The sequence below is a fragment of the Brachybacterium muris genome (assembly GCF_016907455.1).
GTDB lineage: Bacteria > Actinomycetota > Actinomycetes > Actinomycetales > Dermabacteraceae > Brachybacterium > Brachybacterium muris.
The window spans coordinates 115,343-343,830 of record NZ_JAFBCB010000001.1; the positions used below are offsets into that span (position 1 = coordinate 115,343).

Genomic DNA, 228,488 nt, shown 5'->3' on the forward strand with positions numbered 1-228,488 from the left:
GACGCGGTGGAGACCGTCGAGGCGCTGCGCACCAGCCTCAAGGACACCGTGGACGGCGTGGACGTGTACGTCACCGGACCCGCCGGCTTCTCCGCCGACCTCACCGAGGCGTTCTCCGGCATCGACGGCCTGCTGCTGGTCGTGGCCTTCGCCGTGGTGCTGGTGATCCTGCTGATCGTGTACCGCGCGGTGATCCTGCCGCTGCTGGTGCTCACCAGCTCCCTGTTCGCCCTGTGCGTGGCGGTGCTGGTGAACTGGCTGCTGGCCGACGCCGGCCTGTTCCTGCTCAACGGTCAGGTGCAGGGCATCCTGTTCATCCTGGTGATCGGTGCCGCCACCGACTACGGCCTGCTGCTGACCGCCCGCTACCGCGAGGAGCTCGAGCGCAGCCGTGACCACGTCACCGCGCTGAAGTCCGCCTGGAAGGGGTCGATCGAGCCGATCATCGCCTCCGGCGGCACCGTGATCGCGGGCCTGCTGTGCCTGCTGCTGAGCGACCTGGAGTCCAACCGTGCCCTGGGCCCGGTGGCCTCAGTGGGCATCCTGTGCGCCATCCTCGCTGCCCTCACCCTGCTGCCCAGCCTGCTGGCCCTGTTCGGCCGTGTCGCCTACTGGCCTCGCGTGCCCCGCTACGCCGGTGAGGACGCCGAGGGCACCGAGGATGCTGAGGGTGTCACCGGTGTGGCCCGCGCCGACCAGACCCTGGACCAGGTCGTCAAGGGCCACGGCGTGTACGGCCGCATCGGCAAGTACACCGTGGGCCACCCCCGCCGCATCTGGGTGGGTGTGACTCTGCTGCTGATCCTGGGCGCGGCGTTCTTCCCCACCCTGAAGGCCGAGGGCGTTGCCCAGAGCGACCTGATCCTCACCGCCTCCGACGCCCGCGACGGACAGAACGTGCTGGCCGAGCACTTCCCCGGCGGCTCCGGCACCCCCGCATACATCCTGGCCCCCGAAGCCGACGCGGCCGAGGCCGCCCAGACCGCCGCGGACCTGGACGGCGTGGAGTCCGTGTCGCTGACCGCCAACGACGACCCTGCCGGTCAGCTGGCCTTCCAGGACGGCGAGTTCGTCGGCTCCATCCCGGATCCGAACGCTCCGGTGGCCGAGCCGACCGTGTCCGAGGGCAAGGTGCTGCTGCAGGCCACCCTCACCGATCCCTACGACTCCGCTGCCGCCCAGGACACCGTGCGCGAACTGCGCGCGGCCTACGGCGACGACGTGCTGGTGGGTGGCGACACCGCCACCGACGTCGACACCAACGACGCCTCCATCCACGACCGCAACCTGATCATCCCGATCGTGCTGATCGTGATCACGCTGATCCTGATCGCACTGATGCGCGCGATCGTGGCGGCGCTGATGCTGGTGGTCACCACGGTGCTGAGCTTCGCGGCCGCGATGGGTGTGGCGGCGCTGGTGTTCAACCACGTGCTGGACCTGCCCGGGGCCGATCCGGCCGTGCCGCTGTACGGCTTCGTGTTCCTGGTGGCACTGGGCATCGACTACAACATCTTCCTCATGACCCGCGTGAGGGAGGAGAGCGAACGCCACGGCACCCGTGAGGGCATCATCCGCGGCGTGGCCCTCACCGGTGGCGTGATCACCTCGGCCGGCATCGTGCTGGCCGCCACCTTCGCGGCGCTGGTGGTGATCCCGATCCTGTTCCTGCTGCAGCTGGCGTTCATCGTGGCGTTCGGCGTGCTGGTGGACACCTTCCTGGTGCGCACCCTGCAGGTGCCGGGCATCGGCACCGAGCTGGGCCGTCACCTGTGGTGGCCCCGCAAGCTCGCTGCCGACGGCCACGGCGGCACCGCCGCGGCCTCCAAGGTGGTCGAGAGCCACGGGCCGGAGACTGACGAGGCGGAGGCCGAGACCGACGGTGCCGTGGATGACCGGGACGAGACCGAGACCGACGGTGCCGTGGAGCGCGGGGCCGAGACCGAGACCGGCGGTGCCGTGGAGCGCCGGGACGAGGGCGTGGCCGAGGCCGCCGGTGCCGTGGAGCGCCGGGCCGAGACCGACGCCGCCCCCGCTGCAGCGTCGGACCAGACGGAGGAGGAGCCTCCCCACGGCTCTCCCGAGGCCATCGAGAAGGCAGCCGAGGAGCTCGGCACCGGCCACGGTCGTCGCCGCAAGGACGGCTGACCCACCTGCCCACCGGCTGAGCGGCGAGCGTGGCCATCCCTCCGCGCCTGCGAACTCGGTGTCCGCTCCACACATGAGGACGCGGCGCTATGGACGATCCGTAGCGCCGCGTCCTCATGCATCGGCGAGTATCGGGTCCGCCCCCCGCACTCGAACCCCGCGATCCCCCGCGCCCTCCACTGGAAACCCGAACCCCGAACCCCGAACCCCGAACCCCGAACCCCGAACCTACGGTGCCGAAGCTCAGATCTTTGTCGCTTTCGAGGTCGAATTCCGACAAACATCTGTGCCTGGGCGGGGTCCCGCTGGCGGTCGGGGTCGCCCTGGCGGTCGGGGTCGCCCTGGTGGGCGGGGCGCGCAGGGCGGGGCCGGCCGGCACCCTCCCCTCAGCATCGGTGGATGGGACGGCGTCACCGGCAACTCCTACGCCGTCCTCCGGGCCCACAGCGTCGCGACGGAGCCGTGCGCCCTTCGGGGCCGACCCGAACTCGTGATCACCCAAGGTGGCGACCCCATCGACCTGCGGCACGAACCGCTCGCAGGGGAGGAACACCTCCAGGACCCTGCGCTCGGTGCCGTCCTCGAGCCGGGTGCGACGGCACACGCTGCGCTCTTCTGGCCGGGGTATCGCGCAGCTGCTGATCAGGAGACGCCGCAGTCGGCCGAGGTGATCCTGGCCGAAGGCGCCGAACCGGTCCCGGTGCTCCTCGAGACGACCCCGGGGCACGGCATCGATCCTGCGCCCTTCGACCTCAAGGACGGGGTGAACGGCGGGGCTGAGATCCAGGTGGGAGTGTGGGTGTCGGAAGGATGATCGCGGAACAGGATCGGTTCCTCACTCCGTGACTGGTGCCAGCCCTCGTGATGCCATCTCTCACGTGCATCACGGGGTGTTGCACCGAACTGTTTCGGAGATACACTCGCGTATGCCCACGACGCGACCCCGCCACATCATCACGGAGACGGACTCGATCGCGGCCGCGCTCGACGCTGGACAGCGTCGATGGCCCGACCTCAGTCGAGGGAAGGTTGCCGCGAAGCTCGTCGAGGAGGCCGCGCGGTCACTCGAGGAAGAGGGAGCAGAGAGGGCGCGGCGTCGGCGTGAGGCGTTGCGAAACCCTCCGCCTCAAGCTGGCGAATGGTACCCATCCGGGTACCTCCAAGAGTTGCGTGGGGATTGGCCGGAATGATGCCGCACAGGGAGAGTCGAGTGGTGGTACTCGACGCGAGTGCGCTGATCGCCGTGCAGAACCCGTCAGATCGTTTCCACGACTCAGCACTCACGGTTCTCGATGAACTCTCGGACTGCGAGTGGCTGATCCATCCGCTCACGCACATCGAGCTCCTGGTGGGCCCTGCTCGCGCCGGCGGGGCAGAAGCCCTGCGGGAGGCGCACTCCTGGTTCGAGAGATTCGGACTTCAGGTTTCTGGGGACGTCGAAGCGATCGACCTTCGGGCACCGGAGGCACGGGAGCACCTTGCTGTGCTGAGGGCTGTCACGCTGTTGAAGCTCCCTGATGTGGCAGTGCTTCACCTGGCCTTGGCGCGAAATGCCACGCTCGTGACGGGTGATCGCCGCCTCGCCGGCGCCGCACGGGACCACCGTCTGGACGTCGAGGAGCTGTAGAACGGCATCCGGCGGTCAGCGCAGGTCGCGCGGCCGAGTTCAGCGGCGCTCAACCGCGTGGTGCCGAGCTTTCCGCGGACGATCCTGTGCGCGATCCCGCCGCCCCTGCACCAGGTCCACCAGCGCCCAGATCAGCAGCACGCCCACCACGCCCAGCAGCACCCATTCCTCGGCGATGCCGGCGATCAGCGCGGTGACCAGCAGCAGCACCAGGTGCGCGATCTCGAGCACCCGGCGGGAGATGCCCAGCAGCTTCCCGGCCCAGCGGGTGCGCAGCAGGCGCATCACCAGCAGGGCGACGATCAGGCCGAGGACCAGGTATCTCACGCGGCAGCTCCAGGGTGGGGGACCTGTCCACCCTACGGGCCCGAGTGGCCCCGGGCCGTTCCAGGACAGGGGACAGTGGCGATCGTCCCTGTCGGTCCCCGTCGGCCTCGAATGTCGGCCGGGCTTCCTACACTGGTCCGGTGACATCGACTGAGGCCTTCGAAGCTGGACCCGACCGCGGGCTGGAGCGCACCCCGCCCCAGGATCTCGCCGCCGAGCGCGGCGTGCTGGGCGGCATGATGCTGTCCAAGGACGCCATCGCCGACGTGGTGGAGAAGGTGCGCGGCATCGACTTCTACCGCCCCGCGCACGAGCTGATCTTCGAGGCCATCGTGGATCTGTACGGCCGCGGCGAACCGGCCGACCTGGTCACCGTCTCCGATGAGCTCACCAAGCGCGGCGAGCTGCAGCGGGTGGGCGGCGGCGCCTACCTGGCCGACCTCATCGACATGGTCACCACCGCCGCCAACGCCGGCTTCTATGCCGACATCGTGGTGGAGCGGGCCACCCTGCGCCGCCTGGTGGAGGCCGGCACCCGCATCGTCCAGCTCGGCTACGCCGCTGACGGTGGCGAGATCGAGGAGGTCATCAACGAGGCCCAGGCCCAGGTGTACGCGGTCACCGAGCGTGGCCAGTCCGAGGACTTCGTGGCCCTGGGCGAGGTCATCCCCGGCACCCTGGACACCATCGAGGCCACCCAGAACCGTGGCGGCCAGGTCACCGGCATCCCCACCGGGTTCAAGGAGTTCGACGAGCTCACCCAGGGCCTGCACTCCGGGCAGATGATCATCTTCGCCGGCCGCCCCGCGATGGGTAAGACCACTCTCGGCATGGACGTGCTGCGCTCCGCCTCGATCCACAACGGCCAGGCCAGCGTGATCTTCTCGCTGGAGATGGACAAGACCGAGATCACCATGCGTCTGCTCTCGGCCGAGTCGCAGGTGCCGATGAACCGCATGCGCGACGGCTCCATGGACGACCGCGACTGGCAGGCGATGGCCCGGGCGATGAACCGCATCACCGATGCCCCGCTGTTCATGGACGACAGCGCCAACATGTCGCTGATGGAGATCCGCGCGAAGTGCCGCCGGCTCAAGCAGAAGCACGATCTGAAGCTCGTGGTCATCGACTACCTGCAGCTGATGAGCTCCGGCAAGCGCGTGGAGTCCCGCCAGCAGGAGGTCTCGGAGTTCTCCCGTGCACTGAAGCTGCTGGCCAAGGAGCTGGAGGTGCCGGTGATCGCCATCTCGCAGCTGAACCGTGGCAACGAGCAGCGCCAGGACAAGACCCCGATGATGAGCGACCTGCGCGAGTCCGGCTCCATCGAGCAGGACGCCGATCTCATCGTGCTGATCCACCGCGAGGACTACTACGAGAAGGAGTCCCAGCGCGCCGGTGAGGCCGACCTGATCGTGGCCAAGCACCGCAACGGCGCCACCGCCACCATCCCCGTCGCGTTCCAGGGCCAGTACTCGCGGTTCAAGGACATGGCCAACATGGGCGGCTTCGGCGGCTGATCGGATCGAACTGATCGAAAGTCCTGCAGCGGTGCCCCACACTGATCGCTGCAAGTCGCCGCGGTGGCCCGTCGGGAGGCCGCCGCGGTGCGTGTCCCGTCGCGCCGCGGCCGGGCCCCGATAATCGAAGCATGCTGCCTCCTGACGACATGCACCCCCTGTGGTTCCAGATCGGCGTCGACGGCTGGGGAGCCCTGGGCGTCTTCATCTCCACCACCGTGCTGTACTTCGTGTACACGCTGGTGATGCAGCTGCTGGGGCCGCGGCTGATGTCGGCCCCCTCGGTGCTGAGCTTCACCCTGGTGGCGCTGTTCGGGGCGATCGCGGCTCGCGCCATGCTGGGCAACTCGCCCACCCTGGTGGGGGCCTTGATCGCGATCGGCACCCTGATGGTGCTCGAGTCGCTGATGGGCCGGATCCATGAGGGGGCCTCGAAGGTGCTGCACCTGAAGGGACCGCAGCCGACGGTGGTGATGGTGAACGGTCAGGTGATCGCTGCGCACCTGAAGCGCCGCCACCTCCAGCCCGAGCACTTGATGGCCATGTTGCGCCGAGCCGGGATCCACCGCGTGGAGGACGCTGAGCTGGTGATCCTGGAGAACCGCGGCAGCCTCACCATCGTGCGGGCCGGCGAGAAGATCGACGCCGCGCTGCTGGCCGATGTGGACGGCCGCCGCCTGGTGCCCGAGGCGCTGATCGGAGACTGACGCCTGCCGGGATCGAGGACGGATTCCCTGACCGGCCGAGTGTGCCCTCACCCCTCCCGCAGGTGCGCCTCCAGTTTCTCCCGGTGCCCGTCGTGCAGATCCTCGGGCAGGGTGTCGATGGTGGCCAGGCGGTGGTCCGACACCTCGACGGATTCGTGCTCGTTGCGAGAGGGCAGGTCCCGCACGGTGCCCTCGAGCAGGATCTCCACCCGCATCCGGTGGCCGGCGCTCATGTCCAGCACCCGGATGTCCTCCACCACGCCGCCGCCGATCTCCTCGTGCAGCTCACGGGTGACGCATTCGGCCAGGGACTCGTTCGGCTCGAGGTACCCGGAGGGCATGCCCCACTGCTGTCCCTTCGGCCAGAACGTGTTCCGCACCAGCAGGAACTCATCGTCCTCGGTTCTCAGCAGCGCGCACACCGCCACCAGGAAGGTGGGCTGGGTCAGGTGCAGCAGCCGCCACTGCACCCAGGGCATGGAGCGCCAGATGCGGGGAAGCAGGCCGCGGGCCCGTGGGATGAGCATCAGGCAGCCCACACGGTGGTGAGGTTGCAGAACTCGCGGATCCCCGCCGCGGACAGCTCACGGCCGTAGCCGGAGCGCTTGATCCCCCCGAAGGGCAGTGCCGGGTTCGAGACCGTCATCCCGTTGACGAACACCCCGCCGGCCTGGACCTCCTGCACGAAGTACTCCTGCTCCTGGGCATCGGTGGTCCACACGGAGGAGGACAAGCCGAAGCTGGTCGCGTTCGCCACCCGCACCGCCTCCTGGGCATCGGCCACCTTGTACAGCGCCGCGACCGGACCGAAGGTCTCCTCGCGCGTCATACGGGCCCGTTCGGGCAGATCGGCGATCACCGTCGGCGGGTAGTAGAACCCCTCGCCGGGCAGGTCCGCGACTGCATCCGGGCCTCCCACCAGCACCGAGGCTCCCGTGGCGACGGCGTCGTCCACCAGCTCCGCGAGATCGTCCACCCCGCCCTGGCTGGCCAGCGGCCCCACGTCCACCTGCGCATCCAGCGGGTCGCCCACCCGCAGCTGTCGCACCTTCTCCGTGAAGCGCTCGGCGAACTGCTCGTACACGTCGGCGTGGATGATGAACCGCTTGGCTGCGATGCAGGACTGGCCGTTGTTCATCATCCGTGCATCCACGGCGGTGTCCACGGCGGCGTCCAGATCCGCGCTGGGCATCACGATGAACGGGTCCGAACCGCCCAGCTCCAGCACCGTCGTCTTGATCTCCTCACCGGCGGTCGCGGCGACGGCCTGACCGGCGGGCTCGGACCCGGTGAGCGTCACGGCCTTCACCCGCGCATCGCGGATCACCGCATCGACCTGCGTCGACCCGATCAGCAGGGTGCGGAACACGCCGGCCGGGAACCCTCCGCGTTCTGAATATTCGCCTCGCTGGGGTCCGCTGATCGAGGGTTCGGGTGCCACGTCGCTGCCGTAGCGGTGGCGTCGTTCGGGACCACCAGTGGTGTCGTTGGGGCCGCTCTGTCTACGCTCCTTCCGCCGTGTGTATAGGGCACGCGGCGGAAGGAGCAATCTGGAATGGTACGGAAGATCAGGGCGAAGCTGGTGCTCCAGCTGCGCGCAGAAGGTCTGTCGGGGCGAGCGATTTCGTCCTCGCAGGGCATGTCCCGCAAGTCCGTGAGGGCGGTGTTCGAGGCCGCTGACGCTGCAGGGATCGGGTGGGGCGATATCGCGGACGTCGCCGATGAGCAGGTGTATGCCCGGTTGTTCCCGGGCCGGGGCGAGCACGAGAGCGTGTTCGCACAGCCGGACTGGGAACAGGTCCATCGAGAGATGGCCAGGGTCGGCGTGACGCTGAAGCTGTTGCACGGCGAGTACTTCGACGCGACCACGGCGGCTGGGGATCCGGCGATGGGGTATGACCGGTTTTGCCGCACCTACCAGCACCACGTCATGGTCACCGGTGCCGCTTCGAGAGTCGGTCACAAGGCCGGCCAGAGCGTGGAGGTCGACTGGTCCGGCCCCACGATGGAGCTGGCCGATCCGGTCACCGGCGAGGTCTCGAAGGTGTTCTTGTTCGTTGCCTGCCTGCCTTTTTCTCGTTACGCGTTCTGCTTCCCGGCGCTGGATATGCGCCAGGAGTCCTGGCTGCGAGCGCACGTAGCGATGTTCGAGGCGCTGGGCGGGACGGTCCCGAGGATCGTTCCGGACAACCTCAAGACCGGTGTGGTGAAGCACCCCCGCGAGGGCGAGATCGTCCTGAACGATGCGTATCGCGAGATGGCAGCGCATTACTCGGCGGCGGTGCTCCCGGGGAGGGTGCGGAAACCGAAAGACAAGGCGAGCGTGGAGAACACCGTCGCGCACGTCGCGACCTGGGTCATCGCCGGGCTGCGGGATCAGCGATTCACGTCCCTGCCCGAACTTGCAGCCGCCATCGGGCAGCGGATGGAGGCCTATAACGCGGAGCCGTTCCAGAAGCGGCCCGGATCCCGCGCCAGCGTGTTCGACGCGGAGGAGCGGCCGCTGCTGACGCCGCTGCCGGCGGTGCCCTACGAGATCTCGACATGGCACTACGGACGACGAGTGGGCAGGAACGGGCACGTCACGTTCGCGCGGAACTTCTACTCCGCGCCGTTCGCGCACATCGGCGCGAAGGTCGATCTGCGCATCACGGCCCGGACGCTGGAGATCTATCAGGGCAGCCAGCGACTGACCAGTCACCTGCTGCTCCCGGAGACCGCGAGCAATGAGTACCGCACCAACGACGCGGACCTACCTGCGGGCGAGCGTTTCCAGGCCTGGGACGCGCAGAGGGTGCGGGCGTGGGCAGATCGGGTCGGGCCGGCCACGGTGATCGTGATCCAGCGGATCTTCGAGTCCGTGCCGATCGTGGAACAGGGCCTGGATCCCGCGTTGGCGGTGCTACGGCTCTCTCGCCGCTTCTCCGTAGATCGGGTCGAGGCGGCCTGCGCACTCGCGCTGACGGGACGGGTCCGTTCACCGCGCTATGCGCATCTGCACCCGATCTTGGCCACCGGGCAGGACAAGGTCGCCGCCCTGCGTCCACCCCGCGAGGAACCCGCGGAAGACGGCGGATACGTCCGTGGCGCCGACTACTACGCCGGAGGTGTCCGGTGAGCGTGATCGATAACGACACGAAGCGGAAGCTGCGCGAGATGGGCGCGACCGCGCTGCTGGACGCGATCGATGCCCAGGATGAGGCTCACGTGCTGGGGATGTCGTTCCAGGAACGGCTCCAGCTGATCGTGGACGAGGCGCATTCCATCTTCAATCATGGAAAGGTCGAGGGTCTGATCCGCCGGGCGGGGCTGCGTTATCCCGGAGCGGACCTGCGGCGGCTGGATCTGGTCGAGGAACGGGGACTGAACCGGAACGTGATCGCGCAACTGGCAACCTGCTCCTTCATCCAGCGGCAACAGAACGTGGTCTTCCAGGGCTTCACCGGCTCAGGGAAGTCCTACCTCGGCTGCGCGCTGGCGAAGCAGGCCTGCCAGCACCGGCTCCGAGCCCACTACATCCGAATGCCCGACCTCGAAGAGGCCTGGGCCCTGGCAAAGGACAAGCCGCAGGGCCAGACGAAGTTCCTGCGGAAGTACTCCACGTTCTCGCTGCTGGTGATCGACGAGTGGCTGCTGGACCATCCTGACGAGGGAATGCGTTCGATGCTGCTGGAACTGCTCGAGCGCCGCTATGACACCGGCTCGACCGTGTTCTGCACCCAGTACCCGAAGAAGGACTGGCACGCCCGGCTCGGTGGAGCAGTCCACGCCGATGCGATCATGGACCGCATCGTGCACAACACAATCTGGATCGACACCGGCGACAGGAACATGCGAGAACACACCGCACTGCCCCAGTGACCCGATGCCGGCGGGAGCCAGTGGTCCCCACCGCGGCGGCTACTGGCCCCCGTCGGCACGATCGGCGGTCCCCAAGAGCAAGATTCGGTGGCTCCCACGACTACGAATACTCAGTTCGAACAGCTCGTCGAGGTACAGGGCCGTCTGCGGCACGTTAGAGGCGTGCTTGAGCACCCCGGTGTTGCCCGTCATCAGCGCCGGTGCCGCGAAGCGGATCACCTGCCACACAGGGAAGTTCCACGGCATCACCGCCAGCACCAGCCCCAGCGGCCGGTACCGCGCATAGGCCCGTGAGGCGCCGACGGCCGACGGGTCCTCCAGCACCTCGTCCGCCAAAAACCCCTCGGCGTGCTCGGCGTAGAACCGCAGTGCGTTCGCGGACTTGGTGATCTCGGCGCGGGACTGCTCGATGGGCTTGCCCATCTCCACCGTGACGATGCGGGCCAGCTCGTCCACGTCGCCCTCCAGCACATCCGCGGTGGCGCGGGCCCACTGGGCGCGCTGGGCGAAGCTGGTGGCGCGCAGCTTCTCGTGGGCGGCGTGTGCCTGGGCGATGCGGCGCTCCACCTCGGCCTCGTCGTGGGCGGTGAACGTCTTCTCGGTGGCCCCGGTGGCGGGGTTGACGGTGGCAATGGCCATGATGTGCTCCTTCGACGACGTGGATGGGTGAGTGCTCGGGGTCAGGCCTGTGGTGGCCCGGAGGTGGACCGGGTCGCGCGGTCGTGCAGGTCGATCAGGCGCTGCGCGTTCTCCTCGGAGACGAAGGAGGACCCGTTGATCGTCATGCCCCAGGTGGCCCCGCCGCGGAAGGTGAGCGTCCCGCGGTGTGGGGCCCAGTGCGGGGGGATCGGCTTCATGCCTCGACGGTACTAGCCGGGCGGCCGGGCCGCCCGGGCCGACCGGGCGTTCCGGGGACGTGCAGTCCTTAGCCGTACGCTGAGCCGATGAGATCCCTTCTGCGCCGCGTACCTGCCACCACCTCCCAGAACCTGACCCGGATCGGGCTGGGAGCGTTCATGACCTTCGCGGGGGTCTCCCACCTGACCTTCGCCCGGGACGAGTTCCGCGCCCAGGTCCCCTCCTGGCAGCCCTTCCCCGAGGACATCGTGGTGCTGGGATCCGGTGTCGTCGAGGTCGCCCTGGGAGCGTCCTTGACCGCACTGCCGCGCTATCGGCGGCTCACGGGGGTCGCGCTGGCCGCGTTCTACGTCGCGGTGTTCCCCGGCAACGTCTCGCAGTACCTGGAGGGGGTGGACGCCTTCGGATTGGACACCGACGCCAAGCGGCTGGCCCGCCTGTTCGGCCAACCGCTGCTCATCGCGGCCGCATTGTGGGGTGCCGGGATCCCGCAGCGGCGCTCGCGCGACTGAGAGGCAACGCAGCCCCGTGCTGCTTCCCCGGTCTTTCGGAAGACTGGATGCGCATGTCAGGCCGGTGCGCTAGGTTCTCCCCACCGCCACGGGGCACCCGCACCGTGGCTGCCCCGCGGGGCACGACCCGACGAAGGGAATGCACATGAACCTCGGCGACAAGATCAAGAACAAGGCCCAGGAGGCCTCGGGCAAGACCAAGGCAGGCGTCGGTGACGCCACCGACAACCACTCCCTCGAGGCCGAGGGCCGTGGCGACCAGGCCGAGGCGAACACCCGCCAGGCCGGCGAGAACGTCAAGGACGCCGCCAAGAACCTGAAGGACGGCTTCTCGAAGTGACCCGGCCGCAGCCGGCCCGCTGCTGAACCACAGATCCGCGGGCAGACACAAGCGCAGCACCTCGACGGCGCGCATCGCTCTCACGAGCGGTGCGCGCCGTTGTCATGGGCGCAGTCCCACCCACTGCCGCCCGGCCCTGCTCCGGCGGCATCAAAGTGCCGCCGCCCCAGCTCGCTGCTAGCACCTTCGTGCTGTTCCCCCGGTCACCCATTGGAGTTGTCGGCGCTGCTTGCCACTGACTGGATGATGCCGGTTGCCCACGGCATCACCTATGAGGAACGCCGTGACGAGAGCCCACTGCTGGCGTCCCGGTCGGGGCTGAGCATCGGGGAGGATGCGCTGGAGCAGGTCGCAGTGAAGATAGCCAACGCGGTGCGGCCAGAGGCGAACTGATCAGCCGCTCTCGATCCAGCGCCTGACGGCTTCACCGCCATCGGCGTAGAGCACCTCGTTGCCCTTCCGGCGCGCGTTCTGCATGACCTGCGTCGCCTCCCGGAGTGAGTCCAGGTTGTAGTAGTTGCGGACGTAGCTAAGGTCGTCAGTGCGACGACGATGCAACCCGTGCAGTACCGGGAAGGCATGCAGAACGTCGTTGCGGACATCTAACGCCTCCTCGGCAAGGGTGATGAAGTTATCGATCCCCTCCACGGCGGGAGGTGACTTCCGCAACCTCCCCAGCAACCTGCCCAGAGGGTCCTTGTACAGGTCCTCGGCCTGGAATCCTGAGTGAACCCGCAAGAGATCGAAGGCAATGCCGGACAGCCCGGCAGCCGCGTAGGTAGCCCTGCCGAGTTCAAGCAGCCAGTCAGTGTGCTGAGGGTGCCGTGAGTCTCCGGGGTACTCCGCGTCGATGCTCATGCGTCCATTCTCGCCGAGGTGTCCACCGGTCTCTGCTGGGCCTCTCCGGACCATCAGCGACTGCCGACCCACGCCTCCTCCAGTAGCAAGCTCGCGACGGCGTATAGACGACGGTCGAGCAGCGGACTTGTGGAGGGGGTCAGTGGATGCTCCACAATGCCTCGGTCAACCAACCATCTACGAAGCCCATCGTGTTCTCAGGCGTCCATCCGAGAACCGAGGGGAACTTGCCCATGGTCGTCCGCAGATCGCTGGCGAAGCGCGAGTCCGGGTCGACATGCCGTAGCAAGTAGGCCAAGACTGCCGCCAGGAAGTAGACCTTGTTGGTGTCGGCAGACACTAGGTGATGCAGTTCCTGTTCCACCATGCGCCTGTTGATCTTGTCCGGGGGGTAAACGGTGCTTCTGTTCCAGATGCGCGCGTTGTGAGCGCAGTGGTTGCGGAGCACGTTCAGCGCCTTCAGCCAGCCGAACAACACCTGCGGATTCTTGACGCCGACCTCCTCCGCGATGCGTCGCGCATCCTTGGGTTGCATCATCCGGTAGAGGCCGATCAGGCAACCCATCGTCATGAACTCGGTTGCAGCCCACACAGGCACATCACCGTCGTACTTGGTAGCGAAGTGGACCATGTAATCCTCACGGCCTGCCTTGCGCTGCAAGGAGTCGTACTCGCTGCGCCAGGTGTCGTACTTCGTCCCCGCATGGTCGGGTCCGCGCGACGCTGCATTGCATCGCTGGGGGTCAAGGCCGCTACGGTCCAGATGGGCAAGGGGCCCGTGCTTCCCCAGGTGGTAGCCCACCTTGGTGCGGAGCGCGATCTCCAGTGACTGGATGGCGGGCAGCAACGTGCGCCGAAGCCGGTGGTCGAAGTCATGCAATGTCACGGCATCCGACAGACAAGCGCCCCCCACGAAGACGTCCGAACGGTGCACCGTGCCAGCATCGTCGGTGGTGAACGCCCGCATCGGGTAGGTGTAAGCCGATAGACGGTAGTAGCCGATCCGCTTCAGAACCCGTACCGCGTCGCCTTCACGGCCAACGTCCAACCCCCGAGAGGCCAGGAGGCGAACCTGCTGGTCGTAAGGCAGGTGGGGCTTGGAGTAGCGCATCACCCTATAGTGCCAAAGGAAAACCGGCCCATGCACGACAGGTGGCGCGAGGCCGGTTGCCGAGAGAGGAGCCGGTGTTTATGCCCCCATGGTAGCCGCTGGGACCGACCTCGCGTCAATGCCCCGCGGCAAGATCCGCGCAGGTCTCCTGATTTCTGTGCCTTCACCACAAACGGCCCGCCCGTGATCTGCGAGGCAGGGCGCAGCCTGTACGGTTCCGTGAATCTACCGCGTACGTCCCCTCGCCTGAGGGGCGGCGTAGCCCCCACAGCGCAACCGCGACTCCGCCAGCCAGATCGGCCACGTGGTGCTGTTCGACGGCTGGGCCGACGAGACCCGCACCACCTACCGGGTGCTCGAGCAGGCCTACAGCGCCGGCGGTACTGCGGCCCGCACCATCGCCTACCCCTACGCGGACCTGCCGGAGTACCACCCGTTCCGGTACGACAGGATCCTGGACTGACATCCGGCCGGGCTGTCCCGGACTGGGCTGCCCGGCCCGGGTTGCCCCGTCCTGGGCTGCCCCGGCCCGGTGCCCCTGCGGCCTGCAGTCGGGTCAGCAGGTGGGTCAGATCAGCAGGCAGCCGTCGGCGATGATGTGCACGTAGGGCATGGTGGCCAGCAGCAGGATCCCGATCTGCGCCGCCACCAGCAGCAGGGGCATAAGGAGCGGGCGCGGGCCAGAGCGGGGAGACCTATGCGGGGTCGGCCGGTGCTCCGGTGCCGGATCGGATGAGCCTGCGGGACCGGCCAAGGAGACGGGCCCAGCAGTCGGTGCAACCGGGGGCCCACCGCCGTGGTGGCCGCGGCGAGGGGCCTCTGACCGGCCATGGCCGCACGGGGCTCCCGGATGCCCACCAGGGACAACAGGGCGTCGAAGAGCGCCGCGTCACTCACCTCGCGGCGGGCAGGGTCGTCGGCATCCATCTCCACCAGGGCCGAGACCTCGTGCACCCCGTGCCGCACCAGCGGAACCCAGCCCACCAGGGCGCAGAACACCCGCAGCAGGCCGCCCACCCAGTGGTGATGCCGATCCAGGTGCGCCTGCTCGTGCGCGAGCACTGCGGTCAGCGTGCGCCCGTCCAGCAGTTCCAGCGCCCGTCGGGACAGCACGATCGCCCCGCCCCTCACAGGTGTGGAGTACACGACCACCTGGTCGCTGGGCACGACCCACACATGATGACCCAGGTCCGAGCGGAGACCCGCCGTACGCAGCACCTCCACGTGCCGATGAGCGCTGCGGGACGCGCTGACGATCGCCGCCCCCAGGGCCGCGATGAACCAGATCCCGATCAGGATCGGCACGAACAGGACGAAGAACGGGGGAACACATCCGTGGGGGTGGTCCAGGGGCCCAGCGGGTTGGCGCCCCGGACGCAGGCACGGCACACCATGCCTGCCTTGCCGGGCAGGCAGTGGCCGGAGAGGTTCCAGGCCAGGATCGGCCCGAGGGAGAGTGCTGCGAGGGTCCAGGTGACCAGCAGGGTGGTCCAGATCGTGATGCCCAGGGCGGGGCGACGCGCGAACCGCGGCGCGGCGGGCGTCAGCAGGCGTGCGCCCCGCGCTCCGATCGCGATGACCAGGGTGAGCAGCGCTCCGAACAGTGCGAGTGTGGCCATGTCACGGCGCGGGGTCAGGCGAGCCGTGGTGCGGGGACGAGGGCGACCCTGGCGCGCCCGCAGCGGGGGAGTCAGGGTGGCGGCCGCCGGTGCGCTCGACCAGCTCACGCAGCGCTTCCACGTCCGACTCGTCCATCCCGGTGACGAAGTGGAGGATGCTGGCGCGCCGGTCCCGGCTGTAGGACAGTGCCTCGTTCATCAGGGCCGCGGAGTACTCGTCACGACCGATGATCGCCCGGTACTGGACCGGCCGACCGCGGGAGGTGCGCTCGATCACGCCCTTCTTCTCCAGGTTCGTGAGCACCGTGGAGATGGTGGTGTAGGCCAGGCCCCGATCGCTCAGGCTCTCGTGCACATCCCGCACGCCGATGATGCCGTCGGACCCGGTGTCGCTGCTGCGGGACCAGACCACCTCGAGGGCGTCGCGCTCTAGCGGACCAAGGGTGGGCACGGAGCGACCGGGCGGACGGGACATGGCGCTCATCCTAGGAGTCCGAGAGGCCGTCCGCCCAGGTCAGGATGGTCGAGGTCACTCCCGCCACCAGGTGTCGTGGATCGTCACCGGGACGGTGCGCTTGTGGCGGGTGCGCAGGAAGATCGTCTCGAGCTTCTCGGCGGCGGCCTCGTCGATCTCGCGGCCCTCGAGGTAGTCGTCGATGTCGTCGTAGCGCAGCCCCAGTTCGGCCTCGTCGGTCTGGCCGGGGCGGCCGTCCAGCAGGTCGGCCGTGGGCACCTTGCCGGAGAGCGCATCGCTCGCCCCCAGCTCCGTGAGCACTTCCCGCACCTGGCGCTTGTTCAGGCCGGACAGGGGCAGCAGGTCCGCGCCGCCGTCGCCGAACTTGGTGAAGAAGCCGGTGACGTTCTCGGCCGCCTGGTCGGTGCCCAGCACCAGCAGCCCCAGGTCGCCGCCGATCGCGTACTGCACGGCCATGCGCATCCTGGCCTTGGTGTTGCCCTTGGTGAAGTCGCTGAGTTCCTCGCCCAGCCCTTCGCGGTAGGCCTCAGCCAGGCCCTCCACTCCGGCGGCCACGTTCACTGTGACAGGGCGGTCGGCGGCGATGAAGTCCATCGCCGCCTGGGCATCTGCCTCATCGTGCTGGACCCCGTAGGGCAGGCGCACCGCCACGAACAGGGCATCACCACCCTGCTCCCGCACACGCTCCACCGCCAGCTGCGCCAGGCGACCCGCGCAGGTGGAGTCCACGCCGCCGGAGATACCCAGCACGAAGCCCTTCGCGCGGGTCGCCACGAGGTAGTCCACCAGGAACTGCACCCGGGACTCCACCTCCGCGGCGGGGTCGATGGTGGGCTTCACGCCGGTCTCGTCGATGATGCGCTGCTGCAGTGGCCTCATGGCCGCGATTCTACGGCGGGGCCACGGGGCTCGGGGTACTGACTGGTGGCGCGCAGCCCCTGACCGCCCGGCTAGTATGGGGGGATGAGCCTGAGCACCGCCGCCCCGCCCACCGAGCGTCACGTTGCGATCGCCCTCGCCGGGGCCGACGGTTCCCTCCTCCACAGCCAGGACCCGGACCGCCCCTTCTACGCGGCCAGCACCATCAAGCTCCATGTGCTGATGGCAGTGCTGAACGCAGTCGATGCCGGGCACCTCGACCTGGACCGCACCGAGCCGGCCAGGCGCACCTTCACCGGGGTCGACGGTGCTCCGTTCACTCTGTTCGGCGACCACCTGGACCCCACGCACCCTGCCGACGGGCAGCCGATCACGGTGCGCGAGCTCGCGGTGCGGATGATCGACCGTTCCAGCAACGAGGGCACCGATCACCTCATCGAGCTCGTGGGGCTGCCGGCCGTGGCCACCGCCATCGACGGGCTGGGCCTGACCGCCACCCGCGCGGAGCGATTGATCGGCGACGCGGCCGCCATCGACCAGGGGTTAACTCTCGAGACCACCCCTGCGGACCTGGTGCGCACCGTGCGCGCCATGGTGGGCACCTCCTCGAACCTGCAGCCCGATCACCGCGTGCTCGCCCGCGAAGCGATGTCCGCCCAGCGCATCACCATCATCTCCAGCGCCCTGCGGCCCGAGGTGCCGGTGGGCTCCAAGTCCGGTTGGGTGGACGGCTACCGGCATGACGTGGCGTTCATCGGGGATCCCGACGGGCCCGAGGTCCGCTACCTGGCCGTGATGACCGCGGGCATGGTCAAGGCCGAGGCCGACGAGGTGATCCGAGCACGGGTTCGGGAACTGCTGCCGGACCTGGCCCGCTGACCACTGCTTCACCAGGGACGCTCACCGCTCGAGTATCCGGACCGCCCCGGCGTACTCGCCCTTGACGTCGTACCCGCTGAGCGACTCGACATCGATCGTGCGCGGGGCATTGGGGGCGTGGATGATCCGGTCCTCGCCCAGGTACAGGGCCACGTGCCGGATCTCCGGGCTGCCGGGCCCCTCGGAGAAGAACACCAGATCGCCACGGCGCAGGTCGTCCCGCTCGACCCGGGGCAGGCCCGAGTCGGTCATCTGCGGGCCGGCATCGCGGGGGATCGTGATCCCGTGGTGACGGAACACCGAGTGGGTGAACCCCGAGCAGTCGAAGCCCCACGCACTCATGCCCGACCACAGGTACCGCAGCCCCAGGAAGCGCTCGCCGGTGGCGATCACCTCCTCCACCGTCGGGGCGGGGGGCGCCTCGCCCGGCTCCCGGACCGCCACGTCGGCTGCAGGCAGGTACTGGGTCCCGCCTCCGGGGACCGCCACCTCCACCGCAGCCCCCGTGCGGCCCAGTACCGGCAGCACGGTCCCGAAGGAGACCTCGATCCCGGGGGATGTCCCCTCGGCGTCCTCCGAGAGGCGGGAGCGGGAGGCCGTGACCGTCGCCGTCGGGGACGATGCCGCAGCCTGCGCGAAGCCCGGGTCGACAACCAGCTGCGCGAGCGGCACCCACCCCGGGTAGCCGCGGGGATCACGCGGGGAGAGCTGATCGGTGACCACGATGCGTGCCCACTGCCCATCGACCTCATCGACGATCACACGAGCCCCCAGCAGCGCCTGGGTCTCCAGATGGCCGGTCAGCCAGCGCAGCGTCTCGGCCTCGTCCATGGCGGAGTTCCAGGCATCCAGGTCCACCGGTACGGACAGCGAGGGATCATCGATCCCTGCACGGTCAAGGCCGGGCCGCACCCACACGGTGGCCACGGCTACCTGGACGAATGCGGTATCCCCGGGGCGGGGGGCGGATCCCGGGGCGTGGCCCGCGCGGGTGCTGGGGTCAGGGGTGGGGGTCGAACGGTTCATCGGTCTCTCCTCAGGGACGGTGCGGGCCTACCGGGGCGGGTCCTGGTCGGGGCGCAGCAGCTCCATGCCCAGGCCGGGCCCGCCGGTCAGCGCCAGCCAGCCCTCCTGGACCTTGTAGCCGCCGGAAGGGTGGCGGGTGGTGAGCCAGTCGGGGGAGTCCAGGTCCACCATGGTGATCGCCGGGTGCGCCAGTGCCACGTGCGCGGCGCCCGCGATCGTGATGCTCGGCTCCATCATCGCCCCCACCATGCAGGTGAGGCCCGCGTCGCGGGCCACATCGGCGATGGCCATCGCCTCGGGAATCCCGCCGGTCTTGGCCAGCTTGATGTTGAGCATGTCGGCGGCGTCGAGCTCTGCGATCCGGCGGGCATCGGCGGCGGTCCACACGGACTCGTCCGCCATGATCGGGGTGCTGACGGCGCGGCGCACCTGCGCCATGCCCTCCAGGTCGGCGGCCGCGACGGGCTGCTCCACCAGGTCCACCGGGAGTCCGTCGGCCTCGAAGGCGCCGATGATCTCGATGGCCTGCTGCACGCTCCAGCCCTGGTTGGCGTCCAGTCGCAGGCGGGCCCCGGGGACCGCGTCGAGCACGGCATCCAGGCGTCGACGGTCCTCGTCCACGTCCCTGCCCAGCTTGATCTTCAGCACCCGGTAGCCCTCGGCGGCGGCCTCGCGGGCGTGCTGGGCCATCACGTCGGGCTCCTCGAGGGAGACGGTCATGTCCGACTCGATGCGGGTGTGCACCGCACCGCCCAGCAGTTCCACCAGGGGGCGGCCTGCCGCCTTGCCCCAGGCGTCGTGCAGGGCCACGTCCACCGCGGCACGCGCACTGCTGGCCCCGTCGACCGACCGCGCCAGCAGGGCGCTCAGCTCAGCGATGGTGCCGCGGGCCCCGGTGAGGGCGGCGGTGATCGGTCCCGTCACCGCAGCGGTGATCGAGGCCAGGTCCTCACCGGTGACGGGCTTGGTGTCGGCCGCGGTGCCCTGCCCGATCACGCCGGCGCGCAGCTCCACCTCGATGGCCAGGTACTCCACGGCCTCGGTGCGCCGAGCGGCGGTGACGAAGGGACGCAGCAGGGGAGCGGCATGGCGATGCGTGCGCACCGCCGCCACCTCCAGCTCCAGCGCCGTGGCGCCCACGAGGGAGGCGGGCTCGGGCGTGCCGCCGGTGGGGCCAGCCGTGCCGCCGGGGGTGCGGGGAGCGGGGCGGCCGGTCACAGCATGCTCATCAGCTGAGCGGCACCCAGGCCGATCCACGTGCCCGCGAAGGAGCCGATCAGCGCGAACAGGATGCCCACGGGCACCAGCTGTCGGTTGAAGGCACTGGCCACCACGGGCGCGGAGGCGATGCCGCCGATGTTCGCGGTGGAGGCCACGGCCAGGGAGAACAGCTCGGTGCGGGTGAGCTTCGCGTAGATCACCATGATCACAGCGTGCACCAGCAGCACCAGGAAGCCGATCAGCAGGTACAGCGGCGCCTGGGTGAGCGCCGAGAAGTCCGAGCCGGAGGCGATCTGACCGATCACGATGAACAGCATCAGGGTTCCCACCTCCATGGAGCCGGCCGTCTTCCCCAGCGGGGTGTGCGCGACCGCCAGGCCCAGCAGGGACACGATCAGGATGGTCCAGGCGGTGCCGTTGACCACGTCACCGAGCACCGGCAGCTGGTTGCCGATCCAGATCGCCACGGTGGAGACGAAGATCGAGCCGAAGGCCACGATCGCCAGGGAGGTCACGGTGATCTCCCTCTTCTCCTCGGCGAGGTCGGCGCCGGCGTGGGAGTCCAGGTAGGAGGTGTCGGCCTTCGTGAACCGGTTGAAGCGGTCCGAGACCGCCACCGAGGAGAACATCGCCATCAGCCACACCGAGTACACGATGGTGTCGGTGATCAGGGCGTAGCCGAAGATGTTCTCCGGTGCCTGCAGGATGTCCTGCACCGCGACCATGTTGGCGCTGCCGCCGGTCCAGGATCCCAGCAGCGCGCCGAGCGCCTTCCAGGACTCCTCGTGCAGTGCCCCCTGGAACAGGGCGTACACCGCCACCATGCCCACCGCGAGCGATGCGGCGGCCACGAACATCGTCAGCAGCAGCTTGGGGCCCAGCTTGATGATCTTGCGGATGTCGCAGCCGAACAGGAACAGGAAGATCATCGCCGGCAGGGCCACGTTCTTCACCGCTGCGATGGGGGCGCGGGTCTCCTCGGCCTGACCGAACACGCCCAGCGAGTTCAGGGTGGCGCAGATCAGGTACATCAGCACCATGCCGGGGACGAACTTGAAGAACTTCCAGCCGGTGGTGCGTTCCAGGACGATGAGCAGGCAGGACAGGCCCAGCAGCACACCGAGCATGAGTAGTCCGTCGGTGATCAACGGTCCTCCTTCGGGGCGGGCCGCCGGCCGGACTGACCGGGAAAAGAAGAATCGGAAGCGCACCGGACAGCCGCAGGGCGGCACGGGCACGGCAGCGACCACCCGCGAGGGGTGGCGCCGGTGCCCTGTCCAGGCGCTTCCGACGGGATCCGGTGCGGTCAGGAACCGGGCTGACGGCGAGCGACAGGGGTATTGGGTTGAGCGGGGGAGCCGTCGACCAGGTCGCGGTACTTCGCAGCGGCACTCCGCACGGCGGCGGCCATGGCGCGCTGCGAGGACCCGTGGTACCGATCGATGATGGCCTCCACCAGCGCGTCCTCCTCCTGCAGACTCCTGCCCTCCAGCAGCTCGCGCACGAACTCCACGGTGAGTGGGAGCGCCGCAGTGCAGTCGGCCCGGACGATGACGTGGGTCTCAGTGTCGACCACTAGGCCCACGAAGAACAGCCCGAACTGCGTTGTGATCGGATTGTTATTCGGCGACTTCGCCTCACCGGTCACGTAGATCGTCCTGCTCATGGGCACGAGAGTACGTGGATCGCGCGGGCAGCGTCGCGCGATGTCGTGCGATCCCGTGCGATCCGAGCCAGAGGCGCCGTGCGGCACGGGCGGGAGGTGATGTGCCCCGCGCCGGTGGACGCGGAGTGGAGACACCCGCGGGTGGGGTGTAGAAGTGTGCGGTGGCCGACCACCACGAGAGCGACTCCCCGCACCAGCCCCACGACGCTCCCGGTCCCACCGGCGCCGCCCCCGAGCCCGGCCCTGCCCCGCGCCGTGGCGGCGCTGCCCCGCGCCGTGGCGGCGCTGCCGCAGGCGCCCCCGTGGTCGGAGCACTCTTGGCTGTGCTCGCGGTGGCCACCGTGTCCGTGAACCTGCGCCCCGGCGCCACCTCTCTGGGACCGCTGCTGGAGGACGTGGTCGCCTTCCACGGGCAAGGAGGGCTCGCCACCGGACTGCTCACCGCCCTGCCCTGCCTGGCCTTCGGCGTGCTGGGCATGCTCGCTGTGCCGATCTCCAAGCGGGTGGGCCTGACGGGCACCGTGGTCGCCTCGTTCGTGCTGGTGGTGGCCGGGCTGCTGCTGCGCCCCCAGGCGAGCACCTTCTGGATGTTCACCGCGCTGTCGCTGCTGGCGCTGGTGGGGCCGGCCCTCGGCAACGTGATCGTCCCGGCCTGGATCAAGCAGTACGGCGGCCGTCGCACCGTGGGCCTGATGACCCTGTACTCGACACTGCTGGGCGTGGGCGGCGCCACCGGTTCCGCGTTCGCGGTGCCGCTGATGACCGACGGTGCCCTGGGCTGGCAGGACTCGCTGCGGTTTTGGGGCCTGATCGCCGTGGTCCCGGTGGTGGTGTGGGTGATCGTACTGGCCCGCACCGGCCACGACTTCCCGCCCCCCACCGCACAGGGAGAGCTGCACACCTCCGTGCTGCGCGCACCGACCGCACTCGCACTCACGGTGATGTTCGGCCTGCAGTCCATGAACGCCTACACCCAGTTCGGGCTGCTCCCGCAGATCCTCACCGGCGGCGGGATGAGCCCCACCAACGCGGGCCTGGTCACCGGATCCGTGGCCGCCTGGGGGATCCTGGGCGGGCTGGTGATGCCCACCATCATCGATCGCTCCCGGCATCTCCCGCTGATCGCACTGGCCTTCGGGGTGCTCACCGCCGCCGGGTACGTGGGGCTGATCCTCGCCCCGGCCGCCGGAGCCCTGCTGTGGGCGGCAGTGCTGGGCATCGGCGGTTTCGCCTTCCCCACCGCCATCGCCCTGATCCCGGCCCGCAGCCGGGACCCGCTGGTCACCGCGAAGCTCTCCGGGATGGTCCAGCCGATCGGCTACCTGATCGCAGCTGCCGGCTCCATCACCGCCGGGGTGGTGCTGGATGCCACCGGTTCGGCATCGACGATGCTCGCGATGATGGCCGTGACCGGCCTCGCCCTGGGCCTGGCCGGCTACCGCGCCGCCAAGCCCGTGTTCATCGACGACGAGATCGCCCGCTGATCGACCAGCCGTTGCCCGGCAGCGGCCTGCGATGCCGGGCGCTGATCAGCTCCGCTGGACAGCTGCCGCGATGTCCTCGAGGTCCTGCTCCATCGCCTTGCGGGTGGCCTTCATCCCCACCTTCGCCATCACGCCCATCAGCGCGCCCTTGAGCCCGCCCTTCTCCTGCGGGGCGGCGGAGAAGACCATGGTCAGCTCGATCGCATCCGGGGAACCGGAGATCGGGGACAGCAGGAACTCGGTGCGGTAGGCAGCACCCCCGGCATCCGCCACGATGACCGTGCGGCGAGGTTCCTCGGCCACCGCCACCTCCATCTCCTCGGTGCCCTCGAAGCCGAACATCTTCCTGGTCTCCAGCCAGCGCGTGCCCACCGCGTAGGGGCCGGGGGTGAGCACCTCGACCGAGAGCACGTCGCTGAGGGTGCGGGGAGCCGCCTCGATGTCCGTGAGGACCGCCCACACCTGCTCGGCGGAGGCGGGGATCTGACGGCTGAGACGCAGCTGCTGAGTGGCCATGGGCAGATCGTAATGCTGCCCAGGCACGACGGCGACGGTCATGGGAAGATTCAGGGCATGAGCATCGTGCGCGCGCTGAGCCATCTGGTGACCCAGGGACCGTCCAAGCCCGCCCGTTCCCTCGTGGATCGCCGCCTGGTGGAGCGCCGACGGCACCACCACGTGCCCACCACCTGGATCGACGTGGAGAAGGCCGCCGATGCCACGATCGTGCACCTGCACGGCGGCGGGTATCTGCGCGGCGCGGACCAGAACACCTGGGAGTGGCTGGAGGACCTGCGCCGCCGCTCAGGCACCGCCGCGGCGATGGTCCACTACCGGGTGGCGCCCCGGTACCCGTTCCCGTACGCCTTCGACGACGCCCTCCAGGCGGTGCTGTCCCTGACCCGCAACTCCGTGGTGCGCCCCGGGCGCTGGGTGCTCTCCGGCGACGGCGCGGGCGGCGGGCTGGCGCTCGCCGTGGCGCAGTCGCTGCGCGAGTACGGCGGTGGCGAGCCGGCCCTGCTGATGCTCACCACCCCCTGGCTGGACCTCAGCGAGGAACGGCTGCGGTCCCCCGAGCTGCGCGAGGCCGCCGACCTCTACGCCGACGGCGCTGATCGCGACGACCCGCGTCTGAACCCGCTGCGCGGTGACATGACCGGCCTGCCGCCGGTGCACCTGACCACGGGCGGCGACGACCTCCTGCTGGCCGATTCCACCCGCCTGACCGAGAAGCTCCGGGAGGCAGGGGTGGAGCTGGACGTGCATGCCTCCCTCGAGGGAGGGCACAGCTTCCCGCTGCAGCAGCGCAGCCCCGCCGCTCAGGCCGCCCGACGCTCCCAGATCACCGCGGTGCGTCGAGCGCTGGACCTGGACCGGGAGCTTCCCGGGGCCTGAGCGCCTGGATCGTCCGGGACATCGCCGCGCGCAGGATCGGCCTGGGCATCGCGGCGATGAGCCGGATGTGCCCCTCGCCCACCGTCCCGCAGGAGCGGCCGTCGGTGGGCACCACTCGCGCCTCCCGTTGGATGAACTCCACCGCTGGGCATGGCAGGTCCAGGGCGGTGAGGTCCACCCAGTTCACGTAGGTGCCTTCGGGGCGGCTCACCACGGCGGCAGGCAGCCCTTCGCCGATCATGTCGGCCACCATCGAGGTGCAGTCGGCCAGGTAGGCGGTCACCTCGTCGATCCACCCGGAGTCGTCGCGGTAGGCGGCGATAGTGCCTGCCATCCCCATCGACGGGGTGCGATCCGACAGCGGGGTGGGCATCCGCGACCAGGCCTCGCGGTCCACGTCGCTGGTCAGGACGGCCTGCGCGCACTTGAGGCCCGCGATGTTCCAGCCCTTGGTGGCGGAGACCGCGGTGACGGTGTGCGCGGCTGTCGTCTCGCTCAGTGAGGCGTAGGGGATGTGGCGGTGCCCCTCGAACACGATCGGTGCCCAGATCTCGTCGGCGAACACGCGCACCCCGGCTCCCTCGACCATGCGGGCGAAGGCCTCCAGCTCCTCGCGGGTGAACACGCGCCCGGTGGGGTTGTGCGGGTTGCACAGGATGACCAGCTGCGCGCCGCTGCGCTCGATGGCCGCGGCGATCCCCGGGAGGTCCAGCGCCCAGCGGCCGCGGTCGTCGCGGATCATCGGCACCTCGATGGCGTCACGGCCCTGGCGCCGGATCGAGGTGAAGAAGTTCATGTAGGCGGGGGTCGGTACCACTACGGGAGTGCCGGGATCGGTGGTCGAGGCGATCACCTGGTCCAGCACCATGATCACCTCGGGGGCGACGCGGATGTCCGCCGGATCCACCTGCCACCCATGGGTGGTACGGAGGCGTTCGGCGGTGGCCTCACCGGTCTGCTCCACCAGGTGCGGGGGTGCGTAGCCGAAGCTGCCCCGGTCCAGTTCCTTGCGCAGGGCGGCAGTGACCACGGGGGAGGTCCCGAAGTCCATCTCGGCCACGAATGCGCCGATCGCCTGGTCCGGCAGGCACCATTTCAGGCTCTTGGTCGCACGGAGCTGCTCGACGGTGATCGCATCGAACGCTGCTGCCAGGTTCACGGTCAGTCCTTTCCTCGTGCCGGTACCTGCACCCGGGACAGGGTGCAGGAGGTCGGGGACCCTGATCCCGCCATCATGTCAGCCCCTGGCCGGACCCCACCGACTGAGACATCGGACAACCGGCGCTACGATGTGCGCGTGACGAGCGAGGAACCAGGACCGGTGCAGCACGCTCCGTGGCAGGGCCGCAGCGTCGCCGTCGCGCAGCTGCGCGAACTGCTGACGCCCTGCGCCCCCAGCGGCATGCTGCGCCTGGTGGTCCAGCGCCTCTCCCTGGTCGAGCACGGACGGCCCGCAGGGGAGCACGAGGTGATCTCCTCCGTGGCCGACGTGGACGGGAACCTTGTCGCAGTGCCCTTGCGCGAGAGCGTGCGGGCCGACCGGGACCGCGCCGATGCCGTCGATGCCGCCATCGCGAAGCTGCGGCAGGACCTCGCCGCGGACGGTCTCATCGACGTGGCCGGCCTCGAGGTGATCATCGACGCCGACGGCACCGAGCAGGTGCGGATCGCCCGCGACCTGACGGTGGCGCCGCGCGACCTGCGCGATGGGGATCCCTTCGACGCCGTGCACGACGGCGACCACCACATCGCCCGCCACGCCCCGGTGCTGGAGGATCTGCGCGATCGCCTGGCCGAGCAGTCCACCGGCCCCCTGCGCCGCGCCTGGGAGTCCATCCAGGACGTGCTTCGCAGGCTGCGCTGACCCTCGGCGGCCCCGGATCTGCTGATCAGGCCCCGGCCAGGGCTGCCGGGCACATGCCGGCCGCCGTCGCCCCGGGCAGAGTGACATCGAGGGCGCCTGCGAGGGTGACGCCGAGATCCGCCCAGGCCCCCTCCACGGGGCCGGAAGGCAGGCCGTCGCCCTGCCCCAGGGCCGTGCTCCAGGCATCGGGATCGGACACGGCACGGGGGCCTGCGTAGTAGGGGTCATCGCCCTCCACCAGTGGACGATACGTGGGGGACAGGCCGAACAGCGTGCCCGGGGCCCCGTCCAGCACAGCGATCACGTCCGTCCGGTCCGTGGCGCCGATGCCGTCGTCCACCTGCCGCAGGCGCAAGCGGCAATGCGCCGCCACCTCCGCGAGAGCCTCCATCGCCGCATCGCGAACGGTGTCGGGCTCGCCGCGCCGCACGTGCAGGGCGCCGCGGGGCCCATCCGGCCACACCAGCGCACGGAAGTCCGCCAGCCGTGGCCCGTCCGTGCTCACCAGGCCGCGGCGGGCCAGCATCGTATTGGGGTGCACCAGCAGCTCCACGGGCACCAGGGGGCGGCCCGGCAGCAGCACCACATGATCAGCGTCCGTCGGCCCGAAGGCGGTGACCACCCGCCCCAGCGCGCTGACGGTGGCGGCGAGTGAACGGTCAGCAGCTGACGAGGAGCGACCCTCGTGGCGCCGTGCGCGCCCCAGTCCCGTCAGTCGTACCGCCGCCAGGTCGATCCTGCCGGCCGTGTACGCCTCCTCGGCGATCTGAGCGACCAGTTCGTCCGGCTCGACCTGGGACAGCTGCACGCCGGCCTCGCGGCGCGCGCGCAGGTGCTCGGTGACCATGCGCGCGGAACTGGTCTGCTCGACCATGCTCCAGCGGTCGCGGTAGCGGCGCAGGTCCTCCACCAGTGGCAGGCACAGATCAACTCCTGCACGGGCTGTGGCCGGGCCCCCGCGGGCCGTGGCCGGCCACTGCAGTGCGCAGGTCACGCCCCCGCGGGCACCCACCTGGTCCAGCAGGGTCGGGGTGCGCAGGTCGCCGGCGTACCAGACGCCCGCCCCGGTGGGCTCCGAGGGGTGCAGGGCCAGCTCGGTCGCCACCCCCGTGTGTCCCACGGAGGCACCGCTCATGACGCTCACCAGCGCGGGAGCGGGCTCCGAGGGGCCTCCGGGGCGGACCCGCAGCGGATTCGCCCCGGCCAGCAGCGCATCGAGGCATGTGCCGGGCGTGCGGAGCGGGCCCCCGGCGATCGAAGCCACATCGAGATCGTCCAGCCCGTCCGCGGCGATCACGAGGGCACGACCCTGGACCATGGTGCCCCTCCTTGCCTCCGACGCCAGCAGCATCACGAACGTAGAGGCCCCGTATTGCCCGCATGGGTGCCGGTGGTGGCCGCGGGGACACCGTCAGGTGAACAGCCGACGACCACGCGCCCGTCAGGGGCAGAGGACGACCGTCTCCTCATCACCGAGCATCGCCTCGGAGGAGGTGCTGTCCATCGCCTTGCGGGGGACCCGGGGGGAGCCGATCACCTGCTCCATGGTGGCCTCCTGCACTGCCACGTACGCCTCCTCGGGGCCGATCGCGGGGACGATCAGGCCCCCCGCCTCACCGGTGGCGCACAGGTCCATCCCGTGGACCGTCACCTGGAACATGCCGCGGGTGCTCTCGCCCCTGCCGTCCAGGTCCATCCTCATTGCGAACCGGAGGGCCACCACACCCACGTCCCGCGAACCGGTGTCGATCACGGTGCGAGCGATGGTGCCGCCGAACAGCAGCTGTGGCAGCGCGCCCGTCTGCCCGCGGTACCAGTTGGCACAGATGCGGGGGGCGCCCACATCGGCGAAGGCATCGGCCAGGACGTAGGCGTAGAAATGGCGGCTCCCGCTCTTGAAGCCCTCGGCCAGGTCGTCCTTCCAGAAGTTCGGGGTGGACGTCGAGATCGCGTACTGCGCATCGGCGTCCGAGAGCCCCGTGAGCTCGCCCGGGGAGAGGTATGCGCCGGTCAGGAAGTCCACCAGCTGCTGGCGGGCACCTGGCACGGAGGAGTCATCGAGGCCGCTGTCGGTCCAGGCCGAGTACTCCGCGAGGTCGCCCTCGAGGGGGAGGGACAGCAGGTCGTCGGCCGAACGGGTGTCCCACTGGGCCTGGTCGACGGAGGCCAGGGGATCGCGTGTCAGGTCGGGGTCGGTCGCCACCGGCTGGGGGCCCCGGGAGCACGCCGCCAGGGCAAGGGACCCGGTGCCCAGCAGTGCCGCGGCGAGGCGCCGACGCGTCAGCAGGGTGCGTCCGCTCATCTCAGCTCGGGCTCGGAGGTGTCGGCCCGGCCCGCATCCGCATCCAGGCGGCGGGAGATGGTGCGGGCACGGTCGCGCTCGCGACCCACCGCGCGGTCCACCAGCTCGGTGGTGTCGTGCTCGGGCTCATCCGGCTGGATCACCATCCACACCACGAACGCGATCGTGAGCACCGCGGTGCCGGCCAGCAGGATCCCGAACACCGACCAGAAGGAGCCGGGCAGATCGGGGTTCCAGAACGGGGAGTCCTCGAAGGGGGCAGCCGCCAGCAGCGTCGCAGCGATCACGGCCTCTCCCCTCAGATGCTCGCCGGCACGCCCGCAGACGGTGCGGGGCGCTCGGACACGGCCAGCATAACGGCCGGTGTCCATCACGGATATGCTGGCCGCGCTATGGCAGACGTGATCGTCGGGCGCTTCGCGCTGATAGACCTGATCGCCAAGGGGGGATCCGGGTCCGTTTGGCGAGCCTGGGATCAGAAGACCCAGGAGCTGTGCGCCGCGAAGGTGCTGCGCCAGCGCGACTCCGCCGACCTCATGCGGTTCGTGCGCGAGAAGGGCGTGAGCTTCGATCACCCCCACCTGCTCACCCCCTACGGCTGGGGCGCCGAGGACGAGCACGTGGTGATCGCGATGCCGCTGGTCTCCGGGGGCACCCTCGAATCGGTGGTCAAGAAGAAGGGCAAGCTGGCCGAGCCCGCCGTGGTGGTGGTGCTGGAGCAGCTGCTGGACGGCCTGGCCCACATCCACGAGGAGGGCTGGATCCACCGCGACGTGAAACCGGCCAACATCATGTTCGAGCCCCGCGGGAAGGCCTGGCCCCACTCCCGCCTGGCGGACTTCGGCATCGCCGTCCACGAGACCGACGTGCGCTTCACCCACGTGGGCATGGTCAACGGCACCCCCGGGTACATGGCCCCCGAACTGTTCGCGATGGCCGAACCCACCCCCTCCCACGACCTCTACGCCGCCGGTGTGGTGGCGCTGGTGGCCCTGAACGGTCCCATCAAGCTGCACGACGGTGCCTTCCGTCCCGACGAGCTGAACCAGCACCTGCGGGGCGTGACCCCGAAGCTGTCGGCCGTGATCCGCAAGCTGGTGGCAGCTCAGCCGGAGGAGCGCTACCAGGACGCCCAGAGCGTGCGCCGATACCTGCCGCGAGTGCCGCGAGGGTACCCCCTCACCCTGGCCGACGGCACCCCGCTGGAGTTCTCCGACACCCTGGACCCGCTCCCGCCGAACGCACCGGGTGCTCGTCGCCCCGAGCGGCCCGCTCCGGGCGTCGCCGTCTCGTCGATGGAGGCGATCCGCTCCGGGCGCGTCCAGCAGGGGTTCTCCGCTGCCTCGGCCTCCCCGCAGACGGGCCCGCAGTGGGCCGGTGGCCCCGGCCAGCCCGGCAGTCCTCGTGGCGGAGGCCCGCAGCAGGGTGGCCAGCCCTACCGTCAGGGCGGGCCCCAGGGCGGGCCGTCGCGCGGTGGGTACCAGCAGGGTGGGCCGCAGCAGGGTCGGACCGGCATGCAGGGCCCGCAGCACGGCGGCTCCCGTGCCGCCACCGGCTCGCGCACCGGCAGCGGTACCGGTGGCCGCAGCACCACCACCTCGCAGGGCATCACCGGCACCATCACCAGCACCCTGACCGGGACCGGACCCAATGCAGGACGCAATCGCAGGACCCTGGTGGCCGCGGCCATCGGGGCCGTGGCGGCGCTGGTGCTGGGCGTGATCGTGGCCGTGGTGCTGGTGAACGTGTTCGACGGATCCAGTGCCTCGGGCCCCACCAGCACCATCGACTCCTCGTACGCCCTGGTGGAAGCCGGGCAGGAGTGCGTCGCGGAGGATCTGGGCGTGATCGGCATGACCGAGGACGGCCGCTACCTGTCCTGCTCCGTGAACGGCGAGGGTCACGCCTTCGGCTGACCCGCGGCCGCGGCGGAATCGGGGGGTGCGAGACCGCCGGGCCACCTGATGGCCGGTGGCGGGCAGGGAACGGCGTAGTAGTGGCCCCATATGAACAGCTACGACATACATGCCGGTGCTGATCACAGAGGGCCAGTACCTCGGTGACGGACCAGGAACGCGGCGCGGTCACCGGGTCAGGAACGGGGTACGGCCACCGGATCAGGAACGGGGCACGGCCACCGTGTCCAGGCCCTGGATCAGTGCTTCGCGGCGAGGATCCATCTGCAGATCGATCCGTAGAACGGACCGGGTCCCGCCGGACTGCACCCCGCCGGACTGTGCACCCGGGACCGTCCAGCGCAGGTGGGTGAGGCTGAGCGGCTGGGCATCCTCCGGCCGCAGGGAGCCCAGCGCCCCCTGCTCCAGACCCGCGGCCTCCAAGGCCTGCTCAAGACGACGGCGGCGCTCGGCCCGGGAGATGTCCAGGTCCATGTTGTCCGCGAACCAGGCATCGGCCAGGGAATCACCCGCCCCGCGCAGCCAGTCCAGGGCCGCGCCGGCGGCCTGCACGGTGCGCGGCGAGGGCTCGGGCACCCGCGGGGCGAACAGGGCAGGGGCATGCTTGGCGAGGATCTGCATGGCCTGCACGGACAGCACGCCGAGCGGCGCGTACTTGCTGTTGGCCAGGGCCACCACGCCCACGCCGGAGTCCCGGTGCCACTGCATGAACGCCCCGTAGCCGGGGTAGCCGCCGGAGTGGGACACCAGTTCACGCAGGTCCGGCAGCACATCCACGACCAGGCCGTAGCCATAGCCGCGGATCCGGTCGAAGCCCGTGGTGCTGCCATCGGACCCGATCGGACTGCCAGGCAGCAGGTGGTGGCGGTGCATCTGCTGCATCTCGCGACGTGAGGCCGTGCCCAGCAGGTCCTGCGGGCGATCGGCAGCATCGGGAGCGTCGGCCGCGGCGAGGAACCGCACCCACGCAGCGAGATCGTCGACCGTGGAGTACAGCCCTGCCATCGCCCCGTACACGCCGGGACGGTCGAAGGGCTCGGCCTCGAAGCGGGTGGCGTCGGAGCGCTCGTTGATCCGGTGGCCGGTGGCGATGCGAGCCGAGTCCAGGCCGGAGGTCTCGAAGGCGCTGTCCACCATCCCCAGGGGCTCCAGGAAGCGCTGCCGGATCTCGGTGGTGTAGTCGGAGCCGGTGACTTCGTCGATCACGCGGCCCAGCATCGCGAAGCCCGTGTTGGAGTACTCGTAGCCGGAGCCCGGGGTGGTGGAGCGGCCCAGGCCGCCGCGCAGCAGCGCCGCGAACTGCTCGCGGGTCATGGACTCCTGGCGGTCGCCCCAGGGATTGTCGGTGACCAGGCCGGAGCTCATCGTGAGCACGTCCCGCAGGGTGATCGGGCGGGCATCGGCGGGCAGGTCGACGGCGCCGACGGCCTCGGGGAGGTACTGCTCCACCGGGTCGTCCAGGCGCAGCTTCCCCTCATCGCGCAGCGCGAGGATCGTCGCGGCGGTGAAGGACTTCGTGAGCGAGGCGATGCGGGAGATGGAGCCGCGGTACATCGGGGTGGACCCCGGGGTGGGCTCGCCGCCCGCCAGCTCGCGGTGCCCCGCGGCGCCGTGGGCCAGGACCGCCTGATCATGACCGTGCCCGCCGACGATCGCCCAGGTCACCCCGGCGATGCGGTGGTCGGTGACGGTCTGCTCGTACAGCGCAGTGATCTCACGGACGGCGCTGTCCGGGATCGGGGCGGCGGTGCTCGAGGTGGGGGCGTTGCTCGGGGGGTTGCTCGAGGTGGGGGCAGGGCTGGAGGGCGTGTTCTGCATGCCTGTCACCGTAGCGGGTGTGGGGGCTCGTCGTCCTGGCTGCCCTGTTGGTAGAACGCGGCTATCAGTGCCGCTGCGTGCTCACCCAGCACTGCGGCGAGCAGGGAAGGGTCGGCCCGGGAGGGGTCGAAGCCAGGGGAGGGGCGAGCAGAGCCGTCCACGGAGCCGGAGTCCTCGCCCGCATCACCGTCCCGGCCATCGGTGCTGTCAGCCGTGCCGACACTTCCACCGGTACCGATGCTGTCGCCGGTGGCGTCGTCGGGGGAGGGGGTGTTGTCACCTGCACCCGGTGACGGTGCGGTGGGCGTGGCGTCCTGGGGCGCAGCGGGAGCGGACCTTGCGGAAGTCCCCGCGGCAGGCGCCACCAGGTCCTCGATGCGCAGCCCGCGCAGGGTGAGCAGGGTCAGAGGCTTCTCGTCCACCGCCTCCACCAGCACATACACGAGCGCCGCAACATGGCGGCAGGGCCCCGGCCAGTCCAGGCAGGAGCAGTCGTGGGACAGTTCCGAAGGTCCACGCGGCAACAGCGACACCTCATGGGCCGACAGCTCCTTCTCCACCAGCTGCGGGTACTCCCCGGCGGCCATCCTGGCCGGCAGCTCGGGGTGCGCACGGGCCACCGCGAGGAACGCCTCGCGGTCCGGTGCGGAGTACGGGGTGAGGTCCAGCTGCGGGCGGTACAGCTCCCCATCGGAGTCCTGCACGGCACCACGGGCCGCCCCGCGGGTCACGTCGATCCACGCCACCCGGCCGGCGCGGGCATCGGCCCTGCCGCCGGAGGCGCGACTGCCGCCCAGCAGCGACTCGATCGCCCGGCGCAGGGCGACCGCGTGCCAGCCCACCCCGATGGGGCCTCTGCGAGATCGCAGCTGGATGCTCATTCGGGACCACCGCCCTTGTCCTCCTCGGACAGCGACAGCAGCTCCAGCAGGGAGTCGTCGTCCAACTGCGCGAGCCAGTCCTCCCCGGGCGCGATGGTGAGATCGGCCAGGGACTGCTTGTCCAGCAGTACGGTGTCGATGCGCTCCTCGATGGTGCCGGCGCTGACCAGCTTGTGCACCTGCACGTCCTTGCGCTGGCCGATGCGGAAGGCGCGGTCGGTGGCCTGGTTCTCCACCGCTGGGTTCCACCAGCGGTCCAGGTGCACCACGTGATTGGCGGCGGTGAGTGTGAGGCCGGTGCCGCCTGCACGCAGGCTCAGCAGCATCAGCCCGGGCTGGTCGCGTTCGGCCTGGAACTGCGCCACCATCTGGTCGCGGTCCTTCTTCGCCACCCCGCCGTGGAGGAATGGCACCGGCAGGCCGAACTTCTGGGCCCAATACGGCACCAGCAGGTGCCCGAAGGTGGTGAACTGCGTGAACAGCAGCACCTTCTCGCCGTCGGCGAAGGCCGTCTCCAGCAGGTCGTCCACCAGCTCCAGCTTCCCGGAGCGGTGCCGGCCCTCCTTCAGCATCGCCGAGCCGTCGCCCAGGTAGTGCGCGGGATGGTTGCACACCTGCTTCAGGCGCGTGATGGTGGAGACCACCACCGACCGCCGCTGCTTCTGGGTGGCCTGATCGAGCTCGATCTTCAGCTCCTGCACCAGCGCCTCGTACAGGCCCGCCTGCTCCGGGGTGAGGGTGACGGTGCGGGTCAGCTCCCGCTTCTCCGGCAGATCCGCGATGATCGCCCGGTCCGTCTTCACCCGACGCAGCACGAACGGGGAGGTCACCAGCTTCAGCCGGGCCAGCGCAGCAGGGTCCGCGTCCTTGGAGATGGGCCCGGCCACGTGCTCGCTGAACTCCGCGGCCTTGCCCAGCAGGCCCGGCTCCACCACCTCCATCAGGGAGTGCAGGTCCTCCAGGCGGTTCTCCACCGGGGTGCCGGTCAGTGCCAGCCGGTGCGGCGGCCGCAGCTTCCTGGCGGCCCGGCTCACCTGCGTGTGCGGGTTCTTCAGATGCTGCGCCTCGTCGTACACCACGCGGTGCCAGTCCACCCGCTGCAGCACGGATAGGTCCCTCGCCAGCAGCGCGTAGGTGGTGATCACCAGGTCCATGTCGGCGGCGCCGGCGATGAAGGACTCGTCGCGGATCCGGTCCCCGCCGTGGTGCACGTGCACCGCCAGGTGTGGGGCGAAGGCGCGGGCCTCCCGCTGCCAGGCGCCCACCACCGACATCGGGCACACCAGCAGGGTGGGGCCGACGGGCCGGGCCTCCCGTTCCCGGCACAGCAGCGCGAGCACCTGCATGGTCTTGCCCAGCCCCATGTCGTCGGCGAGGATCCCGCCGAGGCCCAGCTGGTGCAGTTCCCACATCCAGTCCAGTCCCGCCCGCTGGTAGGGGCGCAGCGTGGCCTGCAGGGTGGACGGCTGCGGCAGCTGGCGGGGCCCGGGACCGCCGGGCAGCAGCCGGCCGATGCCGGCCTTGTCGACGTCGGCCAGGGCAGCAGCGCCCAGGTGCAGCTCGGCGGCCTGCGGGGACAGCACCAGCGAGAACAGCTCCGCCCAGGACAGGATGCCGCTGAGGGCCCCGGGCACCGTGTCCGGCACGGGGTACAGGGAGTTCAGCACCGGGGTGGGGACGTCCTCCGGGGCAGGCGGCGCGGACGCCGCCCCGGCAGCCTCGTCACCGGCCCGGCCGAGCTGGGCGGCGCGCTCGGCGGCCAGGCGGCGGAAGCGGCGGGCACGGTCGGTGAACTCGCCCAGGAACCGCTCGGCGGCGCGCAGAGTGGTGGCGTCCAGGCGCACCCACTGTCCCCGCAGCTGCACCAGCTCGGCCTGCGCGGCGAGGATCTCGGCCATCTCCTCGTCGGTCAGCTCCGTGTCCCCGACGGCCATCCGCCAGCGGAACTGCGTCATCTGGCCCAGGCCCACCGAGGACTCCCGTTCGGTGGCCGGTTCCTCGGTGACCTGGGGTCGCAGGCTGGCGGCCTGCTTGGTCCAGTCGCGCGGCAGCAGCACCGTGACGCCGGCCTGCTCCAGGCCAGGGGTGTCGTGGGCCAGGAAGGCGCCGGCCTCGGCGGTGGTGAGCAGCCAGTCCACCCCGGTGTCGTCCATCGCGGCCTGCCGCACCGTGGGGGCCAGGCGCATCACCTCCGCGGTGGCCTCGGCGGCACCGGCGGCACTGAGATCGCCGACGGCGCGCAGGTCGGCCACGGAGTGGATGGTGCCGTCCTCCTGGCGCAGGCAGGTCTGCAAGGGCCACGCGGTGCCCACCGGCGGTTCGTGCAGGCGCACCACCAGATCGCTGTCCGTGGAGGTCAGGTGCACACCCACTCGGCCCGAGGCGATGTACGCGGTGAAGGCCTCCACGATCGCGCGCTGCTCGGGCACATCCGCCCGCAGCCCCGCATCGGAGGCCAGGGCGTCGAGCACCCCGTAGCGGTCTTCTGCGCCCTGCTCGGCTCCGGTGCCGGGCCCGCGAGTGGAGGAACCGGCGAGGTGGGTGGCGAAGGACTGCCGGGCGTGCGCATCCACCAGCGCATGCAGCAGGGCAGGGCGGCCCTCCGTGGGGGCCAGCCAGCGCAGCAGCGCCTGGCCGTGCCGTTCCTCGGCGGTCACGCGCAGGTCACGGGTGCGCACCAGCTCGCGGGCCTCCACGTCCAGCACCGTCGCGGCCAGCACGTCGGGCATCGCGGCGATCGAGGCGGCCGGCCCGTCGGCCGCAAGCCGCACTGCGGTGCCGTCGGTGAGCAGCCTGGTCACCTGCTCGAGTGCCTCATCCCCGAAGCGGTCGTGCAGACACCCGGTGACGGCGTCCACCAGGCCGATGAGGGCCGGCCCGTCCAGAGGGAGGGCCGGCACGCGACGATCGGGCGCGCCACCCCTGCCGGGGATCCGCACCCGGTGCCGCAGACGCTCCGGTGCATCGTCGAGCACCGCGGCCAGTGCTGCCGGGGCATCGGCACGCAGCGGTGTCAGCTGCTCGAGGGCGCGGGAGCGCCCCGGGCTCGTCTGCTCCCGCACCCACAGGGCGGGGCCCAGGTCGTCGTCGACGACGAGGTGCAGGCGGTTCAGAGGCATCTGCTCAGAGTAGATCCCGGGGCCGACGAACGGGCGCGGCAGCCCGGCGCTGTGGACGGGACCGCGGACGCGGCGTGTGGTGCCCGCGCAGAGGCAGGAGCACTGCTCACATGCCATCGATGATCAGCGCGGTGGCGTCCAACCACGCCTCCTTCGTGGCGTTGGAGACCCGGTTCCAGTCCAGGTGGGAGCCGTCCACGAACTGCTGCTCGTAAGGCACCTCGGTGACCGCGCGGGTATGGGCCCCGAAGTGGTTCTTCAGCCGGGTGCGCAGCACCGGGTCGAAGGTGCCCTTGGAGGAATGCGACAGGATCGTCACGGCGTGGTCCACCTGCTCGTGAAGGCCCGTGGCGCGTAGCTCGTCGATCATCCACGCGGCGGCGTTGAAGGTGTCCTCACGCACGGTGGAGATGATCACCAGCTGATCAGCGCTCTGCACCGCCGCCATCCAGTTGGAGGCCCGCACGTTGTTGCCGGTGTCGATCACCTTGATGCGATAGAAGCGGGACAGGGTGTCGTTCAGGTCGTTGAACGCCTCGGCGTCGATCGAGGCTGCCGAGCCCGGGTCCTCGTCGGAGGCAAGGATGTCGAAGCGCATCGCGCCCTGCGGCCGCATGAACGGGTCCAGGTCCGCCGCGCTGGCCTGCGGGGACCTCATCCGGTCCAGGTCGTGCAGCAGGTCCACCGCGGTGCGGGTGTGATCGGTGGGGATGCCGCGCCAGCCCAGCGTGCCGCGGGTCTCGTTGTTGTCCCAGGCCAGGACGTTGCCGCCGCGGGTCACACCCAGGGTGGCGGCGATCATCAGCGAGGCGGTGGTCTTGTGCGCCCCGCCCTTGAGGTTCACGACCACGATGTTGCGGGGCCCGTCCAGCGGCCTGCGGATCCGCTCCAATCGGTCGATCTCGTACTGCTCCTTCTTGCCCGGGCGCGGGCCGATCACCCCGCCTGTGGCGCGGGTCAGGAAGCCTCGCCAGCCCTTCGAGGCCTTCGCCTTGGGCTTGCGGGCGGTGCTGGTCTGCAGGTCCTTAAGGGTGGGGCGACCGTCGTCGGTGCCGCGCTGGCGCACCAGCTCGTTCTTGGTGGGCGCGGTGCCCACCGAGGACGACGACGGTGCGGTGGTCGGCGAGAGCGAACCGGGCACCTCGGCCGGGTCCTCGTCGGCCGTGCGGGCGCGCCAGGTGTCGCCCGTGGCCGAGGGAGCCGACGACGCGGACGGCGCCGATGACGCCGATGACGCGGAGGGTGCCGGTGCAGCAGACGGTGCGGACACCGATGAGGGGGCGGAGACGGAGGACGGTGCAGAGATGCCCGAGACAGGGACGCCGTGGGCGCGACGGCGACCCGCCCGATGCGAGCGTGCCACCGGGAACTCACCGGTGAAGGTGTCTGCGGAGGCATCGCCCGCCCACGGGGAGACCGCGGAGTGCCCTGCGCGGCCGGAAGGGGTGGCCGCTGCACCGCCGGAGGGCTGCAGAGAGGCCGGGCGGTCGTCGGCCGGGAGCTCCGGGAGGTTCTCGTCGTCCTCACCGGGCTCACGCGGGGAGATCCGCCCCGAGGGCTCCACCCGCAGGTGGTGGCGCACATCGGGTTCGAGGATCACCACGTCCAGGGGGGAGTCCTCGATCTGGGCGGCGGTGATGAACACCTGCTTCACGTGCGCCCGCAGCTCGGACAGATCCGCTCCCTCGACCTCGACCACCTCGTTGTCGAGGTGCACGCTCGCATAGGTGTCGGAGGTGATGCGCGCCTGCGCGATCATCGATCGGTCCCTTCCACGTCAACGGCCGGAGTCGTCACCGGTGCCGCGCACCCGTGCAGGCACGCTCGAGGCGAGTGCACCCACCGGCGGACGCACCCGATGACCGCACCACTCTACGGTCGACCAGCGGCGTGTGCGCACCTACAGTGACAGGGTGCGCGCTTCCCTGGTGACCAGTGAGGCCCGGCCCGGGGCCGATGAGGACGCGGCCGGTGTGCTGGGCGATGTCGCCGTGCTGCTCGACGGCGCCGGGATACCGCAGAGGTTCCGTGCCGGCTGCCACCACTCGGTCGCCTGGTTCTCCCACACCCTCGCCGCCCACCTGCTGGCACGCGCCACCGACCCCGCCCTCAGCCTGCGCGAGTCGCTGGCTGCGGCGATCGCCGAGGTGAGAGCCCTTCACGAGCACGAGTGCGATCTGGAGGCCGGATCGCCCTCGGCCACCGTGGTGGCGGTGCGCCGGGTGGGGGAGCAGCTGGAGCACCTGGTGCTGTGCGACTCCTCGGTGCTGCTGCACGGCAGGGACGGCACCGTGAGGCGCCTGACCGATGACAGGGTGGACCATCTGGTCATCCCCGGTGATGCGGGGCGACCTGCTGGCGCGCCGCGATCCGCCGAAGCCGTCGAGGCCCTGCGCAACGCCCCGGGTGGGTTCTGGCTGGCCCGCCACGAGCCCGAGGCGGCCGAGGAAGCACTCATCGGGAGCGTGCCGCTGGCCGAGCTGGCGGCCGTGCACCTGGTCTCCGACGGGGTGACCCGGGCGGTGGACCTGCTGGGAACGCACACCGCCTCGACCCTGAGCCGGGCACTGCTGTCAGCGCCTGAGGAGGTGATCAGGCAGCTCCGCGCGGCCGAGCGGGACCTGCCGCAGGGGGCCAGGCCTCGCAAGATCCACGATGACGCCACGGCCCTCACCCTCCGATGGTGAGCGGGACGTCCCTCGCCGGGCCCTTCCACGCCGATCCCACTGCGACCTCCCCGCCCGCCGTGACCTCCCCGCCCGCCGTGACCTCCCGGCCCGCCGTGACCTCCCGGTCGGTACCCGGGGGAGGTATGGGTCACCCCCGCGGTACGACGCGCCGGGCTTGGCCGAGAATTGACCGGGACTTGCCCTCGCATCGCGATCCGGACCCCAGGGTCACCACTGCGTCTACCTGCGGAAACCATCCGGCCGCAGGCGTTTACAGCAGGCGGGACGAGGTCTAGACTCACAGGTGTCCAGGGTGCTCTCCCCGTGTGTGCGGCGGCGATCATCCCGGGTGTGGTGGGGTAGACAGACCGCGACGGGGGAACTCACGGCAATGCCTGATAGTGTCCCGGTCGTGCATGTGAAACCCACGGTTTCATACAGCTGACAACTTCATAGATGTGTCGCTCCTCGAGACCCCCCTCACGGGGAGCGGCCGGACGGGCACTACGCCAGGTTCCCCCCACCTTTGGCAGCCCGTCCAGCCTGTTCGCCCGCACCCACCCCTGACGGACGACAGGCATGACGAGCGGTCCGTGAGCCCCCGACACTGTCGGCGCAGAGCTCCGGGCCGCTCGTCCCATTCATCGCCCTCCCGCCACGCCTGAGACGATGACCGGATGAGTGTCTCCCTGACCCCCGATGCGGGACGGGTGCGTGCGGTGCGCCGCCTGGCCCGCGGCCCTGTCGTCATCCTGCTGCTGACCGCCGCGTTCTTCGCCTTCGCGGGGATCTACATCGGCTGGTTCGGAACCCGCTGGGGCCTGCTCCTGCTGGTCCCCGTGGTCGGTCTGGCGCTTGCCTGCGGCCTGCTGTGGTCGCGCACTCTACGGGGCGAGAAGGCACTGGAAGCAGGCTCCTCGTACCTGACTCTGGACACCACCGGTGCCACCGGGGCGGGTGCACCGCAGATCCCCTGGTCCGGCATCGACCGCATCGAACTGGTGCGCGCGGCCGAGACCCCGCTGGACGCCCTGCCCAAGGGATCAAGGGCCACCGTGATGAACGCCGGCGGCACCCGCGGGAGCTGGACCATCGCCCTGCGCGATGGCAACGAGCACACCGGACGGTTCGACTTCGTCCCCACCGAGGAGTACCACCGGTTCCTCACCACCGGGCGAGATCTGGCCAGGGCTGGCGACGCCGTGCTGCTGGACCGGCAGGACCAGCCCTGACCGGCGCAGTCCTCAGCCCAGGATCGCCACGTCGCTGCCCGGATCCAGGCGGTACCCGGTGCCGCGCACGGTGGAGACCAGCTTGCGGTAGCGGCCCAGCTTGCTGCGCAGCCGGCGCACGTGCACATCCACGGTGCGCTCACCGGTCTCGGCCGGGGCATTGGACCACACCGACTCCATCAGCTCCTCGCGGGAGACGGTGCGCCGCGCATTGCGGGCCAGGTGCGCCAGCAGTTCGAACTCCTTGTACGTGAGGTCCACGTCCTTGCCGTCGATGCGCACCCGCCGGCCGTACAGGTCCAGCACCAGGGCGCTGTCATGCGGCACCGAGGGGCTGGACGGGCTCACGGCAGTGGCGGCCAGCACCCGACGGCGTGCGTTCTCCGCATCCCGCCGGGCAGGCGAGGTGGGGGAGACGGTGCCGGTGCGACGCGGACGCAGCGGGCTGATCGCCGCCTGCTGACGGGTGGGCGGCAGGGTCCGCTCTGTGCGGGTCGCGCCGGAGGTCGCCACGAACGGGCGGGGGCTGTGCACAGTGACCGAGGTGAGCCCGCGGCGCGCGGAGCTGAGGCGCTGGGCCTGGGTGCGCAGGGTGTCGGCCACCAGTGCGGCCTCCACATCGCCGGTGCCGGAGGGCAGGGTGACCTGGACGGTGATGGTCACGCCCGCCTCCGGGGAGTTCCCGGAGGCCGCTCGGGTGTCGTGGGGGGCCGTCTGCCCGGTGCGGTCGGCGCGTGCCGGGGACGGCGCCGACAGGCGCAGGGAGGGGGCCGCGCCGCTGGTGCCGGTGCGGGAGGAGCTGTGGGGAGCGTGGCCGGTGAGGGGACGGGTGGTGGTGGGGCGATCCAGGGCGATGGTCATGATGCGAGTTCTCCGGGTGCGGCGCGGCTGCGCGGCGGAAGGTGGACCCGGGATCCCGGTGACCTACGCCTGTGGGCGGATCGGTGGGGGTGTGCTCCCGGTGGCACCTGGAGCCCGCGCCTTCCGGCCGGCTCCTGTCAGCCGACCCCGGAGGTGTCTGGAGCGCTCAGAGGCTCGGCTGACGATGCATCATCGGCATCATCATCATCATCGAGCGCATCATGGCGGAGGCCACCCGGATGGCGGCCTCGACGCGGAGCGCGAACGATGTCATGCGGCGATCATGCACCCGGACCGCTCGAAGGGCAAGACGCTGTTCACATTTCGAAACGGCGCAGGTGGATGCGCGGTGGGGGGGGGCGGTGGAGGCAGGGGCCGCGGTGCGGGAGTTGCGGGCGGTGGCCTACGGCCCCATCGAGTGCGACGTTATGAACAGTTCACGGGCCTCCAACTGTTCACAACGTCGCACTCGATATGGAGGCCTCGGTCGACCTCGGTTCCGAGGCCATGGCGGACGAGCGCTGTCGGCCCAGCACTCGCGGACCAAGCGGTCCCAGCTCAGCAGTCCCAGCCCCGCATTCCTGGCCCAGCGGTCCCAGCCCAGCAAGTAGTCCCGGACCAGCAGTCCCAGCCCAGCTTTCCTGGCCCTGCGATGTCAGCACCGACGGCGCAGCACCAGCAGGGAGTCCTCGAGGTGCGCGGGGGCGCCGTCGGGTGAGACCGCCTCGCGCTGGATCTGCCGGGCGGTGACCAGCTCCCACTGCGCCGGATCCAGGGCGAGCCTGGTGTGCTCCTCGTGCGCGCTCAGCATCTCCGCACGATGCTCGTGGAGCGCGGTCGCCCAGGGCGGAGGGGCGGCGTGGGAGAGCACCACCAGGCGTCCACCCACGGCGATGCCGTCTGCGGCGCGACGCAGGACCGCGATGCGGGCCTGTGCGTCCCGGGCGTGCAGGAACGATGCGGTGACCAGGTCGTAGGCGTCGGCTCGGGGGATCCATCGGTCGAGGTCGCCCTGCTCGAAATGGGCCCGGCCTGCGCCCTCGGCGCCCCTGTCCAGCCCGCACTCGCCGGCTGCCCGCCGGGCCCGCTCTATCGCTGTGGGGGAGAGGTCGATGCCCAGCGCGTCCCAGCCGCGCTCGGCCAGCCAGACCACGTCTACGCCCTCTCCGCAGCCCAGGTCGAGGGCGCGACCGGGCGGCAGCCCCTCGAGGGCGACGGCGAGGGAATCGTTCACCCTGCCGGACCACACGGCATCCGAGCCTGCATACCGCTGCTCCCACTGCTGGAGCGGGGTGAGTTCCTCGTCGTTCATCGAGTCACCATCGGCTGGGGCTGGGGCTGGGGCTGGGGCTGGGGCTGGCGCTGGGGCTGGGGCAGTAGGCGTGGGGGCGGTCAGTCGACCACGGATCAGTCGACCACGCCGAAGAGGCGGTCGCCCGCATCGCCCAGGCCCGGCACGATGTAGCCCTTCTCGTTGAGCTTCTCGTCGATCGCGGCGGTGACGATGGTGAGGTCGATCGACGGGTCCACCGCCTCCTCCATCGCCTTCAGGCCCTCAGGCGCGGCCAGCAGGGTCACGCAGGTGATGTCGCGGGCGCCGCGCTCATGGATGTACTCGCAGGCCGCGATCAGGGTGTGGCCGGTGGCGAGCATCGGGTCCAACACGAAGCACTGCCGACCGGAGAGGTCCTCCGGCAGGCGGTTCGCGTAGGTGGTGACCTCCATGGTCTCGTCGTTGCGGACCATGCCCAGGAAACCGACCTCGGCGGTGGGCAGCAGGCGGGTGAGGCCGTCCAGCATGCCCAGGCCCGCGCGCAGGATCGGCACCACCATGGGCTTGGGGCGGGCGAGCTTGGTGCCGGTCATCTCGGTGACCGGGGTCTGGATCTGCACCGGGGCGACGGCCACGTTGCGGGTGGCCTCGTAGGCCAGCAGTGTCACCAGTTCGTCGGCGAGCTGGCGGAACACCGAGGAGTGCGTGGACTGATCACGCAGCACGGAGAGCTTGTGGGCGACGAGCGGGTGGTCGATCTCGAGGACGCGCATGGCCTCGAATCTACCGGAGGTGAGCAGGCTCGGGGGGCGCGGAAGGCCCGGACGGCCGGCGGCTCGGTAGCAGGCAGTGACAAATATGAGGGGCAGGTGGTGACAGAGCGCTCTGCCGCGATGGCTGCCAAAGCGGAAGAGTCGTTGTCGTACGAAGAACCGATGAACCCCGATGGGGGACGAGAGGAACAGATGACCACCATCACCCCGACCACCCGCCCGACCACCACCTCCACCAGCCTGCGCGCCGCAGGGCTGCTGACCGCCATCGTCCTGGCCGCGATCGCCATGGCCGCTTCCGCCGTCGATGCGGTGCGCTCCGGCGCACTGGCGATGGGTGAAGGGGGCGTGGCCGAGGCCATCCCGGCCTCCTTCTACGGGCCCGCCGTGCTCCCCGATCTGATCGTCCAGAACGTCGGCTGGGTCGCGGTGCTCGGCGTGCTCACGATCGTCGCCGCCGGGATCGCCCTGGCCCGCTCCGCCCGGAGCTGAGCGCCGGAGGTATCGGCCACCACTGAACCCCGCTCCCCGGTGAACCTCACCCCGGGTGAGCCACCAGACACCACCGCCCGGTCTGCCGAGAGCAGGCCGGGCGTATGGTCATCGAATGATCATCTACAACACCATCATGGCCGTCGCCGCTGGTGCGGGCCTGCTCACCCTGGTCCTGTTCCTGCGAGAACTGCTGGGCATGCGCAAGCCCGCCGCCGACGGCGCCGTGCGACCCGTCGCCTACGACGGCTGGGCCCTCAGCTTCGGCGTGCTGGCCGCCGTGCTCGTCACCACCGGCCTGCACATGACGCTGGTGTGGCCCCTGGACGAGCTGCCCTTCGACAACATCATCTTCGGCGAGCCCGCCCTGGCCTTCGGCCTGCTGATGGCGGCGCTCTCCTTCTTCCTGTGGCGCCGCCGGGACGAGCTTCGCGCCTCCACCAATCCGGTGCGCGACTTCGCCGAGACCCTGCGCCCCCTCACCCCGTTCATCGTCGGTATGGGCCTGGCCTGCATCGCGATCCTGTTCGTGGGCAACATCTACACCCTGTTCGCCGCCCCCGAGTGGGAGCCGATCTCCGGCTACTTCGCCAAGTGGCCCTGGTTCGAGGCCGCCATCATCTCCGGCCTGTACGGCATCATCGGCATCGCCGCGGTGCTGTTCCCCTTCGCCATGAACAAGGTCGTCGAGGCCAACGCCCACCGCTACCCCCATGTGGTGACAGCGGGCTCCACGACCGGCAAGCGCGCCGCCGGCGCCGCCCCCACCGCCTCGGCGAGCGTCGCCGATCAGGATGCGGAAGCCGACCGCGAGGCGAACGCCGAGGCCGCCCGCGCCGTGGCTGCGACCGAGCAGGCCGTCATCCCGGGCCTGGCCAAGGTCGTGGTGGCTCTCCTGGTGGCGGCGGGCCTGTTCCTGCTGCTGTTCGGTGCGCTGAACTACTACACCCACGTGGGCATGATCGTGAACGAGCTCGAGATGGGCATGCGCCCCTGACCTGCCTGTACGCCCAGACTGCGGCGCGCCCCGGAACAACCCGGTGGCGCGCCGTTCGTCTGCCCGGCCGGCTGTGCGCAGGGGCTGCTCCGTCGGCCGGCCGGTCGCGTGGACCAGGAGGGTTGACCAGATGATGTGACCAGGCTGGTTGACCGAGCTGGTCTTGTTGCTTAGTCTCACTCCATGAGTGCTTCCTACGCGACCGCCGATCACGATTCCCCTCGGATCGTGAAGGTGCAGGACGCCAAGACGCGGCTGTCCGCACTGCTGCGTGAAGTGGAGAACGGTGCTGAGGTTACGATCGCTCGCGGGGACCGGCAGGTTGCCCGCCTCGTGCCTCTGCGTTCCGATGTCGCGGTCCGGCCTTTCGGGTTCGTCTCCTACGCTCTGCCCGACAGCTTCTTCGACGAACTGCCGGAGGATGAGCTCACGGCCTGGGAGGCATGAGTGGAACTCCTGGTCGATACCCACGTGCTGATCTGGGGGATGGCACAACCGGACCGCCTGTCCACCGCGGCTGCTGATGCGTTGTCAGATTCTGACGTGGCCGTCCTGGTCAGTGCAGCATCCGCATGGGAGCTGGCGACCAAGGTGCGCATCGGCAAGCTCCCCGGTGGCGAGAGCCTCGTCCTGGACTATGCCCGCAACCTCGAACGCTGGCTTGCCCGCGAACTGCCGGTAAGCAGTGCGGATGCCCTTCTGGCCGGGACCCTGTCCTGGACCCACCGCGATCCCTTCGATCGGATGCTGGCGGCGCAGGCGCTGCGGCGGGGATGTGCGCTTGTCAGCTCCGACCGGGTCTTCGATCAGGTCGGTGGGGTGCACCGGATCTGGTGAGGCGCAGGACAATGGCCTCGTGACCGACGACGAACTGATGGGCCTGGCGATCGACGAGGCGCGGGCCGCCGCTGCCCGTGAACCCGCCGACGTCCCCATCGGCGCCCTGGTGCTGGGGCCCGGCGGGGAGGTGCTGGCTGCGGTCGGCAACCGTCGGGAGGCCGACGAGGACCCCACTGCGCACGCCGAGATCCTCGCCCTGCGGGAGGCCGCACGGGTGACAGGCCGCTGGAACCTCACCGGATGCACCCTGGTGGTCACCCTCGAGCCGTGCACCATGTGCGCCGGCGCGATCGTCCTCGCCCGCATCCAGCGCGTGGTGATCGGGGCGATGGACCCGAAGGCCGGGGCGGCCGGCTCCCTCTACGACCTGCTGCGCGAACCCCGGCTGAACCACCGCGCCGAGGTCACCACCGGGATACGCGAGCAGGAGTGCGGGGACCTGTTGCGGGACTTCTTCCGCGCGCGGCGCAAGCGCTGACTGCGGGTGCGCGCACGCCGATGACGGTCAGGTGTAAAGCGCACCCGCCGGAATCGCCGCATGCCGTCGGCATCGCGAATGCCGGTGGCGAGGGGGCCGTCGTCGTTCATGGCGGGTCCTGGTGTATGGGCGCGACTGGTCGGGCCGGCGGAGCCAGCGTGAGCCCCTGGCGCTCGCTGGTCAAGGGGTGCACACTTCCTCCATGGACATCATCCTGCTGCCCGGGCTGTGGCTCGACGGCTCCGTCTGGGAGCCCGTGCTGGGACCGCTGCGCGAAGCCCTGCACCGGCCCTTCCCCCTCACCCTGCCCGGCCAGGGCGCCGCCACATCCGGCGCGGCCCCCGCGGCGGCAGCCGCCAGCCTCGACGACCAGCTCGAGGCTGCCCTCGCCCCGATCGACGCCGCCGACGACCGGGTGCTGGTAGTGGGGCACTCCGCTGCCTCCACCCTCGCCTGGATGGTGGCGGACCGCCGTGTGGACGACGTCGCCGCGGTGGTGATGATCGGCGGCATGCCCGCTCCCGAAGGAGAGGCCTACGCGGGCTTCGCCCCGGTCTCGGACGGCGTCAGCGTCTTCCCCGGCTGGGAGGCATTCGCGGGGCCGGACAGCGACGACCTCGACGCCGGGGCCCGCGCCTGGCTCGAGGCCCGCATGCACCCTGTGCCCGAGTCCGTCACCCGCGCCCCCGTGCACTACACCGACCCGCGTCGTCACGAGGTGCCGGTGGCGATGGTGTGCCCCGAGTACTCGCCCGAGGATGCCCGTCAGTGGCTGGCCGCCGGCGATCTGCCCGAGCTCGAGCCAGTGCGGGACCTGCGCTTCGTGGATCTCGACAGCGGGCACTGGCCGATGGCGAGCGCACCCCAGCAGCTGGCCGGGGTCATCGCCGGGGTCGCCGCTGACCTCGGATGATGGGCCTGCTCAGTCCCGCGTCTGGCCGAGGCCGACGCGCTCGCGGCAGGGCTGAGAGAGGCGGCGAGCCGCCCGCGCAGAAGCGGTCGATCCCGGACATCCGGCACGGATCGCAACGGCCGGTCGTTATCCTGCGGCAATGACCGACCGTGAACCCCGCGACCTCCCGGACCTCTCGACCTTCCCCGGTGCCGAGCCGATCCCGCCGTCCTCCGACTACGTGGATCAGCTCGAGGCGCAGACCCGCACGGCGATGCGCACCCGTCGTCACGCGGGCTCCGAGCACACCGGCGCCCCCGCCCAGCTGCACGACGCGCTCGAGGCCGAGGTCGAGGCCGTCCACGGCGAACTGGTCGAGCTGATGCTGGACCTGTACGAGCACCCCGAGGTCGCCTTCGAGGAGGTGCGGTCCAGCAGGGCCATCGTCGAGGTGCTGCGCAAGCACGGCATCGAGGCCGAGCTGGGCGCCCACGGCGTCGAGACCGCCATCCGCGCCGAGATCCGCGGGGCCGCCGCGTCCGATGCGGAAGGCGCCACCGGGGCCGAGGGTGACGCGGCTGCCGCGCCCGGCGCCCCCACCCTCGCGGTGCTCTCCGAGTACGACGCTCTGCCCGTGGTGGGGCACGGCTGCGGCCATAACGTGATCGCAGTGATGGGTCTCGGTGCCTTCCTGGCGCTGGCGGCGCTGGCGAAGAAGGACCCGTCGGCCGTGCCCGGCCGCATCGTCTACCTGGGCACCCCCGCTGAGGAGGGCCACTCCGGCAAGGAGGTCATGGCCACCGGAGGCGCCTGGAAGGGCATCGATGCAGCCGTGATGGCCCACCCCTATGGGCACGACGTATCCGACACCGCCTGGCTGGGCCGCCGCACCCTCACCATCGAGTACCACGGTCGCACCGCCCACGCCTCCGCCCAGCCGTTCATGGGCCGCAACGCCCTGGATGCCGCGAGCCTGATGTACCAGGGCATCGGCCTGCTGCGCCAGCAGATCCCGCCCACGGACCGGGTGCACGCCGTGATCCGTGAGGGCGGTGACCGCGCCAGCGTGATCCCTGACCTGGCCCGCCTGGACCTGTACGTGCGCTCGCTGGCGCCCGAGACCCTGCGGGACCTGTCCCGCCGCGTCGAGGACGTGGCGCGAGGCGCGGCCCTGATGACCGGCTGCGGCGTCACCGTCACCTGGGACAAGCAGCCGCCGTCGCTGCCGGTGCGCACGAACGGCACGCTCACCGGGCGCTGGGTCGAGGCACAGCGCCGACGCGGCCGCGACCCCCTGCCCCGCGGGGTGGTCTCCGAGACCCTCGCGGCCTCCACCGACTTCGGCAACGTCAGCTACCGCCTGCCCGGCATCCACCCGATGATCCGCATCGCCGACCCGGACACGGCCCTGCACACCCGCGAGTTCGCCAAGGCCGCCACCTCGGACCTGGCCCGCAGCGCTGCCGCCGACGGGGCCTACGGCCTAGCCGCCTCTCTGCTGGACATGCTCCACGACGCGGAGCTCACCCGGGCTGTGAAGGACGAGTTCGAGGAGGCCGGCGGCGCGATCGACGTGCCCAGCTTCTTCGACTGACCCGGATCATCACGATTTGAGATCGGCCTGGCCCTCACCGTTCCGGACCGACCGGTCCGGCCCGTACCGTCTCCATCTGACAGATCCCTTTTCACCCCCTGGAGAACATATGAGCACGGCGACCACCCAGCCGTCCGGCCCCAAGGGCCTCGGCGACCGGCTCCTCACCGGCGTGGAACGACTCGGAAACAAGCTCCCCGAGCCGTTCATGCTCTTCCTCGCGCTGTTCCTGATCACCGGCCTGATCTCCACCGGCATGGCGCTGGCCGACATCTCGGTCACCGTGCCCGGCACCGACGAGCCCACCGTCATCAAGGGCCTGTTCACCGGTGAGGGCATGACCTGGCTGACCTCAAGCCTGGGCGAGAACTACGTGGGCTTCCCGCCGCTGAAGACGGTGCTGCCGATCCTGCTGGCCATCGGCATCGCCGAGCACTCGGGCATGCTGGCCGCCGCCGTGCGCAAGCTGTTCGGCTCCTCCCCGGCGTGGCTGCTGCCCTACGTGGTGGGCGTCGTCGGCGTGGTCTCCTCGATCATGGCCGACTCCGCCTTCGTGGTGATCCCCCCGCTGGCCGCCCTGGTGTTCAAGGCCGCCGGACGCCACCCCGTGGCAGGCCTGCTGGGCGGCTTCGCGGCCGCCGGCGCCGGATACTCCACCAACCTGTTCCCCACCAGCCTGGACGCACTGTTCGCAGGCATCACCACCTCCGTGATGGGTGCCCTTCCCGGCTACGAGTTCGAAGCGGTCAACCCCGTGTCGAACTGGTGGTTCAACATCGCCTCGTCGATCGTGCTGGGCCTGGTGGCCGGCTTCATCATCGACCGCATCCTCGAGCCCCGCATCAACCGTGAGGGCATCTCCCGCGACGAGCTCGCCGACGGCCCGTGGTGGGCTCGTCCAGGAACAGCAGCTCCGGGTCGCCCGCGATGGCGCAGGCCAGGTCCAGTCGGCGCAGCTCACCGCCGGAGAGGGAGGAGATGCGGGTGCGGGCCTTGTCCGCGAGGTCCACGTCGGCCAGCACCGCGGTGACGGGGCGCGGGGCGGTGAGGGTGGAGGTCCACATGGTCAGCGCCTCGGCGGCGGTGAGGTCCGGGGGAAAGCCACCGGTCTGCAGCATCAAGCCCTGGCGGGGACGCACGTGGCGGCGCTCGCGGTACGGGTCGTGCCCGAACACTCGCGCGGAGCCGCCGGTGGGTCGGGCCAGGCCTTCCAGCACCTCCAGGGTGGAGGTCTTGCCGGCGCCGTTAGTGCCCAGCAGCGCGAACAGCTGTCCGCGCGTGATGGTCAGGTCGATGCCCGCGACGGCCAGGTGGCTGGTGCGGCCGGAGCCGTAGCGTCGCTCCAGGCCCTGGGCCACGATCAGCGGCTCGCCGGGGGCATGGGCGCGAGGGGCGTCGGGGGCAGGGGTGGCAGGAGCGTCGGTGGCAGGAGCGTCGGTGGTAGGGGCGGGTGCGGTAATAGCGGCGGGGGTGTCGATGGCAGCGGCGGGGGTGTCGATGGCAGCGGCGGGCACGGCTCTTGTTGCGGGGGTAGCGACAGTGGCGGGCAGGGTGCTCGCCGAGGCGGTCGAGGCGGTCGAGCGGTTGGTGGTGACGGTGCTGCTCATGTCAGTTCTCCCCCTTCAGCTGGGCGGCGTAGCCCTCGGTGGCGAAGCCGGCGGCCAGGCGGACCAGCAGGATCACGCCGGCGATCACGCCACCGATCACGCACACGGCCAGCGGCGGCTGGAAGACGATCGCGAAGGCGCCGATGATCAGTATGTTCATGGCGATCGCGAACATTTCGCGGCCCAGGGTCGCGGAGGGGCGGAACCCCATCACGTCGCCCAGCACACCTCGGTCGGCGGTGGGGCTGATCCGGGTCTCCTGGCTCTGGGTGGTGGGTCGGCTCTGAGCAGTGGGCCGGCTCTGAGCAGTGGGCCGGCTCTGGGTGGTGGGGTGGTCGTGGGTGGTGGGTCGGCTCTGGTTGGCGGTTCGGTCCGGGGCGGTGGTCGTGTTCATGCCTCCACTCTTCCCAGCGGCGGGCTCCACCAGTAGGGCGCTGTTTCACCTGGTCATGTGGATTCCTCACGGGCAGGCGATGAGAGATGTCATGGGTGGGCGCGGCAACCGAAGTCGGCCTCCCGCCGCCCCATGCGCACGCGGGGCCGTGCGCACGCTGGACAGAGTGACGCATGGGGATGAGGCGTGTGGGCAGGCCATACCGCCGAATACGCATGTGTCGCGGGTGAGAGCCGGGGAGGGGGCGAGGCACGAATCTTTGTCGGAATGGGGGTGTCATTCCGACAAAGATTCGAGCGTGGCCGGAGCGCGGAGCTGGGGGTCGACGGGATGGGGTGGGCCGAGACAGGGTCGGGGCGGGCCGCGACGGGGATCAGGGGCTGGGCATCGACGCACGGGGGGAGTGACAACCCCGGAACTCGAGGCATGTCCGCCGACTGGGACGATTGTCCGCAGTGTGGATACGTGCGTGTGGCGTGCTTTTGCCACCTCTACAGTGGGGCGATCATCCGACCATGGTCGGTGCGTCCGCCGTCCCGCCCGGATCGTGAGCGCCCCTACCGGTACCGCCTATTCGCCGAGGAGCTCCGATGGCAGCCGCTTCATCGCCCGACGAAGTCTCCCGCGGCACTGCTGCGACCTCCGGCGCCGAACGGCCCGTCGACAGCGCCATGGCCACCGTGGTCGCCGAGGACGTCTCCAAGGTGTTCTTCTCCGGCGCGGAGCCGGTGTGGGCGCTCGAGGATTTCTCGCTCACCCTGGAGCCGGGCTCCTTCACCTGCATCGTGGGCCCCTCCGGCTGCGGGAAGTCCACCTTCCTGCGCATCGTGGGTGGCCTCGAGGAGCGCACCGTGGGCACCCTGGAGGTCACCGGTGCCCAGCATGCGATCCCCTCGGCCTTCGTGTTCCAGGAGCACGGGGTGTTCCCCTGGATGACAGTGCGCGAGAACATCACCTTCGGCCTGCGGATGATGGGTGTCTCCCGTGCCGAGCGCGACCGCGTGGCCGAGGACTGGCTGCGTCGCGTGCGCCTGCACGACTTCGCTCGGTCCTACCCTCACCAGCTCTCCGGCGGCATGCGCCAGCGCGTCGCGATCGCCCGGGCCTTCGCCACCGGCAGCCCGCTGCTGCTGATGGACGAGCCCCTCGGTGCACTGGACGCGCAGACCCGCATGCTGATGCAGGAGGAGCTGGTCTCCCTGTGGGAGCAGGAGCGCAAGACCGTCCTCATGGTCACGCATGACATCGACGAGGCCCTGATCCTAGGCGACCGGGTGATCGTGATGACCCCCCGGCCCGGCAAGCTCAAGGAGGACATCGAGGTGCCGTTCCCGCGTCCCCGCTCGATCGGTGTGGAGTCCACGCCCGAGTTCACCCGCCTGCGCACCCACATCTGGGAGTCGCTGCGTGAGGACGCCCTGGCCGGTGGGTCCGCTACGAAGGAGGCAACGGCGTGAGCGCCTCGCAGGAACAGGTTGCGCCTCGAAGCCAGGAGGCCGGCCCCGACGACGCGACCACGGCCCGCCGCGATGAGCGCACCCTCGAGGCCGCACGGAGGCAGCGCCAGCGCGCCCGCGCCCTCGCCACCCGCGACCTGGTGCTGTCCATCGCCGCCCCGATCCTGCTGGTCGCGCTGTGGGAGGTCTGCGCCCGCGTCCAGATCATCGACCCGCGGTTCTTCCCGCCGCCATCCCAGATCGTCACCGCCGGCTTCGAGATGGCCCGCAGCGGCGAGCTGTGGATGCACACCGGCCCCACCCTGATGCGCCTGCTGGTGGGCGGGGGACTGGGCGCGATCTGCGGTATCGCCGTGGGCCTGCTGATGGGCTCCTCCCGTGCCCTGAACGCGGCGCTGGGCCCGTTGTTCTCCGCCCTGTACCCCCTGCCGAAGATCGCGATCTTCCCGATCCTGCTGATGATCTTCGGCCCCACCGAGCTACCCAAGATGATCGCCGTGTTCATCACGACGTTCTTCGTCATGCAGATCGCGGCCGTCTCCGGCGTGTGGGCGATCGACAAGAAGCTGCTGGAGGCCGGCACCGCCTACGGCGCGACCGGCTTCGACCGCTTCCGCTTCGTGGTGCTGCCCGGCGCGATGCCCTTCGTGTTCTCCGGCCTGCGCACAGCTACCGGCACCGCCGTGGTGGTGGTGACCGCCGTGGAGTTCACCGGTGCGTCCACCACGGGCCTGGGCTACCTGATCTGGAACTCCTGGCAGCTGTTCCTGCCGGAGAAGCTGTACGTGGGCCTGGTGGTGATCGGCATCATCGGCGCCGTGCTCACCTCGCTGATCATCCACTCCGAGAAGCTGCTGCTGCCCTGGCGCCGCAGCCGCTGAGAACCCGCACCCTCCCGCATCACCTCGCACGCCCCCGCCCCGCCCGCATCATCCCGACCCAGCCACCACCCCTCGTGACCGCCCCGATGAAGGAGCCCCCCATGCGTCGTCGCACCATCCTCTCCCTGCTGCCCGCCGGAGCCGCGGGCCTGACCCTCGCCGCCTGCGGCTCCGCCGTGACCGGCGGTGACGGCGGCGGCGACAACGGCGCAGGCGGCTCCGACAACGGCGGAGGTGGCAGCGCCGGCGGCACCGTGCGTGTGGGCCACCTGCCCTCGGCCCTGTTCACCCCGCTGTACGTGGCCGACGCCAAGGGCTACTTCGAGGAGGAGGGCATCACCCTGGAGCTGGTGCCGCTGAAGTCCGGCCAGGACGGCATCCCCATGCTCGCCAACGACCAGCTCGACGTGATGGTGGCCGGCTTCAGCGCCGGCATGTTCAACGCCCTCAACCAGGGCCTCGAGTTCAAGATCGTGGGCTCCATGGGCATCTCCCCGGGCGACCCCGAGAACTCACCCACCGCCCTCGAGGTGCGCCAGGCCCTGATCGACGACGGCTCCGTGAGCACTGTCGCCGACCTCAAGGGCCGCAAGATCGCGGTGGCCGGCGGCCCCGGCGCCACCGGCGGCTACCTGCTGGCAGCGATGCTCGAGGAGGGCGGCCTCACGCTCAACGACGTGGAGGTCGTGAACCTCTCCACCCCCGACCAGGAGCCGGCCCTGACCAACGGCTCCGTGGACGCCGCCACCCCCTCGGCCCCGTTCTCCACCGCCATCGAGGAGGCCGGGGTGGGCTCGCCGATCGCGGTGCCCGCCCAGGGCGTGACCGGCACCGGTGTCACCTATTCCGAGACCTTCATCGGATCGGACCTCGCCCAGCCCTTCTTCACCGCCCTCACCAAGGGCGCTCAGGAGCTCTCCGACGACGGCCAGCAGTCCGACGAGGTCTACCAGATCCTCGCCGACACCCTGGGGCAGGACATCGAGGTGCTCAAGGCCTCCCCGATGTACTCCTACCTGCCGGACCTCGCGCCGCAGCCCGACCAGCTGGAGAACATGCAGCAGGTGTGGATCGAGGCCGGGCAGATCACCTCCAGCGAGCCGCTGGACGTGTCCACCATCGTCGATGCGAGCTTCGCCGAGGGCAGCGGCGCCTGAGCGCATCCCCGCTGCTGTGTGAGCTGCGACATCACCGCGACGCTCGGCGGCCGCGAATATGACGCTGGATGAACGCCCGCTTCCGGCCGGGGAGCACCCGGTGATTCACTACCGTGGTGATCACTCTGGACGGCCTCACCAAGGTCTTCCCCGCGCCCAGCGGGGGAGACCCCGTCGTCGCGCTGGGCGGGATCGACCTGCACATCGGGAAGGGATCGATCCACGGCATCGTGGGTCGCTCAGGGGCCGGGAAGTCCACCCTGATCCGCTGCCTGACCGGACTGGAGAAGCCCACCTCGGGCCGCGTGGAGATCGACGGCACGGACATCGCCGCGCTGGAAGGGGCCGCCCTGCGCGCGGCTCGACGCGAAATCGGCATGGTGTTCCAGCAGGCCAACCTGCTGGACTCCCGCACCGCCGCCAAGAACATCGCGCACCCGCTGGAGATCATCGGGATGCCCGCCGCGCGCCGTGCCGAGCGCGTCGCCGAGCTGGTCTCCCTGGTGGGCCTGGAGGGCCGCGAGAACAACCACCCCGCCCAGCTCTCCGGCGGGCAGATCCAGCGGGTGGGCATCGCCCGCGGCCTCGCCGCCGAGCCCAAGGTGCTGCTGTGCGATGAGCCCACCAGCGCCCTGGACCCCTCGACCACCCGGCAGATCCTCCAGCTGATCCGCGACCTGCGCTCACGCCTGGGCATCACGGTCGTGATCATCACCCACGAGATGAGCGTGGTGCGGGAGGTGTGCGACGAGGTGACGCTGCTGGAGAACGGCACGGTGGCGCAGTCCGGGAGCCTGCTGGAGGTGGCCAGCGACCCCACCGGCCCGCTGGCCTCGGAGCTGATCCCCCTGCCTCCGGCCCCCACCGGTGTGGACGACGTGATGGTGGACTGCGACTACGGGGGCAACTCCCGGATGCGCACCACGCAGGACCTCATCGACCTTGCCGCCACCTACGGCACCCGCGCCACCATCGTGGCCGGCACCATCGAGACCATCGCCGGCGTGCAGGTGGGGCGCGTGCAACTGGCCCTGCACAACCACGACGGCACAGCGATCACCAGGCCCGGGCTGCAGCAGTTCCTGACCGATCTGCGCGAGGCCGGCGTGGTGGCGACGGAGGCACGCCGATGACCGAGATACTCACCAACCCGGTGTTCACCACTTGGGACCCGAACTTCAGCCTGTGGTCCAACACCCTGATCACCCTGTACATGACCGCCGGGACGATGCTGCTGAGCACCCTGGTGGGGGTACCGCTGGGGGTCGCCCTGTTCGAGACCTCCCGCTCGCCCCACGGCCTCACCCGCTGGTTCAACCGTGTGGTGGGCTTCGCCGTGAACGTGGGCCGCTCCTTCCCGTTCATCATCCTGATCATCGCCCTGATCCCCGTGACGCGCTTCGTGGTGGGCCGCGTGACCGGCCCCAATGCCGCCATGTTCGCCCTGACCATCTCGGCGATCCCGTTCCTTGCCCGGCTGATCGAGATCAACCTGCAGGAGGTCGCCGCCGGGAAGATCGAGGCGGTGCGGATGATGGGCGCCACCCGCTTCCAGGTGATCCGCCAGGTGCTGCTGCCCGAGGCGCTGCCCGGCATCATCGGGTCCCTCACCACCACCGCGATCGCCGTGATCGGCTACACCGCCATGGCTGGCGCCGTCGGTGGGAAGGGCCTGGGCGACCTCGCCATACGCATGGGCTACCAGAGCTACGACAACGTGGTGATGATCGCGACCGTGGTGGTTCTGGTGCTGATCGTGATCGCCCTGCAGAGCGCGGGCACGGCACTGGCGCGCGCCGTCGACCACCGTGCCGTGAGCCGGTGACGACATGACGGTGCCGACATGAAGCGGTGACCCGACAGGGCCCTGCCTCGCCCGCACGCCCCGCCCCCCGCACGCCCCGCCCGACCCGCACGCCCTGAGCGCTCCTGCTCCTCGCGCAGAGCGCACCCCGACCCCGACACACCCCACACAGGAGGACCCCATGACCCGCATCGACCGCCGCACCCTGCTCGCCTCCTCGGCCGGCCTGGCAGCGCTGACCCTCTCCGCCTGCGGGGCGCGAGGCACCAGCTCCGACGGACCCACGGAGGAGGGCGGCGTCACCGCCATCACCATCGGCGCCTCCCCGAAGCCCCACGCCGAGATCCTCCAGTACGTCCAGGACAACCTGGCCGCCGATGCCGGGCTCGAGCTGTCGATCACCCCGTACACGGACTACCAGATCCCCAACCAGGCCCTGAACGACGGCGAGATCGACGCCAACTTCTACCAGACCCCCAACTTCCTCGAGCAGCAGGTCGAGGAGAAGGGCTACGAGTTCCACGCCTTCGAGGGCGTGCACATCGAGCCGATGGGCCTGTACTCCGAGTCGCTGAGCTCGCTGGACGACATCGCCGACGGCGCCGAGGTGGCCGTGGCCAACGACCCCGCCAACACCGGCCGCGGCCTGGCCCTGTTCGAGTCCGCCGGGCTGATCACCCTGACCGAGGGCGTGGACATCGTCTCCGCCACCCCCGCCGACATCGCCGAGAACCCCAAGAACCTGCGCTTCACCACCCTGGAGGCGGCGCAGATCCCCCGCTCCCTGGGTGACTTCGCCGTCGGTGCCGTCAACGGCAACTACGCCCTGGAGGCCGGGCTCAACCCGAAGGAGGAGGCCCTGTTCCTCGAGCCGGGCGAGGACAGCCCCTACGCGAACCTCGTGGTGGTGCGCGAGGCCGACAAGGACAACGAGGCCCTGGTGAAGCTCGATGAGCTGCTGCACTCCGAGGAGGTCAAGCAGTTCATCCTGGACACCTACACCGACGGCTCCGTGATCCCCGCCTTCTGACCAGACCGGACCGGCCTTGACAGCCTGAGCGGCCCGGGCGGGGAGGGATCCCCGGCCCGGGCCGCTCGCGCTGTGCTCAGATCAGCGCTGTGCTCAGATCAGCTCGGTGGCCCCGATCTGGTCCAGCAGCCACGCGAGCTCGTCGGCCCGCTGCTCGAAGTTGCGGTACCGGCCCGAGCGCCCGCCGTGGCCGGCCACCATCTCGCAGCGGAAGATGATCGGCCGCTCGGCCTGGTCGGAGGTGACCGTCTCCCGCAGTCGCGCCACCCACTTGGCGGGCTCTACGAAGAACACCCGGGTGTCGTTCAACGAGGTGGTGGCGAAGATCGCCGGGTACTGCTCGGCGCGCACGTTCTCGTACGGGGTGTACTCCTTCATGTAGCGGTACACCTCCTCGCTGTCCACCGGGTTGCCCCACTCCTCCCACTCGCCCACGGTCAGCGGCAGCGAGGGGTCCAGGATCGTGGTGAGCGCATCGACGAAGGGAACCCCGGCCAGAACCGCCCGGAAGCGGTGCGGGGCCAGGTTCGCGATCGCACCCATCAGCAGGCCGCCGGCGCTGCGGCCCTCGGCCGCCAGTCGGTCCTCGGCCACCCAGCCCTCGGCCACCAGGTGATCGGCCACGGCCACGAAGTCGGAGAAGGTGTTCTTCTTCTCCAGCAGCTTGCCGTGCTCGTACCAGGCGCGGCCCATCTCGCCACCACCGCGGATGTGGGCGATCGCGATCACCACACCGCGGTCCAGCATCGACAGTCGGCTCGCCACGAACGACGGATCCACGCTGGTCTCGTAGCTGCCGTAGCCGTACAGATAGCCGGGGTTCGTGCCGTCCGCGCTCACCTCACGGCGCGCCACCAGGGAGACGGGGATCTGCGTGCCGTCAGCGGCGGTCGCCCACAGGCGCTTCTCCACGTACAGCTCAGGGTCGTAGTTCGGCACCGGGGTGCGGCGCAGGATTGTCGGCTCGGGCTCGTCGTCGGTGCCCACCTCGACCTGCGCAATGGTGACGGGGGTCAGCAGGCTGCCCAGCTCGTAGCGCAGCGCGGTCTGCTCCCAGTCCGGGTTGGCGCTCAGCTCCACCGTGTCCAGCTCGCCGCCGTGTGTGATGGTGCGCGCGGCACCCAGGTCCAGGTCGCCATCTGCACCGCGCGGGATCACCCGCACCCCGGCCAGGCCCTCGCTGCGCAGCTCGAGGGCCACGAAGGAGGCGAAGGCGTCGGCTGCGAGGATCCGCTCACCCTCGCCGGCCTCGATCACGTTCTCCCAGGCCGCGGGATCCTCCAGCGGGGCCTGCGCGAGGGCGAAGCCCTGGATGCCGTCGTTGTGCACCACCAGCAGGCGATCCCCGGCGTGCTCGACCGAGTAGTCCACGCCCTCGCGGCGACCGGCGGTGGGCTGCGGTGCCGAGGTGGGATCGTGCAGGTCCAGCAGCCACACCTCGGCGGTGGTGGAGGAGGCCGACTGGATCACCAGGGTGGAACCGTCCCGGGAGCGCCCGAAGCCGATCGTGAAGCGCTCGTCGGGCTCCTCGATCACCAGCTCGTCCTGCTCAGCGGGGGTGCCGATGCGGTGCCGCCAGATCTGGTGCTGCCGCCAGGCGTCGTCCACGCGGGCGTAGAACAGCCACTGCTGATCGGCCGAGAACGCCAGGCCGTAGCCCACGCCCGTCACGGACTCGTCCAGGATCGCGTTGTCGCCGAGGTCCTTGATACGCACCGTGAACCGCTCGTCGCCTGCGGTGTCCACCGCGTAGGCCAGCAGGTCCTGCTCCGGGGAGGGCACGAAGCCGCCCAGCTGGTAGAACTCCTCGCCCTCGCCCTCGGCCTGGGCATCGAGCACCACCTGCTCACCGGGTAGCTCGACTCCCGGCTCGATGGCGGGCACCCCGCCGGCGCCGCGGGGCAGGTCCGGCTGCTCGGCCACACGGGTGAAGGCCGGGTAGTCGTGGCCGGCGGTGGTGCGGGTGATGTACCACCAGTTGCCGCGGCGCACCGGCACCGACAGGTCCGTCTCCTGGAGGTGCCCCACGAACTCCTTCACCAGGGTCTCGCGCAGGCCGTCCAGGTGGGCGGTGCGGGCATCGGCGTAGGCGTTCTCGGCCTCGAGGTGGGCGACCACCTCGGGGTCGTTCTTGTCCCGCATCCACTCGTACGGGTCCACCACGGTGTCGCCGTGGAAGACGCGCTCGGTGGGACGCTGGGGCGGACGCGGTGCGGCAGGGGTCTGTGAGGTCATCCCGCGAGCCTAGCGACCGGCACTGTGCGCGCCCAATGCCCGACCGCGGGAGGCCCGATGTGGGATCTCGCCGGGTCCGGTGCGGGAGCGGCCTGGGCAGGGCTCGCCACGTGACCTGACTCGCGCCTGCTGCCATTTCGTTTGAACGTGTGCTGTACGGGCGGTTACGATCGGCGGCGGTAGCGTGTCCGAGCGGCCGAAGGTGCATCACTCGAAATGATGTGTACGGTAACCCCGTACCGCGGGTTCAAATCCCGCCGCTACCGCTCTTGTCCGTAGGACAACAAGAAGGCCCTCGGATTCATCATCCGGGGGCCTTCTGCTGTGCTGTTCCCTTCTGCTGCGCTGGTCAGCGGAAGCCGCCCACCACTCCCGGGCTGTCGTAGCCGGACATCCCCGGCGGCAGGGCCTGCGGGCCCGTCGGGCCCAGGCGCTCCTGGCCCGCCTCGGTGATCTCGAACCAGGCGATGGTGTCCGGGCCAGGAGAGCGACCACCGATCGCCGTCCACGCGGCCCCGATGTGCTCGATGGTCTCCGCGAGCCCCAGCTGCCAGGCGTGGAACGAGCCGTCGGTGACGAAACCGGCGCGCAGCTCCCCGCGGGCCAGCATGCGCGACAGCAGGATCGGGCCGCGGCGCTCGAACTCCTCGTCCTCCAGCGCGCCGGCGCTCGCCAGCAGCTCGACCACGTGGCCCGGGTGCAGCCAGCCGTCGCGGGCGCGGCGCAGCAGCCGCTGCTCGATGCCGCTGGGCTCGGAGGCCGAGAACTCGGCCAGGGTCTCCGGGGTCGCGAACACCGGTGGCCCAGGAGGGGTGGCGGAGAGGTTTCCCTTCTCGTCGGCCTGCAGCATCGCGCGACGCGGGCCGTCGATGCGCCAGGGCGCGACCGTGGCCAGGCGCCGTGGCGTTGTCGACAAGTCCGGTGGACGGCCGGGCCCGTCCTGCAGCACCAGGCCGAGGGTCCCGTCCGGGAGCATCTCCGCGGTGGTGATGACGGCGCCGATCAGGCGGGCATCCCGCAGGCCCACCGCGTCACCGTCCAACAGCTGGATCCTCGAGTGCAGCACCCAGCCGCGCGCAGTGACCGTCCAGGTGCCGCGCGCGGCGACCCGGGTGTGCACGATCGGCTGCCCGGGAAGCACCTCGAGCAGTGGATGCCCCTGGGGCCGGGAGCGGTCGGAGAGGAAGGGGAGCATGGCCCGATTCTGCCGCACCTGCCCAGCGGGGTCGCCGGGCCGATCCTGGTGCGCGGTGTCCGAGGATCCGCAGCGAGGGACCTGAGTCCTTTGCGGCATCTCCTGCGGTGCGGTATACCGAAGTGGGGCCCGGGTCGCTTTCCCGCTGTGGTCAGCACCATTGCCTGGATGACACCCGGTGATTCGTCGCTATTATGCCCGCGTGACCAGCATTCCCGATCGCGCCCCCGACCCGAGGCCGCAGCGCACTCGCGCGGCGATCTTCGCCGTCGCCCAGGAGATGGGCGCCGAGGACACCGACGTGACCGTCAATGCCCTGGCCCAGCGGGCCGGCGTGAGCCGGGCGGCGTTCTACAGCCACTTCTCCAGTCTCGACGACGTCATGTGCGGCATCATCGAGCAGATGGTCGAGCAGGTGATGGAGGAGGAGCCCGAGGTCCCCGCGGGCTTCACCCCGCATGAGTTGGTGTGCAGCGAGATCTACGCGATGTGCGATTACGTCGCCGAGCACCGCGCGGTCCTGCGCGGGATGCTCACCTGGAAGATCAGTCACCGAGCCTACGGCTCGATGGTCGACATGTTCTCCAAGCTGTTCAAGTACGGCTACCGTCTGCTGGACTGCTGCATCCCGGAGAACCTCCCGCGGAACGAGACGGCACGATTCCACGGCGGTGGCGTCGCGGAGATGCTGGTGGCGTGGCTGCGCAAGTCCGAGCGGGAAGCGGCCGAGGGGTGCACCCTGAGCAGCGACGTGCTGGCCGAATCGGTGATCCGGGTGCTGCCCAGTTGGTACACCGGGATCGAGATCGGCGCCCCGGTCCCGCCCCGGCCGCAGGGCGCACCGCTGATCCCGGTCTCGGAGCGCGGTTCCCACGGCGCGGAGAACGGCCGCAAGGACACCACGGCCTGACCTCGAGCAGGACGACCTCGTCTGCTGGCCTCGTACAGGTCCCTCGCTCGGCCGGCTCGTCGGCCCGTGACGCCGTTCGGCTCGTCGGCCCGGGTCAGCTGCCGCGCACCAGGCGCAGCAGCACCCGCGCCCCGAACCGCACCGCCTCCACCGGCACCCGCTCGTCCACGCCGTGGAACAGCGGCGCGAAGTCTAGGTCCGTCGGCAGCCGCAGCGGCGCGAACCCGTAGCCGTTGATGCCCAGCTCCTTGAGCTGCTTGTTGTCGGTGCCGCCGCTGAGGCAGTAGGGCAGCACCCGGCAGCCAGGGTCCTCCGCCTGCAGGGCGCCGGTCATCGCATCGATCAGGGCGCCCTCGCGCGGTGCGTCCAGCGAGATGCCCACGTGGTCCATGATCACCTCGACGTGCTCGCCGCTCAGCTCGTCCAGCAGGGCCATCAGGTCGTCCTGGTGGCCGGGCAGGAAGCGGCAGTCGATCGAGGCCTCGGCCACCTGGGGGATCACATTGCCCTTGTAGCCGGCGTCCAGCATGGTCACGTTGGCGGTGTCCGAGAGGGTGCCCGAGACGAACTGGCGCGCGCCACCCATCAGCGGCAGGAACGCCTTCAGATCGTCCTCGTCCCAGCCGATGCCGGTGATCTCGGTGACCCCGTCGTACAGCGCGCGCACCGCGGCGGTCATCTCGTCGGGGAACTCGTGCTCGTCGATCGCCACGATCGCGCGGGCCAGCCGCACGATGGGGTTCTCGTCGTTGGGGACGGAGCCGTGGCCGGCACGGCCGGTGGCCCGCAGGCGGCCCCAGCCCAGGCCCTTCTCGGCCGTCTGCACCAGGTAGGCACGCACGTCGTCGCCGGTGTCCTTCTCGGGCAGGGTGATGGAGTAGCCGCCCACCTCGCTGATCGCCTCGGTGCAGCCGTCGAACAGTTCCGGGTGGTTGGCCACCACCCAGCGGCTGCCGTACACGCCACCGGCCTCCTCGTCGGCGAAGAAGGCGAACACCAGGTCGCGCGGCGGCTGCTGGCCGCTGCGGGCCAGGTGCCGCACCATCGCCAGGGTCATCGCCACCATGTCCTTCATGTCCACGGCGCCGCGGCCGTAGATCATGCCGTCGCGGATCTCGCCGCTGAAGGGATCCACCGACCAGTCCTCGGCATTGGCCGGCACCACGTCGAGGTGCCCGTGGATCACCAGGCCGCCGCGCTCGGGGTCGCTGCCGGGAACGCGCACGAACACGTTGGGCCTGCCGGGTGCGGATTCGTGCACCACCGGGTCCAGGCCCACCTCACGCAGCTTCGCGACGACGTAGTCGGCCGCTTCCGTCTCGCCCTTGCCCCAGCGGGCCGGGTCGTTGCCCCCGAAGTTGGTGGTGTCGATGCGGATCAGTTCCTGGGTGAACAGCACCGCCTCGTCCTGCAGCACGGTCAGTTCTTCAGCAGTGGGTTCGACGATCGCCATGACCTCATTGTCTCAGGTGGAGGTGACGACGGTCTCGAACGATCACGGCCGTGGTCCGGGGCCGACACGTCGACGGCGCGGCCCCGGCTGCGAAGAGCCGGCTGCCGCGCCGTCAGGGGGTGTCGGGGTGCTGCGAACTCAGGCCTGGGTGCCCTCGAGGTGGGCCCGCACGAACCACTGGAACTTCTCCAGCTCGGCCGTCTGACCGATCAGGATGTCCTCGGTGACCGGGTCCAGCTCGCCGGCCAGGGTGATGGCCTTGCGGTTGGAGGAGATGACGCCGTCGTACACGGTGTTCAGCGCCGCCAGGTGCTCCTGGGTTCCTGCGCGGCCCAGCTCGTAGTCGGACCAGCCGCGGTCGGCCACCAGACGGCCGGGGGTGCCCACGGGGCTTGCACCCAGCTGGGCGATGCGCTCGGCGAGCTCGTCGGCGTAGCCGCGCACCAGCTCCACCTGGGGGTCCAGCATCTCGTGCACCGCGACGAACTGCGGGCCCACCACGTTCCAGTGGGCGTGCTTCAGCGTCAGGTGCAGATCGTTCATCGCGTGCAGGCGGTCCTGCAGGGACTCCACCAGTCGCTGGGAGTCCTCGGTCCCGAGACCGGGAACGGTGTAGGCGAGGTCGGCCATGTCATCTCCTCGAAGGTCGTCGAACAGGCGTTACTGATGGGTCCAACGAGCGAGCGGGCCGGATTGTTCCCGGGCGACCTGCCACGGGCCTGCACGCTGACCGCTGCCCCGCCAGGGCTGCGGAACGGCTTCACGAGTGCCCTGCTCGCGTACGGGCGCCGCCCGTACGATGACGCTGTTCCGACCACCACCAGGAGGTCCCCGGATGTCTCGACTCGATTCCCTGCGCGGGAAGATCCCGCGCCGCCCCTCACGCCCCGATAACGCTTCTGGCCAGGGTCGACGCCGCACGAAGCGGCAAGCCGACCCCGCGGTGGCAGCTGCCGGCCGGGCACTGTCCGACGCCCGCGAGGTGTTCGGCGACGTGCCCCGTGACGCCGATGCGGACCACCTGGTCCGCCGCGCCCGACGCCTGGTGCGCCAGGCCGCCCTGGACGAGTTCGCCCGCGAGGGCGTGAGCCTGGTGCAGCTGCCGGAGCAGTGGGGCCGCGCCGAGCTGCGCCGCGCCGACGTGCCGGGCGATGCCGCCTTCCAGGAGTTCGTGGGCGAGGTGCTCGCCGCGATCGATATCGCCCCCAGCTCCCTGGAGCGCGATGATGCCCTCGAGCTGCTGCACGCGCCCTCCTCGACCGACCCCTACGGCCTGTCCCTCGAGGTCGCCGCGGATCTCGCGTCGTTCCTGCTGAGCCGGGCCTGGCTGATGGAGCGCGGTGCATTCGCCGCATCGGCCGAAGCGGGCGAGAGGACCGGCGACGCCGCGAACCCACCAGGGGTGCACGGCGATGGTCCGGGTACCGACGCCGCAGCCACGGTGGGCCTGCCCACGCAGGACGAGTTCGTGGCCGGACATGCCACCCACATCCGTGACGAGGTGCGCGCCGCCCTGGTGCGGGTGGTCAAGGTGCCGCTCGAGCTCAAGGAGGCCCGCGACAAGCACCGCCGCATCACCGAGCGCATCGCCGCCGGGGAGAAGGTCGATGCGGAACCGCAGGTGAAGCAGACCGTACCCAAGGCCCGTGCCGCGCGAGCAGGACGCCTGGGCAGCTCCGGTGGCACGGGCACGTCCAGCTCGGGCCTGCCGTTCGGCTTCGGGGGTGGCTCCGCGAGCGCGGGATCCGGTGCCTCCGGTGGCTCCGGTGGCTCTGGCGGTTCCAGCGATCCCGGGGGTTCCGGGGACCGCACCACCACCGGCTCGGCATGGACGGGCACGTCGACAGGAGGATCGTCCTCCGGTGGCCCGACGTCCTCCGGTGCGTCGGCCGACGGTGGCCCGGGTGACGGAACCGAGGACGGGGCGCCGCGTCGCAGCATCGCCGAGCAGGTCGCGGCGCTGCACGGCTTCGCCACCTCCGAGACCGGTCGCAAGACCTTCGAGGTCATGCGCACGGTGGGGGAGCGGGCCTTCGACCTCTACCAGCAGCGCGAGGCCTCCCGGGACGGCGGCAGCGGATCCGGTCCCGCGGGTGGTTCACGCTCGAAGAAGCGCCCGCCCGGCGCCTGACCGGACAAGCTCTGGCGAGTGCGACATCATGAACAGTTCACGGCGAGTCAACTGTTCACGATGTCGCACTCGGCGCGGTAGACGCGATAGGGGTGCCGGGGCACGGAGCCGCGGTGGGGTCAGACCCCGGCCTTCTCGCGCAGCTGTCGCTTGATGCGGCCCAGCATGCCGCTCATCCCTCGCAGCCGCAGCGGGCTCACCACTTCGGCGAGTCCCAGTTCCGCGGTGACCGCGTCGGGGGTGTCCAGCACCTCGCCCACGGTGCGCCCGTCCAGCGCCTCGGCGAGGATCCCCGCGAAGCCGCGCGTGGTGGGCGCCTCCGGCGGGGCCGAGAAGAACAGGCGCGCGGCCGCGTCACGGCCCTCACCCTCGACCTCGGTGATCAGGAAGATCGGGGACTGGCACTCCGGCACCGGCTCCAGCAGCTCGGGGTGATCGGCGTAGCGCTCCGGCAGTGCCGGCAGGCCGTTGGAGAACTCCAGCAGCAGCTGCAGGCGATCCTTCGGCCCCAGTGCGTGGAAGTCCTCGGCGATCTCGGCGAACCCCTCGGGCAGCGCGCTCATCGGCCTGCAGCCCTGCTCGCGGCGGAAGCAGTGGTCTCGGCGCTCATCGGGTGGGAACCTCCCCGGGCTCGGTGCCCTGGGCGATGGGGGCCCGCACCGCGTTGCCCCACTCGGTCCAGGAGCCGTCGTAGTTGCGCACGTCCTCGAAGCCCAGCAGGTAGCGCAGCACGAACCAGGTGTGGCTGGAGCGCTCACCGATGCGGCAGTAGGCGATCACCGGCTTCGAGTCGTCGAAGGCCAGCTCCTCGCGGTAGATCGCCTCGAGCTCCTCACGGGACTTGAAGCGGCCGTCCTCCTGGGCGGCGCGGGCCCACGGCACCGACAGGGCGGTGGGGATGTGGCCGCCGCGCAGGGTGCCCTCCTGCGGGTAGTCGGGCATGTGGGTGCGCTCGCCGGTGTACTCCTGGGGGGAGCGCACGTCGATCAGCTGACCGCCCAGGAAGTCCAGCACGTCCTCACGGTAGGCACGAATGGGTGCGTCCTCCCGCTCCACCACCGGGTACCCCTTCCCGTCGGCCGGGGCGGTGATGGCGGGGCGGTCCAGGGTCATCTCGCGGCCCTCGGCCTCCCAGGCGGCGCGGCCGCCGTCCAGCAGGCGCACGTCGGGGTGGCCGAACAGCTCGAACACCCACAGGGCATAGGCGGCCCACCAGTTGGACTTGTCGCCGTAGACCACCACGGTGGTGTCGCGGGAGATGCCGGAGGCGTCCATCAGCTTCGCGAAGCCCTCGCCGTCCACGTAGTCGCGGGTGACGGGGTCGTTGAGGTCCAGGTGCCAGTCCACCTTCACCGCGCCGGGGATGTGTCCGGTCTCGTACAGCAGCACGTCCTCGTCGGACTCCACCACCACCAGGTCACCGGAGCCGACCTGGCCCAGGTTCTCTGCCAGCCAGTCGGTGGTCACCAGCTTCTCGGGATGGGCGTACTGCTGCAGGGCGGGCGACGGGTCAACAGGAACAGTCATGGGTGCCTCTCGGGACGGGATCGGATGCCCACCAGTGTGTCACTCGGTGCCTCGGGGCGGGCAGGCGTGTTCGCCGAGCGCGTGAGTGGCTGGACCAGGCGCCGGCCAGCATGCGTGAGCGGGTGGAACCAGAGAGTGGTCGGTATGCGTGAGTGGACGCCAGTGGCTGTGATCGAGCGCGAGAACAGCCACCAGCGTCCACTCACCCCGACGAGGGGCCGGACGCCGACGAGGGGCCGGACGCCGACGCGGGGCCGGACGCCGACGCGGGGCCGGACGCGGACGCGGGGCGGGACCAGGGAGGGTGGTGAGTGGCTGGCCCGCGTTGTTCAGACGGTCGCGCGGCGCAACGCCAGCAGGCTTCCGACGGTCCCCACCAGCACCAGGGCCAGCAGGATCAGCGGTACGAAGAGGTCGCCGGCCCCGGTGGCCACACGCAGCGTGGTCTCCCACTGCCACACGGCCAGGGCGATCAACCCCACCAGGACGAGTGCCGCCGCCACGATGACCAGGGTGAGAACCTTGGCGCCGTAGGCCCGGAACACCGTGCCGCAGGCAGCGCCGAGGTGGAACCCGGCCAGGGCCAGCAGCATCATGGTGAGGAACACCAGCACGGGGTTGCCGTCGCCCAGAATCCCCACGCCGAGGGCCCGCACTCCCAGGAACCAGCCGTCGGTGAGGCGCTCGATTCCCAGCAGCACCACGGCTGTGGCAGCGGTGAGCAGGGATGTCACCAGGAAGCCGGCCGTGGTGCCCAGCCAGAAGTCGCGTCGTGTCCCGCCCAGGGCCAGCACGGTGGCGAAGGTGCGGTTCACACTCATGGCCGCGGAGGAGACGAAGAACCCGGGCAGTGCCCAGATCACGCCGAGGTTGTTGGTGCGGAAGCCCTCGCTCACCACGGCCGGCAGGGGGAACCCCGTGACGATACCGATCACCAGGCCCACCAGGACGGAGAACACCACCACGGCGCACAGGATCAGGACAGGGGCGAGGTAGGCGTTGTCCCTCTGGGCGAGGTACAGCTTGAGGGTCCGCACCGGGTAGGGCAGGGACCGACGCGTGGAGGAGGAGCCGATGGACGAGGATGCGGTCCCGGGGCCCCGGGTGCCAGGGCTCGCGATGGGGGGATCGACGGAGGGGCTGGTGGTCATGACGACTCCTTCGGTGCAGGCATGGCGTCAGGCGCGGAGGGGGCGTCGGACGCGGTGGTGGGGTCGGGATGGTCGAGGATGCCGAGAGCGGCCACGATCTCCTGCAGCCCGGCGGGTTCGACGGAGAGGTGCCGCTGTTCGGCATCGCGGACCTCTTCGCGTGAGAGTCGTTCGCGAAGCAGTACGGAGCGGATTCGGCCGAGCGACCTCCGGCTGACCACCTCGTGGCCGGCCACGAAGGCGTCCACCTCGTCCTCCAGGCCGCGCAGCACCACCATGGAGGAGGTGATCTCGTCCACGTCGGCCTGGATCACCACGTTCCCCTTCTGCATCAGCAGCACCTGTTCGAACAGCTCGGCGGCTTCGTCGATCAGGTGGGTGGACATCACCACCGTGCGGGGGTGCTCGGCCACCTCCCGCATCAGCTCCTCGTAGAAGATCGAGCGGGCGGTGGCGTCCAGCCCCAGGTGGGGCTCGTCCAGGAAGGTGTATGGGGCGCGGCTGGCCAGGGACAGCGCGATGGAGAGGGAGGAGCGCTGCCCGCGGGAGAGCTTCTTCAGCGCCGTCTTCCGCGGCACGCCGAAGCGTTCCAGCAGTCGGGTGGCCAGGGCCATGTCGGCGTTCGGATGGAACCACTCCAGGGCGGCCAGGATGTGCCCCACCTTGTAGTCGTCGTGCCAGCGCTGGTCCTCGTGGATGAAGCAGGTGCGGGCCAGGAGTGGGGCGTTCTCGCGTGGGTCCTGGCCGTCGATGGTGATGGTGCCGGCGGTGCGGAAGGTGTGGTTGCAGATCACCGACATCAGGGTCGTCTTGCCCACGCCGTTCGCACCCAGCAGGCCGTACACGCGGCCGGGCTCGAGGTGCAGGTCGATGCCCTTGAGCACCTCGGTGCGACCGTAGTTCTTGGTCAGCCCCTCGATGACGATGCCGGCGGTGCTGGGGTGGTCGGCTGCGGCGGGGGTGGGGGCACCGTCGATGGTGGCGGTCATGGCTTCTCCTCCGGGACGGGCTGGGGTGAGGGGTGGCGGTGGATGATGTCGGCGAGCTCGCTGCGGCTGAGGCCCAGCCGCGTCGCCTCCTCGATCAGGGGGCCGATGTAGTCCGTCTCGAACTCTCGCCGGCGGGCCTCACGGAGCTGCTCGGGGCCGTCGTCGGTGACGAACATGCCCAGGCCTCGGCGCTTCTCCAGCACCCCCGCGTCCACCAGGCGGTTCAGGGCCTTGCCGGCGGTGGCGGGGTTGATGCGGTAGAAGGGCGACAGCTCCGTGGTGGAGGGGACCTGGGTGCCGGGAGGGTAGATCCCCGAGAGGACGTCGGCCGCGATGCGATCGGCCAGGTCCCAGAAGATCGGGCGGCCCGATTCGGTGGGTGCCAAGGGCAGCTCCTCCCTGCATGGGCCGTGGGGGGCGTGCTTCAAGGGAGGCAGCGACGAATCCACGTTCAACGGTTCATTACTCGACTCATGGACCACCGAACCAGTTGGGTGTCAAGAGGGGGTGCACGGAGGGTGAGAAGGGCGGTGCGTGGAAAGTGAGTATTCGTAGTCGTGGGAGCCACCGAATCTTGCTCTTGGGGACCGCCGATCGTGCCGACGGGGGCCAGTAGCCGCCGCGGTGGGGACCACTGGCTCCCGCCGGCATCGGGTCACTGGGGCAGTGCGGTGTGTTCTCGCATGTTCCTGTCGCCGGTGTCGATCCAGATTGTGTTGTGCACGATGCGGTCCATGATCGCATCGGCGTGGACTGCTCCACCGAGCCGGGCGTGCCAGTCCTTCTTCGGGTACTGGGTGCAGAACACGGTCGAGCCGGTGTCATAGCGGCGCTCGAGCAGTTCCAGCAGCATCGAACGCATTCCCTCGTCAGGATGGTCCAGCAGCCACTCGTCGATCACCAGCAGCGAGAACGTGGAGTACTTCCGCAGGAACTTCGTCTGGCCCTGCGGCTTGTCCTTTGCCAGGGCCCAGGCCTCTTCGAGGTCGGGCATTCGGATGTAGTGGGCTCGGAGCCGGTGCTGGCAGGCCTGCTTCGCCAGCGCGCAGCCGAGGTAGGACTTCCCTGAGCCGGTGAAGCCCTGGAAGACCACGTTCTGTTGCCGCTGGATGAAGGAGCAGGTTGCCAGTTGCGCGATCACGTTCCGGTTCAGTCCCCGTTCCTCGACCAGATCCAGCCGCCGCAGGTCCGCTCCGGGATAACGCAGCCCCGCCCGGCGGATCAGACCCTCGACCTTTCCATGATTGAAGATGGAATGCGCCTCGTCCACGATCAGCTGGAGCCGTTCCTGGAACGACATCCCCAGCACGTGAGCCTCATCCTGGGCATCGATCGCGTCCAGCAGCGCGGTCGCGCCCATCTCGCGCAGCTTCCGCTTCGTGTCGTTATCGATCACGCTCACCGGACACCTCCGGCGTAGTAGTCGGCGCCACGGACGTATCCGCCGTCTTCCGCGGGTTCCTCGCGGGGTGGACGCAGGGCGGCGACCTTGTCCTGCCCGGTGGCCAAGATCGGGTGCAGATGCGCATAGCGCGGTGAACGGACCCGTCCCGTCAGCGCGAGTGCGCAGGCCGCCTCGACCCGATCTACGGAGAAGCGGCGAGAGAGCCGTAGCACCGCCAACGCGGGATCCAGGCCCTGTTCCACGATCGGCACGGACTCGAAGATCCGCTGGATCACGATCACCGTGGCCGGCCCGACCCGATCTGCCCACGCCCGCACCCTCTGCGCGTCCCAGGCCTGGAAACGCTCGCCCGCAGGTAGGTCCGCGTCGTTGGTGCGGTACTCATTGCTCGCGGTCTCCGGGAGCAGCAGGTGACTGGTCAGTCGCTGGCTGCCCTGATAGATCTCCAGCGTCCGGGCCGTGATGCGCAGATCGACCTTCGCGCCGATGTGCGCGAACGGCGCGGAGTAGAAGTTCCGCGCGAACGTGACGTGCCCGTTCCTGCCCACTCGTCGTCCGTAGTGCCATGTCGAGATCTCGTAGGGCACCGCCGGCAGCGGCGTCAGCAGCGGCCGCTCCTCCGCGTCGAACACGCTGGCGCGGGATCCGGGCCGCTTCTGGAACGGCTCCGCGTTATAGGCCTCCATCCGCTGCCCGATGGCGGCTGCAAGTTCGGGCAGGGACGTGAATCGCTGATCCCGCAGCCCGGCGATGACCCAGGTCGCGACGTGCGCGACGGTGTTCTCCACGCTCGCCTTGTCTTTCGGTTTCCGCACCCTCCCCGGGAGCACCGCCGCCGAGTAATGCGCTGCCATCTCGCGATACGCATCGTTCAGGACGATCTCGCCCTCGCGGGGGTGCTTCACCACACCGGTCTTGAGGTTGTCCGGAACGATCCTCGGGACCGTCCCGCCCAGCGCCTCGAACATCGCTACGTGCGCTCGCAGCCAGGACTCCTGGCGCATATCCAGCGCCGGGAAGCAGAACGCGTAACGAGAAAAAGGCAGGCAGGCAACGAACAAGAACACCTTCGAGACCTCGCCGGTGACCGGATCGGCCAGCTCCATCGTGGGGCCGGACCAGTCGACCTCCACGCTCTGGCCGGCCTTGTGACCGACTCTCGAAGCGGCACCGGTGACCATGACGTGGTGCTGGTAGGTGCGGCAAAACCGGTCATACCCCATCGCCGGATCCCCAGCCGCCGTGGTCGCGTCGAAGTACTCGCCGTGCAACAGCTTCAGCGTCACGCCGACCCTGGCCATCTCTCGATGGACCTGTTCCCAGTCCGGCTGTGCGAACACGCTCTCGTGCTCGCCCCGGCCCGGGAACAACCGGGCATACACCTGCTCATCGGCGACGTCCGCGATATCGCCCCACCCGATCCCTGCAGCGTCAGCGGCCTCGAACACCGCCCTCACGGACTTGCGGGACATGCCCTGCGAGGACGAAATCGCTCGCCCCGACAGACCTTCTGCGCGCAGCTGGAGCACCAGCTTCGCCCTGATCTTCCGTACCATTCCAGATTGCTCCTTCCGCCGCGTGCCCTATACACACGGCGGAAGGAGCGTAGACAGAGCGGCCCCAACGACACCACTGGTGGTCCCGAACGACGCCACCGCTACGGCAGCGACGTGGCACCCGAACCCTCGATCAGCGGACCCCAGCGAGGCGAATATTCAGAAAGGACGTTCACGTGTGCGAGCGGGGGCCGGTAGACGGGAGAGCCGGCAAGGGTGCTCAGTAGGCGTAGGCCTCGAATGCGGCCCGCACCCTGTCGCAGACAGTGGCGTCCGCGGTTCCCGAGATTCCTGCCGGGCCCGCGGCGCCAGGGGTACTCGCGGGGCCGGAGGTGCCGGCCAGCAGCACCTGCAGCAGCAGCCGGGCCTTCTGAGGCGGCAGGGCGCCTGCCATCACCGCACCGTTGGCGATCAGGTCGACCTCGGAACCGGGGTAGTCGTAGTGCCGGGTGGAGGTGCCGCCGGTGGCCACACGGGTCGCCACCACCACGGGCACCCCCGAGCCCACCAGCGCCCGCACCCGCGGCACAGCCGAGGCGGAGACGTGCCCCATGCCTGCCCCGGCGATCACCAGGCCATCGATCGCGTCCGGCGCCAGGGCATCCAGCATCGCCAGGTCCTCCCCGATGCCGCTCATCACCACGGGCACTCGCGGCAGGTGCTCCGGCAGCTCGCCGCCGATCAGGGCGGTGCGCTCCAGCGGCTGGTACAACAGGCGCAGGTCCTCCTCGTCCACCAGTGCCATCGGCCCCGACGGCTCGGAGGCGAAGGCGTCCACCGAGCGGGAGGAGGTCTTGGTGACCCGGTCGGCCAGGTGCACCAGCGCGTCGAACACCCCCAGCACCCCCAGCCCGCGGGCCGACGGGGCCGCCGCCGTCCGCACCGCGTCTCGCAGGTTCGCCGGACCGTCGGCGCCGGGGGCGTTCGCCGGGCGCATCGCCCCGGTGAGCACCAGTGGCGCCTCCCGGTCCCAGTAGCGGTTCAGCAAGAAGGCCGACTCCTCCAGGGTGTCGGTGCCGTGGGTGAGCACCACCCCGGCGGCGCCGTCGTCGACCGCACGACGAGCCAGTTCGAGCACGTCCCGCAGATGGGCGGCGGTCACCGAGGGAGATCCGACGTTGGCCACCTCGGTGTGGGTGACTGCCACCCCGTCGATCAGGGTGCGCGAGAGGTCGGCGCCGATGGAGGCGTCCGGGGTGGCGCGCAGGCCGGTGAGGTCCTGGGTCATGAAGATGGTCCCACCCAGGGACAGCATCGCCACCCTGGCGCGGGGCGCTGCCGGGACCGTGATGCCGTCCTGCTCGCCCGCCGCTGATGCCTGACCTGGAGCGGCGGTCCCGGTGGCCGCGAGCTCGCTCGCCGGATCGGTCGGGGTGGCCTGGTCCGGCTGCTGGGTGGTCACTCGCGGCTCCCCTCGGGGCCGGTCGAGATCCTGTCGGTCGAGATCCTGTCGGTCGAGATCCCGTCGGAGGCCGGCGAGGGGTCGTCGCCTACCGCGGGGGCGCCGGGGTCCTCACCGCGGTAGAACGCAGCGGTGCGGGCAGCGACCTCGTGGGCGTGCTGCGGATCGGCGCCGGCGGCCAGGTGCGCCTGCTGCCACAGCTCACTGGTGGCGGTGACGAACTCGCGGCCCTCCGTGCTGGTCTCGAACCCGGCCATCTCGGTGGTCCAGGCGGTCGCGGGCTGCTGCAGGTGGCGGGCCAGACCCAGCAGGGCCCCGTCCCAGCCGCAGCCGGTGGCGGCCGGGCCGAAGGTGTCCCACTGCTCATCGGCCGGCACCAGGTGGCGCAGCTCGAAACGAGAACCGGTGCCGTCGGCCGACGGTGCGATGCGCAGCTCGAGCCGGCTGGCAGAGCCCTCGCCTCCCCAGCCCAGGGCGATCAGCTCGGGCTGCACGACGCGGAGCACGGGGCCGGAGGTGCCCATCATCGGGATGCTGTACTCGCCGCCCTCACGGAGCTCACCGGTGACCTCACCGAAGTACAGGGCGATGCGGGCGGGGTCGGTGAGGGCGGCCCATACATCCTCGGGCGAGGCCGTGACGTCCTGGGCGAGGGAGACGACCCAGCCGCCGTCGGTCGCGGTGCCGGGCCCGGGGGCGGCGTCGGGGGTGGCGCCGGCCCCGGTGATCCGGTCACTGCGCTCGACTTTGCGAGTGACGTCCGTGAGCTGCGAATCGGGGGTGGCGAGCATCGGGGCCTCCATCGGGGTCTGCTGCGCAGGGAGCGGGTGGGTGCGGCGCAGGTGCACGATCACCTCAGCATGCTCGGTGTGCGGGAACATGTCCACGTAACGAGCGGCCACGATCCGCAGTGAGGGCATGGCGGCCAGGTCGGTGGCGAGGGTGGCCGGGTTGCAGCTGGAGTACACCACCTCCGGTACGGGTGAGGTCTCCAGCCAGTCGGCCAGGTCAGCGCCGATGCCGCGCCGCGGCGGGTTCACGATCGCCACGTCCGGGCTGGTGACCACGGGAGCACCGGCGGGTGATCCCGAGACGGATGCCGCGGAGCCGCCGGTGGCCCGGGCGCCCTCGGGCGTGTTCTGCCGGCGGGCCCAGGCGGTGGCGTCCTCGGCCAGGAAGCGCACGTCCAGGCCCTCGGCCGCGGCGGCTTCTCTAGCTCCCTCGATGGCCTGCGCGGAAGACTCCACCCCGGTGACCTGCGCCGTGGGCAGTGCCTTGGCCACGTGCAGCGCGAAGCCGCCCAGCCCGCAGTACAGGTCCCACACCGTGGTCGGTGAGCTGCCTGCGATCCAGGCTGCGGCCTGCCGGTACAGCTGCCCGGCCACCTCGGTGTTGGTCTGCAGGAACGACTGCGCCCGCGCCTGCAACGTCATCTCCCCGGTGCGCACCGCGATCGTGGGGGAGCCGGCCAGGGGGATCTCCACCTCGCCCTCCACAGCCGTGGTGTGCGCCGGGTGGATGTTCGCGCTCACGCCCACGACCGAGGGGTGGGCCTCCAGCAGGCGGGGAAGGTGCTCCCGGATCCGGGGGAGCGCCTTCTCACTGCGCAGTACCAGGCGCACCAGGTGGTCGCCGTCCGGGGACGCTGTGATCAGCACGTTCTTGATCTCTCCGCGGCGGCGGGCCACGTCGTACGGAGGCACCTGCGCCCGACGGATCAGGATGCGCACCCCCTCCAGCACCGCCTCCACCCCCGGCGGGTACAGCGGGCAGTCCGAGAGGTCGGCGGTGTTGGGCTGCCCCGGCAGGCCCAGCACGGGAGCGGCGGCAGTGCCGGCCACGGCCATCTTCCCGCGGGAGCGGAACCCTGCCTCCGGGCCCACGACCGGTTCGAGCCAGACCCCGGAGCCGCCGGATGCGTTCATATCGGCGTGAGCGGCATGCTCGGCCGGCTCATCGGCGGGATCGACGGTCGTGACGTAGGGCGCCAGCAGTTCCTGCACCCGCGCCTGCCCGTCGGCGAGCTGCTGCTGGCGAGGGATCGCCAGCAGGGTGCACGAACGGCATTCGCCGGCGTCGAAGTGATGGCACTGCACGGCACAGAGTCTACGGAGCCTCTACTTTCGTAGGTCCATGCTGAGCGGTGCCCTGCGGGATGCTTTGTCCATGAGCACTCCTCTGAGCATCCCCGCCGAGACGTTCCTGCTGCTGACCGGTGACACCGGCCGGCAGAAGCACACCCAGTTCCGCAAGTACGTGATCGCCGGCGCCGCCCTCATCGAACTGGCGCTGCGCGAGCGGATCACCATGAGCGAGGAGAAGAACCCGCGCATCACCCTCACCGATCCCACCCCCACCGGCGACCCGGTCCTGGACCAGGCGCTCACGGCGGTGGACGAGAGGGACGGCAAGAAGCTGGGCGGCACCCTGAGCTCCCGTGCCATGGACCTCACCGAGGCCCTCGGCGAGCAGCTCGCCGAGGCGGGTGTGCTGGAGCGGAAGAAGGGCCTGCTGGGCACCACCTGGCCGGTCGTGGACCACGGTCCCGAGAACGCCGTGCGCGATCGCCTGTCCGACGTCCTCGACGGCAGCGGCAGCCCCAGCCAGCAGGACGTGGTGCTGCTAGCGCTGATCAAGGCTGCCCGCGCCGGCTACGTAGTGATCAAGGACGACGTCCCCGAGATGCGGCGCGGCGAGGTGCTCAAGCGGATCGACGAGCTGAGCGAGAACTCCCCGCACTGGCCGGTCACCCGTGCGGTGACCCGCAAGATCGACTCGATGCACGCCGCGATCGCCGCCGGCTGAGGCTCGCCAGCTCTCAGGGGCGCCGCTGCTGCGCCCGGGTGGTGCGGGCCGTGGCCTGCGCCCTCCACGGGTCCTCCGGCCACGGGTGCTTGGGGTAGCGCCCGCGCATCTCCTTGCGCACCTCCCGGTAGGGGCCGTCCCAGAAGGACCGCAGGTCATCAGTGACCGCGAGCGGCCGACGGGCCGGCGACAGCAGGTGGAACAGCACCGGGACGCGGCCACCTGCCAGGCGAGGGGTGTCGGCCAGGCCGAACAGCTCCTGCAGCTTCACCGCCACCACCGGACGGCCCTGCTCCGCACCCGGTTCGGGATAGTCGATGCGGGCGGTGGAACCGGACGGCACTGCCAGGCGCTCCGGGGCCAGCTCGTCCAGGCGGGAGGCCTCCGGCCAGGGAAGCAGCGAGCGCAGGGCACTGACCAGGTCGATCCGCTCCAGCTTCCCGTGAGCGGCAGGCAGGTGCGGGGCCAGCCACTGCTCGAGCCCCTCCAGCAGGGTCGCCTCGTCCATCGCGGGCCACGGTTCACCCAGTTCCCGGTGCAGCAGCCCCAGCCGGTTCCGCAGCCCGGTCGCGGCAGGGTTCCACGGCAGAACGGCAAGGCCCTGGTCCCGTACATGCTCCAGCAGGGCCGGGGCAGCGTCCTCCGGGCGCGGTTTCACGGGAGTGCTGGCCAGGACGATCGCCCCCAGTCGGCGCTCCTCACGCACCCGCACGGCACCGCTCTCCATCCGAGCGTGACGCTCCTTGGCCACCAGTGCCGCACCGAGCTCCAGGGCAGCGGCCTCGCTGAGCGGGGCGGCTGCGCGGATCACCGCGCCGGTGCCGTCGGCCGCACGTCCCTGCACCCGCTGCACCTCCCACACCGCCAGCCACTCGTGGCCCAGCAGGCTGCTGCCCTCGGGCAGGGCCGCGCGGGTCCCGGAAGCCAGGAGGTAGGAGCGGGAGCCACCACCGGAACCGCCCTGAGCACCAGTGCGCGTGGTGGCGTCGACGCGACGGGCGATCCACTCGGGGCGCCCCAGGGCCAGCACCGCGCCCACGCGATCTGCCTGGTCGACGCTGGTGGCCGGGAAGCTGGTGGCAGAGGAATTGCTGGTAGGGGAGGAGCCACGGGCCTCCTGAGCGATGCGCGTGAGCCGATCGGCCTCCCGCCGCCACCTCCGTGCGCCGTCGCCCCTGCCGACAGTGCGCTCCTGGCCTCCGCCACCGCCCCCGCCACCGGAGCGCAGCTCTCGCAACAGTCGTGGGAGGTCGGCGCCGGTGGGCCGGTGGTCGTCCGAGATCGCCGCCACCACCTCCGCGGCGAACCGGGCAGGATCCGGGGCCGATGATGTGCGCTCGGAGCCCTCACCGCCTGTGCCGAGCCGGAGACGGGCACCGTCCACCAGGGCGCGCGCCTCCCGCACCCCGATCGGCAGGCGCGACACCCGCTGCCCGGTGGGTGTGGGCCGGCCCTCGGTATCGACCAGGCCCAGGGACTGCAGGGTGCTCTCCGCCTGGGCGATCTCGCGGGCCGGGGGCGGGGTGAGCAGGGACAGGCCCTCGCCGCGAGGAGTGCCCCAGCAGGCCAGCAGCAGCGCGGCATCGGTGAGGTCGGTGGCGGTGATCTCGGCGGGGGATTGGGCCGGCATGCGAGCCCAGTCGGCCTCCGCGTAGAGCCGTACCGCCCGGCCTGGGCCCAGACGCGCGGCCCGCCCGGCCCGCTGCTGGGCCGACGCCTGCGAGGCGCTCACCGTGACCAGGCCCGTCATGTCCCGTTCGCGGTCCCGGCGCACCTCTCGGGACAGGCCGGCATCGATCACCAGGTGCACCCCGGGCACGGTCAACGAGCTCTCCGCCACCGCCGTCGACACCACGATCCGGGCCCGGTCCCCGGGCCTGCGACCTGAGGTGGCGCGGTCCTGCACGCGGGAGGGGAGCCGCCCGTGCAGCGGCAGCACATCCACACCGTCCACCAGGCCCTGCAGGCGGGCCACCACCTCGTCCACCTCCCGGGCGCCCGGCAGGAACACCAGCGCATCCGTATCGGCCCCGGCCGTGCGCTGCGCTGCCGCCGCCGTGCGGGCCACGTGATCGAGGAACTCCCCTGTCACGCCCCGCGCATCCAGGCGGGCAGTCGGTGCCGGCGCGTAGTCGATCGCGAGCGGATGCAGGATCCCGGGCACCTCCACCACCGGTGCCCCACCCAGCAGCGTCGCCACGGCCTGGGCGTCCACCGTGGCCGACATCGCCGCGACCAGCAGGTCCTCCCGCAGCTGTCGCACCTCGGCCAGCATGCCCAGCAGCAGGTCCGTGTCCAGGGAGCGCTCATGCACCTCGTCCAGCACCACCGCGGAGACCCCGGTCAGCTCCGGATCCGCCAGCAGCCGCCGCAGCAGCACGCCCGGGGTGAGCATCTCGATGCGGGTATGGTCCGACACCTTCCGCTCCCCGCGCACCGTGAACCCCACCGGCCCGCCCACGGAGGAGCCGTCCAGGGCCGCGATCCGACGGGCCGCCGCGCGCACCGCGATGCGGCGCGGCTGGGTGACCAGGGCGAGGCCCGGCTGCCTGCTGTCGGCAGTGGGGCGGGGCCGCGTGTCGCCGGTGGTGGTGCCCAGGGCGTCCGCGGCGGTCGCCTCGGCCACCAGTGGTGGCACCAGGGTCGTCTTGCCGGTGCCGGGCGGTGCCGTCACCACCATCGCGCCCTGGCGTGCCGCCGCCTGGATCTCCTCGCGGTGCGCGGCGACCGGGAGGCCGGCACCGATGGTGTCGAGGTCGAAGCGGTGTGCGGCGGGGCGCTGCACGGTCAGTCGATCAGGTCGAACTCGACCTGGTCCTGGTCACCGCACACGCTGGTGAGGGAGATGGTCCACTGGTCCAGGCCGATGGTCTCCCCGATCCCGGCGGCCTCCACAGGGCGCGGTTCGGCGTCCCCCACGGCGACGGTGAGGTGGGCCTTCTCGCCCTCGATGCCGGCGAGCGCGATGGTGGCGCTCTCGCCGTTGCGCTCGGGCAGCGCAGGGTCAGCAGGGGAATCGGCCGTGACCAGGTGCGCGCCCTCGTTGGTGCAGGATGCTGGGGGCTCGAAGCCCTCCGGGGCTGGGGTCACGGCGATGGGGTCCATGGGCACCTCGGCAGCGCTCTGGCCGCCGCCGTCGGAGGGCTCCACCGTGTTGTCCGCGCCGCCGCCGCTGTCGGACGCCTCCGCGGTGGTGCTCGGTGCGGTCCCGGGCGCGGGCTCGTCGGTACCTCCGCAGCCGGCGGCCAGCAGCCCCACGGCGAACACGGCGCCGGCCAGGCGCAGCGCGGTGGCGCGGGCGGGTCGCTGGGTGGGGAGGGTACGGGTCACGGCGGGCCTTCCGTCGGCGTGGACAGCATGCGCGCCTACGCTAGCGGAGTACCCCGTACGACGGACAGCGCCGTCGGCGAGATCAGACCCACCGCGCAGCAGACCCACCGCGCAGCAGACCCACCGCGCAGCAGACCCATCGCGCAGCAGACCCGTCGCCCAGGGGAAGGAGGAGCCGATGCCGGATCGCCGTTCCGCCGCGACGCCGGCCGGGGCCGCGCCCACACCACGCAAGCCCGTCGCGCAGAAGCCGGCCCCGCCCACCCCACGCGCGCTCGCCGGTCGTCCCACCCCCGCCTCGCGTGTGCGCCCCGTGGACTGGACCGCTGTCCCCGGCAGGAGGCCTGAGGTCGAGCCCCCGGCGGAGGCCGAGACCCCCTCGGCCCCGCTGCCCGGCCGGCGTACCCGTACCCGCCGCCGCACCATCGAGGTGCCCCGCCCGCTGCCGGCCCCGCCCCCGGAGGCCGTGCACACCCTGGACGCCGACGACGAACGGCCTCTGCCGCGGCCCCTGCGGATCCGTGAGGAGAACATCCGCACCGTGGGACCCGGCGCGGTGGACGCCGAACGGGTGGTGCACACCGTCGCCGACCCCGAGGACGCCTGGACGGCCGACGCCGGCACCAGCGACCACTTCCTGCGCGGGGACCTGGTGGTGCAGGTGCGCCGGGCCGACAACACCGTGATCGGGGTGTTCCCCACCCGGTATGTGCTCGCGGTGCGTCCGTCGGAGTACGAGCCCGCCCTGGACGTGGCCGAGAGCGCCGCTGGTCCCGGTGCCCGTGGTGGCCGCGGCACCCGCCATCCCACCTCGCGTCGCGAGCTGATGGTGCGGATGCGGGCGGCAGGCTTCGTGATCGTCCCGGGCTCCACCCACTACCGAGTCTCCCATCCCGACCATCCGGGCCTGTTCGTGCCGCTGGCCTCCACCCCGTCGGACCGCCGCTACACCCGCCATGCGGTCACGCAGATCCGCCGGGTGTTCGGCATCGACCTGCGGCGCTGAACCACGGCCGCCCAGGCTGCTGGTCACTGGGCCGGTCCCCCTGGCCTCTGACCCCGGCTCCGCGCCTCCGAGCCCCTGGCCTCTGCCCCCCGGACAAAAAGGTGCCCCGGCTCGTCCCCACGAGCCGGGGCCATCCCTTTCCCCCGCGTCACGGATCAGCGGATCCGCCTCCTCCTCAGTCAGCGGATCGCTCCGGTGACGCGTTGCAGTCAGTAGACCCGCCCTGCCAGGAAAACCTCTGTGGTGATGCTGTCGATTACCTGAAAGCAGAGGGGCGAGATGGCGGTATGGGGCGGTACCGCTCGACCTGTGAGGACCGAACCGCTGGTGGCAGGCGGGTCAGCGCATGTCAGGGGCGGGGGGAACGATCCTCCAGCACGCTCAGCGAGGTATGCCCCAGCGCGCGCAGCAGCTGGACCAGTCGGTCGTACGCGACCGTCCCGGCCACGGCCCGCATGACCAGTACGTCGTCCGAGGTGCCGGAGCCGTTGTCGGCCCCCGGGCCGGCCGGTGCGTCCCCGGGCAGTCGTCGCATCCACGCCATGTCCGCCCGGGCGATCCGCTGCATCGGCTCGGCGTAGCCGATCAGAACCTCGGCCCCGCTGGGGGCGCCCCACGCATCGAGGGAGTGCAGAAGCGAGTCCAGTGCCTGCCGCGGCGCCGAGGGCACATCGGGCCAGCCCAGGTGCTCCAGCATCGCCGCGATCGACGGGTGCTCGGGTGCGCGCGTCCCATCGCTCGCACAGGGATCCTCCTCATCGCCCACGCCCAGGGTGATGCGCTGCGCCTCGGCCAGGGCCGGGAGCAGCCCCTGGTCGGGGTCGTCCAGGATCGCGGCGAGACGGCCGATCCGAGCGATGGGGGCGTCCACCAGCTCCCGCAGCACCTGGATCAGCTGCAGCCGTTCCATGTGCCGTGACCCGTACTCCTGGCGCGTGGCGGTGACGCGATCCCCAGGCGGCAGCAGACCCTCACGGCGGTAGAACTTGATGGATGCGGTCGAGGTTCCGCTGGCCTCGGCCAGTTCGGCGAGAAGCATGAGGGCCTCCACGGTCGGATAGTGGGATGACCAGCAACTATCTTGATGGCGAAGATGGGATAGTCACACTATCGTCCACGGCATGGAGACCTTCACACCGATCATCGTCGTCCACGCCCTGGCCGCGCTGTTCGTCCTGCTGCTCGGCCCGTTCCAGATCCTCCGCCGACGCCGCGACCGCGCCCACCGCGTTCTCGGGGTGGCGTGGGTGTCCGCCATGGTGGTGGTGTGTGCCTCGAGCTTCGGCATCCACGACGGCCGCTTCTCCTGGCTGCACGCCCTGGCCACCTGGACCCTGCTGTGCATGGTGTTCGCGATTGCCGGGATCCGACGGCGGAACGTCCCCGTCCATCGCGGGTTCATGATCGGCTCCTATATCGGGACCCTGGCGGCCTTCGCCTTCGCCGCCCTGATCCCGGCCCGGCTGATCCCCCGGCTGCTCGCCGAGGAGCCGGTGATCGCCATCGGCACCGTGCTGGGGGTGCTCCTGATCGTGCTCACCTTCCATCTCACCGTGGTGCGGGTGGCGGGCCGGCCCTCCGCGGCGATCCCGTCGCGGTCGGCAGGCGCACCGGCGAGCTGAGCTCACCGTCCCGGTCGGCAGGCGCACCGGCGAGCTGAGCTCGCAGGTGAGCTGGATGGGCTCGCAGGTGGGCTGAGCTCTCAGGCGGGCACAGTCCTGGCCGACGGCCATCTGCGGTCACTCGACGGGGATCTCCACCTCGTGGCCCTGGGTCCCCACCTCGTCGGTGTAGGTGACCTTGCCGATCGTGGTGCCCGGCTCGACATCGACCCACAGCTGCGCCTCGGCGGACTCACCGGCCGGGATCTGCGGACCTGCCGTGGTGAACTCGCCGTAGCGGGGCGACAGCTCCACGCCCTCGTCGTCGAAGATGCGGAAGTGCCGGCTGGAGATCCCGATCTCCACATCGTTGTCGTTGGTGATCTCCACGTGGGCACTGATGAAGGTGCCGTTGGTCGGCGTGATCTTCTCGCCGCTGCTGGACTCCAGTTCGGAGGCCTCGTTCGATCCGATCCACCGCACGGAGATGGAGCTGGTGACGGTGGGCTCGTCCGTCGGATCGGTCGTGGCGGGATCGGACGGGTCCGTGGTCACAGGATCCGTGGGATCGGTGGTGGCCGGGTCGGTGGGATCCGAGGGCTCCGTCGTCACGGGGCCCGTGGTGCGGCCACCGTCGGTGTCGTCGTCCCCGCCCAGGAAGACCAGACCGCCCACGACGGCCAGGATCGCCACCAGCAGGCCGGCCAGCAGGCAGCAGCCGATACCGATGTACAGGCCCTTGCCCTTGCCCTTCGGCGGAGCGCCGCCGGGTGCCGCGTGTGCCGCCGGGGGCCCGTAGCCGCCTCCCTGCGGTGCACCGTTCTGCGGCGCTGCACCCTGCTGTGCGCCGTCCTGAGGGAAGCCCGGCGCGGGCGGGGGAGAGGAGTCACGGCCCCCTCCGGTGGCGCCGGGGTAGCCGTTGAGCGATGAACCGGTCATGAGGGGGGCCTCCCGAATCAGCCGAGCGAGTGCCTTCAGCCTACGGACGGATGCGCAGGTGGTCGATGGGGACAACTACCCGTCGGCCCGCGGTCCGCTCATCACCGATGAACATGGGCCGCGCCACGTCACGGTTGAGGCAGCGCGGTCATCCATGGCACGGTAGGCGGCGCTGTTCGCCTGACCGGGCTGTTCGCCCGACCGGACCGCGCAGAACCGGTCCTGCATGTTCGATCTCGTCCCGATACCGTCCGACAACGCAGCGCCGCGCCCGCCGAGACCACAGGTCCGTGCAGCGCGTCGTCACCGAGGAGCCCTCCCCGATGCTCGAACGACTGCACGATGCGCTGAGACTGCGGACGTCCCCCGCCATCTTCTTCGCCTCCGCCGCGGTGATCCTGCTGTTCGTGATCGCCACCCTCGCCTTCACCGAGCCCCTGGACAATGCCGTCTCCGCAGCCTCCGACTGGCTGCTGACCAACCTCGGCTGGTTCTACATCCTGGGTGTCACGGTGTTCCTGGTGTTCCTGATCTTCATCGCGGCCGGCCGCTTCGGTCGCGTGAAGCTGGGGCCGAACGACGAGCCGCCGGAGCACTCCGGACTCGCCTGGTTCGCCATGCTGTTCGCGGCAGGCATCGGCTCGATCCTGATGTTCTGGGGTGTGGCCGAGCCGGTCAGCCACTTCGGGAAACCGCCCCGCGGGGAGGCCCTCGGTGTCGAGGCCGGCACCTGGGAGGCGGCGCGTGAGGCCATGAACTTCACGTACTACCACTTCACGCTGCACACCTGGACGATCTTCGCTCTGCCCGCACTGTGCTTCGCCTACTTCATCCACAAGAGGAACCTGCCGCCTCGCGTGAGCTCCATCTTCCAGCCGCTGCTGGGCAATCGCATCCACGGCCCCATCGGCAAGTTCATCGACGTGGTGGCGATCGTGGGCACCGTGTTCGGCATCGCCGTCTCCATCGGCCTGGGCACCCTGCAGATCAATGGTGGCCTGAACCAGCTGTGGGGCGTGCCCGAGAGTGCCGGCTGGCAGCTGATCATCATCGGCGTGGTTGTGGGCATCGCGCTGATCTCGGTGACCCTGGGCCTGGAGAAGGGCATCGAGGTGCTCTCCAACGTCAACATCGTCGCCGCGATCGGCCTGATGCTGTTCGTGCTGTTCGCCGGCGGCGCCACCCTGTTCATCCTCAAGGGCACCATCCAGTCCTTCGGCAGCTACCTGATGAACCTGCCGGAGCTTGCCCTGTGGAACGACGCCTTCGCCAACACGGGCTGGCAGAACACCTGGACCGTCTTCTACTGGGCCTGGACCATCACCTGGTCGCCCTTCGTGGGCATCTTCATCGCCCGCATCTCCAAGGGCCGCACCATCCGCCAGTTCGTCTCCGGCGTGCTCGCGGTGCCGGCCGGCTTCTCCGTGATCTGGTTCGGCGTGTTCGGCCTGGCCTCCATGGACATCGAGCTGAACGGCGAGGGCGGCCTGGTGGAGCGCGTGGTCGACGACGGCGACGTGCCCGGTGCCCTGTTCGCGTTCCTGGATCACTTTCCTGCCGCGCCCGTGCTCTCCGTGATCGCGATCATCCTGGTGGTCATCTTCTTCGTGACCTCGGTGGACTCCGCCGCACTGGTCACCGACACCATGGCCAATGGCCACGAGGACTTCAACCCGCTGGGCCAGCGCATCTTCTGGGCGCTGGCGATCGGCCTGATCACCGCCACCCTGCTGGTCTTCTCCGGCACCGGCGGCCTGGACGCGCTGGAGTCCACCATCATCCTGGTGGGCCTGCCGTTCTTCGTGATGGCCTTCTTCCAGATGTTCGCCCTGTACCGGGCCCTGCAGGCCGACGCCGGTGAGCTGCCCGCGATGCGCACCCGCGAGTGGAAGCAGGTACTGCCGCCCGAGGAGTACGAGCGTCGCCTGACCGAGGACGAGCACGACACCTCCGACCTGGTCGTCGAGCCGGAGGCCGCCACCGACACCGCCACTCTGCGCGACCCGTACCTCGAGCATGAGGAGCCCAGGAAGGGCACGCTCGCGGCGCGCACCGGGAGCGCCAAGCCCAGGCACCCGGATCCCGAGTCCGCCGGGCGCTGAGGGGAAGGTCCTCACGGGTTCATCCCGCAGGGACCGACTCCACAGGCGTGGGGCCCGTCGGTCTCATGCTTCCGGGCCGCATGACACGAGCCTCCCGTTCCTCGAGCAGGAACGGGAGGCTTCGTCGTGCTGGCCGGGTCAGGCGCCGACGTCGTTCATGTGCTTGTCGGCGCTGCGGCGGTAGAACATCGCCAGCATCGCGCCGGAGAGGTTGTGCCAGATCGAGAACACCGCGGCCGGCAGTGCGGCGACCGGGCTGAAGTAGGTGGCCGCGAGGGTGGCTGCCAGGCCGGAGCTCTGCATGCCCACCTCGATGGAGGCGGTACGGGCCGCACGCACCGGCTGGCGCAGGGCACGTGCGAACCAGTAGCCCACCAGGTAGCCCAGGCCGTTGTGCAGCACCACGGCCAGCAGCACCACGGCGCCGGCCTCCACCACCTTGTCGGCGCTGCCGCTGACCACGGCCAGGACCACCAGGGAGATACCGGCCACGCTCACCCACGGCAGGGCCGGCAGGATCAGGTCCACGAACCGGGAGAACAGCAGTCGGATCACCAGGCCTGCGATCACCGGGATCAGCACCATCTTCACGATGTCCAGCGCCATGGGGCCGGCCTCGATCGGCAGGTAGGTGCCGGCCAGCCACAGCGCGATCAGCGGGGTGAGCAGAGGCGCCAGCAGGGTGGAGATCGAGGTCATGGTGACCGACAGTGCGGTGTCGGCCTTGGCCAGGTAGGTGATCACGTTGGAGCTGGTGCCGCCGGGGGCGCAGCCCACCAGGATCAGTCCGGCCGCGAGCTCCGGGGACAGCTGCAGCAGCTTCGCCACACCCAGCGCCAGCAGTGGCATCACCAGGTACTGGGCCACCACACCGATCAGCACCGGCAGGGGCCGACGCACCACCAGGGTGAAGTCGGGGATGGTGAGGGTCAGGCCCATCCCGAACATGATCACGCCCAGGAAGATGGGCACGTAGGAGGCGATGGACTGCCCGGCGGCGGGCACGAAGAAGCCCAGGGCCGCGAAGGCCAGGATCAGCGCCGGGAACACGGTCACGGCGATGCGCGCCGAGCGGTCCTCGCGCTTCTGTGCGGCGGGGTCCTTCGGGGCCGATGGGCCGTGGCCGGGAGCTGGGGACGAGGAGGGGGTGCGGGAATCGTTCACGCGCGCAGGCTAAGCCGCCCATCCGTCATCTGAGACTCCGTCTCATGATGTGGGTGTCATGGGTGCCATGGCTGTCATGGGTGGCGTGGGTGGCGGCCGCGGGGCGAGGCTCCCGGGTGGGGGACGGGCGGCGCATCCTGTGTGCAGTTCCCTGGCATGGTCACGGACCTATGCCAGGGAACTGCACTCAAGTGCGACGATCGGCAGGCTCTGGCGGGCGGCAGACTCTGGCGGGCGGCAGGCTCTGGCGGGCGGCAGGCTCTGAGGCTCTCAGGCCCCTGCAGCGCGCTGACGTGCCGGCACCGGCCACTCGTGCACCGGCGCGCCGGAGTCCACGCCTGCCCGGTACAGCCGGGTCATCTCCGCCAGCGCCTCCGGGCGGTCGGCCCCGCGCAGCTGCAGGGAGGTCACGGTGTCGATCTGCCAGCGGGCGCCGTTGCGGCCGGTGCGGGCACGGCCCTGCAGCACCTCGCCGTAGCGCTCCACCACGTCGGCGTCGGCCCCCAGGTCCCGCAGGCCCTCGAGGGCCTGCGGGATCAGCTGCTCCATCAGCAGGTCCGCCACGCGCACGCGGCCCACCCGGGGCCACCGAACCCGGGCCTCCAGGCCCCAGCGGGCGCACTGCTGGAAGGACTCGTCGGCCTGCTCGAAGCTCATCCGCGACCACAGCGGCCGCCGCTCGTGCACCAGGGAGTGGATCAGGCCGTAGAAGAATGCGGCATTGGCGGCCATGTCGATCGGCGTCGGCCCCGAGGGGAGCAGACGGTTCTCCAGCCGCAGGTGCGGCAGGTCAGTGCCGGGATCGTAGATGGGGCGGTTCCAGCGCCACACGGTGCCGTTGTGCAGCATCAGCTCGTGCAGGCGGGGGGAGGCGCCCTCGGTCAGCAGCGGCTCCTCGGCCATGGTGCGGGACTCGGGGATCAGTGCGGGGAACAGTCGCACGTTCTCCTCGAACAGGTCGAACATCGAGGTGATCCAGCGCTCACCGAACCACACCCGCGGCCGCACCCCCTGGGTGGCGTACTCCGGGGGCCGGCTGTCCAGGGCCTGCTGGAAGGTGGGCACGCGGGTCTCGTGCCACAGCCGCTTGCCCATCAGGTACGGGGAGTTCGCGGCCAGTGCGATCTGCGGGCCGGCCATCGCCTGGGCCGCGTTCCAGCCGGCGGCGAACTGCTCCGGCGGCACCTGCAGGTGCAGCTGCAGGGAGGTGCAGGCGGATTCCGGACCGATCGAGTCGAAGGTCGCGTCCAGCCCCTTGCCCTCCCCATCGATGCGCAGGTGGATCTCCTCGCCCCGCGCCTGCATCACCGAGTTCTCCAGCGCCTCGTAGCGCGCCCCGGGGGAGCGCCACTGCGAGTCGGAGAACAGCTCCTCGCCGATGGTGGGCAGGTGGCCGATGGGGATCACGCGCGCGCCGTGCTCCTGGGCGGTGTCGTCGGCGCGCTCCAGCAGGGCGGCGAGCTGGTCCTCCAGCTCGCGCAGCCCGCTGCCGGTGGGGTGGGTGACCGGCAGGTTCACCTCGAGGTTGAAGCGGCCGATCTCGTGGACGTACTGCTCATCGTCCAGGTCTGCCAGCACGTCGTCCACCATCAGGGCGGGGCTCATGTCGTCGGTGCAGGCCAGGTTCATCTCCAGCTCCACGCCCACGGTGCCCTCGTCCACGAACTCCGCGGTGTCCAGGAACGTCTCGAAGATGTCGAGGTTGCGCCGCAGTTCCCGCCGGTAGCGGGTGCGCTGCGAGCGGGTGTACTCCGACGTGGCTATCTCTCGGCCCATGACAGGTCCTTCCGCGGAAGACGGTGCTGGCCCGACGCGGCGCGCGGTCCCGTGCGGATCGAGTGTAAGTGGCGCAGGAGCTCCCCGAGCGATCCCCGACCGGACGGTGCGGGCACCCCTGCCGTGACGGTGGTCGAGGAGCTGAGGGTGTCCGGAACGCCCCGGTGCGGGCCTCGGCCACCGTGCGCGGCCGTGCCCGGGACCTGCGAACATGCCCCCGGGCGGGACCGTGCCACGTATGCTTTCAGCGTGGATACGACGACCCCCGCTGCCGATGCCGCCTCCACGGACCCCTCGTCGAGCACGCCGCCCACCAAGGCGGTCATCCTCGCGCGCGGGCTCGGGACCAGGATGCGCAAGGCCGACGACAACGCCCAGCTCGACGAGAAGCAGGCACAGGTCGCCGCCAGCGGGGTGAAGGCCCTGATCGACGTCGGTCGCCCCTTCCTCGACTACGTGATCTCCGTGCTGGCCGACGCCGGCATCACCGAGGTGTGCCTGGTGATCGGCCCCGAGCATCAGGCGCTGCGCGAGTACGCGGCCTCGGTGGACGGTGGCCGCGTCAGGGTCACCACCGCCGTGCAGGAGCAACCCCGTGGCACCGCCGACGCCGTGGCCGCCGCACGCGAGTTCGCCGGCAACGATCGCGTGGTCGTCCTGAACTCCGACAACTACTATCCGCTTGAGTCGCTGCGCGCACTGGTCGCAGCCCCCGGCAACGCCCTGATCGGCTTCGACCGTGCCGGTCTGGTGGAGCACTCCAACATCCCCGCCGACCGCATCCGCGCCTTCGCCCTGGTCGCCACCGACGATCACGGCCACCTCGCCGACATCGTCGAGAAGCCCGACGAGGCCACCCTCGCCGCCTACGGGCAGGACGCCCCCGTCTCGATGAACGCATGGTTGTTCACCCCGGCAGTGTTCGATGCCTGCGACCGGGTGGAGCCCTCGCCCCGCGGGGAGCTGGAGATCATCGACGCCGTGCGACTGCTGGTTGCCGATGGCCATCCCGTCACCGTGGTGCCCGCCGCGGTGGGCGTGCTGGACATGTCCTCCCGAGGGGACGTGGCCGCGGTGCAGGAGGCACTGTCCGGCATCGAGGTCGCGCTGTGAGCGCAGGCCCCGGGGCCGTGGGGATCGCCCACCACGGACCCGTCGGCGACCCCGAGCCGGCGCGCCCCGAACCCGCGGCGGGGGAGGGCGACCTGTTCGAGCTGCTGTCCGAGGGGGCGCGGCCGCGCCAGGAGACGGCCTGGTTCGTTCCCGGTCGCATCGAGGTGCTGGGCAAGCACACCGACTACGCCGGTGGCCGCTCCCTGCTGGCCGCCGTTGACCGTGGCCACACCGTCACCGCCCGCCGCCGCGAGGACCGTCTGATCGTGGTGACCTCCGGTGCGGCGGAGGACGAAGTGGTGCTGGACCTGGCCGCCCCCGGGGCGCACGATGACGACGGCTCCGGCCACTGGAGCGGCTACGTGCGCACCGTGGTGGACCGGCTGGATGCCAACTTCCCCGGCCGCCTGGTGGGCGCCGACATCACCATCACCTCCACCCTGCCGCTCGCCGCCGGGATGTCCAGCTCCTCCGCCCTGGTGGTGGGGCTGGCCCTGGCGCTGATCGACCTCACCGGCATCGCCGCCGAACCCGCCTTCCGGGCCGCGATCACCAGCCCCGAGCAACTGGGCGAGTACCTGGGGACCGTGGAGAACGGGCAGACCTACGCCAGCCTCGGCGGGCACCGCGGGGTGGGCACCTTCGGCGGCAGCGAGGACCACACCTCCATGCTGTGCGGCCGCTCCGACGCCCTGGTGCAGTACTCCTTCTGCCCCGTGCGCCACGAGCGCACCGTCCCGTTCCCGCAGGACCTCGCCCTGGTGGTGGCGGTCTCCGGCATCGACGCCGCGAAGACCGGTGCCGCCCGCGACGCCTACAACCGGGTGTCCCTGGCCGCCTGGGAGCTGATCGACCGCTGGCGCGTGGACACCGGCCGCCGCGACGACCGGGTGCTGGCCGACGCCCTCGCCTCCGGCGTGGCCGCCCGTGGGCGCCTGGTCGAGTACGCGGGCGACGACGAGTACCTGCGCGGTCGCCTCGAGCAGTTCATCGCCGAGTCCGAGCGCCTGGTGCCCGCCGCGGCCCTGGCCCTGGAGGAGCGGGACCTGGAGGAGCTGGGGCGGCTGGTGGACGAGTCCCAGCGCGGGGCCGAGGAGGGCCTGGGCAACCAGGTGCCCGAGACGGTCGACCTGCAGCGCATCGCCCGTGAGCTGGGCGCCCATGCCGCCAGCGCGTTCGGGGCCGGCTTCGGCGGCAGCGTGTGGGCCCTGGTGCCCACCGAGAGTGCGGAGCAGTTCGCCCAGCAGTGGGTGGACCTGTACCGCACCCGGCACCCCCATGCGGCAGGGCGCTCCTCGGTGCTGGTGACGCGCCCCGGGTCCTGTGCCCACCGGGTGGACGTCCAGCCGGGCTGAGCTTGTCTCACCTCCGGACTGTGCCAGCATGGCGGCATGAGCACCCCCGTGTCCCCGTCGTCCCTGTCCTGGCCCACCGGCGCACCCGTGCTGCCCATCGCCCAGGTGCGTCCCGTGCTGGAGCGCCTGGAGTCCCTGGCCCGCACCAACCCGCGCGACCTCACCTGGATCCCGGGCCTGGCGCAGGAGGACGGAGAGATCTCTGCCGACCCGCCGCCCGTCCTCGAGCAGATCGCCGACGAGTTCGGCGGGATCGCCGTCCACGGCCGACGCGACCTGGACCTGCTGATCGATGAGCGCGGTGACATCGGCCCGTACACCATGCTGGGTGAGGCGACCAACTACTACCCCCTGTACGAGGGATCGGACGTGGCGGTGGTGCTGACCCTCGACGAGGACGGCACCCCCGGTGCCGTGTACGGCATCGGCGAGGACCTGGCCCTGCGCCTGGCGGCGCTGGACCTGCCCTCCTACCTGCAGCGCTACGCCGACGCCCTGGAAGCAGCGGTGACGGGGATCGACGCGCGGCTGCGGGAACTGTACGACGAGGACGCACAGGAGGACGAGGAACTGCGGGCCGACGTGGGCGAGCAGCTGCTGGATGCGCAACTGTACGCCGCGATCCTCGGTATGGGCGAGGAGGACGATACGGACGTGGTGCCGCTGCGGTCCCTCAGCGGCGATCCTGGCTCGTCCGCCGAGCACGCCCCCGCCTGTGCCGTCGCCGTCGCCGATCTGCGCGGCGCGGCCCCCGGCGCCATGGTGGACGTGATGGACGCCGACCTGCCCGGGGATCCGCTGGAGCAGCAGTTGGTGTGGCGCGACGGCGGCCTGCTGGTCTACGTCGTCTCCGAGTAGTCCCCGTCGCCCGCCCGTTCCCACAGGGCTCGCAGCAGCTTCTCGTCCAGGTCGTCGAGACGGGAGCGGTCCTCGAGCTCCGGGTGCGGGCCGTGCACCTCGCGGTGCAGCTGCTCCATGCGACGGTCCAGCTGATCGGCCACGGCGGCCGCATCGGCCAGGCTCTGGGCCAGATGGTCCGGCACCTGGCCGTCGTACTTGTAGTAGATCTTGTGCTCGAGGCTGGCCCAGAAGTCCATCGCGATGGTGCGGATCTGCACCTCCACCGTGGTGGGCACCGGCCCGGTGCTCAGGAACACGGGGATCCGGATGATCGCGTGCAGCGACTTGTACCCGTTGGGCTTGGGCTGGGCGATGTAGTCCTTGACCGTGACCAGCTCGATGTCCGTCTGGGAGACCAGATGCTCCAGCACCGTGGAGGTGTCGGCGATGAAGCTGCAGGTGATCCGCACCCCGCCGATGTCGGTGACCCCCTGCCGGATCGCCTCGGGGGTGAGGTCGATTCCGCGGCGCATCGCCTTGTCCAGAATGCTGGCCGGGGACTTCACCCGTGAGGTCACGTGCTCGATCGGGTTGTAGCGGTGCAGGTGCAGGAACTCCTGCCGGAGGATCTCGATCTTGGTGAGCACCTCGTCCACAGCGAACCCGTACTCCATCTGCATCCGAACGAACTGCTCGCGCAGTCGCTGCAAGCGCGCCAGCGTCTCGGGATCCGGCATGCCGCGGCGCTGGGCGAGGGATGGCGACTGCTGCGGGGTGGACACGGGACGAACTCCTGGTGACGGCGAGGGCAAGACTTCGCTGACGATGCTCGGGGAATACCTCAGTCTCCCAGCCCCAACCGTGTGTGAGCAGGGCTTTTCATGTACGCCACCTTAGTGTTCGGGTGCGCCATGGGGAGAACTACCCATGGCCGGGCCTTCCCCCGATCCTTACGGTGGAGGCGTCGTTGACAGTGGGCTTGAGGGGACGTGCAGTGAGCGGATTCCAGGGTGCTGATACCCAGGCTTTGCAGCGCATGGGCTCGCTGCTCGAGGACCGCTCCTCTTCCCTGGAGGACATGACCGCCCGCCTGGGGGCGCTGATCAACGCGGTGCCGTGGGTGGGCCCGGATGCCATGGCCCTGCGTGCCGACTGGGCCTTCCGCATCCGGCCTCGCCTGGTGGACTGCCACCTGCGTCTGCGCGAGGAGGGGCGTTCCCTCCGCGACCATGCCGAGGAGCAGGACCAGGCGTCGGACCCGGCCGGTGACGTGGCAGACGGAGCCGGCGGGGGAGGGGCCGGGCTGGGAGATGGCCTGGGGGAAGGCCTCGGGGACCTGCTGCGCGCCGCCACGGAACCGCGCATCGCCCTGGCTGCCCTCAGCGTCCCCGTGGAGGCGGCATCGGACGCAGCCTCCCGCGCCGGGGAGGCCATCGGCGATGGCATCGGCGAGGCCATCGGCGAGGGGGCGGACGCCCTGCGTGGCGTCGCCGGGGATGCTGCCCGCGCCGTCGCCCAGCAGGTCAGCGACGCGATCGGCACCGACTCGCCACTGGAGTTCGACGGCACCGGGTTGGTGCTGGAGCCGCCCAGCACCTCCGACACGGTCACCGTCGATGCCGGGCACGACCTGGCCCCGAGCAGCGCCGCCAAGCCCTTCGGGATCGACGCCGACGGCAACCCCATCGACCTCGCCCCGAACACGAAGTATGAGGTGGGCGACCACGGCACGTACTACACCGACGGTGACGGCACCGTGGTGTACATCGAGGCCACCGGCGGCGGTGAGGCGATGAACCCCAACCTGCGCGAGGTGTTCCCGGACGCGAACTACCACGTCAACGAGAACGTCTTCTACAGCACCGATGAGCTGGCCCGCCTGGACCACATGTACGTGCCCGAGGTGGAGCTGCACCCGGACACCGCCCGCAGCGAGTCCATCCAGTCCAAGATCGCCGACCGCTTCGACATGACCGCGAACGGGGAGACCGAGCGCATCGAGTACAACGCCGGTCACGCCCTGGCCCGCCAGTTCGGTGGGGTTCGCGAGGAGATCAACTACACCCGCCAGTGGGACGACGTGAACCAGGCCCGCAAGGGCGTGGACGACAACATCTACGCCTACGAGAGCCTGATGGCAGACGGCATCGCCGACCATGGCCACGCCTACACCTACGAGACCCGCTTCAACTGGGGCGATGAGCAGCCGCCCGGTGTGGGCCCCGATCAGGGCAGTGCACCCTGGGAGTACGTGCCCGGCAGCTACGACGTGCGCATCACGGAGAACGGCGAGGAGATCGCCGATACCTCCATGCCCAACTACCCTGACGGTGCCACCTTCGACAAGTGACCCCGCGGCCGACATGTGGCTCCATGGCGGCCGAACCCAGCGAGAGGACCCCGATGACCGAGCCCCAGGAGACCCTCTCTGCCATGGAGAGGCAGGGCCAGCTGCTGCAGGACCTCGCCCGGGTGCTGCTGACCTCGGTGGACCTCACCGAGCAGTGGCAGAAGCTCACCGCCGCGTTCATCCCCGACGGTGAGGGGTGGGCCGGTCGCATCGTGGTGACCGACCTGGACGGCTCCACCAACGGTGGCGACGCCCGCTTCGCCACGGATTCGCAGGTGACCCTGCTGCTGGACGCGATGCAGCAGGCGTCGGCCGAGCAGGCGGCGGCCCGGGCCGGTAGCGAGCAGGCATCGCCCCAGGTGGGCGGGCCGTTCGTGTCGCTGCGTCTGGACGCCGAGCGCACCGGTGAGGACCGCGCTCGCATCGCCCTGTCGTCGGACCTGAACTACGACCGCGACCCTGGCAGCTTCGACGGTGTGGGCGGGGTGGACGCGCAGGTGGCACAGAGGTTCGTCGACCGCTTCGGCGCCGACGCGGCCCCGGCCTGGATGAGGGACCTCCTGTCCGGGCGCTGAGCGACCGGGCACGGCCGGCCGTCGGCACCCACCGCGCACAGCGACGCCCGCCTCGCCCGGTGGTGCTCGCCTCGCCCAGCGACGCCCGCCTCGCCCGTCGGCACCCACCGCGCCCGGCGGCTCCCGCCTCGCCCGGCGGTGCCCGCCTCGCCCATCGGTCGGACGGGCCACCGGAGCCGTCCACATGGGGAGTCCTCCCCATGGCGCAGGTGACCAGCAGGATCTACGGTGGGGACATCGTCAGGGGCAGGTGAGCGGAAGCAGAACGAGGGGGCAGGTCGATGGCCGGATTCCAGGGGGCGGATACCGAGGCGCTGCGCGCGATGGCGCAGCTGATCGCCCGCCGTGCGAACCTGGTCGACGACCTGCGTGGCCACCTCGCGCTGCTGGTCGAGGACGTCGAGTGGGTGGGGGAGGACGCCGACCACTTCCGTGCCGAATGGGCCGGTGTGGTGCGCCCCGGCCTGGAGGACTCGTACCTGGACCTGCGCTACAAGGCGCGGGCACTGTTGAGCCACGCCGAGGAGCAGGACGGCGCCTCCAGCGTGGATTCCTTCGGCTCCGGCGGAAGTGCCGGTGGGGGTGTCGGAGCTGCGGCTGCGGCTGCTGCGGCGGCCGCGGCGGCTCTCGGGGCCGGGATCGGCGCTGCCGCAGCGGGGGCGCTCTCAGCACTTGGTCAGGCCGTGCGCGATGCCCTGGTGGGAGATGGCTCCACCCCGCAGCAGCGGGCGCTGGCGGCTCTGCTGGACTCCCCGATGGGAAGGTTGGGCCTGCTGGCAGGCCTGGTGCGCGGGATGGTCGGCTCGCTGGTGGGCGACATGATCGGCCGAGCCGTGATGGGTGCGCTGATGGCAGAGCACCTGAATCAGCTGCTGGGCCGCGCGGGCCAGTTCGGCGAGATGCTCGGCCTGGAGCCGATGGACGACATGATGGGCCACGCCGGCCTGGGCGCGGGGGCGCTCGCCGGCATCGGCACCGGGGTGGGTGCCGTGGCCGGGGGAGCCGCCGGCGACGCGATCGGCGGCAGCGGTGGGGAGACCGGGGGAGCAGGCGCATCTGGTGGGTCAGGTGAGTCCGGTGGCGGTGAGAGCTCCGGTGGCTCCGGCGGTGAGGCCGGAAGCGGCGGAGAGGCCGGAGGTGGCGGCGGATCCGGATCCGGTGGCGGATCGGGCGGTGGCTCCGCGGGCAGCGGAGCCGGCGGAGATGCCGGTGCCGGTGCAGATGTCGCGGGGGCGGAGGCCGGTGTGGCGGCGGGTGCTGCTGCCGGTGGTCAGGCTGCCGGTGCGCTGAGTTCGGTCGCCGGCCCGGAGATGTCCGCAGGGGGAATGTTCGGCGGCCGGATCGGGGAAGCCATGGGTGACCTCGGTGAGAGCGGCTCGCTGTGGGACCAGATCGTGACGATGGTGACCGGTGCCCTGGACTCGGGCCTGGTCCCGGGCTCGAAGGCCGGCGTCGAGATCGGCAGTGCCCACCTGGACCGGTGACCCGTCGTACCGTGCGTCGGCCCGGCGATCGGCTGTGCCGCCCTTGCGGTGACCGGTGTACTGCTGGATCGGTGACCCGTCGTACCGTGCGTCGGGCGGTGGATGCGCCTAGCCTGGTGGCGGGCCGCTTCTGATCGCGACCCCGCGCCGTGAAACAAGAATCCCGCGGCACGAACCCGATCCGGAGGTCCCCATGACACAGCCCGACTGCACCACCCCCAGCCCCGTGCTCGTGTGGGTCCCGGGAGTGGCAGGGACCGTGGCAGACGGCTCCGAGCCCTTCCGCATCGCCGACGCCGATGATCCTCAGCTGCTGGTGACGGACCTGGTGGCCACCCGTGGGGACGGCGTGTTCGAGACCATCGGCGTGTTCGACGGCGCCCCGGTGAACGTGGGCCCCCACCTGCGACGCCTCGGTCGTAGCGCGCAGCTGGTGGAGCTGCCTTCACCGGACCTCGACGTGCTCAGCCGGGCGATCGACGCCGCCATCGAGGCACATGCCCCTGTCCCCGAGCTGACCGTGCGGGTGATGATGACCCGCGGTGTCGAGGGCACCGGCACCCCGACCGCCTGGGTCCACGCCCGCACCGCAGACGACTGGAGCCGCTACCGCGCCGGCATCCGCGTGGTCACTCTGGACCGCGGGCTGTCCACCGCCGTCGCCGAGACCAGCCCCTGGCTGCTGGCTGGCGCCAAGACCCTCAGCTACGCAGTGAACATGGCCGCCACCCGCGAGGCGGTGCGCCGCGGCGCGGACGACGTGCTGTTCACCTCCACCGACGGCTACTGCCTCGAGGGCCCCACCTCCACCCTGCTGGTCAAGCGGGGCGACACCTGGACCACCACCCCGGCCAGTGCCGGAGTGCTGCCCGGGACCAGCATCGCCTCCGTGTTCGCGATGCTGGAGCGCGAGGGGCAGTCGGTGCGCGAGGAACTGATGACCCCGGCCGACGTGGCCTCGGCCGATGCCGCCTGGCTGCTGTCCTCCAGCCGCCTGGCCGCACCCATCGCCCAGTTGGACGACACCTCGCTCACCGTGGACACCGAGCGCACCGCCCAGATCCTGGCCGTGCTGAAGGGCCAGGACCCGCAGTCGGCCTGAGCGGCCCCGCCGATCCCGAGGCTCACCCCGCGCGAATCCCGCTCGATCGTGAGCTCCGGCCCGCACAGCTCTCACCCACGCACGAATGTTTGTCGGAATGAGGCCATCATTCCGACAAACATTCGTGCCTCGACGGAGGTGTCGGCCGATGGCAGCGGAGGTGAGGGGAGATCGCGGCGGGCGCGGCCTGTCGGAGCGGACGAACGGGCCACAGCTCAGAAGCTGAGCCTGTCGGAGTGGATGAACGGGCCACAGCTCAGAAGCTGAAGGTGACGGTGTGGTCGTCCACCCATTCCCACAGCTGAACGGTGCCGGCCACCTCGGCGTTGCCGATCAGTGAACCGGGGTACACACCCTTGGACTTCACGCACACGCCGCAGGCGATGTAGCGCCCGTTCGCTGCGGCGTAGCGGTCCATGAGGTCGAGCAACGGTGGACAGCCGTCGCAGGCCACACCGCGGGCGAAGCAGGCGACGGCCAGTCGCACGGCCTCCTTGGTCAGGAACATCAGGGTCTCGAGGCCGGACTCGGCGGCGCCGACCGCCATGAGGAAGGCCACTGTCACCTTCTCCGCGTCCTCGAGGCCGGTGGTCAGGGAAATCGCTGCCTTGGGCATGATGCCCTCCAACGCTGGTGGGGCACGTGGTCGCGTCCCTGTCCGCAATGTACGCCCCAGTGTCCTCGACCCGCCAGAATCCCGGTCGACCCCGGGTGGCCGGGCCGGGCCCGGCCTGAGTTGCGCGTCGACCCCGGGAAACCGGAGGAAACGAATCGGGTCGACCGTCGCAGGCACATGGGGGCACGCACGAAAGTTTGTCGGAATGAGGCCATCATTCCGACAAACATTCGTGCCTCGCCGGTGGGGAGCGCAGGGAGGGGTGGTACGGAGCGCGGGGAGGTGCCGGTGGGGAGCGCGGGGAGGGTGATGGGGCCCAGGCGATGGGGAGCGCGGGGAGGGGCGAGGGCGAGGTGGGGCGAGTGGCTGGTGGGCACGGCCCTCAGGTGGAAGCCAGCAGCTCCTTGGCCAGGTCCACGTCCACCACCAGGCTCGCGATCGCCCCACTGCGCAGCACGCCCGCCACACCGGGGGCCTTCTCGGCACCCGCGGCCACGCCCACCACCTCGGGGATCCGCAGCAGCTGGGAGAACGTCACCGCCAGGACCCGCTGATCCGTCGGCGCCCCCAGCGGCACCCCGTGCGCGTCCACGAACCAACCGCACACGTCACCCACGGGCCGCTGGGCCAGGAATGCGGCCTGCTCCTGCTCGCTGAGCGCCATCTGCTCCACGATGTGCGGGGAGGAGTGCATGCCCATCGACCCGAGCCCCACCACCGCCAGCTCCACCTGCGCGGCCGCCTCCAGCACCGCCGCGATGCTGGACTCACCACGCAGAGTGCTCACCGTGGTGGCGGACTCCAGCACCGCCGGGGCGTACAGCATCTCGGCCCGGGCACCCAGGCGTGAGGCCAGCACCCGCAGCACCGACTCCCCTGACTCGAACTGGTCCAGCGCAGAATGCCCTCCCACCAGGGGGAGCACCCGTGGTGCGGGTCGCAGGCGCACCGTCTCCAGCTGCTCGACCACGCGCTGGACCGTCTGGCCCCAGGAGACCCCGATCGATCGCACCTGCGCGGCTCGTGCGGCGATCACCACCGCGCCCTGCCGGGCTACCGCCTCCAGTCCGGGGGTGCGCGGGGCGGAGACCACATGCGCCTCCCGCAGGGAGAACCGCGCCTTCAGCGCCGCCTCGACCGCGGGGTGGTGGCGCGGGGGGCCGTCGGGGTCATGGATGGAGATCTCCACGATGCCGCGGTCGCGGGCCTGGGTGAGGATCCGTGACACATTGGAGCGCGAGAGCCCGAGCTCCTGGGCGACCTCCGTCTGCGAGCGGCCCTGCTCGTAGTAGAGACGGGCGGCGCGCACCACCAGGGCGGTGTCGCGGGGTGCGGGCATCACGGCTCCTTCGGGCGTCGGGACTCCAGTATCCCCGGCGGGGCCGACGGGGTGCCAGAATCGTGTCACCGACCGGGGAGGTTCCCATGACCGATGACCATCGCTCCAGTGATCCTGCCGCGAGCAGGGACCCCGTTCCCATCGGGGCTGTGCTGCACGGTGTGCCCGGCGGGACCGCGGAGGAAGTGCTGGGGGCCATCGCCCGCCACCTGGTCGGGAAGGGCCTGGTGGAGGAGAGCTTCCCTCAGGCGCTGTGGGATCGCGAGCGGCGGTACCCCACGGGTCTGCCCACGCGGATCCCCACCGCCATCCCCCACGCCGATACCGAGCACGTGCGCACCCGGTGCCTCGCGGTCGCGACATTGGTCAAGCCGGTCGAGTTCGGGGAGATGGGCGGCGCCGAGGGCGACACTGTGGCGACGCAGCTGCTGGTGCTGCCCCTGGTCACCGATCCCGACGCGATGGTGCCCGCCCTCCAGCGCATGATCGGTGCCCTCACCGATGAGCAGGTGGTCACGGAGCTGCTCGGTGCGGCCGATGAGGCGGAGCTGATGCGCCTGGCGCAGCTGCACCTCAGCGGCACCCCTGTGGCCGGCCGTTCGGAAGCGGGGCCGTCCGGTCTCGCCACCTCGTACGTCGATGGTCTGGGAGCATCGCACGCCACGGGGACGACCCCGGCCTCGACCGTAGCCCCAGCCCCAGCCCCAGCGCCGGGCGCAGCCCCGACCCCAGCTCCAGCGCCGACCGCAGCCCCAGCCCCAGCCCCAGCGCCGGGCGCAGCCCCGACCCCAGCTCCAGCGCCGACCGCAGCCCCGACCCCAGCTCCAGCGCCGACCGCAGCCCCGGCCGCTGCAGCGCGGCGCGGTCCCCGCGTGGCCGTGAAGGCGCTGATCGTGCGGGACGGCCACGTGCTGATGAACCGCGTTGTCACCTCCGACGGTGAGGTGCTGTACGGCCCACCCGGCGGCGGTCAGGACCACGGGGAGGACCAGGTGGCCGCCCTGATCCGGGAGTGCCGCGAGGAGATCGGCGCCGAGGTAGAAGTGCACCAGGTGGCCTGCGTGTACGAGGTGATCAGCGACCTGCGGCTGCTGGACAGCAGCCGGATCGACCTGTTCCACCAGGTCAACGTGGCCTACTGGTGCGGGCTGGCCGAGGGACAGGAGCCCGGTGTAGGCAGTGATCCCGACCCGGGGCAGGAGGGCACCGACTGGTTGCCCATCGGTCGCCTGGACCAGTTCGAGATCCACCCGCCGGGGCTCGCCCAGTGGTTGGACTCGGACCCGAGCTCCCGGCCCGTCGGCCTCGGTCCGCTGCCGCTCTAGCGCGGCCGGGCAGGTGCGGTCAGTCGCGGATGTCACCGGTGATGGCGTCCACCGCGCGGATCAGCCCCAGGTGGCTGAAGGCCTGCGGGAAGTTCCCGGCCATGCGCCCTGCCGTGCCGTCGTACTCCTCGGCCATCAGGTCCAGGTCGTTCGCGCAGGCCAGGGTGCGGTCCATCATCGTCAGCGCATCCCCGGTGCGGCCGGAGGTGGCGTACTGCTCCACCAGCCAGAAGCAGCACACCAGGAACGGGTGCTCGTCGCCCTCCAGTCCGTCCTGGCCGTTGGTGCGGTAGCGCAGCAGCAGCCCGTCATCGGTGAGCAGGTCCTGCTCGATGCGGGCCACGGTGGCGAGCATGTGCGGGTCATCGGCCGGCACGAAGCCGGTGTGGGGGATCTGCAGCAGGGAGGCGTCCACCTCGTTGCTGCCGTAGAACTGCACGAACGAACCGGACTCGTCCACGCCGCGCTCCAGGATCTCGGCCCGCAGCTTCTCCCGCAGCTGCTTCCAGCGCTCCACGTCCGCCGGCATGCCGTGGTGCTCCACGGCAGTGACGGCCCGGTCGAAGGTGGCCCACACCATCACCCGGCCGTGGGTGAAGAACGCCGGGTCACCGCGCATCTCCCAGATGCCCTGGTCAGGCTGGTCGATGCGCTTCTCGGTGTACCTCACCAGCACCTTCTGCAGCGGCCAGGACCACTCCGATTCCTGCACGCCCCTCTCGCGCATCATCCCCAGCGCGATCATCACCTCGCCCACCACGTCGGCCTGGTACTGGGCGGCCGCGCCGTTGCCGATCCGCACCGGCAGGGAGCCCTCGTAGCCGGGCAGGTGCTCCAGTTCGCTCTCGGGCAGGTTCCGGTCGCCGACGATGTTGTACATGATCTGCAGCTGATCGGGGTCCCCGGCGATCGCACGCAGCAGCCAGTCGCGCCACTGCTCGGCGGCGTTGACGTGGTCGTGGGTGAGCAGCGCCTCCAGGGACAGGGTCGCGTCCCGCAGCCAGCAGTAGCGGTAGTCCCAGTTGCGTTCGCCGCCGAAGTCCTCCGGCAGGCTGGTGGTGGCCGCGGCGTCGATGCCGCCGCTGCGCCGATGAGTGAGCGCCCGCAGCACCAGCAGGGAACGGGCCACCGGCTGGGCGTAGCGCTCGTGCACCCGCACCTGGCCCAGCCACTGCGACCACTCCGAGACCGTGTGCTCCAGGGCGTCGCCGAGGTCCGGCGCCGGGGGGATCTGCATCCACGACGGGTGCCAGGTGAGGACCCAGGTCAGCGTCTCGTTCGCGGAGGCCGAGTGGCGGCCCACGTGGCAGCGGCCCTGCGGGGTCAGCGCGGGCCCGTGCACGGCCAACGCGTCACCCCCGGCGACGGCCGCCAGCACCGGTCGGCCCTCGACGTCGGTGTCCTTGCGCATCCACGGCACCACCGAGCCGTACTCGAAGCGGATCCGCAGTTCCTGCTCCACCTCGACGGTGCCGCCGGTGCAGCGCACCGAGCGGATCAGGTCGGAGTGGTCGCGGGTGTCGCCCTGCAGACAGGGGGAGGTCTCGTCCGACGCGGCGATCGGCATGAACTCCGTGATCACCGCACTGCCGGTGGGGGAGCGCCACTCGGTCTCCAGCACCATCGTCTCGGGAAGGTAGCGGCGCGAGACGACCTCCCCGCCGGCGATGCGCAGGGTCCAGTGGCCGTGCGACTGGTCCCCGAGCAGGGAGCAGAGCATCGCGGCGGAGTCGAAGCGCGGCATGCACAGCCAGTCGATCACCCCGTCCCGGGTGACCAGGGCGGTGGTGCGCTGATCGGACAGCAGCGCGTGGTCCTCGATGAGTGGGCTCGCCATGGGGACGAGTCCATCACGGGTGGCTCAGTGTTCGCTGGTGGCCTCGGCCGGGGCGTCGTCGTCGGTGGTCGGCGCCGGGGCGATGCCGCCCACGAACTCCGCCAGGTGCTGGGACTGCGCCAGGCGGCTGGGCTCGTGGCAGTACATCATGTGCCCGGCCTCGTAGTACTCCACCCGGATCCGCTCGGCGAAGTCCTCCTGCGGGATGGGCAGGTGGGCGAGCACGTGCTCGCTGGCATGGAACGGGGTGGCGGCGTCGTGGTAGCCGTGGGCCACGTACACCCGGGTGTGGGGGGACTTGCGCAGCAGTCGCGCCAGGTCCGATGCCACCTCCACGGAGCGGCCCTCGAAGTCCTTGTAGCTCCAGGGGTGCACCCGGCCGCTCATGATCTCGTACACGATGTCGCTGGAGTAGCCCAGCTCGGTGCGCAGGTACTGGTTGATGGTGGCGGTGTACGGCGGGGCCAGCTGGTCGATCGACGGGTCGGTCTCCATCGTGGGTGCGTTGCCCGCGCCCATCGGTGCGGTGAACCGGCCGTCGATGCGACCGGTGATCAGGCCCTGGTCGCGCAGCAGCTCCGCCAGGAACGCCATGTGCTCGATGCGCAGGTCGGCCCGCGCCACCCAGTCGGGGTCCACGCCGATCAGAGCCCCGATGCGGGCGGCGGCCTCCTGCTTCTGCTCCGGTGAGAGGCGCAGCCCGGCGGCCAGCAGCGCCGGGTACTCCTGCTCGGCGAAGGCCTCCGCCTCGTCCACCACGTCCTGCAGCAGGCGCCCCTCGTGCTTGCCGTGCGCGTGGGCGATCGCCGCATAGGTGGGCAGGTAGTGCAGATAGGGGCGGTCGTTGGCGGGGTCGAAGCGGATGGTGCCGAAGTCCAGCACCGGGGAGATCAGGGAGACCCCGTCCACGGCCACGTAGTAGCGGTCCATCAGTCGCGCGGCCACGGCGCTGGCGCGGGTGGTGCCGTACGACTCCCCGGCCAGGTGGATGGGGGAGGTCCAGCGGTCGTTGCGGGTCAGCCAGTCCACGATGAACGAGGCGATCAGGTCGCGGTCCTCGGCCAGTCCGTGGTGCCGATCGGGCTTGGACCCGGGGGCGGGCCGGGAGTAGCCGGTGGTCATCGCGTCCACCATCACCAGGTCGGCGTGGCGCAGCAGCGTCTCGTGGTTGTCCAGCAGGCGGTACGGGGGTGCCTTGGGCGCTCCGGCGTCGGCCGTGTCCACGCGGCGCGGACCGAACAGCCCCAGGTGCAGCCACACGGTGGAGGCGCCGGGCCCGCCGTTGAAAGCGAACAGCACCGGGCGGGCTGGGTCCTGCTCGGTGGCGACGTAGCTGACGGAGAAAAGCTCGGCGTAGGCCTTGCCCCGCCCGTACTCGGTGCCCTCGGGCTCCTCCTTCAGCACCACGGTGCCGGTGGTGGCGGTGTAGGTGAGCGGCCCGTCCGGCAGTTCGAGGGAGTGCATGGTGGTGACCAGGCGGTCCTGCGGCTCCTGCTCCGCGGCTCCTGCGGTAACGGGGCTGCCGGTGGTGCCGGTGGAGGTGAAGGTGCTGCCGTCGGTGGCGTCGCGCTCCTCGGGGGTGCCGGCGATGGTCTGGGCGGTGTTCACGCGTGCTCCTTCGCGATCGGGTCGGTGCTCGCCTCGAGCCTACGTGCCTGCGGCAGCAGGGGGCGCGGGGAACCTTCTGTTCACGATCGATGCTGTTCTGTGTCCTGACAGGGGCCCGATATGCCGAGTCCTCGGCAGCATCGCACTATGCTGTGACTCACACCTCATCGTCGAGGTGCGTGCTGTGCATCGCCCCCGGGTGATCCACCGGCCTCCTCGGCGACAGGACCGACCAGAGGAGCGACCATGAGCAGATTCAGCCGGCGCAGCGCGCTGGTCGGATCGGGAGCCGCGCTGACAGCCGCCTCCCTCGCGGCCTGCGCGCCGCCGAACCCCGGCACCGTCAACGACGAGCCTGCGATCCCCCCGGCCGACGGACCTGTCACCGTCACCTACTGGGCCTGGTTGAAGGACCTGCAGAAGGTGGCCGACGTCTTCAACCAGAGCCAGGACCGGATCCGCGTGGAGGCCACCTGGATCCCCGGCGGCAACAACGGCGGCTACGCCAAGATCCTCTCGGCCGTGGCCGCGGGAGGCGGGCCCGACATCGCCCAGGTGGAGCTGCGCTCCCTGCCCGAGTTCGCGCTCGCCGGAGCCCTGGTGGACCTCACCCGATACGGCATCGGCGAGAACGAGGACGCCTACGACCCCGGCGCCTACGCGCAGGCCGTGGTGGGCGAGTCCGTGTGGGGCGTCCCCCAGGACACGGGGCCGATGGCCACCTTCTACAACCGCGAGGTGCTCGAGGGGGAGCTGGGCCTGGCCCCCGCCGGCACCTGGGACGAGTTCCGCGAGCTGCTGGGCGTCGTCCAGGACGCGGGCAAGACCTTCATGACCCTGGACCCCACCGACGGCTCCTACCTGGTGGGCTGGATGATGCAGTCCGGCGCGAACTGGTTCCGCCCCGAGGGCGACGGCTGGATCGTGGACATGGTGGGCGAGCCGTCGTTGCGGGTCGCCGAGTACTGGGACGGCATCCTCGCCGACCGGCTCGTCGGCACCGGCTACGGGGCGTTCTCCACCCCCTGGATGGCCGCCGCCGGCAACGGCGACGTGGTGGGACACATCGGCGGCTCCTGGGGCGATGCCCTCATCGCCGCCGTGCCCGGCGCGGAGGGGAAATGGGCGGTGGCCCCCATGCCCACCTGGGACGACGGCTACGCCTCCGGTGCCCACGGCGGCTCATCCGCGGCGATCCTGTCCACCAGCAAGCACCCCGCCGAGGCTCTGGAGTTCTGCACCTGGATGTGCACCGACCCCGCCGGGATCGACGCCATGATCGAGTTCTCCGGCATCGGCTGGTCGCCATCAGCCGACTACATCGGCGAGGCCCGCCAGCAGCCCTCCGAGTTCTTCTCCGGACAGAACTACAACCAGGAGGTGATGGTCCCGATGGCCGAGGGGCAGAACCTCGAATGGACCTGGGCGCCGCTGATGCAGCGCGTGATGGACATGATCGGCAACGGCATGACCGCCGCCATCAACGGCGAGACCCCCCTGGTGGACCTGCTGGGCCAGGCGCAGACGCAGATCGTCGAGATCATGCAGGGCAGCGGGCTGAACGCGGAGGAGGCACGATGAGGTCCAAGAGCGCACCCTGGCTGCTGATGGCACCGTTCCTGGTGCTGTTCATCGGCACCATGATCGTGCCGATCATCATGGCCGTGGGCTACAGCTTCACGAAGGTGCAGCGCAGCGGCCTGCTGGGCGAGGGCGGCACCGAGAGCGGCTTCGCCGGCTTCGACAACTACATCGCCGCACTGTCCAACGTGAACTTCATCGAGTCCATCGGCCGCATGATCCTGTTCGGACTGGTGCAGGTCACGGTGATGATCGTGGCCGCGACCATCCTGGCGCTGATGCTGGAGACGGCAGCGGCGAAATGGCCGGGCTTCTTCCGGGCCACGTACTTCCTGCCCTACGGCATCCCCGGCGTGATCGCCACGATCCTGTGGTCGTTCCTGTACATCCCGGGCCTCAGCCCCATCGTGGACGTGCTGAACTGGATGGGAATCGACATCGACTTCCTGGGACCGAACATGGTGCTGTGGTCGATCGCGAACATCGTGACCTGGACCTACACCGGCTACAACATGCTGATCATCATCGCGCAGCTGAAGTCCATCCCCGGTGAGCTGTACGAGGCGGCCCGCATCGACGGCGCCTCGACGATGAAGATCGTCACCTCGATCCAGCTGCCCCTGATCCGCCCGGCACTGCTGCTGACGATCATCTTCTCGATCATCGGCACCCTGCAGCTGTTCGCCGAGCCGCGGCTGCTGCAGTCCATGAGCTCGGGCATCACCACCGAGTACACCCCGAACATGAGCGCCTACGCGTACGCGTTCCAGTACAACGAGGTCGGGATGGCGGCCGCGCAGGCCGTGATCATCGCGGTCTCGGCCTTCACCCTCTCGGCGATCGCCCTGGGGATCTCCTCGTGGGCGGAGAGGAAGCGATGACCGCCACCGACGCATCCAAGAACGCTCTCGCCGCCGGCAAGTCCAGCGGCGCCCTGCGCACACCGTCCAAGCGCTCCAGGAAAAAGGCGGAGCAGCGCACCGACAGGTCGGCCGGGCGCAGCCCTGCCACCACGATCATCGTCACCGCGATCCTCGCGATCGTGGCGATCTACTTCCTGGTCCCGGTGTACTGGGTCGTCGTCAACGCCACCAAGTCCACCGACGACCTGTTCGGCACCAGCGGCTTCTGGTTCGGCAACGAGTTCCGCCTGGTGGAGAACCTCCAAGCGGTGCTCACCGCGAACGACGGGATCTTCCCGCGCTGGGCGCTGAACTCGCTGCTGTACTCCGGGGTGGGCTCGATCCTGGCCACCTACTTTGCGGTGGCCGCCGGCTACGCCCTGGCCAAGTACCAGTTCCCGGGCCGGAAGTTCGTCTACGCCTTCGTGCTCGGCGGCGTGCTGGTGCCCGGCACCGTGACCGCGCTGCCGCTGTTCTTCCTGTTCTCCAGCGTCGGGCTGACTAACACCTACTGGTCGGTGCTGATCCCCTCGCTGGTGAGCCCCTTCGGCCTGTTCCTCGCCTCCATCTACGCCAGCGCCGCGGTGCCGGACTCGATGCTGGAGGCCGGGCGGATCGACGGCGTCAGCGAGATCGGGCTGTTCCACCGCCTGGCGCTGCCGCAGCTCACCCCCGCGATCGTGACGATCCTGCTGTTCCAGTTCGTGGCCATCTGGAACAACTACTTCCTGCCGCTGGTGATGCTGGCCGACGAGAGGCTGTACCCGATCACGCTGGGCCTGGACAACTGGAGGGCGCAGACGGACCGCCTGCCGGAGTTCTTCCAGCTCACCACCGGTGGCGCACTGTTGTCGGTGATCCCGCTGGCGATCCTGATCCTGGTGCTGCAGCGCTTCTGGCGCGGCGGCCTCACCGAGGGCTCAGTGAAGGGCTGAGATCGGGACCGTTCCGCAACCCCGGAACGATGGCGCAGGCCGGACGCCGGGGGTTTGATGGGGCCATGAACCCGAACACGGTGGACCTGAGGCGGCGCTCCCTGTTGGCCGGGACCGCCGCCGCACCCCTGCTGGGCCTGGGCCTGGCTTCCTGTGGCCTGGACGGGGGCGGCGACGGCCCCGGCGAGGTGGGGGAGCCAGACCTGAAGGCCGAGCTGCCCCGCGCCGAACCAGGGACCGCCGAGGGCACCGGCCGCATCGTGGTCCCCTTCACCGCGAGGATGCTCGGGGCGATCGGCCGGGACGTCAATGCCGTCTGCTCCCCGTTGTCCGCGCAGGTGGTCCTCACCATGGCCGGGCTCGGTGCCGCCGGGGACACACGAGCCCAGATGGAGGCGGTGCTGGGCGGCACCATGGACGAGCTCGCCGCCGCCTCCAACACCCTGTCCTCCGTGCTCGCGGCCGTCGGCGACCAGGAGCGGGAGGCCGACGAGAGAGGGGAGGACGACGCCCCCGAACCCGCCGTCGCCTCCCTGGTCAACGGGGTGTGGACGCAGGAGGGCATCACTGTCCAGGAGGCCTACCTCGAGGACCTCGCCGAGCATTTCGGCAGCGGCGTGTACGAGGTGGACTACACCGATGACGGTGCCCGCGAGGATGCGCGCGAACGCATCAACGGCTGGGTCGCCGATGCCACCAACGACCTCATCGAGGAACTGATCAGCGCGGATTTCCTGTCCGCGGACACCCGGATGGTGCTGGTCAATGCCCTGCACCTGAAGGCTGCCTGGCGCCAGCCGCTCAGCTCCGCCCCCGGCCCCTTCACGCTCGGGGACGGTTCCGAGGTCGAGACGGAGATGCTGACCGGCAGCACCCAGGGCTGGTACGAGGACGACGTGTGCCGAGCCACCTCACTCGGCACCTACGGCGGGGACCTGTCGCTCGCACTCGTGCAGCCCGTGGCCGACGTGCCCGCGGTGCTGGATGCCTGGGCAGATGCGGCGGCCGACGGAGCCGAGGGTGCCGGTGGTGGGCTGAGCGCGGTGCTTGACGGGGTGCAGAACAGCGATCCGGTGGAGCTGATCCTTCCTGCCTTCGACATCGGATGGGGAGGGTCCCTGAAGGAGATCCTCGAGGGCCTGGGTATGGAGCTGGCTTTCGGCGCGGCGGACTTCTCCGGGATCACCGCGGAGGAGGAGCTGCACATCTCCGACGTCGTGCAGAAGGCCGTGATCACCGTGGACAGCGAGGGGATGGAAGCAGCTGCGGCGACGGCTGCCGGATTTGCCGCCTCAGCGCCCGCGGAACCGAACGAACTGGTGCTGGACTCCCCGTTCCTGTTCGTCGCCTACGAGACGTCAACGCTGGCGCCGCTGGTACTGGGCTGGATCGGAGACCCCTCGCAGACCAGGTGAGGGTGGTCCAGGCGAGAGATGGGCTCAGCTCGACGCGGGCCGGTGGGCTGAGGCCGCGGCCCTGACCCAGGAATGGCCAGCTCGACCAAGGCCTGCCCAGTCCCACCCGGGCTGTGGGCCTACCGATCGGCCGCCTCCACCTGACAGACTGTGCGTGAGTCGATTTACAACCGAGGGAGACCACCGATGACCGCCCTGCTCGAACCCACCCCCGACGGCTTCCTGCGCGGAGGCGAGAAGCACCTGGTGATCTCCGGTGCCATCCACTACTTCCGCGTGCACCCCGAGCAGTGGCGCGACCGCCTGCGCCGCCTGGTCGCGATGGGCTGCAACACGGTGGAGACCTACGTGGCCTGGAACGTGCACCAGCCCACCCCGGAGACCACCAGCTTCACCGGCATCGGCGACCTGGGCCGCTTCCTGGACATCGCCGGGGAGGCGGGGCTGGATGCGATTGTGCGGCCGGGCCCCTACATCTGCGCCGAGTGGGAGAACGGCGGGTTCCCCGGCTGGATCCTGCGCGACCGCAACCTGCGCCTGCGGGTCAGCGATCCCGGCTACCTGGCGCTTGTCGACGCGTGGTTCGACCTGCTGATCCCCGTGATCGCCTCCCGGCAGGCCTCCCGCGGAGGCAACGTGATCATGGTGCAGGTGGAGAACGAGTACGGCAGCTACGGCGACGACAAGGCGTACCTGGCCCACCTGCGCGACGGACTGCGTGAGCGCGGGATCGACGAACTGCTGGTCACCTCCGACGGCCCCGCCCGCATGTGGCTCACCGGCGGTGTGGTGGACGGCGTGCTGGCCACCGTGAACTTCGGCTCCCGCACCCTGCAGGTGCTGGAGATGGCCGAGCGCGAGCTGCCGGGCCAGCCCCAGATGTGCATGGAGTTCTGGAACGGCTGGTTCGATCACTGGGGCGAGGAGCACCACACCCGCACCGGTGAGACCGCTGCCTCGGAGCTGGCCGACATGCTGGACAACGGCATGAGCGTGAACGTCTACATGGCCCATGGCGGCACCAACTTCGGGATGTCGGCCGGGGCCAACCACCACGGTACCTACGGCCCCACCACCACCAGCTACGACTACGACGCGCCGATCGCTGAGAATGGTCAGCTCACCGACAAGTTCCGCAGCTTCCGCGAGGTCATCGCACGCCACCGCGAGCTGCCCGAGCTCGAGGAGCACCTGAAGCAGCTGGGCCTGGACGCCGTGCCGGCACGCCTGCCCGCCGGTGAGGTCGCCATCGAGAAGACGGTGGCCCTGCGTGACACTGAGCGCTTCACCCGCAGCGCCGAGGTGCACCCCAAGCCCCCGGCCTTCGAGGACATCGGCCTGGAGCGTGGGCTGCTGCGTCTCTCGCGCGACATCGAGATCACCCGCGAGGACGGCGAGGATGGTCCCCGGATCGCCCCGCTGAAGCTGTACGACCTGCACGATCGTGCGTGGGTGTACGTTGACGGGATCTACGCCGGGGCCTGCGGCTCCCACAGTGCCCTGGGTCTGGGGCCCGACGAGCAGGACCCCGCCACCCTGGACTTCTCCCATCTCGCCGAGCGCCTGCTGCCGGACGGCGGCTACCGCACCGTACGGGTGGAGATCCTCGTGGAGAACCTGGGCCGCACAAACTTCGGTCCCCGACTGGGCGAGCGCAAGGGCATCCTGGGCGGCGTGTGGCAGATTGTCCGCTTCCTCAACGACTGGGAGGCCGACGCCTGGCCGCTGGAGGACATGGCTGATGAACTCGTCGCGCAGGCCGCCGGCGCCCCTGCCGTCGAGCCCGGCGCCGAGGATGACGTGACGCTGCCCGTCCTGGTGCAGGCATCCTTCGAGGCGAGCGAGCAGAAGGACGCCTTCCTGGACGTCTCCGATGCCGGCCACGGCGTCGCGTACGTCAACGGGTTCTGCGTGGGCCGGTACTGGAACGTGGGCCCGCAGCAGTCGCTGTACGTGCCCGCGCCCGTGATCCGCGAGGGCCGCAACGAGGTGCTGCTGCTGGACCTTGAGAAGCAGCCCACGCGCTTGGCGCTGGTCGAGGAGCACATCTTCGGCGGCCGCACGACGGGAAGGTGACCACCGTGAACGACACAGAGCACTCGCACGACCTACGCATCGGCGTCATCGGCTACGGAGCGCGTTCCACGCTCGCCACCCACGCCCACAAGCCAGGCGAGGGTTCCCGCGTGACCGTCGTCGCCGAGCCCACCCAGCGCGGGAAGGACCTGGCCCGCGAGCGCCACGGCGAGGACGTGGCGCTGGTGGACGACGTCGATCAGCTGCTGGCCGGCCACGAGGTCGACGCGGTGATGATCCTGGCACCGGACTACGCGCACACCGGGATCGCCCTGAAGACCCTCGGCGCCGGCATCGCCACGTTCTCCGAGAAGCCGATGGCGATCAAGGTCGAGGACACCGACGCCATGCTGGCGATGGCCAAGGAGAAGCGGGCGCGCCTGTACGTGGGCCACAACATGCGCCACATGCCGGTGATCCGCCAGATGAAGGCGATCGTGGACTCCGGTCGCATCGGCCGGGTGCGCGCCATCTGGTGCCGCCATTTCGTGGGCGCCGGCGGCGACTTCTACTTCAAGGACTGGCACGCCGAGCGCGACAAGGCCACCTCCCTGCTGCTGCAGAAGGGTGCGCACGACATCGACGTGATCCACTGGCTGGCCGGCGGGTACACCCGCCGGGTCTCCGGCATCGGCGACCTGGCCGTCTACGGCGACATCACCGACCGTCGCGACAACTCCGACCGCCGCATGTGGGACTGGTACGACGCCGACATCTGGCCGCCCACCGCCCAGAAGGAGATGAACCCCGTCATCGACGTCGAGGACATCTCGATGCTCAACATGACGCTGGACAACGGGGTGCTGGCCTCCTACGAGCAGTGCCACTTCACCCCCGACTACTGGCGCAACTACACCGTGATCGGGGACGCCGGCCGCATCGAGAACATGGGCGACGGCGGCGGCGACCAGATCCACATCTGGGAGTCCCGCTACTCCGGCGCCGGCCGGCCGGACGCCGTGGAGGTCATCGACCGCGGTGACGGCGGCCACGGCGGGGCCGACCCGAACCTGATCGCGGAGTTCCTGCGCTTCGCGCGCGACGGCGGTGTCACCGACGTCTCGGCCATCGCGGCCCGTGAGGCCGTGGCCACCGGTGTGCTCGGGGCGGAGTCGATCCGCAACGGCGGCATGCCCTACGACGTGCCCCCCGTCCCGCAGGACGTGCGCGCCTACTTCGACGACGGCCAGGCCTGAGGGTCGCCCAGGCCCCCTCAGCCCCGCCCACGCACGGATATGTGTCGGAATGAGCCCGTCATTCCGACACATCCTCGTGCCTCGGCGGATGAGCGGGTCGTGGTGCCGGTTCCGGTGCCGTTGGCGGCAGGGCGACCCGCGCAGCGGTCCAAGGACTCCGGATAACTCTGGAGACTCCGGGCAACTCTGCGGACTCCGGACAACTCTGCGGACTCCGGACAACACCTGGGAACCCTGCGCCACCGGACGCATAGTATTGTCCCCATGGCGACTCTCAACACCGTACGGGCGATCTTCGGCGACCGACCACTCCGTCGCGTCGCCGCCGTCGCCGCGGCCATCACGGCAATCCCCCCGATCACGGCGGCGGCCACGTTGATCGCGGTGGATGCCGTCAAGAGCCGCTCCCGCAAGGAGCGCGAGGCACCGCGCCCGGGCACCTTCGAGGCGCAGGTGCAGGAGTCCCGGATCACCCTGTACACCTCCGGCTCCGAGGTGTACGACGACATGATCGAGGCGATCGACAGCGCCCGCGAGACGGTGCTGCTGGAGACCTTCATCTGGAAGGGCGACGAGGTCGGCCAGCGCTTCATCGACGCCATGAACCGCGCCGCCGACCGCGGGGTGGACGCGCGCGTGCTGTACGACGGCTTCGGGAACCTGGTGGTGCCGCGGAAGTTCTACAGCGGCTTCTCGGACAAGGTGCGCGTCAAGCGGCTGCCTGCCTTCGCACGCCCGTACTGGAAGGGCCTGCTGCGCCACACCGGCTTCAACCACTCCAAGATCCTGGTGGTCGATGACCACACCGGTTTCATCGGCGGCTACAACATCGGTGAGCTGTACGCACGGCAGTGGCGCGACACCCACATCCGTGAGCAGGGGCCGGCCGTGTGGGGGCTGCGCAACTCCATCAAGCGGGTGTGGAACGAGCACGCCGAGGAGGACGACAAGATCTCCTGGATCCCGCCGGACAGCTGGGACCCCGAGGTGCGGGTGGCCGCGAACCTGCCCGTGCAGCTGGTGTACCCGATCCGGCAGCTGTACCTGGCGGCCATCGAGCGGGCCCGCAACCACATCTACATCACCACCCCGTACTTCATCCCCGACCAGCAGATCCTTCACGCCCTCACCCAGGCCGCCCGCCGTGGGGTGGACGTGCGGGTGATGGTGCCCAAGAAGTCCAACCACATCGTGGCCGACTTCGCCTCGCGCGGCTTCTACGGGCAGCTGCTCGAGGCCGGGGTGACGATCCTGCTGTACGACGCCGCGATGATCCACGCCAAGACCGCCACCATCGACGGCATCTGGTCCACCGTGGGCACCGCCAACATCGACCGCTTGTCCCTCTCGTTCAACTACGAGACCAACGTGGAGATCATCGACCGGGACTTCGCCGCGAACATGGAGACGGTGTTCGAGCGGGACTCCGAGCACTGCGAGGTGCTCACCTCTCCTCGATGGCGCGATCGCCACCGCATGGCGCGCCTGGCCGAGACCGCGCTGATCCCGCTGCGTCCGTTCCTCTGACCCGAAGGGGCGGGCAGCGCCTTCCGTTCACTGGTCCATCAGTCATCCGGGGGGCCCATCAGGTGCCGGCCTGGTTCGTCAGTCATCCGGGGGGCAGCTCATCAGGTGCCGGCCTGGTCCGTCAGTCATCCGGGGGGCCCATCAGGTGCAGGCCTGGCCATCAGGTGCTGGCCTGGCCATCAGGTGCTGGCCTGGCCATCAGGCGCTGCCCTGGTCCATCGGGCATCCGGGTGATCCACGAGTTCTGTGCCGTCAGCTTCCAGATCCTGGAAGGTACTCGCCCGTAACCGGGGACAGACGGGCGCCTCACGTTCCCGCAGGAACGTCAGGTGAGCGCATCCGTCAGAACAGCTCCTGTTGCGTCGGGTCAGACCGAGGCCGCGCCGCCACCGGCTCGCGTGCCGCCCCGCGCTTGGCAACGCCGTCAGCAGGTCGCGTGCCGCCGAGCGCGAGGCCGCCCCGTGCATGGCCGCGCCGTCAGCTGGTCGCGTGCCGCCCCGTGCGTGCCAGCACCTGCACCTGACGGGACGCATCTGTGCCCACCTCGACCGGTGGGCCGAAGATTCCCGGCATGTAGGCGTGCTCACCGAAGCCGTCCACAGCGTCGTCGATCGCAGCGAGCTCCTCGTCGCTGAGGTCGACCCGGAGGCCCTGGGAGGTGCCGATGTCCCAGCGGTGCACCAGTAGGTCGAAGCAGTAGAAGCGGGCCCAGGTATCCCCGATGGTGGTGGGGCCGAAGAAGCCGTCGAAGCGCTCGTCGGCGATCGATTCGTCGGCCAGCAGCGCATCGACAGCAGCGGCGTGGGCGAACCACCTCTGGGACGGTTCCTGGTCCACGGCGGAGCCGCTGCTGTCGGCGGGTGCGCCGTCGGGCAGGGGATGGCCGTGATCCCGCAGGAAGTCGCGCTCGCCTCGATGTTTCATCGGGCTGGTGGGCGGGGGCGTTCGGCGTCGTTGCCGGTGTTCAGCTGCTGATTCTGGCATGTGGGTGTGACAGATCGTCGCAGTGTCCGTTGCGGGCGGTCGGGTTCCACTCCCGAGAGGAGGATTCTGCTGGTCGGTGGGGCGGGTGGAGCCGCCTGGTCAGGTCTGTGCGACGGCGGTGCGGAGCCGGTTCATGCCGGTTAGGACGGTTCGGGCTTCGGGGGCGTGTTCGGCGAGATGGAGGACCTTGTGCCGGCAGCGGCGCACGAGAGTCGCGGGGATCTCGAACAAGCGTGCGCGGAGCCGTTTGGGTTCCCACTTCCTCGCGTCATGGCCGGTCAGAGCTATGGTCTGCATCCAGGCGACGAGCTCGGAGGCGAGCTGGATGATCTGGCACCAGATCTGGTTCTGCGCGAAGCCCTGCAGCGGGAACTTCATCAAGCCCAGGTCCTTGGCGTTGCGGATCCGGTCTTCGCATCGTGCGCGGCGGCGGTGACGCAGCTCGAGCACGGGTAGCTGGCCGCGCGGGGTGTTGGTGGCGAACGCGGTGATGCGCATTCCTTCGTGATCGGTGATCCGTAGTTGCGCTCCGGGGTGGGGGCGTTCCTTCCGCACGATCACCCGCTGAGTATTCGTAGTCGTGGGAGCCACCGAATCTTGCTCTTGGGGACCGCCGATCGTGCCGACGGGGGCCAGTAGCCGCCGCGGTGGGGACCACTGGCTCCCGCCGGCATCGGGTCACTGGGGCAGTGCGGTGTGTTCTCGCATGTTCCTGTCGCCGGTGTCGATCCAGATTGTGTTGTGCACGATGCGGTCCATGATCGCATCGGCGTGGACTGCTCCACCGAGCCGGGCGTGCCAGTCCTTCTTCGGGTACTGGGTGCAGAACACGGTCGAGCCGGTGTCATAGCGGCGCTCGAGCAGTTCCAGCAGCATCGAACGCATTCCCTCGTCAGGATGGTCCAGCAGCCACTCGTCGATCACCAGCAGCGAGAACGTGGAGTACTTCCGCAGGAACTTCGTCTGGCCCTGCGGCTTGTCCTTTGCCAGGGCCCAGGCCTCTTCGAGGTCGGGCATTCGGATGTAGTGGGCTCGGAGCCGGTGCTGGCAGGCCTGCTTCGCCAGCGCGCAGCCGAGGTAGGACTTCCCTGAGCCGGTGAAGCCCTGGAAGACCACGTTCTGTTGCCGCTGGATGAAGGAGCAGGTTGCCAGTTGCGCGATCACGTTCCGGTTCAGTCCCCGTTCCTCGACCAGATCCAGCCGCCGCAGGTCCGCTCCGGGATAACGCAGCCCCGCCCGGCGGATCAGACCCTCGACCTTTCCATGATTGAAGATGGAATGCGCCTCGTCCACGATCAGCTGGAGCCGTTCCTGGAACGACATCCCCAGCACGTGAGCCTCATCCTGGGCATCGATCGCGTCCAGCAGCGCGGTCGCGCCCATCTCGCGCAGCTTCCGCTTCGTGTCGTTATCGATCACGCTCACCGGACACCTCCGGCGTAGTAGTCGGCGCCACGGACGTATCCGCCGTCTTCCGCGGGTTCCTCGCGGGGTGGACGCAGGGCGGCGACCTTGTCCTGCCCGGTGGCCAAGATCGGGTGCAGATGCGCATAGCGCGGTGAACGGACCCGTCCCGTCAGCGCGAGTGCGCAGGCCGCCTCGACCCGATCTACGGAGAAGCGGCGAGAGAGCCGTAGCACCGCCAACGCGGGATCCAGGCCCTGTTCCACGATCGGCACGGACTCGAAGATCCGCTGGATCACGATCACCGTGGCCGGCCCGACCCGATCTGCCCACGCCCGCACCCTCTGCGCGTCCCAGGCCTGGAAACGCTCGCCCGCAGGTAGGTCCGCGTCGTTGGTGCGGTACTCATTGCTCGCGGTCTCCGGGAGCAGCAGGTGACTGGTCAGTCGCTGGCTGCCCTGATAGATCTCCAGCGTCCGGGCCGTGATGCGCAGATCGACCTTCGCGCCGATGTGCGCGAACGGCGCGGAGTAGAAGTTCCGCGCGAACGTGACGTGCCCGTTCCTGCCCACTCGTCGTCCGTAGTGCCATGTCGAGATCTCGTAGGGCACCGCCGGCAGCGGCGTCAGCAGCGGCCGCTCCTCCGCGTCGAACACGCTGGCGCGGGATCCGGGCCGCTTCTGGAACGGCTCCGCGTTATAGGCCTCCATCCGCTGCCCGATGGCGGCTGCAAGTTCGGGCAGGGACGTGAATCGCTGATCCCGCAGCCCGGCGATGACCCAGGTCGCGACGTGCGCGACGGTGTTCTCCACGCTCGCCTTGTCTTTCGGTTTCCGCACCCTCCCCGGGAGCACCGCCGCCGAGTAATGCGCTGCCATCTCGCGATACGCATCGTTCAGGACGATCTCGCCCTCGCGGGGGTGCTTCACCACACCGGTCTTGAGGTTGTCCGGAACGATCCTCGGGACCGTCCCGCCCAGCGCCTCGAACATCGCTACGTGCGCTCGCAGCCAGGACTCCTGGCGCATATCCAGCGCCGGGAAGCAGAACGCGTAACGAGAAAAAGGCAGGCAGGCAACGAACAAGAACACCTTCGAGACCTCGCCGGTGACCGGATCGGCCAGCTCCATCGTGGGGCCGGACCAGTCGACCTCCACGCTCTGGCCGGCCTTGTGACCGACTCTCGAAGCGGCACCGGTGACCATGACGTGGTGCTGGTAGGTGCGGCAAAACCGGTCATACCCCATCGCCGGATCCCCAGCCGCCGTGGTCGCGTCGAAGTACTCGCCGTGCAACAGCTTCAGCGTCACGCCGACCCTGGCCATCTCTCGATGGACCTGTTCCCAGTCCGGCTGTGCGAACACGCTCTCGTGCTCGCCCCGGCCCGGGAACAACCGGGCATACACCTGCTCATCGGCGACGTCCGCGATATCGCCCCACCCGATCCCTGCAGCGTCAGCGGCCTCGAACACCGCCCTCACGGACTTGCGGGACATGCCCTGCGAGGACGAAATCGCTCGCCCCGACAGACCTTCTGCGCGCAGCTGGAGCACCAGCTTCGCCCTGATCTTCCGTACCATTCCAGATTGCTCCTTCCGCCGCGTGCCCTATACACACGGCGGAAGGAGCGTAGACAGAGCGGCCCCAACGACACCACTGGTGGTCCCGAACGACGCCACCGCTACGGCAGCGACGTGGCACCCGAACCCTCGATCAGCGGACCCCAGCGAGGCGAATATTCACCGCATCCCGGCAGGCCACCCGGACAGGTCCAGCAGTCCGGTCAGCTCCGCCACCCACGCCCCCTCGCGGATCCCGTCGGTATCGGTGTCATAGGCCGGAGTCCACGCCTGCGCCTCATCGATATGTTCCAGCAGGTCAGGAGTGTGCGCGGGGAGAGTGAACCCGACGGAGTAGGCCAGCCGCCGCCTGGTCATCCACTGGAGAAATTCCTTGGTGCCGCCGGCTCCGTCGGTGCGGATCAGAATCTTCTTCGACCCCCGCCTGCTCCGGGCCAGCAGGGCTGGTGGGAGCTGCGCGAGCGCGGCCTTGGTGACGGTGATGTGATCAGCCGCGGTGTTCGAGCCGGCGTTGCCGGGGCGGAGATGGATCGCCAGTGGTTCCCCAGTCCCTTCGCTGCCGTGGTCGAGGAACGCGCACAGCGGGTGATAGCCGAAGCCGCGTTTGAACGTCGGTGCGGCCTGCTCCTTCTCGCTGTGGACGTTGATCAGGGTGGCGTCGAGGTCGATGACCAGCGGGCTCTTCGCACTGGCCCCCGCGGCGGGGGAGTGCTCCCCGGCCAAGGCCCAGGCCCGTTCCCGCGCGGCGCGACGGGCATTCGAGATCGCCTCGATCACGGCGGGCGCGTCCTCAGCCAGCGTGGTGAGCATGCGGGAGATCGTGGGGGCCGAGGCGACGTCACCGAACAGGTCCGGTTCGCACCGCAGCAGATCAGCATCCGAAGCGTGCTCGCCGCCGATCGCGAGAGTGAGTGCGAGATCCAGCAGGACCTTCGAGCCGTGATGCTCTGCCAGCGGTTTCGTCCACGAATCCAGCGCCTCACGCAGCGAAGCAGCGAGGCCAGTGGCGTGAATCGTGTCGGTCAGCAGCACAGCGCCCGCATGCGCGAGGGCCGGAACCTCGGCGATGTCCACGCGCGGACGGGGGTAGAAGAACAAGGTAGGGTGGGACACCTGAAAGGTGCTCCTTCCAGCGGATGGGTACGGGTCTCAACACCTCGTATCATCCCAGGCCAGGAGCACCTTTCGCCATTCATTCCGCCGGTCGAGACCACACCCCCGTGAAATCTCGAGGCTCGGTGTCGATCACATGGGCGAGCACGTCGCGGGCGGCCCATCCCTCGCAGGGGCTGGGCGCGTCCCAGTCACGCACCTGGGTGATCACGGCCGTGAACGGCTTCTCGTGCTCGCGCCAGGTCTGCTGGATCGAGGTCGGTGGTGCCTGTCCCATGGTGTCCTCCGTGGTTGTGCGGTGACCGGAGCGCAGGTGCCCCGGGGCGTTGCCGCGACTGTAGGCGGGGCCGACGGCGGAGGTCTTGAACTTTTCCGACGGCACCGTCTCGGGGCGGCCTCTATCGTGTGCCCATGGCCAGGCCCGAGGACGACGTGGAGCGGGCGCACCTGCGCGATCCCGCCGATCGCACCTTCGCCATCGCCCGGTACGCGCCCGCGCCGCAGCTCACGCCGTGGATCCGCCGATACTGGGTGCCGGTGTGGGAGGTGCCGGAGGGCGATGCGGCCGTGCAGAAGGTGCTGCAGTACCCGATCTGCCTGGCCATCACCACCCCGGCCTACTCCCGCTTCGCCGGGCCCACGCGCGGCCTGTCCGTGACGGAGCTGCGGGGCCGAGGCTGGGGTTTCGGAGTGATGTTCGCGCCGGCCGCCGGGGCGCGACTGCTCGACGGGCCGGTCTCCGCCCTTACCGACAGCTGGTGCGGTCTCGACGATGTGGAAGCGCTGCGGGGACTGACCGCCGAGATCACGGCGCTGATGGCAGCGGACCCGTCGGACCCGGAGATCCACGCACGCTGCCAGGAGCAGCTGGAGTCCAGGGTGGCGTCCCTGGGTGCGCCCGATGAGGAGTCCCTGCTGGTGAACGCCCTGGTGGAGACGGTGGAGAGCGATCCTGCCGTGGTCTCCGTGGGGCAGCTGTGCGAGAGGTTCGGCATCGGGCAGCGCGCGCTGCAGCGGCTCACCGCACGTCGCCTGGGCCTCAGCCCTGCCTGGCTGATTCGGCGCCGGCGCCTGCACGAGGCGGCCGGCCGCCTGCGTGAGAGGGAAGGGCGCCTGGCCGATGTCGCAGCGGAGCTGGGGTACGCCGACCAGGCCCATTTCTCCCGCGACTTCCGCACCACCACCGGGATGACCCCGGCGCAGTTCGCCGGTCGATTCCGGGATGTGTGAGGCCGGCTCGCCCGGTGGCGACAGCACCGGCCGCTGCGTGGACAGTGCGACGTCGGCGCACCAGTTCGATCGCCGCGCCGATGCTCAGCGCCAGACCGGCACCGATGGCCACGCCCGCCGGCACGTTAGGGAGCGGCGGGCCGGGCGCGGTACGGGGTTGGCCCTGGGATGCACCGGGGGATGTCCGGGGCTCTCAAGCGGGGGATCAGGCCCGGATGGGCAGCACCCGGTCGATGCCGTCGCGATTGAACCCGGGCACATCAGGACGGGAATCGCTGCCTTCGACAGCGGTGCTGCTGCGGTCCGCGCCGTCCGTGCTGCTGCGGTCCGCCACCTCTGCGCTTGGGCGGTCACCTCCGGATCCGCCTGCCGCTCCACCGCCGACGCGCTCCACGTTGGAGGCCAGGGGGATCTGGTGGGAGGCGCTCTCCAGGATGTGCATCAGGTACCCGGCGGTGTTGGGCAGGGCGATCACATCGCCCACGGCCACACCCTGCGGGAAGGCGAGGCGCCGACGCAGGATCAGCTCGGCCTCGATGCAGTAGGCGCCCACCAGGAACCCTTCGAACGGGTCCGAGCGCTTCCGGCTGCCGTCCTCACCGGTGCGCACCAGGATCGGGTCCACCAGGAAGTCGTCGGAGGTGGAGCGGCACTGGGTGCGGTTCATCTCCAGCCCCACCAGGGGCACGCCGTCGCTGGCACTGGTGCGCTGGATGACCCTCGCCAGTGTCATGCCGCAGCCGTCCATCATAGAGCGGCCCGGCTCGCAGCGCAGCTGCACCCCGCGCTCCCGCAGGGCCTGCCCGGCAGCGGTGCCCGGGCGGATCTCGTGGCCCAGGAGCTGCTCCAGCCAGGGCCCGCGGATCACCTGCTGGTGGTAGGGGTACACCTGCCGCAGCGGCTCCCCGCGCCAGGTCAGCGGGGCGGCTGGGGCGTCCCCGCCGGCGTCGGGGGCAGCCGCGGGTTGGCCATCGTCGGCCGCGCGATCACCCCCGCCGGGGCCCGACGCCGAGGCCTGCCGGTCGTGGGCGTGCCAGAAGGTGTCCCACTGCTCAGCATCGTCCAGGTAGCTCATCGGGATGCCGCCGCCGATGTCCACGAACGCGCCGTCCTGGGCCAGGCCGCGCTCGCGCAGCGCGTCGATCAACTCCAGCGCCTCCCCGAGGGCGGTGGCGCGCGCGATCGGGTCATAGCCGTGCAGGTGGAAGTGCACACCGTCCACCTTCAGCAGGTCACCCAGGCCACCGGAGTCGATCAGCTCGAGCCAGGTGCGGGCCGACTCCCCGAAGCGGGTGGGCGGGATCAGGTCGCTGGGCCTGGGCGCGAGGCGCAGCGCCACGGGGAACGGCTCGGGGGCATCGGAGGCCCAGTCCGCGGGTCGACCTGGTTCCGCGCTCGGGGCGCCGGTGACCTGCTCGGCGACCCTCCGGGAGGCGGCCACCTCGTCGAGGTTGTCGAGCACCAGCAGTGAGCGGGACTTCAGGGCCAGGCGCAGCACCGGATCGGGCTTGATGGCCGCGGTGACCACCACGTCATGCGGTGGCACACCGGCCTCGACCACCTGGGCCAGCTCGCGCTCGCTGCCCACGTCGACCCCCAGCCCGGCGCGATGCGCGGCCCGCACCATGCCGAGGGTCTTGTTGGCCTTGCGGGCCACGAAGATCCGCAGGTCCACCCCGGAGGCCTCGGCCACCTCCGTGAGCTCTGCGGCGTTGCGCGGCAGCGCGGAGAAGTCGTGCACGTTCAGCGGGCTCCCGTAGCGCTCCAGCAGCGAGCTGCAGGTCGCAGGGTCCGCCAGCAGCTCCTGCATCCACGGCTCCAGACGGGCCGACAGCGGCGGGGTTCCCTGGCATGCCTCGCGCAGGGTGGGTTCCTCGGTCACGGCAGGTCCTCTCACTCGGGGGCGACAGCGGGGGCGGGGGCGGCAGGAGCAGATCCTTCTGCCGGTATGGCAGGAGCAGATCCTTCTGCCGGTATGGCAGGAGCAGATCCGTCCGCCGGTACGGCTGGGGAGGCCGCTACGGCTGGGGAGGCCGCTACGGCGGGAGCGGCGTCGTCAGCGCCCGTGATGCGCTCCGCGATCCGCCGGGCCCAGCATCGGCCCTCGTGGTGCAGGTGGCGGTTTAGCGAGTCGTGGCCGATGACATGGTCCTCTGTGGGCCGCCCGATCAGCGCGAGCCCGGCCACGGTCTGACCGTCGGCGGCGACCAGTGGCGCGTCATCGCGGCCGACGGGGGAGCCGGCCTCGTCGATCATCGCCCCCCGCCTGCCGGGCCGCACCTGAACCAGGCCGCGGCGCAGCAGCGACCCCGCCAGCTCGTCGGTGAGGTTCAGCAGACCGGGCGGGGTGAGCACCGCGTCGATCACCACGTCGACATCGCCGCCCGACGGTGCGTCGTCGTGCCGGCCAGTGGCAGTGGCGTCGTCGTGCCGGCCAGTGGCAGTGGCGTCATCGTGCCGGGTGGTGGCAGTGGCGTCGGAGCTGTCGGCCACCGGCGCCTCATGGATGCCAGCGCCGTCGATGCCAGCCTCACCGTCCATCCAGGACAGGTCCACCGCGCCGGAGTCGATCATCGCCAGCAGCTTGCGGGCGTTGACCAGCGGAGGGCCGAAGGCGAAGCGCTCCAGCGCCTGGGCGGCCTGCCGGAAGCGCGCCCACTCCTCCTCGGGGGCGTCGCTGCCGCGCAGGCCGGCGGAGATCTGGGAGTAGAGGGTCTGCCACACGCGGCCCAGCGCCCAGGCCGGACCGGGCGAGCGGTGGCCCTGGGCCGTCTCGATGCTGCGACGCAGCGCCGCCTCGGCGCGCCCCGGGCCGCGGGGCAGATCGGGTTCCGCACCGGTGCTTAGCGTGTGCGCGACGGCCGCGCGAGAGTCGACGACGGTGTCGCGCGTATCCCGTCCCGAGGTGCTGGCGTGCTGCTTGGGCGCGGATGTTCCCTCGAGCATGGCGGTGGCGGCATCGACCACGATCGCCAGCACCGCGTCCGGGCCCATGCCCTGGTCGGAGGTGAATCGGGCGCGGGCCTGCTCGACGGCGCGCTCGCCGGCCGCGGTCAGAGTTGTTCCAGGGTCCGGCTTCGCGTCCAGCAGCAGGCCCTGCCGGGTGATCGGCCGGATCACGGTCGGCTCGTGCGGCCCGCGGGAGTGCACCAGGCGTGAAGGGGCATCCGCCTCGGTGCCGCCGGTCGCGTCGACGTCGGTGCTCTCGGTGAAGGTGCCGCCGCGGCCCTCGGTGAGGGTCAGGCAGGCGTCGATGAAGGTCAGCGCCCCGCCGCGCACCGCGACCCGGGAACCGGGCGGGACCTGCTCGGCGCTGAGCATCCACTCAGCGGGCAGCACCGCCGGGACCAGGGGGAGGGGGGAACTCCAGTGGTGCACCAGGGCGCCACGGTGGCCAGCGGCGTGACCGGTGACGATCAGCACCTCGTCCACCGGACCGACGTCCGCGGGAACAGTGTCGGTGGTCAGATGCCAAGCGCTGCCCTCGCGCCGCAGGTCCGTCACCCGGGCCCGGGCTTGCTCCACGCGGGCATGGCGGGAGAGACCGTGGATCATCTGCTGCCAGCGCTGGGCGAGGTACTCGCCGACCACCGCGCGCGGCGGGTACGGCTCGTCGGCCAGCGGCGGGTACGGGTCCTGCACCCAGCTAGGGTACGCGGGGAAGTCGCCGGTGGCGGGCTCATCCAGGATCGCCGCGGTCACGTTCAGCCGCAGGTGGTGCGGCTGGCCGGGGTGGTAGGCGGTGCCGGTGCCCGGCACGGCGACAGGATCTATCACCGTCACGGTCAGGCCGGATGCTGCGGACGATTCGGAGCGCGCAGCTCCCGCGTCGTCGCCGGTGGCCGTGGCGGAGCCCGCAGCATCCAGCAGCGCGGTCAGCTCCTCCAGCGCGTACAGCGCCTTCGGGCCGGCACCGACGACGGCGATCCGCAGCGGCGCACCAGCGGCCGGGCGAAGCGGTGTCTCAGCGGCTGCCAGGGGCAGTGCGGTGCGGTCGTTGCGAATCGGGCGGGCAGCACCGTCGCTGCGGGCCGGATGGGCCGTGCCGGTCGGATGGGCGGTGCCGGTCGGGACGTAGGGCTGCTCAGTCACGGCGGGCGGTCCTGCGCAGCTGCTCGATCCCCTCCGCGATCGCGTCCGTGTCGGCGTCGAGGTTCTCCCGCACCCACTGGTCGTCGTACACGGTCTCCAGGTAGGGCACACCGCCGTCGTGCACCACGAACACCACGCGGGTGCCGGGCTCGAGGCTGGGGATCAGCCCGCCCAGCGCGTGCACGATGCCGCCGGTGGAGCCCCCGGCCAGGATGCCCTCGCTGCGGGCCAGGTGCCGGGCGCCCACCACGCAGTCCAGGCCCTCCACGCGGATCACCTGATCGGGTTCGACCTGGCGGGACAGCTCGGTGACCACGCCCGCACCCATGCCGGGCAGGGGGCGGGGCGCGGCGGTGCCACCGAACAGCACCGAGCCCACCGCGTCGACCGCGATCGCGCGGGTGGTCATGTCGTGGTCGCGGATGTACGCGGAGCAGCCGCCGATGGTTCCGGTCGTGGACACCGCCGCCATCAGCACGTCCACCTGGTGCCCGGTGGCCTCGGCGATCTCCCGCATGGTGCCGTCGTAGTGGGCACGGGGATTGGCGGGATTGCCGTACTGGTACAGGTTCACCGCATCGGGGATCTCCTCCAGCAGCTCCTTGACCCGGTTGAAGCGGGCGGTGAGCAGGTCGCCGGTAGCTGGATCGGGCTCGGAGACCAGGTCGATCTCTCCGCCGAGCGCCTGGATGGTGCGCACGGTGGTGGCGTTGGTGCGGGCGTCGACCACGCACACGAACCGCACGTCGTGGGCGTTGCAGGCACGGGCGAGGGCCACGCCCAGGTTCCCGGAGGAGGACTCCACCACGGTGCCGCCGGGGGCCAGTCGCCCGGTCTGCAGGGCGTCGCGCACCATGCCCATCGCCGGCCGGTCCTTGGTGGAGCCGCCCGGGTTCACCGACTCCAGCTTCGCCAGGATCTCCACCCCGGAGTCGGGGAACAGGGAGTCCAGACGGATCAGGGGAGTGTTCCCGATGGCCTCGCTGATCCCGGCCACGATCGCGGGCACGGGGGCCGCGAACCCCGCCGCGGAGACGCCCGGGCCCTCCGGGGCGTTGTCGAGGCCGACGGGGATGTCGGGTCCGCTGGTGGCCGCCTCGGTGGGGGCGGCGGGCGGCCGGTCATCCTCGGGCGTGCTGCTGGTGTGCTCCCGCTGCGGGGAGCCGGAGGTGTGGGTCACCTGGCCACGCTACGACATGCAGGCCCCATGAACGGACGGCCTGCTGTGACCGAATGGTCGAGTGAAGAGGCGTGTTCGGGGCGCACCCAGGGACGGGGTGGGTTCAGGGGCGATGGGTCCCCAGGGGGAAGCGACGCTGCGTGAGGTCCGACGGGACCGGTCGGTCGGGTGCCTGGGTGTCCGTCGCAGGTGCGGAGCCTACGGTCGACGCATCTCCGGGTGCGGCGCCCGCCGTGGCCGCACCTGCTCATCCAGGTGTGGCCCAATGGCCCGCACCCCGTTCGACCACCCGCTCGACCCGATGGAGGAACCGTGAGCACCGACCAGGACTTCACTCAGCAGGACGTCGTCGAGAAGCTGCGCGGCACCAGCATCGTCATGCTGACCACCGCCCGCGCCGACGGCAAGCTGCTGTCCCACCCCATGACCGTCCAGGACGTCACCGACGATGCCGATGTGTGGCTGTTCGTGGGCCTGCAGGGCGATCAGGCCGACGCCCTGCGCCAGGGCCCCGAGGTGAACCTCAACGTCTCCGAGGCCGGATCCTGGCTGTCCGTGGCCGGCAAGGCCCAGTTCGTCGAGGACCGCGCCAAGATCGCCGAGCTGTGGGACGACTCCGCCAAGAGCTACTTCCCCGGCGGCGTGGACGATCCGAACCTGGCCCTGGTGCTGGTCACCAGTGAGTCCGCACAGTACTGGGGCCTGCCCGGTGGCAAGGTCGCAGGTGTGGCCCAGATCCTCAAGGCCAAGGTCACCGGCGGCGACACCCCCGGCGGGACGGGAACCACGGAGCTGTGATGCTCGGGTAACCGCACCCCTGCGACGGGGGCACAGAGGCCAGGGCATCTGCGACGTGTTGCAGGCGCCCTGGCCTTCGTGCTGTCCAGTCACACGAAGGACGATTCCGCTCCACGATCGCGAGGTCCTGGAACGGAATCGTTCTTTGCTGGTGCTGTGCGGCTCGTGCGCGGTCAGGAGCCCCGGTGAACTCCGGAGCCCCCATGTCACACTATGAACGGCCATTAGCGATTCTTTGGGACCTGTGGTGCACTGAGGCAGTCCGCGGCACGCCGCCCGGACTGCCCCCTTACTTCCAGGAGCCCCTCCCATGTCCTCCCTCACGCGTCGCTCAGCACTCGCGCTCGGTCTCGGCACCCCGGCCCTGATGGCGCTGGCCGGCTGCGGTTCCGGCACCGGCGGCGAGAGCGCTGCGGCCGGTGAACCGCAGCAGGGTGGCACCCTGACCTACCTGGAGCCGCAGACCTGGAGCACGCTGTACCCGCCGGCGGCCGGTTTCTACCCCAACGGCGGCGTGGTCAACAACATCACCGACCGCCTGCTGTACCAGGACCCCGAGACCCTCGAGCTGCACCCGTGGATCGCCACGGCCCTGCCGGAGGTCAACGAGGACGCCACCGAGTACACCTTCACGCTGCGTGAGGGCGTCACCTACTCCGATGGCACCCCCCTCGACGCCGAGAACGTGGTGAAGAACTTCGACCTGTACGGCGCGGGCGACCCCGATCGGGCCCTGACCGTCTCCGAGGCGATCAACAACTACGACCGCGGCGAGGTGGTGGACCCCACCACGGTCCGCTTCCACTTCTCCGCACCCTCGCCCGGGTTCGCCCAGGCTGTCTCCACCATCAACTCCGGCCTGCTCTCCAACGCCACCCTGGACCGCACCGGCGAGGAGTTCGGCCCTGGCAACGCCACCGACATCATCGGCTCCGGCCCCTTCGTGATCGACACGGAGGAGATCGGCACCCGCCTCACCCTCACGGTGCGCGAGGACTACGCCTGGCCACCGGCCACCGCCCAGCGCGAGGGCCGGGCCCTGCTGGACGGCATCGACTACGTGGTCGCCGCCGAGGACAGCGTGCGGGTGGGCACCGTCACCTCCGGGCAGGCCCACATCGCCCGACAGATCGAGGCGCCCGACGAGCCCCAGTTCGCGGCCGACGGGCTGAGCCTGCACGCCGCCTCCACCAACGGCGTCAACAACGGCCTGAGCTTCCGCTTCCGCGACCCGGCCCTCGATGACCTGCGCACCCGCCAGGCGCTGATCGCCGCGATCGACCGCCAGGCCATCGTGGACACCCTGTTCACGAGCAACTATCCCCTGGCCACCGGGGCGCTCGCCGCCACCGCCCTGGGTTATGTGGACACCTCGGAGCGCTACGCCTACGACCCCGAGAAGGCGGCCTCGCTGCTGGAGGAGGCGGGTTGGAGCGCCGGGGCCGACGGCACCCGCACCAAGGACGGCAAGCCGCTGACCCTCACGTTCAACGAGGCACTCCCGCAGCCCCGCTCCCGGGAGGTGGTCACCCTGATCCAGGAGCAGCTCACCGAGCTCGGCATCGACGTGCAGCTGCTGCCCGGCGACCAGGCCGCACAGGACGCCGCCCGGGGCGAGCCCGGCACCGTGCAGGTGTACCACTCGATGGTGGGCCGCTCGGACTACGACGTGCTGAAGTCCCAGTACTCCTCAGACAACCGCAACACCCTGCTCAACGGGTACCCCGACGGCAGTGTCGGCGACCCGGAGCTGGACGAGCTGCTGGCCCGGATCGCCTCCGTGCCGGAGGCCGAGGGGCGGGCCGAGGCCTCCGCCGCGGCCCAGCGGCACCTGGCCGAGCAGGCGCTGATCCTGCCGCTGTTCGAAGAGCCGCAGGTGTACGGGCTCACCGCGGCCGTCCAGGGCTTCGCCACCGAGTCCGTGGGTCGACCCCGCTTCTACGACACCTGGCTCACCGACTGACCCGGGCCACGCCCTGACCCGGACCACGCCCTGACCTACCTCACGACCTGCGAGATCACACCATGACCTACCTCCTGCGCCGCACCGGCGGCGCCCTGCTGGTGCTGGCCCTGGCCTTCACCGCGGCGTACGTGCTGCTCGCCGCCCTGCCCGGGGACGCTGTCCTGGCGCGCTACGGCAACCCCGACCTGGGGCTCACCCCGGATCAGCTCGCCGAGATCCGCGCCTCCTACGGGGCCGACCGGCCCGCGATCATCCAGTTCCTCGACACTGCCGCCTCCTTCCTGCGGGGAGACCTGGGCTACTCCGTCCAGAGCGGCGCGGCGGTCTCGGCGCTGCTGGCCGAGGCGCTGCCCTCCACCCTCACCCTGGCGGCGCTCGGCCTGCTGGTCGCGGTGGTGCTCGCCGTGGCGATCGCCGCGCTGGCCACCCACCCCGGCCTGCAGTCCCACCGGGTCACCCGGGCATTGCGCAGCACCCTGCGCGGACTGCCGCCGCTGATGGTGTCCCTACCGGTGTTCTGGATCGGCATCGTGCTGATCCAGGTGTTCTCCTTCCAGCTGGGACTGGTGCCGCTGCTCAACGCGAGCCCCGCCCAGGCGCTGATCCTGCCGGTGGCGACCCTGGCGGTGCCCATCGCCGCCCCGCTGGCCCAGGTGCTGATCCGCTCGATCGACGAGGTCATGGCCCAGCCCTTCGTGGCCGTCGCCCGGGCCCGCGGCGCCTCCTCGACCTGGCTGCTGTGGCACACCGTGGCCCGCAACGCCGTGCTGCCCACCCTGACCATGGCCGGACTGCTGTTCGGGGAGCTCGTCGGCGGAGCGGTGGTCACCGAGGCCGTGTTCGGCCGGATGGGCATCGGCCAGCTCACCGCCCAGGCCGTCGCCGCCCGGGACACCCCGGTGCTGCTGGCGGTGGTGGTGATCTCCACCGTCGTCTTCGTCCTGATCAACCTCGTCGTGGACCTGCTGTACCCGGTCCTGGACGCCCGGCTGCGGCGCACAGGCGCAGCCGCCCCGACCCGCAGAGTGCAGGTGACCGCCTGATGAGCGCCTCGACCCTCCGCACGGTGGACCCGGTGTCCCCGTCACACGAGCCGTCCCCGGCCTCGGGCGACGCATCGCTCGGTGCCACCGCGGCATCGGCGAGCACCGCAGCATCCGGTGGGACCGCAGCGCCCGACGGGGCCTCAGCAGCCGGCGGGGCCGTAGCATCCGCGACGCACGCCGGCCGACGCAGGACCCTGCGCCCCGGCGTGGTGCTGTCGGCCCTGGTGCTGCTGCTGGCCCTGGCCTGGGCCCTGCTGCCCCAGCTGTTCGCCGGCCACAGCCCCACCGCCACGGTGGGCCCCGCCCTGCAGGCACCGAGCCCCGCCCACTGGTTCGGCACCGACTCCACCGGGCGCGACCTGTACACACGCGTGGTCCACGGCGCCTCCCACTCGATCCTCGCGGCCACGGTCGCGGTCGCGGTGGGTCTGATCGCCGGCACCACCCTCGGGGTGATTGCCGGCAGCCTCGGCGGCCTGGTCGAGGACGCGATCATGCGCCTGGTGGACGTGCTGCTGGCGATCCCGGGCCTGCTGCTGTCGCTGTCGGTGGTGATCCTGCTGGGCTTCGGCACCACCAACGCCGCGATCGCCGTGGGCGTCACCTCCATCGCCACCTTCGCCCGGCTCTCCCGCTCGCGGGTGCTCGCCGTGCGCCGCAGCGAGTACGTGGAGGCGGCGTTCGGCTCCGGCGGCACGCTGCCGGCCATCCTGTGGCGCCACGTGCTGCCCAACTCCGCGGCGCCCGTGGTGGCACTGGCCGCCCTGCAGCTCGGTTCCGCGATCCTGCAGATCTCCACCCTCGGCTTCCTGGGCTACGGCGCTCCGCCGCCCACCCCGGAGTGGGGGCTGCTGATCGCCGAGGGCCGCGACTACGTGGCCACCGCCTGGTGGCTGACCCTGCTGCCGGGCCTGGTGGTGGCCGCGGTGGTGCTGGCCACCAACCGTCTCAGCACCGCGATCGGACAGGAGGACCAGGCATGAGCGCCCCGACCCCGAACCGCGCGGCCCTGGGCGGCACGGCGCAGGTCCCGGACGGCACGGCGCAGGTCCCCGACGGCACGGCCCCGGGCCCGCTGCTCGAAGTCAGCGGCCTGCAGGTGGGCTACCGCACCCGCCGCGGCCTGGTCGAGGCCGTGCGCGGGGTCGACCTCACCGTCGCCCCCGGCGCCATGACCGCCCTGGTCGGCGAGTCCGGCTCCGGCAAGACCACCGTCGCCCAGTCCGTGATCGGGCTGCTGGCCGACAACGGTCGCGTGGGCGCCGGCTCGATCACCCTGCGAGGGGCGGGCGGGGCCCCCGAGGAGCTCGTCGGCCTGCCCGCCCGGCGCTGGCGCGAGCTGCGCGGCACCCGGATCGGCCTGATCCCGCAGGACCCCTCCAGTTCCCTGGACCCGGTGCGGACCATCGGGGCCAGCATCGGCGACCCCCTGCGGATCCACGGCTGGCGGGACCGCGACCGCATCCACACCCGCGTGCTCGACCTGCTGGAGCGCGTGGGCTTCGACGACCCCGCTGCCCGGGCCCGCCAGTACCCCCACGAGCTCTCCGGCGGGATGCGGCAACGGGCCCTGATCGCCGCGGCACTCGCCCTGGAACCGGACCTGCTGATCGCCGACGAGCCCACCAGCGCCCTGGACGTCACCGTCCAGGCCACCGTGCTGGACCTGATCGACGAACTGCGGGAGTCCACCGGTGCGGGCGTCCTGCTGATCACCCACGACCTGGCGGTGGCGGCGGACCGTGCCGACGCGCTGGTGGTGATGCGCCACGGGGCCGTCGAGGAGTCCGGCCCGGCCCGCCAGGTGCTGGCCGCCCCCGAGGCCGAGTACACCCGCGCCCTGCTGGCCGACGCCCCCTCCCTGCGGCAGGTCGTCCAGCGACGCCCCCCGGCCCCGGACCCGCAGGCTGCGCCGCTGCTACAGGTGCGGGACCTGCGTCAGGAGTTCGCCTCCCGGGGCAGCCGGGTGCCGTTCCTCGCAGTCGATGGGGTCTCCTTCGACGTCGCCGCCGGCACCACCCACGCCCTGGTGGGGGAGTCCGGGTCCGGCAAGACCACCGTCGGCCGCGCCATCTCCGGGTTCCGCCGCCCCACCGCGGGCAGCATCCAGGTGGCCGGAACCGAGGTCACCGCCCTCAGCGCGGGGCGGCCGCTGCGGGAGTTCCGACGCAGCGTGCAGCTGGTCCACCAGAATCCCTTCGGGTCGCTGGACCCCCGCCAGAGCATCGCCGGGATCCTCGAGGAGCCGCTGCGCAACTACCGGCTTGGCACTCGCTCGACGCGGCAGGCTGCGGCGAGGGAGCATCTGGACCTCGTCGGCCTGCCGCAGGACGTCGCCGAGCGCCGACCCCGTGAGCTGTCCGGGGGGCAGCGGCAGCGGGTGGCGATCGCCCGCGCCCTGATCCTGCAGCCGCAGCTGGTGGTGCTGGACGAGGCCGTCTCCGCCCTGGACGTCACCGTGCAGGCACAGATCCTGCGGCTGTTGGCCCGCCTGCAGGAGGACCTGGGCCTGACCTACCTGTTCATCTCCCACGACCTTGCGGTGGTGCGGCAGGTGGCCGACACCGTTTCGGTGATGCGGCGCGGTCAGCAGGTCGAGCAGGGCCCGGTGGCCCGGGTGCTCGAGGACCCCCACCACGAGTACACCCAGCAGCTGCTGGCCGCCATCCCCGGAGGCAAGGGCGATCCGGCCACCGCTGGCACCCCGAGAGGCGGGCGCCCTCCGGTCACCGCAGGTAGCCCCGTCACGACCGGCCGCTCCGTACCTCTTCGCCCGGAAGGATCACGCGCATGACCACAGACTTCGACGTCATCGACCACCTCGCCGGGGAGCACGAGAACGGGGACGGGCACATCGCCCGCCTGCGCTCCCTGCGCCCCCAGGCGCGCGAGAACGCCCAGCGCAGCTACGAGGCGCTGCTGGAACCTCAGGACGAGCGCAGTGTCCCGATCCGCGAGCGGTACGCGGTGGCCGCCCACGTGGCCCGCCTGCACGGCCCGGGCCCTGCCGCGGACCTGTACCTCGAGAACCTCCACGACGAGGATCCCGAGCTCGCCGCACGGATCGCTGCCGGTGAGCGGACCGGGCAGGAGCGATTGGATGCCGCACTCGCCCACGCCGAGCTGCTGGTGCTGCGCCCCCGCGACGCGGAGCCCGCCCACCTGCGCGCCCTCGAGGCGGCCGGCTGGGATGCCGACGGGATCATCACCCTCTCCCAGCTGGTCTCCTTCGTGACCTTCCAGCTGCGCATCGCCCACGGGCTGCGCGTGCTGGCCGCCACCCCTGCCACCGAGACGACGGAGGAGCTGCGATGACCCGCCCGGAGACCTTCACCCAGGAGAGCCTCGGCTGGGTGCCGTGGCTCGAACCGGTGGCCCGCGAGGACCTCACCGCCGAGCAGCACGAGGCGCTGCAGGACGACTTCCGTCGGGCCTCGCCGTACTTCCGCCTGTTGGCCCGTGACCCGCAGGCCCTGCGCGCCCGCACCCTCACGGACCTGGACATCTTCTTCAACACCGAGGGCGGCGCCGGCCGCGCCGAACGGGAGCTGGCGGCCACCGCCACCTCCCGCACCAACGGCTGCATCTACTGCGCCTCGGTGCACTCGGCCGCGGCGACCCGCGAGTCCGGCCGGCGCGAGGACGTGCAGCGCCTGCTCGATGAGGGGGTCGGCGCCGAGCTCGGCTCACCGGCCTGGGACGCGATCGCCCACGCCGCCGACGCCCTCGCCCGTATTCCGCTGGACTTCGGCCCGGCTGACGTCCAGCGATTGCGGGAGGCCGGGCTGAGTGACGCGGAGATCGTCGACGTGATCAACAGCGCCGCCTTCTTCAACTGGGCCAACCGCCTCATGCTCACCCTGGGCGAACCCGAGGTGCCCACCCGGCGGAGCAAGCGGTCATGAGCGTGCCCGGACTGCTGGACCACGTGGTGATCGCCGGCCCCGACCTCGCCGAGGTGGTGGACTGGTTCGAGGACCTCACCGGCGTGCGGGCCGCACCGGGCGGAGCCCATCCCACCGGCACCGGGAACGCCCTGGTGGGGCTGACCCTCGACGGCAGGCCTGGTCCGCAGTACCTCGAGCTGATCGGCCCGGACCCGGCACGGGGCACCGCTCCAGCCGCCTCGGCAGCGACCAGCTCGGGGGCGACCGCCTCGCTGGCATCGCAGCCGGCCGGATCCCTGCCGACCGCGTTCGGCATCGACCGCCTGGAGCGGCCCACCCTGGTGACCTACGCGGTCCACCCCGCCGACCTCGACGGGACCGTCGCGCGGGCACGGGCCGAGGGGTATGACCCCGGTGACGTGCGGGACCTCTCCCGCCGCACCCCCGACGGCACCCTGCTGCAGTGGCGGCTCACCCGGGCGGATGATCAGGAGCGCTTCGACCTGCCGTTCCTCATCGACTGGGGGAGCACCCCGCATCCCGGGCTGGGCGATCTGCCGCGGCTGGAGTTGCTGGACCTCTACCGCCTCGAGGTGGACCCCGAGCCCCTGCACCTGCTCACCGATGCCCTGGGCCTCGGCGACGGCGTGGCCCGGATCGATGAGGGCACGCAGTCGCGGTTCCTGCTGCGGCTGCGCACGCCCGACGGGCGGGTCGTCGAGCTGTGAGGTGGGGCGGGTCGCTCAGACCCGCCCGACCAGGAGCCGCTCGGCCCCGGTCGCGATCCGGGCGTCCAGTAGGTGCGGGAGCACCGCGAGGCCAGCGAGCTGTTCGCCGACCCCCGCGAGGAGTACACCAAGACGCTGCTGGCCGCGATCGCGCCGGCGGAGCCGCGGGCGGGAACGAGGGTGTGAGTGCGCTTCCATCGTTGCTCTGGCGCGCCCCGGGGCGGGACGTGTACAGTCGTGTCCAGCCCCTCCCGCTGGGATCGGGGAAGTAAAGGCCAGGACACCTGCGGTTTTCGTAGGGCCTGGCCTTCGCGCTTCCTAGAGGTCGATGCATACCTCTGTCAGTAGAGGTGCGAGTTCGGCTGGCACAGGATGGCAGTTCGCTCGCGCATCCCCGACAGCTCCGAGCATCAGGTCCGGAGCCCATAGGAGCGGCTCCGAGGCTCCTGGCGCGCCGCCGTCTCGCACCTGATCAGGACACTGCAGGTGAGCGAGCGGATGGCGTGCCGTCTGGCCGGGCTGAGCAGGTCCGCGTACCGTCGCCCGCTCAAGGGCGACACGGTCGCCGACCCTGATCGCGCGTTGCGAGACTGGCTGCGCGCGTGGGCGAAGAAGCATCCCCGCTACGGGTACCGGCGGGCGTATCACGACGCCCGGGGTCAGGGCTGGGCGGTCAACCACAAGAAGATCCAACGCCTCTGGCGAGCCGAAGGCCTCCGCGTCCCGCAGCGGCGACGCCGCAAGCGTGTCGGATCCTCGACCGTCGACGCCCCGGCGGCAGTCGCACCGAACCTCGTATGGGCGGTGGACTTCCAGTTCGACGCCGACGAGCGGGGCTGCCCGATCAAGATCTGCTCCATCGTCGACGAGCACACCCGCCAATGCATCGGCGGGCTCGTGGAGCGGTCGATCACCGCCGACCGGCTCACCGCCCACCTCGAAGAGCTAGTCGCCGTCCGCGGTGCACCGGGTGTGCTCCGCAGCGACAACGGGCCCGAGTTCATCAGCGACGCGATGGCCGACTGGGCGGGTACCCGCACCGGCCTGTTCTACATTCCGCCCGGCTCGCCCTGGCACAACGGATACGTCGAATCGTTCAACAGCCGCCTCAGCGACGAGTGCCTCAACATCAACAGCTTCTACTCACTGCTGCACGCCCAGGTCGTGATCGGCGACTGGAAGACCGAGTACAACCATCAGCGTCGGCACTCATCGCTCGGCTACCTACCCCCGGCCGAGTACGCTCGGCAGTGCACCCATCAAATCGAAACCGACGACTCACAGAGCGACCGGACCGAATGAAGGGGGCGGCCCAGGTGACCACCTTGATGTCGCGGGCGCGGATGTTCTCAGCGTTGGTGGGCACGCTCCATGGTGTCACCAGCGGGCGGAGACCCTGCCGGGTCTCAGTAGGAACGCTCCGTGCAGCTCGAGAGTCCCGCAATGACGGGAGGGGGCGGGTTGCTCCCGCCCCTCCCGTCATCTCATCGTCGGTGTCGTCCGCCGCGACCCCGTTGCTCCCGGCTCCGAGTCTGCTCGACCTCACGCAGCCGCAGTACGGCTGCGCAGAGGTTCAGCAGCGCCGTCGCCAGTGCCGCCACCGCCACCAGCGCCTCTGTGATCTCCCGACTCACCCCCTCCCCTCCAGCGGGCGCGCCACCCTATGGGCCGACCCCGACCCGCGGCGCGCTCGGGCATGCCGCAGCGGCCTGTCCGCGGCGCCGCGGGCTAGCCCGGACCGCCGCGGCCGGCACTAGCCGATAGCTGGTCTTTCCGGCTAGCGCCCGTTGGGGCCGGGACCTTAATAGCTCAAAAGCGGCTGCCCGGGCCGCGGGCGTGATTTCGGGGGTTCCTGCTAATGGCGGCGCCGCACGCAACTGCGAGCAGCAGGACGGGCAGGCTCGGCCGTTCTTCGATCGCGGACGAGAGCGTGTCCGACGAGAGCCGCGCAGCCGGCACCGAGCGACCGGTCGACCCCATGCTCCCGCAGTGGATCACTTGCCAAATACCCCCGGGGGGTATAAAACTGAGGGGAGCAACGACAGCTTCCGCCGCTGCTGCACCCTCTGATGCGAGGAGTACCTCATGAGCCCCGAGACACTTCGACCCCTGCCGATGGCTTCCACCGGCTGTTCCTGCTGCGCCACCGCCCCGGTGGAGGACCGCGCCGCTGCTGAGGCGACTGCGACGTCCGCGGCCGAGACCACGACGTATCCGGTGCGGGGCATGACCTGTGGTCACTGCGCCGACAGCGTGACCACGGCAATCACCGTTCTCGAGGGCGTGGAGGAAGTACGGATCGACCTGGCGCCCGGTGGGATCTCCACCGTGACCGTGGCCGGAGCTGCCGCACCGGCCGCCGTCCGCGCCGCCGTCGCGGAGGCCGGCTACACCGTGGCCGACGCCTGACCCACCCCGGCAACACCCAGCCCCGTCCGGGGCCTTGCGGAAGGAACACCATGAGCACCCCCCACCACCACCGCCGCGACCACCCGGTTACCCCCGAACCCGACCACGCCGGGCACGACATGGCCCAGCACGGGCATCACCGCGGCACGGGCCCACACGGCCCGGCGGACGCTCCGCCGGGCGGGGACCGTCATGGCGGCTACGATGCCGAGCAGATGGCGCACGAGGGGCATGCCCTGCCGACCGCCACTCACACCGGCCATGACATGACCGGGCACGGTGAGCACGACATGGCGGGCCACGAGCACCACGACCCGCACGCGGGGCACGACATGTCGGGTCACGGGGGCCATGCGGGTCATGGTGATCACGTGGGGATGTTCCGTCGGCTGTTCTGGATCATGCTCGTCCTTGCTATCCCGACGGTGCTGCTGAACGGGATGTTCGCCGACCTGCTCGGCTATGCGCTGCCGGACGCGGCCTGGGTGCCGTGGGTCTCGCCGGTCCTGGGCACGGTCATGTACCTGTGGGGCGGTCGACCGTTCCTGACGGGCGCGATCGAGGAGATCCGGGACCGCAAGCCCGGCATGATGCTCCTGATCGGGATGGCGATCACGGTCGCCTTCGTCTCCTCGCTCGGCGCCAGCCTCGGACTGCTCTCCCACGAGCTCGATTTCTGGTGGGAGCTCGCCCTCCTGATCGTGATCATGCTGCTGGGCCACTGGCTCGAGATGCGCTCCCTCGCGCAGACCTCCTCCGCGCTGGATTCCCTGGCCGCGCTCCTGCCCGACCAGGCCGAGAAGATCGAGGGCGAGGACATCGTCGCGGTTTCCCCGGCCGAGCTGCAGCTCGGAGACGTCGTGATCGTGCGACCCGGTGGCCGGGTCCCGGCCGACGGGGAAGTCATCGATGGTGGCGCCGACGTCGACGAGTCGATGATTGAGTATTCGTAGTCGTGGGAGCCACCGAATCTTGCTCTTGGGGACCGCCGATCGTGCCGACGGGGGCCAGTAGCCGCCGCGGTGGGGACCACTGGCTCCCGCCGGCATCGGGTCACTGGGGCAGTGCGGTGTGTTCTCGCATGTTCCTGTCGCCGGTGTCGATCCAGATTGTGTTGTGCACGATGCGGTCCATGATCGCATCGGCGTGGACTGCTCCACCGAGCCGGGCGTGCCAGTCCTTCTTCGGGTACTGGGTGCAGAACACGGTCGAGCCGGTGTCATAGCGGCGCTCGAGCAGTTCCAGCAGCATCGAACGCATTCCCTCGTCAGGATGGTCCAGCAGCCACTCGTCGATCACCAGCAGCGAGAACGTGGAGTACTTCCGCAGGAACTTCGTCTGGCCCTGCGGCTTGTCCTTTGCCAGGGCCCAGGCCTCTTCGAGGTCGGGCATTCGGATGTAGTGGGCTCGGAGCCGGTGCTGGCAGGCCTGCTTCGCCAGCGCGCAGCCGAGGTAGGACTTCCCTGAGCCGGTGAAGCCCTGGAAGACCACGTTCTGTTGCCGCTGGATGAAGGAGCAGGTTGCCAGTTGCGCGATCACGTTCCGGTTCAGTCCCCGTTCCTCGACCAGATCCAGCCGCCGCAGGTCCGCTCCGGGATAACGCAGCCCCGCCCGGCGGATCAGACCCTCGACCTTTCCATGATTGAAGATGGAATGCGCCTCGTCCACGATCAGCTGGAGCCGTTCCTGGAACGACATCCCCAGCACGTGAGCCTCATCCTGGGCATCGATCGCGTCCAGCAGCGCGGTCGCGCCCATCTCGCGCAGCTTCCGCTTCGTGTCGTTATCGATCACGCTCACCGGACACCTCCGGCGTAGTAGTCGGCGCCACGGACGTATCCGCCGTCTTCCGCGGGTTCCTCGCGGGGTGGACGCAGGGCGGCGACCTTGTCCTGCCCGGTGGCCAAGATCGGGTGCAGATGCGCATAGCGCGGTGAACGGACCCGTCCCGTCAGCGCGAGTGCGCAGGCCGCCTCGACCCGATCTACGGAGAAGCGGCGAGAGAGCCGTAGCACCGCCAACGCGGGATCCAGGCCCTGTTCCACGATCGGCACGGACTCGAAGATCCGCTGGATCACGATCACCGTGGCCGGCCCGACCCGATCTGCCCACGCCCGCACCCTCTGCGCGTCCCAGGCCTGGAAACGCTCGCCCGCAGGTAGGTCCGCGTCGTTGGTGCGGTACTCATTGCTCGCGGTCTCCGGGAGCAGCAGGTGACTGGTCAGTCGCTGGCTGCCCTGATAGATCTCCAGCGTCCGGGCCGTGATGCGCAGATCGACCTTCGCGCCGATGTGCGCGAACGGCGCGGAGTAGAAGTTCCGCGCGAACGTGACGTGCCCGTTCCTGCCCACTCGTCGTCCGTAGTGCCATGTCGAGATCTCGTAGGGCACCGCCGGCAGCGGCGTCAGCAGCGGCCGCTCCTCCGCGTCGAACACGCTGGCGCGGGATCCGGGCCGCTTCTGGAACGGCTCCGCGTTATAGGCCTCCATCCGCTGCCCGATGGCGGCTGCAAGTTCGGGCAGGGACGTGAATCGCTGATCCCGCAGCCCGGCGATGACCCAGGTCGCGACGTGCGCGACGGTGTTCTCCACGCTCGCCTTGTCTTTCGGTTTCCGCACCCTCCCCGGGAGCACCGCCGCCGAGTAATGCGCTGCCATCTCGCGATACGCATCGTTCAGGACGATCTCGCCCTCGCGGGGGTGCTTCACCACACCGGTCTTGAGGTTGTCCGGAACGATCCTCGGGACCGTCCCGCCCAGCGCCTCGAACATCGCTACGTGCGCTCGCAGCCAGGACTCCTGGCGCATATCCAGCGCCGGGAAGCAGAACGCGTAACGAGAAAAAGGCAGGCAGGCAACGAACAAGAACACCTTCGAGACCTCGCCGGTGACCGGATCGGCCAGCTCCATCGTGGGGCCGGACCAGTCGACCTCCACGCTCTGGCCGGCCTTGTGACCGACTCTCGAAGCGGCACCGGTGACCATGACGTGGTGCTGGTAGGTGCGGCAAAACCGGTCATACCCCATCGCCGGATCCCCAGCCGCCGTGGTCGCGTCGAAGTACTCGCCGTGCAACAGCTTCAGCGTCACGCCGACCCTGGCCATCTCTCGATGGACCTGTTCCCAGTCCGGCTGTGCGAACACGCTCTCGTGCTCGCCCCGGCCCGGGAACAACCGGGCATACACCTGCTCATCGGCGACGTCCGCGATATCGCCCCACCCGATCCCTGCAGCGTCAGCGGCCTCGAACACCGCCCTCACGGACTTGCGGGACATGCCCTGCGAGGACGAAATCGCTCGCCCCGACAGACCTTCTGCGCGCAGCTGGAGCACCAGCTTCGCCCTGATCTTCCGTACCATTCCAGATTGCTCCTTCCGCCGCGTGCCCTATACACACGGCGGAAGGAGCGTAGACAGAGCGGCCCCAACGACACCACTGGTGGTCCCGAACGACGCCACCGCTACGGCAGCGACGTGGCACCCGAACCCTCGATCAGCGGACCCCAGCGAGGCGAATATTCAATGATCACCGGCGAGTCCAGCCCCGTGCGTCGCGAGATCGGTGATCAGGTCGTCGCCGGCACGGTGGCGACGGACAACGCGCTGCGCGTGCGCGTCACCGCGATCGGTGAGGACACCGCCCTGTCCGGCATCCAGCGCCTGGTCGCCAACGCCCAATCCTCCACGACCCGGGCCCAGCTGCTCGCGGACAGAGCCGCCGGCTGGCTGTTCTGGTACGCGCTGATCGCGGCGATCGTCACCGCGATCGTGTGGACGGTTGTCGGGGTGCCCGAGAGTGCGCTGGTCCGCGCGATCACGGTTCTGGTCATCGCCTGCCCTCATGCGCTGGGTCTGGCGATCCCGCTGGTGGTGTCCATCTCGACCGAGCGGGCCGCGAAGGGCGGCGTCCTGGTCAAGGAGCGTGCCGCCCTGGAGCGGATGCGCACCATCGACACCGTCCTGTTCGACAAGACGGGCACGCTGACCAAGGGCGAGCCCGCCCTGAACCACGTCACCACCGTCGGCACCCTGGGCGAGGACGAGCTGCTCGCGCTGGCCGCCGCGGCCGAAGCCGACAGCGAGCACCCCCTCGCCCGGGCGATTACCGCCGCTGCCGCGGAACGCGGACTCGACGTGCCGCGCGCCACCGCGTTCCAGTCCACCACCGCGGTCGGCGTCAGCGCCACCGTGGACGGGCGCACCGTCCAGGTCGGCGGACCCAACCTCCTGGCCGAGCACGGCCAGGGACCGCTGCCGGCCACCGGGCCGTGGTCCGCGGACGGAGCGATCGTCCTCCATGTCCTCCTCGACGGGCAGGTCACCGGAGCGATCGGCCTGGCCGACGAGGTGCGCCAGGAATCTCGCGAGGCCGTCGATGCCCTGCACGAGCTGGGAATCCGCGTCGTCATGATCACCGGCGACGCCGAGCCGGTCGCCCGCGCCGTGGCCGGCGAGCTGGGGATTGACCAGGTCTTCGCCCAGGTGCGCCCGGAGCACAAGAGCGAGAAGGTCCTCGAGCTCCAGCGCGAAGGCCGGACCGTGGCCATGGTGGGCGACGGTGTCAACGATGCCCCCGCCCTCGCGCAGGCCGACGTCGGCATCGCGATCGGTGCCGGCACCGACGTCGCGATCGCGTCCGCGGGCGTGATCCTGGCCTCCGACGATCCCCGCTCGGTGCTCTCGGTGATCCAGCTCTCCCGTGCCAGTTACCGCAAGATGAAGCAGAACCTGTGGTGGGCCGCCGGATACAACATCGCCGCCGTTCCGCTCGCCGCCGGTGTCCTGGCCCCGATCGGGTTCGTGCTTCCCATGTCGGTCGGCGCGATCCTGATGTCGTTGTCCACTGTCGTTGTGGCCTTGAATGCGCAGCTGCTGCGGCGCCTGGATCTGACCCCTGCCAAGAGCGCGGCGCGCCTGGCCGGCCGCGAGAGCTCGACCTCGGTGTCGACGAACCAGTCTTCGAGCCGCGCGGGCTCGGTCAGCTCCCGGTCGGACTCGAGCAGGACCTCCACGGCGCCCAGGAACGGAGATCAGACTGGAGCCCATGAGGAGTGAATCGGCTCGAGCTGCAGCGACGGTTCTCGTTGTCGAAGACGAAGTCGCGCTCTCGGACGTCATGCAGGCATATCTCGTGAAGGCCGGCTACGCCACGGGGAGCGCGCGAAGCGGTCCGGAGGCGGTGGAGGTAGCCCGCGCCTTGTCACCGGACGTGATCATCCTCGATCTCGGCCTGCCTGGCCTTGATGGCTTGGAGGTGATGAGGAGGATCCGCGCCTTCTCCGACTGCTACGTGCTGATCACGACGGCGCGCTCAGAGGAGGTTGATCGCCTGGTGGGGCTGTCGGTGGGTGCGGATGACTACCTCACTAAACCGTTCAGCGTGCGTGAACTTGTCGCCCGGGTCCAGGCCGTGCTGCGGCGGCCCCGCGGCGAGCCCGGGACCGCTCCTTCGGGCACGGTGCGCGCGTTCGGAGAGCTTGAGATCGATACGGCCGCCCAGGAGGTGCGGCTCGCTGGCCAACCAGTCCCGCTGACCCCCACCGAGAGGGGACTGCTTATGACCCTGGCACGTCGGCCGGGCCAGGTCTTCAGCCGCCACCAGCTGATGGAAGCCGTCTGGGGTGGTTCCTGGATCGGAGATGACCATCTTGTCGATGTGCATATTGCCAACCTGCGACGAAAACTGGACGAGACAGCGGGTTCGGCACGGTATGTCACCACGGTCCGCGGTATCGGGTACCGGATGGGGAAGGGGTGAGGGCGTGACTGATCCCCGCTCATCGGCCAGAACGATCCGCCCCGGCACGAGCCTCGCCTCACGTTTAATGATCGGCCAGCTCATCGTGCTGTGTGCCGGCGCCGTCAGCATCACCGCTCTGACGGTGATGATCGGACCCGCCGTCTTCCACTATCACCTGCTCCAGACTGCTCTTCCGGTGGGCAGCGCTGAGATTCTGCATATCGAGCGCGCCTACCGTGACGCTCTCGCCCTCGCCCTGGGGGTCGGACTGGTGGTCTCCCTCCTAGCGGCAGGCCTGGTCACCTGGAGACTGGCGCGACGACTCCGGCAGACGCTCCACCGCCTCACCCTGGCCGTGGACGAACTCTCCCGAGGCCACTACTCCACTCGGGTGCCCGCCCTCGGCGCGGGAACCGAGCTGGACTCTCTGGCCGCCACGCTCAACGACATGGCTGCACGCCTAGATGCCGTCGAAGAGAATCGCCGCCGGCTGCTCTCTGACCTCGCCCACGAGCTACGTACTCCCATTGCTACTCTCTCGGCACATCACGAGGCGATGGCTGATGGTGTCATCGAGCCGGAGGCGGCCATGCCCATCCTTGCCGGTCAGACCGTACGCCTGTCCCGGCTGGCCGACGACATCAGCGAGGTGTCCCGTGCCGAAGAGGGACAGCTCCCGGTGGAGCTGCGGCCAACGTCGGTCCGCGACCTGCTGGACTCAACACTCCAGGAATGGGAGGAGAGGTTCGAGGCAGCGGGTGTGGCATTGCGACGAGATTTCGTTATGCGCCGCTCCCCGATCATTCACGCCGACCCGGACCGCCTCGCCCAGGTACTCGGAAACCTCCTGAGCAATGCCCTGCGGCACACCTCGCCCGGAGGCACCGTCACGCTTTCGGCCACGATGGAGGGCGGCACCGTGGTGATCTCTGTGTCCGACGACGGTGAGGGTTTCACCGCGCGTGACCAGGCGCGGCTGTTCGAACGCTTCTTCCGCGCCGACAGCGCTCGCACCCGTGAGGACTCCGGGTCAGGTATCGGTCTGACGATCAGCCGCGCCCTGGTCGATGCGCACGGTGGAACCATGTCCGCAGCCAGTGAGGGGCCCGGACAGGGAGCCACCTTCACCATCCGGCTTCCTGGAGCGACCGCTGACCGCTGAGCCCGCCGCGCACGGAGGGCCGCCCCTTAGACGATCGTGGTGAAGTTACCGACTCGTACCTGCAGCAATGCCATCCACTGCTCCCACACCCCGGAGACCAGCAGCAGCCCGATGGTGATCAGGACGGACCCGCCGACGATCTGGAGCGTGCGGCGATGCCGGGACAGCACTTTGGAGATTCCTAGCCTCGGGCTTTCATCGTTGAGGTGTCCGAGGGGCGGGTCGTGATGGGTGAAGGTGCTCCTGAACTGGAAGAATAGGGCTTGTCAAGAGTCCAGTTCTTCGCAGTCCAAGGAGCACCTTCAGGGTGAATACTACCGGGTTGTATCCACGTCCTCAGGTTGATGTCGCATCGGTGCCCGCCGTCGGTCAAGCAGGCGGGATCCTGCTGACCCAGACGCTGCGGGCGACGGGCCTGGCCAACGAGCTGTCTAGAGCGCTGGCCCCGTGGAGGAAGCAGTTCTCGCGGCATGATCCGGGGAAGATCCTCACCGATCTTGCGCTGATGCTCGCGGTCGGTGGGGACTGCCTGGCCGACGTCGCGACGCTGCGGGCGGAACCGGAGGTGTATGGGCCTGTGGCCTCGGATCCGACGATCTCCCGCCTGCTGACCGCCCTGGCGGCTGACGTCGACAAGGCCGAGAACGCGATCAGCACGGCCCGCCGGAATGCTCGCAAGAACGCCTGGGCTCAGGCCGGGCATCACGCCCCCAATGCGAACGCAACGGTGAAGAATCCGCTGGTCATCGACCTGGATGCATCACTGGTGACGTCCCATAGCGAGAAGGAGTTCGCCAGGCCGACGTTCAAGAAGGGTTTCGGATTCCATCCGTTGCTGGCGTTCGTCGACCACGGCACCGGAGGAAGCGGAGAGATGCTGACCTGTCTCCTGCGCCCCGGTAACGCCGGTTCGAACACCGCCGCCGATCACAAGAGCGTGATCGCCGATGCGCTGGCTCAGGTGGGGATGGGGTCCCGGCCCGGGAAGAAAGTGCTGGTCCGGATTGACGGGGCCGGTGGCACGAAGAAGACGCTGCAGGAGCTCGTGAAGCGGCGGGTCTCGTACTCGGTCGGATTCACCCTGCCTGCGAACACGCCGGAACTGTTTCGCTTGATCCCGAAGGACGTGTGGGAGCCGGCCTACAACCCAGGCGGCGACGTCCGGGACGGCGCGGACGTCGCCGAACTGACCGGGCTGCTCGACCTCGACGAGGACTGGCCGACCGGGATGCGAGTCATCGTCCGGCGTGAGCGCCCTCATCCCGGGGCGCAGCTGCGGTTCGATGACGTCGATGGCTACCGGCTCACTGCGTTCGCGACCAACACCTCCACGGGCCAGCTCGCCGATCTCGAGGTGCGTCACCGTCGGCGTGCTCGTTGCGAGGACCGGATCCGGGCCGCGAAAGACATGGGCCTGCGGAACCTGCCCCTGACCTCGTTCGCGCAGAACCGGATCTGGTGCCAGATCGTGGCTCTGGCCAGTGAGATCACTGCCTGGATGGGGCTGCTCGGCTACGCCGACCAGCCCGCTCGGCGGTGGGAACCCAAACGCGTGCGCCACCGCCTGTTCCAGATCCCCGCGACCATCGCACGGCATGCTCGTCAGCAGGTCCTACACCTCTCGGACCAGTCACTCTGGGCCCGGATCGTCCTGGCAGGCCACGCCCGCCTCACCCAACTCCCCGCCCCCGCCGGATAGCCTCACAAACTCGTCGTTGACCGCACTCCCCAAGGACCCTGGCTCTGGACGCCCGACCACCGCGACCGACACGCGGCGGACCGTCACACCCTGATGCCAGAATCGGCTACGGACATCGGCCTCGACGCCCGACACTGCCGCTCAGCAGCACCGTGAAAGATCGAGGCTAGGGCGCGCCGGAACACGAGGGCGAAGAGGATGAACGGGATCCCGAGCCCGATCGCGTAGCCGAAGGCGAGGAGGGCGCCGCGGCTGGCGGATGCCTCCCCGAGGCTGAGTGCGGCGACTGCGGCGAACGTCGGGCCGATGCACGGGGTCCAGGAGAAGCCGAACGTGATCCCGAGCAGCGGGGCGCCGGCGAGTCCGGCATCGGGGCGCTTCCGGATCCGTTTCTCGCCCGAGAGGCGGGGGAAGATTCCCACGAACACCAGGCCCATGAGGATCACCAGCACTCCGGAGATCCGATTGATCGCGCTGGTGTACTGGACCATCAGCGCCCCGAGCGCGCCGACGAATCCGCCGATGACCAGGAATACCGCAGTGAACCCGGCGACGAACAGCACAGCGCCGGTGACCAAACGCCCTGGACGCTCACCCGGATCGCTGGGGCTGCGCGGGCTGGTGTTCTGTCCGGTGAGGCCGGTGATGTATCCGAGGTAGCCAGGAACCACCGGAAGCACGCACGGCGAGAGGAACGCGACCAGACCGGCCACCATCGACAGCAGCAGGGCTGCGGCCAGGGGTCCGCTCAGCACGGTGGTGGCGAACAGTTCACCCATCAGGCGGCCTCCGCTAGCACGGCATCCAGGAGGCTCTCTAAGGTGCTCTGATCGGCTGCGCCCGCGATCCGGGCGGCTACTCGTCCTTCAGCATCGAGGATCAAAGTCGTGGGGACGGCGTTGGGCGAGACGCTGCCGTCCATGGACGCGATCACCGCCCCGTCGGTGTCGGGGATCGAGGGATAGGTGATGCCGAAGGTCTTCTCGAACGCGGCGGCTGGCCCGGCCTTGTCGCGCGTGTTCACGCCCACGAATTCCACTCCCAGGGCGCTGTACTCGGAGTGCACGGCCTTCAGCGCCGGTGCTTCGACCCGGCACGGCGGACACGACGCATACCAGACGTTGATCAGCAAGGGTGCACCGCGCAGCGCCGTGGAGTCGAAGTCGTCGCCGTCGTAGGTGGTTCCCCGAATCTCCAGAGGATCGGCGCGTCCCTCCGGGGGGATCTCGACGACGACACCATCGCCGGAGACGTACCCGGCGTTCGCCTCGCTCGCGGCGTCCGAAGAACTGCTGCACGCCGCAAGAAGGGGCGCGAGGACGAGCAGGCTCCCGCCCAGTCGGAGCGTGGTCCGACGACCCAGGCGTGGTGTCACGCTCCGCCCAGTTGGGCCGACCACCGAATGCCAGAAGGCGGACCGGGTGCTTCGCCTGCTCACGTCAGCTGGAGACTGGTCAGACAGGTCAGATCATCCTCCGCCTGGGTCGAGATGGACGCGGTCCCTGTGACGTCCTCGAGGGCGCACGTGAGCTCGGCGGTGATCCCGCGCGGCAACCAGAAACCGACGAACCCGTTGTCGTGCGTGGTGCGAGTGCCCTCCTCAAGGACCTCGCCCGAGCTGCTGTCGACCACGCTCACGGTGAGCTCGCGGCTGCGCAGTTCTCCGCGGCACGTGGTCAGGCTGTGGAAGGCGCACTCATGGGTGGTCTCGACGAACGGGGCCACCGACAAGTAGAACTGGTCCTCGGGAAGGGGCAGCTCGGCCTCGCGCCCTGCATCGTCTTGGAGCTGCAGAGACGTCGCGGTGACGCTGGCGATCAGATCCTGCGGTCGCTCAGCCACCGGGAGCGCCTCGAGCCGGTCGATGATCTCGTGCGCGTCCGCGTCGGCGAAGCCATGTTCCTGAAGCAACTCCTGATCACCCGTGATGGATGCGGGCTCGGACCCGCCGGCCCCGCAGCCGGCGACCACGAGCGGGAACAGGCCGGCACCGAGCACGAGCGATCGGCGCGGCAACCGGCCGGTGCGGCGACGGGGCCTACCCCCGGAGGAGGCGAGCGCACCTCGAGGGCTCGACGGGGAGGTCATCACGCAGGCTCGATCTCGCTCTCGACGACCCACTTGTGGTTCGTCATCATCATCCCGTCGGCCTCGTAATCGACCATGTACACGGTCTCCTCGGTGGCACTGTCGATGGTGGCCTCAGCACCCTCCATCCCGGTCATGTGATCGGCGGTGATGACCACTTCGGTGCCCTCTGCCAGCGGTGCCTCGCCCGGGTTCTCGAGCTCCTCGTGAACGACCCACTTGTGGTCAGTGACCGGCTCACCGCCATCGGTCGGCGTGAAGCTGACCGAGTAGGTCGTGGTGTCGAAGGCGCCCGAGATCGTCGCCGTCGCCCCCTCCATGCCCTCCATGTGGTCCGCCGTGAGCGTCACCTCCGTGCCGACCGGGAACTCGGGATCCTCCGCAGACGCCATACCTTCGGGCGCAGGGCCGCCATCCATCGGGTGCTCCATGCCGCCGTGGCTGCCTCCATCGGACGCCTCCGACGCTTCTGACTCGCCCGGCGTCCGACCCTCCTCAGACCCGCTGTCGGTGCAGCCGGCAAACACAATCGCACCGGTGACGACGACGGCCGCGAGACGGCCGAGAGAGCGACGAGAACGCATGATTTCTCCTAGTCAGAGGACACTTGGCACCAGCCTATGACCCCTAGATCAAGGTCTCCTCAAGGTCAGATCTTGACTTCTTGAGCACAACGTTGGCCAGTCATTCCGCATTGCCTCCAAACGAGTGGTCTATCCGCTTCCGTCCTTCGGGGGGCGATGGCTAGCGTCGTCAGGACGGGCCGGCATCCGCCGGTCCGTCCGGAACGAGAAGGAGCAGGATCATGACCCATCACGTCGCATCAATGCTTCAGACCTACCCGAAGGACCTCGGCACCATCGACCAGCAGAAGCTCGCCGAATGCATCGAGGCCTGCTTCGAGTGCGCTCAGACCTGCACCGCCTGCGCGGACGCCTGCCTGGCCGAAGACATGGTGGCGGAGCTGACCCAATGCATTCGCCTGAACCAGGACTGCGCCGACGTCTGCGAGGTCACCGGCCGGGTCCTATCCCGCCAGACCGGGAAGAACGTCGCCCTCAACCGTGCCCTGCTCGAGGCGTGTCAGGCGGCGTGCCGGTCCTGCGCCGAGGAGTGCGAGAAGCACGCTGAAATGCACGAGCACTGCAAGGTCTGCGCGGACGCCTGTCGCCGCTGCGAGCAGGCCTGTGCAGAGCTGTTGGCCTCGATCAGCTGATACCGCTGCCTCTGCACGCAAAGGGAGCCCCGACCGTTGGTCGGGGCTCCCTCTACGCTGGCGTCGTGGCGTTCTGTCAGCGGAAGGTGACGAAGGTCGGCGAACCCCAGATGGTGCGCTCGCTGACGGAGCCCTTGCTGTTGCCGGCGTCGATCACCGTGTTGCCGCCCGCGTAGATGCCGAGGTGGCCCGGCCACACCACGAGGTCGCCCGGCTTGGCCTCGGACTTCGAGATCGTGGTGCCGGCCGCGACCTGCTGCGACGAGGTGCGAGGCAGGGCGATGCCGGCCTGCGCGTACGCGTACGAGCTGAGCCCCGAGCAGTCGAAGCTGACACCCGGCTTGGAGGTCCCCCACGAGTACGAGACCCCGACCTGGCTGCGCGCGGCGTCGACGATCGCCTGCTGAGAGTTCGTCGCAGAGTGCGCCGGAGCCGGAGCAGACGTTCCGCCGGTAGAGATCGAAGCGCCCCCGCCGTTCAGTGCACCGCGGGTCTGCGGGCCCACGACCCCGTCGATCTTCAGGTCGTGCGAGCGCTGGAAGTCCTTCACGGCCCCATGGGTGAGCCGACCGAACTTGCCGTCCACGGACAGTGAGGCACCGTGCTCGTTCAGCGCCGTCTGGAGCCGCTCCACGGCAGAACCCTGGGAACCCCACCGCAGCTTCTCGGCCCCCAACGCAGACGTCGCATGTGCAGGAGCCGGCGTCGTGGGGGCTGAAGCCTGCGCAGCAACGGCAGGTGCGGCGGGCGAGCCGGCGGGGGCGGCCTGTGCGGGGCCTGCGAGTAGCGCGGATCCGAGGACGACCGTGCCGAGCACAGCGGCACCGCCCGTGCCCCGCAGAGCCCGACCAGCGATCCCGACAGGCGTGACTGCTCGGCCAACGGCCCGATGGGTGTTGTTCTGGGACATAGTTCTGCTCCGTAAGTTCCCCTCCTCGAGACGGGAGGGAGTCGATGACTTCGTCAGTGCCACAGCGACAGCGGAGCGAGCAACGAGGCGACGGCTCATGTCGTGGGCGGCGACATCAACGTACGGCCCTGATCAGCCCCACAGAACAACGATGGGAGGGTCCACCGAAGGATTTAGCCGATCCTTGACTCCACAACCCTGCATACCCCCGGGGGGTAGGGCTCGCCTTTGCCTTCGTTGGGCAGACTGTGGCTTAAGTGGAGCACGACGCCTCACGGGCCGGCGATCCCGACGTCAGCGCACCGAGGCGCAGCTTTCCTCCTGGCGGGCTGCGGAGATCACCGGCACGGGCGTCTCGGGGAGCAGCTCGCCGAGCGGGTCGGGATCAGCTGATGTACCTCGTCGACGCGAGCATCCTGATCGAAGCGAAGAACAGGTACTACGCGTTCGACATCGCGCCAGGGTTCTGGACCTGGCTCGAACAGGGCCACCAGGCAGGAGAGCTGATCAGTATTGATGCCGTTCGCGATGAGCTCCTTAGCGGTGATGACGAGCTCGCGGACTGGGCGCGGGATCACCCGGGCTTCTTCCTACCGGTCGATCAGCGAACCGCCCAGAACTTCGCTCCACTCAGCACGTGGGCAGCGAGGCAGGACTATCGGCAGGATGCGTTGAACGCGTTCTCGAGTGACCAAGCTGATTTCCTCCTCATCGCCCATGCCGCCGGGCATGGCGACACCGTTGTCACCAACGAACTGCCCAGTCCGAACGCACGCAAGCGGGTGAAGATCCCGGACGCCTGTGCCGCGATGGGAGTCGAGTATGTCGATTTCTTCACGGTGCTGCGGACTACAGGAGCGAAGCTCCGCTTCCATGGGGCGGATGGAAGCACGCCCGCGCCTGCGCCCCTGGCACCGACCATTCCAGGGCTCGACTGACATGTGCTCCGGTGGCGAGCAATGAGCCTGCCGCCTCAAGACCGGGTCAGCCCCGAGACGCCGGCGAGACCACGACGCCACCTGCACGGCGAGGGCCACGTGGTGCGCTGAACGCCGGCCAGACCGAACGCGATCACGCCGCAGCCAGCCGGAGCGGTCCCTGACCAGCCCATGGGGCGCACAGCCTTTTCGCTCATGCCCTCATGCGGCACGATGGTCAGATGCCCAAGAAGAAGCACCGCCGCGGCACCCAGCGCTCTCGCCCGCAGCGCGGCCCGTCCCACGCGTTCGAGCGATCCGACAGGCGGATGGAGCGAGATCTGCATGCGCTGCTGGCCCAGTTCGTTCTCTGGCGCCGTGAGGCGGTCTCCACGGATCAGGCCGACGAGGAGGCCGCACATGTGGAGCCGCTGCTGAGGCTGAAGGCCGAGCAGCTCGACAGTGCGGACCCGACCTACTGGACCGAAGAACTGATAGAGGTCCTGCTGACCGAGGTGGTTCCACGCAAGGTGATCCAGCCGCGCGAGATGGTCATGGCGCAGGTGCCTGCCCTGGGCCAGTTCTTCGCGTTCCTCGACGAGCACCAGCGCTGGCATCCCGACGGCATCGACGTGGATCGGGCCCGCAGCGTGCTGGAGGGGCTCGAGTTCTCGGCCCTGGAAGCCGCCGATGACCCCACTGCCCGCTCCTTCACCGGCAACATCCTCGTCCACGCGAGCACGCTGGGGGTCGACCTGAGCACGCCCGAGCTGTTCGACGCCTACATGCAGTGGTACAACACCGCGCTGACCAACACCGAGCGCCACGAGATCTCCGACACCGGGCGCCTGGCGAACCCGTCGATGCCCTTCGAGGCTTCGCACTGGACGGGCTCGGGCAGTGATTTCGGCGGCGGCCCCGATCCTGCCGACGTCCCCGACAAGGAGCCCGGGTTGCCCTGGTTCCTGCCCGACAACTCCACTCTGGAGGAGCCCCTGCTCGCGCTGGAGAGAGCCGAGGACGACATGGAGGAGCTCACGGCAGCGCACGGCGACGTGAGGCTGGTGCAGCGGGCGGCGCGCCTGCTGGAGTTCCTGGGCAAGGGGCGCCAGGTGACTTCGACGGGAGCGCTGCGCCTGGCCGACGTACGCACCCTCGTCGAGGAGTGGGAGATCGACACCGGCCCCTTCGCGGTCACCTCCATGTGGCAGGTCGACGAGATCGCAGGCCCGTGGAGCGCCCTGATCGCGGGTGGGTGGGTCACGCTGACCAGCACCCGGGCCTACCCCGAGCAGCACGACCACGCGCCGTACGTCCCGGCGTCGGAGGACCCGGAGGCGTTCACGACCTTCGCGCGCGCGGTGATGCTGATGCTGCTGATCACCCTTGTGCAGAACGATCCGGACGAGGGTGGTTTCCGCGGCGGACCGGACACCTTCGCAGCCCTTCTGTTCGCCGCCAGCCCCGACGGACTGACCCTCCCCGACGCGAACAGCATCCTGGCCGAGCTGGCCAGCCACGACCATGGAGAGCATTCCGCGCGCAAGGCGGACTTTCCGGCAGGCAGCGATCAGATGTGGCAGATGTGGAGGGTCCAGGCCGACCTGATGCACCTGTCACGGTGCGGGCTGTTGCGACAGGACCCGGCGGCGGGTGCTGAGCAGGAGGAGGTCCCGGGCCCGGAGGGGTCGACGTTCCGCAGCAACCTCGCGGTGTTCGCGGCGGTGATCACCGCCGTCGACGCCACGCGTCAGGGCGGGGTCTGACGGGAGATAGCCCGTCGCGTGGCTCCACTGATGGGGGTGCGGTGCGAGGATGTGGACAATCGACATGCTTCCGTTGTCGGCTAGCCACGACCCCCGATGCGAACTCAGGCGACCTGGACTCGGGCGTCCCCGGTCACGTACCCGAGCGAGAGCCCGCCGCCGACGGCTTCGAGATACTTACGGATGATTCCGGTCCTCATCCGTTCGTCCGCTTTCGGCGGCGCGTGATGGAGGGGCCCTGGCAACCTGGGCTGAAGGGTGATCCGCCGCGCTGGCCGCAGGGGCCGTGCCGACGGTGCATTCTGTCCACATTCCCAGGAACCAGGTGCCGGGTGAGGTCCGGATGTGGTCGGCTGTTGTGGTCACCATTAACCCGTCCAGAAGGCCACCGGTCCCTTATGCGCTCCTCAGTCATCGCCCGCTCGACGATCGCGGTCGCGTCCGCCTTCCTTGTCCTCAGCGCGTGTGGACCCACCAGCCCGCCGGCTGGGGAGGACGATGCAGACTCGCAAGCGCAGGAGCAAGGGGTGTCGGACAACGGCAGCGGCGCCGGCGAGAACCGTGAATCCAGCGAGAGAAGTGAAACGAGCGAGAACGGTCAATCTGGCGAGGACGATGCTGCGGAAGAGTCGTCCGGTGAGCATTCGCCAGGGAGGACGGCAGACGGGGAATGCATCGTCGGTGAGGGCAGCTCTGAGATCCCGTCAGGCCCGCCCGAGGTCGACGAATGGACCATGGTGGCCGGCACCGCCGCGCCCGTCTCCGAGAGGTACGGCCCGTACGCGCAGGACGGTGACCTCTGGACCTGCTACGAGCACTCAGCGAACGGCGCGCTCTTCGCCAGCGCATATTTCCTCAGTGCCTCGGGACGAGTAGAGGGCGTATCCGGCGAGTGGCTTCCGGAGGGTGACTTCCGTGACGAAGCCATCGCGAGTGAGGAGGAAGGCCTCCAGGATTCCGAAGAGTTGACGGTCACCTTGATCGGCTACCGGTTCCAGACCTACACCGAGGAGTCCGCGATCATCGATCTCGTCGTCGAGGGCGCGCTGCCGGAAGGAACGGCGAATGTGTCTATCCGGGTCGCCTTGAAATGGGATCGTGACCGTTGGGTGGCCGATCCCGAGAACTTCGGCGAACAGGGCCACGCCGTCGAGTCGCTTGACGGTTACTCGCCCTGGCGCGGCTGAAGCCGGTATCGGAGTTCTACACGTCCGGCGACACGTTGTAGTTCCCGCGGAACAGGTTCTGGGGGTCGTAGCGCTGCTTGACGCGCTGCAGCCGGCGGTACTTCTCCTCCCCGTAGATGTGGCGGGTGAAGTCCGTGATGGGGCGGGTGTACTCCAGGGCCCGGAAGTTCACGTACTCGCCGCGCTCCGCCAGGCGCTCCATCACCACGCGCGAGTGCCCGGCCAGATCCCAGCCGCGAGAATCCTCCTCGGATTCCTGCCAGGCGCCGTAGATGTTCATCCAGAAGCGGGCGGTGCGGTTGGGGAAGGCGGTGGCCTGCTCCGGCACCCGGGCGAACGCGCCGCCCAGGTGATGGATGTCGATCGCGTGCCCGGGGCCGGGGATGCGCTCAGCCACATCCAGCACCGCCCCCAGAGCGTCCTCGTCCATGCGGGTGAACGCCACGTTGCGCCAGAACCCGTGTGAACCGAAGGGGAAGTGAGCATCCATGACGCTCTGCCACTGCGGCCACGAGATCGGCCCGGAGGTCTCATGGACGGGCGGGGCGGTCCGGCGCAGGCGATCCAGCATCGCCGTCCCCCGTGCCGGGTCCTCACCCACGTACACGCAGCGGATCATCAGGCACGTCTCCTCACCCATGCCGGAGACCTCAGGCATCGCCCGGAAGGTGAGGCTCGAGCTGAGCTCATCGGGCAGCTCCCGCGCCCACCGCTCGAACGCCGCCAGCGCGTGCCACCACTGCGATGGCGCATACACCAGGGTCCAGCCCAGCACCGTCTGCGGCAGGCGCACGGCCCGGAACGTGAACGAGGTGACCACACCGAAGTTCCCACCACCCCCGCGCAGCCCCCAGAACAGGTCCGGGTGATCCTCGCGGCTGGCCACCAGGTACTCGCCCTGGGCGGTGACCACCTCGGCCCGCTCCAGGCAGTCCAGCGCCAGACCCGCCCTGCGCGTCAGCCAGCCCACGCCTCCACCGAGCGTCAGGCCCGCGACGCCGGGCAGGGACAAGGCGCCCAGGGGGACCGCAAGCCGGTGCGGGGCGGTGGCGTTGTCGACGTCGGCCGCGCGGGCCCCCGGCGCGGCCGTGACCAGCTGCGTTGCGGGATCGACCACCACCTCCCGCAGATCCCCCAGGTCCAACACGATCCCGTCGTCCACGGTGCTCAGTCCCGTGATGCTGTGCCCGCCGCCGCGCACCGCCAGCGGCAGGCCCGTCTCCCGGGCGGCCTCCAGCACGATGGGCACATCATCGACCGTGGCCGCGCGGGCGATCGCCAGCGGGTACCGGTCCACCATGCCGTTCCACACCGCGCGCGCCTGGTCGTAGCCAGCATCGGGTGGTTCGATCAGCGGGCCGGCCAGGTGCTTGCGCATCCTGGCGAGGGCGGGCTGCGCCTCGGGGACCGGGTGATGGTTCGTCGTCGTTGCCATGGCCATCGCACCTCCCGCACCCCTCATCGGGTGCACGAATGGTGCCCTCGATGGTACTCCTGCCCCTGACCTGCCGCAACGGACCAGCGGCCCGCGGCCCGCCTCCGCAGCGGCAGGCCGTGAGCGCACTCAGGCCGTGGACGTGCTCAGGCCGTGAACGCTTTCAGGCCGCAGCCGTCTGCCCGCACACCCCGCACTGCTCGTACTCCTGGCGGCCCCAGCGCCACAGGGGGAGCACGAAGAACAGCGTGAACTGCCGGTAGCTCTTCAGACGCTGCCACTGGGTGGTGTTGCCGCAGCGCGGGCAGGTGCGGGTGGCGCCCGGCCCCTGGCTGTCGGTCTTTCCAGTGACGCCAGCGATGAGCAGCATGCGAGGCTCCGATCAGGAAGGTCGAGCGCGTAGGCCCGGTGGGATGTGGACGGTATCAGCCTGGCAGGACCCTTACTGGCCATGGGCCCTGGCACCTCGGTGCGCACCTTGGAACACTGGGGTGATGAGCGCACACATGCAGTACCGCACCCTGGGCCGCAGCGGCACCGTCGTCTCCGTGCAGACGCTGGGCACCATGACCTTCGGTGCCGAGGCCGACGAAGCCACCTCGCACGAGATCATCACCGCCTACGCCGAGGCCGGCGGCAACCTCCTGGACACGGCCGACGTGTACAGCGCCGGGGTCAGCGAGGAGATCATCGGCCGCTGGCTGTTCGACCACCCCGACCTGGCCAAGGACGTGGTGCTGGCGACCAAGGCCCGCTTCCCGATGGGCAAGGCGCCCAACGAGATGGGCACCTCACGCCGCCACCTGCGGCGCGCCCTGGAGGACTCCCTGCGCCGACTGCAGGTGGACCACATCGATCTGTACCAGATGCATGCCTGGGACGCCCACACCCCGCTCGAGGAGACCCTGGACTTCCTGGACGACGCGATCCACGCGGGCCTGATCTCCTACTACGGCTTCTCCAACTACCTGGGCTGGCAGCTCACCAAGGCCGTGCACGTGGCCAAGGCCCACAACTGGGCTCTGCCCGTCACCCTGCAGCCGCAGTACAACCTGCTGGTGCGGGACATCGAGCATGAGATCGTGCCCGCCTGCCAGGACGCCGGCCTGGGCCTGCTGCCCTGGTCGCCGCTGGCCGGCGGCTGGCTGAGCGGCAAGTACGAGCGCGATGTGCCGCCGACAGGCGCCACGAGGCTGGGGGAGAACCCCAAGCGCGGCATGGAGGCCTGGCAGGCCCGCAACGACGACGAGCGCACCTGGAACACCCTCGAGGTGGTGCGCGAGATCGCCGAGACCCACGGAGCAACCGCCTCCCAGGTGGCACTGGCCTGGCTCACCGCCCAGCCGGCCGTCACCTCCGTGATCATCGGTGCCCGCAATCTCGACCAGCTGCACGACAACATGGCCGCCGTCGGCCTCGAGCTGAGCGACCAGGAGCTGCAGCGCCTCACCGAGGTCAGCGCCCCGCGCGTGGACCCCTACCCCTATGGCGCGGCTGGGGTGCAGCAGCGCCACCGCCCGCTGGTGCAGGATCAGTGACCATGGAACAGATCACCGTCGCCGGGCACGCTGACCCCATCCCCGTCTCGCCCGTGGCAGCGAAGCTGCTGCGAGAGCGTCTCGAGGAGACCCGGCAGAAGCGCGGCGCGGAAGCCGCCGATCAGTTGGAGGCTCGCGTCGGCGAGCGCATCGTGCTGCTGTTGCAGAGCGGCAAGCCCAGCATCGACCTGGGCAACATGCGCGCTGTGGTCACCTACGCCGAGGTCCCGCCCGAGGAGGAGGACAGCTCGGCCCTGGGCCGCACCCTGCGCGGCATCAAGGACAAGCTCGCCCAGCGTGGCGGACTGCAGCGGTAGCTCTGCGGCACTGAGAGCGGGGCGCGCCTCAGAACCATTCGTGGTTCTCAGGTGCGCGCCGCTCTCAGTCTCCGGAGCGGTGCTTCCGCTGCGCGGTGCTTCTGCTGCCGATCGATCCCTCCCACCGCCATTCAGCCCAGCCCCAGCTCCGCCGGGTCGCAGGGGTCGGCGTCCACGTCGGCGCCCCAGATGCGCACCTGGCCCTGTTCGGTGATCTGCAGGGTGGCGCCGTGCTCGTCGCGGGTCTCCAGCACTTCGCGGGAGCCGTCCTGTGTGGTTCCCGAGGCCTCCTCGAAGCCGTGCTCTGCCAGCACGGGGTTCAACGCATCCAGGCGCTCCTGCCAACCGGTGCTGTCCACCGACGGCAACGACGCCTCGGGAGTCCAGGTGCCGGCGGTGTACTCGCAGGTCCCGCCGCTGTCGGTGACCTTACGCGTCTCCTCGGCGAAGCTCCACTGGTCGTCGCCGTCGGACAGGACGTCGAAGACTGCCTCTGCTGCACCGTCGTAGTGCGCGACGGCCCCGTCCGCGGCCAGTGGAGCGGAGCTGCCGCACGCAGCCAGCGGGAGCACCGCACAGGCGGCGAGCAGGCCGGTGCGTCGACTCGTCTGCATCCTCACGGGACCTCCGGGGACGATGGGTACCTCTCCCCATGGTCAGATACGGCGGGGAGATCTAGGGTCGACGCTACACCGCATGACTTCGCACACGGGAAGGGAGGACACGATGAGCGGCTTCTTCGGAGCAGATGTGGAACAGCTACTCGCCCAGAGCAGGTCGACCAAGACCGCGGGGGAGCGGCTGGGCGAGATCGCGGATGCGCTGGTGGCCCTCGGATCCTCCGTCGAGTGGACGGGGCAGGACGCCGATTCCTTCAGGGACCAGCTCGAGGGCGGCGTCGCGCCGGCCGTGCGGGAGTCCGCCGGGATGCTGGAGTCGGGCTCGCGTGATCTCGCCCTGCACGCCGCGCAGCAGGACCTCGCCTCCGACCCCGACGGCAGGATCGACACCTCCCGCTACGCCGAGCTGATCGGTGGGGAGGGCCTCTGGTCCGACATCATCAACGGCACGCAGGATGCCTGGAACAACCCGTTCAACCCGTTCTCCGACCCGATGGACATCGATGACCTCGGCGGCCGCTACATCGACACCGCGGAGGGACAGGACTTCGATCCCGCGGATGTGGACATCTCGGAGGAGGCCATCGCCGAGCAGACGATGAGGCAGGGCGCCCTGGGCGACTGCTGGCTGCTCTCGGCGCTGATGTCCGTCTCCGAGGTCAATCCCGGGTTCCTCGCCGAGAACATCTCCCTTCGCGAGGACGGGACGTGGGACGTCACCCTCTACGACGACGGCGAGCCCGTCACCGTGAACGTGAGGCCGGACCAGCTCGCCGCCGACGGCGCTCGCGTCGACGACGGCCAGAACGACGGCTGGGCCGACGACGAGCTCGGCTACATGTCGATCTACGAGCAGGCGGCGATCAACCATCTGGGTCCGGACTACGAATCCGTCATCGCGGACACCCCCGGGGCCGGTCTTGAGCTGATCACGGGCCAGTCCAGCGCGGACGACTCCTTCCTGGGCGGCAACCCCACGCTGGAGGAGTTCCGGGCGGCGCTGTCGGAGGGCCGCCCGATCACGGTGATGTCCGATCCGATCCACCCCTGGCGCGATGACATCGCCGGTGCCCACGTCTACCAGGTGCAGAGCGTGGACTCCTCGACCGGTGAACTGATCATGGTCAACCCATGGGGCTACACCGGCGACGGCGCTGAGGACATGCCCCATACGATCCGGGTCTCGATCGAGGACTACCGGGCGAACTTCGTGATGGCGGGCGTGGGCTCCAAGCCCGAGGACTTCGGGAAGCCGCGATGAGCCAGCCGTCTTCCCGGACCCCGCGTGCGGCGGGCCCGAGCGACAGCCCCGCACCTGTGGCGATCCGACTGACGGCCCGGCGGCCGATCGGTGGCATCGTCGTCGGCGTCATCCGGGCCGCGATGGACGTGCAGCTCGGCCACCGGGTCGCAGAGCTCCATCTGGCTTCCCCCGGGCACGCCGGACGACGGATCGAGGTGCGTGAGGGACAGCTGATCGAGGCCTTCGGGCATGTACTGCAGGTGGCGGCGATCCACCCCTACAACGGCCGTGACCCCGCGGGTGTCGAACTGGTCGACGTCACCGGCGCCGGCCCGACGGGCGCGGGCCTGGGCTGAGCTGCTGGCCCTGAGTGAGGGGCTGGCCAGGGTTGGGGGGCTGACCAGGGTTGAGGGGCTGAGGGCCCGTCCGGTTCTGCTGCCACCACAGGGCGGCCTGCACCCGTGAGTCCAGCTGCAGCTTCGCCAGCGCATGGGACAGGTGGGTCTTCACGGTCGTGATCTCCACGAACAGTTCCGAGGCGATCTGCTGATTGGACAGCCCCTGTGCCACCAGCGCCAGCACGTCCTCCTCCCGGCGGGTGAGTGAGGGGACGTGGGCCGACGAGCCCGAGGAGGCCGACGAGCCCGCGGAAGCCACGGGGACAGCGCCTCCAGCGCGGGCGCCCGCTGCCTCCGGCTCCTCGGCCTGCGCAATCCCCGCCGTGTGGCCACCGCCGCGCAGCGCCGCCACCACGGCCTTCGTCGCAGCTACCGACAGCACCGAATCGCCGCGGTGCACATCCCGCACCGCCTGCAGGATCCGAGCCGGGTCCTCAGTCTTGACCAGGTAGCCGTCGGCACCCGCAGCGAGTGCCCCCAGCACGAACTCGTCCAGGTCGAAACCGGAGATCACCAGCACGTTCGCGCCCGTCTCGCGCAGGCGCGGTGTGATCTCGATGCCCGTGGCACCGGGCATGCGCACATCGGTGAGCACGACGTCAGGGCGCAGCACCTGGGCGGTGCGCACCGCACTCTCGCCGTCGCTGGCCTGGCCCACCACCTCGATGTCGGGGGCAGAGCTCAGCAGGGCCACCAGGCCGGAGAGCACAGCGGGATGGTCATCGGCCACCACCACGCGGATCGGGGCGGGGGCGGTCATGCGGGAACCTCCTGGTCAGGATGGGCAGCGAGCGCGCTGGCGGGGCGGGCGGGCAGTCGGGCCTCGACCCGCCAGGTGTCGGGCGACGCGGGAGGCACGTCACGGGTGACCCCGGCATGGGCGGGTGCGGAGCGACCGGGCCCGGGGTGGACGGGCCCGGCATGGGCGGTGCCGCCGACTGCCGCGGCCCGGTGGCCGATCGCGCCGATGCCCAGCCCGGTGCCGACGCCCAGTCCGGTATTGGTCCCGGTGTCCGTCTCGGCCCGGTCGCCGATCCGGTTCTCCAGCACCAGGTGCACCACGGGCGTGGCACCGTCGACGCCTGCCGGCGCGCCCACCTCGGCCGGGACGTGCGCCTCCAGTCCTGCCGGTTCGAACGCCACCCGCAGCGAGATCGGGGTCTGCCCGTGCCGCACCGCGTTGGTGACCGCCTCCGAGGCGATCCGCAGCAGAGCAGCCTGCACCGACGGGTCCACCTGCTCCGGATCCGACACCGCCGGGTCGATCCGCGCCGTCAGGTGGGGGTCCCGCCCGCGCAGGCGCGCGGTGAGCGAGCCCCAGTCCAGCGTGGCTTGCGGCAGGGACCCGGGCTCCTCGGTGGACAGCACCGTGATCATCGACTGCAGGTCCCGCAGGGCTGCCTTCGCCGAATCGCGAGCGGTCAGCAGGGAGTTGTCGCGCGCACCGGCATCCTCCAGCGATGAGGCCAGCGACGTGTGCAGGGCGACAGCGCTGAGGTGGCCGGCGATCACGTCGTGCAGGTCGTGGGCGATGCGGCGCCTCTCGCCCTCCACTGCGCGGGCCTGACGGGTCTGCGCCAGGTCCTGCTGGGAGCGTGCCAGGGCCGTTGCGGACCGGGCCAGTGCTTCCGCGGTGCGGCGCGCCTCCCGGTGATGGCGCACCTCCCAGCCCCACAGCAGCGGGGTGAGCGTCACCAGCGCGACCACGATCATCACCACGAACACCAGCTCCACCGAGCCGGTCGCCACGGCTGCCACCAGCAGCGCCGCCACCGAGGCCGCGATCGCGACGCCGGTGGTGGCCCTTGCCAGTTGTCGTGAACCGTGGATCACCGGCGTGAACAGCGCCTCGAACAGCAGCACGTACGCGGTGATCTGCCCGCCGGCGATTGCTTCGGCCAGGCTCGCCAGCCCCGTGACCACCAGCGTCACCACCGGGGCCCGACGACGCCACATCGTGGCCGCCGCTGCCACCAGCATCAGCGGCAGCGACACCTCCAGTCCCCACGACTGGGTGAGGAACCCACTGTTGCTGATGCCCGAGAACGCCAGCACCACAGCGAGCAACGCGTATCCGACCGCCACCAGCACGTCGCGCGCCTCGATGCGGGGGCGGGGCGGCCTATCGGTCGCGGCGTCGGCGTCGCGCGGTCCGGCCGTCTCGGGCGCTGCGGGGGAGGGCATGCCCAGAGACTACGGCGCGACAGGGGTGCCGCCGGGGCCGAGACGCTTTCCAGCACCTTCGGATGACGCCCCGGCGCGGCGACGGCGGAAGCATGGACGGCATGGAATCGACGCTCGACGCAGCAGGCCCCGTGGGCCTGGCCGTGCTGGCCCTGGTGGACGCCACCTCCATGGGCACCCTGGTGATCCCACTGATCCTGCTGGTTGCCGGCGACGGCGGTGCTCGTCGCGTGGCCGGCCGCACCCTGTTGTACCTGGCCGTGATCGGTGTGTTCTACCTGCTGCTGGGGATCGCGCTGCTGGCCGGTCTGCTGCCGCTGATGGAGCACCTGGGGCACCTGCTGCGCACGCCCGCGGTGATGCTGGCGCTGGCGGTGATCGGGGTGCTGCTGGTGGTCTGGTCCTTCCACATCGACCCCGCCGCCATCCGCAAGCGCGGCGGGGACCCGGAGGCATCGGCCCGGCGCTGGACCCATCGAGCCCGTCAAGCCGCGGGCCGCCCGCTGCTGCTGATCGGCCTGGCCCTGCTGGCCGGAGTGATCGAAGCGGCCTCGATGATCCCGTACCTGGCCGCGATGGGGATCATCGCCGACATGGGCGTGGGGCTCGGCACCGGGGCCCTGATCCTCGTGGGCTACTGCGCGCTGATGATCGCCCCGGCCGCAATACTGGCCGGGGTGCGGGCAGCCCTGGGCGGCAGGGCGGACCGGCTGATGGACCGCCTGCACAGCTGGGCGGTGAAGAACGCCTCCAGTGCCTTCTCCTGGGCGATCGGCATCATTGGCGTGATCATCCTGATCAACACTGCCGTGCCCGCGCTGGACGCGCTCGGGGCGGGATGATCGGCAGGGCAGGGAGGCGTGACGGGCAGGGGGCGGGGCCAGTAGTGACGGGCAGGGGTGGGGCCAGTAGTAACGGGCAGGGGACGGGACGAGCAGTGACGGGCAGGGGTGGGGCCAGTAGTAACGGGCAGGGGACGGGACGAGCAGTGACGGGCAGGGGTGGGGTAACGGACACAGAGGGGGTGCGGCAGGGCGGGCCAGTGGTCAGCCCGCGCGGTGAGTGGACTCTGGTGGCTCTTTCTCGGGCCGCTTTCGACCACCAGCGTCCACTCACCGATGCGGCACGGTGAGATGCCGCGAGCAGGAACGGGGAAGCTGTCCTCAAGCCGGCGCCCGACCGGATGCTCGGGCCCGTGACAGGCCCCTTGGTGATGCAGTGCACTACGGTGGACAGTCCCTGGTCGACGCAGGCCGGGGCCCGCCCCACGGACGAAGGAGTCACGGTGCCCACACGACGATCCCTGCTGGGCCTGGCCGGGCTCACCGGCGCGGCGAGCCTGGGGGCGCTGGCCGGCTGCGGGTCCTCGGCCTCCGAAGTGGATCCTGCGCTGGGGCCCATGGCCGGCCCCGACGACTCCGGGGCGATCACCTTCCAGATCTGGGACAAGGCGCAGGAACCGGCGATGCTGGAGATCATCGCCGCGTTCAACCAGCACTACCCGAACATCTCCGTCGCGGTGAACACCACCGCCAACGCCAACTTCTTCGAGATGCTGCGCATCCAGGCCATCGGTGACGAACTGCCGGACCTGTTCTGGATCAACGGCCCCAACTTCGAGCTGTACGCCTCCGAGGGGATGCTGCAGGACCTCACCGGCCTGGAGGGCTTCGACCCGGCCAACTACCCACCGAACCTCAACGAGCTGTACTCCTACCAGGGTGTGCCGTACGCCGTTCCCAAGGACTTCGACACCATCGGCCTCTGGTACAACCGCGAGCTGCTGCACCGCGCAGGCGTAGACGAGCCCACCGGGTCGTGGACCTGGCAGGAGTACCGCGACGCCTCCGAGATCGTCACCCGGGCGCTGGGCTCCGAGCAGATCTGGGGGAACTCCGGCGGCATCTGGCCCCAGGCCTACATCTACCCCCTGGTCATGCAGGCAGGCGGTGAGATCCTGCTGGACGACAAGACGAAGTCCGGCTATGACTCCCCGGCCGCGATCGAGGCGTTCCACTTCTTGGAGGGCATGGTGGCGGACAAGATCGCGCCCGACGTCCGCTACACCACCGAGAACGCCCCCGCGGACCTGTTCAACAGCGGCCGCGCCGCCCTGCACCAGTCCGGCAACTGGGAGGCCGCCGTGTTCAAGGACTCCCCGGTATTCGATCAGCTGGGCGTGGCCCCACTGATGCACGGCAAGCGCGAGGCCAACGTGATCCACGGGATCGGGCAGGCGATGAACGCCCGCAGCCGCAACAAGCCCGCCGCCTCCGCGTTCCTCGCGTTCCTGGGCTCGGAGGAGGCCAACCGGATCCAGGCCGCGGCCGGTGCCGCAAACCCGGCCTTCATCGGCACCAACGACGCGTACGTGGAGTCGATCCCCGAGTTCACGCTGGACGTGTTCATCGACGCCGCCGACACGGCGATGGCCTACCCGGCCTCGAAGAACACCGAGGCCTGGCTGCGACTGGAGGAGCTGTTCTTCCCCAAGATCGTGATGGGCGAGGTGGAGAGCGGCGCGAAGGAGCTGGCGACGAGGATGAACGAGGTGCTGGCCGATGAGTGACAGAGCAGTCGAAGCTCCACGACGCAGACCCCGCAACAAGGACGGGCTTTGGCCCATCGTCTTCCTGGCCCCGCTGCTGATCGGCATCGCCGTGTTCTACTTCTGGCCGATCCTGGCCACGGTGCTGAACTCCTTCTCCACCTTCGGGCCGTTCGGCGGCCGCACCTTCGCGGGCCTGGAGAACTACGCCCAGCTGTTCCAGGACTCCTTCATCCCGCGGGCGATCCTGAACACCGCCGTGTACACCGCGATCGTGCTGCTGGGCATCCCGATCGCCATCGGGATCGCCTCCCTGCTCACGCAGAAGGGGCTGCGGTTCTCCCGCTTCTACCAGATCCTGTTCTTCCTGCCGGCGGTGTCGATGCCGGTGGCGGTGGCGCTGGTGTGGCGGATGATCTTCAACAAGGAGTTCGGGCTCGTCAACTACCTGCTGTCCCTGGTGGGCATCGAGGGCCCCTACTGGGTGACCGCACCGTGGTGGTCGCTGCTGGCGGTGTCGATCGTGGGACTGTGGTCCAGCCTGCCGCTGGCGGTGATCATCCTGTCGGCCGGCCTGCAGGGCATCCCGCCGGAGATGTACGAGGCATCCCAGCTGGACGGCGCCGGCCCCGTGAGGCAGTTCTTCTCGATCACGGTGCCGCTGCTGACCCCCAGCATCTTCTTCCTCACCATCATCACCGCCATCAACGGCTTCCAGCTGTTCGATCTGCTGTTCGCGATGATGGGCCAGGCGAACCCCGCCATGGCCGACACCCAGTCGCTGGTGTACCTGTTCTACGCCGAGGCGTTCCGGCAGAACGACCAGGGCTACGCCTCGGTGATCGCCCTGCTGATCCTGCTGATCATCGGCCTGATCACCCTGCTGCAGTTCCGGATGCAGAGGAGGTGGGTCCACTATGAGTGAGCCGACGACCGCTCCCACGACGACCCGAGCCGACGCCGCCGCAACCGCCGGTCGCCCCGGGTCGCCTGCCGATGCGAAGCGCCGCCGCGACGGACGCCCCCGCCCCCGCTACGGCACCCACGTTGTGCTGCTGATCGGTGGTCTGCTGATGGTGTTCCCGTTCCTGTGGCAGATCATCATGTCGCTGTCTACGCATGCCGAGGTCACCTCGGTGCCGCCCACCTGGATCCCGGCCGAGCCGCAGTGGGGGAACTACCCAGCCGTGTTCGAGCAGATTCCGTTCCTGAACCAGTTCCTCAACACCGCCGCCGTGACCGTGCTGCGCGTGGTGGGGCAGCTGATCCTGTGCGCCATGGCCGGCTACGCCTTCGCCCGCATGGAGTTCCGCGGCAAGAACGTGCTGTTCGCCCTGGTGCTGTCGATCCTGATGGTGCCGTACCAGATCTACCTCATCCCGCAGTACGGGATCATCCAGCAGCTGGGCTGGCTGAACACGGTGGCCGGTATCGCCGCCCCCGGTATCTTCAGCGCCTTCGGCACCTTCCTGATGCGTCAGCACTTCATGGGCATGCCGCGCTCACTGGAGGAGGCAGCACGCCTGGACGGGGCCTCCCCATGGCAGACCTTCTGGCGGATCATGTTCCCGCTGTCCGGATCCGCCCTCAGCGCGGTCGCCATCCTCACGGCGCTCGCCTCCTGGAACGACCTGATGTGGCCGCTGATCGTGGCCACCTATGACGACCGCACCACCCTCGCGGTGGGCCTTTCCACCTTGCAGGGCCAGTTCACCTCCAACTACCCGGTGATGATGGCCGCCAGCTTCATGGCGATGCTGCCGCTGATGATCCTGTTCATCGTGCTGCAGCGCCGCGTGGTCGAGGGCCTGGCCCACTCCGGCATGAAGGGCTGAGACAGGACCCAGTAGGCCCGCTGCACTGGCCTGCCGCACTGGCCCACCTCATGACGACATGGACGTTTCCGTTCCACCAGAGTGCGATCCTGGAACGGAAACGTCCATGTCGTACAGCCTGCCGGGATCAGCCCTGGGCAGCGTCCTTGAACAGCCGGATCAGCCGCTCGGCCTCCCCGGTGCCCGCCTCACGGCCTGCCCTCATCCACTTGCGGGTGTCCACCACGGTGGGGTTCGCCTCCAGGAACTCCCGCACCGCTCCGGTGTACACCTTGTTCAGGTGGGTGGACACGTTGATCTTGGTCATCCCCGCCCGGATCGCGGCCTGGATGTTCTCGTCGGCCACACCGGAGGAGCCGTGCAGCACCAGCGGAACCGGCACCTCCGCGGCGATCGCGGAGATCAGCTGCTCGTCCAGGGCGGCGGTGCGCTCGGTCATCGCGTGCGAGGAGCCCACGGCCACGGCCATCAGGTCCACCCCGGTGTCGGCCACGAAGCGGGCGGCATCGGCCGGGTCGGTGCGGGCCGACGGATCGTGCACGCCGTCCTTGCCGCCCACCTCACCGAGCTCGGCCTCCACGCTCACACCCAGCTCGTGGGCGGCCTTGACGACCTCGGCGGCGAGGCGGAAGCTCTCGGCGTTCTCCAGGTGGATCACGTTGAACGCGGCCAGGCCGTGGCCGGCCTCGCGGGCGCGAGCAGCAACGGGGGCGAGCGGGCTCAGGGGCATCAGATCTCCTCGATCGTGACGGTGGGTTCGAGCTGATCGATCAGCTCCAGGTCGATCTCCCCGGCGACGGGGCGGGTCACGGCGCTGGCGCCGACGGCGACGGCCCGGCGCAGAGCGATGGGCAGGTCGGTGCGGCCCAGCAGCACGGTGGAGGCCAGAGCCGCGACCACCGAGTCGCCGGCCCCGGTGGGGTTGCCGTCCAGAGCCTGGGGCAGACGGGCCCGCCAGGCGCGGACCGTCGTGGCAGCGGTGCGGTCGACGGAGGCGGTATCTACGGGGGCGGAACCCGCAGGGGCGCCGGCCTCCGCACGCTGCAGGCCCAGCATCCCCTCCCCGCCGAGGGAGCACACCACGGTGCCGGCACCCAGTTCGCACAGGGCGCGGGCGGCATCCAGAGCAGTGGACTCGCCGGTGGCCTCCATCGCTTTCTCGGCGTTGGGCTTCAGCACGGTGGCGCCGGCGCGGGCCGCCGTGAGCAGTCCGGGGCCGGAGGTGTCCACCAGGACGGGGCGGCCGGTCTCGCGGATCGCCGCGATCAGGGTGGCGAGGTCCTCGCCGCTCATGCCCCCGGGCAGGGAGCCGCTGATGGTGACGGCCTCGATCGGGGGGATGGCGCCGGTCAGCAGAGCGCCCACGTCGGCCAGCAGCTGCTGCACCTCGGCAGCACTGAGCTGCGGACCGGGCTCATACAGCCCGGTGGCGCCGTTAGCATCCACCACGGCGAGGGTGCGGCGGGTGGTGCCGTCGATCCACGTCCAGGCTTGGCGCAGCAGGGGATCGGCCTGCGCGGGGGCGTGGGCTGAGTCGGTACCGGCATCGGCGGTGCCGGCTGCGTTGGCGTCGGCTGCGTCGGCATTGTCTGTGGCGGCGTCGTCGGCATCGGGAGTGCCGGGGCGCCCGGCCGTGGCCGCCAGCCGCCGGCGCAGCTCGTCGCCGGCGGGCCCGCCCAGGGGGCCGGCGCAGGTCACGGGCTCGCCCAGCTGGGCCAGCACCTTGGCGACGTTGACGCCCTTGCCGCCGGCCTCAGTGCGCACCTCCCGCACCCGGTTCACCTCGTGCAGGCGCGTGTCGTCGACCGTGTAGGTGACGTCCAGGGCGGGGTTCGGGGTGATGGCGAGGATCATCGCGCCGCCTCGTGATCCGCGGGGCCAGGGGTCTTGTCGGTCGCGGGCCAGGTCCACCACAGCGCGTGCCGCAGGACGGCCGCCATCGGTGGTGACCAGGGCGTGCGCGTCATGGTCGATCTGCTCGGCGAAGCGTCGGCCGATGGCGGAGGCCGAGGAGTGCTGCGTGCGGCGGCCGAGCGACCCCGTGGTCGCCCACCTGCGGCCACGGCGCGCGTCCACGCGCAGCAGGACGACGTGTCTACGAGGCTTTCCTGGACCCCTGCCCAAGATCATTCATGAGCGAACGGGCCCGGAAGCGGCATCCACGAGCAGAACACGGCCTATCATTTGATGACGGAAGAATGCGCTGAGAACCGATGTGCGCTCCGGGATCGGGAGGGCAAGGATGACGGACCCCAAGGATCCGTGCGAGAACGCGGAGGGCCCCAAGCGGGTGCGCGGTCGTCGCCGCCGCCTCGACCTCGTGCTGGACCTGATCATCGATCACGGCCACATCAGCGTGGAGGATCTGGTCGCCGAGCTGGGGGTCTCCCCGGCCACCGTGCGGCGGGACCTCGATGCCCTGGCCGATCAGCAACTGGTGATCCGCAGCCACGGCGGTGCCTCCGCCAACCCCGATGCCCGCTCGCTGCCGATGCGCTACCGCGCCTCCCGCAATGCCGAGCAGAAGGAACGGATCGCCTCCCGCGCCGTGGACCTGGTGCAGCCAGGATCGGTGATCGGCCTGAACGGCGGCACCACCACCACCGCCGTCGCCCACGAACTGGCCTCCCGGCAGGAGTTCCGCGACGCCGAACGCCCCACCGTGCTGGTCACCAACGCCGTGAACATCGCCCAGGAGCTCGCCGTGCGCCGTCACCTGCAACTGGTGGTCACCGGTGGTGTGGTGCGCGAGTCCAGCTACGAGCTGGTGGGCAGCTGGGCCGAGCAGCTGCTGGCGCAGATCCGCATCGACACCATGTTCGTGGGCATCAACGCCATCAACGCCATCGACGGCGCCTCCACCCACGACGAGGCCGAGGCAAACATCAGCGCCCGCCTCATCGACCGCTCCACCCGCGTGGTGGTCGTGGCCGACTCCAGCAAGGTGGGGGCCGACGCCTTCGCCCGCATCGGCCCCGTCGAGTCGATCGACGAACTGGTCACCGACGACGCCGCTGATCCGGAGGCCCTCGCGGCCCTGAGAGAAGCAGGGGTCACGGTGCACCTGGTCGAGGGTGCGGGCCAGAAGCGATGACCCCCAAGGGCGACACCGGAACCGGTACCCGCGCGCGGGGGAACGGGCGCGCACTGCCGCGCACCCCCGTCACCCTGGCGGACGTAGCCCGTGAGGCCGGCGTCTCCGTCGCCACCGCCTCGTTCGTGCTCTCCGGTCGCGCAGGCAGCCGCTCCTCCGGATCCCCGGAGACCAAGGCAAAGGTGCGTGCCGCCGCCGAGGCCCTCGCCTACGTGCCCAACCGCACCGCCCAGGCCATGCGCACCGGCCGCGGCGGGGGAGTGGTGCTGGCGCTGGGCACCCTGGCGGACCCGTGGGGCGTGAGCCTGGCCCGGCAGGTGCGCAGCGACGCCCTCCCGCACGAGTTGTCCACGCTGATCCTGGCCGACGAGCGCTGGTACGAGTACCTGCAGGGCGCCTCCGCCGACAGCGCCTTCATCACCAGCGTCGACTTCGGGGCCGACGGCCCCGAGAAGGTGCGGCGCCTGGCCGAGACCACCTCCAGCGGCATCGTCGCCTTCACCACCCAGATGGAGCCGGAGAACTTCGACGTCATCTCCTCCTCCCCGCTGGAGGCTGTGCGCTCTGCCTACCGGAAGCTGCGGTCCCGGCACGACCGCGTGCACCTGATGATGCCGTACGCCTTCGACCCCGCCTCCGACGTGCGCGTGCCCCGCCGCGCCCAGGTGTTCCTCGATGCCGCCGCCGAGCACGGTGACGGGCCCCCCGAGCAACTGGTGCGACCCACCCTTCCCGGGCGCCGCGAGACCTACCGCGCCAGCATGGAGTGGCTGGGCGGCGAGGACCCGCCCAGCGCAGTCGTCTGCTTCACCGGCTACCAGGCCGTGGCCCTGCAGACCGCCGCCCAGAACCTCGGCGTTCCGGTGCCCGACGGGCTCGAGATCATCTCCATCGGCGACATCCCCGAGGAGGCCCAGTTCTACGGCCCCATCAGCTACTACGGCGTGACCGACGTGTTCGAGCGCATCTCCGAGGTGGTGGTGGGGCGGGCGCTGGACCGCAGCGAGCACCCCGGCCGACGCCACGTGTTCGAATGGGAGTTCTTCGCCGGGGACAGCACCCGCGCCGACACCTGACCCGGAAGGACGCATGAGCACCGACGCCCACACGCACACCTGGACCCTGCCCGGCCTGGAGGTCACCGAGGTGACCCTGCCCGTGCCCCTGGACCACGCCGACCCCGCCTCGGTGACGCTGGACCTGTTCGCGCGGATCTACGCGGATCCCGACGGCACCGACCGCCCCTACCTGGTGTACCTGCAGGGCGGGCCCGGCTCCGAGGCCCCCCGCTCCGTCGGCCCGGACAGTCCGCCCTGGCTGGCCCGCGCTCTGCGAGAGCACCGTGTGGTGATGCTGGACCAGCGCGGCACCGGCCGCTCCACCCCGGTGGGCCTGGACGTGGCACTGCCCGAGGGGGCGATCGAGGGCGCTGCCACCCTGCGTGAGGCGAGTGCCGCTCAGCAGGCCCACTACCTCACCCACTTCCGGGCCGACGCCATCGTGCGCGACGCCGAACTGCTGCGCGAGCACCTGGACGTGCCCACCTGGTCGCTGCTGGGCCAGTCCTTCGGCGGCTTCACCACCCTGCGCTACCTCAGCGCCGCCGCCTCCTCGGTCCAGACGGCCCTGTTCACCGGGGGCATCCCCTCCGTGGGGCCCGACATGGTCCCGGTGTACCGCACCACCTGGGACGGCATGGCCGCCCGCAGCGAGCGCCACTGGGCACGCTTCCCCGAGGACCGCGACCGCATGCGGGCCCTCGCCGACCGCGCCGAGGCCGGCACCCTGCGCCTGCCCGACGGGCAGAAGGTGGGAGTGGAGCGACTGCGCCGCATCGGCATGCTGCTGGGCCGCGCGCAGGGACAGGAGCAGCTGCACTACCTGCTGGGCCTGGACCCCGATTCCCCGGCCTTCGCTCACGACCTCGCCTCCGCCCTGCCCTTCTGCGGCCGCAACCCCATCTACGCCGTGATCCACGAGTCCTGCTGGGCCGACGGCACCGTCACGAACTGGGCCGCCGAGCGCGCCATGCCCGAGGCGGTGCGCCAGGACCCGACGCTGCTGGCCGGCGAGCACGTGCACCACGAACTGTTCACCGAGGACCCGGAATTGGCGCCCTTCGCCGAGGCCGCCGAGCTGCTGGCCCAGCACCAGTGGCCACGGCTGTACGACGAGGACGCCCTGCGCGCGGCCGACGTGCCGGGAGCGGCGGCCGTGTACTACGACGACGCCTACGTGCCCCGCGAGTACTCCATGGCCACCGCAGCCCTGCTGCCGCGACTGCGCACCTGGGTCACCAGCGAGTACGAGCACGGCGGCCTGCGCTCCAGCGGCCAGGGAGTGCTGGACCACCTGCTGGACCTGGCCAAGGGGCGCCGCGAGGCCTGATCTGCGCGGGGAGCGCGGCCCGGCCCCGGGCGCTGGTGCCCTCAGGCGTCGGCGGCGAGGCGGAACCCCTTGTTCCCGCTGGCGTCCTCCACGGCAGAGGCGTGCCGCGCTGCCACCCGGTAGCGGTTGCAGTACGAGTCGTGGCACAGGTACGAGCCGCCACGGATCACGCGCACGTCCCCGCTCATCGAGGGGGCGTGCCCGGCGTCCCAGGTGTCGCTGCACCACTCCCACACATTGCCGGCCACCTCGTACAGGCCGAATCCGTTGGGCGGGAACGTGCGCACCGGGGCGGTGCCCAGGTAGCCGTCCTCCAGGGTGTTCCGCACCGGGAAGGCGCCCTGCCAGATGTTGCAGCGGTGCTCGCCGTTCGGCGTGAGCTCGTCACCCCATGCGTAACGGGCCTGGTCCAGGCCGCCGCGCGCAGCCTTCTCCCATTCCGCCTCGCGTGGCAGGCGCATCCCGCACCAGCTCGCGAACGCCTCGGCATCGCGCAAGGACACGTGCACCACCGGGTGATCGGCGCGGTCCGCGACGGAGGAGCCCGGCCCCTCCGGGGCATCCCAGCGGGCCCCGTGCACGGCCCGCCACCACGGGGTGCCCGGGGGCTTCTGGGACGCGCGCCGCAGCTCCGGCTCCAGCAGGGCACCGAACACGTACGACCAGCCGAACTCCTCGGCCTCGGTGACGTACCCGGTCTCGTTCACGAAGGTGGCGAACTCGGCGTTGGTGACACAGGTGGGGTCGACGCGGAAAGCACCCACCTCCACCTCGCGGATCGGGGACTCGGCGTCCATCGGATTGCGGTCGGCGTCCTCTGTGCCCATGCGGAAGGTGCCGGCGGGGATCAGGATCGCCTTGTCGGCGCGGCTCCTGACCACCTCCACCGGCGCGGCGATCGCGGAGAGGTTCTTGCGTGCAGCATCGCCCTCGCGTGCGGAATCGCCTTCGAGTGCAGCGTCAATGCCCCGCGCCGGGACATCTTCGTCGAGGCCCTTCCGTCCAGCGGCGCAGCAGTGAGAGGTGGGGGCGTCAGAGGCGCGCATGACACCAGCGTAGGCCGCCCAACAAAGGAAGTTTCTGCGGTCCCGACCGCTCGACCGTTGAACTTTTTTTCATGGTTGCCACCTGCGACGATGCTCGATCCTGGACGTGTGACGCTTGTCACTGCGCCCGGTTGTTGCTACGTTTCCTCACGCGTGGCGGACCAACGTCGTTCTCCGCCACCGGGGCCCGCCCCCGGGGAGCGACGTCGGCACAGGGATCACCGCAGATCGTGCTCCCGGCGGCCGCGCTGCCGGATCCGCCCCCGCACTCCCGAGGAGCATCACGATCGTGAACCAGAATCCCAGCCCCCACCCGAAGTCCGTGGGCCGTCGTCGTGCGCTCGCCGCGCTCGGCGCCCTGCCCGCCGGGGCACTCATCGGCACCGCCGCCGCCAATGCCCACCCCAGCGACAACGGCAAGGGGAAGGGCAACGGGAAGGGGAAGGGCAACGGAAAGGGCAAGGGCAACAAGGGCCAGTTCCGCCTGGGTGTGGAGAACCTCCTGTCCGACGAGCTCGACACCCTCAAGGGGGCCCGCGTCGGCCTGATCACCAACCCCACCGGCGCCGACCGCGAACTGCGCTCCGTGATCGACCTGCTGATCGAGAAGCAGGGCGAGGGCGACTTCGAGCTGGTGGCCCTGTACGGCCCCGAGCACGGCGTGCGCGGCGCGGAGCCTGCCGGCGGCTACGTCGAGGACTACATCGACGAGAAGACCGGACTGCCGGTGCGGTCCCTGTACGGGAAGACCCAGAAGCCCACCCCGGCGATGATCGCCGATGTGGACCTGCTGATCTTCGACATCCAGGACATCGGCACCCGCTTCTACACCTACATCTGGACCCTGTACTACGCGATGGAGGCCGCGTCCGAGAACGGCAAGCGCTTCGTGGTGCTGGACCGTCCGAACCCCCTGGGCTCCGAGGCCGAGGGTTTCGTGCTGGACCCGGCGCTGTCCTCCTTCGTGGGGCTGAAGGCCATCCCGCAGCGCCACGGCCTCACCGTGGGCGAGCTCGCGAAGCTGTTCAACGGTGAGTTCCTGGGCGGCAAGGTCGATCTCGAAGTGATCGAGATGAGCGGCTACGACCCGGAGGACCCGCCCAGCGAGGACCTCCCCTGGGTGCTGCCCTCCCCGAACATCCCCACCCTGGACACCGCCGTGGTGTACCCGGGCACGGGCCTGATCGAGTCGCTGAACATCTCCGAGGGTCGCGGCACCACCACCCCGTTCCTGTGGTTCGGGGCCCCGTTCATCACCGAGCAGCACATCGACGCGATCATCGCGGACCTGCACGGTGCGGACCTGCCCGGCATGATCGCCCGCCCGATGTTCGCCACCCCCGCCTCGTCCAAGCAGGCCGGGAAGTTCAGCGGCGGCGTGCAGCTGCACATCACCGACCGTGACGCCTTCGAGCCCGTGCGCACCGGTGTGCACGTGCTCGCCGCGCTGCTGCGTAACGTCCCCGAGGTCGACTGGCGCGAGGGCGACAAGTGCCGCACCGAGGCCGACATCTGCTGGATCGACCGCCTCTCGGGAACCAAGCGCATGCGCCAGATGCTCGAGGCCGGTGACGACCCCGACGCCATCGTGAAGGCGTGGAAGAAGGAACTGCGCGCCTTCACCGACACCGCCCGCCAGTACCGCATCTACTGAGCATGAATCGCGGGGCCCGGCCTGCCCGGGCCCCGCGACCAGTTCCGGCGCGATCCGCTCCTAAGCGGCCTGTTCTGGTGAGGCGCTTTCTCGGCCGACACCATGCCCGGTCACCGGGCCCCGTTCTCTCCCAGACCTCGAGGAGGTCCCCATGAACGACCAGAACCACACCCCCACTCCGTCAGACCGCAGCGCCCACCGCAGCGCAGCGACTCCGGCCACCCACCGCACCCTCAGCCGTCGCGGCGCCCTCGCCGCCGGCGGTGCTGCCTCGCTGCTGCCCTTCGCCACGATGGGCGCCGCCAGCGCTGCCCCCGCCGGCAAGGGCGGCAAGGGCAAGGGGAACGGCAAGGGTAAGGACAAGGGCAAGGGCGGTGGCAAGAACACCGTCGACATCGACGCGCTGCTCTCCGAGATGACCGTCGAGCAGAAGATCGGCCAGATGTTCGTGGCTGTCGGCTACGGAGCCACCGCCGATGAGTCCCACCGCTCCAACACCACCACCACGGGCGTGGACACCATCGAGCAGATCGTCCGCACCCACCACGTGGGCGGCCTGATCTACTTCGCGTGGAGCGGCAACATGGTGGACATCCCGCAGGTCACCACCCTGTCCAATGACGCCCAGAAGGCCGCTCTGGACTCCGGCGGGATCCCACTGCTGATCAGCACCGACGAGGAGCGCGGCGTGGTGTTCCGCCTGCCCGCCCCCGCCACCCCGCTGCCCGGCGCGATGGGCCTGGGCGCCACCGGCTCCCACAGTCACGCCCGCAAGGCCGGGGACATCATCGGCACCGAACTGCGGGCCTGCGGCATCAACCAGGGCTTCGCACCCGTGGTCGACGTCAACATCGAGGCGCAGAACCCCGTGATCGGCGTGCGCTCCTTCGGTGCGGACCCGGAGATGGTCTCGCGCCTGGCCACCGCCCAGATCGCAGGCATGCAGAAGGCCGACTGCTCCTCCACCGTCAAGCACTTCCCCGGCCACGGCGACACCGCGGTGGACTCCCACTACGGGCTGCCGGTCATCGACCACACCCGCGAGGAGCTCGACGAGCTGGACCTGCCCCCGTTCATCGCTGCCATCGAGGAGGGTGTGGACGCGATCATGACCGCCCACATCGTGGTGCCGGTGCTGGACGACTCGGGCCTGCCCGCCACCCTCTCCAAGCCGATCCTCACCGGTCTGCTGCGCGAGGAACTGGGCTACGAGGGCGTCATCGTCACCGACTCCCTGGCCATGGAGGGCGTGCGCACAATCTTCTCCGACGACCGGGTGCCGGTCGAGGCGATCCTGGCCGGCGCCGACCAGATGCTGATGCCGCCGAACCTGACCGTCGCCATCAGCGGCGTGCGCGACGCGGTCGCCAACGGTGAGATCACCGAGGAGCGCCTGGACGAGTCGGTGCGCCGCATCCTCACCCAGAAGGTCAAGCGCGGCATCTTCGATGAGCCCTACGCGGACGTGGACGAGGCGGTGGCGGCAGTGGGCACCCGCAAGTCCGTCAAGACTGCCCAGAAGGTCGCCGACGATTCCGTCACCCTCATCGCCGACGACGGCACCCTCCCGCTGCGTCGCCGCACGAAGCTGCTGGTCACCGGGGTCGGTTCGCAGGCGGTGCTCGACAACACCGTGGCCGAGCTGAAGGAGCAGGGCATCGAGGCCACCGGCCTGTTGCTGGGCACCATCAACGCTGCCGCCCAGGCGAAGGCGGTCGCTGCTGCGGCCGACGCCGACGCCGAGGCGGTGCTGGTGCTCACCTCATCGGCCGGGTTCGTGACCCCGAAGGTGCAGGTGGACCTGGTCAAGGCACTGGTGGACACCGGGAAGCCGGTCATCAACGCCTCGCTGCGCAACCCCTACGACGTGGTGCACGTGGGCCCGGTCAACAGCTCGATCGCCGCCTACGGCAACTCGGCCTGCAATGTGCGGGCCGTGGCACGCCTGGTCGCGGGCGAGATCAAGCCCAAGGGTGAGCTGCCGGTCGCGATCCCCGAGGCCGATGGCACCGGCGAGGCCTACCCGCTGGGCCACAAGGCACGCTTCGGCGGCTGACCTGTCCCACTGCGGCTGATCTGTCCCACTGCGATGCCCGGGGCCCAGGGTCCCGGGCATCGCCGTGTCCAGGCTCACCGGCGCCGCAGACCCCCGCGACGCACGAGAGTTTGTCGGAATGCCTCGCCCTCAACGACACAGATTCGTGCGTGGGCAGGCGGATCTGCTCCTGCTGCCCGATGGAACGGCCCCGGTGTTGCCAAACGGCGCCGCGGGAACGGCCGTCAGGCGAAGCGCACGAAGGCCCGGGTGGGGTGCGGGGCCATGTCGTGGGCCTCGGTGAGCCCGCGCGACTCGTAGAAGGCCCGCTGTCCTGGCTCGTCGTCCGTGAGAAGCACCAGCTGCCGCACGTCGGCGTAGTGCTCCAGCACTGCGTCCAGGAGCGCGCCGCCGATGCCCTCGCGCTGATCATCGGGCGTGACCAGGATGTCCTGCACGTACACGATGGTCTCCCCGTCCGAGACCGTACGGACCAGACCCACCAGGGAACCGCTCGCATCGTTGCGAGCGCACAGCACCAGGTGGGATCCGCGCACTGCACGTGCCAGGCGCTCCGCATCGTCGGTGTAGGCGCTCCATCCCACCGCCTCGTACAGCGAGACCAGCTCGGCGTCAGTGGGGATCTCCTGGTGCACGGTGAAGGCCATGGGTCGATTCTGCCTGCCTTCGCGGGGCGGGGACCCGCTGGGAGGCATCCGGTGGCAGGCGTCCGCGGGGTGGAGTCCGACCGTTCGGCTCGAGGCCCTCGTCCCCGTGGCCCGGTCTGCGTAGGCTCGACGCATGAGCACCTCCGACTCCATCACCCCGCGCAGCATCGGCTCCCTGTCCGTCTCACCCATCGGCCTGGGCGTGATGCCCCTGTCGCAGGGCCGCGGCGACGCCGCCCCGCAGGAGCAGGCCCGCGCCACCGTGCACGCCGCTCTGGACGCCGGCATCACCTTCCTCGACACCGCCGACATCTACGCCCCCTCCTGGGACACGATGGGCCACAACGAGAAGGTCGTGGCCGACGCCCTCGACACCTGGGACGGCGACCGCTCCGGCATCGTGGTGGCCACCAAGGGCGGCATCACCCGTGGTGAGGGCGAGACCTGGGGCCGTGACGGCTCGGCCGCCTACCTCCGTTCGGCCCTGGAGAAGTCCCTGAAGAACCTCGGCACCGATGCGGTGGACCTGTACTACTGGCATCGCCCCGATCGTTCGATCCGCTACGCCGAGGGCATCGAGACCCTTGCCGCACTGAAGCAGGAAGGCCTGATCAAGGAGATCGGCATCTCCAACGCGAACGTGGAGGAGATCGACGTGGCGATCGACGTGCTGGGTGAAGGCGGTCTTGCCGCGGTGCAGAACCAGTTCTCACCCACCTTCTTCCAGACCAGCCGCGACGAGTTGAAGCACTGCGGCGAGCACGGCATCGCTTTCGTGCTCTGGTCGCCGCTGGGCGGCACCGGTGGCGGAGCCAGCGGTGTGGGGGAGAGGTTCCCGCAGATCGCCCGCATCGCGAAGGCCCATGACGTGTCCCCGCAGCAGGTGGTGCTGGCCTGGCAGCTGGGCCTCGGCGACCACGTGATCCCGATCCCGGGTGCGAGCCGCCCCGAGTCCATCGCCGATTCGGCGAGGGCGATGACCTTGGAGCTGACCGGGGAGGAGTTCCAGGAGCTCTGCGCGATCATCGCCTGAGCCCCGGCGGCGCCCCTTGTGGGCGCCTCCTCTGCCCCGCCCCACAGGCGAGAGTGCCGGTGAGTGGACGCTGGTGGCTGTATTCGGCCGGGAGAACAGCCACTGGTGTCCACTCGACTCGGAGGGCAGTCACTGGCGTTCACTCGCCCCGGGTGGCTGGCCTGGTGCTCAGCCCAGGGTGATCACCCGGTCGGCCCGGTGGCGGGTGGCCTCGACGAGGTGGGCGTTGGCCTCATCGGGGCCGAGGGCCCAGGCCCGCGCGGCCTCGGGGTCCTTGCCGAACAGCTCGTGCCGTGCGATCAGCCGCTGGTGGCGCAGCGACTCCGGGGTCTCGACGAACCAGCACGCATCCAGTAGCGACCTGACCTGCGCGAAGGGACCGTCATCCAGCAGCAGGTAGTTGCCCTCGGTGAGGACCAGCGGCACATCGCCTGCGACCTCGATCGCCCCGGCGAGGGGCTGCTCCAGGTCTCGCTCGAACATCGGTGCCCACACGGGTGGGTCGTGCGGCTGGGCGGTGCGCAGGCGCTGCAGCAGGGCGACGTACCCGGCCGCGTCGAAGGTGTCCGGGGCGCCCTTGCGGTTACGGCGGCCCATCCGGTCCAGGGCCATGTCGGCCAGGTGGAATCCGTCCATCGGCACCACCGCGCAGGAGCCCGCCGGCAGCTGGGAAGCCAGCAGTGCGGTGAGCGTGGACTTGCCGGCACCGGGTGCGCCGGTGATCCCCAGGACGCGGCGGCCACTGCTGCGCAGTGCCTCGTCCAGCAGCACCCGGGCAGCCGTGACGGCCCGCGCCGCGGTAGCTGCCGTGGGTGCCGATGCCGGTGCTGCCGCGGGGACCGATGGCGATGCCGGTTCTGCCTCCGGGGACGGCATTGCTCCTGATGCAGACTTCCGGTCACCTGCCACGGTTGACCACCAGGTCCACCTCCAGGACCTCACCGCGCAGTGGCAGGTGGATCAGCACCTCACTGGGTGCGGCACCGGCGGCATCCAGGGCCCGAGAATAGGTGTCCAACTGCCCGAGGTACTTCTCCCGCACATGCTGCACGGGATGCTCTCCGGGGTAGGTCTTGTGATCCACCAGCACGATGCGACCGTCGGGCAGGCGAAGCAGGGTGTCGATCCACCCTTCCATCACCTGATCGTCCTCGTTCCACCAGGTGATGGGCTGTTCGGTGAGCTGCTGAGCCCCCGGGCACCGGGTATGCAGGAACGCCGACCACGCCTCACCGGCCCGCAGCAGAGCATCGGCGCCGACGGACCGGGCTACCGCCCACCGCTCCACCAGTCGCTGCGCCGCTTGCTCGCGCTGCTCCGGGCTGAGCGCCTCCAACGGGAGGGACAGGTAAGCGTGGACGGCCTCGCCCACGCGGTCCCAGCCCGCGGAGCCCTTGCTCACCAGTGGCAACCCGATCTGCTGGGGTTCCGAGACCGTGCCGAGGTCATCGGCAGAGGCGACCGCGGATGCCTGGAAGCGGGTGGAGCGGCCGGGGGTCCCGGTGGCCGTGGGGACCTCGGGCCCACCCCTGGAGGGCAGGTCGGTGGCCGCCAGCGGGTTGCGAGTGGAGTTGTACTTCTCGACCTCGTCCGGGAGGGTTCCCCGCGTGGATCGCACCACGGCAGGCAGGGGGTCCGCACCCGCGATCTGCAGTGATGGCATCCCGGGTGACCACGACAGCAGTGGTGCCTGCGACGCAACGGCCCCCTGCGCGGCGGCATCGGACATCGCGTGCTCCTCGACCTGCACCAGAGCATCGAGCGCGGGGGCATGGCCCTCCCCGGAGAGCACCGTGACATCGGCCGAGCGGGTGAAGGCCACGTACTGCAGGCGCCCGGCCTCCTCTCGGTCCTGCTTCAGGCGCCGCTGCGCGTGCTTCGAGGCACCGAGCCCGTCCTGCACCGGAGCGTAGGAGTCCAGGAACTTCGGCCAGTACCGCGCGGAGCGCCCGGCCAGGGGAGCGGTGACGTCCAGCTGCGGGGCCGGGGCGATGAACGATCCCCAGGTGTGGGTGCGCTCGGTGGGCTTCGCCTCGAGCATCACCACTACCCGGGACCACTCGAGCCCCTTCGCCCCGTGCACGGTGCCCACCCACACCGTGTCCGGGGTGCCGGTGAGGTTCGGGCCGCGGTCGGACTCGTCCAGTGCGGCCCGCAGGCCGGTCAGGGTGATGGGACGGGAGTCCATGCGGGCCTGGTCGGCGTACTCGGCGGCCAGGGCGCGCACGGCATCGAGGGTGCGCAGTCGCTGGTCGGGCAGCGACCAGGTGCGGATCAGCTCGGGGAGGTCCAGGGCGTCGACCAGGGCGGCGATCATCTCGACGGGGGTGAGCAGGATGCAGCCCTCCCGCAGGGCATGCAGCCGGGCGAGGCTGGGATCCCTCCACCACTGCTGGAACACCTCCTGGCGCGCCCGGGCATCGGGGGCTGCGGTGAGCTGGGTGAACCAGTCGCGGTGCGCCCGATGGCCGGGCAGCAGGTCCACCAGCTCGGTGAGCGCCAGGGTGTCGCTGAGGTCCAGGGTCACGGCCAGGGCTGCGCGCAGGATCCTGCCCTCGCGGGTGGCGAGGATGCTCACTCCCTCACCGGAGGCAGGGATGCCGCGCGCGGTGAGCGCCTCGATCACCTGCTCCGCCTGGTGGTTCTTGCGCACCAGCACGGCGATGTCCGAGGGCCCGACACCGGGTTCGGCCAGCAGCTGCATGATGCCGTCGGCCACGGCGGTGGCGTGCTGCGCGAAGGGCTTGCGGCCCGTGCACTCGGGGATCCACGCCTCCAGCCGCCCCGGCGGGTGGCCCTGCGCTCGGCGCCGGGTGACGGCTTCCTCTGCGGCGGCCAGCGTGACACGTTCGATGGGCATGTGGGGGAAGATGCGCGGGAAGATCGCGTTGACCAGGTCCAGCACCGGTTCCTGGGAGCGCCAGGAATGGGTGAGGTCGGTGATCTCGCCCTTGCCCCATTCGGTCGTGCCGGCCTCCAGCAGCGCCAGCACGTCGAGCATGAGGGAGGGGTCGGCGTCGCGGAAGCCGTAGATGGCCTGCTTGGGGTCCCCCACCCAGATCTTGTCCTCGATCAGCCTGCCCAGCTCGAGGAACAGCTCGAGCTGGACGGGGGAGGTGTCCTGGAACTCGTCGACCGCCAGCAGGCGGAAGCGATCCCTGACGGCCTGCTGAGCCCGTGGACTGCTGCGGATCAGCTCGAGGGTGCGAACCTCCTGATCGACGAAGTCGATCAGCCCCAGATCGTCCTTGTACTGCGCGTACGCGTCGAGGGACCCGGCGGCCGTGTCCATCACCAGGTGGATCAGCTCCCGCGCATCGGCCTGCAGCACAGGATTGGCCAGCAGCTCGTCGGCGATCTGCTGGGAGATTCCCAGCAGCGCAGCATCCACGGCCTTGGCGTACGCGAAACCAGGGAGCTTCCTGCCTGCCTCTTTGGCGGCGGCCCGGGCCTCGGCCACCTGCGCGGGCTTCGCGAGCTTCGCCCATCCCGCCCAGGGGGCGCGCGAAGGATCGGCCAGGTCACGGCGCAGCTGCTCGAGGGGGTCGAGATGCTTGCGGATGGTCGCTGCAGCGCTCCCGGCGGCGGCATCGGCCTCGGCACGAAGGGCCTGCAGAGCACCGTCCAGCCCGGCCAGCCAGGCCTGCCTGCGATCCTGATCGGAGGCGGCCGGCAGTGCTGCGTCCCGGTACTCCTGCCACGAGGCCGCGGCCGCGGCGCGCAGCTGGTCCGCTCCGATGCGATTGGTGCGGGCCCGGCCGGCGAGGTCTCGCACGTGGGAGCGCCAGGACGGGGTGGCGCTGTAGGGGAGGGCAGGGTCCTCCTCGCCGTCGTGGCCGGTGCGCGCCAGCAGGTCGCCCGAACGGGCACCCGCGGCCGCAGCAGCGTCGTCGATGGCGGCGTTGAACGCGGCCTTCTGCCGATCGGCGTCCAGCACCTGCACGTCCGGGGAGATCCCGGCGTCCATGGCGAACTCGCGCAGCAGCTGCCCGGCCACCGCGTTGACGGTGCCGATCATGGCGCTGTCGATCCCGGTGGCGGCCTGGGCGTCGCCCACCTCCAGCAGGGTGCGCCGCACCCGGTCGGAGAGCTCGGCGGCGGCCTTGGTGGTGAAGGTGGTGGCGATCAGCTGGGAGGGCTGCAGGCCGCCCTTGATCCGCTCGGCGATGTCGTGGGTGAGGGTGTGGGTCTTGCCGGAGCCGGCGGAGGCGTTGATCAGGGTGAAGGTCATCGGAAGTCTCCCGTCATGCCGCACAGCTGGGCGTACTCGCTGGTGGCGCAGTAGCTGTCGACGGCCACCAGGCCCTCGGAGCGTGCCGCGGCCCGGGCGCCCTCCAGTGCCCTCCTGCGCTTGCTGTAGGGGGCGTCCAGCGGCAGGTTCGCGCCATCGAGCAGCGATCGGCAGCCGGCCACGGCCGTGCCCTCGGCGATCTGGTCCAGGGCGGTGGTGACCGAGCGCGTCAGGCGCTCCCAGGAGTCGCGCACGTCCATCGGGGTGCGACGGCGCGGGTCCAGCTCGCGGTCCGCGGCGACGAACTCCCCGGCATGCAGCAGGAAGTACCCCACCTGCGCGGGCTCGGCGAGCGACTCGGCCTGGTCGAGGGCCCAGGCGTAGGAGGCCAGCTGCACGGCGTCCCCGGTCTCGTACAGGTCCACGTAGCGGGTGCGGCTGCGGGACCACTTCAGGTCGATCACCGTGGGGCGCCCGGAGGCATCGCGCAGGTCCAGGTCGCGGCTGCCCACGAACTCGATGGTGCGCGCGCCACCGGCCAGCGGCAGCGTGAGGGGATGGGAGAAGCGCACCTCGGTGCCGGTGATCCGCAGGCCTGCTCGCGCCGTGCCCGCGAACAGGGTGCGCAGGGACCGCACGGTGCGGTCGTGCACATCGGCACGCTGCGCCGCGTGGCCGGGAAGGTCCAGCTCGGAGGCGAACTGGGGGACGAGGCGATCGAAGACGGAGGTGATCTCCTCGTCGGTGGGCGGACGGAGCGGCGCGCCACCGACGCCGTCGTCCCACCGCTGCTGCACCAGCTGCTCCACCACGGCATGCACCAGGGTGCCGATCATCCGGTCCCCGGTGGGCAGGGCGGCGACGTCCGCGGTGCGCACGCCGAGGGCGTGCTCGAGCAGCCAGTGCAGCGGGCACCCCACGAGGGTCTGCGCCGCGGTGAACGACAGGCGCTGCGGGAGCAGATGCACACCGGTGGCGAACTGTCGGTGCAGGTGCTCCGGCGGTTCCGCCCGGACCAGCCCGGGAACGCGCACCGGCAGTTCGACGCCGCCGAGCGCCCAGGTGCCGCCGGTGATCAGTGATTCGGGGCTGCGGCGGTGCGCTCCTGATGGCCCGTCCTGCCTGCGTGCGCTCTCCAGGTGGGCCAGCAGGCCGCTGGGCGGCGGTGATTTCTCCAGCCGGCGCCCGGGCAGCACCGCGATCACCTGCCCTGCGGTGCGCAGGCCCCGCAGGGCCGCATCGACGTGCAGGCCGGCGAGCTGCTCGGGATCGATCAGGTGGGCGCCTCCCGAGCGCAGGGCCTCACGCTCGGCCTGGTCCCATTGCACGGCGGTCGGGGTCTCACCGCCCTCGGGGGCCCACCACAGCACGGTGCCGCCCGCGGCCGCGACCTGTGCAGGGCGGGTGGTGACCTTCCAGGGCGCCACCTGCGCGCCGGCCAGCGGGGAACGACCGGACCCGCCGCATGCGTCGATGATCAGCTGCAGGGTGCGCCGTGAGAGCAAAGTGGCCGGATCGAGCATCCCCAGCACGGCCTGCAGGGTGCGCACCTGGGTGAGGGAGGCCAGCAGGTCCCCGTCCCCGCGGGAGACGGCCTGCAGCCGCTGCGACAGCCAGTCCAGCCGGGCCGCGACCGCCGGGGGCTGCAGACGATCCGCGGGGAGCGGGTCCGTGACCAGACGGTGGATCTCCTGGGCGGCCGTCAGTGCCTTCTCCGCGCTGGGGCGGAGATCCGCATCGGCGGCGGCGAGGCGCTCCTCGAGCTCGCCCAGGGCGCGCCGCCAGGCCGGGCCGCCCACGCCGGGCTCCTGCGTGAGCGCCCGCAGCAGGAGCCGACGGGCAGCGGCGGGCACCAGACCGATGGGCTCGGCATCGCGATCGGCCCCCGGGAGCACCCGCAGGTCCAGCAGGGCGGCGAGCTGGTGGACGTCCACCGGGGCGGTGGCGACGTCGAGGTACAGCCCCAGCACCTGGTGGTGGGCACGCGCGGTCGAGGGGGCGACCGCACCCGCCGCGGGCAGCCCGCGGCGCCGCAGTGCCTGATCCAGGATGGTGGTGTCGGCTCCTGCCAGGAGGGTGAGGGACGCACCCCCGGGGGCCTCGGGGGAGTGCGCGGCAGGTGCGGCGGGATCGGGTGCAGCCGGTGCGCGTGCGGCCGCGTGGGAGGCGGCCAGGTACCGAGCGGCGACGTCGGCGGCGGTCCATTCGTCCTGGCAGACCACCACCTCGAGGTGCGGGCCGGGCGTGGGCTGCGCTGCCGACGGCGCCTGCACCACGACCCCGCTGCGGGCCAGCGCGGCGAACAGCCGGGGCCACAGGCCGGGCAGTGCGGAAGGGTCCTCCTGTGCGGTGACCTGGGTGATGCCCAGCGGCCAGGTGCCGCCGGTGCGCTCCAGCTCCTCCAGCAGGGACAGCAGCTCGACCAGGTCATCAGCGGATGACGGGGAGAGGGTGGCCGGGCGCCCGGCGATGCCCGTGGTGCCGGGCATGCCGACCACCACGGCGGCTTCCACATCGCGCAGCGCGGCCAGCCGCGGTGGCAGTGGGCGGTCCGTGCCCGGAGGGTTCCAACCGGCCTCGACCGCTGCATCCCGCCAGCGCAGCAGCTGGCGGGCGGTGCTCCACGGATCCACTGGGAAGGAGCGGGACGGCCAGAACGCCTCGGGTTCGGAAGCGGAACCCAGGTGCTGGTGGATGAGCTGCATGTACTGCGCGATGCGCACGGCCTGGTCCACGGCGGGGCGGGTGAGGCCGAGCCTGGTCTGCAGTAGCTGCACCAGCCCACGGGGGCCCATCCGCACCTGCCCGTGCGCGGCGTGCCCGGGAGCATCGGCCCAGGCAGCGCCGTCGGCCGTCCATCCGAACTCCATCTGCATCCCTACCGGCCCCTTCCTTCCGGCTGGCGCCGGATGATCCCACCCTAGGGGCGGGCTGTGACCGACGAGGTCCCGCGCCCGTGGATCCGCCCGTCGCACTCACGGCCGCACGAGGGTGAGAATCCCCGTCACGGCCCCTTCGAGCGGCGCCACCATCGCCACTGGACCCGGTCGTGGGCAGGCGGGCCGGCCTCGTCGGGGGTGGGGACGGCATGAGGGGGCGGGGACGGCTTGAGGGGGCGCGACGGGTGTCAGCGGCCGACAGGCGCGGGCGACAGGACGGGCCGGCCCCCGCAGGGACCGGCCCGTGCCGATCGATCAGTTCGCGGTTCCGGGCTGTGCCCACGGCGGGACGTCGCCAGGAGCCAGCGGCTGCGCGGCCTGCTGTGCCTGACGGCGGGCGCTCTCCTCCCGCTGCTGGGCCTCGCGGCGGGCGCGGGCGGCGCGGTCCTTCTCCTGGCTGCGGCGGCGCTCCTCCGCCCGACGGCGGCCATCGGCATCCGAGGTGTCGGCGTCCGCGTCGGCCTCCTGTGCGGCCTGGGCCTGCAGCATGGCGTTGCGGATCTCGTCACCCATGGTGCCCACGGTGCCCGGGTTGGAGGGCAGGAACAGCACGTTGGAGCGGCCGTTGCGGGCCACGTCCTGCATGGTGTCGAAGTACTGCGTCATCAGCAGCAGCTGCTCGGCGGAGTGCTCGATTCCCACCTTGCGCAGCATCTCGTACTGCTCGGCGATGCCCATGGCGATGGCCTTGCGCTGGGCGGCCACACCCTCGCCCTGCAGGCGCTTGGACTCGGCCTCGGCCTCGGCCTGGGTGACGCGCTTGATCTTGTCGGCCTCGGCGAGGGACTGGGCGGCGACGCGGTCGCGCTGGGCGGCGTTGATGGAGTTCATCGAGTCCCGCACGCGCGAGTCGGGGGAGATGTCCTGCACGAGGGTGTTGACGATGTTGAAGCCGAACTCCTGCATGCGCGCCGACAGGGTCTGCTCCACGGAGCGGGCGATGTCGTCCTTGGACTCGAAGGCGGCGTCCAGCTCGAGTCCCGACAGGGCCGAGCGCACGGTGTCGAACACGTAGGAGCGGATCTGCGCCTCGGGGTTGGAGAGGCGGTAGTACGCGTCGACGACCTGCTCCTCCTTGATCACGTACTGCACGGCCACCGGCACGGTGACGAACACGTTGTCCTTGGTCTTGGACTCGATGTTCACCTCCAGCTGCTGGATGCGCAGGGAGATCGGCTTGGTGATGGAGTCGACGAACGGGGCCTTGAAGTTCAGGCCCGGCCGCGCCACGCGGCGGAACTTGCCGAACCGCTCCACGATCACGTTCTCCTGCGTGTGCACGGTGAACATGATGGAGGTGCGCAGGCCGCCGAACAGCAGCAGGGCGATGACGACGAGGACCACAAGGCCCACGAGCGCCAGGACGAGGAAGAGGACGATGCCGTCCATGAGGGTCCCTTTCGGATGAGTGCACGGATGTGAGCCACGCTACCAAGCCGCACTGGGCCCCCGCTGGTCGCGACAGAGGCCGGGATGCAGGTGGGGAGGGGAGGGGTTCAGGACAGGAACTCGTCCACCTCGGCGCGGGTGGGGGCGCTCTCGGTGCCCTTGCGGGTCACCGCGATCGCTGCGGCGGCGTTCGCGCGGGTGGCGGCCGATTCCCAGTCCGCCCCGAGGGCCCGCTCGGCCAGCATCACGCCGGTGTGGGTGTCCCCGGCGCCGTTGGTGTCCCTGGCTCTCTGGGGGAAGGCGGGGATGTGGGTGCCGCGGCCGTGGTGGAACACGGTGCAGCCGCGCTCACCGTCGCGCACCACCACCACGGCGTGCGCACCGATGCGGCGGCGCAGCGCGGCGGGGGTGTCCTCCAGGGAGTCCAGGCCGGTCAGCGCCCGCGCTTCGTCGGCATTGGAGGTCCACACGGTGGTGCGGGCCAGCACCCGCTCCTGCACCTCGGCGGAGAACGAGGCGAACGGCTCCCCAGGATCGAGCACCACCTCGACGCCCGCGGGCACCGAGTCCAGGAACGCCAGCAATGGTTCCCGGGTGGGCTCGAACAGGGTGTACCCGGAGATGCACAGCAGATCACCGGGCTGCGGGTCCAGCCGAGCCAGGGAATCGGCGGTGATCTCGCGCTCCGCCCCGTACACGGTGAGGAAGCTGCGCTCGGCCGACGGCTCCAGCAGCACCACGCAGTACCCGGTGTCATCGCCCTCGCGGGGGAGGTCCGACAGGGTCACGCCGTCGACACCGAGAACCTCGCGCACCAGGTCGCCGTTGGGGCCGGTGCCGTGGGCGCCGCCGTGCACGGCCTGGGCGCCGGTGCGGGCCGCGGCGATCAGGATGGTGGAGGCACCTCCGGCGTAGCGCTTCTCGCTGCTGGCGTTGACGTTCCCGCCGCGCGGTGGCAGCGAGGGCACCTCGAGGATCACGTCCACGAGAGCCTGGGCGGTGTGCAGCACGCGAGGCATGGGGCCAGTGTAGGCAGTGGCACATCGAGCGCTGGGAGCAGGACCATGGCGGCCCTCGCCGTCTCCGCGGTGGACAGGCTGTTCAGCGGTCAGGGCCGCTGCACGCGGCGAGCGGTGATGATCTGGGCGATCCTGCCTGTGATCGGCAGCAGGCACATCAGCGCGAACAGCAGCCACAGGGACACGGTGGTCGCGAGCCCGGGACCGAGGATCCACACCGGCACGAACAGCAGCATCGCCAGGATCGGGGTGGAGATGATGCCCGTCCCCGCCAGCAGAGACCATCCCAGGGGTGCCACCTTGCGGGCACCGATGGTGCGCAGTCGGTCCAGCCGTACCAGCATCAGGATGTCCAGTGTGAGAGCGGCGATCGCGAACGCCGCGATCAGCAGCACGCCTCCCACGCTCGTCACGAACCAGCCCAGGAACACGTCGACGCCATGCATCTTGTTCCCGTCGTACGGTCCGGCCAGAACGTCACCCCACTGGACCATCACCATGGTGGCGATGAACGGGATGGTCGTGACCAGCACCAGGGCGATGCCCACCAGGCCGCCCCACAGGCCCAGTGTCCTCGTTCCCCGCAACTCCGCTGAGAACGGATCCGCAGGGGAGGCGGTCGGTCCGGATCGGTCTGCGCCGTGAGGGCCCGGCGCCGGTGGTGGCAGGGCCATCACAGACCAGCCGACGTCTCGACGGCCTGCCGGATGGCACGCTCGGCGTCGAGCTCAGCGGCCACGTCGGCCCCGCCCACCACGTGCACCCGCGGGGTGCGGCCGGAACGAGCGGCCAGCAGCTCATCGGCGAGGGTCCGCTCGGAGACCTGCCCGGCGCAGATCACCACGGTGTCGACCTCGATCAGCGTCTGCTCCTCACCCACGGTGATGTGCAGGCCCTGCTCGTCGATCCGCTGATACGCCACCCCGGTGTGCTGGACGACGCCCGCACGGCGCAGCTCGGCACGGTGCACCCAGCCGGTGGTGCGGCCCAGGCCCGCCCCGATCTTCGTCTCCTTGCGCTGCAGCAGGTGCACCTCACGGGAGCGCCGCCCGTCAGCGGGCACGGCGGCATCGGCGGCGGTGGTGATAGTGCCGGGGGCGCCGGTGTCGTCGGGGGTCTCGCTGTCCGGCGCCACGCGCGGTTGCGGGCGAGGGCGCGGCAGGATCCCGCCGCGGCGCTCGGCCGGATCCACCACGCCCCAGTGCTCCCGCCACGTATCGGCATCGAGCGTGGGGGAGGGCTGCGGCGCGGTGAGGAACTGGGCCACGTCCACCCCAATGCCGCCCGCGCCGATGATCGCCACCCGCTGGCCGGCCTCCGCGCGGCCCTCCAGCAGGTCCGCGTAGGAGATGACCTGGGGACCCGCGGCCGCGCTCTTCGAAGCGTCGGTGGCGTCGGGGGTGTCGTCGACCGGGGCGTCGGTGGCCGGGCCGTTCCCGTCGGGAGCGAAGCCGGGCAGGTCCACGGCGCGTGGTGCCACGCCGGTGGCCACGATGACGTCGTGGAAGCCCAGCAGGTCCTCCGCGGTGGGGCGGGTGTCCAGGCGGATCCCCACCCCGGCGGCCGCCAGGCGCATCGGCCAGGAGTGCAGCAGCTGCCGGTAGTCCTCCTTGCCGGGGATCCGGGCGGCCATCCGCAGCTGCCCGCCCAGCTCACCCGATGCCTCGAAAAGTGTCACCACATGGCCGCGCTCGGCTGCTGCGAGTGCCGCCTCGATCCCCGCCGGGCCTGCGCCCACCACGGCCACGCGGCGACGCCTGCGCTCCAGCACCGGGGTGAGCACCAGCTCCGTCTCCCTCGCGGCGCGGGGGTTGACCAGGCAGCTGGCCCGCTGACCGTCGAACACCTTGTCCAGGCAGGCCTGGTTGCAGGCGATGCAGGGCACCACCTGCGAGGCGCGGCCGTCGGCCAGCTTCCGCGGCAGGTGCGGATCCGCCAGCAGGGGGCGTGCCATGGAGATGAGGTCCGCCTGGCCGTCGGCCAGGACCTGCTCGGCGACGGCCGGGTCGTGGATGCGGTTCGAGGCCACCACCGGCACGTCCACGCTCATCCGCAGTCGCTCGGTGAGGGGCGTGAACGCGGCCCGCGGCACCGAGGTGACGATGGTGGGCACCCGTGACTCGTGCCAGCCGATGCCGGTGGACAGCACGTCCACGCCGCGTTCGGTGAGGCCCCGGGCCAGCACCATGGTCTCCACCCAGTCCTGACCCTCGGGCACCAGGTCCAGCAGGGAGATGCGGTAGCTGAGCAGGGCGTCCGGCCCGATCGCCTCGCGCACCGCAGCGGCCACGGCCAGCGGGAACGCCCGTCGCGCCTCCGCGCCGCGGCCCCACCTGTCCCGGCGGCGGTTGGTGGCCGGGGCCAGGAACTGGTTCAGCAGGTACCCCTCGGATCCCATCAGCTCCACCCCGTCGTACCCGGCCTGGACGGCCCGGTGCGCGGCGGCGGCGAAGTGGTCGATGGTGCGCTGCACGCCGCGGCGGGTGAGGCGCCGGGCCCGGAACGGGGTCAGTGGTGACTTCCCTGCGCGGGCCGAGGCGGCCAGGGGGTGGAAGGCGTAGCGGCCCGCGTGCAGCAGCTGCAGGATGATGCGGCCATCGGCCTCATGGACCTCCCGGGTGATCACCCGGTGGCGCTCCATGGTGTGCTCATCGGCCTGCCCGCCGCGCGGGGTGAGGCGGCCGGTGCGATCGGGGGAGTAGCCGCCGGTGACGATCAGGCCCACGCCGCCGCGGGCGCGCTCTGCGACGTAGGCGGCGAGCTTGTCGGCATCGGCCGGGGAGTCCTCCAGGCCCACGTGCATCGAGCCCATCACGATGCGGTTGCGCACCTCGAACCGCCCCAGGTCCAGGGGGGACAGCAGGCGGGCGTACCCGGGCCGTGGAGTGCGCATGGGCCGATTCTGCCAGGTGACCGGCCGGACACCGACCGATAATGGCTCGCCTGCGAGTGCGGGAGCGTGGTGCACTGCGGTCATGCAGATCACGATCCGTCCCCTGGACCTCTCCTCCGACCACGAGCTCGAGCAGTACGCCGCCGTGGTTCGGGCCAGTGACGACGTCGCCTTCGGTGGGCACGAGGAGCAGTCCGTGGAAGAACTGCGAGTCGACTTCGCCGACACCCCCTACTGGCATCAGGAGCGCTACATCGCCGTCGGTGAACTGATGGAGGGCGGCGAGAGCGTGGTGGGCACCGGCTCGTTGATGTTCCCGCTGCAGGAGAACCTCGAGACGGTGCACCTGGGCATCACCACCCATCCCGCCGTACGGGGTCACGGGGTCGCCACGACGCTGCTGGAGCAGGCCCTGGTGCCCGCGATCCACGAGTCGGACCGCTCCTTGATCTCTGTGTACGGCGAGATCCCCGCCGAGGGCGACGTGGACGACCCGGTTCTGCCCGCCAACCGGCTCGGCGCCCGCCTGGGGCTGTCCCGCAAGAACGTCGGCGTGTGCCGGATGCTGCCGCTGCCGATCGACGACGCCCTGCTGGACCAACTGGAAGCCGAGGGTCAAGAGAAGCTCGGCCAGTACCGGATCAAGCTGTGGGGGGACGAGATCCCCGAGGAGCACCTCGAGGCCTACGGACTGCTGCTGCGCCAGATCGAGCTGGACGAGCCCGACGAGGAGGTGGAGCACGAGCCGGCCGAGTACACCCCCGAGAGGATCCGGGTGCTGGAGAAGCGCCGCCGCGAACGAGGTGTGCGGGCCCTGATCGCGGTTGCCGTCGCCCCTGACGGCGCCATCGCCGGCAACACCGAGGTGCAGTTCCAGAAGGCGGAGGGCACCACCATCGCCTGGCAGGAGAACACCCTGGTGATGCCCGAGCATCGCGGGCACCGGCTGGGCCTCGCGCTCAAGGTCGCCACCCACCGCCTGCTGAGCCGCGAGATGCCGGCCGTGCAGTCCCTGCTCACCTTCAACTCCCACGTGAACCCCTGGATGATCAGCATCAACGACCGTCTCGGCTACCGGGTGGCGTTCCGCGAGATCGCCTTCCAGGGCCGCCCGGACCTCAGCGGTGGTCTGCTGCCATCGACGTCCGGCACCGGCAGTGCCAGGATGGGCGCATGAACGAGAACTCCACCCCCGCCACAGCCGTCCCGTCGGGCGAGTCCCGGATCGTCACCGCCTCCCGCGAGGTCCGCGCCCCCGCGGTGCGGATCTTCGAGCTGATCGCCGAGCCGTCCGAGCAACCCCGCTGGGACGGCAACGGCAATCTGCAGGAAGCCGCGGAAGGGCAGCGCGTCCACGCCGTGGGCGACGTCTTCGCCATGCTCAACACCAGCGGCAAGGTGCGCGAGAACCACGTGGTGGCCTTCGACGAGGGCCGTGAGATCGCCTGGAAGCCCGCCTCCGAGGGGGAGCAGCCGGCCGGCCACCGCTGGGGCTGGCGCCTCACCCCGCAGGGAGAGAACAGCACCCTGGTGGAGCACAGCTACGACTGGACCGAGCTGACCGACGAGCGCCGCTTCGAGCGGGCCCGCTCCACCACCGCCGAGAACCTGCTGGCCTCGATCGACCGCCTCGCCGAGCTCGCCGAGAGCGGGGGCGCCGGTCACGTGGATCCCGACGGTGGCACCGACACCGTCGCCTAAGCCCCATGAGCTCCGGTGACCTGGTGCCGCGGGAGGACCCGGTGGATGCGGCGATCGCCCGGGGGGACTTCGACGACCTCGCGCTCGCTGGCAAGCCCTTGCGCCTCCCGGCCCGGCACGACCCGGACTGGTGGATCAAGCAACGCATCGACGCGGACGACGTGGACCGCGACGCCCTGCTGCCGGTGGTGGTGCTGCTGCGCCGCGAGCACGACCTTCGCGATGAGACCCTCGCGGCGCTGCTGACCGAGCAGGACGTGCGCGACTACGCCGAGGACTACACGCGGCGGGTCCGGGACGACCGGCTGCGGAACCCCCTGGCGCGCATGCTCGCCCCGGAGCTGGATCCCGATGTGGCGGTGGAGCGGTGGCAGCAGTTGCGGGCGTCGGCCGGTGGGCCGTTCGACGGCGAGGACGGGCCCGAATCAGAACCTGCCGCGGACGGTACTGGGCCGTCGGGGACCGGTATGAGCGCAGGAACACGACGCCAATGGTGGCCGTTCGGGCGACGCACCCTCTGAGCAGAACTCGCCTCCGTCGACTCACGCCCGCTGTGCGCCGACTCGCGTTCCGTCCAGGTCAGCGCGCACCCACCACACCTGACCCGAGCCGATCACCCTCACCGCCCCGTCGTTCTCGAGAACCACCGCCGTGTCCTCATCGATCGCGACCGCCTCAGGGCACAGACCTCCCTCGACCAGCCCAACGGCCCGGCTCAGGGTCCCGGCCTGCGCGGCGTGGGAATCCACCAGCCACGGCACCAGTCCCAGCCCGGGCAGGACGGTGAGCTCGTCCAGCTCTTCTGAGCACTCCTGCGAGCAGACCTCGACCCCGCTCAGGCGGTAGCCGCCGGCCAGGGACCGGGTGGCGGCGATCATCGCCCCGGCCGAGAAGCCGAGATAGGGCATGCCCGCTGCGACGCGTTCCTGGATCACAGGGGCGAAGGGTGCGAGCGCCTCCCGGTACACCGGGGTGGGGCCACCGCCGACCAGCAGCGCCCCGGCGGTGCGGATCTCCTCTGCCACGGGGCCGCCGTCCAGCGGGACCACGCGCACGTCCGCATCCAGCGGTGCGAGCAGCTCCAGGTAGTCCCAGGCGAACCGTGCGGCGATGTGCGCGGAGCCGGTCAGGAGGACGGCGACATGCTCCACCGAGGTCGACCGACAGGTCTCCAGGAAGGGGGCTACGACAGCGGGGGACCGCGTGGTGTCGGGCCCGCCACCCACCAGGACGATGCTCATCTTGTGCTCCTACCTGGAGGGTGAGCGGGCTTCAGTGACAGCTAGCAATGACTGGCCGCCTTCGTCAGATGGTGGAGCCGTAACGCTGGCGTGCAGCCTCCCCACTGGTCCCGATGGCCTCGCCCACCTCGCGCCACGACATGCGCTGGTGCCGAGCTGTGTGGACAGCTTCTGCCAGTTCACTCTCAGAGGCGTCGCGCCTCCACGCAGCCAGTCTTACCGCCATGAGCGGAGGAAGAGCCGCGTCCTCATCGTCTGCCTTCGGACTGTAGTTCTCGAACGCATCAGCGAACTCATCGGCTCGGGCCTTGATGTCATCGAGCGAGCGTCGTGTCATGGTCATTCACCTCAAGAACTTCGGTCGGGCCGGGTGCATGGCGTGTGCGATGGCGATGACGCCGTGCCATTCGATGACTCCGACTTCGATCAGGGTCCCGGACTCGTCCGGGCCTATGAACATCGTCATCGAATCGTCCTGCACGAAATGACGAACGGGGAATCTGAGGGCGTGGAGCATCGACGATTCAGAAACCCCGTGCCGATGGGCGCTGGCGAGGATGACCGGCTCTGGCTCCATGAACAAGACTAGACGTAACAAGTAACCTTGCCAAGGGGTGCGGTTGGCCGGTTCCTGCCCACCTGCACCCCCCGCCCTACTCCCTCCGGCGCGTGGCCAGGTCGCGCGGCGGCCGGGCCAGCACCAGCGTGCTGATCAGGGTCAACGCCGTTAGGGCGAGCAGACCCGCCCCGAGTGCCACGGGTAGCGACGCGACCGCGGGCATCGGTCCGAACATGTCCAACCGACTCATCGCCCCGACCATCGCCACTGCCACCAGGGCGCCAACGGCCAGCCCGGCCGGGATCCCGGCGGCCAGCACGATCAGTGCCTGGGTCATCCCGTAGCGCCGCACCTGCCCCCGGCTCGCCCCGACAGCCTGCATGGTCGCCAGGTCTGCCTCCGTCTCCCGGCGCCCCAGTGTCACCGACAGCACCGTTGCCGCGATCGCCAGGGCCGTGAGCAGCACCAGCACGACTGCGCCCTGTGCGGGGAGACGACCGTAGGAGACGAAGCCGAGCACGTCCGGCTCGGGCCGGGTCGCCGGCCACACGACCGTGGTGATCTCGAGCGCCGCATCGGAGAAGTCGGCAGACGCCACACCGTCCAGAGGGTGGGTGGGCTCCACGATCTCGCCCACGTACCTGACGTCCAGGCCCAGCTCCTCGGCGGTCTGCGGGCTGAGGGCCACCGTCGGCTCGAAGCCGCGCAGGAACATGCCCGCTTGCGCGCCCAGGGGCCGCCCTGTGCCGGCCATGTCGTCACCGTCGATCATCCGCAGGTCCACCAGGCCGTCCTCTCCCACCCGCGTGGCGTCGCTGACGATCACGCCACCGTCCGCCAGCACCTGTGCTGCCCGTTCGGCCCCCGGGATACCGGTGGCCCGCATCGCCTCCGGCTCCAGCACCGTCACCTGGTTGCCGAGCCATGTCGGGAAGGACAGCCCCGGATGGTAGGCGTCGTCCCAGGGCACGCACTCCAGGGGAGCGCCGGGCTCGGTGGCGGAGCGGAACGACGGACCCTCGTCCGTGCCGCATGCCCTCCCCGGCGCCGGGGCTGCCTCCAGCCAGGTGCCGGGGTCGCGCATCGAGTACACGGGGGCGTGGGCCCTGATCAACCCGTCGGCCTCCAGCTCCGCGAGCACCGAGCCGATGATCGCGCGGTCCACCTCCTCGCTGATCGGGGTCTGCATGCCGATCATGGCGCGGCCCGGCGTGATCATCGACGTGGCGGCGGCCAGTTCGCTCGACTGCCGGGAGCCGACGACGGTGGTCAGCAGCGCCACCGACGCCGTGCAGGCCAGCACCGCGATCACCGCCGGGGCGGTGCGCCCCAGGTGTCGGGTGGCATCCTGCGCAGCGGCCCGGGCCATGGTCGCCCCCGGCGCCGTCCCGAGCACCCGGCCGACCAGGTGGATCAGCGTCGGCACCACGATCACCGTCCCCAGGCCCAGCATGAGCAGGCCGACCAGCAGCACCAGCAGGGCGATCGACGCGGGCGCGATCGAGGCGAGCAGCGCCAGCACCCCGCCGCCGGTCACCAGCAGCACGCCGATCCCGGTGATCAGGCGGCTGCGCCAGGGGGTGTCGGAGACCGTCGGCCGACGATCCGCGAGCGCATCCACCGGGTCCGCGGTGGCCACCCGCCGTGCCGGGGGCACCGAGGCGAGCACCGCTAGTGCCGTGCCGGCGGCCAGCAGCCCCACGGCACCCCACCAGGGAACCGGGCCCATCCCGGTGTACGAGACCTCCGCGGCGAGGCGCCGCAGCAGCGGCAGGGCAGCGAGGGCGACGAGCAGACCGAGGAGCGATCCGATCATGCCCAGCACCGCGCCCTGCAGCAGGAACATCGCACCGGCGTCCCGGGGGCGGGCACCGATCGCCACCACCAGTCCCAGGGCGCGCCGCATCCGTTCCGCACCCACCGTGAGCGCGGGGGTGACCAGCACGATCAGCAGGGCGGCCATCCCCATCACCGTGGCACCAAGCATCATCGCCGACAACAGTGCGCGCTGCGGATCGATCGGCACCGGGTAGAGCTGGTCCGCCGGCGGGTAGTCCTCGAGCGGCCCGCGCGAGATCGTGCCCACGCCGTGCCCGTTCAGCTCCTGCACCTGAGCCCAGGTGATGGGGGCGGGGCCGGTGGCCAGGAAGTGCCGGTCCACCCCTGCCTGGTCGGCGCCGATGGCGGGCGCGATCCAGGCGGGAAGGGCCCACGCCTGCACGTCCTCGCCCTCGACGATCCCGGAGACCCGGTAGCCGCGCACCGCGTTCTCCACCACGGCGGCGACCCGGCCATCGGTGGATCGCCATCCGGTGTCCGGTGGGGCGATCAGTTGGATCTCGTCCCCGATGCCCACCCCGGCCGTGCGCGCCGCGGCCACGGTCAGCACCACGTCCTCGGTGGCCTGCGGGGCCGTGCCCTCCGTGAGGGAGGGCAGCAGCAGGTCCAGGGTCTCGGCGTCGGCCTCGCGCAGGGACATCGTGGTCAGCACCGCGGCGTCGAGCTCACCGACCACCACACCGGTCTCCGCCGGGCGCTGCTGGTCGGGGGCGATGTCCAGCGCCGTGGTGGCGATCAGCGGCGGGGAGTTCCACCACTCGTGCAGCACGGTGCCCTCGGGCAGTGCCGCCGCAATGGCCTCGGGGGTGGCTGGTGACGCGTCCGTGAGGCGGGGCATGGGTGTGATCGCCTCGGGCAGCTGCCGGATGGGCCCACCGACGGTGGTCGCACTGATCACGGCCTGCGTGCCGTCGGGGATCGAGGCGAGGGCGCGGTCCCGGGAGGTGACCTGGGGTGTCACCCCGCTGAGCGCGATCAGGGCCACCGCGATCGGCAGGGCGATGATCGCCAGCATCAGCGCGGTGCGTCCGCGGTGCCGCACGGCATCACGCAGCGCCAGGCGCAGGATCGGCCTCAGCCCGCCCACGGGAACTCCTCGGGGGCGGCCACACCGACGACGCGGCCGTCACGCAGCTGGATGGTGCGGTCGGCCCAGGCCGCCAGGCGCGCCTCGTGGGTCACCAGCACCACGCTGGCACCGTCGTCGGCCCGCTGCCGCAGCAGGGCGACGATCTCCCGGGCGGTGGTGGAGTCCAGTGCGCCGGTGGGCTCGTCGGCCAGCAGCAGGCGCCGCGGCCCCACCAGGGCGCGGGCGATCGCGACCCGCTGGGCCTGCCCGCCGGAGAGCTCCTCCGGGCGGCGGCGCCACAGCTCGCCGACCCCCACGGCCTCCATTGCGTCCCGAGCCTCCTTCGCGGCCTCACGGGGGCGGATGCCGGCCAGCTCCCGGGGAAAGGCGACGTTCTCCGCGGCGGTGAGGGCCGGCAGCAGGTTGAGGTCCTGGAAGACGTAGCCCACCTTCTCCCGCCGCAGCTGCGCGAGCGCGGTGGAGGAGATGGAGGCAAGGGACTGGCCCTCCACGAGGACATCCCCGGAGGTGGGCCTCGCGAGCCCGCCGGCCAGGTGCAGCAGGGTCGACTTGCCGGAGCCCGAGGAGCCCATCACCGCCACGAACTCTCCGGGCGCGACGGCGAGGTCCACCCCGTCCAGGGCCCGCACCTCGCGCGGTCCGGCGCCGTGCACCCGCACGGCGCCGCGGAGCTCGAGCACGGGCTGGGTGGTGATGGGCCCTGGGGTGACGGGCAGTGCACCGTGACCGGACCGGCCCGTGCCGCTCATCGTCTCGCCTCGTCGCGCGCGGGTGCGACGCGGCTGTCCGAGCGCTCGCGGTGGGAGCTGTCGTGAGGGGAGCCGCCCGCCCGCGAGCGACGGGAGGCGGCCTTCTGGAGGGTGCCCTCGATGTCGTCGAGCCAGCGCAGTTCGGCTTCCAGGCTCACCAGGTGGTGCTCGAGCACCAGGGCCGCGGCGAGGTCGGCTTCCTCGATGCCGCGGCGCACCCGGGTGGCCTCGTGCAGGGCCGAGAGGGTGGCGGTGCGCTGGGTCTGCAGCAGGGAGGCCACGTCGATGCCCGGCACGGTGACGGCGAGTGCGAACTTCACCACCAGTTCCTGACGGTCCGGCTGGCTGCGCTCCACGGCGCTGGCCCACCACAGGGCGAGTTCGGCCCGGCCCTGGTCGGTGAGGGACCACAGGCCGGCGGTGGAGTCGTCGGCATCCTCCTGGGAGCGGACGATCCGGCCGTCCCGCTCGAGGCGGGACAGGGTGGTGGAGGCCTGGCCGATGTTCAGCGGGCGCACCTGCCCGGTGGCTTCGTCGAAGGCCTTGCGTAACTGGTAGGTGGTGGCGGGGCCGGCGCTGAGCAGCGCGAGCATCGCGTGGTGGATCGACACGGCAGGATCTCCGATGGTTACCGAGCAATGGTTACGAGGTAATCATGTGGCCGTGGGGGAGGGGTGTCAAGGGGGATGCGGGTCCGAACTCCCCGCAGGCGCAGGTGCAGGGGTTACGGTGCCTCGTATCGGAGCGCGTGCTCCGTCCAGCCACTGCAACGGAGCCCCATGTCAGGTCGACAGCGATCCCGCCGTACCGGTGCGCGACGCGCCAGTCTGTTCCTGACCACGCTGCTCGGAACAGCCGGGATCATGCACGCGGTGCGACCGGAGCCGTTCGACAGCATCGTCCCGCGGGCACTGCCCGGCTCGCCCCGTGCCTACACGTACGCCTCCGGCATCGCCGAGGTCGCCACGGCCGGCCTGATCGCGGTGCCGTCCACGCGCCGGCTGGGCGGAATCGCCGCGGCGGCACTGTTCCTCGCGGTGTTCCCTGCCAACGTGCAGATGGCGATCGACTGGCGGAAGAAGTCCCCGAAGAAGCGGGCGATCGCTGTCGGCAGGCTCCCACTGCAGGGGGTCCTCGTCGCCCAGGCGCTCCACATCGCCCGACGGGGCTGAGTGGGCTCGTCCCGCTGTCGACGTCTGCCTGAGGGGCGATGCGCATCTACCTATGGCCTGTGGCCTGACGTGCAGTGCCCTGACATGGGGGTAACTGTGTACACAGAGTACTGATGGCGCACCCTTGTCATATGGACACCCTCAGCGATGAAGTCACCACTCGAGAGCTGCGCAGTCAGCTCGCCGATGTACTGGGCCGCGCCATGTATGGCGGGGAGCGCATCGGTGTCACCCGCAACGGCAAGTTGGCCGCCGTCGTGGTCGGGGTGGCCGACTTCGAGGCGCTCGAGGACTTCGAGATGGCCCAGGACCTCGCCGCGTATCGGGAAGCCAAGGCGGCCGATGACGGTACGCGGGTCAGTCTCGATGAACTGCGTCGCGATCTGAACGCATGACCCCCGCGTACGCGGTGGAGTTCACCTCGGCGGCAAGCAATAGCCGCCGTTCTCCGCAGCGTCAGTTCAGCGACTGACCAGCCCCGGCCGCCTCGATCCAGTAGCGCCGCTTCGGCACTGAACCTCCCACGTCGCGCACGTCCTCCAGGACTCCACCGCACCGCTCGATCGTCCTGATGGAGCCGAGGTTCGTGTCATCGCAGGTCACCAGCACGCGATCCACGCCGGCGCCGGCCAGGCGCTCCACCGACAGGCGGAGGATCTCGGTGGCGTAGCCGCGTCGTCGGAACTCGGGGGCGACGGCGTAGCCCACGTGCCCGCCGACCTCGCGCAGGAAGTCGGTCAGTGAGTAGCGGATCGAGGTGCGGCCGACGATGACCCCGTCCGCCTCGGCGACCAGGAACTCGGCACGCACCCGGCCCGGCCGGAGGTCCACCCCGAGGGCCTCGCGGTCGATCTCCGCCAGGACTGCGCCCCAGTCCTCACCCTCGGCCAGCAGGAAGTCGAAGTCCTCCTGCTGGAACTGGGCGTGCAAGCGCCGCAGTGCGGCTTCGTCCTCGGGTCGCGGTGCACGGAGCTGCAGGGTCATCCGAGAATCGTAGTCGCGCTAGCAGGGTGAGCAGCTGAGGTGCGGTCGCGGTGCGGGGTCGTCAGGGTCCGGGGACGTCAGCGGATCAGCGCGGCGAACCTGTCTGCGACATCCTCGGGGACCAGATCGCGCGGCAGGGGGAGGGGGCCCGGCCCACCGGCAACGGGGATACCGACGATCGCGGTCCACGTGTCCCCAGGGTGCGGCGGGGGCCCGGGCACGCCCCGCATCATCGCCGATTCGAGCTCCTCGGTGACGTGGGAGTCGATCAGGAGCACGTCCCCATCCGCACTACGCTCGACGAAGGCTGCGAGACACGCCTCCATGTCCTGCCGGGACGTCGGCCCTTCGTGAGGGCGTGACTGCAGAGTGACCTCGGCCCCGCCGTCCTCCTCCGGGGGCCACACCAGCGCCTGCGCCACGATCCGGCCTGCACGGACCAGTACGGTGCTGCGCGCCGGGTCGAAGGACCCGGCGGCGCCCGGGACGAAATCCGGGGCGTTCTCCGTCCGCAACTGCGGCCCGTCGGCAGCGGGGGACCACCGGGCGTGCTGGGCGGTGTAGTGCTCGACGTAGACGTCCAACATCTCCACGCCCCGGGCCTCGCCGGCAGTCTCGGCGACGAGGCCGTCCGACGTTGAACGGTGTTCAGCAGTCCAGGCCCGCAATGGTCCATCGACCACGTACCGCCACGGTGGCATCAGCTGGACCAGCACCCCGCTGTGCCGGGCGCACAACTCGATCAGCTCCGTCTCCTCCACCGAGGGCTTCAGGCGCAGGGACAGGGTGGAGACCTCGACCTGCGCCTCGAGCAGGGCGTCGGCGACCTCCGCCCACGAGCGCTCGCCCAGGTGCTCCTGCTCGAGGATTTCCCACACAAATGTTCGGGAATCGGGATGGAAGTCGTTGTCGATCCCACGGCAATGACCCAGCACCCGGCCAACCTGATCCACCGCCACCAGGGAGCGACGGTTGTTCCCCTCGCGCCAGCAGTCGGGCAGCAGGTCCGTCAAGCTCGCAGAGTCGGTGTCGGCAGCAGTCGCGGGGCGTGCGGTGACGACCATCAGCTCATCCTTCCTTCAGGGCTCCACGGAGAACCGTGGACACCGTACGGCGGACGGCATGCGGAGCGCGAGAGCTTTTCGATTGGGCAGCGACCCTCAGTATCATTTTTGGTATCATCTACTCATGGCGAGCGTGACCCGACTGCTGGAGCAGATGCGGATGAACGTGAAGAGCGTCCGCTACGCAGACCTCGCCAAGGTGTGCGATTACTACTTCGGGGAGCCTCGACAGCAGAGCGGTTCCCATCGTGTCTATCGGATGCCGTGGCAGGGTGATCCGCGGGTGAACATCCAGAACGTCCACGGCGAGGCGAAGCCGTATCAGGTGCGCCAAGTGCTCGCGGCTATCGACAAACTGCAGGAGGAGGAGAATCGATGACTGCTCGCGCGGATCACTACACCTATCGAGTGCGCTGGTCAGCGGAGGACGGGTGCTTCATCGGGACAGTGGCTGAGTTCCCGTCCCTGTCGTGGGTGGCTGACGATCAGATCGCAGCCTTCGAAGGCATCCGTGACCTCGTGTCCGACGTCCTCGAGGACATGGCCCAGAGCGGCGAGACCGCGCCCCAGGCGCTCGCCGACAAGGATTACTCGGGCAAGTTCATGGTGCGGATCCCTCCGGAGGTGCATCGGCAGCTCGCGCTGGAGGCGGCAGAGCAGCACGTCTCCCTGAACCGTCTGATCGGGAGCCGCCTCGTCGGGAGTTGATCTCAGCCCGCCGCGACCCTCCCCGCCACCACCGTTGCCAGCACCCCCGCTTCGCGCAGGCGCTGCGCGGCCTCGCGGGCCGCGGCATCGACCATCAGGCCGTCGGCCCCCAGCGGGACGTCCTCGAACACGTCCTGCTCCAGCAGCACCACGTCGCCCCGGCCACCGACAGCGAGCGCTCCCACCCCGTCGGTCGAGGCGGCCAGCGCCTCGCGCGGCTGCAGCTGCTGACGGGGCAGCCAGCCCTCACGCTCGTCCGCGCTGCGGTGCACGGCGGCGGCCATCGCCAGCCACGGATCCAGCGGCGCCACCGGGGCATCGGAGCCGAGCACCAGCTCCACCCCCGCATCCAGCAGGTCCCGCAGGCGGTACGCCTGGTCGGTGCGGTCGTGCCACAGGTCCTCGGTGGGGTCGCGGTCACCGAGCAGGTGCGCGGGCTGCACCGAGGCGCTCACTCCGAGGCGCGCCATGGCGGCGACGTCCTGGTCGCTCAGCATCTGCGCATGCTCCAACCGCGCCGGGATCTGGGCACGTTCGATCGCCTCCAGCGCCACCCCGGCGGCAGCATCACCGATCGCGTGCACCGCAGCCGTCAGCCCCAGGCCCTTCGCGCGGCGCAGCGCGGCCACCAGCTCCTCCGGCTCCCAGGTGAGCACCCCGTGCCCGGCCGGTCCGTGCCCACCGGCGTAGGACTCGCGGGTGTAGGCGGTGTGGGAGCCGAGTGCGCCGTCCAGGATCACCTTCAGCGGACCCATCTCCACCAGGCTCTCTCCCGCTGGACCGGGCGCATCCAGCACCATGCCCGTCGGCCCCGGCACGAAGTCCAGGTCCTCCGTGTACACGCCGGTGCGCACCCGCAGCTGCGAGCCACCCGCCTGCCAGGTCTCCCAGATGCGGCCCCATTCCATGTCCACCAGGCCCACCACACCGCGCTCCAAGGCCTGCCGCTGCAGCATTGCCATGCCCGTCGCGACCTGGGCGCCGACTCCGGGAAGGGTGGGCATGAGCGAGACCAGGTCGAACCACTCGTCCTCACCCACCACCCCGTCCCGCGGAGGCGCACCGAGCGCCCGCAATGCCGCCGAGTTCATCCACGCATGGTGCGCGTCCCCACCGATCAGCACCGTGGGCACCTCGCCGGTCACTTGATCCAGCATCGGCACCGTGGGCGGCACCACCAGGTCCACCAGGCGGTGCCCGAACCCCACCAGCGCCTCCCCGCGGCGCCGACCGGTCTCCCGCCGGCGGGCCAGCTCCTGCTGCACCAGGTCCAGGATCGCCGAGGCGCTGCCCGCACCGGTGGTGTCCAGCCGCGAATGGGCCTGCGCCAGCTGACTGGAATGCACGTGCTGGTCCCACAGCCCCGGGATCGCGATCGCGCCGCCGCCGTCCAGCACATCCTCGCCCGGCCGACGGTCCACGTGCTCGCCGATCTCAGCGATCGCACCGCCCGTGATCCGGAGGTCCACCGGTCGCGCTGTGGCGGGGGCGGTCCTCCCGCCACGCACTCGCACCTGTCTGATCAGCATCGCGCCAGGCTACCCAGGGCGCCGCCATGACACCTGTCATGGTCACGAGGTGACCGCCGTGCCTGGGACAGGAGCGGCCGCGACGGGAGTCTGGTTCCCATGACGACCACGAACCGTGACCCCGGCACCCACGCCCCGGATGCTGCCCCCGCCGCCACCACCTCCCACTCCTCCGATCCCATCGCTGCCCCGGATCCCGATGCCGCACTCAGCCTGCGCGGGCTTCGCAAGAGCTACGGCCCGGTGCGCGCCCTGGACGGCGTGGACCTCACCATCCGCCCGGGCGAGATCCTCGCCCTGCTGGGCCCCAACGGCGCCGGCAAGTCCACCTGCATGGAGATGATGGTGGGCCTGGCGAAGCCCGACTCCGGCACCGTCCACGTGCACGGCATGGACCCCGTCACCGCCACCCGCTCCGGGATCATCCGGGCGATGCTGCAGAGCGGCGCCCTGCTGCCGGATCAGAAGGTGCGCTCGATGCTGAAGATGCTGCACTCCCTGCAGGCCCGCCCCATGCCGCTGGCCAAGGCTGTCGAGCAGGCCGACATCGGTGACCTGATGGGCCGCCGCATCGACCGTCTCTCCGGCGGTCAGGCCCAGCGCGTGCGGTTCGCGATCGCCCTGCTGGGCGACCCGGACGTGCTGCTGCTGGACGAACCCACCGTGGGCATGGACGTCACCGCCCGCCGCGCCTTCTGGCACCGCATGCGCGAGGTCGCCGCCACCGGGCGCACCATCGTCTTCGCCACCCACCACCTCGAGGAGGCCGAACGCGAGGCCGCCCGCGTGGTGGTGATGGACCGAGGCCGCATCGTCGCCGACGGCAACGCCGAGACCGTCTCCGCCCTCGTGGCCGGCCGCGTGCTCACCCTGCGCGGCGCCGACGCCCACCTGGTCGCCGAGCTGCCCGGTGTGGACATGGCCGCACCTGACGAGGCCGACCCCGGCCGCGTGCGCGCCGTCTGCTCCGACGCCGACCTGGCCCTGCGCGCCCTGTTCACCTCACCGCTCGCGGAGCAGGTGCACGACGTGCTGGTCTCGGCCCCCGGCCTCGAGGAGGCCTTCATGCACATCACCGACCACAGCGACGAGAACACCGCCGCCAATGCCGCCGCCCAGAACGCGGCCCCGACACCTGCCGCCCACACCGTCACCGAAGGAGCCCAGCGATGACCGCCACCGGCACCGCCACCCACACCACCACCGGCACCGCCCCCGGCGTCGCGCCGCGCACCGTCGCCCTGAGCGACCTGCCCCAGCCCTCCGGCACCGCCCGCGCCCTGCGCTACGCGATGCACACCTCCCGCATGACGCTCACCAACGTGTTCTTCATGGCCTTCTCGATCGCCATGCCGGTGGGCATGTACCTGCTGTTCGGCACCATGTTCGGCGACCAGGCCGACGGCACCGCCCGCGGCATGATCATGGTCAACATGGCCGCCTACGGCGGACTGGGCACCGCCATCACCGCCGGTACCCAGATCCAGGAGGACCAGCGCAACGGCTTCCTGCGCCAGCTGATCGTCGCGGGGCTATCCCCGCGCTCCTTCCTGATCGGCTCCGTGCTCGCCGCCAGCGTGGTGATCGTCCCCGCCCTGCTCGCCGTCGGCGTGGTGGGCCTGGCCACCGGCGTGGAGGCCGATCCCCTCTCCTTCCTCGCCACCATCGCCGTGCTGTGGCTGGGGCTGCTGCCCACCATCCTCATCGGCATCGCCCTGGGCATGCTGCTCACCGGCGGCGCCGCCTCCGCCGGTGGCGTCGTGACCCTGATGGGCATGGCCGTCCTGGGTGGCCTGTGGCTGCCGCTGGAGATGTTCCCCGACTGGATGCAGAGCATCGGCAAGGCCCTGCCCAGCCACTGGATCGCCAAGCTCGGCACCTGGGCCCTGTACGGCGGGGAGCTGCCGGTGACCGGCCTGCTCGTCATCGGGATCTGGACCCTGGTGCTCGGCGCGATCTGCGCCGTGAGCCTGAACAAGGCCATCGGACTCACCCGCCGCTGAGCCACACCATCCGAGGAACCGAACGCCCACGTCGACGGCGGGCCCCGGGATCCCCGGGCCCGCCGTCGCGACCCGTAGGAGCGCTGACACAATGACCGTGATGAACACCGAGCCCTCCACCGTCGAGAAGCGCTGGTCCGGCATGGCCCAGGCCGCCGACCCCGGCGCCATCGACGATGCCTCGAGCCGGAGGGTCAGCCCCCGCCAGATCCACCGGGCCGCCGTCGAGTCCGGTGCGATGCCGTTCTCCCTGCCGCCCACGGTGTTCCTGCTGCTGCCGATCGTCTTCGCCTGGATCCAGTCCCCCGGCATCGGGGCCGTGATGGCCACCGTGCTGCTGCTGGCCTACGGGGCAATGTTCCTCTACGCCAGTGGCATCGCCCTGTATCCCCTGCAGGTGAGGCTCTCCTGGTTCACCCTGTCGACCGGCCTGGTGCTCGCCCTGGTCCCCCTGATCGGCGAGAACGTGCTGTTCATGGTGATGTTCCAGGCCATGACCCACGTGATCCTGCTGCCCTGGCGCTGGGCGGTGCCCACCATGGTGGCGATGTGCGTGGGGGTCGCGGTCCTCGCCGCCTGGCTGGGCGTCTACTTCGCGGTGGTGCTGGCGGTGATGGGCCTGGCCATGTCCTGGGGCATCGGGCACGGCATCCAGCAGGAGGTGCTGCAGGGGAAGCTCGACGCCGCAGAGCGCCGCAACGCCTCCCTCGCGGTGGCCGCCGAACGCGAGCGCATCGGCCGAGACCTGCACGACATCCTGGGCCACTCCCTGACCTCCGCGACCGTCTCCGCGCAGCTCGCCCAGCGCCTCCTGGATGCCGATCCGGCCGCCGCCCGTGAGCAGCTCGCCCACATCGAGTCCACCCTGCGCCAGTCCCTGGCCGACGTGCGCGCCACCGCCAGCGGCATGCAGACCGTGCGCGCCGCCACCGAGATCGCCTCGGCCCGCAGTGTGCTGGCTGCCGTGGGCATCGACGCGGACGTCCCCACCGCCATGCCGGCCCTGGACGATGAGCGGGCCGAGCTGTTCGGCTACGTGATCCGCGAGGCCGTCACCAACATCGTGCGCCACGCCAGTGCCGAGCACGTGCGCATCACCATCGCCGAGGACGAGGTGAGCATCGCAGACGATGGGGTGGGCATCGCTCCCGGCACCGCCCGCACCGGCCTGCGCGGTCTGGAGCAGCGTGTGACCGGCGCCGGGGGAGTGCTCACCGTGGAGTCCTCCCCGGCGGGCACCGCTCTCACCGCTCGCATCCTTCCCGAGGAGACCCCGTGATCCGCATCGTCATCGCCGACGACCAGCACATCCTGCGCTCGGGCCTGGTGGCCCTGCTGCGCCTGGAGAACGACATCGAGGTGGTCGCCGAGACCGCCGACTGCGCCAGCACCGTCGACCAGGTCACCGAGCTGCGCCCCGACGTGCTGCTGCTGGACGTGCAGATGCCCGCCGGCACCCTCGCCAATGGTGAGCCCGGTCCGGAAGACGGCATCGAGGTCGCCGCCCACCTGCGTGACACCCTGGATCAGCCTCCGCGGGTCATCGTGCTGACCACCTTCGGGCGGGCCGGGTACCTGCGCCGGGCGATGGAGGCCGGCGCCCAGGGATTCATGGTCAAGGACACCCCGGTGGAGCGCCTCGTCGATGCCGTGCGCCGCGTCCAGCAGGGGCTGCGCGTAGTGGACCCGGACCTCGCTGCACAGTCCCTCGCGGTCGGTGCGAGCCCGCTGACCGCGAAGGAGACCGAGGTGCTGCGTGCCGCCGCCCGCGGGGAGAGCACCGCGGCGATCGCCCGCAGCCTGTTCCTCAGCGAGGGCACCGTGCGCAACCACGTCTCCTCCGCGATCGGGAAGCTCCAGGTGAGCAGCCGAGCCGACGCCGTCAAAGTCGCCACCGAGAACGGCTGGCTCTGAGAGGAGCGGGCAGCAGGGCTCGTAGGCTTCTGAGGTGCACACGCTCGAGTCGCTCCTGGGACTGCTGATCCACATCAGCGTGCCCGCCTTCGCGATCGCGTCGATGCTGTCGATGGGCCTGCGTACCCCGCTGCGCTCCTTCCGCACCCAGCTGCGCGACCGCCGCACCGTGCTCTCCCTGCTGGGGGCGAACTTCGTGGTGATCCCCGCGGTGGGCACCCTCATCATCTGGGTGCTGAACGGCCTGCTGCCCCTGCACATCGCCGAAGGGTTCGTGATCGCCCTGTGCGCTGCGGGCGCCCCCTTCGTTCTGCAACTGGGGGCGATGGCCCGCATCCCGTACTCCGAGACCGCCGGGCCGATGGCGGTGCTGCTGCTGGGGTCGATCGTGTTCATGCCGCTGGTGGTGCCGTTCCTGCTGCAGGACGTGCAGGTCGACGCCGGGGCAGTGGCCCGCCTGCTGCTGGGCACGATGCTCTCGCCGATGATCGCGGGCATCGTGATCGCCGCGGTGTTCCCCCACCTCGCGGACGTCCTGGCCCGGATCGCGGGGGGCGTGGCCGCCGTCTCTGCCGTGCTGATGTTCGTCTCGGGCTTCGGCTCGAACACCGTGCTGCTGCTGGAGGTGCTGCTCTCCCCGGCGATGCTGGCCGCCGCCGGCCTGGTGGCGCTGGCCTTCGTCGCCGGTCGTGCCTCCGGCGAGCTGGCCGGGCACAGCCTCACCGTGCCCGACGGCCCTGCGATCCTCTCCAGCCAGCGCAACATCGCCGCCGCCCTGCTGGTGGCCCGGGCCGCGGGAGATGACAACAGCCAGCTGGTGCTGGCGATCCTGCTGCTGAGCGCGGTGGGCTTCGTGATGCTGGTGCCGTACGCCCTGGCCACCGGTGTGGTGCGTCGCAAGCGGGCGGGGGAGAGGATCACCCCCGGGGTGCTGCTGGGCATCGTCGGCCCCAAGTCCGACTGACCGCCCGGCCCGCCCCGATCGCCCAGCCTGTCTGCCTGCCCCTTCCGCCTGCGCCCCGACCGACACCGCCCCGCCGCCGCACTCAGTCGAGGCACGAATAGTTGTCGGAATGGGGGCGTCATTCCGACAAACTTTCGTGCCTCGGCGGCTCTGGGGCGTGTCCAGCCGCCTCGCCGATCATGCCGTGAGGGGTGTGGTGGGCTGCTGGGCGGTGAGGGGTGCGGTGGGCCGCTGGGCGGTGAGGGGTCTGGTGGACCGCTGGACCGTGAGGGGCACGGTGGCTGCTGGCCGTGCCCGGGGTGCTGCTGTCTCCCGCCTCACCCCCGCCTGACAGATACCCCTAGGGGGTATAAAGTGAGGGGCGTGCAGGCATTCGAGGAGGCAGCAGTGGACACCGCATCGACATCGCAGCGACCCGTCAACGCGCTCGAGGTGATCGACCTCGAGGTGGGCGGAATGACCTGCGCCAGCTGCGCGGCCCGCATCGAGAAGAAGCTCAACAAGCTCGACGGTGTCGAGGCCTCGGTCAACTACGCCACCGAGAAGGCCAACGTGCGCGTGCCCGAGGGTGTCAGCGCCGATGACCTGATCGCCGTGGTCGAGAAGACCGGCTACACCGCGAAGCTCCCCGCACCCCGCACACCTGCACCGCCTGTCAGCGGGGGAGGGGCGGGGGGCGCGTCGGCCGCTGCAGGCCCCGCCGCCGATGGCACGAACGCCGCGAACCCCGCGACCGCTGCGTCGACCGGCACCGACGGCGCCGCGATCGATGCCGAGGACCCGGAGCTGCGCAGCCTGCGCCACCGCGTGATCGGCGCCGCCATCCTCTCGGTCCCCGTGATCGCGATGGCGATGATCCCGGCCCTCCAGTTCGACTACTGGGGCTTCGCCTCCCTCACTCTCGCCGCTCCCGTGGTGGTGTGGGCCGGCTGGCCGTTCCACCGCGCCGCCTGGATCAATGCCCGCCACGGCGCGGCCACCATGGACACCCTGGTCTCGGTGGGCACCACCGCCGCGTTCCTGTGGTCGATCCTGGCGCTGTTCGTGGGCACCGCCGGTGATCGCGGCACCACCCACCACTTCAGCTTCGCCCTCGAGCGCACCGACGGGATGAGCAACATCTACCTCGAGGTCGCCGCCGGGGTGATCACCTTCGTGCTGCTGGGCCGCTACTTCGAGAAGCGCTCCAAGCGGCAGGCCGGCGCTGCCCTGCGCGCCCTGATGGAGATGGGCGCCAAGGAGGTTGCGGTGCTGCGCGACGGCGCCGAGCAGCTGATCCCCGTGGAGCAGCTCGCCGTGGGGGATGAGTTCGTGGTGCGCCCCGGCGAGAAGATCGCCACCGACGGCGTGGTGGTCTCCGGCTCCAGCGCCGTGGACATGTCCATGCTCACCGGCGAGTCCGTGCCCGTCGAGGTGGGGGAGGGCCACGAGGTCACCGGCGCCACCGTCAACGAGGGCGGGCGCCTGGTGGTGCGCGCCACCCGCGTGGGCTCGGACACCCAGCTGGCCCGGATGGCGAAACTGGTGGAGGACGCCCAGTCCGGCAAGGCCGAGATCCAGCGCCTGGCCGACCGCGTCTCCGGCATCTTCGTGCCGATCGTGTTCGTGATCGCCATCGCGACCTTCATAGGCTGGCTGGTCTTCGGCGGCAGCGCCGTGATGGCCGGCACCGCCGCCGTGGCCGTGCTGATCATCGCCTGCCCCTGCGCCCTGGGGCTGGCGACCCCCACCGCCCTGCTGGTCGGTACCGGCCGCGGCGCCCAGATGGGCGTGCTGATCAAGGGCCCCGAGGTGCTGGAGAGCACCCGCCGCGTGGACACCATCGTGCTGGACAAGACCGGCACCGTCACCACCGGCACCATGACCCTGCAGGACGTCGTCCCCGCGAGCGGCACCGACCGCGCCACCCTTCTGCGGCACGCCGGCGCCGTCGAATCGGCCAGCGAGCACCCCATCGCCCGCGCCATCGCCGCCGGTGCCGCCGAGGAACTGGGCCGTCTTCCGGAGGTCACCGACTTCCAGAACCTCGCGGGCTCCGGCGTGCGCGGTACCGTCGACGGCGTGAGCGTGCAGGTTGGACGCAACATCCCTGGGGCCGACGAGCTCCCGGCCGACGTCGCCACCGCCCTCGAGGACGCCCGCACCTCCGGCCGCACTGCCGTGCTCGTGGCATGGGACGGCCAGGTGCGTGGCCTGCTCACCGTGGCCGACGAGGTCAAGCCCACCAGCGCCGAGGCCATCGCCCAGCTGCGCGAACTGGGCCTGACCCCGGTGCTGCTCACCGGTGACCACGAGACCGTGGCCCGTCGCGTCGCCGCCGAGGTGGGCATCGACGAGGTGATCGCCGAGGTGATGCCCGAGGACAAGGTGGGCGTGATCGAGCGCCTCCAGCAAAGCGGCAAGATCGTCGCGATGGTGGGCGACGGCGTGAACGACGCACCGGCCCTCGCACAGGCCGACCTGGGACTGGCCATGGGCACCGGCACCGATGTGGCCATCGAGGCCGCGGACATCACCCTGGTGCGCGGTGACCTGATGAGTATTCGTAGTCGTGGGAGCCACCGAATCTTGCTCTTGGGGACCGCCGATCGTGCCGACGGGGGCCAGTAGCCGCCGCGGTGGGGACCACTGGCTCCCGCCGGCATCGGGTCACTGGGGCAGTGCGGTGTGTTCTCGCATGTTCCTGTCGCCGGTGTCGATCCAGATTGTGTTGTGCACGATGCGGTCCATGATCGCATCGGCGTGGACTGCTCCACCGAGCCGGGCGTGCCAGTCCTTCTTCGGGTACTGGGTGCAGAACACGGTCGAGCCGGTGTCATAGCGGCGCTCGAGCAGTTCCAGCAGCATCGAACGCATTCCCTCGTCAGGATGGTCCAGCAGCCACTCGTCGATCACCAGCAGCGAGAACGTGGAGTACTTCCGCAGGAACTTCGTCTGGCCCTGCGGCTTGTCCTTTGCCAGGGCCCAGGCCTCTTCGAGGTCGGGCATTCGGATGTAGTGGGCTCGGAGCCGGTGCTGGCAGGCCTGCTTCGCCAGCGCGCAGCCGAGGTAGGACTTCCCTGAGCCGGTGAAGCCCTGGAAGACCACGTTCTGTTGCCGCTGGATGAAGGAGCAGGTTGCCAGTTGCGCGATCACGTTCCGGTTCAGTCCCCGTTCCTCGACCAGATCCAGCCGCCGCAGGTCCGCTCCGGGATAACGCAGCCCCGCCCGGCGGATCAGACCCTCGACCTTTCCATGATTGAAGATGGAATGCGCCTCGTCCACGATCAGCTGGAGCCGTTCCTGGAACGACATCCCCAGCACGTGAGCCTCATCCTGGGCATCGATCGCGTCCAGCAGCGCGGTCGCGCCCATCTCGCGCAGCTTCCGCTTCGTGTCGTTATCGATCACGCTCACCGGACACCTCCGGCGTAGTAGTCGGCGCCACGGACGTATCCGCCGTCTTCCGCGGGTTCCTCGCGGGGTGGACGCAGGGCGGCGACCTTGTCCTGCCCGGTGGCCAAGATCGGGTGCAGATGCGCATAGCGCGGTGAACGGACCCGTCCCGTCAGCGCGAGTGCGCAGGCCGCCTCGACCCGATCTACGGAGAAGCGGCGAGAGAGCCGTAGCACCGCCAACGCGGGATCCAGGCCCTGTTCCACGATCGGCACGGACTCGAAGATCCGCTGGATCACGATCACCGTGGCCGGCCCGACCCGATCTGCCCACGCCCGCACCCTCTGCGCGTCCCAGGCCTGGAAACGCTCGCCCGCAGGTAGGTCCGCGTCGTTGGTGCGGTACTCATTGCTCGCGGTCTCCGGGAGCAGCAGGTGACTGGTCAGTCGCTGGCTGCCCTGATAGATCTCCAGCGTCCGGGCCGTGATGCGCAGATCGACCTTCGCGCCGATGTGCGCGAACGGCGCGGAGTAGAAGTTCCGCGCGAACGTGACGTGCCCGTTCCTGCCCACTCGTCGTCCGTAGTGCCATGTCGAGATCTCGTAGGGCACCGCCGGCAGCGGCGTCAGCAGCGGCCGCTCCTCCGCGTCGAACACGCTGGCGCGGGATCCGGGCCGCTTCTGGAACGGCTCCGCGTTATAGGCCTCCATCCGCTGCCCGATGGCGGCTGCAAGTTCGGGCAGGGACGTGAATCGCTGATCCCGCAGCCCGGCGATGACCCAGGTCGCGACGTGCGCGACGGTGTTCTCCACGCTCGCCTTGTCTTTCGGTTTCCGCACCCTCCCCGGGAGCACCGCCGCCGAGTAATGCGCTGCCATCTCGCGATACGCATCGTTCAGGACGATCTCGCCCTCGCGGGGGTGCTTCACCACACCGGTCTTGAGGTTGTCCGGAACGATCCTCGGGACCGTCCCGCCCAGCGCCTCGAACATCGCTACGTGCGCTCGCAGCCAGGACTCCTGGCGCATATCCAGCGCCGGGAAGCAGAACGCGTAACGAGAAAAAGGCAGGCAGGCAACGAACAAGAACACCTTCGAGACCTCGCCGGTGACCGGATCGGCCAGCTCCATCGTGGGGCCGGACCAGTCGACCTCCACGCTCTGGCCGGCCTTGTGACCGACTCTCGAAGCGGCACCGGTGACCATGACGTGGTGCTGGTAGGTGCGGCAAAACCGGTCATACCCCATCGCCGGATCCCCAGCCGCCGTGGTCGCGTCGAAGTACTCGCCGTGCAACAGCTTCAGCGTCACGCCGACCCTGGCCATCTCTCGATGGACCTGTTCCCAGTCCGGCTGTGCGAACACGCTCTCGTGCTCGCCCCGGCCCGGGAACAACCGGGCATACACCTGCTCATCGGCGACGTCCGCGATATCGCCCCACCCGATCCCTGCAGCGTCAGCGGCCTCGAACACCGCCCTCACGGACTTGCGGGACATGCCCTGCGAGGACGAAATCGCTCGCCCCGACAGACCTTCTGCGCGCAGCTGGAGCACCAGCTTCGCCCTGATCTTCCGTACCATTCCAGATTGCTCCTTCCGCCGCGTGCCCTATACACACGGCGGAAGGAGCGTAGACAGAGCGGCCCCAACGACACCACTGGTGGTCCCGAACGACGCCACCGCTACGGCAGCGACGTGGCACCCGAACCCTCGATCAGCGGACCCCAGCGAGGCGAATATTCAACCTGATGGCCGCCGTGGATGCAATCCGCCTCTCGCGCCGCACCCTGCGCACCATCAAGGGCAACCTGTTCTGGGCCTTCGCCTACAACACGGCCGCCATCCCGGTGGCCGCCCTGGGCCTGCTGAACCCCATGCTGGCCGGTGCCGCGATGGCGTTCTCCAGCGTGTTCGTGGTCTCCAACAGCCTGCGCCTCCGGGGCTTCCGCAGCGTGGCGAGCGAGGGCTGAATCAGTCCGTGGTCTGGAGAGTGCGGGCCGCTTCTCGATCCAGAGTGAGGTCGATCCACGTGATTCGTGAGTCGGCATCGGCGTGCAGCTCCACGAACGCTGCCTCGTCACCCCAGCTGCCCTTCCGGGGTAAGGGCTCGTCGCCTTCTTCGATCAACGGAGGACCGGTCATTGTCGAGGAGTCGATGTTGATCACCCAGTGCTCGAGGTGCGGAGCTGAGTGGTCGTGCAGTGTGCGTCCGATCGTGGCCTTGAGCGGACCCTGAGCCACCTGCCCGGAAAGATCGAGAAGTGTCACAGAGTGGAGTGAGTAGTCCGCGGTGAGTTCCGCTTCGATCCACCACAGAGCATGGCCGAACTGGACTGTCGCCGAATTGGCCTCGGGCGAGTACCTGGTACCGGGGATGGTGAAACGGAGACAACCCAGGTGCTCGCTGTCGATCTGCTGCTGCGAGCGCACCGGGTCCTCATCGGGATCCGTGGAGTTCTGGAGGAAGACGCCGTGGACGCGGGGGCCCGCGCCGTTCGTCATCTGCATGCTCCCATCGTTGCCGAGCAGCGCGTGTCGATCAAGACGCGGGCTGCACGCGCCTGGCCCGTGCACGTGCGCCCCAGGAGCGGCGCAGGTGGGCTGGTGCCGCACTGGTCACAGGGGGCCTCGAGACCCGAGCTCGGATACAGGCCCAGGCATACCCTGGTGGGGTGTCCGCCCTCCTGCGCATCGCCCGCTTCACCCGTGAACTGACCCCGCTGTACCTCGCCATCATTCTGTGCTCCGTGCTGACGGCGGTGGCGGGGCTCGCGGTGCCGTTCCTGATCGGCAACGCCACCGATGCGATCGCCGCGGGCATCGGCGGGCAGACCACCACCGAGCAGGCCCTGCGCACCGCCCTGCTGATGGCCGGGGCGCTGCTGCTGGCGGAGCTAGCCTCCACGGTGATCTCCAACATCGGCGGCTGGTACGGCGACGTGATGAGCAACCGGATGCGCACCATCCTCTCGGTGCGCTACTACGACAAGCTGCTGCACATGCCCCAGCGCTGGTTCGACAACGAGATCACCGGCACCGTGGTGGCCCGCCTGAACCGCTCGATCACCGAGATCACGGGCTTCGCGAAGATGTTCTCCAACTCCTTCGCCACCATGCTGATCACCACCGCCGCGGTGCTCGTGATCAGCGCCTGGTACGCGTGGCCGCTGGCGCTGCTGCTGATCATCGTGTTCCCGGTGTACGTGTGGCTGACCGCGCTGACGTCGGTGAAGTGGCAGCGCCTGGAGGGCGACAAGAACGAGCAGATCGACATCGCCTCCGGGCGCTTCGCCGAGGTGATCGGGCAGATCCGCGTGGTGAAGTCCTTCGTGGCGGAGAGGGCCGAGCTGGACGACTTCACCCGTCGCTTCTGGTCCACCGACCGCATCACCCGTGAGCAGTCCCGTCACTGGCACGGCATGGACATGGCCCGCCGTGCGGTGTTGAACATCGTGTTCTTCGGGATCTACGCGATCATCTTCTGGCAGACCGCCGCCGGGGAGTTCTCCATCGGCACCATGGTGCTGCTGATCCAGCTGATGACCATGGCCCGCCAGCCGGTGCAGAACATGAGCTTCGTGATCGACACCGCCCAGCACGCGATCGCCGGCTCCAAGGACTACTTCCGGGTGATGGAGACCGAGGTCGACCCGCGCCTGCTGGCCACCGGCGAGGACCCCGCGAAGCACGTCGTCGAGCCCGTCGCGGGCGCGCCGGCGATCCGCTTCGACGACGTCCACTTCGCCTACGAGGACGGCGAGGACGTGCTGCACGCCATCGACTTCGCAGTCTCCTGCGGCGAGAAGGTGGCCCTGGTAGGGGAGTCCGGCGGCGGCAAGTCCACCATCGTGAACCTGCTGCTGGGTCTGTACGAGCCGCGCGAGGGCACCGTCGAGGTGGCCGGTCATGACGTGGCCGAGCTGCCGCTGGACGTGCTGCGCTCCCGCATCGGCGTGGTGTTCCAGGACGCCTCCCTGTTCTCCGGCACCATCCGCGAGAACATCGCCTATGGCCGCCCCGGCGCCTCCGACGAGGAGATCCGCGACGCCGCCCGCCGCGCCAACGCCGACACCTTCATCGAGCGCTTCGCAGACGACTACGAGCAGATCATCGGCGAGCGCGGACTGCGGCTGTCCGGCGGTCAGCGCCAGCGCATCGCGGTGGCCCGCGCGATCCTCAAGGACGCCCCGATCCTGGTGCTGGACGAGGCCACCAGCGCCCTGGACACCAAGGCCGAGCGTCAGGTGCAGGCGGGCCTGGACGAGCTGATGCGCGGCCGCAGTTCGCTGATCATCGCCCACCGCCTGTCCACCATCGCGGGCGTGGACCGCATCATCACCCTGGAGGACGGCCGGATCGACGAGATCGGACCCCCGGCCGAGCTCGCGGCCTCCGGTGGCATCTACGCGCAGCTGCTGCAGCTGCAGAGCGCCGGCAACACCAAGCAGCTGGCCAGGTTCGACATCACCGGCTGACCTCGTTCCCCAGGGCGTAGGTGGCTGCGCGGCATCACCGTCCCGCGCAGGCGAACGGGTTGGATGTGATCCCTGCATCTCTGTCAGCCCCCGGCGCTACGATGGCTCACGTCACACGTACTCGGGGGCAACGAAGGAGCTCACATGGGATTCATCCAGGCATTCAAGGGCGCCATCGGCGGTATGTTCGCCGATCAGTGGAAGGACTTCCTCACCATCCCGGACGGCCTGCCGCAGACGGCAGCGCTGTTCCCGGCGGTGCCGCGCGGCACCAACGCCGGTCGCGGCTCCAACACCCGCGGCTCGCAGAACGTCATCTCCAACGGCTCACGGATCCTGGTGCCCCAGGGGTACGGCCTGATCACCGTGCTGGACGGTCGCGCCACCGGCATGATCACCGAGGCCGGCGGCTACGAGTTCAACAGCGACTCGCCCGATTCCCGCTCCGTGTTCGCCGGTGACGACCCGCTGGCCTCCACCGTGGGCATGTCCTGGGAGCGCTTCAAGTTCGGCGGCCGCCCCACCTCGCAGCAGCTCGCGTTCTTCGTGAACCTCAAGGAGATCCCGGACAACCGCTTCGGCACCCAGTCGGAGATCTACTGGGACGACGCCTACCTCAACACCCAGGTGGGTGCGGTGGCCCGCGGCTCCTACACGATCCGGATCATCGATCCGCTGCTGTTCGTGCACAACTTCGTGCCCGCCACCTTCATCTCCGAGGGTGCGCCGGTGTTCGACTTCTCGGACCCGGACAACTCCGCCGGCAACCAGCTGTTCCAGGAGGTGGTCGGCTCGCTTGCGGCCGCCTTCTCCCGCTACACCAACGACCCGGACAAGGGCAACCGCATCACCCGCATCCAGGGCGACTCCGTGGGCTTCGCCCAGTCCCTGGCCGCCGCGGTGGAGGAAGGGTACCGCTGGTCCACCGACCGCGGCCTCACCATCGTCAAGGTCGCGATCGCCTCGATCGAGTACGACCAGCGCACCCGCGAGCTGCTGGCGGACGTCCAGAAGGCCGATGCCCTCTCCGGCAACCGTTCGCAGTCCTTCATCAACCAGGCCGTGGCCCGTGGTGTGCAGTCCGCCGGGGAGACTGGCGGCGGTGCGGGCCTGGCCATGTTCGGTGCAGGTGCGGGCGCTGCCGGTGGCCTGGTGCAGCCGGTCCAGCCCTGGCAGAACCAGCCCGGCCAGCAGCCGCAGCAGGGCCAGCCCCAGCAGGGTGGCCAGCAGGCCGCGCCGCAGCAGGACGATCCGGTGGCCAAGCTCGCCCAGTACAAGCAGATGCTGGAGCAGGGGCTGATCACCGAGGAGGACTACCAGGCGGCGAAGAAGAACGCCCTCGGGCTCTGACATGTCCGTCCCTCCCAGCCAGTCGGGCTGGGCGCGCCCGCAGTGGCCCGCCCAGCCAGGGACGGAACACAACGGGAACCCCCGCGGGAACGACGGCACCGGCGCACCCGCCGGGCCGTCCTCCGGCGCACCCCCGCTGCCTGCGGACATGGGCAGTGCCGGATACCCGGGGGCACCCCGGGTAAGCGGGCCGCGTGATGGCTTCATGCCGTCCCCGCCGGGTCGTCGGCCCCACGCGGATCCCAGGGCGCCCCAGCAGCACGGTGCCCCGATCCCCTCGGGTGCACAGAGCACCGGCCAGCGTCCCGCCCCGCAGTGGGCGGGCCTCCAGGACGGGGGATCCCACCAGGGCGGTGGCGCCGCTGCCTCGACGATGTCCGCGCAGGACTTCGGCCAGGCCGCCCAGAAGGCACTGGACGACGCCGGCAACAGGGTGATCGACACCAGTTCCGGCAAGGCCGACGGCCTGGACAAGTGCCCGAAGTGCGGCAGCACCGACATCCACTACTCGATCACCGCCAAGGCGCTGGTGTGCGGTTACTGCCGCAACCAGTGGAACGAGGACGTGGCCGAGCAGGCCTTCGGCCTGGACAGCGCCATCGAGGAGCTGCGCGGCCACACCCTGGCCTCTGGCACCGGTGACATCCGCGAGGACCTCACCACCGTGACCCTGAAGTGCCAGGGCTGCGGGGCCGAAGTGGTGATCCGGGTGGACGAGCAGCTGCAGAGCCGCTGCCACTGGTGCCGGCAGACCCTCTCCATCAACACCCAGATCCCCAACGGCGCCGTGCCCGATGCGGTGCTGCCGTTCCAGCTCACCCGAGAGCAGGCCATCGACCGGATCAACGAGTTCGTCGGGTCCCGCCGCGCCTTCGCCCACGCCCGCTTCAAGAGCGAGTTCGTGCCCGACAACGTGATGGGCGTGTACATCCCGTACATGGTGGTCGACGGCAACTTGCACGCGGTGCTGCAGGGCACGGGCGAGGTGACCACCCGCCAGTACACCGTGCGCCGCAAGGTGGGGGACAACTACGTCTCGGAGACCTACTACGACGCCGACGTGTACGACGTGCGCCGCGCCTTCGACCTGCTGGTGGACGACCTCACCGTGGAATCCTCCAGCCGGTACGACGCGCGGGACAACACCCGCTCCACCAACAACATCCTCAACGCCGTCCAGCCGTACGACACCGCCGCCGCCGTCGCCTACAACTCCAACTACCTGCGGGGCTTCACCTCGGAGCGGCGCGACCTGAACATCCACGACGTCGACGACAGCGTCGAGGAGAAGTTCCTGTCGATCGCCCGCGCCAAGGCCCGCCCCACCATCTCCCGGTACGACCGTGGCGTGCGATGGGAGCACGAGGGCGTGGCCGTGCACGGCACCCGCTGGGTGGCCGTGTACGTGCCGGTGTGGCTGTACAGCTACGCGGATTCCGCCAAGGGCGAGGGCTCGCTGGTGCACTACATCGCCGTCAACGGCCGCAACGGCAACACCATGGGCTCGGTGCCCGTGTCCCATCCGAAGATCTTCGCCCTGTCCTGCTTCCTGGGCACCATCGCCACGGTGCTCGCCGGGGTCGTCGGCTGGGGATGGTTCTTCATGTCCTGACCTGCCGTCCCGCCTCGTCCTACCGGCTTCGCCGCCGCCCGCCACTGTCCCGATAGCTCGCCCACCCCGGAAAGGACCCTGCGATGCTCCCGCTGCTCGCCGACGCCGCCACCGCCGCGGACCCCGTTGCCGCGATCATCCTTGCCGGCTCCGGGGACAGCGCCGTCGCGGGACTGCTGTTCCCCTTCGTCGCGGGACCGGCGGTGTTCGCCCTCGTGTACGGCGGGATCTACCGCTACTACCGCAACACCGACAAGCGGCACTACTTCGAGCGGGAGACGGAGGTCGCGGTGGGGAACCTGCGCACCGGTGACCGTCGCCGTGGCAGCAACAACCGCCAGCGCAGCCGCTCCATGAGCGGCGCCAACCAGGACGACCACCTCCAGCGCGTCCACCGCATCCGCGTGCAGTGACCATGGGCGCGCACCCGGCAGCGGTCGTGACGGCAGGACCGAGCGCCGTGTGCGCGGGAGCGAGGACGCAGTGATGGCAGCACAACGAGAGTTCGACGCGATCGTCGTCGGAGCCGGGCTCGCAGGCCTGGTGGCAGCCGCCGAGATCGCCGACGCTGGTCGTACCGTGCTGCTGCTGGAGCGCGAAGGGGAGCAGGACCTGGGCGCCCAGGCCTGGTGGAGCTTCGGCGGCCTGTTCATGATCGACACCCCCGAGCAGCGCCGGCTGCGGGGTCCGCGACAGTCTGGAGCTGGCCCGGCAGGACTGGATGGGTTCGGCCGCGTTCTCCCGCCCCGAGGACCACTGGCCGCGCCGCTGGGCCGAGGCCTACCTCCAGTTCGCCGCCGGAGAGAAGCGCGCCTGGCTGCACCAGATGGGCCACCGGATCTTCCCCGTCGTGGGCTGGGCCGAACGCGGCGACGGCCGGGCCGACGGCCACGGCAACTCCGTTCCCCGCTTCCACATCACCTGGGGCACCGGGCCGGGCGTGGTCGAGCCCTTCGCGCGCCGCATCGCCCAGCACCGCGAAGCAGGGCGCATCCACCTGGCCACCCGCCACGCCGTCACCGAGCTGATCAGTGAGGACGGGCGCATCACCGGGGTGCGCGGCGAGGTGCTCGCCGCCGACCACACTGAACGGGGTATCGCCTCGAACCGTGAGGTCACCGGCACCTTCGAGCACCGAGCAGCAGCAGTGCTGATCGCCACCGGCGGCATCGGCGGCAACGCCGAGCTGGTGCGGTCCCTGTGGCCTGCCCATCTGGGCACCATGCCCGAGGACTTCGTGCACGGCGTGCCTGCCAGCGTTGACGGCGCCGGCATGCAGCTGGCCGCTGCCGCCGGCGCGCGCTGGATCAACGCCGACCGCATGTGGCACTACACCGAGGGCGTGCGCAACTGGGACCCGGTGTGGCGCGGCCACGGCATCCGCATCCTGCCCGGCCCCTCATCCCTGTGGGTCGACGCCCGCGGCCGGCGCCTGCCCGCCCCGGCCTACCCCGGTTTCGACACCACCTCCACCCTGCGCCTGCTGCGCGAGACCGGGTACGGCCACTCCTGGTTCGTGCTCACCCGGAAGATCATCGAGAAGGAGTTCGCCCTCTCCGGCAGCGAGCAGAACCCTGATCTCACCGGCCGCGACTGGAAGCAGGTCGCCGGGCGGGTGAAGCCTGGTGTCCCCGGTCCGGCGCAGTCCTTCCTGGACCACGGCGAGGACTTCCTGCAGGCCACCACCGTGCCGGACCTGGTGGAGCAGATGAACGCCGTGGCAGGGGAGGACCTGGTGGATGCCACGGACCTGGAGCGGATCATCCGGGCCCGCGACGCGGAGATCGCCAACCCCTTCTCGAAGGACTCCCAGGTCACCGCGATCCACGGGGCCCGCCGCTACCTGGGCGACAAGCTGATCCGCACCGCGAGCCCCCACCGCCTGCTGGACCCGAAGGCAGGGCCCCTGATCGCGGTGCGGCTGCACGTGCTGCTGCGCAAGACCCTTGGCGGTCTGGAGACCGACCTCGGCGGCCGCGTCCAGCGCGCCGGCCCGGACGGCGGGGAGGTGCTGCCCGGCCTGTACGCCGCGGGGGAGGCCAGCGGCTTCGGCGGCGGCGGGGTGCACGGCAACAACGCCCTGGAGGGCACGTTCCTGGGCGGCTGCCTGTTCTCGGGCCGGGAGGCCGGCCGGGCTATCGTCGCCGACCTGCGATGAGAGACCCCGCTCCACCGCCTGAGCCAGGTGAGGGAACGGGGATGCCGGCGGTCGAGAACCGGCATATATGAGCACGCTGCGACGATGGTGGCAGAGCGTGCCGATATATACCCGCTCCCGAGATCCAGGGCTACGGCGCGCGTGTGGAGGTCATCGACGGGCCGGGCTCGGTCACTCTCCTGTGGCGCGGGCTCCCGGCAGCAGGATGGTGGAGAAGTCGTGATCCCCGTGACCGGCCTCGATCTCGGCATCCAGGGATGCCAGTGCGGCCTTCACGGCCGGCAGGTCGGAGCCCGGGCGCGAGGTGCGGGAGGAGCCGTCAGCGTTGTCGGAGCCGTCAGCGCTGCCGGAGCTGTCGGAGCTGTCGGAGCAGTTGGAGCCGGTGGAGGAGCCGGTGCCGGCGGCGACGGTGTCGATCATCAGCCGGGCGTCCTTGGCGATCGCATCGGCCGTGAAGTCACCGCCCTCGGTGCCGCGCTCACCGCGCACGAACGGCCCCTTCATCCCAGCGATGAACGCCAGGCCCGTCGAGCCCAGCATGTCCAGCACGTCCTCGGCCGGGGTGCCGGTGGCCTCACCGAGGGCCAGTGCCTCCCGCAGTCCCTGCGCGCTCACCGCGAGGGCCAGGTTGGCAAGCAGCTTGCCGGTGGCGGCCTTCGCGGCGCTGTCCACCCCGCGCAGCCGATCCGGATCCGCCCACGGCGCCACCAACGTCAGTACTCGATCGCGCAGAGCGCCGTCCGGGGTGCCCACGTACACGCCGAGCTTCCCTGCGCGGGCCGGGCCCAGGGTGCCGATCACGGGAACCCCCACGTAGGTGGGGACGGCCGCAGCGAACTCCTCGGCGTCAGCAGGGGAGACGGTGGTGGTATCGACCCACGGCACCCCGGCGGGGATCAGGCCGGGACCAGTGATGGTCTCCCGTACGGCATCCGGGCCGAACAGGGAGCTGACCACCACCTCAGCGCCCACGACAGCCTCACCGGGGGTGGCGGCCACCTGTGCACCGGCCTCGGCCAGGCGCTCCGTACGGGAGGCGGTGCGGTTCCACACCGTGAGCTCGTGGTCGGCGAGCAGGTGCAGGGCGAGCTCGGTGCCCATGCGGCCGGTTCCCAGAAACGCGATTCTCATGCCCCGAGTCTCTCACCAGCACCGACACCTGGCCACTGCGGCGGATGCGGCGGATGCGGCGGTGCACCCGGTGTCGGCGGCTGTCCACAGGGGTGTCGCGCCCCAGGCCCGCCGTGCACAATGGGGGTCATGTCTCCCACGATCAGCCGCCGTCGTGCCCTCACCGCCGCCGCTGCTGCAGGCCTCGGTCTTCCCGCAGGCGCCGCCCACGCCGCAGCATCCGGCCCCGCCCCGGCCGCCCAGCCCGGTGCTGGACCGGCAGGCCGTGGTCGCTCCACCAACGTGCGGTTCGCGACGTTCAACGCCTCGCTGAACCGTGCTGTGGAGGGCGGTCTGCTCGCCGATCTGGAGACGGGCCAGGACCCGCAGATCCGCGCGGTGGCCGAGGTCATCCAGATCAACAACCCCGATGTGCTGCTGATCAACGAGTTCGACTACGACGCCGAGCACCGTGCGGTGGACCTGTTCCGCCGCAACTACCTCGAGGTGGGTCAGAACGGGCGCACCCCTGTGTACTACCACTACGCGTACACCGCACCGGTGAACACCGGTGTTCCCAGCGGCCTGGACCTGAACCGGGACGGCACCGTGGGCGGCCCGGACGACGCGTGGGGCTTCGGCCTGTTCCCGGGCCAGTACGGCATGGTCGTGCTCTCCCGCTACCCGATCCTCACCCGCGAGGTCCGCACCTTCCAGGACCTGCTGTGGTCCTCCATGCCCGGCAACCTGATCCCGGAGAGCTACTACGGCACCGAGATCGCCGCCCAGCTGCGACTGAGCTCCAAGTCCCACTGGGACGTGCCGATCCAGATCGGCTCCAAGAAGGTGCATTTGCTGGCCGCCCACCCCACCCCGCCCAGCTTCGACGGCCCTGAGGACCGCAACGGGCGCCGCAACCACGACGAGATCCGCCTGTGGGCGGACTACCTGCGCCCCGGCAAGGCCTCCCGGTGGATCGTGGACGACTCCGGCACCACTGGTGGTCTGCAGCCCAGCGAGTCCTTCGTGATCGCCGGTGACTACAACTCCGACCCCACGGACGGCGACTCCTGGCCCGGCGCGATCGACCAGCTGCTGAAGCACCCCCGGGTGCGGGACACCAAGCCTGCCAGCGCCGGAGCGGTGGAGGCCGCGCAGGCCCAGGGTGGCGCCAACAGCGACCACAAGGGCGATCCCCGCTACGACACGGCGGACTTCTCCGACGTGCCCGGCCCCGGCAACATCCGCGTGGACTACGTGCTGCCGTCCAAGGACCTCCAGGCGGTGGCCTCGGCCGTGTACTGGCCGAAGGCGGGCGAGGCCGGCAGCGAGCTCACCGGCACCTACCCCTTCCCCACCTCCGACCACCGCTTGGTGCGCGTGGACCTCCAGATCCGGGGCCTGTGACGTGAACGCTTCGACGCAGCGCGAGTCCGTGCGCATCGGCGGCCTGCCCCCGGTGATCGACGTCGCTGAACTGCATGAGCTGCTGGGCGGCGCTGTCCAGGCCGGTACCGACGCACCCGTGCGCCTGGTGGACGTGCGTTGGGCGCTGGACGGCTCCAAGGGACACCACACCTACCTCGCAGGGCACCTGCCCGGCGCGGTGTACATCGACCTGCCCACCGCACTGGCCGCTCACGCCCAGGAAGGCCGCGGCCGCCACCCGCTCCCCGAGCCGGAGGACTTCGCCGCCTCCCTGCAGGCGGCCGGCATCGACGAGGGCACGATCGTGGTGGCCTACGACGACACCGACGGCTCCCAGGCTTCCCGCCTGGTGTGGATGCTGCGCGCCCTCGGGCACCCCGCCGCACTCCTGGACGGTGGCCTCTCCGCCTGGGACGGAGACCGGGAGACCGATGATGTGCGCCCCGAGCCCGGCACCGTCCCCGCCCGGCCCTGGCCCGACACCGCGATCGCCACCATCGACGAGGTGGCCACCGGGGACGCCCTGGTGATCGACGCCCGCGCCCCCGAGCGCTACCGCGGCGAGACGGAACCGGTGGACCCCCGTGCCGGCCACGTACCCGGCGCGATCAACCTGCCGTTCTCCCAGAACACCGACGAGGCGGGCCGCTTCCTGGACGCCGAGCAGCTGAGGGAGCGCTTCGCCGCCGCCGGAGTGCGACCGGACGAGAACGTGATCGTGTACTGCGGCTCCGGGGTCACCGCCACCCATGACGTGCTGGCCCTGCAGCGCGCAGGCTACGAGGGCGTGCGCCTGTTCCCCGGCTCCTGGTACCAGTGGAGCGCCGATACGACCCGCGAGGTCGCCACCGGCCCGAACCCCTGAGGCCCGGTAGCCCGAGACACCCGGAGCCCGGTAGCCCGAGACGACCGGAGGCCCGGGGCCGGACCTCGCGCCAGCTCACGCCGAGGGCGGTCAGTCCGCCGGCCCCAGCGCCCTGATCGCCTCGACGATGCGGCGGTGATACCTGCGCTGCTCGGCCGGGTCGATCGCGGCGGCCCCGCCCAGTGTGTCGGCTCCGCCCGGTGCGTCGGGCCCGCCCACCGCACTGTCCTCGCCCGTCGCCGTGTCCCCGCCCGTCGCGCCCCCTGCACCGTCCGTGCCCAGTACCGCGGCCCAGATCGGTACGAGCTCCTCGTGGTAGGCGTGGCCGTGACCGGCAGTGACCTTGATCGACAGCGGCATGTCCGCCGCGATCTGCCAGAACGTGATCCACGGGAACCAGCGGATCGCCGGGGTGACGTCGTGCCCCACGCGTTCACGCAGCCAGGCCGGCTCCTCCCACAGCAGGGACGGCTCCCACCACGCCACCGGGTCCGAGGGGTGCTGGGCGTACACGATGCGCGGTGACTGCCACGGCTCGTACAGACCGCCCCAGTAGTCCTGATGCAGCTCGCGAGGCCGCGTCACCACCCGCACATGGCGACCGTTGTCCAGGATCGGGGCGATCGCGGGGGAGCCGGGCCGGCTCTTCGCGACCAGCTCCCGCCAGATCGGGGTGAAGCCGGGGGTGCCGCTCCACACGGCGCCGTCCACCCGGGCCAGCATGTCCGGCAGGTCCCGGAACGCGGCGTGCCCACCGAAGGACCCCAGCGACTCCCCGGCCACGAACAGGCGGGGGCGCTGCGTGCGCGGCATGCGCTCCAGGCGCCGGCTCACCGCGTGGAACAGCTGGTGACCGGCCTGCTGGGGACCGCGACGGTCCAGGATGTAGTTCAGGGCGCTGGTGTACACCGAGTACTGCAGGGACGCGGTGGCGCAGTTGCCGCCGGTGAGGAACTCGATCGCCGACAGCGACCATTCCTGCAGCCAGCCGGTGCCGGTCCCGGTGAACAGCACCAGCACCTCGCGGTCCCAGGCACCGGTGCGGTCCAGCTCCGCCAGCACAGCGTCCACCGCCTCATCCAGGCTGCGGGTGGAGGACTTCCCCGCGTACACCCGGATCGGCTCCATCGCCGGGGCACCGGTGGTCTCGGAGATCAGTCGGGCGTCGGCCCCGAAGGAGACGATGCGACGGCCCTGCGCACCGAGGGCCGTCCATTCCTCCAGCGAGTCGCGGCTGCCGGAGCGCAACGGCGAGGTGGGCGGGGCGATGTCCGGGGAGATCCACAGGTTGGTGGCCTCGGCGCGCTCGATGGCGCGCTCCAGGATCCTTCCGCGCACCACCCGCTCGGCCACCAGGGCCACCGTGGCCACGGTGAGCAGCAGGGAGGTCACCCCGACCACACGCGGTGGCAGGTAGGGGCGCAGCAGTGCCCGGTACATCCGGGCGGTCGCGAGCACCGCGCGGGCCGTCAGCAGCGCGCCGATGCTCGCTCCCACCCCGGCGACGGTGCCCACCACGTGGGTGGCGAGGTTCTTGGGCTCCTGCTCCACCAGATGGCTGATCTCCCGCTGCCGCAGCACCCCGCGCACCCAGGAGTACGCGGTGATCCCCGTCAGCGCCGCCCCGCCCAGCAGGCGGGCCCGGCGCCTGCGCTCCGCAGTGATGTGGACCTCCAGGCCCAGTGCCCGGGTGCCACGCGCCAGCAGATGCGCGGTGAGGGCCCCGGTGGCGTACCCGTAGATCTGGGAGAAGCCGAAGTTCGTTGTCCACATCCACCAGGTGCGCGGCAGCAGGCTGGGGGATGTCGCGATCCAGGAGGCGGCCGAGGCCCCCAGGAACCCGCCGGTGTCCAGCGGGGCGCGCAGGGCCGTGCGTCTGACCTGCTGTCCTGTGATGCGGCCGGCGCCGCGCAGCACCGAGGCGACACCCCTGGCAGCGTGTCCGATCCCTGTGACGGCTGTACCGAGGCCGAGAACCATGGCCGCAGGCTATCTGACCTGATCCGCCACGCCAGAGGCGCGACGTAGCCTGGACGCATGAAGATCCTGCTGCCCGACACCACTGATCTGGACCCCGACCTGCCCGAGGGCTGGGAGGCCGTCACCATCGACGCCCGCGCCGAGATCCCCACCGAGCACCACGACGCCCAGGTGCTGGTGGTGTGGGGCGCCTCCCGTCGCCACCTCGCCTCCGCGGTGGAGAACCTGCACGACCTGCGGCTGGTGCAGTCCCTCGCCGCCGGCGTGGACGGCATCCTCGAAGCCGGTTTCGCCGATGACGTGCAGATCGCCACCGGTGCCGGCCTGCACTCCCTCACCGTCTCCGAGCACACGCTGGGCCTGCTGCTGTCGATCCTGCGGCGCCTGCCCGAGGCCAGGGACGCCCAGGAGCGCCACGAATGGTCCGACGAGCTCGGCGGCATGCAGCCGCTGAATCCGGAGGGCCGGATGACCTCCCTGGTCGGGGCTCGGGTGCTGATCTGGGGCTTCGGCCAGATCGGGCAGACCCTCGCCCCGGTGCTGGCGGCCCTGGGTGCCGAGGTGCGCGGCGCGGCCCGCAGCGCCGGGGAGCGCGCCGGCTTCGAGGTGCTGGCCGATGACGACGTGCTCAAGGCCCTGCCCGAGGTGGACATCCTGATCGACATCCTGCCCGGCGGGGAGGCCACCCGCGGCATGATCGACGCCGAGGTGCTGGCGGCCCTGCCCGACCACGCCGTACTGATCAATGTGGGCCGCGGCACCACCGTGGACCAGCAGGCGCTGCGGGAGGCCCTCGAGGGCGGGACGCTCGGGGCCGCCGCCCTGGATGTCACCGACCCGGAGCCGTTGCCGGCAGAGGACCCGCTGTGGGATGCACCGCGCCTGCTCATCACCCCGCATGCCGCCGGTGGACGCCCCGTGGGGGCCGATGAGCGCATCCGTGAGAACCTGCTGGCACTGGACGGCGACGGAGAGGTGGTGCAGCTCGCCGACCGCTGATACAGGGCGGGGAACGACAAGGGCCGGACCCGGCGGTGATGCCGGGTCCGGCCCTTCCTCATGCGCTGGATGCGCTCGTGGATCAGCGGCGGAACGGGTTCCTGCTGCGTCGGGGCTGCTCGCCCTCCGCGACAGGCCCGGTCTGCTCCGAGGTGGTGGCCGCATGCTCGTCGAGCCGTGCCGAGACCTGCTCCTGGACCCGGGCATCGACCTGCGAGGCGAGGTCCGCGCTCACGCGGTCGCTCACGGTGCCGGTGAGCTGGTCGGAGTAGCGCTCCACGAACTCCCGCTGACGTATGCGCAGCTCCAGGCGCTGGATGATCTTCACCTCGCGCGACAGGGCGATCCAGGTGGAGATGCACATGCCGATCATCACCACGGAGAACGGCAGGGCGCTCAGCAGTGCCAGGGCCTGCAGCCCGGTCATCCCCGCGCTCTCGGCGCCGGAGGCGGAGCCGGCCCAGATCAGGGCGGCGGCGATGAGACCGGAGGCCGAGGCCCAGAAGATGCGGGTCAGGCGCGGCGGGTTCGGGTCACCGCGGTGGGCGATCATGTCCATCACGAAGGCACCGGAGTCGGCACTGGTGATGAAGAAGATCGTCACCAGCACGATCGCGATGCCGGAGAGCACCGTGCCCAACGGCAGGGTGGACAGGGTGTCGAACAGGGCGGTGTTCGCATCGATGGTGCCGTCCTCACCGGTGAAGTCCACGCCCTCGAACAGGCTCTTGTACAGGGCGGTGCCACCCATCACGGTGAACCAGATGATGGTGACCAGGGTGGGGACCAGCAGCACACCGGTGATGAACTCGCGCACGGTGCGGCCGCGGGAGATGCGGGCGATGAACACGCCCACGAACGGCGACCAGGACATCCACCAGCCCCAGTAGTAGGTGGTCCAGCCGGAGATCCAGCTGGCCCCCTCATCGCCCATGAACGGCAGGGTCTGGAAGGAGAGCTCGAGGAAGTGCTGCAGGTAGTAGCCGATGTTCTGGACCACGTCGCGGAGCAGGAACAGGGTGGGGCCCAGGATCAGCACGGCGACCAGCAGCAGCGCCGCCAGTCCCAGGTTGAGGTTGGACAGCAGCTTGATGCCCTTGTCCACCCCGGAAGCGGCGGAGATGGTGGCCAGCGCGGTCACGCTCAGCACGATGACCACCTGCACACCGGCGGAGTTGGGCAGCAGCCCCAGGTGGTCCAGGCCCGCAGCGATCTGGTTGACGCCGAAGCCCAGTGAGGTGGCGATGCCGAACAGGGTGCCCACCAGGGCGATGATGTCGATCAGGTCGCCGATCCAGGTGTCGGTGCGCTTGCCCAGGATCGGCTCCAGCGCCCAGCGGATGGAGACGGGGCGGCGGCGACGGTGCACGGAGTAGGCGATCGCCAGGCCCACCACCACGTAGATGGCCCAGGCGTGCAGGCCCCAGTGCAGGAAGGTCTGACCCATGGCGCGCTGCGCGCGGGCCGGGGCGTCCAGGTGGGCGGCGTTCGGCGGGATCCCACCCTCGGAGGCGAAGAAGGTCAGCGGCTCCGCTGCGCCCCAGAACACCAGCCCGATGCCCATGCCGGCGGCGAAGAGCATCGCGAACCAGGACAGCAGGCCGTACTCGGGCTCGTCGTCGTCGCGGCCCAGCTTGATGCTGCCCAGGCGGCTCACGGCCACCACGATCGAGAACACCACGAAGCCGGTCACCAGCAGCACGTAGTACCAGCCGATGGAGTCCACCACGGTGGAGTTCAGGGTGGAAATGACATCGGAGAACACCGTGGGCAGGAACAGCGCGAACAGGATCGCGATGGCCACCACCGCGGCGGTGACGCCGAACACCCCCTTGGCGAGGGAGTACTGCTGCGGCCGACGGTTCTGTGAATCGTCCACGGGGTCACGGGGCTGGACAGGGGGCGGGGTGGCAGTCGAGGCCGACACGATCACTCGTTCCGGTGGAGGGGCAGGGAAAAGCCCCGGGCTCGCAGGTCGAGGCACATCTGCGGGTCACGAGGCTCGCCAGCACCTTACGGGGTCACCCACGCGCTAGTGCAGGCCCAGGAGGATCCGCCCCTGAGTCGTGCGAGCCCCTGGTGGGGGGAGAAACTGCAGGGTGGGGGGAGAAACTGCAGGTCAACCCGAGAAGTCTACTGAACGGCGAGTAACTAACGGGACCGGGGCCGGGGTTGTCAGTTTCACACGAAGGATGCGCGGTGGCTCACGCTGCCGCAGGCAGTTGCACGGCGAACTGCTCGACAACGCGGGCGGAGATCTCCGCCACCAGGTCCAGTTCGAGGTGGAACTGCTGATCGGCAGCGGGACCGCACAGGTCCGAGACCGCGCGCAGCGCCACGAAGGGCACCCCGAGCGAGGCAGCGGTGCGTGCGGTGGCGGTGGTTTCCATGTCGGCGCTGAGTGCGCCGGGGAACCGCTCCCGCATCGGCTGGGCCAGGGGGGCGGTCACGAACGCATCACCGGAGAGCATCAGCCCACGGCGCACCGCAGTGGCGCCGTCGACCGAGCCGAGGGCGGCTTGCTCGGCGGCGTCGGCCCAGCTCTTGTCGGCCTCGAAACGGGCGGGGGAACCGGGCACCTGGCCGGGCTCGTAGCCGAAGGCGGTGGCGTCGGCGATGGACCAGGTGAAGGCATCGCCCACGATTAGGGTCCCCACCTCCACGTCGGCAGCGAGACCGCCGCAGGAGCCGGCTGCGACCACGCCGGCGGGACGGTGCTCGAGGATTGCCCAGGTGGCGGCGGTGCTCGCCGCAGCGATCCCGATCCCGCTGGTGACGACCACGGTGGGTCGGCCTGCGAGGGTGCCGCGCACCGCCCGTACCTCGCGCATCCCGGCCTCGGTGACGAAAGGGCTGAAGGGGGTCGCGAGCTGCTCGGCGCCCTGCAGGCGGGCCTCGAGCGGGGCCGCCTCCTCCGGCATAGCGACCAGGACCAGGAGCGGGGCGGGGGAGGGCGTCGTCATGCAGGCAGGCTACCCGCCCAGGCGCTGGGCACCGGCGGCGCACGTGGCGGGTCCGGGCGCGCCCAGGGCGGGGAGAGGCCGGTTCGCTAGGCTGGCCGCGTACGACACCCCTCGACGAGGCGACCTGCGCGGTCGCGGCTAGGAGTCAGCAATGGGACGCATCCGAGACGCCGTGGTGGTGGGAGCCCGCACCGTGCGCCGGGTGCCGATCCCCTCGGCCGTGACCAACCATGCGCTGCGCGAGGCACGCCGGGCACTGCCGCCCGGCGCAGTGCAGAAGCGCCACGCGGTGGACGTGGAGATGATCGGCCGCACCCGCTGCGTGTGGCTGGACGCCCACCGCCGTGACCGTGGC

Annotated in this window: 205 protein-coding genes, 1 tRNA gene and 9 pseudogenes (2 of these 215 running past the window's edge); 111 read left to right on the forward strand and 104 right to left on the reverse strand. The window is 70.5% G+C overall.

What is annotated here, in order from left to right:
• From JOD52_RS00520 to JOD52_RS00530, 3 genes are all read left to right on the forward strand, one after another.
• Positions 1-2,148: the 3' portion of an MMPL family transporter gene (locus JOD52_RS00520; protein ID WP_204408447.1), read on the forward strand. The gene continues 591 nt to the left of window position 1, outside the view; the window shows 2,148 of its 2,739 coding nt (coding positions 592-2,739); its start codon lies off the left edge, out of view; its stop codon occupies positions 2,146-2,148.
• A gap of 73 nt (positions 2,149-2,221) precedes the next feature.
• Entirely contained in the window at positions 2,222-2,962 is a 741-nt protein-coding gene (locus tag JOD52_RS17830; RefSeq protein ID WP_376983385.1) for a DUF4232 domain-containing protein, read from the forward strand.
• A gap of 399 nt (positions 2,963-3,361) precedes the next feature.
• Entirely contained in the window at positions 3,362-3,775 is a 414-nt protein-coding gene (locus JOD52_RS00530) for a PIN domain-containing protein (RefSeq protein WP_204408449.1), read from the forward strand.
• 39 nt (positions 3,776-3,814) lie between these two features.
• On the opposite strand, the gene JOD52_RS00535 is transcribed toward JOD52_RS00530, so the two are convergent.
• Positions 3,815-4,102, reverse strand: coding sequence for a hypothetical protein (locus JOD52_RS00535; protein ID WP_017824820.1), 288 nt, complete (start codon positions 4,100-4,102; stop codon positions 3,815-3,817).
• Positions 4,103-4,242: 140 nt separating this feature from the next.
• Here JOD52_RS00535 and dnaB point away from each other — a divergent pair, with 140 nt between their 5' ends.
• Both dnaB and JOD52_RS00545 read left to right on the forward strand, forming a co-directional pair.
• Positions 4,243-5,619: a replicative DNA helicase gene (gene dnaB, locus JOD52_RS00540; protein ID WP_204408450.1), complete on the forward strand. Its 1,377-nt coding sequence runs from the start codon at positions 4,243-4,245 to the stop codon at positions 5,617-5,619.
• 131 nt (positions 5,620-5,750) lie between these two features.
• Positions 5,751-6,326, forward strand: coding sequence for a DUF421 domain-containing protein (locus JOD52_RS00545; RefSeq protein ID WP_204408451.1), 576 nt, complete (start codon positions 5,751-5,753; stop codon positions 6,324-6,326).
• A gap of 47 nt (positions 6,327-6,373) precedes the next feature.
• Here JOD52_RS00545 and JOD52_RS00550 read toward each other — a convergent pair whose 3' ends face one another.
• Complete coding sequence (locus JOD52_RS00550; RefSeq protein ID WP_204408452.1) at positions 6,374-6,853, reverse strand: NUDIX hydrolase; 480 nt, start codon at positions 6,851-6,853, stop codon at positions 6,374-6,376.
• Complete coding sequence (locus JOD52_RS00555; RefSeq protein WP_338124029.1) at positions 6,853-7,767, reverse strand: aldehyde dehydrogenase family protein; 915 nt, start codon at positions 7,765-7,767, stop codon at positions 6,853-6,855. The genes JOD52_RS00550 and JOD52_RS00555 overlap by 1 nt, the downstream gene beginning before the upstream one ends.
• A gap of 114 nt (positions 7,768-7,881) precedes the next feature.
• Between JOD52_RS00555 and istA (JOD52_RS00560) the strand changes: the two genes are divergently transcribed.
• Positions 7,882-9,444: an IS21 family transposase gene (gene istA / locus JOD52_RS00560; RefSeq protein WP_204408388.1), complete on the forward strand. Its 1,563-nt coding sequence runs from the start codon at positions 7,882-7,884 to the stop codon at positions 9,442-9,444.
• Positions 9,441-10,187 carry an ATP-binding protein gene (locus tag JOD52_RS00565; protein WP_338124028.1) on the forward strand — a complete coding sequence of 249 codons (747 nt, stop codon included), beginning with the start codon at positions 9,441-9,443 and terminating at the stop codon, positions 10,185-10,187. The genes istA (JOD52_RS00560) and JOD52_RS00565 overlap by 4 nt, the downstream gene beginning before the upstream one ends.
• Positions 10,188-10,226: 39 nt before the next feature.
• Here the strand turns inward: JOD52_RS00565 and JOD52_RS00570 are convergent, their stop codons facing one another.
• Together JOD52_RS00570 and JOD52_RS00575 are read right to left on the reverse strand one after the other, a co-directional pair.
• A complete protein-coding gene (locus JOD52_RS00570) occupies positions 10,227-10,826 on the reverse strand; it encodes an aldehyde dehydrogenase family protein (RefSeq protein ID WP_204408453.1) in 600 nt (199 codons plus the stop codon).
• A gap of 41 nt (positions 10,827-10,867) precedes the next feature.
• On the reverse strand, positions 10,868-11,044 hold the full coding sequence (locus JOD52_RS00575) for a hypothetical protein (RefSeq protein WP_204408454.1): 177 nt from the start codon (positions 11,042-11,044) through the stop codon (positions 10,868-10,870).
• Between the two features lie 87 nt (positions 11,045-11,131).
• On the opposite strand from JOD52_RS00575, the gene JOD52_RS00580 reads away from it, so the two are divergent.
• From JOD52_RS00580 to JOD52_RS00590, 3 genes are all read left to right on the forward strand, one after another.
• Positions 11,132-11,557, forward strand: a complete 426-nt coding sequence (locus tag JOD52_RS00580; protein ID WP_204408455.1) for a DoxX family protein — start codon at positions 11,132-11,134, stop codon at positions 11,555-11,557.
• A 145-nt stretch (positions 11,558-11,702) separates the two neighbouring features.
• Positions 11,703-11,897, forward strand: coding sequence for a CsbD family protein (locus tag JOD52_RS00585; protein WP_031307479.1), 195 nt, complete (start codon positions 11,703-11,705; stop codon positions 11,895-11,897).
• A 216-nt stretch (positions 11,898-12,113) separates the two neighbouring features.
• Positions 12,114-12,290, forward strand: coding sequence for a hypothetical protein (locus tag JOD52_RS00590; protein ID WP_204408456.1), 177 nt, complete (start codon positions 12,114-12,116; stop codon positions 12,288-12,290).
• Here JOD52_RS00590 and JOD52_RS00595 read toward each other — a convergent pair whose 3' ends face one another.
• Together JOD52_RS00595 and JOD52_RS00600 are read right to left on the reverse strand one after the other, a co-directional pair.
• Positions 12,291-12,755, reverse strand: coding sequence for a hypothetical protein (locus tag JOD52_RS00595; protein WP_204408457.1), 465 nt, complete (start codon positions 12,753-12,755; stop codon positions 12,291-12,293).
• A gap of 139 nt (positions 12,756-12,894) precedes the next feature.
• Complete coding sequence (locus JOD52_RS00600; protein ID WP_204408458.1) at positions 12,895-13,866, reverse strand: Abi family protein; 972 nt, start codon at positions 13,864-13,866, stop codon at positions 12,895-12,897.
• Positions 13,867-14,170: 304 nt separating this feature from the next.
• Here JOD52_RS00600 and JOD52_RS00605 point away from each other — a divergent pair, with 304 nt between their 5' ends.
• Positions 14,171-14,329, forward strand: coding sequence for a hypothetical protein (locus tag JOD52_RS00605; RefSeq protein ID WP_204408459.1), 159 nt, complete (start codon positions 14,171-14,173; stop codon positions 14,327-14,329).
• Positions 14,330-14,889: 560 nt separating this feature from the next.
• On the opposite strand, the pseudogene JOD52_RS17835 reads toward JOD52_RS00605, so the two are convergent.
• From JOD52_RS17835 to nadE, 4 genes and pseudogenes are all read right to left on the reverse strand, one after another.
• A pseudogene (locus JOD52_RS17835) lies at positions 14,890-15,255 on the reverse strand (M48 family metalloprotease); the annotation flags it as partial.
• The gene (locus JOD52_RS00615; RefSeq protein WP_204408461.1) at positions 15,159-15,485 is read right to left on the reverse strand and encodes a hypothetical protein; all 327 of its coding nucleotides are present in this window, start codon (positions 15,483-15,485) and stop codon (positions 15,159-15,161) included. The gene JOD52_RS00615 and the pseudogene JOD52_RS17835, both read right to left, overlap by 97 nt.
• Position 15,486: 1 nt before the next feature.
• Positions 15,487-15,960, reverse strand: a complete 474-nt coding sequence (locus tag JOD52_RS00620) for a BlaI/MecI/CopY family transcriptional regulator (protein ID WP_204408462.1) — start codon at positions 15,958-15,960, stop codon at positions 15,487-15,489.
• A 54-nt stretch (positions 15,961-16,014) separates the two neighbouring features.
• On the reverse strand, positions 16,015-16,839 hold the full coding sequence (nadE, locus tag JOD52_RS00625) for an ammonia-dependent NAD(+) synthetase (RefSeq protein WP_204408463.1): 825 nt from the start codon (positions 16,837-16,839) through the stop codon (positions 16,015-16,017).
• 84 nt (positions 16,840-16,923) lie between these two features.
• Between nadE and JOD52_RS00630 the strand changes: the two genes are divergently transcribed.
• Positions 16,924-17,718 (forward strand): serine hydrolase, encoded by a 795-nt coding sequence (locus JOD52_RS00630; protein WP_017824810.1) that lies wholly within the window; start codon positions 16,924-16,926, stop codon positions 17,716-17,718.
• Between the two features lie 21 nt (positions 17,719-17,739).
• Here the strand turns inward: JOD52_RS00630 and JOD52_RS00635 are convergent, their stop codons facing one another.
• The 4 genes from JOD52_RS00635 to JOD52_RS00650 form a co-directional block, all read right to left on the reverse strand.
• Entirely contained in the window at positions 17,740-18,744 is a 1,005-nt protein-coding gene (locus JOD52_RS00635) for a C40 family peptidase (RefSeq protein WP_204408464.1), read from the reverse strand.
• A gap of 27 nt (positions 18,745-18,771) precedes the next feature.
• Positions 18,772-19,962 carry an enolase C-terminal domain-like protein gene (locus tag JOD52_RS00640; RefSeq protein ID WP_204408465.1) on the reverse strand — a complete coding sequence of 397 codons (1,191 nt, stop codon included), beginning with the start codon at positions 19,960-19,962 and terminating at the stop codon, positions 18,772-18,774.
• Positions 19,959-21,113, reverse strand: a complete 1,155-nt coding sequence (locus JOD52_RS00645) for a DUF819 family protein (RefSeq protein ID WP_204408466.1) — start codon at positions 21,111-21,113, stop codon at positions 19,959-19,961. The genes JOD52_RS00640 and JOD52_RS00645 overlap by 4 nt, the downstream gene beginning before the upstream one ends.
• 158 nt (positions 21,114-21,271) lie before the next feature.
• Positions 21,272-21,631 carry a DUF3870 domain-containing protein gene (locus JOD52_RS00650; protein ID WP_204408467.1) on the reverse strand — a complete coding sequence of 120 codons (360 nt, stop codon included), beginning with the start codon at positions 21,629-21,631 and terminating at the stop codon, positions 21,272-21,274.
• A 161-nt stretch (positions 21,632-21,792) separates the two neighbouring features.
• Here JOD52_RS00650 and JOD52_RS00655 point away from each other — a divergent pair, with 161 nt between their 5' ends.
• Positions 21,793-23,115, forward strand: coding sequence for an MFS transporter (locus JOD52_RS00655; protein ID WP_204408468.1), 1,323 nt, complete (start codon positions 21,793-21,795; stop codon positions 23,113-23,115).
• 45 nt (positions 23,116-23,160) lie between these two features.
• Here the strand turns inward: JOD52_RS00655 and JOD52_RS00660 are convergent, their stop codons facing one another.
• Positions 23,161-23,631, reverse strand: coding sequence for an SRPBCC family protein (locus JOD52_RS00660; protein WP_204408469.1), 471 nt, complete (start codon positions 23,629-23,631; stop codon positions 23,161-23,163).
• 57 nt (positions 23,632-23,688) lie between these two features.
• Between JOD52_RS00660 and JOD52_RS00665 the strand changes: the two genes are divergently transcribed.
• Positions 23,689-24,510: an alpha/beta hydrolase gene (locus JOD52_RS00665; protein ID WP_150108514.1), complete on the forward strand. Its 822-nt coding sequence runs from the start codon at positions 23,689-23,691 to the stop codon at positions 24,508-24,510.
• On the opposite strand, the gene JOD52_RS00670 is transcribed toward JOD52_RS00665, so the two are convergent.
• Positions 24,458-25,669, reverse strand: coding sequence for an aminotransferase class I/II-fold pyridoxal phosphate-dependent enzyme (locus JOD52_RS00670; protein WP_204408471.1), 1,212 nt, complete (start codon positions 25,667-25,669; stop codon positions 24,458-24,460). The two genes, JOD52_RS00665 and JOD52_RS00670, sit on opposite strands and share 53 nt — an antisense overlap.
• A gap of 138 nt (positions 25,670-25,807) precedes the next feature.
• Between JOD52_RS00670 and JOD52_RS00675 the strand changes: the two genes are divergently transcribed.
• Positions 25,808-26,374, forward strand: a complete 567-nt coding sequence (locus JOD52_RS00675) for a hypothetical protein (RefSeq protein ID WP_150108513.1) — start codon at positions 25,808-25,810, stop codon at positions 26,372-26,374.
• A gap of 25 nt (positions 26,375-26,399) precedes the next feature.
• Here the strand turns inward: JOD52_RS00675 and JOD52_RS00680 are convergent, their stop codons facing one another.
• From JOD52_RS00680 to JOD52_RS00690, 3 genes are all read right to left on the reverse strand, one after another.
• Positions 26,400-27,692 carry a phosphodiesterase gene (locus JOD52_RS00680; RefSeq protein ID WP_204408472.1) on the reverse strand — a complete coding sequence of 431 codons (1,293 nt, stop codon included), beginning with the start codon at positions 27,690-27,692 and terminating at the stop codon, positions 26,400-26,402.
• 123 nt (positions 27,693-27,815) lie between these two features.
• A complete protein-coding gene (locus tag JOD52_RS00685; RefSeq protein WP_204408473.1) occupies positions 27,816-28,676 on the reverse strand; it encodes a hypothetical protein in 861 nt (286 codons plus the stop codon).
• A complete protein-coding gene (locus tag JOD52_RS00690; protein WP_017824798.1) occupies positions 28,673-28,963 on the reverse strand; it encodes a hypothetical protein in 291 nt (96 codons plus the stop codon). Before JOD52_RS00690 ends, JOD52_RS00685 begins: the two co-directional genes overlap by 4 nt.
• Positions 28,964-29,068: 105 nt before the next feature.
• Between JOD52_RS00690 and JOD52_RS00695 the strand changes: the two genes are divergently transcribed.
• Positions 29,069-30,592 (forward strand): serine/threonine protein kinase, encoded by a 1,524-nt coding sequence (locus tag JOD52_RS00695; RefSeq protein WP_204408474.1) that lies wholly within the window; start codon positions 29,069-29,071, stop codon positions 30,590-30,592.
• Between the two features lie 201 nt (positions 30,593-30,793).
• On the opposite strand, the gene JOD52_RS00700 is transcribed toward JOD52_RS00695, so the two are convergent.
• The 4 genes from JOD52_RS00700 to JOD52_RS00715 form a co-directional block, all read right to left on the reverse strand.
• The gene (locus JOD52_RS00700) at positions 30,794-32,410 is read right to left on the reverse strand and encodes a serine hydrolase domain-containing protein (RefSeq protein WP_204408475.1); all 1,617 of its coding nucleotides are present in this window, start codon (positions 32,408-32,410) and stop codon (positions 30,794-30,796) included.
• Between the two features lie 5 nt (positions 32,411-32,415).
• Positions 32,416-33,291: an SWIM zinc finger family protein gene (locus JOD52_RS00705; protein ID WP_017824796.1), complete on the reverse strand. Its 876-nt coding sequence runs from the start codon at positions 33,289-33,291 to the stop codon at positions 32,416-32,418.
• Positions 33,288-36,410, reverse strand: coding sequence for a DEAD/DEAH box helicase (locus tag JOD52_RS00710; protein WP_204408476.1), 3,123 nt, complete (start codon positions 36,408-36,410; stop codon positions 33,288-33,290). The genes JOD52_RS00705 and JOD52_RS00710 overlap by 4 nt, the downstream gene beginning before the upstream one ends.
• A gap of 106 nt (positions 36,411-36,516) precedes the next feature.
• Complete coding sequence (locus JOD52_RS00715) at positions 36,517-38,169, reverse strand: MinD/ParA family ATP-binding protein (RefSeq protein WP_204408477.1); 1,653 nt, start codon at positions 38,167-38,169, stop codon at positions 36,517-36,519.
• Positions 38,170-38,323: 154 nt separating this feature from the next.
• Between JOD52_RS00715 and JOD52_RS00720 the strand changes: the two genes are divergently transcribed.
• Positions 38,324-39,097, forward strand: a complete 774-nt coding sequence (locus JOD52_RS00720; protein WP_042343746.1) for a protein phosphatase 2C domain-containing protein — start codon at positions 38,324-38,326, stop codon at positions 39,095-39,097.
• A 659-nt stretch (positions 39,098-39,756) separates the two neighbouring features.
• Positions 39,757-40,311, forward strand: coding sequence for a hypothetical protein (locus tag JOD52_RS00725; RefSeq protein WP_204408478.1), 555 nt, complete (start codon positions 39,757-39,759; stop codon positions 40,309-40,311).
• Positions 40,312-40,323: 12 nt separating this feature from the next.
• Here the strand turns inward: JOD52_RS00725 and JOD52_RS00730 are convergent, their stop codons facing one another.
• From JOD52_RS00730 to upp, 3 genes are all read right to left on the reverse strand, one after another.
• Positions 40,324-41,172 (reverse strand): winged helix-turn-helix domain-containing protein, encoded by an 849-nt coding sequence (locus JOD52_RS00730; RefSeq protein WP_204408479.1) that lies wholly within the window; start codon positions 41,170-41,172, stop codon positions 40,324-40,326.
• Positions 41,173-41,827: 655 nt separating this feature from the next.
• Positions 41,828-42,484, reverse strand: a complete 657-nt coding sequence (locus JOD52_RS00735) for a class I SAM-dependent methyltransferase (protein ID WP_017824789.1) — start codon at positions 42,482-42,484, stop codon at positions 41,828-41,830.
• Positions 42,485-42,579: 95 nt separating this feature from the next.
• Entirely contained in the window at positions 42,580-43,218 is a 639-nt protein-coding gene (gene upp, locus JOD52_RS00740) for a uracil phosphoribosyltransferase (RefSeq protein ID WP_017824788.1), read from the reverse strand.
• Between the two features lie 192 nt (positions 43,219-43,410).
• Between upp and JOD52_RS00745 the strand changes: the two genes are divergently transcribed.
• The 8 genes and pseudogenes from JOD52_RS00745 to JOD52_RS00780 all read left to right on the forward strand — a co-directional run.
• Positions 43,411-43,710, forward strand: coding sequence for a hypothetical protein (locus tag JOD52_RS00745; protein ID WP_204408480.1), 300 nt, complete (start codon positions 43,411-43,413; stop codon positions 43,708-43,710).
• A 115-nt stretch (positions 43,711-43,825) separates the two neighbouring features.
• Positions 43,826-44,707, forward strand: coding sequence for a DUF981 family protein (locus JOD52_RS00750; protein ID WP_204408481.1), 882 nt, complete (start codon positions 43,826-43,828; stop codon positions 44,705-44,707).
• Between the two features lie 183 nt (positions 44,708-44,890).
• Complete coding sequence (locus JOD52_RS00755; protein WP_017824785.1) at positions 44,891-45,154, forward strand: type II toxin-antitoxin system Phd/YefM family antitoxin; 264 nt, start codon at positions 44,891-44,893, stop codon at positions 45,152-45,154.
• Positions 45,155-45,544 (forward strand): PIN domain-containing protein, encoded by a 390-nt coding sequence (locus JOD52_RS00760; protein ID WP_204408482.1) that lies wholly within the window; start codon positions 45,155-45,157, stop codon positions 45,542-45,544.
• Positions 45,545-45,563: 19 nt separating this feature from the next.
• Complete coding sequence (tadA, locus tag JOD52_RS00765; RefSeq protein ID WP_338124030.1) at positions 45,564-46,025, forward strand: tRNA adenosine(34) deaminase TadA; 462 nt, start codon at positions 45,564-45,566, stop codon at positions 46,023-46,025.
• 202 nt (positions 46,026-46,227) lie between these two features.
• Positions 46,228-46,938, forward strand: coding sequence for an alpha/beta fold hydrolase (locus JOD52_RS00770; protein WP_204408483.1), 711 nt, complete (start codon positions 46,228-46,230; stop codon positions 46,936-46,938).
• A gap of 139 nt (positions 46,939-47,077) precedes the next feature.
• On the forward strand, positions 47,078-48,511 hold the full coding sequence (locus JOD52_RS00775) for a M20 family metallopeptidase (RefSeq protein WP_239551674.1): 1,434 nt from the start codon (positions 47,078-47,080) through the stop codon (positions 48,509-48,511).
• 109 nt (positions 48,512-48,620) lie between these two features.
• Positions 48,621-49,412 (forward strand): annotated as a pseudogene (locus JOD52_RS00780) (AbgT family transporter); the annotation flags it as partial.
• Here JOD52_RS00780 and JOD52_RS17380 read toward each other — a convergent pair.
• The gene (locus JOD52_RS17380; protein WP_338124031.1) at positions 49,354-50,118 is read right to left on the reverse strand and encodes an ABC transporter ATP-binding protein; all 765 of its coding nucleotides are present in this window, start codon (positions 50,116-50,118) and stop codon (positions 49,354-49,356) included. The pseudogene JOD52_RS00780 and the gene JOD52_RS17380 overlap by 59 nt on opposite strands.
• 1 nt (position 50,119) lies before the next feature.
• Complete coding sequence (locus JOD52_RS00785; RefSeq protein WP_017824776.1) at positions 50,120-50,512, reverse strand: hypothetical protein; 393 nt, start codon at positions 50,510-50,512, stop codon at positions 50,120-50,122.
• A gap of 590 nt (positions 50,513-51,102) precedes the next feature.
• On the opposite strand from JOD52_RS00785, the gene JOD52_RS00790 reads away from it, so the two are divergent.
• From JOD52_RS00790 to JOD52_RS00815, 6 genes are all read left to right on the forward strand, one after another.
• The gene (locus tag JOD52_RS00790) at positions 51,103-51,969 is read left to right on the forward strand and encodes an ABC transporter ATP-binding protein (protein WP_204408485.1); all 867 of its coding nucleotides are present in this window, start codon (positions 51,103-51,105) and stop codon (positions 51,967-51,969) included.
• Positions 51,966-52,850 (forward strand): ABC transporter permease, encoded by an 885-nt coding sequence (locus JOD52_RS16880; RefSeq protein ID WP_017824774.1) that lies wholly within the window; start codon positions 51,966-51,968, stop codon positions 52,848-52,850. Before JOD52_RS00790 ends, JOD52_RS16880 begins: the two co-directional genes overlap by 4 nt.
• A gap of 101 nt (positions 52,851-52,951) precedes the next feature.
• Positions 52,952-54,007 (forward strand): ABC transporter substrate-binding protein, encoded by a 1,056-nt coding sequence (locus JOD52_RS00800; protein WP_204408486.1) that lies wholly within the window; start codon positions 52,952-52,954, stop codon positions 54,005-54,007.
• A gap of 116 nt (positions 54,008-54,123) precedes the next feature.
• Positions 54,124-55,140: an ATP-binding cassette domain-containing protein gene (locus tag JOD52_RS00805; RefSeq protein WP_204408487.1), complete on the forward strand. Its 1,017-nt coding sequence runs from the start codon at positions 54,124-54,126 to the stop codon at positions 55,138-55,140.
• Entirely contained in the window at positions 55,137-55,832 is a 696-nt protein-coding gene (locus tag JOD52_RS00810) for a methionine ABC transporter permease (RefSeq protein WP_204408488.1), read from the forward strand. The genes JOD52_RS00805 and JOD52_RS00810 overlap by 4 nt, the downstream gene beginning before the upstream one ends.
• Before the next feature lie 160 nt (positions 55,833-55,992).
• Positions 55,993-56,841 (forward strand): MetQ/NlpA family ABC transporter substrate-binding protein, encoded by an 849-nt coding sequence (locus JOD52_RS00815; RefSeq protein ID WP_017824770.1) that lies wholly within the window; start codon positions 55,993-55,995, stop codon positions 56,839-56,841.
• A gap of 93 nt (positions 56,842-56,934) precedes the next feature.
• On the opposite strand, the gene JOD52_RS00820 is transcribed toward JOD52_RS00815, so the two are convergent.
• On the reverse strand, positions 56,935-59,076 hold the full coding sequence (locus JOD52_RS00820) for a S9 family peptidase (protein ID WP_204408489.1): 2,142 nt from the start codon (positions 59,074-59,076) through the stop codon (positions 56,935-56,937).
• A gap of 178 nt (positions 59,077-59,254) precedes the next feature.
• Here JOD52_RS00820 and JOD52_RS00825 point away from each other — a divergent pair.
• A tRNA-Ser gene (locus JOD52_RS00825) sits at positions 59,255-59,342 on the forward strand.
• An 83-nt stretch (positions 59,343-59,425) separates the two neighbouring features.
• Here the strand turns inward: JOD52_RS00825 and JOD52_RS00830 are convergent.
• Positions 59,426-60,271: a hypothetical protein gene (locus JOD52_RS00830; protein ID WP_204408490.1), complete on the reverse strand. Its 846-nt coding sequence runs from the start codon at positions 60,269-60,271 to the stop codon at positions 59,426-59,428.
• A gap of 202 nt (positions 60,272-60,473) precedes the next feature.
• Here JOD52_RS00830 and JOD52_RS00835 point away from each other — a divergent pair, with 202 nt between their 5' ends.
• Positions 60,474-61,181: a TetR family transcriptional regulator gene (locus JOD52_RS00835; RefSeq protein ID WP_204408491.1), complete on the forward strand. Its 708-nt coding sequence runs from the start codon at positions 60,474-60,476 to the stop codon at positions 61,179-61,181.
• A 94-nt stretch (positions 61,182-61,275) separates the two neighbouring features.
• Here the strand turns inward: JOD52_RS00835 and JOD52_RS00840 are convergent, their stop codons facing one another.
• Both JOD52_RS00840 and JOD52_RS00845 read right to left on the reverse strand, forming a co-directional pair.
• Positions 61,276-62,634 (reverse strand): M20/M25/M40 family metallo-hydrolase, encoded by a 1,359-nt coding sequence (locus JOD52_RS00840; RefSeq protein ID WP_204408492.1) that lies wholly within the window; start codon positions 62,632-62,634, stop codon positions 61,276-61,278.
• 138 nt (positions 62,635-62,772) lie between these two features.
• Positions 62,773-63,264 (reverse strand): Dps family protein, encoded by a 492-nt coding sequence (locus tag JOD52_RS00845; protein WP_204408493.1) that lies wholly within the window; start codon positions 63,262-63,264, stop codon positions 62,773-62,775.
• 205 nt (positions 63,265-63,469) lie between these two features.
• Here JOD52_RS00845 and JOD52_RS00850 point away from each other — a divergent pair, with 205 nt between their 5' ends.
• Complete coding sequence (locus JOD52_RS00850; protein WP_204408494.1) at positions 63,470-64,765, forward strand: hypothetical protein; 1,296 nt, start codon at positions 63,470-63,472, stop codon at positions 64,763-64,765.
• A 119-nt stretch (positions 64,766-64,884) separates the two neighbouring features.
• Here JOD52_RS00850 and JOD52_RS00855 read toward each other — a convergent pair whose 3' ends face one another.
• The 10 genes from JOD52_RS00855 to JOD52_RS17665 form a co-directional block, all read right to left on the reverse strand.
• Complete coding sequence (locus JOD52_RS00855; protein WP_204408495.1) at positions 64,885-65,328, reverse strand: SufE family protein; 444 nt, start codon at positions 65,326-65,328, stop codon at positions 64,885-64,887.
• 43 nt (positions 65,329-65,371) lie between these two features.
• Positions 65,372-66,292, reverse strand: coding sequence for a sulfurtransferase (locus JOD52_RS00860; protein WP_204408496.1), 921 nt, complete (start codon positions 66,290-66,292; stop codon positions 65,372-65,374).
• 329 nt (positions 66,293-66,621) lie between these two features.
• A complete protein-coding gene (locus JOD52_RS00865; protein WP_017824762.1) occupies positions 66,622-67,443 on the reverse strand; it encodes a hypothetical protein in 822 nt (273 codons plus the stop codon).
• Positions 67,440-68,432, reverse strand: coding sequence for an ABC transporter ATP-binding protein (locus JOD52_RS00870; protein WP_204408497.1), 993 nt, complete (start codon positions 68,430-68,432; stop codon positions 67,440-67,442). The genes JOD52_RS00865 and JOD52_RS00870 overlap by 4 nt, the downstream gene beginning before the upstream one ends.
• Positions 68,429-68,818, reverse strand: a complete 390-nt coding sequence (locus JOD52_RS00875; RefSeq protein ID WP_204408498.1) for a GntR family transcriptional regulator — start codon at positions 68,816-68,818, stop codon at positions 68,429-68,431. The genes JOD52_RS00870 and JOD52_RS00875 overlap by 4 nt, the downstream gene beginning before the upstream one ends.
• Positions 68,819-68,903: 85 nt before the next feature.
• The gene (locus JOD52_RS00880) at positions 68,904-69,083 is read right to left on the reverse strand and encodes a hypothetical protein (RefSeq protein WP_204408499.1); all 180 of its coding nucleotides are present in this window, start codon (positions 69,081-69,083) and stop codon (positions 68,904-68,906) included.
• A 4-nt stretch (positions 69,084-69,087) separates the two neighbouring features.
• Entirely contained in the window at positions 69,088-69,834 is a 747-nt protein-coding gene (locus tag JOD52_RS00885) for an ATP-binding protein (RefSeq protein ID WP_338124028.1), read from the reverse strand.
• Positions 69,831-71,393: an IS21 family transposase gene (istA, locus tag JOD52_RS00890; protein WP_204408388.1), complete on the reverse strand. Its 1,563-nt coding sequence runs from the start codon at positions 71,391-71,393 to the stop codon at positions 69,831-69,833. The genes JOD52_RS00885 and istA (JOD52_RS00890) overlap by 4 nt, the downstream gene beginning before the upstream one ends.
• 220 nt (positions 71,394-71,613) lie before the next feature.
• Positions 71,614-72,795, reverse strand: a complete 1,182-nt coding sequence (locus tag JOD52_RS00895) for an asparaginase domain-containing protein (protein WP_204408500.1) — start codon at positions 72,793-72,795, stop codon at positions 71,614-71,616.
• Positions 72,792-74,891: an SRPBCC domain-containing protein gene (locus tag JOD52_RS17665; RefSeq protein ID WP_338124032.1), complete on the reverse strand. Its 2,100-nt coding sequence runs from the start codon at positions 74,889-74,891 to the stop codon at positions 72,792-72,794. The genes JOD52_RS00895 and JOD52_RS17665 overlap by 4 nt, the downstream gene beginning before the upstream one ends.
• A 70-nt stretch (positions 74,892-74,961) precedes the next feature.
• On the opposite strand from JOD52_RS17665, the gene JOD52_RS00910 reads away from it, so the two are divergent.
• Positions 74,962-75,600 (forward strand): GOLPH3/VPS74 family protein, encoded by a 639-nt coding sequence (locus JOD52_RS00910; protein ID WP_204408501.1) that lies wholly within the window; start codon positions 74,962-74,964, stop codon positions 75,598-75,600.
• A 13-nt stretch (positions 75,601-75,613) separates the two neighbouring features.
• Here the strand turns inward: JOD52_RS00910 and hrpB are convergent, their stop codons facing one another.
• Positions 75,614-78,385 carry an ATP-dependent helicase HrpB gene (gene hrpB, locus JOD52_RS00915; RefSeq protein WP_204408502.1) on the reverse strand — a complete coding sequence of 924 codons (2,772 nt, stop codon included), beginning with the start codon at positions 78,383-78,385 and terminating at the stop codon, positions 75,614-75,616.
• Positions 78,386-78,387: 2 nt separating this feature from the next.
• A complete protein-coding gene (locus JOD52_RS00920; RefSeq protein ID WP_204408503.1) occupies positions 78,388-78,930 on the reverse strand; it encodes a hypothetical protein in 543 nt (180 codons plus the stop codon).
• A gap of 178 nt (positions 78,931-79,108) precedes the next feature.
• Here JOD52_RS00920 and JOD52_RS00925 point away from each other — a divergent pair, with 178 nt between their 5' ends.
• Positions 79,109-79,936 (forward strand): hypothetical protein, encoded by an 828-nt coding sequence (locus tag JOD52_RS00925; RefSeq protein ID WP_204408504.1) that lies wholly within the window; start codon positions 79,109-79,111, stop codon positions 79,934-79,936.
• Between the two features lie 349 nt (positions 79,937-80,285).
• On the opposite strand, the gene JOD52_RS00930 is transcribed toward JOD52_RS00925, so the two are convergent.
• Positions 80,286-80,975: a MerR family transcriptional regulator gene (locus tag JOD52_RS00930; RefSeq protein ID WP_204408505.1), complete on the reverse strand. Its 690-nt coding sequence runs from the start codon at positions 80,973-80,975 to the stop codon at positions 80,286-80,288.
• Between the two features lie 82 nt (positions 80,976-81,057).
• On the opposite strand from JOD52_RS00930, the gene JOD52_RS00935 reads away from it, so the two are divergent.
• Positions 81,058-81,558, forward strand: a complete 501-nt coding sequence (locus JOD52_RS00935; RefSeq protein ID WP_017824753.1) for a DUF2306 domain-containing protein — start codon at positions 81,058-81,060, stop codon at positions 81,556-81,558.
• Between the two features lie 117 nt (positions 81,559-81,675).
• Here the strand turns inward: JOD52_RS00935 and JOD52_RS00940 are convergent, their stop codons facing one another.
• Positions 81,676-82,476, reverse strand: coding sequence for a hypothetical protein (locus JOD52_RS00940; RefSeq protein WP_204408506.1), 801 nt, complete (start codon positions 82,474-82,476; stop codon positions 81,676-81,678).
• A 323-nt stretch (positions 82,477-82,799) separates the two neighbouring features.
• Here JOD52_RS00940 and JOD52_RS00945 point away from each other — a divergent pair, with 323 nt between their 5' ends.
• Complete coding sequence (locus JOD52_RS00945; RefSeq protein ID WP_204408507.1) at positions 82,800-84,578, forward strand: BCCT family transporter; 1,779 nt, start codon at positions 82,800-82,802, stop codon at positions 84,576-84,578.
• Between the two features lie 138 nt (positions 84,579-84,716).
• Here JOD52_RS00945 and JOD52_RS00950 read toward each other — a convergent pair whose 3' ends face one another.
• Both JOD52_RS00950 and JOD52_RS00955 read right to left on the reverse strand, forming a co-directional pair.
• On the reverse strand, positions 84,717-85,742 hold the full coding sequence (locus tag JOD52_RS00950) for a bile acid:sodium symporter (protein WP_204408508.1): 1,026 nt from the start codon (positions 85,740-85,742) through the stop codon (positions 84,717-84,719).
• A gap of 270 nt (positions 85,743-86,012) precedes the next feature.
• Positions 86,013-87,518, reverse strand: a complete 1,506-nt coding sequence (locus tag JOD52_RS00955) for a glutamate-cysteine ligase family protein (protein ID WP_204408509.1) — start codon at positions 87,516-87,518, stop codon at positions 86,013-86,015.
• A gap of 249 nt (positions 87,519-87,767) precedes the next feature.
• Here JOD52_RS00955 and JOD52_RS00960 point away from each other — a divergent pair, with 249 nt between their 5' ends.
• The 3 genes from JOD52_RS00960 to JOD52_RS00970 are packed head-to-tail and all read left to right on the forward strand — an operon-like array spanning position 87,768 to position 90,844.
• Positions 87,768-88,631 (forward strand): nucleotidyltransferase family protein, encoded by an 864-nt coding sequence (locus JOD52_RS00960; RefSeq protein WP_031307450.1) that lies wholly within the window; start codon positions 87,768-87,770, stop codon positions 88,629-88,631.
• Positions 88,628-89,986 carry a GHMP family kinase ATP-binding protein gene (locus JOD52_RS00965; protein WP_017824747.1) on the forward strand — a complete coding sequence of 453 codons (1,359 nt, stop codon included), beginning with the start codon at positions 88,628-88,630 and terminating at the stop codon, positions 89,984-89,986. Before JOD52_RS00960 ends, JOD52_RS00965 begins: the two co-directional genes overlap by 4 nt.
• A 36-nt stretch (positions 89,987-90,022) precedes the next feature.
• Positions 90,023-90,844 (forward strand): SH3 domain-containing protein, encoded by an 822-nt coding sequence (locus JOD52_RS00970; protein ID WP_204408510.1) that lies wholly within the window; start codon positions 90,023-90,025, stop codon positions 90,842-90,844.
• Here the strand turns inward: JOD52_RS00970 and JOD52_RS00975 are convergent.
• Positions 90,826-91,608, reverse strand: coding sequence for a GTP pyrophosphokinase (locus tag JOD52_RS00975; protein WP_017824745.1), 783 nt, complete (start codon positions 91,606-91,608; stop codon positions 90,826-90,828). The two genes, JOD52_RS00970 and JOD52_RS00975, sit on opposite strands and share 19 nt — an antisense overlap.
• Before the next feature lie 254 nt (positions 91,609-91,862).
• On the opposite strand from JOD52_RS00975, the gene JOD52_RS00980 reads away from it, so the two are divergent.
• The 4 genes from JOD52_RS00980 (at position 91,863) to JOD52_RS00995 (ending at position 96,337) form a co-directional block, all read left to right on the forward strand.
• Positions 91,863-93,176: a DNA/RNA non-specific endonuclease gene (locus JOD52_RS00980; protein WP_204408511.1), complete on the forward strand. Its 1,314-nt coding sequence runs from the start codon at positions 91,863-91,865 to the stop codon at positions 93,174-93,176.
• 53 nt (positions 93,177-93,229) lie between these two features.
• Positions 93,230-93,751 (forward strand): hypothetical protein, encoded by a 522-nt coding sequence (locus JOD52_RS00985; RefSeq protein WP_017824743.1) that lies wholly within the window; start codon positions 93,230-93,232, stop codon positions 93,749-93,751.
• 281 nt (positions 93,752-94,032) lie between these two features.
• Positions 94,033-95,235 (forward strand): hypothetical protein, encoded by a 1,203-nt coding sequence (locus JOD52_RS00990; protein WP_031307448.1) that lies wholly within the window; start codon positions 94,033-94,035, stop codon positions 95,233-95,235.
• A 193-nt stretch (positions 95,236-95,428) separates the two neighbouring features.
• Positions 95,429-96,337: an aminodeoxychorismate lyase gene (locus tag JOD52_RS00995; RefSeq protein WP_204408513.1), complete on the forward strand. Its 909-nt coding sequence runs from the start codon at positions 95,429-95,431 to the stop codon at positions 96,335-96,337.
• Positions 96,338-96,593: 256 nt separating this feature from the next.
• Here JOD52_RS00995 and JOD52_RS01000 read toward each other — a convergent pair whose 3' ends face one another.
• On the reverse strand, positions 96,594-96,953 hold the full coding sequence (locus JOD52_RS01000; protein ID WP_204408514.1) for a DsrE family protein: 360 nt from the start codon (positions 96,951-96,953) through the stop codon (positions 96,594-96,596).
• Between the two features lie 382 nt (positions 96,954-97,335).
• Positions 97,336-98,292: a sugar-binding transcriptional regulator gene (locus JOD52_RS01005; protein WP_204408515.1), complete on the reverse strand. Its 957-nt coding sequence runs from the start codon at positions 98,290-98,292 to the stop codon at positions 97,336-97,338.
• 86 nt (positions 98,293-98,378) lie between these two features.
• On the opposite strand from JOD52_RS01005, the gene JOD52_RS01010 reads away from it, so the two are divergent.
• Positions 98,379-99,617, forward strand: a complete 1,239-nt coding sequence (locus tag JOD52_RS01010; RefSeq protein WP_204408516.1) for a PTS sugar transporter subunit IIA — start codon at positions 98,379-98,381, stop codon at positions 99,615-99,617.
• Positions 99,618-99,636: 19 nt separating this feature from the next.
• Here JOD52_RS01010 and JOD52_RS01015 read toward each other — a convergent pair whose 3' ends face one another.
• Both JOD52_RS01015 and JOD52_RS01020 read right to left on the reverse strand, forming a co-directional pair.
• Positions 99,637-101,454, reverse strand: coding sequence for a glycoside hydrolase family 15 protein (locus tag JOD52_RS01015; protein ID WP_204408517.1), 1,818 nt, complete (start codon positions 101,452-101,454; stop codon positions 99,637-99,639).
• Positions 101,455-101,478: 24 nt separating this feature from the next.
• Entirely contained in the window at positions 101,479-103,062 is a 1,584-nt protein-coding gene (locus JOD52_RS01020) for a S10 family peptidase (RefSeq protein WP_338124033.1), read from the reverse strand.
• A gap of 246 nt (positions 103,063-103,308) precedes the next feature.
• On the opposite strand from JOD52_RS01020, the gene JOD52_RS01025 reads away from it, so the two are divergent.
• The 7 genes from JOD52_RS01025 to JOD52_RS01055 all read left to right on the forward strand — a co-directional run bounded on the left by JOD52_RS01025 (position 103,309) and on the right by JOD52_RS01055 (position 112,694).
• On the forward strand, positions 103,309-104,643 hold the full coding sequence (locus tag JOD52_RS01025; protein ID WP_204408518.1) for an ABC transporter substrate-binding protein: 1,335 nt from the start codon (positions 103,309-103,311) through the stop codon (positions 104,641-104,643).
• A complete protein-coding gene (locus JOD52_RS01030; protein WP_204408519.1) occupies positions 104,640-105,524 on the forward strand; it encodes a carbohydrate ABC transporter permease in 885 nt (294 codons plus the stop codon). The genes JOD52_RS01025 and JOD52_RS01030 overlap by 4 nt, the downstream gene beginning before the upstream one ends.
• Positions 105,521-106,480: a carbohydrate ABC transporter permease gene (locus tag JOD52_RS01035; RefSeq protein ID WP_204408520.1), complete on the forward strand. Its 960-nt coding sequence runs from the start codon at positions 105,521-105,523 to the stop codon at positions 106,478-106,480. The genes JOD52_RS01030 and JOD52_RS01035 overlap by 4 nt, the downstream gene beginning before the upstream one ends.
• Before the next feature lie 65 nt (positions 106,481-106,545).
• The gene (locus tag JOD52_RS01040) at positions 106,546-107,895 is read left to right on the forward strand and encodes a serpin family protein (protein ID WP_239551675.1); all 1,350 of its coding nucleotides are present in this window, start codon (positions 106,546-106,548) and stop codon (positions 107,893-107,895) included.
• 186 nt (positions 107,896-108,081) lie between these two features.
• Positions 108,082-109,971 (forward strand): glycoside hydrolase family 35 protein, encoded by a 1,890-nt coding sequence (locus JOD52_RS01045; RefSeq protein WP_204408521.1) that lies wholly within the window; start codon positions 108,082-108,084, stop codon positions 109,969-109,971.
• Complete coding sequence (locus JOD52_RS01050) at positions 109,968-111,167, forward strand: Gfo/Idh/MocA family protein (RefSeq protein ID WP_204408522.1); 1,200 nt, start codon at positions 109,968-109,970, stop codon at positions 111,165-111,167. Before JOD52_RS01045 ends, JOD52_RS01050 begins: the two co-directional genes overlap by 4 nt.
• Positions 111,168-111,431: 264 nt before the next feature.
• Entirely contained in the window at positions 111,432-112,694 is a 1,263-nt protein-coding gene (locus JOD52_RS01055) for a phospholipase D-like domain-containing protein (RefSeq protein ID WP_204408523.1), read from the forward strand.
• A 477-nt stretch (positions 112,695-113,171) separates the two neighbouring features.
• Here the strand turns inward: JOD52_RS01055 and JOD52_RS01060 are convergent, their stop codons facing one another.
• The 6 genes and pseudogenes from JOD52_RS01060 to JOD52_RS17840 all read right to left on the reverse strand — a co-directional run bounded on the left by JOD52_RS01060 (position 113,172) and on the right by JOD52_RS17840 (position 118,052).
• Entirely contained in the window at positions 113,172-113,618 is a 447-nt protein-coding gene (locus JOD52_RS01060) for a DinB family protein (protein ID WP_204408524.1), read from the reverse strand.
• A 159-nt stretch (positions 113,619-113,777) separates the two neighbouring features.
• Positions 113,778-114,242, reverse strand: a pseudogene (locus JOD52_RS01065) (transposase); the annotation flags it as partial.
• Between the two features lie 114 nt (positions 114,243-114,356).
• Positions 114,357-115,103 (reverse strand): ATP-binding protein, encoded by a 747-nt coding sequence (locus JOD52_RS01070; protein WP_338124028.1) that lies wholly within the window; start codon positions 115,101-115,103, stop codon positions 114,357-114,359.
• Entirely contained in the window at positions 115,100-116,662 is a 1,563-nt protein-coding gene (gene istA, locus JOD52_RS01075; RefSeq protein ID WP_204408388.1) for an IS21 family transposase, read from the reverse strand. Before istA (JOD52_RS01075) ends, JOD52_RS01070 begins: the two co-directional genes overlap by 4 nt.
• A 162-nt stretch (positions 116,663-116,824) precedes the next feature.
• Positions 116,825-117,775, reverse strand: a pseudogene (locus JOD52_RS01080) (IS1380 family transposase); the annotation flags it as partial.
• 79 nt (positions 117,776-117,854) lie between these two features.
• On the reverse strand, positions 117,855-118,052 hold the full coding sequence (locus JOD52_RS17840) for a maleylpyruvate isomerase N-terminal domain-containing protein (RefSeq protein WP_376983522.1): 198 nt from the start codon (positions 118,050-118,052) through the stop codon (positions 117,855-117,857).
• 134 nt (positions 118,053-118,186) lie between these two features.
• Here JOD52_RS17840 and JOD52_RS01090 point away from each other — a divergent pair, with 134 nt between their 5' ends.
• Positions 118,187-119,005, forward strand: coding sequence for a helix-turn-helix domain-containing protein (locus JOD52_RS01090; protein WP_239551677.1), 819 nt, complete (start codon positions 118,187-118,189; stop codon positions 119,003-119,005).
• A 205-nt stretch (positions 119,006-119,210) separates the two neighbouring features.
• Here the strand turns inward: JOD52_RS01090 and JOD52_RS01095 are convergent, their stop codons facing one another.
• The 3 genes from JOD52_RS01095 to sbnA are packed head-to-tail and all read right to left on the reverse strand — an operon-like array spanning position 119,211 to position 124,277.
• Positions 119,211-120,887: a type III PLP-dependent enzyme domain-containing protein gene (locus tag JOD52_RS01095; protein WP_204408525.1), complete on the reverse strand. Its 1,677-nt coding sequence runs from the start codon at positions 120,885-120,887 to the stop codon at positions 119,211-119,213.
• An 11-nt stretch (positions 120,888-120,898) separates the two neighbouring features.
• Complete coding sequence (locus tag JOD52_RS01100) at positions 120,899-123,097, reverse strand: FAD/NAD(P)-binding protein (protein WP_204408526.1); 2,199 nt, start codon at positions 123,095-123,097, stop codon at positions 120,899-120,901.
• A complete protein-coding gene (gene sbnA / locus JOD52_RS01105; protein WP_338124034.1) occupies positions 123,090-124,277 on the reverse strand; it encodes a 2,3-diaminopropionate biosynthesis protein SbnA in 1,188 nt (395 codons plus the stop codon). Before sbnA ends, JOD52_RS01100 begins: the two co-directional genes overlap by 8 nt.
• A 312-nt stretch (positions 124,278-124,589) precedes the next feature.
• Here sbnA and JOD52_RS01110 point away from each other — a divergent pair, with 312 nt between their 5' ends.
• The 11 genes and pseudogenes from JOD52_RS01110 to JOD52_RS01160 form a co-directional block, all read left to right on the forward strand.
• Positions 124,590-125,075, forward strand: a complete 486-nt coding sequence (locus JOD52_RS01110) for a pyridoxamine 5'-phosphate oxidase family protein (protein WP_204408527.1) — start codon at positions 124,590-124,592, stop codon at positions 125,073-125,075.
• 310 nt (positions 125,076-125,385) lie between these two features.
• Positions 125,386-127,038 carry a TIGR04028 family ABC transporter substrate-binding protein gene (locus JOD52_RS01115; RefSeq protein ID WP_204408528.1) on the forward strand — a complete coding sequence of 551 codons (1,653 nt, stop codon included), beginning with the start codon at positions 125,386-125,388 and terminating at the stop codon, positions 127,036-127,038.
• Positions 127,039-127,100: 62 nt separating this feature from the next.
• Complete coding sequence (locus tag JOD52_RS01120; RefSeq protein ID WP_204408529.1) at positions 127,101-128,084, forward strand: ABC transporter permease; 984 nt, start codon at positions 127,101-127,103, stop codon at positions 128,082-128,084.
• Positions 128,084-129,070, forward strand: coding sequence for an ABC transporter permease (locus JOD52_RS01125; RefSeq protein WP_239551678.1), 987 nt, complete (start codon positions 128,084-128,086; stop codon positions 129,068-129,070). The genes JOD52_RS01120 and JOD52_RS01125 overlap by 1 nt, the downstream gene beginning before the upstream one ends.
• Entirely contained in the window at positions 129,067-130,881 is a 1,815-nt protein-coding gene (locus JOD52_RS01130; protein WP_204408530.1) for a dipeptide ABC transporter ATP-binding protein, read from the forward strand. Before JOD52_RS01125 ends, JOD52_RS01130 begins: the two co-directional genes overlap by 4 nt.
• On the forward strand, positions 130,878-131,402 hold the full coding sequence (locus JOD52_RS01135) for a CMD domain protein (protein ID WP_204408531.1): 525 nt from the start codon (positions 130,878-130,880) through the stop codon (positions 131,400-131,402). The genes JOD52_RS01130 and JOD52_RS01135 overlap by 4 nt, the downstream gene beginning before the upstream one ends.
• Positions 131,399-131,992: an alkylhydroperoxidase domain protein gene (locus JOD52_RS01140; RefSeq protein WP_204408532.1), complete on the forward strand. Its 594-nt coding sequence runs from the start codon at positions 131,399-131,401 to the stop codon at positions 131,990-131,992. Before JOD52_RS01135 ends, JOD52_RS01140 begins: the two co-directional genes overlap by 4 nt.
• The gene (locus JOD52_RS01145; protein WP_204408533.1) at positions 131,989-132,702 is read left to right on the forward strand and encodes a VOC family protein; all 714 of its coding nucleotides are present in this window, start codon (positions 131,989-131,991) and stop codon (positions 132,700-132,702) included. The genes JOD52_RS01140 and JOD52_RS01145 overlap by 4 nt, the downstream gene beginning before the upstream one ends.
• 441 nt (positions 132,703-133,143) lie before the next feature.
• Positions 133,144-134,004, forward strand: a pseudogene (locus JOD52_RS01150) (IS3-like element ISPfr10 family transposase); the annotation flags it as partial.
• A 924-nt stretch (positions 134,005-134,928) separates the two neighbouring features.
• Positions 134,929-135,111, forward strand: coding sequence for a cation transporter (locus JOD52_RS17905; protein WP_239551994.1), 183 nt, complete (start codon positions 134,929-134,931; stop codon positions 135,109-135,111).
• Positions 135,112-135,161: 50 nt separating this feature from the next.
• A pseudogene (locus JOD52_RS01160) lies at positions 135,162-136,052 on the forward strand (P-type ATPase actuator domain-containing protein); the annotation flags it as partial.
• Positions 136,053-136,164: 112 nt separating this feature from the next.
• Here the strand turns inward: JOD52_RS01160 and JOD52_RS01165 are convergent.
• Together JOD52_RS01165 and istA (JOD52_RS01170) are read right to left on the reverse strand one after the other, a co-directional pair.
• Entirely contained in the window at positions 136,165-136,911 is a 747-nt protein-coding gene (locus tag JOD52_RS01165) for an ATP-binding protein (protein WP_338124028.1), read from the reverse strand.
• Positions 136,908-138,470, reverse strand: a complete 1,563-nt coding sequence (istA, locus tag JOD52_RS01170) for an IS21 family transposase (protein WP_204408388.1) — start codon at positions 138,468-138,470, stop codon at positions 136,908-136,910. The genes JOD52_RS01165 and istA (JOD52_RS01170) overlap by 4 nt, the downstream gene beginning before the upstream one ends.
• A gap of 132 nt (positions 138,471-138,602) precedes the next feature.
• Between istA (JOD52_RS01170) and JOD52_RS01175 the strand changes: the two are divergent.
• The 3 genes and pseudogenes from JOD52_RS01175 to JOD52_RS01185 form a co-directional block, all read left to right on the forward strand.
• Positions 138,603-140,165 (forward strand): annotated as a pseudogene (locus tag JOD52_RS01175) (heavy metal translocating P-type ATPase); the annotation flags it as partial.
• Positions 140,155-140,868 carry a response regulator transcription factor gene (locus JOD52_RS01180; protein WP_204408534.1) on the forward strand — a complete coding sequence of 238 codons (714 nt, stop codon included), beginning with the start codon at positions 140,155-140,157 and terminating at the stop codon, positions 140,866-140,868. The pseudogene JOD52_RS01175 and the gene JOD52_RS01180, both read left to right, overlap by 11 nt.
• A 67-nt stretch (positions 140,869-140,935) precedes the next feature.
• Positions 140,936-142,012, forward strand: coding sequence for a sensor histidine kinase (locus JOD52_RS01185; RefSeq protein ID WP_204411401.1), 1,077 nt, complete (start codon positions 140,936-140,938; stop codon positions 142,010-142,012).
• Positions 142,013-142,038: 26 nt separating this feature from the next.
• Here JOD52_RS01185 and JOD52_RS01190 read toward each other — a convergent pair whose 3' ends face one another.
• A complete protein-coding gene (locus JOD52_RS01190; protein ID WP_239551680.1) occupies positions 142,039-142,182 on the reverse strand; it encodes a hypothetical protein in 144 nt (47 codons plus the stop codon).
• A 137-nt stretch (positions 142,183-142,319) separates the two neighbouring features.
• Here JOD52_RS01190 and JOD52_RS01195 point away from each other — a divergent pair, with 137 nt between their 5' ends.
• A complete protein-coding gene (locus tag JOD52_RS01195; protein WP_204408535.1) occupies positions 142,320-143,711 on the forward strand; it encodes an IS1380 family transposase in 1,392 nt (463 codons plus the stop codon).
• A gap of 83 nt (positions 143,712-143,794) precedes the next feature.
• Here JOD52_RS01195 and JOD52_RS01200 read toward each other — a convergent pair whose 3' ends face one another.
• From JOD52_RS01200 to JOD52_RS01215, 4 genes are read right to left on the reverse strand one after another with little or no spacing between them, the layout of a single operon-like run.
• Positions 143,795-144,490, reverse strand: coding sequence for a cytochrome c biogenesis CcdA family protein (locus JOD52_RS01200; RefSeq protein ID WP_239551683.1), 696 nt, complete (start codon positions 144,488-144,490; stop codon positions 143,795-143,797).
• Positions 144,490-145,086 carry a TlpA family protein disulfide reductase gene (locus JOD52_RS01205; RefSeq protein ID WP_338124035.1) on the reverse strand — a complete coding sequence of 199 codons (597 nt, stop codon included), beginning with the start codon at positions 145,084-145,086 and terminating at the stop codon, positions 144,490-144,492. The genes JOD52_RS01200 and JOD52_RS01205 overlap by 1 nt, the downstream gene beginning before the upstream one ends.
• A 59-nt stretch (positions 145,087-145,145) precedes the next feature.
• Positions 145,146-145,799, reverse strand: a complete 654-nt coding sequence (locus JOD52_RS01210) for a CueP family metal-binding protein (protein WP_239551685.1) — start codon at positions 145,797-145,799, stop codon at positions 145,146-145,148.
• Positions 145,799-146,383 carry a YdhK family protein gene (locus JOD52_RS01215; protein WP_031307329.1) on the reverse strand — a complete coding sequence of 195 codons (585 nt, stop codon included), beginning with the start codon at positions 146,381-146,383 and terminating at the stop codon, positions 145,799-145,801. The genes JOD52_RS01210 and JOD52_RS01215 overlap by 1 nt, the downstream gene beginning before the upstream one ends.
• Positions 146,384-146,604: 221 nt before the next feature.
• On the opposite strand from JOD52_RS01215, the gene JOD52_RS01220 reads away from it, so the two are divergent.
• Positions 146,605-147,015 (forward strand): four-helix bundle copper-binding protein, encoded by a 411-nt coding sequence (locus JOD52_RS01220; protein WP_204408536.1) that lies wholly within the window; start codon positions 146,605-146,607, stop codon positions 147,013-147,015.
• 76 nt (positions 147,016-147,091) lie between these two features.
• Here JOD52_RS01220 and JOD52_RS01225 read toward each other — a convergent pair whose 3' ends face one another.
• Positions 147,092-148,024: a C40 family peptidase gene (locus JOD52_RS01225; RefSeq protein WP_338124036.1), complete on the reverse strand. Its 933-nt coding sequence runs from the start codon at positions 148,022-148,024 to the stop codon at positions 147,092-147,094.
• Positions 148,025-148,317: 293 nt separating this feature from the next.
• Here JOD52_RS01225 and JOD52_RS01230 point away from each other — a divergent pair, with 293 nt between their 5' ends.
• A complete protein-coding gene (locus tag JOD52_RS01230; protein WP_204408538.1) occupies positions 148,318-148,863 on the forward strand; it encodes a DUF4411 family protein in 546 nt (181 codons plus the stop codon).
• 35 nt (positions 148,864-148,898) lie between these two features.
• Here the strand turns inward: JOD52_RS01230 and JOD52_RS01235 are convergent, their stop codons facing one another.
• A complete protein-coding gene (locus tag JOD52_RS01235) occupies positions 148,899-149,264 on the reverse strand; it encodes a hypothetical protein (protein WP_204408539.1) in 366 nt (121 codons plus the stop codon).
• Here JOD52_RS01235 and JOD52_RS01240 point away from each other — a divergent pair, their 5' ends adjacent.
• Both JOD52_RS01240 and JOD52_RS01245 read left to right on the forward strand, forming a co-directional pair.
• Positions 149,265-150,608 carry a hypothetical protein gene (locus tag JOD52_RS01240; protein ID WP_204408540.1) on the forward strand — a complete coding sequence of 448 codons (1,344 nt, stop codon included), beginning with the start codon at positions 149,265-149,267 and terminating at the stop codon, positions 150,606-150,608.
• Between the two features lie 527 nt (positions 150,609-151,135).
• On the forward strand, positions 151,136-151,795 hold the full coding sequence (locus JOD52_RS01245; RefSeq protein WP_204408541.1) for a DUF8175 domain-containg protein: 660 nt from the start codon (positions 151,136-151,138) through the stop codon (positions 151,793-151,795).
• A gap of 16 nt (positions 151,796-151,811) precedes the next feature.
• Here JOD52_RS01245 and JOD52_RS01250 read toward each other — a convergent pair whose 3' ends face one another.
• Positions 151,812-153,230, reverse strand: coding sequence for an FAD-binding oxidoreductase (locus JOD52_RS01250; protein ID WP_239551686.1), 1,419 nt, complete (start codon positions 153,228-153,230; stop codon positions 151,812-151,814).
• 163 nt (positions 153,231-153,393) lie between these two features.
• Positions 153,394-153,600: a zinc-ribbon domain-containing protein gene (locus JOD52_RS01255; protein WP_204408542.1), complete on the reverse strand. Its 207-nt coding sequence runs from the start codon at positions 153,598-153,600 to the stop codon at positions 153,394-153,396.
• 136 nt (positions 153,601-153,736) lie between these two features.
• On the opposite strand from JOD52_RS01255, the gene JOD52_RS01260 reads away from it, so the two are divergent.
• The gene (locus JOD52_RS01260) at positions 153,737-154,768 is read left to right on the forward strand and encodes an aldo/keto reductase (protein ID WP_204411410.1); all 1,032 of its coding nucleotides are present in this window, start codon (positions 153,737-153,739) and stop codon (positions 154,766-154,768) included.
• 2 nt (positions 154,769-154,770) lie between these two features.
• Positions 154,771-155,085, forward strand: a complete 315-nt coding sequence (locus JOD52_RS01265) for a hypothetical protein (RefSeq protein WP_204408543.1) — start codon at positions 154,771-154,773, stop codon at positions 155,083-155,085.
• 131 nt (positions 155,086-155,216) lie between these two features.
• Here the strand turns inward: JOD52_RS01265 and JOD52_RS01270 are convergent, their stop codons facing one another.
• A complete protein-coding gene (locus JOD52_RS01270) occupies positions 155,217-155,699 on the reverse strand; it encodes a hypothetical protein (protein ID WP_204408544.1) in 483 nt (160 codons plus the stop codon).
• A 112-nt stretch (positions 155,700-155,811) separates the two neighbouring features.
• Here JOD52_RS01270 and JOD52_RS01275 point away from each other — a divergent pair, with 112 nt between their 5' ends.
• Positions 155,812-156,966, forward strand: coding sequence for a C2 family cysteine protease (locus JOD52_RS01275; protein WP_204408545.1), 1,155 nt, complete (start codon positions 155,812-155,814; stop codon positions 156,964-156,966).
• Positions 156,963-157,304 carry a hypothetical protein gene (locus JOD52_RS01280; RefSeq protein WP_204408546.1) on the forward strand — a complete coding sequence of 114 codons (342 nt, stop codon included), beginning with the start codon at positions 156,963-156,965 and terminating at the stop codon, positions 157,302-157,304. The genes JOD52_RS01275 and JOD52_RS01280 overlap by 4 nt, the downstream gene beginning before the upstream one ends.
• Here the strand turns inward: JOD52_RS01280 and JOD52_RS01285 are convergent.
• Positions 157,267-158,106: a response regulator gene (locus JOD52_RS01285; RefSeq protein WP_204408547.1), complete on the reverse strand. Its 840-nt coding sequence runs from the start codon at positions 158,104-158,106 to the stop codon at positions 157,267-157,269. The genes JOD52_RS01280 and JOD52_RS01285 overlap by 38 nt on opposite strands.
• Entirely contained in the window at positions 158,103-159,530 is a 1,428-nt protein-coding gene (locus JOD52_RS01290; RefSeq protein ID WP_239551688.1) for a sensor histidine kinase, read from the reverse strand. Before JOD52_RS01290 ends, JOD52_RS01285 begins: the two co-directional genes overlap by 4 nt.
• 101 nt (positions 159,531-159,631) lie before the next feature.
• Here JOD52_RS01290 and JOD52_RS01295 point away from each other — a divergent pair, with 101 nt between their 5' ends.
• The 4 genes from JOD52_RS01295 (at position 159,632) to JOD52_RS01310 (ending at position 163,913) form a co-directional block, all read left to right on the forward strand.
• The gene (locus tag JOD52_RS01295) at positions 159,632-160,372 is read left to right on the forward strand and encodes a GAP family protein (protein ID WP_239551689.1); all 741 of its coding nucleotides are present in this window, start codon (positions 159,632-159,634) and stop codon (positions 160,370-160,372) included.
• Positions 160,373-160,815: 443 nt separating this feature from the next.
• A complete protein-coding gene (locus JOD52_RS01300) occupies positions 160,816-162,099 on the forward strand; it encodes an extracellular solute-binding protein (protein ID WP_204408548.1) in 1,284 nt (427 codons plus the stop codon).
• Positions 162,092-163,003 carry a carbohydrate ABC transporter permease gene (locus tag JOD52_RS01305; RefSeq protein WP_204408549.1) on the forward strand — a complete coding sequence of 304 codons (912 nt, stop codon included), beginning with the start codon at positions 162,092-162,094 and terminating at the stop codon, positions 163,001-163,003. The genes JOD52_RS01300 and JOD52_RS01305 overlap by 8 nt, the downstream gene beginning before the upstream one ends.
• Positions 162,996-163,913, forward strand: coding sequence for a carbohydrate ABC transporter permease (locus JOD52_RS01310; protein WP_204408550.1), 918 nt, complete (start codon positions 162,996-162,998; stop codon positions 163,911-163,913). Before JOD52_RS01305 ends, JOD52_RS01310 begins: the two co-directional genes overlap by 8 nt.
• Before the next feature lie 127 nt (positions 163,914-164,040).
• Here the strand turns inward: JOD52_RS01310 and JOD52_RS01315 are convergent, their stop codons facing one another.
• Both JOD52_RS01315 and JOD52_RS01320 read right to left on the reverse strand, forming a co-directional pair.
• A complete protein-coding gene (locus JOD52_RS01315) occupies positions 164,041-164,643 on the reverse strand; it encodes a class II fructose-bisphosphate aldolase (RefSeq protein ID WP_204408551.1) in 603 nt (200 codons plus the stop codon).
• Positions 164,643-165,989, reverse strand: a complete 1,347-nt coding sequence (locus JOD52_RS01320; protein WP_204408552.1) for a PfkB family carbohydrate kinase — start codon at positions 165,987-165,989, stop codon at positions 164,643-164,645. Before JOD52_RS01320 ends, JOD52_RS01315 begins: the two co-directional genes overlap by 1 nt.
• 166 nt (positions 165,990-166,155) lie before the next feature.
• Here JOD52_RS01320 and JOD52_RS01325 point away from each other — a divergent pair, with 166 nt between their 5' ends.
• The 3 genes from JOD52_RS01325 to JOD52_RS01335 are packed head-to-tail and all read left to right on the forward strand — an operon-like array spanning position 166,156 to position 169,395.
• Entirely contained in the window at positions 166,156-167,007 is an 852-nt protein-coding gene (locus JOD52_RS01325; protein WP_204408553.1) for a DeoR/GlpR family DNA-binding transcription regulator, read from the forward strand.
• A complete protein-coding gene (locus JOD52_RS01330) occupies positions 167,004-168,083 on the forward strand; it encodes a LacI family DNA-binding transcriptional regulator (RefSeq protein ID WP_204408554.1) in 1,080 nt (359 codons plus the stop codon). The genes JOD52_RS01325 and JOD52_RS01330 overlap by 4 nt, the downstream gene beginning before the upstream one ends.
• A gap of 13 nt (positions 168,084-168,096) precedes the next feature.
• Entirely contained in the window at positions 168,097-169,395 is a 1,299-nt protein-coding gene (locus tag JOD52_RS01335; protein ID WP_204408555.1) for an alpha/beta fold hydrolase, read from the forward strand.
• Positions 169,396-169,436: 41 nt separating this feature from the next.
• On the opposite strand, the gene JOD52_RS01340 is transcribed toward JOD52_RS01335, so the two are convergent.
• Positions 169,437-170,441, reverse strand: a complete 1,005-nt coding sequence (locus tag JOD52_RS01340) for a formylglycine-generating enzyme family protein (RefSeq protein WP_239551691.1) — start codon at positions 170,439-170,441, stop codon at positions 169,437-169,439.
• Positions 170,442-170,730: 289 nt separating this feature from the next.
• Here JOD52_RS01340 and JOD52_RS01345 point away from each other — a divergent pair, with 289 nt between their 5' ends.
• Together JOD52_RS01345 and JOD52_RS01350 are read left to right on the forward strand one after the other, a co-directional pair.
• Complete coding sequence (locus JOD52_RS01345) at positions 170,731-172,095, forward strand: exo-beta-N-acetylmuramidase NamZ domain-containing protein (RefSeq protein WP_204408556.1); 1,365 nt, start codon at positions 170,731-170,733, stop codon at positions 172,093-172,095.
• Between the two features lie 151 nt (positions 172,096-172,246).
• Positions 172,247-174,151 carry a glycoside hydrolase family 3 protein gene (locus tag JOD52_RS01350; RefSeq protein ID WP_204408557.1) on the forward strand — a complete coding sequence of 635 codons (1,905 nt, stop codon included), beginning with the start codon at positions 172,247-172,249 and terminating at the stop codon, positions 174,149-174,151.
• 224 nt (positions 174,152-174,375) lie between these two features.
• Here the strand turns inward: JOD52_RS01350 and JOD52_RS01355 are convergent, their stop codons facing one another.
• Complete coding sequence (locus tag JOD52_RS01355) at positions 174,376-174,798, reverse strand: GNAT family N-acetyltransferase (RefSeq protein ID WP_204408558.1); 423 nt, start codon at positions 174,796-174,798, stop codon at positions 174,376-174,378.
• Positions 174,799-174,931: 133 nt separating this feature from the next.
• Between JOD52_RS01355 and JOD52_RS01360 the strand changes: the two genes are divergently transcribed.
• Entirely contained in the window at positions 174,932-175,831 is a 900-nt protein-coding gene (locus JOD52_RS01360; protein ID WP_204408559.1) for an aldo/keto reductase, read from the forward strand.
• A 168-nt stretch (positions 175,832-175,999) separates the two neighbouring features.
• On the opposite strand, the gene JOD52_RS01365 is transcribed toward JOD52_RS01360, so the two are convergent.
• The 7 genes from JOD52_RS01365 to JOD52_RS01395 form a co-directional block, all read right to left on the reverse strand.
• Positions 176,000-176,707: a nucleoside/nucleotide kinase family protein gene (locus JOD52_RS01365; RefSeq protein ID WP_204408560.1), complete on the reverse strand. Its 708-nt coding sequence runs from the start codon at positions 176,705-176,707 to the stop codon at positions 176,000-176,002.
• 22 nt (positions 176,708-176,729) lie between these two features.
• The gene (locus JOD52_RS01370; protein WP_204408561.1) at positions 176,730-180,062 is read right to left on the reverse strand and encodes a UvrD-helicase domain-containing protein; all 3,333 of its coding nucleotides are present in this window, start codon (positions 180,060-180,062) and stop codon (positions 176,730-176,732) included.
• Complete coding sequence (locus tag JOD52_RS01375; RefSeq protein ID WP_239551694.1) at positions 180,059-182,932, reverse strand: PD-(D/E)XK nuclease family protein; 2,874 nt, start codon at positions 182,930-182,932, stop codon at positions 180,059-180,061. Before JOD52_RS01375 ends, JOD52_RS01370 begins: the two co-directional genes overlap by 4 nt.
• A gap of 324 nt (positions 182,933-183,256) precedes the next feature.
• Positions 183,257-184,390, reverse strand: a complete 1,134-nt coding sequence (locus JOD52_RS01380) for an SPFH domain-containing protein (protein WP_204408563.1) — start codon at positions 184,388-184,390, stop codon at positions 183,257-183,259.
• Between the two features lie 107 nt (positions 184,391-184,497).
• A complete protein-coding gene (locus JOD52_RS01385; protein ID WP_204408564.1) occupies positions 184,498-185,409 on the reverse strand; it encodes a PfkB family carbohydrate kinase in 912 nt (303 codons plus the stop codon).
• An 89-nt stretch (positions 185,410-185,498) separates the two neighbouring features.
• Complete coding sequence (locus JOD52_RS01390; protein WP_204408565.1) at positions 185,499-185,996, reverse strand: hypothetical protein; 498 nt, start codon at positions 185,994-185,996, stop codon at positions 185,499-185,501.
• Positions 185,997-186,082: 86 nt separating this feature from the next.
• Positions 186,083-188,302, reverse strand: a complete 2,220-nt coding sequence (locus JOD52_RS01395) for an oxidoreductase (RefSeq protein WP_204408566.1) — start codon at positions 188,300-188,302, stop codon at positions 186,083-186,085.
• Positions 188,303-188,384: 82 nt separating this feature from the next.
• Here JOD52_RS01395 and JOD52_RS01400 point away from each other — a divergent pair, with 82 nt between their 5' ends.
• The 3 genes from JOD52_RS01400 to JOD52_RS01410 are packed head-to-tail and all read left to right on the forward strand — an operon-like array spanning position 188,385 to position 190,524.
• The gene (locus JOD52_RS01400; RefSeq protein ID WP_204408567.1) at positions 188,385-189,479 is read left to right on the forward strand and encodes a GNAT family N-acetyltransferase; all 1,095 of its coding nucleotides are present in this window, start codon (positions 188,385-188,387) and stop codon (positions 189,477-189,479) included.
• Positions 189,476-190,003, forward strand: coding sequence for an SRPBCC family protein (locus tag JOD52_RS01405; RefSeq protein WP_017824885.1), 528 nt, complete (start codon positions 189,476-189,478; stop codon positions 190,001-190,003). The genes JOD52_RS01400 and JOD52_RS01405 overlap by 4 nt, the downstream gene beginning before the upstream one ends.
• Before the next feature lie 5 nt (positions 190,004-190,008).
• Positions 190,009-190,524 (forward strand): DnaJ family domain-containing protein, encoded by a 516-nt coding sequence (locus JOD52_RS01410; protein ID WP_204408568.1) that lies wholly within the window; start codon positions 190,009-190,011, stop codon positions 190,522-190,524.
• Between the two features lie 21 nt (positions 190,525-190,545).
• Here the strand turns inward: JOD52_RS01410 and JOD52_RS01415 are convergent, their stop codons facing one another.
• From JOD52_RS01415 to JOD52_RS01440, 6 genes are all read right to left on the reverse strand, one after another.
• Entirely contained in the window at positions 190,546-191,244 is a 699-nt protein-coding gene (locus JOD52_RS01415) for a Type 1 glutamine amidotransferase-like domain-containing protein (RefSeq protein WP_204408569.1), read from the reverse strand.
• 64 nt (positions 191,245-191,308) lie between these two features.
• Positions 191,309-191,581, reverse strand: coding sequence for a hypothetical protein (locus JOD52_RS01420; protein ID WP_150108530.1), 273 nt, complete (start codon positions 191,579-191,581; stop codon positions 191,309-191,311).
• Between the two features lie 6 nt (positions 191,582-191,587).
• Positions 191,588-191,821: a hypothetical protein gene (locus JOD52_RS01425; protein WP_204408570.1), complete on the reverse strand. Its 234-nt coding sequence runs from the start codon at positions 191,819-191,821 to the stop codon at positions 191,588-191,590.
• A 76-nt stretch (positions 191,822-191,897) separates the two neighbouring features.
• A complete protein-coding gene (locus tag JOD52_RS01430) occupies positions 191,898-194,729 on the reverse strand; it encodes an ABC transporter permease (protein WP_204408571.1) in 2,832 nt (943 codons plus the stop codon).
• Complete coding sequence (locus JOD52_RS01435; RefSeq protein ID WP_239551695.1) at positions 194,717-195,481, reverse strand: ABC transporter ATP-binding protein; 765 nt, start codon at positions 195,479-195,481, stop codon at positions 194,717-194,719. Before JOD52_RS01435 ends, JOD52_RS01430 begins: the two co-directional genes overlap by 13 nt.
• Positions 195,478-196,092 (reverse strand): helix-turn-helix transcriptional regulator, encoded by a 615-nt coding sequence (locus JOD52_RS01440; protein WP_204408572.1) that lies wholly within the window; start codon positions 196,090-196,092, stop codon positions 195,478-195,480. Before JOD52_RS01440 ends, JOD52_RS01435 begins: the two co-directional genes overlap by 4 nt.
• Positions 196,093-196,260: 168 nt before the next feature.
• Between JOD52_RS01440 and JOD52_RS01445 the strand changes: the two genes are divergently transcribed.
• Together JOD52_RS01445 and JOD52_RS01450 are read left to right on the forward strand one after the other, a co-directional pair.
• Entirely contained in the window at positions 196,261-196,653 is a 393-nt protein-coding gene (locus JOD52_RS01445) for a DoxX family protein (RefSeq protein WP_204408573.1), read from the forward strand.
• 131 nt (positions 196,654-196,784) lie between these two features.
• Positions 196,785-197,048, forward strand: a complete 264-nt coding sequence (locus JOD52_RS01450; RefSeq protein ID WP_204408574.1) for a type II toxin-antitoxin system Phd/YefM family antitoxin — start codon at positions 196,785-196,787, stop codon at positions 197,046-197,048.
• 61 nt (positions 197,049-197,109) lie between these two features.
• On the opposite strand, the gene JOD52_RS01455 is transcribed toward JOD52_RS01450, so the two are convergent.
• On the reverse strand, positions 197,110-197,637 hold the full coding sequence (locus tag JOD52_RS01455) for a GNAT family N-acetyltransferase (protein WP_204408575.1): 528 nt from the start codon (positions 197,635-197,637) through the stop codon (positions 197,110-197,112).
• A gap of 77 nt (positions 197,638-197,714) precedes the next feature.
• Entirely contained in the window at positions 197,715-198,701 is a 987-nt protein-coding gene (locus JOD52_RS01460) for a hypothetical protein (protein WP_204408576.1), read from the reverse strand.
• A 124-nt stretch (positions 198,702-198,825) separates the two neighbouring features.
• On the opposite strand from JOD52_RS01460, the gene JOD52_RS01465 reads away from it, so the two are divergent.
• Together JOD52_RS01465 and JOD52_RS01470 are read left to right on the forward strand one after the other, a co-directional pair.
• Positions 198,826-199,080: a toxin HicA gene (locus tag JOD52_RS01465; RefSeq protein ID WP_239551697.1), complete on the forward strand. Its 255-nt coding sequence runs from the start codon at positions 198,826-198,828 to the stop codon at positions 199,078-199,080.
• Positions 199,077-199,409 carry a type II toxin-antitoxin system HicB family antitoxin gene (locus JOD52_RS01470; protein ID WP_204408577.1) on the forward strand — a complete coding sequence of 111 codons (333 nt, stop codon included), beginning with the start codon at positions 199,077-199,079 and terminating at the stop codon, positions 199,407-199,409. The genes JOD52_RS01465 and JOD52_RS01470 overlap by 4 nt, the downstream gene beginning before the upstream one ends.
• 2 nt (positions 199,410-199,411) lie before the next feature.
• Here JOD52_RS01470 and JOD52_RS01475 read toward each other — a convergent pair whose 3' ends face one another.
• Positions 199,412-200,878: an amidohydrolase family protein gene (locus JOD52_RS01475; RefSeq protein ID WP_204408578.1), complete on the reverse strand. Its 1,467-nt coding sequence runs from the start codon at positions 200,876-200,878 to the stop codon at positions 199,412-199,414.
• 159 nt (positions 200,879-201,037) lie between these two features.
• On the opposite strand from JOD52_RS01475, the gene JOD52_RS01480 reads away from it, so the two are divergent.
• From JOD52_RS01480 to JOD52_RS01505, 6 genes are all read left to right on the forward strand, one after another.
• Positions 201,038-202,111: an ABC transporter ATP-binding protein gene (locus tag JOD52_RS01480; protein ID WP_204408579.1), complete on the forward strand. Its 1,074-nt coding sequence runs from the start codon at positions 201,038-201,040 to the stop codon at positions 202,109-202,111.
• A complete protein-coding gene (locus tag JOD52_RS01485; protein ID WP_204408580.1) occupies positions 202,108-202,941 on the forward strand; it encodes an ABC transporter permease in 834 nt (277 codons plus the stop codon). The genes JOD52_RS01480 and JOD52_RS01485 overlap by 4 nt, the downstream gene beginning before the upstream one ends.
• Positions 202,942-203,041: 100 nt before the next feature.
• Positions 203,042-204,220, forward strand: a complete 1,179-nt coding sequence (locus JOD52_RS01490; RefSeq protein ID WP_239551701.1) for a sensor histidine kinase — start codon at positions 203,042-203,044, stop codon at positions 204,218-204,220.
• Entirely contained in the window at positions 204,217-204,855 is a 639-nt protein-coding gene (locus JOD52_RS01495) for a response regulator transcription factor (RefSeq protein ID WP_017824903.1), read from the forward strand. The genes JOD52_RS01490 and JOD52_RS01495 overlap by 4 nt, the downstream gene beginning before the upstream one ends.
• 34 nt (positions 204,856-204,889) lie before the next feature.
• Positions 204,890-205,819, forward strand: coding sequence for a Na+-dependent transporter (locus JOD52_RS01500; protein ID WP_204408582.1), 930 nt, complete (start codon positions 204,890-204,892; stop codon positions 205,817-205,819).
• A gap of 456 nt (positions 205,820-206,275) precedes the next feature.
• A complete protein-coding gene (locus tag JOD52_RS01505) occupies positions 206,276-208,429 on the forward strand; it encodes a heavy metal translocating P-type ATPase (RefSeq protein ID WP_239552002.1) in 2,154 nt (717 codons plus the stop codon).
• A 39-nt stretch (positions 208,430-208,468) separates the two neighbouring features.
• Here the strand turns inward: JOD52_RS01505 and JOD52_RS01510 are convergent, their stop codons facing one another.
• Positions 208,469-209,215 carry an ATP-binding protein gene (locus JOD52_RS01510; protein WP_338124028.1) on the reverse strand — a complete coding sequence of 249 codons (747 nt, stop codon included), beginning with the start codon at positions 209,213-209,215 and terminating at the stop codon, positions 208,469-208,471.
• The gene (gene istA, locus JOD52_RS01515; RefSeq protein ID WP_204408388.1) at positions 209,212-210,774 is read right to left on the reverse strand and encodes an IS21 family transposase; all 1,563 of its coding nucleotides are present in this window, start codon (positions 210,772-210,774) and stop codon (positions 209,212-209,214) included. Before istA (JOD52_RS01515) ends, JOD52_RS01510 begins: the two co-directional genes overlap by 4 nt.
• Positions 210,775-210,935: 161 nt before the next feature.
• Between istA (JOD52_RS01515) and JOD52_RS01520 the strand changes: the two are divergent.
• Positions 210,936-211,163 (forward strand): annotated as a pseudogene (locus tag JOD52_RS01520) (hypothetical protein); the annotation flags it as partial.
• Between the two features lies 1 nt (position 211,164).
• On the opposite strand, the gene JOD52_RS01525 reads toward JOD52_RS01520, so the two are convergent.
• Positions 211,165-211,623, reverse strand: a complete 459-nt coding sequence (locus tag JOD52_RS01525) for a hypothetical protein (protein ID WP_204408583.1) — start codon at positions 211,621-211,623, stop codon at positions 211,165-211,167.
• Between the two features lie 242 nt (positions 211,624-211,865).
• Here JOD52_RS01525 and JOD52_RS01530 point away from each other — a divergent pair, with 242 nt between their 5' ends.
• From JOD52_RS01530 to JOD52_RS01550, 5 genes and pseudogenes are all read left to right on the forward strand, one after another.
• On the forward strand, positions 211,866-213,668 hold the full coding sequence (locus JOD52_RS01530) for an ABC transporter transmembrane domain-containing protein (RefSeq protein ID WP_204408584.1): 1,803 nt from the start codon (positions 211,866-211,868) through the stop codon (positions 213,666-213,668).
• Positions 213,669-213,812: 144 nt separating this feature from the next.
• Complete coding sequence (locus tag JOD52_RS01535) at positions 213,813-215,018, forward strand: SPFH domain-containing protein (RefSeq protein WP_204408585.1); 1,206 nt, start codon at positions 213,813-213,815, stop codon at positions 215,016-215,018.
• A gap of 205 nt (positions 215,019-215,223) precedes the next feature.
• Positions 215,224-216,630, forward strand: a complete 1,407-nt coding sequence (locus JOD52_RS01540; protein ID WP_239551703.1) for a TFIIB-type zinc ribbon-containing protein — start codon at positions 215,224-215,226, stop codon at positions 216,628-216,630.
• A gap of 83 nt (positions 216,631-216,713) precedes the next feature.
• Positions 216,714-217,043: a hypothetical protein gene (locus tag JOD52_RS01545; RefSeq protein ID WP_204408586.1), complete on the forward strand. Its 330-nt coding sequence runs from the start codon at positions 216,714-216,716 to the stop codon at positions 217,041-217,043.
• A gap of 73 nt (positions 217,044-217,116) precedes the next feature.
• A pseudogene (locus tag JOD52_RS01550) lies at positions 217,117-218,788 on the forward strand (FAD-binding dehydrogenase).
• A gap of 171 nt (positions 218,789-218,959) precedes the next feature.
• Here JOD52_RS01550 and JOD52_RS01555 read toward each other — a convergent pair.
• Positions 218,960-219,919 (reverse strand): NAD(P)-dependent oxidoreductase, encoded by a 960-nt coding sequence (locus tag JOD52_RS01555; RefSeq protein ID WP_204408587.1) that lies wholly within the window; start codon positions 219,917-219,919, stop codon positions 218,960-218,962.
• A 129-nt stretch (positions 219,920-220,048) separates the two neighbouring features.
• Between JOD52_RS01555 and JOD52_RS01560 the strand changes: the two genes are divergently transcribed.
• Entirely contained in the window at positions 220,049-221,305 is a 1,257-nt protein-coding gene (locus JOD52_RS01560) for an endonuclease/exonuclease/phosphatase family protein (protein WP_204408588.1), read from the forward strand.
• A gap of 1 nt (position 221,306) precedes the next feature.
• Positions 221,307-222,191: a rhodanese-like domain-containing protein gene (locus JOD52_RS01565; protein ID WP_204408589.1), complete on the forward strand. Its 885-nt coding sequence runs from the start codon at positions 221,307-221,309 to the stop codon at positions 222,189-222,191.
• A gap of 90 nt (positions 222,192-222,281) precedes the next feature.
• On the opposite strand, the gene JOD52_RS17390 is transcribed toward JOD52_RS01565, so the two are convergent.
• Positions 222,282-224,171, reverse strand: coding sequence for an alpha/beta hydrolase (locus JOD52_RS17390; protein WP_275579065.1), 1,890 nt, complete (start codon positions 224,169-224,171; stop codon positions 222,282-222,284).
• Between the two features lie 57 nt (positions 224,172-224,228).
• On the opposite strand from JOD52_RS17390, the gene JOD52_RS01575 reads away from it, so the two are divergent.
• Positions 224,229-225,170: an NAD(P)-dependent oxidoreductase gene (locus JOD52_RS01575; protein ID WP_204408590.1), complete on the forward strand. Its 942-nt coding sequence runs from the start codon at positions 224,229-224,231 to the stop codon at positions 225,168-225,170.
• An 82-nt stretch (positions 225,171-225,252) separates the two neighbouring features.
• Here the strand turns inward: JOD52_RS01575 and JOD52_RS01580 are convergent, their stop codons facing one another.
• Both JOD52_RS01580 and mtnN read right to left on the reverse strand, forming a co-directional pair.
• The gene (locus JOD52_RS01580) at positions 225,253-227,049 is read right to left on the reverse strand and encodes a BCCT family transporter (protein WP_259843247.1); all 1,797 of its coding nucleotides are present in this window, start codon (positions 227,047-227,049) and stop codon (positions 225,253-225,255) included.
• A 325-nt stretch (positions 227,050-227,374) separates the two neighbouring features.
• Positions 227,375-228,133, reverse strand: coding sequence for a 5'-methylthioadenosine/S-adenosylhomocysteine nucleosidase (gene mtnN, locus JOD52_RS01585; protein ID WP_204408592.1), 759 nt, complete (start codon positions 228,131-228,133; stop codon positions 227,375-227,377).
• A gap of 151 nt (positions 228,134-228,284) precedes the next feature.
• Between mtnN and JOD52_RS01590 the strand changes: the two genes are divergently transcribed.
• Positions 228,285-228,488 carry the beginning of an alpha/beta hydrolase fold domain-containing protein gene (locus JOD52_RS01590; protein WP_204408593.1) on the forward strand. It continues 702 nt past the right edge of the window, so only the first 204 of its 906 coding nucleotides appear in the window; it begins with the start codon at positions 228,285-228,287; its stop codon lies off the right edge, out of view.

Bases quoted from the DNA above. Each gene is read 5' to 3' on its own strand.
- JOD52_RS01200 (WP_239551683.1), bottom strand. From the start codon at position 144,490: ATGGGTGAACTGTTCGCCACCACCGTGCTGAGCGGACCCCTGGCCGCA.
- JOD52_RS00550 (WP_204408452.1), bottom strand. From the start codon at position 6,853: ATGCTCATCCCACGGGCCCGCGGCCTGCTTCCCCGCATCTGGCGCTCC.
- JOD52_RS00735 (WP_017824789.1), bottom strand. From the start codon at position 42,484: ATGAACGACGAGGAACTCACCCCGCTCCAGCAGTGGGAGCAGCGGTAT.
- JOD52_RS17840 (WP_376983522.1), bottom strand. From the start codon at position 118,052: ATGGGACAGGCACCACCGACCTCGATCCAGCAGACCTGGCGCGAGCAC.
- JOD52_RS00980 (WP_204408511.1), top strand. From the start codon at position 91,863: ATGGGCTCGCTGCTCGAGGACCGCTCCTCTTCCCTGGAGGACATGACC.
- JOD52_RS00700 (WP_204408475.1), bottom strand. From the start codon at position 32,410: ATGCAGAACACGCCCTCCAGCCCTGCCCCCACCTCGAGCAACCCCCCG.
- JOD52_RS00850 (WP_204408494.1), top strand. From the start codon at position 63,470: ATGTCTCGACTCGATTCCCTGCGCGGGAAGATCCCGCGCCGCCCCTCA.
- JOD52_RS01545 (WP_204408586.1), top strand. From the start codon at position 216,714: ATGCTCCCGCTGCTCGCCGACGCCGCCACCGCCGCGGACCCCGTTGCC.
- JOD52_RS00910 (WP_204408501.1), top strand. From the start codon at position 74,962: ATGAGCACTCCTCTGAGCATCCCCGCCGAGACGTTCCTGCTGCTGACC.
- JOD52_RS01135 (WP_204408531.1), top strand. From the start codon at position 130,878: ATGACCACAGACTTCGACGTCATCGACCACCTCGCCGGGGAGCACGAG.
- JOD52_RS00840 (WP_204408492.1), bottom strand. From the start codon at position 62,634: ATGGCGATCGTCGAACCCACTGCTGAAGAACTGACCGTGCTGCAGGAC.
- JOD52_RS00630 (WP_017824810.1), top strand. From the start codon at position 16,924: ATGAGCCTGAGCACCGCCGCCCCGCCCACCGAGCGTCACGTTGCGATC.
- JOD52_RS00755 (WP_017824785.1), top strand. From the start codon at position 44,891: ATGAGTGCTTCCTACGCGACCGCCGATCACGATTCCCCTCGGATCGTG.
- JOD52_RS01255 (WP_204408542.1), bottom strand. From the start codon at position 153,600: ATGCTGCTCATCGCTGGCGTCACTGGAAAGACCGACAGCCAGGGGCCG.
- JOD52_RS00570 (WP_204408453.1), bottom strand. From the start codon at position 10,826: ATGGCCATTGCCACCGTCAACCCCGCCACCGGGGCCACCGAGAAGACG.
- JOD52_RS01555 (WP_204408587.1), bottom strand. From the start codon at position 219,919: ATGAGAATCGCGTTTCTGGGAACCGGCCGCATGGGCACCGAGCTCGCC.
- JOD52_RS00575 (WP_204408454.1), bottom strand. From the start codon at position 11,044: ATGAAGCCGATCCCCCCGCACTGGGCCCCACACCGCGGGACGCTCACC.
- JOD52_RS01355 (WP_204408558.1), bottom strand. From the start codon at position 174,798: ATGGCCTTCACCGTGCACCAGGAGATCCCCACTGACGCCGAGCTGGTC.
- JOD52_RS00635 (WP_204408464.1), bottom strand. From the start codon at position 18,744: ATGAACCGTTCGACCCCCACCCCTGACCCCAGCACCCGCGCGGGCCAC.
- JOD52_RS00880 (WP_204408499.1), bottom strand. From the start codon at position 69,083: ATGCCGGCGGGAGCCAGTGGTCCCCACCGCGGCGGCTACTGGCCCCCG.
- JOD52_RS01305 (WP_204408549.1), top strand. From the start codon at position 162,092: ATGAGTGACAGAGCAGTCGAAGCTCCACGACGCAGACCCCGCAACAAG.
- JOD52_RS00930 (WP_204408505.1), bottom strand. From the start codon at position 80,975: ATGCTTCTCGCCGAACTGGCCGAGGCCAGCGGAACCTCGACCGCATCC.
- JOD52_RS01295 (WP_239551689.1), top strand. From the start codon at position 159,632: ATGGAATCGACGCTCGACGCAGCAGGCCCCGTGGGCCTGGCCGTGCTG.
- JOD52_RS00750 (WP_204408481.1), top strand. From the start codon at position 43,826: ATGATCATCTACAACACCATCATGGCCGTCGCCGCTGGTGCGGGCCTG.
- JOD52_RS00815 (WP_017824770.1), top strand. From the start codon at position 55,993: ATGACCCGCATCGACCGCCGCACCCTGCTCGCCTCCTCGGCCGGCCTG.
- JOD52_RS17905 (WP_239551994.1), top strand. From the start codon at position 134,929: ATGACCTGTGGTCACTGCGCCGACAGCGTGACCACGGCAATCACCGTT.
- JOD52_RS00855 (WP_204408495.1), bottom strand. From the start codon at position 65,328: ATGAGCGCGCTGCCCGAGGGGTTCGCCGAGATCGCCGAGGACTTCCAC.
- JOD52_RS17380 (WP_338124031.1), bottom strand. From the start codon at position 50,118: ATGAGCAGCACCGTCACCACCAACCGCTCGACCGCCTCGACCGCCTCG.
- JOD52_RS01445 (WP_204408573.1), top strand. From the start codon at position 196,261: ATGTCAGGTCGACAGCGATCCCGCCGTACCGGTGCGCGACGCGCCAGT.
- JOD52_RS01060 (WP_204408524.1), bottom strand. From the start codon at position 113,618: ATGAAACATCGAGGCGAGCGCGACTTCCTGCGGGATCACGGCCATCCC.
- JOD52_RS01125 (WP_239551678.1), top strand. From the start codon at position 128,084: ATGAGCGCCTCGACCCTCCGCACGGTGGACCCGGTGTCCCCGTCACAC.
- JOD52_RS00545 (WP_204408451.1), top strand. From the start codon at position 5,751: ATGCTGCCTCCTGACGACATGCACCCCCTGTGGTTCCAGATCGGCGTC.
- JOD52_RS01185 (WP_204411401.1), top strand. From the start codon at position 140,936: ATGATCGGCCAGCTCATCGTGCTGTGTGCCGGCGCCGTCAGCATCACC.
- JOD52_RS01480 (WP_204408579.1), top strand. From the start codon at position 201,038: ATGACGACCACGAACCGTGACCCCGGCACCCACGCCCCGGATGCTGCC.
- JOD52_RS01045 (WP_204408521.1), top strand. From the start codon at position 108,082: ATGACCGCCCTGCTCGAACCCACCCCCGACGGCTTCCTGCGCGGAGGC.
- JOD52_RS01365 (WP_204408560.1), bottom strand. From the start codon at position 176,707: ATGCCGTCCCCGGAGGCAGAACCGGCATCGCCATCGGTCCCCGCGGCA.
- JOD52_RS01285 (WP_204408547.1), bottom strand. From the start codon at position 158,106: ATGACCGCCCCCGCCCCGATCCGCGTGGTGGTGGCCGATGACCATCCC.
- JOD52_RS01310 (WP_204408550.1), top strand. From the start codon at position 162,996: ATGAGTGAGCCGACGACCGCTCCCACGACGACCCGAGCCGACGCCGCC.
- JOD52_RS01220 (WP_204408536.1), top strand. From the start codon at position 146,605: ATGACCCATCACGTCGCATCAATGCTTCAGACCTACCCGAAGGACCTC.
- JOD52_RS00870 (WP_204408497.1), bottom strand. From the start codon at position 68,432: ATGACCGCCACCATCGACGGTGCCCCCACCCCCGCCGCAGCCGACCAC.
- JOD52_RS01375 (WP_239551694.1), bottom strand. From the start codon at position 182,932: ATGGAGTTCGGATGGACGGCCGACGGCGCTGCCTGGGCCGATGCTCCC.
- istA (WP_204408388.1), bottom strand. From the start codon at position 138,470: ATGGTACGGAAGATCAGGGCGAAGCTGGTGCTCCAGCTGCGCGCAGAA.
- JOD52_RS01235 (WP_204408539.1), bottom strand. From the start codon at position 149,264: ATGTGCGGCCTCCTCGTCGGCCTGATCCGTGGAGACCGCCTCACGGCG.
- JOD52_RS01015 (WP_204408517.1), bottom strand. From the start codon at position 101,454: ATGGCGAGCCCACTCATCGAGGACCACGCGCTGCTGTCCGATCAGCGC.
- JOD52_RS01425 (WP_204408570.1), bottom strand. From the start codon at position 191,821: ATGGAGCCAGAGCCGGTCATCCTCGCCAGCGCCCATCGGCACGGGGTT.
- JOD52_RS01540 (WP_239551703.1), top strand. From the start codon at position 215,224: ATGCCGTCCCCGCCGGGTCGTCGGCCCCACGCGGATCCCAGGGCGCCC.
- mtnN (WP_204408592.1), bottom strand. From the start codon at position 228,133: ATGACGACGCCCTCCCCCGCCCCGCTCCTGGTCCTGGTCGCTATGCCG.
- JOD52_RS01090 (WP_239551677.1), top strand. From the start codon at position 118,187: ATGGCCAGGCCCGAGGACGACGTGGAGCGGGCGCACCTGCGCGATCCC.
- JOD52_RS01180 (WP_204408534.1), top strand. From the start codon at position 140,155: ATGAGGAGTGAATCGGCTCGAGCTGCAGCGACGGTTCTCGTTGTCGAA.
- JOD52_RS00615 (WP_204408461.1), bottom strand. From the start codon at position 15,485: ATGGCCACACTCGCACTGTTCGGAGCGCTGCTCACCCTGGTCATCGCG.
- JOD52_RS00925 (WP_204408504.1), top strand. From the start codon at position 79,109: ATGCCGGATCGCCGTTCCGCCGCGACGCCGGCCGGGGCCGCGCCCACA.
- JOD52_RS01400 (WP_204408567.1), top strand. From the start codon at position 188,385: ATGCAGATCACGATCCGTCCCCTGGACCTCTCCTCCGACCACGAGCTC.
- JOD52_RS00620 (WP_204408462.1), bottom strand. From the start codon at position 15,960: ATGTCCCGTCCGCCCGGTCGCTCCGTGCCCACCCTTGGTCCGCTAGAG.
- JOD52_RS01315 (WP_204408551.1), bottom strand. From the start codon at position 164,643: ATGCCCCTGAGCCCGCTCGCCCCCGTTGCTGCTCGCGCCCGCGAGGCC.
- JOD52_RS00600 (WP_204408458.1), bottom strand. From the start codon at position 13,866: ATGCGCTACTCCAAGCCCCACCTGCCTTACGACCAGCAGGTTCGCCTC.
- JOD52_RS00970 (WP_204408510.1), top strand. From the start codon at position 90,023: ATGAGCACCCCCGTGTCCCCGTCGTCCCTGTCCTGGCCCACCGGCGCA.
- JOD52_RS01395 (WP_204408566.1), bottom strand. From the start codon at position 188,302: ATGCGCACTCCACGGCCCGGGTACGCCCGCCTGCTGTCCCCCCTGGAC.
- JOD52_RS00985 (WP_017824743.1), top strand. From the start codon at position 93,230: ATGACCGAGCCCCAGGAGACCCTCTCTGCCATGGAGAGGCAGGGCCAG.
- JOD52_RS01270 (WP_204408544.1), bottom strand. From the start codon at position 155,699: ATGCAGACGAGTCGACGCACCGGCCTGCTCGCCGCCTGTGCGGTGCTC.
- JOD52_RS00665 (WP_150108514.1), top strand. From the start codon at position 23,689: ATGAGCATCGTGCGCGCGCTGAGCCATCTGGTGACCCAGGGACCGTCC.
- JOD52_RS00705 (WP_017824796.1), bottom strand. From the start codon at position 33,291: ATGAGCATCCAGCTGCGATCTCGCAGAGGCCCCATCGGGGTGGGCTGG.
- JOD52_RS00935 (WP_017824753.1), top strand. From the start codon at position 81,058: ATGGAGACCTTCACACCGATCATCGTCGTCCACGCCCTGGCCGCGCTG.
- JOD52_RS01280 (WP_204408546.1), top strand. From the start codon at position 156,963: ATGAGCCAGCCGTCTTCCCGGACCCCGCGTGCGGCGGGCCCGAGCGAC.
- upp (WP_017824788.1), bottom strand. From the start codon at position 43,218: ATGCGCGTCCTCGAGATCGACCACCCGCTCGTCGCCCACAAGCTCTCC.
- JOD52_RS01005 (WP_204408515.1), bottom strand. From the start codon at position 98,292: ATGCCCGCACCCCGCGACACCGCCCTGGTGGTGCGCGCCGCCCGTCTC.
- JOD52_RS01115 (WP_204408528.1), top strand. From the start codon at position 125,386: ATGTCCTCCCTCACGCGTCGCTCAGCACTCGCGCTCGGTCTCGGCACC.
- JOD52_RS01385 (WP_204408564.1), bottom strand. From the start codon at position 185,409: ATGCCTCGCGTGCTGCACACCGCCCAGGCTCTCGTGGACGTGATCCTC.
- JOD52_RS00995 (WP_204408513.1), top strand. From the start codon at position 95,429: ATGACACAGCCCGACTGCACCACCCCCAGCCCCGTGCTCGTGTGGGTC.
- JOD52_RS01290 (WP_239551688.1), bottom strand. From the start codon at position 159,530: ATGCCCTCCCCCGCAGCGCCCGAGACGGCCGGACCGCGCGACGCCGAC.
- JOD52_RS01405 (WP_017824885.1), top strand. From the start codon at position 189,476: ATGAACGAGAACTCCACCCCCGCCACAGCCGTCCCGTCGGGCGAGTCC.
- JOD52_RS00770 (WP_204408483.1), top strand. From the start codon at position 46,228: ATGGACATCATCCTGCTGCCCGGGCTGTGGCTCGACGGCTCCGTCTGG.
- JOD52_RS01025 (WP_204408518.1), top strand. From the start codon at position 103,309: ATGAGCAGATTCAGCCGGCGCAGCGCGCTGGTCGGATCGGGAGCCGCG.
- JOD52_RS01335 (WP_204408555.1), top strand. From the start codon at position 168,097: ATGAGCACCGACGCCCACACGCACACCTGGACCCTGCCCGGCCTGGAG.
- JOD52_RS01360 (WP_204408559.1), top strand. From the start codon at position 174,932: ATGAGCACCTCCGACTCCATCACCCCGCGCAGCATCGGCTCCCTGTCC.
- JOD52_RS01000 (WP_204408514.1), bottom strand. From the start codon at position 96,953: ATGCCCAAGGCAGCGATTTCCCTGACCACCGGCCTCGAGGACGCGGAG.
- JOD52_RS01275 (WP_204408545.1), top strand. From the start codon at position 155,812: ATGAGCGGCTTCTTCGGAGCAGATGTGGAACAGCTACTCGCCCAGAGC.
- JOD52_RS01225 (WP_338124036.1), bottom strand. From the start codon at position 148,024: ATGAGCCGTCGCCTCGTTGCTCGCTCCGCTGTCGCTGTGGCACTGACG.
- JOD52_RS00585 (WP_031307479.1), top strand. From the start codon at position 11,703: ATGAACCTCGGCGACAAGATCAAGAACAAGGCCCAGGAGGCCTCGGGC.
- JOD52_RS17830 (WP_376983385.1), top strand. From the start codon at position 2,222: ATGAGGACGCGGCGCTATGGACGATCCGTAGCGCCGCGTCCTCATGCA.
- JOD52_RS00830 (WP_204408490.1), bottom strand. From the start codon at position 60,271: ATGCTCCCCTTCCTCTCCGACCGCTCCCGGCCCCAGGGGCATCCACTG.
- JOD52_RS01325 (WP_204408553.1), top strand. From the start codon at position 166,156: ATGACGGACCCCAAGGATCCGTGCGAGAACGCGGAGGGCCCCAAGCGG.
- JOD52_RS01470 (WP_204408577.1), top strand. From the start codon at position 199,077: ATGACTGCTCGCGCGGATCACTACACCTATCGAGTGCGCTGGTCAGCG.
- JOD52_RS01350 (WP_204408557.1), top strand. From the start codon at position 172,247: ATGAACGACCAGAACCACACCCCCACTCCGTCAGACCGCAGCGCCCAC.
- JOD52_RS01575 (WP_204408590.1), top strand. From the start codon at position 224,229: ATGAAGATCCTGCTGCCCGACACCACTGATCTGGACCCCGACCTGCCC.
- JOD52_RS00845 (WP_204408493.1), bottom strand. From the start codon at position 63,264: ATGGCCGACCTCGCCTACACCGTTCCCGGTCTCGGGACCGAGGACTCC.
- JOD52_RS17390 (WP_275579065.1), bottom strand. From the start codon at position 224,171: ATGGTTCTCGGCCTCGGTACAGCCGTCACAGGGATCGGACACGCTGCC.
- istA (WP_204408388.1), bottom strand. From the start codon at position 116,662: ATGGTACGGAAGATCAGGGCGAAGCTGGTGCTCCAGCTGCGCGCAGAA.
- JOD52_RS01265 (WP_204408543.1), top strand. From the start codon at position 154,771: ATGGAACAGATCACCGTCGCCGGGCACGCTGACCCCATCCCCGTCTCG.
- JOD52_RS01130 (WP_204408530.1), top strand. From the start codon at position 129,067: ATGAGCGCCCCGACCCCGAACCGCGCGGCCCTGGGCGGCACGGCGCAG.
- JOD52_RS01370 (WP_204408561.1), bottom strand. From the start codon at position 180,062: ATGACCTTCACCCTGATCAACGCCTCCGCCGGCTCCGGCAAGACCCAC.
- JOD52_RS01460 (WP_204408576.1), bottom strand. From the start codon at position 198,701: ATGGTCGTCACCGCACGCCCCGCGACTGCTGCCGACACCGACTCTGCG.
- istA (WP_204408388.1), bottom strand. From the start codon at position 210,774: ATGGTACGGAAGATCAGGGCGAAGCTGGTGCTCCAGCTGCGCGCAGAA.
- JOD52_RS01485 (WP_204408580.1), top strand. From the start codon at position 202,108: ATGACCGCCACCGGCACCGCCACCCACACCACCACCGGCACCGCCCCC.
- JOD52_RS01465 (WP_239551697.1), top strand. From the start codon at position 198,826: ATGGCGAGCGTGACCCGACTGCTGGAGCAGATGCGGATGAACGTGAAG.
- JOD52_RS01230 (WP_204408538.1), top strand. From the start codon at position 148,318: ATGTACCTCGTCGACGCGAGCATCCTGATCGAAGCGAAGAACAGGTAC.
- JOD52_RS01055 (WP_204408523.1), top strand. From the start codon at position 111,432: ATGGCGACTCTCAACACCGTACGGGCGATCTTCGGCGACCGACCACTC.
- JOD52_RS01435 (WP_239551695.1), bottom strand. From the start codon at position 195,481: ATGAGCGGCACGGGCCGGTCCGGTCACGGTGCACTGCCCGTCACCCCA.
- JOD52_RS00990 (WP_031307448.1), top strand. From the start codon at position 94,033: ATGGCCGGATTCCAGGGGGCGGATACCGAGGCGCTGCGCGCGATGGCG.
- nadE (WP_204408463.1), bottom strand. From the start codon at position 16,839: ATGAGGCCACTGCAGCAGCGCATCATCGACGAGACCGGCGTGAAGCCC.
- JOD52_RS01505 (WP_239552002.1), top strand. From the start codon at position 206,276: ATGACCTGCGCCAGCTGCGCGGCCCGCATCGAGAAGAAGCTCAACAAG.
- JOD52_RS01490 (WP_239551701.1), top strand. From the start codon at position 203,042: ATGAACACCGAGCCCTCCACCGTCGAGAAGCGCTGGTCCGGCATGGCC.
- JOD52_RS00725 (WP_204408478.1), top strand. From the start codon at position 39,757: ATGAGTGTCTCCCTGACCCCCGATGCGGGACGGGTGCGTGCGGTGCGC.
- JOD52_RS01030 (WP_204408519.1), top strand. From the start codon at position 104,640: ATGAGGTCCAAGAGCGCACCCTGGCTGCTGATGGCACCGTTCCTGGTG.
- JOD52_RS01330 (WP_204408554.1), top strand. From the start codon at position 167,004: ATGACCCCCAAGGGCGACACCGGAACCGGTACCCGCGCGCGGGGGAAC.
- JOD52_RS01410 (WP_204408568.1), top strand. From the start codon at position 190,009: ATGAGCTCCGGTGACCTGGTGCCGCGGGAGGACCCGGTGGATGCGGCG.
- JOD52_RS00940 (WP_204408506.1), bottom strand. From the start codon at position 82,476: ATGACCGGTTCATCGCTCAACGGCTACCCCGGCGCCACCGGAGGGGGC.
- JOD52_RS00695 (WP_204408474.1), top strand. From the start codon at position 29,069: ATGGCAGACGTGATCGTCGGGCGCTTCGCGCTGATAGACCTGATCGCC.
- JOD52_RS01145 (WP_204408533.1), top strand. From the start codon at position 131,989: ATGAGCGTGCCCGGACTGCTGGACCACGTGGTGATCGCCGGCCCCGAC.
- JOD52_RS01450 (WP_204408574.1), top strand. From the start codon at position 196,785: ATGGACACCCTCAGCGATGAAGTCACCACTCGAGAGCTGCGCAGTCAG.
- JOD52_RS00820 (WP_204408489.1), bottom strand. From the start codon at position 59,076: ATGACCTCACAGACCCCTGCCGCACCGCGTCCGCCCCAGCGTCCCACC.
- JOD52_RS00775 (WP_239551674.1), top strand. From the start codon at position 47,078: ATGACCGACCGTGAACCCCGCGACCTCCCGGACCTCTCGACCTTCCCC.
- JOD52_RS00810 (WP_204408488.1), top strand. From the start codon at position 55,137: ATGACCGAGATACTCACCAACCCGGTGTTCACCACTTGGGACCCGAAC.
- JOD52_RS00865 (WP_017824762.1), bottom strand. From the start codon at position 67,443: ATGACCACCAGCCCCTCCGTCGATCCCCCCATCGCGAGCCCTGGCACC.
- JOD52_RS00785 (WP_017824776.1), bottom strand. From the start codon at position 50,512: ATGAACACGACCACCGCCCCGGACCGAACCGCCAACCAGAGCCGACCC.
- JOD52_RS01455 (WP_204408575.1), bottom strand. From the start codon at position 197,637: ATGACCCTGCAGCTCCGTGCACCGCGACCCGAGGACGAAGCCGCACTG.
- JOD52_RS01210 (WP_239551685.1), bottom strand. From the start codon at position 145,799: ATGACCTCCCCGTCGAGCCCTCGAGGTGCGCTCGCCTCCTCCGGGGGT.
- JOD52_RS00660 (WP_204408469.1), bottom strand. From the start codon at position 23,631: ATGGCCACTCAGCAGCTGCGTCTCAGCCGTCAGATCCCCGCCTCCGCC.
- JOD52_RS00800 (WP_204408486.1), top strand. From the start codon at position 52,952: ATGCGTCGTCGCACCATCCTCTCCCTGCTGCCCGCCGGAGCCGCGGGC.
- JOD52_RS01340 (WP_239551691.1), bottom strand. From the start codon at position 170,441: ATGCGCGCCTCTGACGCCCCCACCTCTCACTGCTGCGCCGCTGGACGG.
- JOD52_RS01250 (WP_239551686.1), bottom strand. From the start codon at position 153,230: ATGGCAACGACGACGAACCATCACCCGGTCCCCGAGGCGCAGCCCGCC.
- JOD52_RS00745 (WP_204408480.1), top strand. From the start codon at position 43,411: ATGACCACCATCACCCCGACCACCCGCCCGACCACCACCTCCACCAGC.
- JOD52_RS00715 (WP_204408477.1), bottom strand. From the start codon at position 38,169: ATGATCGCGCAGGCGCGCATCACCTCCGACACCTATGCGAGCGTGCAC.
- JOD52_RS00955 (WP_204408509.1), bottom strand. From the start codon at position 87,518: ATGGGCCGAGAGATAGCCACGTCGGAGTACACCCGCTCGCAGCGCACC.
- JOD52_RS01215 (WP_031307329.1), bottom strand. From the start codon at position 146,383: ATGCGTTCTCGTCGCTCTCTCGGCCGTCTCGCGGCCGTCGTCGTCACC.
- istA (WP_204408388.1), top strand. From the start codon at position 7,882: ATGGTACGGAAGATCAGGGCGAAGCTGGTGCTCCAGCTGCGCGCAGAA.
- JOD52_RS01560 (WP_204408588.1), top strand. From the start codon at position 220,049: ATGTCTCCCACGATCAGCCGCCGTCGTGCCCTCACCGCCGCCGCTGCT.
- JOD52_RS00710 (WP_204408476.1), bottom strand. From the start codon at position 36,410: ATGCCTCTGAACCGCCTGCACCTCGTCGTCGACGACGACCTGGGCCCC.
- JOD52_RS00685 (WP_204408473.1), bottom strand. From the start codon at position 28,676: ATGAGCGGACGCACCCTGCTGACGCGTCGGCGCCTCGCCGCGGCACTG.
- JOD52_RS00945 (WP_204408507.1), top strand. From the start codon at position 82,800: ATGCTCGAACGACTGCACGATGCGCTGAGACTGCGGACGTCCCCCGCC.
- JOD52_RS01140 (WP_204408532.1), top strand. From the start codon at position 131,399: ATGACCCGCCCGGAGACCTTCACCCAGGAGAGCCTCGGCTGGGTGCCG.
- JOD52_RS00730 (WP_204408479.1), bottom strand. From the start codon at position 41,172: ATGACCATCGCCCTGGATCGCCCCACCACCACCCGTCCCCTCACCGGC.
- JOD52_RS00650 (WP_204408467.1), bottom strand. From the start codon at position 21,631: ATGAGCAGGACGATCTACGTGACCGGTGAGGCGAAGTCGCCGAATAAC.
- istA (WP_204408388.1), bottom strand. From the start codon at position 71,393: ATGGTACGGAAGATCAGGGCGAAGCTGGTGCTCCAGCTGCGCGCAGAA.
- JOD52_RS00680 (WP_204408472.1), bottom strand. From the start codon at position 27,692: ATGGTCCAGGGTCGTGCCCTCGTGATCGCCGCGGACGGGCTGGACGAT.
- JOD52_RS01380 (WP_204408563.1), bottom strand. From the start codon at position 184,390: ATGGACGGCATCGTCCTCTTCCTCGTCCTGGCGCTCGTGGGCCTTGTG.
- JOD52_RS01415 (WP_204408569.1), bottom strand. From the start codon at position 191,244: ATGAGCATCGTCCTGGTGGGTGGCGGGCCCGACACCACGCGGTCCCCC.
- JOD52_RS00580 (WP_204408455.1), top strand. From the start codon at position 11,132: ATGAGATCCCTTCTGCGCCGCGTACCTGCCACCACCTCCCAGAACCTG.
- JOD52_RS00860 (WP_204408496.1), bottom strand. From the start codon at position 66,292: ATGACTGTTCCTGTTGACCCGTCGCCCGCCCTGCAGCAGTACGCCCAT.
- JOD52_RS00595 (WP_204408457.1), bottom strand. From the start codon at position 12,755: ATGAGCATCGACGCGGAGTACCCCGGAGACTCACGGCACCCTCAGCAC.
- JOD52_RS01420 (WP_150108530.1), bottom strand. From the start codon at position 191,581: ATGACACGACGCTCGCTCGATGACATCAAGGCCCGAGCCGATGAGTTC.
- JOD52_RS01120 (WP_204408529.1), top strand. From the start codon at position 127,101: ATGACCTACCTCCTGCGCCGCACCGGCGGCGCCCTGCTGGTGCTGGCC.
- JOD52_RS01535 (WP_204408585.1), top strand. From the start codon at position 213,813: ATGGGATTCATCCAGGCATTCAAGGGCGCCATCGGCGGTATGTTCGCC.
- JOD52_RS01260 (WP_204411410.1), top strand. From the start codon at position 153,737: ATGCAGTACCGCACCCTGGGCCGCAGCGGCACCGTCGTCTCCGTGCAG.
- JOD52_RS00790 (WP_204408485.1), top strand. From the start codon at position 51,103: ATGGCAGCCGCTTCATCGCCCGACGAAGTCTCCCGCGGCACTGCTGCG.
- JOD52_RS01035 (WP_204408520.1), top strand. From the start codon at position 105,521: ATGACCGCCACCGACGCATCCAAGAACGCTCTCGCCGCCGGCAAGTCC.
- JOD52_RS01040 (WP_239551675.1), top strand. From the start codon at position 106,546: ATGAACCCGAACACGGTGGACCTGAGGCGGCGCTCCCTGTTGGCCGGG.
- JOD52_RS01010 (WP_204408516.1), top strand. From the start codon at position 98,379: ATGACCGATGACCATCGCTCCAGTGATCCTGCCGCGAGCAGGGACCCC.